This is a genomic window from Spirosoma koreense (genome assembly GCF_054777875.1).
The window spans coordinates 1960832-2191517 of the sequence record NZ_BAAHAC010000022.1; the positions used below are offsets into that span (position 1 = coordinate 1960832).

Annotated in this window: 200 protein-coding genes, 3 tRNA genes and 1 pseudogene (1 of these 204 only partly in view); 112 read left to right on the plus strand and 92 right to left on the minus strand. The window is 52.6% G+C overall.

Annotated features, from left to right (window positions below):
* Window positions 1-35 precede the first annotated feature (35 nt).
* Window positions 36-3407, plus strand: coding sequence for a maltose alpha-D-glucosyltransferase (treS, locus tag ACYVC2_RS21580; RefSeq protein WP_461107206.1), 3372 nt, complete (start codon window positions 36-38; stop codon window positions 3405-3407).
* Here treS and ACYVC2_RS21585 read toward each other — a convergent pair.
* Window positions 3404-4633: a multidrug effflux MFS transporter gene (locus ACYVC2_RS21585; RefSeq protein ID WP_461105608.1), complete on the minus strand. Its 1230-nt coding sequence runs from the start codon at window positions 4631-4633 to the stop codon at window positions 3404-3406. The two genes, treS and ACYVC2_RS21585, sit on opposite strands and share 4 nt — an antisense overlap.
* A gap of 267 nt (window positions 4634-4900) precedes the next feature.
* Between ACYVC2_RS21585 and rsmA the strand changes: the two genes are divergently transcribed.
* The 3 genes from rsmA to ACYVC2_RS21600 all read left to right on the plus strand — a co-directional run bounded on the left by rsmA (window position 4901) and on the right by ACYVC2_RS21600 (window position 8383).
* The gene (rsmA, locus tag ACYVC2_RS21590; RefSeq protein ID WP_461105610.1) at window positions 4901-5692 is read left to right on the plus strand and encodes a 16S rRNA (adenine(1518)-N(6)/adenine(1519)-N(6))-dimethyltransferase RsmA; all 792 of its coding nucleotides are present in this window, start codon (window positions 4901-4903) and stop codon (window positions 5690-5692) included.
* A 69-nt stretch (window positions 5693-5761) separates the two neighbouring features.
* Window positions 5762-7114, plus strand: coding sequence for a magnesium transporter (gene mgtE / locus ACYVC2_RS21595; protein ID WP_461105612.1), 1353 nt, complete (start codon window positions 5762-5764; stop codon window positions 7112-7114).
* A gap of 81 nt (window positions 7115-7195) precedes the next feature.
* Window positions 7196-8383 carry an MFS transporter gene (locus tag ACYVC2_RS21600; protein WP_461105614.1) on the plus strand — a complete coding sequence of 396 codons (1188 nt, stop codon included), beginning with the start codon at window positions 7196-7198 and terminating at the stop codon, window positions 8381-8383.
* Between the two features lie 423 nt (window positions 8384-8806).
* Here the strand turns inward: ACYVC2_RS21600 and ACYVC2_RS21605 are convergent, their stop codons facing one another.
* The 9 genes from ACYVC2_RS21605 to ACYVC2_RS21645 form a co-directional block, all read right to left on the minus strand.
* Window positions 8807-9628, minus strand: a complete 822-nt coding sequence (locus ACYVC2_RS21605; RefSeq protein WP_461105616.1) for a DUF4249 domain-containing protein — start codon at window positions 9626-9628, stop codon at window positions 8807-8809.
* A gap of 1 nt (window position 9629) precedes the next feature.
* On the minus strand, window positions 9630-10151 hold the full coding sequence (locus ACYVC2_RS21610; RefSeq protein ID WP_461105618.1) for a hypothetical protein: 522 nt from the start codon (window positions 10149-10151) through the stop codon (window positions 9630-9632).
* Window positions 10152-10328: 177 nt separating this feature from the next.
* Window positions 10329-11999 carry a TonB-dependent receptor gene (locus ACYVC2_RS21615; protein ID WP_461105620.1) on the minus strand — a complete coding sequence of 557 codons (1671 nt, stop codon included), beginning with the start codon at window positions 11997-11999 and terminating at the stop codon, window positions 10329-10331.
* A 34-nt stretch (window positions 12000-12033) separates the two neighbouring features.
* Window positions 12034-12690 carry a hypothetical protein gene (locus ACYVC2_RS21620; protein WP_461105622.1) on the minus strand — a complete coding sequence of 219 codons (657 nt, stop codon included), beginning with the start codon at window positions 12688-12690 and terminating at the stop codon, window positions 12034-12036.
* 134 nt (window positions 12691-12824) lie between these two features.
* Window positions 12825-13583, minus strand: a complete 759-nt coding sequence (locus tag ACYVC2_RS21625) for a transmembrane-type terpene cyclase (protein WP_461105624.1) — start codon at window positions 13581-13583, stop codon at window positions 12825-12827.
* 691 nt (window positions 13584-14274) lie between these two features.
* A complete protein-coding gene (locus tag ACYVC2_RS21630; RefSeq protein ID WP_461105626.1) occupies window positions 14275-15531 on the minus strand; it encodes a hypothetical protein in 1257 nt (418 codons plus the stop codon).
* Window positions 15532-15788: 257 nt separating this feature from the next.
* Entirely contained in the window at window positions 15789-16370 is a 582-nt protein-coding gene (locus tag ACYVC2_RS21635) for a Crp/Fnr family transcriptional regulator (protein ID WP_461105628.1), read from the minus strand.
* 189 nt (window positions 16371-16559) lie between these two features.
* The gene (groL, locus tag ACYVC2_RS21640) at window positions 16560-18197 is read right to left on the minus strand and encodes a chaperonin GroEL (RefSeq protein WP_461105630.1); all 1638 of its coding nucleotides are present in this window, start codon (window positions 18195-18197) and stop codon (window positions 16560-16562) included.
* Between the two features lie 119 nt (window positions 18198-18316).
* The gene (locus ACYVC2_RS21645) at window positions 18317-18613 is read right to left on the minus strand and encodes a co-chaperone GroES (RefSeq protein ID WP_012925587.1); all 297 of its coding nucleotides are present in this window, start codon (window positions 18611-18613) and stop codon (window positions 18317-18319) included.
* 253 nt (window positions 18614-18866) lie between these two features.
* Between ACYVC2_RS21645 and ACYVC2_RS21650 the strand changes: the two genes are divergently transcribed.
* Window positions 18867-19574 carry a hypothetical protein gene (locus tag ACYVC2_RS21650; protein ID WP_461105632.1) on the plus strand — a complete coding sequence of 236 codons (708 nt, stop codon included), beginning with the start codon at window positions 18867-18869 and terminating at the stop codon, window positions 19572-19574.
* Window positions 19575-19598: 24 nt separating this feature from the next.
* On the opposite strand, the gene ACYVC2_RS21655 is transcribed toward ACYVC2_RS21650, so the two are convergent.
* The 7 genes from ACYVC2_RS21655 to tamL all read right to left on the minus strand — a co-directional run bounded on the left by ACYVC2_RS21655 (window position 19599) and on the right by tamL (window position 28259).
* The gene (locus tag ACYVC2_RS21655; protein WP_461105634.1) at window positions 19599-20405 is read right to left on the minus strand and encodes an Rpn family recombination-promoting nuclease/putative transposase; all 807 of its coding nucleotides are present in this window, start codon (window positions 20403-20405) and stop codon (window positions 19599-19601) included.
* A 175-nt stretch (window positions 20406-20580) separates the two neighbouring features.
* Window positions 20581-20982 (minus strand): preprotein translocase subunit SecG, encoded by a 402-nt coding sequence (gene secG, locus ACYVC2_RS21660; protein ID WP_461105636.1) that lies wholly within the window; start codon window positions 20980-20982, stop codon window positions 20581-20583.
* 51 nt (window positions 20983-21033) lie between these two features.
* Complete coding sequence (locus ACYVC2_RS21665) at window positions 21034-21858, minus strand: hypothetical protein (RefSeq protein WP_461105638.1); 825 nt, start codon at window positions 21856-21858, stop codon at window positions 21034-21036.
* 84 nt (window positions 21859-21942) lie between these two features.
* A complete protein-coding gene (lptE, locus tag ACYVC2_RS21670; RefSeq protein WP_461105640.1) occupies window positions 21943-22464 on the minus strand; it encodes an LPS assembly lipoprotein LptE in 522 nt (173 codons plus the stop codon).
* 28 nt (window positions 22465-22492) lie between these two features.
* A complete protein-coding gene (locus tag ACYVC2_RS21675; RefSeq protein ID WP_461105642.1) occupies window positions 22493-23866 on the minus strand; it encodes a sigma-54 interaction domain-containing protein in 1374 nt (457 codons plus the stop codon).
* A 114-nt stretch (window positions 23867-23980) separates the two neighbouring features.
* Window positions 23981-25489 (minus strand): MiaB/RimO family radical SAM methylthiotransferase, encoded by a 1509-nt coding sequence (locus ACYVC2_RS21680; protein ID WP_461105644.1) that lies wholly within the window; start codon window positions 25487-25489, stop codon window positions 23981-23983.
* A gap of 235 nt (window positions 25490-25724) precedes the next feature.
* The gene (gene tamL, locus ACYVC2_RS21685) at window positions 25725-28259 is read right to left on the minus strand and encodes a translocation and assembly module lipoprotein TamL (RefSeq protein ID WP_461105646.1); all 2535 of its coding nucleotides are present in this window, start codon (window positions 28257-28259) and stop codon (window positions 25725-25727) included.
* 118 nt (window positions 28260-28377) lie between these two features.
* Between tamL and ACYVC2_RS21690 the strand changes: the two genes are divergently transcribed.
* Together ACYVC2_RS21690 and ACYVC2_RS21695 are read left to right on the plus strand one after the other, a co-directional pair.
* Window positions 28378-29130: a TrmH family RNA methyltransferase gene (locus ACYVC2_RS21690; RefSeq protein ID WP_461105648.1), complete on the plus strand. Its 753-nt coding sequence runs from the start codon at window positions 28378-28380 to the stop codon at window positions 29128-29130.
* A 36-nt stretch (window positions 29131-29166) separates the two neighbouring features.
* Window positions 29167-31041, plus strand: a complete 1875-nt coding sequence (locus ACYVC2_RS21695) for a cytochrome-c peroxidase (RefSeq protein WP_461105650.1) — start codon at window positions 29167-29169, stop codon at window positions 31039-31041.
* A 6-nt stretch (window positions 31042-31047) separates the two neighbouring features.
* Here ACYVC2_RS21695 and ACYVC2_RS21700 read toward each other — a convergent pair whose 3' ends face one another.
* The 3 genes from ACYVC2_RS21700 to ACYVC2_RS21710 all read right to left on the minus strand — a co-directional run bounded on the left by ACYVC2_RS21700 (window position 31048) and on the right by ACYVC2_RS21710 (window position 35462).
* The gene (locus tag ACYVC2_RS21700) at window positions 31048-32910 is read right to left on the minus strand and encodes a purple acid phosphatase family protein (RefSeq protein ID WP_461105652.1); all 1863 of its coding nucleotides are present in this window, start codon (window positions 32908-32910) and stop codon (window positions 31048-31050) included.
* A gap of 263 nt (window positions 32911-33173) precedes the next feature.
* Window positions 33174-33962 carry a queuosine precursor transporter gene (locus ACYVC2_RS21705; protein WP_461107208.1) on the minus strand — a complete coding sequence of 263 codons (789 nt, stop codon included), beginning with the start codon at window positions 33960-33962 and terminating at the stop codon, window positions 33174-33176.
* A 60-nt stretch (window positions 33963-34022) separates the two neighbouring features.
* Window positions 34023-35462, minus strand: coding sequence for a hypothetical protein (locus ACYVC2_RS21710; RefSeq protein WP_461105654.1), 1440 nt, complete (start codon window positions 35460-35462; stop codon window positions 34023-34025).
* A gap of 215 nt (window positions 35463-35677) precedes the next feature.
* On the opposite strand from ACYVC2_RS21710, the gene rbfA reads away from it, so the two are divergent.
* Complete coding sequence (gene rbfA, locus ACYVC2_RS21715; RefSeq protein WP_461105656.1) at window positions 35678-36055, plus strand: 30S ribosome-binding factor RbfA; 378 nt, start codon at window positions 35678-35680, stop codon at window positions 36053-36055.
* A gap of 144 nt (window positions 36056-36199) precedes the next feature.
* A complete protein-coding gene (locus ACYVC2_RS21720; RefSeq protein WP_461105658.1) occupies window positions 36200-37408 on the plus strand; it encodes an ABC transporter permease in 1209 nt (402 codons plus the stop codon).
* Between the two features lie 34 nt (window positions 37409-37442).
* Here ACYVC2_RS21720 and ACYVC2_RS21725 read toward each other — a convergent pair whose 3' ends face one another.
* The 6 genes from ACYVC2_RS21725 to ACYVC2_RS21750 all read right to left on the minus strand — a co-directional run bounded on the left by ACYVC2_RS21725 (window position 37443) and on the right by ACYVC2_RS21750 (window position 42959).
* Complete coding sequence (locus tag ACYVC2_RS21725; RefSeq protein ID WP_461105660.1) at window positions 37443-38534, minus strand: mevalonate kinase family protein; 1092 nt, start codon at window positions 38532-38534, stop codon at window positions 37443-37445.
* A complete protein-coding gene (locus ACYVC2_RS21730; protein WP_461105662.1) occupies window positions 38531-38758 on the minus strand; it encodes a type II toxin-antitoxin system MqsA family antitoxin in 228 nt (75 codons plus the stop codon). Before ACYVC2_RS21730 ends, ACYVC2_RS21725 begins: the two co-directional genes overlap by 4 nt.
* A gap of 80 nt (window positions 38759-38838) precedes the next feature.
* Entirely contained in the window at window positions 38839-39072 is a 234-nt protein-coding gene (locus tag ACYVC2_RS21735; protein WP_461105664.1) for a DUF4258 domain-containing protein, read from the minus strand.
* On the minus strand, window positions 39072-40301 hold the full coding sequence (locus ACYVC2_RS21740) for a sugar MFS transporter (protein WP_461105667.1): 1230 nt from the start codon (window positions 40299-40301) through the stop codon (window positions 39072-39074). The genes ACYVC2_RS21735 and ACYVC2_RS21740 overlap by 1 nt, the downstream gene beginning before the upstream one ends.
* Before the next feature lie 113 nt (window positions 40302-40414).
* Window positions 40415-41791 carry a Gfo/Idh/MocA family protein gene (locus ACYVC2_RS21745; RefSeq protein ID WP_461105669.1) on the minus strand — a complete coding sequence of 459 codons (1377 nt, stop codon included), beginning with the start codon at window positions 41789-41791 and terminating at the stop codon, window positions 40415-40417.
* Between the two features lie 82 nt (window positions 41792-41873).
* Entirely contained in the window at window positions 41874-42959 is a 1086-nt protein-coding gene (locus tag ACYVC2_RS21750; protein ID WP_461105671.1) for an MBL fold metallo-hydrolase, read from the minus strand.
* 287 nt (window positions 42960-43246) lie between these two features.
* On the opposite strand from ACYVC2_RS21750, the gene ACYVC2_RS21755 reads away from it, so the two are divergent.
* From ACYVC2_RS21755 to ACYVC2_RS21765, 3 genes are all read left to right on the plus strand, one after another.
* Entirely contained in the window at window positions 43247-43678 is a 432-nt protein-coding gene (locus ACYVC2_RS21755) for a 6-pyruvoyl trahydropterin synthase family protein (protein WP_461105673.1), read from the plus strand.
* Window positions 43641-44420 carry a GTP cyclohydrolase I FolE gene (gene folE / locus ACYVC2_RS21760; RefSeq protein WP_461105675.1) on the plus strand — a complete coding sequence of 260 codons (780 nt, stop codon included), beginning with the start codon at window positions 43641-43643 and terminating at the stop codon, window positions 44418-44420. The genes ACYVC2_RS21755 and folE overlap by 38 nt, the downstream gene beginning before the upstream one ends.
* Before the next feature lie 93 nt (window positions 44421-44513).
* Window positions 44514-45215: an SDR family NAD(P)-dependent oxidoreductase gene (locus ACYVC2_RS21765; RefSeq protein ID WP_461105677.1), complete on the plus strand. Its 702-nt coding sequence runs from the start codon at window positions 44514-44516 to the stop codon at window positions 45213-45215.
* A gap of 54 nt (window positions 45216-45269) precedes the next feature.
* Here the strand turns inward: ACYVC2_RS21765 and ACYVC2_RS21770 are convergent, their stop codons facing one another.
* The 7 genes from ACYVC2_RS21770 to ACYVC2_RS21800 all read right to left on the minus strand — a co-directional run bounded on the left by ACYVC2_RS21770 (window position 45270) and on the right by ACYVC2_RS21800 (window position 59970).
* A complete protein-coding gene (locus ACYVC2_RS21770) occupies window positions 45270-46199 on the minus strand; it encodes a sugar phosphate isomerase/epimerase family protein (protein ID WP_461105679.1) in 930 nt (309 codons plus the stop codon).
* A gap of 87 nt (window positions 46200-46286) precedes the next feature.
* Window positions 46287-48566 carry an FAD-dependent oxidoreductase gene (locus tag ACYVC2_RS21775; protein ID WP_461105681.1) on the minus strand — a complete coding sequence of 760 codons (2280 nt, stop codon included), beginning with the start codon at window positions 48564-48566 and terminating at the stop codon, window positions 46287-46289.
* Complete coding sequence (locus tag ACYVC2_RS21780; RefSeq protein WP_461105683.1) at window positions 48544-50592, minus strand: glycoside hydrolase family 2 protein; 2049 nt, start codon at window positions 50590-50592, stop codon at window positions 48544-48546. Before ACYVC2_RS21780 ends, ACYVC2_RS21775 begins: the two co-directional genes overlap by 23 nt.
* Before the next feature lie 70 nt (window positions 50593-50662).
* Window positions 50663-52387: a sodium:solute symporter family protein gene (locus ACYVC2_RS21785; RefSeq protein ID WP_461105685.1), complete on the minus strand. Its 1725-nt coding sequence runs from the start codon at window positions 52385-52387 to the stop codon at window positions 50663-50665.
* A gap of 132 nt (window positions 52388-52519) precedes the next feature.
* The gene (locus ACYVC2_RS21790) at window positions 52520-55102 is read right to left on the minus strand and encodes a glycoside hydrolase family protein (protein ID WP_461105687.1); all 2583 of its coding nucleotides are present in this window, start codon (window positions 55100-55102) and stop codon (window positions 52520-52522) included.
* A 210-nt stretch (window positions 55103-55312) separates the two neighbouring features.
* A complete protein-coding gene (locus ACYVC2_RS21795) occupies window positions 55313-56788 on the minus strand; it encodes a RagB/SusD family nutrient uptake outer membrane protein (RefSeq protein ID WP_461105689.1) in 1476 nt (491 codons plus the stop codon).
* A 137-nt stretch (window positions 56789-56925) separates the two neighbouring features.
* Window positions 56926-59970 (minus strand): SusC/RagA family TonB-linked outer membrane protein, encoded by a 3045-nt coding sequence (locus ACYVC2_RS21800; protein ID WP_461105691.1) that lies wholly within the window; start codon window positions 59968-59970, stop codon window positions 56926-56928.
* A gap of 277 nt (window positions 59971-60247) precedes the next feature.
* On the opposite strand from ACYVC2_RS21800, the gene ACYVC2_RS21805 reads away from it, so the two are divergent.
* The 5 genes from ACYVC2_RS21805 (at window position 60248) to ACYVC2_RS21825 (ending at window position 64872) form a co-directional block, all read left to right on the plus strand.
* Window positions 60248-61276, plus strand: coding sequence for a LacI family DNA-binding transcriptional regulator (locus tag ACYVC2_RS21805; RefSeq protein ID WP_461105693.1), 1029 nt, complete (start codon window positions 60248-60250; stop codon window positions 61274-61276).
* Between the two features lie 316 nt (window positions 61277-61592).
* On the plus strand, window positions 61593-62570 hold the full coding sequence (locus tag ACYVC2_RS21810) for a threonine ammonia-lyase (RefSeq protein ID WP_461105695.1): 978 nt from the start codon (window positions 61593-61595) through the stop codon (window positions 62568-62570).
* A gap of 65 nt (window positions 62571-62635) precedes the next feature.
* On the plus strand, window positions 62636-63055 hold the full coding sequence (locus ACYVC2_RS21815) for a GNAT family N-acetyltransferase (RefSeq protein WP_461105697.1): 420 nt from the start codon (window positions 62636-62638) through the stop codon (window positions 63053-63055).
* 40 nt (window positions 63056-63095) lie between these two features.
* The gene (locus ACYVC2_RS21820; protein ID WP_461105699.1) at window positions 63096-63461 is read left to right on the plus strand and encodes a DUF3471 domain-containing protein; all 366 of its coding nucleotides are present in this window, start codon (window positions 63096-63098) and stop codon (window positions 63459-63461) included.
* 91 nt (window positions 63462-63552) lie between these two features.
* Window positions 63553-64872: a PQQ-dependent sugar dehydrogenase gene (locus ACYVC2_RS21825; RefSeq protein ID WP_461105701.1), complete on the plus strand. Its 1320-nt coding sequence runs from the start codon at window positions 63553-63555 to the stop codon at window positions 64870-64872.
* Between the two features lie 72 nt (window positions 64873-64944).
* Here the strand turns inward: ACYVC2_RS21825 and ACYVC2_RS21830 are convergent, their stop codons facing one another.
* Both ACYVC2_RS21830 and ACYVC2_RS21835 read right to left on the minus strand, forming a co-directional pair.
* Entirely contained in the window at window positions 64945-66738 is a 1794-nt protein-coding gene (locus ACYVC2_RS21830) for a hypothetical protein (protein WP_461105703.1), read from the minus strand.
* Complete coding sequence (locus ACYVC2_RS21835; RefSeq protein WP_461105705.1) at window positions 66728-67330, minus strand: RNA polymerase sigma factor; 603 nt, start codon at window positions 67328-67330, stop codon at window positions 66728-66730. Before ACYVC2_RS21835 ends, ACYVC2_RS21830 begins: the two co-directional genes overlap by 11 nt.
* Before the next feature lie 174 nt (window positions 67331-67504).
* Between ACYVC2_RS21835 and ACYVC2_RS21840 the strand changes: the two genes are divergently transcribed.
* Window positions 67505-68212: an SGNH/GDSL hydrolase family protein gene (locus ACYVC2_RS21840; protein ID WP_461105707.1), complete on the plus strand. Its 708-nt coding sequence runs from the start codon at window positions 67505-67507 to the stop codon at window positions 68210-68212.
* Window positions 68213-68274: 62 nt separating this feature from the next.
* On the opposite strand, the gene ACYVC2_RS21845 is transcribed toward ACYVC2_RS21840, so the two are convergent.
* The 7 genes and pseudogenes from ACYVC2_RS21845 to ACYVC2_RS21875 form a co-directional block, all read right to left on the minus strand.
* A complete protein-coding gene (locus ACYVC2_RS21845) occupies window positions 68275-69456 on the minus strand; it encodes a glycoside hydrolase family 88 protein (RefSeq protein WP_461105709.1) in 1182 nt (393 codons plus the stop codon).
* A 194-nt stretch (window positions 69457-69650) separates the two neighbouring features.
* Window positions 69651-72776 (minus strand): efflux RND transporter permease subunit, encoded by a 3126-nt coding sequence (locus tag ACYVC2_RS21850; protein ID WP_461105711.1) that lies wholly within the window; start codon window positions 72774-72776, stop codon window positions 69651-69653.
* A gap of 64 nt (window positions 72777-72840) precedes the next feature.
* Window positions 72841-73983 carry an efflux RND transporter periplasmic adaptor subunit gene (locus tag ACYVC2_RS21855; protein ID WP_461105712.1) on the minus strand — a complete coding sequence of 381 codons (1143 nt, stop codon included), beginning with the start codon at window positions 73981-73983 and terminating at the stop codon, window positions 72841-72843.
* A 570-nt stretch (window positions 73984-74553) separates the two neighbouring features.
* Window positions 74554-75201: an NUDIX hydrolase gene (locus ACYVC2_RS21860; protein WP_461107210.1), complete on the minus strand. Its 648-nt coding sequence runs from the start codon at window positions 75199-75201 to the stop codon at window positions 74554-74556.
* An 89-nt stretch (window positions 75202-75290) separates the two neighbouring features.
* On the minus strand, window positions 75291-76895 hold the full coding sequence (locus tag ACYVC2_RS21865) for an NAD(P)/FAD-dependent oxidoreductase (RefSeq protein WP_461105714.1): 1605 nt from the start codon (window positions 76893-76895) through the stop codon (window positions 75291-75293).
* A gap of 228 nt (window positions 76896-77123) precedes the next feature.
* Window positions 77124-77817 (minus strand): annotated as a pseudogene (locus ACYVC2_RS21870) (GMC family oxidoreductase); the annotation flags it as partial.
* Window positions 77818-77962: 145 nt separating this feature from the next.
* Window positions 77963-78997: an acyl-CoA reductase gene (locus tag ACYVC2_RS21875; protein ID WP_461105716.1), complete on the minus strand. Its 1035-nt coding sequence runs from the start codon at window positions 78995-78997 to the stop codon at window positions 77963-77965.
* 134 nt (window positions 78998-79131) lie between these two features.
* Between ACYVC2_RS21875 and ACYVC2_RS21880 the strand changes: the two genes are divergently transcribed.
* The 3 genes from ACYVC2_RS21880 to ACYVC2_RS21890 all read left to right on the plus strand — a co-directional run bounded on the left by ACYVC2_RS21880 (window position 79132) and on the right by ACYVC2_RS21890 (window position 82392).
* Window positions 79132-79482 carry a 4Fe-4S dicluster domain-containing protein gene (locus ACYVC2_RS21880; protein WP_461105718.1) on the plus strand — a complete coding sequence of 117 codons (351 nt, stop codon included), beginning with the start codon at window positions 79132-79134 and terminating at the stop codon, window positions 79480-79482.
* Between the two features lie 353 nt (window positions 79483-79835).
* Window positions 79836-80987 carry a porin gene (locus ACYVC2_RS21885; protein ID WP_461105720.1) on the plus strand — a complete coding sequence of 384 codons (1152 nt, stop codon included), beginning with the start codon at window positions 79836-79838 and terminating at the stop codon, window positions 80985-80987.
* A 70-nt stretch (window positions 80988-81057) separates the two neighbouring features.
* Window positions 81058-82392, plus strand: coding sequence for an ammonium transporter (locus tag ACYVC2_RS21890; protein WP_461105722.1), 1335 nt, complete (start codon window positions 81058-81060; stop codon window positions 82390-82392).
* A 278-nt stretch (window positions 82393-82670) separates the two neighbouring features.
* Here the strand turns inward: ACYVC2_RS21890 and ACYVC2_RS21895 are convergent, their stop codons facing one another.
* Window positions 82671-83033, minus strand: a complete 363-nt coding sequence (locus ACYVC2_RS21895) for a DUF1304 domain-containing protein (protein ID WP_461105724.1) — start codon at window positions 83031-83033, stop codon at window positions 82671-82673.
* Between the two features lie 214 nt (window positions 83034-83247).
* On the opposite strand from ACYVC2_RS21895, the gene ACYVC2_RS21900 reads away from it, so the two are divergent.
* A complete protein-coding gene (locus tag ACYVC2_RS21900) occupies window positions 83248-84339 on the plus strand; it encodes a sensor histidine kinase (RefSeq protein ID WP_461105725.1) in 1092 nt (363 codons plus the stop codon).
* Between the two features lie 668 nt (window positions 84340-85007).
* On the opposite strand, the gene ACYVC2_RS21905 is transcribed toward ACYVC2_RS21900, so the two are convergent.
* Both ACYVC2_RS21905 and ACYVC2_RS21910 read right to left on the minus strand, forming a co-directional pair.
* Complete coding sequence (locus tag ACYVC2_RS21905; protein ID WP_461105727.1) at window positions 85008-85889, minus strand: N-acetylmuramoyl-L-alanine amidase-like domain-containing protein; 882 nt, start codon at window positions 85887-85889, stop codon at window positions 85008-85010.
* Between the two features lie 63 nt (window positions 85890-85952).
* Window positions 85953-87674: an alpha-amylase family protein gene (locus ACYVC2_RS21910; RefSeq protein ID WP_461105729.1), complete on the minus strand. Its 1722-nt coding sequence runs from the start codon at window positions 87672-87674 to the stop codon at window positions 85953-85955.
* A 134-nt stretch (window positions 87675-87808) separates the two neighbouring features.
* On the opposite strand from ACYVC2_RS21910, the gene ACYVC2_RS21915 reads away from it, so the two are divergent.
* Window positions 87809-89683, plus strand: coding sequence for a glycoside hydrolase family 13 protein (locus ACYVC2_RS21915; RefSeq protein ID WP_461105731.1), 1875 nt, complete (start codon window positions 87809-87811; stop codon window positions 89681-89683).
* A 76-nt stretch (window positions 89684-89759) separates the two neighbouring features.
* Window positions 89760-90416, plus strand: a complete 657-nt coding sequence (pgmB, locus tag ACYVC2_RS21920; protein WP_461105733.1) for a beta-phosphoglucomutase — start codon at window positions 89760-89762, stop codon at window positions 90414-90416.
* 54 nt (window positions 90417-90470) lie between these two features.
* Here pgmB and ACYVC2_RS21925 read toward each other — a convergent pair whose 3' ends face one another.
* On the minus strand, window positions 90471-90710 hold the full coding sequence (locus ACYVC2_RS21925) for a hypothetical protein (RefSeq protein ID WP_461105735.1): 240 nt from the start codon (window positions 90708-90710) through the stop codon (window positions 90471-90473).
* A 172-nt stretch (window positions 90711-90882) separates the two neighbouring features.
* On the opposite strand from ACYVC2_RS21925, the gene ACYVC2_RS21930 reads away from it, so the two are divergent.
* Entirely contained in the window at window positions 90883-91875 is a 993-nt protein-coding gene (locus ACYVC2_RS21930; RefSeq protein ID WP_461105737.1) for a GlxA family transcriptional regulator, read from the plus strand.
* 29 nt (window positions 91876-91904) lie between these two features.
* Here the strand turns inward: ACYVC2_RS21930 and ACYVC2_RS21935 are convergent, their stop codons facing one another.
* Genes ACYVC2_RS21935 through ACYVC2_RS21955 form a run of 5 tightly spaced genes read right to left on the minus strand, consistent with a single transcriptional unit; the run spans window position 91905 to window position 100070 of the window.
* The gene (locus ACYVC2_RS21935; protein WP_461105739.1) at window positions 91905-93281 is read right to left on the minus strand and encodes a purple acid phosphatase family protein; all 1377 of its coding nucleotides are present in this window, start codon (window positions 93279-93281) and stop codon (window positions 91905-91907) included.
* Between the two features lie 38 nt (window positions 93282-93319).
* Window positions 93320-94183: a glycerophosphodiester phosphodiesterase gene (locus ACYVC2_RS21940; protein WP_461105741.1), complete on the minus strand. Its 864-nt coding sequence runs from the start codon at window positions 94181-94183 to the stop codon at window positions 93320-93322.
* Window positions 94184-94201: 18 nt separating this feature from the next.
* Window positions 94202-96556, minus strand: coding sequence for a hypothetical protein (locus ACYVC2_RS21945; RefSeq protein WP_461105743.1), 2355 nt, complete (start codon window positions 96554-96556; stop codon window positions 94202-94204).
* 44 nt (window positions 96557-96600) lie between these two features.
* On the minus strand, window positions 96601-98829 hold the full coding sequence (locus ACYVC2_RS21950) for a hypothetical protein (protein ID WP_461105745.1): 2229 nt from the start codon (window positions 98827-98829) through the stop codon (window positions 96601-96603).
* Window positions 98830-98849: 20 nt separating this feature from the next.
* Window positions 98850-100070 carry a sialidase family protein gene (locus tag ACYVC2_RS21955; protein WP_461105747.1) on the minus strand — a complete coding sequence of 407 codons (1221 nt, stop codon included), beginning with the start codon at window positions 100068-100070 and terminating at the stop codon, window positions 98850-98852.
* Between the two features lie 712 nt (window positions 100071-100782).
* On the opposite strand from ACYVC2_RS21955, the gene ACYVC2_RS21960 reads away from it, so the two are divergent.
* From ACYVC2_RS21960 to ACYVC2_RS22005, 10 genes are all read left to right on the plus strand, one after another.
* Window positions 100783-101328 carry an RNA polymerase sigma factor gene (locus tag ACYVC2_RS21960; RefSeq protein ID WP_461105749.1) on the plus strand — a complete coding sequence of 182 codons (546 nt, stop codon included), beginning with the start codon at window positions 100783-100785 and terminating at the stop codon, window positions 101326-101328.
* Window positions 101329-101513: 185 nt separating this feature from the next.
* Window positions 101514-101741 carry a hypothetical protein gene (locus ACYVC2_RS21965; RefSeq protein ID WP_461105751.1) on the plus strand — a complete coding sequence of 76 codons (228 nt, stop codon included), beginning with the start codon at window positions 101514-101516 and terminating at the stop codon, window positions 101739-101741.
* A gap of 116 nt (window positions 101742-101857) precedes the next feature.
* The gene (locus tag ACYVC2_RS21970; protein WP_461107212.1) at window positions 101858-105214 is read left to right on the plus strand and encodes a SusC/RagA family TonB-linked outer membrane protein; all 3357 of its coding nucleotides are present in this window, start codon (window positions 101858-101860) and stop codon (window positions 105212-105214) included.
* Between the two features lie 99 nt (window positions 105215-105313).
* Window positions 105314-106957 carry a SusD/RagB family nutrient-binding outer membrane lipoprotein gene (locus ACYVC2_RS21975; protein WP_461105753.1) on the plus strand — a complete coding sequence of 548 codons (1644 nt, stop codon included), beginning with the start codon at window positions 105314-105316 and terminating at the stop codon, window positions 106955-106957.
* A gap of 164 nt (window positions 106958-107121) precedes the next feature.
* Window positions 107122-108369: a hypothetical protein gene (locus tag ACYVC2_RS21980; RefSeq protein ID WP_461105754.1), complete on the plus strand. Its 1248-nt coding sequence runs from the start codon at window positions 107122-107124 to the stop codon at window positions 108367-108369.
* A gap of 77 nt (window positions 108370-108446) precedes the next feature.
* Window positions 108447-109814, plus strand: a complete 1368-nt coding sequence (locus ACYVC2_RS21985) for a PhoPQ-activated pathogenicity-related family protein (protein WP_461105756.1) — start codon at window positions 108447-108449, stop codon at window positions 109812-109814.
* 85 nt (window positions 109815-109899) lie between these two features.
* On the plus strand, window positions 109900-110313 hold the full coding sequence (locus ACYVC2_RS21990) for an antitoxin Xre-like helix-turn-helix domain-containing protein (RefSeq protein WP_461105758.1): 414 nt from the start codon (window positions 109900-109902) through the stop codon (window positions 110311-110313).
* Between the two features lie 384 nt (window positions 110314-110697).
* Window positions 110698-111669 (plus strand): c-type cytochrome, encoded by a 972-nt coding sequence (locus ACYVC2_RS21995; RefSeq protein WP_461105760.1) that lies wholly within the window; start codon window positions 110698-110700, stop codon window positions 111667-111669.
* Between the two features lie 247 nt (window positions 111670-111916).
* Window positions 111917-113143 (plus strand): ABC transporter permease, encoded by a 1227-nt coding sequence (locus ACYVC2_RS22000; protein WP_461105762.1) that lies wholly within the window; start codon window positions 111917-111919, stop codon window positions 113141-113143.
* A 124-nt stretch (window positions 113144-113267) separates the two neighbouring features.
* Window positions 113268-113966 (plus strand): MIP family channel protein, encoded by a 699-nt coding sequence (locus tag ACYVC2_RS22005; RefSeq protein ID WP_461105764.1) that lies wholly within the window; start codon window positions 113268-113270, stop codon window positions 113964-113966.
* A gap of 84 nt (window positions 113967-114050) precedes the next feature.
* Here ACYVC2_RS22005 and ACYVC2_RS22010 read toward each other — a convergent pair whose 3' ends face one another.
* Window positions 114051-114884 carry an SdiA-regulated domain-containing protein gene (locus ACYVC2_RS22010; protein ID WP_461105766.1) on the minus strand — a complete coding sequence of 278 codons (834 nt, stop codon included), beginning with the start codon at window positions 114882-114884 and terminating at the stop codon, window positions 114051-114053.
* A gap of 149 nt (window positions 114885-115033) precedes the next feature.
* Between ACYVC2_RS22010 and ACYVC2_RS22015 the strand changes: the two genes are divergently transcribed.
* Genes ACYVC2_RS22015 through ACYVC2_RS22025 form a run of 3 tightly spaced genes read left to right on the plus strand, consistent with a single transcriptional unit; the run spans window position 115034 to window position 117660 of the window.
* The gene (locus ACYVC2_RS22015) at window positions 115034-115918 is read left to right on the plus strand and encodes a cyclase family protein (RefSeq protein WP_461105768.1); all 885 of its coding nucleotides are present in this window, start codon (window positions 115034-115036) and stop codon (window positions 115916-115918) included.
* Between the two features lie 24 nt (window positions 115919-115942).
* On the plus strand, window positions 115943-116851 hold the full coding sequence (locus ACYVC2_RS22020; protein ID WP_461105770.1) for a Nif3-like dinuclear metal center hexameric protein: 909 nt from the start codon (window positions 115943-115945) through the stop codon (window positions 116849-116851).
* A gap of 29 nt (window positions 116852-116880) precedes the next feature.
* A complete protein-coding gene (locus ACYVC2_RS22025) occupies window positions 116881-117660 on the plus strand; it encodes a LytR/AlgR family response regulator transcription factor (protein ID WP_461105772.1) in 780 nt (259 codons plus the stop codon).
* Between the two features lie 13 nt (window positions 117661-117673).
* On the opposite strand, the gene ACYVC2_RS22030 is transcribed toward ACYVC2_RS22025, so the two are convergent.
* Window positions 117674-118981: an amidohydrolase family protein gene (locus ACYVC2_RS22030; protein WP_461105774.1), complete on the minus strand. Its 1308-nt coding sequence runs from the start codon at window positions 118979-118981 to the stop codon at window positions 117674-117676.
* A gap of 193 nt (window positions 118982-119174) precedes the next feature.
* On the opposite strand from ACYVC2_RS22030, the gene ACYVC2_RS22035 reads away from it, so the two are divergent.
* The 6 genes from ACYVC2_RS22035 (at window position 119175) to ACYVC2_RS22060 (ending at window position 123842) form a co-directional block, all read left to right on the plus strand.
* Window positions 119175-120329 (plus strand): sensor histidine kinase, encoded by a 1155-nt coding sequence (locus tag ACYVC2_RS22035; RefSeq protein WP_461105776.1) that lies wholly within the window; start codon window positions 119175-119177, stop codon window positions 120327-120329.
* A gap of 715 nt (window positions 120330-121044) precedes the next feature.
* Entirely contained in the window at window positions 121045-121194 is a 150-nt protein-coding gene (locus ACYVC2_RS22040; RefSeq protein WP_461105778.1) for a hypothetical protein, read from the plus strand.
* Window positions 121195-121452: 258 nt separating this feature from the next.
* Window positions 121453-121749, plus strand: coding sequence for a GNAT family N-acetyltransferase (locus ACYVC2_RS22045; protein ID WP_461105780.1), 297 nt, complete (start codon window positions 121453-121455; stop codon window positions 121747-121749).
* A gap of 119 nt (window positions 121750-121868) precedes the next feature.
* Entirely contained in the window at window positions 121869-122870 is a 1002-nt protein-coding gene (locus ACYVC2_RS22050; RefSeq protein WP_461105782.1) for a type I glyceraldehyde-3-phosphate dehydrogenase, read from the plus strand.
* A 51-nt stretch (window positions 122871-122921) separates the two neighbouring features.
* Window positions 122922-123221 carry a hypothetical protein gene (locus ACYVC2_RS22055; protein WP_461105784.1) on the plus strand — a complete coding sequence of 100 codons (300 nt, stop codon included), beginning with the start codon at window positions 122922-122924 and terminating at the stop codon, window positions 123219-123221.
* A 147-nt stretch (window positions 123222-123368) separates the two neighbouring features.
* Window positions 123369-123842, plus strand: a complete 474-nt coding sequence (locus tag ACYVC2_RS22060; RefSeq protein ID WP_461105786.1) for a Dps family protein — start codon at window positions 123369-123371, stop codon at window positions 123840-123842.
* A gap of 134 nt (window positions 123843-123976) precedes the next feature.
* Here the strand turns inward: ACYVC2_RS22060 and ACYVC2_RS22065 are convergent, their stop codons facing one another.
* A complete protein-coding gene (locus tag ACYVC2_RS22065; protein ID WP_461105788.1) occupies window positions 123977-124366 on the minus strand; it encodes a hypothetical protein in 390 nt (129 codons plus the stop codon).
* Window positions 124367-124756: 390 nt separating this feature from the next.
* On the opposite strand from ACYVC2_RS22065, the gene ACYVC2_RS22070 reads away from it, so the two are divergent.
* Entirely contained in the window at window positions 124757-124939 is a 183-nt protein-coding gene (locus ACYVC2_RS22070) for a hypothetical protein (RefSeq protein ID WP_461105790.1), read from the plus strand.
* Window positions 124940-125207: 268 nt separating this feature from the next.
* On the opposite strand, the gene ACYVC2_RS22075 is transcribed toward ACYVC2_RS22070, so the two are convergent.
* The gene (locus tag ACYVC2_RS22075) at window positions 125208-125510 is read right to left on the minus strand and encodes an ArsR/SmtB family transcription factor (RefSeq protein ID WP_461105792.1); all 303 of its coding nucleotides are present in this window, start codon (window positions 125508-125510) and stop codon (window positions 125208-125210) included.
* A gap of 906 nt (window positions 125511-126416) precedes the next feature.
* Window positions 126417-126566, minus strand: coding sequence for a hypothetical protein (locus tag ACYVC2_RS22080; protein WP_461105794.1), 150 nt, complete (start codon window positions 126564-126566; stop codon window positions 126417-126419).
* A 314-nt stretch (window positions 126567-126880) separates the two neighbouring features.
* Here ACYVC2_RS22080 and ACYVC2_RS22085 point away from each other — a divergent pair, with 314 nt between their 5' ends.
* From ACYVC2_RS22085 to hemF, 3 genes are all read left to right on the plus strand, one after another.
* Complete coding sequence (locus ACYVC2_RS22085; protein ID WP_461105796.1) at window positions 126881-127363, plus strand: hypothetical protein; 483 nt, start codon at window positions 126881-126883, stop codon at window positions 127361-127363.
* Window positions 127364-127786: 423 nt separating this feature from the next.
* Complete coding sequence (locus ACYVC2_RS22090) at window positions 127787-128413, plus strand: AlbA family DNA-binding domain-containing protein (RefSeq protein ID WP_461105798.1); 627 nt, start codon at window positions 127787-127789, stop codon at window positions 128411-128413.
* Between the two features lie 25 nt (window positions 128414-128438).
* Entirely contained in the window at window positions 128439-129365 is a 927-nt protein-coding gene (gene hemF / locus ACYVC2_RS22095) for an oxygen-dependent coproporphyrinogen oxidase (RefSeq protein WP_461107214.1), read from the plus strand.
* A 163-nt stretch (window positions 129366-129528) separates the two neighbouring features.
* On the opposite strand, the gene ACYVC2_RS22100 is transcribed toward hemF, so the two are convergent.
* Window positions 129529-129735: a hypothetical protein gene (locus tag ACYVC2_RS22100; RefSeq protein WP_461105800.1), complete on the minus strand. Its 207-nt coding sequence runs from the start codon at window positions 129733-129735 to the stop codon at window positions 129529-129531.
* 296 nt (window positions 129736-130031) lie between these two features.
* On the opposite strand from ACYVC2_RS22100, the gene ACYVC2_RS22105 reads away from it, so the two are divergent.
* The 3 genes from ACYVC2_RS22105 to ACYVC2_RS22115 all read left to right on the plus strand — a co-directional run bounded on the left by ACYVC2_RS22105 (window position 130032) and on the right by ACYVC2_RS22115 (window position 134301).
* Window positions 130032-133025 (plus strand): sensor histidine kinase, encoded by a 2994-nt coding sequence (locus tag ACYVC2_RS22105; RefSeq protein ID WP_461105802.1) that lies wholly within the window; start codon window positions 130032-130034, stop codon window positions 133023-133025.
* Window positions 133022-133711 carry a response regulator gene (locus tag ACYVC2_RS22110; RefSeq protein ID WP_461105804.1) on the plus strand — a complete coding sequence of 230 codons (690 nt, stop codon included), beginning with the start codon at window positions 133022-133024 and terminating at the stop codon, window positions 133709-133711. Before ACYVC2_RS22105 ends, ACYVC2_RS22110 begins: the two co-directional genes overlap by 4 nt.
* Window positions 133712-133890: 179 nt before the next feature.
* Entirely contained in the window at window positions 133891-134301 is a 411-nt protein-coding gene (locus ACYVC2_RS22115; protein WP_461105806.1) for a response regulator, read from the plus strand.
* Between the two features lie 20 nt (window positions 134302-134321).
* Here ACYVC2_RS22115 and ACYVC2_RS22120 read toward each other — a convergent pair whose 3' ends face one another.
* The 3 genes from ACYVC2_RS22120 to ACYVC2_RS22130 form a co-directional block, all read right to left on the minus strand.
* On the minus strand, window positions 134322-134702 hold the full coding sequence (locus ACYVC2_RS22120; protein WP_461105808.1) for a hypothetical protein: 381 nt from the start codon (window positions 134700-134702) through the stop codon (window positions 134322-134324).
* A gap of 107 nt (window positions 134703-134809) precedes the next feature.
* Complete coding sequence (locus ACYVC2_RS22125; protein ID WP_461105810.1) at window positions 134810-135136, minus strand: hypothetical protein; 327 nt, start codon at window positions 135134-135136, stop codon at window positions 134810-134812.
* Between the two features lie 401 nt (window positions 135137-135537).
* A complete protein-coding gene (locus tag ACYVC2_RS22130) occupies window positions 135538-136404 on the minus strand; it encodes a DMT family transporter (protein ID WP_461105812.1) in 867 nt (288 codons plus the stop codon).
* Window positions 136405-136833: 429 nt separating this feature from the next.
* Between ACYVC2_RS22130 and ACYVC2_RS22135 the strand changes: the two genes are divergently transcribed.
* The 4 genes from ACYVC2_RS22135 to ACYVC2_RS22150 all read left to right on the plus strand — a co-directional run bounded on the left by ACYVC2_RS22135 (window position 136834) and on the right by ACYVC2_RS22150 (window position 141133).
* On the plus strand, window positions 136834-139386 hold the full coding sequence (locus ACYVC2_RS22135; protein ID WP_461105814.1) for a TonB-dependent receptor domain-containing protein: 2553 nt from the start codon (window positions 136834-136836) through the stop codon (window positions 139384-139386).
* Window positions 139387-139561: 175 nt separating this feature from the next.
* Complete coding sequence (locus ACYVC2_RS22140; RefSeq protein WP_461105816.1) at window positions 139562-139846, plus strand: osmoprotectant transporter permease; 285 nt, start codon at window positions 139562-139564, stop codon at window positions 139844-139846.
* Between the two features lie 137 nt (window positions 139847-139983).
* Window positions 139984-140757 carry a DUF5958 family protein gene (locus tag ACYVC2_RS22145; RefSeq protein ID WP_461105818.1) on the plus strand — a complete coding sequence of 258 codons (774 nt, stop codon included), beginning with the start codon at window positions 139984-139986 and terminating at the stop codon, window positions 140755-140757.
* Between the two features lie 4 nt (window positions 140758-140761).
* Window positions 140762-141133 carry a hypothetical protein gene (locus ACYVC2_RS22150; RefSeq protein WP_461105820.1) on the plus strand — a complete coding sequence of 124 codons (372 nt, stop codon included), beginning with the start codon at window positions 140762-140764 and terminating at the stop codon, window positions 141131-141133.
* Between the two features lie 187 nt (window positions 141134-141320).
* Here ACYVC2_RS22150 and ACYVC2_RS22155 read toward each other — a convergent pair whose 3' ends face one another.
* Both ACYVC2_RS22155 and ACYVC2_RS22160 read right to left on the minus strand, forming a co-directional pair.
* Complete coding sequence (locus ACYVC2_RS22155; protein WP_461105822.1) at window positions 141321-141638, minus strand: helix-turn-helix transcriptional regulator; 318 nt, start codon at window positions 141636-141638, stop codon at window positions 141321-141323.
* On the minus strand, window positions 141626-141784 hold the full coding sequence (locus ACYVC2_RS22160; protein ID WP_461105824.1) for a hypothetical protein: 159 nt from the start codon (window positions 141782-141784) through the stop codon (window positions 141626-141628). The genes ACYVC2_RS22155 and ACYVC2_RS22160 overlap by 13 nt, the downstream gene beginning before the upstream one ends.
* A gap of 29 nt (window positions 141785-141813) precedes the next feature.
* Here ACYVC2_RS22160 and ACYVC2_RS22165 point away from each other — a divergent pair, with 29 nt between their 5' ends.
* Window positions 141814-141945 (plus strand): hypothetical protein, encoded by a 132-nt coding sequence (locus tag ACYVC2_RS22165; RefSeq protein WP_461105826.1) that lies wholly within the window; start codon window positions 141814-141816, stop codon window positions 141943-141945.
* On the opposite strand, the gene ACYVC2_RS22170 is transcribed toward ACYVC2_RS22165, so the two are convergent.
* The 3 genes from ACYVC2_RS22170 to ACYVC2_RS22180 form a co-directional block, all read right to left on the minus strand.
* Window positions 141942-142070 (minus strand): hypothetical protein, encoded by a 129-nt coding sequence (locus ACYVC2_RS22170; RefSeq protein WP_461105828.1) that lies wholly within the window; start codon window positions 142068-142070, stop codon window positions 141942-141944. The two genes, ACYVC2_RS22165 and ACYVC2_RS22170, sit on opposite strands and share 4 nt — an antisense overlap.
* Before the next feature lie 119 nt (window positions 142071-142189).
* Entirely contained in the window at window positions 142190-143107 is a 918-nt protein-coding gene (locus ACYVC2_RS22175) for a helix-turn-helix domain-containing protein (protein ID WP_461105830.1), read from the minus strand.
* A 4-nt stretch (window positions 143108-143111) separates the two neighbouring features.
* A complete protein-coding gene (locus tag ACYVC2_RS22180; protein ID WP_461105832.1) occupies window positions 143112-144086 on the minus strand; it encodes an NADP-dependent oxidoreductase in 975 nt (324 codons plus the stop codon).
* A 156-nt stretch (window positions 144087-144242) separates the two neighbouring features.
* On the opposite strand from ACYVC2_RS22180, the gene bla reads away from it, so the two are divergent.
* On the plus strand, window positions 144243-145139 hold the full coding sequence (bla, locus tag ACYVC2_RS22185; protein WP_461105834.1) for a class A beta-lactamase, subclass A2: 897 nt from the start codon (window positions 144243-144245) through the stop codon (window positions 145137-145139).
* Window positions 145140-145206: 67 nt separating this feature from the next.
* Here the strand turns inward: bla and ACYVC2_RS22190 are convergent, their stop codons facing one another.
* The 3 genes from ACYVC2_RS22190 to ACYVC2_RS22200 are packed head-to-tail and all read right to left on the minus strand — an operon-like array spanning window position 145207 to window position 147256.
* Window positions 145207-146115, minus strand: coding sequence for a helix-turn-helix domain-containing protein (locus tag ACYVC2_RS22190; RefSeq protein ID WP_461105836.1), 909 nt, complete (start codon window positions 146113-146115; stop codon window positions 145207-145209).
* Window positions 146116-146130: 15 nt separating this feature from the next.
* Entirely contained in the window at window positions 146131-146475 is a 345-nt protein-coding gene (locus ACYVC2_RS22195; RefSeq protein ID WP_461105838.1) for a hypothetical protein, read from the minus strand.
* Entirely contained in the window at window positions 146462-147256 is a 795-nt protein-coding gene (locus ACYVC2_RS22200; protein ID WP_461105840.1) for an SDR family oxidoreductase, read from the minus strand. Before ACYVC2_RS22200 ends, ACYVC2_RS22195 begins: the two co-directional genes overlap by 14 nt.
* Window positions 147257-147589: 333 nt before the next feature.
* Between ACYVC2_RS22200 and ACYVC2_RS22205 the strand changes: the two genes are divergently transcribed.
* From ACYVC2_RS22205 to arsB, 11 genes are all read left to right on the plus strand, one after another.
* On the plus strand, window positions 147590-147928 hold the full coding sequence (locus tag ACYVC2_RS22205) for a hypothetical protein (protein ID WP_461105842.1): 339 nt from the start codon (window positions 147590-147592) through the stop codon (window positions 147926-147928).
* 425 nt (window positions 147929-148353) lie between these two features.
* Window positions 148354-148977 (plus strand): RNA polymerase sigma factor, encoded by a 624-nt coding sequence (locus ACYVC2_RS22210; protein ID WP_461105844.1) that lies wholly within the window; start codon window positions 148354-148356, stop codon window positions 148975-148977.
* A 75-nt stretch (window positions 148978-149052) separates the two neighbouring features.
* Window positions 149053-150150: a FecR domain-containing protein gene (locus ACYVC2_RS22215; RefSeq protein ID WP_461105846.1), complete on the plus strand. Its 1098-nt coding sequence runs from the start codon at window positions 149053-149055 to the stop codon at window positions 150148-150150.
* Between the two features lie 271 nt (window positions 150151-150421).
* Window positions 150422-153811, plus strand: a complete 3390-nt coding sequence (locus tag ACYVC2_RS22220) for a TonB-dependent receptor (RefSeq protein WP_461105848.1) — start codon at window positions 150422-150424, stop codon at window positions 153809-153811.
* Between the two features lie 18 nt (window positions 153812-153829).
* Window positions 153830-155284, plus strand: a complete 1455-nt coding sequence (locus ACYVC2_RS22225; protein WP_461105850.1) for a RagB/SusD family nutrient uptake outer membrane protein — start codon at window positions 153830-153832, stop codon at window positions 155282-155284.
* Window positions 155281-157650, plus strand: a complete 2370-nt coding sequence (locus tag ACYVC2_RS22230) for a right-handed parallel beta-helix repeat-containing protein (RefSeq protein WP_461105852.1) — start codon at window positions 155281-155283, stop codon at window positions 157648-157650. Before ACYVC2_RS22225 ends, ACYVC2_RS22230 begins: the two co-directional genes overlap by 4 nt.
* Before the next feature lie 559 nt (window positions 157651-158209).
* Window positions 158210-158539, plus strand: coding sequence for an ArsR/SmtB family transcription factor (locus ACYVC2_RS22235; RefSeq protein ID WP_461105854.1), 330 nt, complete (start codon window positions 158210-158212; stop codon window positions 158537-158539).
* Between the two features lie 62 nt (window positions 158540-158601).
* Complete coding sequence (locus ACYVC2_RS22240) at window positions 158602-159519, plus strand: arsenite methyltransferase (protein WP_461105856.1); 918 nt, start codon at window positions 158602-158604, stop codon at window positions 159517-159519.
* Window positions 159520-159545: 26 nt separating this feature from the next.
* Window positions 159546-159989, plus strand: coding sequence for an arsenate reductase ArsC (locus ACYVC2_RS22245; RefSeq protein WP_461105858.1), 444 nt, complete (start codon window positions 159546-159548; stop codon window positions 159987-159989).
* A 2-nt stretch (window positions 159990-159991) separates the two neighbouring features.
* Window positions 159992-160432, plus strand: coding sequence for an arsenic resistance N-acetyltransferase ArsN2 (gene arsN2, locus ACYVC2_RS22250; protein ID WP_461105860.1), 441 nt, complete (start codon window positions 159992-159994; stop codon window positions 160430-160432).
* A gap of 6 nt (window positions 160433-160438) precedes the next feature.
* On the plus strand, window positions 160439-161515 hold the full coding sequence (arsB, locus tag ACYVC2_RS22255) for an ACR3 family arsenite efflux transporter (protein ID WP_461105862.1): 1077 nt from the start codon (window positions 160439-160441) through the stop codon (window positions 161513-161515).
* On the opposite strand, the gene ACYVC2_RS22260 is transcribed toward arsB, so the two are convergent.
* From ACYVC2_RS22260 to ACYVC2_RS22275, 4 genes are all read right to left on the minus strand, one after another.
* Complete coding sequence (locus ACYVC2_RS22260) at window positions 161444-161662, minus strand: recombinase family protein (protein ID WP_461105865.1); 219 nt, start codon at window positions 161660-161662, stop codon at window positions 161444-161446. The two genes, arsB and ACYVC2_RS22260, sit on opposite strands and share 72 nt — an antisense overlap.
* A 345-nt stretch (window positions 161663-162007) precedes the next feature.
* Window positions 162008-162280, minus strand: coding sequence for a hypothetical protein (locus tag ACYVC2_RS22265; protein ID WP_461105867.1), 273 nt, complete (start codon window positions 162278-162280; stop codon window positions 162008-162010).
* Between the two features lie 1080 nt (window positions 162281-163360).
* On the minus strand, window positions 163361-164596 hold the full coding sequence (locus ACYVC2_RS22270) for a hypothetical protein (RefSeq protein WP_461105869.1): 1236 nt from the start codon (window positions 164594-164596) through the stop codon (window positions 163361-163363).
* A gap of 448 nt (window positions 164597-165044) precedes the next feature.
* A tRNA-Ser gene (locus ACYVC2_RS22275) sits at window positions 165045-165129 on the minus strand.
* Window positions 165130-165307: 178 nt separating this feature from the next.
* Between ACYVC2_RS22275 and purL the strand changes: the two genes are divergently transcribed.
* The 6 genes from purL to ACYVC2_RS22305 all read left to right on the plus strand — a co-directional run bounded on the left by purL (window position 165308) and on the right by ACYVC2_RS22305 (window position 171508).
* A complete protein-coding gene (purL, locus tag ACYVC2_RS22280; protein ID WP_461105871.1) occupies window positions 165308-167566 on the plus strand; it encodes a phosphoribosylformylglycinamidine synthase subunit PurL in 2259 nt (752 codons plus the stop codon).
* 100 nt (window positions 167567-167666) lie between these two features.
* Entirely contained in the window at window positions 167667-168284 is a 618-nt protein-coding gene (locus ACYVC2_RS22285) for a Uma2 family endonuclease (protein WP_461105873.1), read from the plus strand.
* 62 nt (window positions 168285-168346) lie between these two features.
* Window positions 168347-169150: an inositol monophosphatase family protein gene (locus ACYVC2_RS22290; protein WP_461105875.1), complete on the plus strand. Its 804-nt coding sequence runs from the start codon at window positions 168347-168349 to the stop codon at window positions 169148-169150.
* 124 nt (window positions 169151-169274) lie between these two features.
* Window positions 169275-169826: a YfiT family bacillithiol transferase gene (locus ACYVC2_RS22295; protein WP_461105877.1), complete on the plus strand. Its 552-nt coding sequence runs from the start codon at window positions 169275-169277 to the stop codon at window positions 169824-169826.
* 76 nt (window positions 169827-169902) lie between these two features.
* The gene (locus tag ACYVC2_RS22300) at window positions 169903-170061 is read left to right on the plus strand and encodes a FeoB-associated Cys-rich membrane protein (RefSeq protein ID WP_461105879.1); all 159 of its coding nucleotides are present in this window, start codon (window positions 169903-169905) and stop codon (window positions 170059-170061) included.
* Window positions 170062-170113: 52 nt separating this feature from the next.
* Complete coding sequence (locus ACYVC2_RS22305; protein WP_461105881.1) at window positions 170114-171508, plus strand: DUF4403 family protein; 1395 nt, start codon at window positions 170114-170116, stop codon at window positions 171506-171508.
* A gap of 21 nt (window positions 171509-171529) precedes the next feature.
* Here the strand turns inward: ACYVC2_RS22305 and ACYVC2_RS22310 are convergent, their stop codons facing one another.
* Complete coding sequence (locus ACYVC2_RS22310) at window positions 171530-172147, minus strand: DNA-3-methyladenine glycosylase family protein (protein ID WP_461105883.1); 618 nt, start codon at window positions 172145-172147, stop codon at window positions 171530-171532.
* Window positions 172148-172322: 175 nt separating this feature from the next.
* Between ACYVC2_RS22310 and ACYVC2_RS22315 the strand changes: the two genes are divergently transcribed.
* The gene (locus tag ACYVC2_RS22315) at window positions 172323-172625 is read left to right on the plus strand and encodes a DUF1330 domain-containing protein (protein ID WP_461105885.1); all 303 of its coding nucleotides are present in this window, start codon (window positions 172323-172325) and stop codon (window positions 172623-172625) included.
* 298 nt (window positions 172626-172923) lie between these two features.
* On the opposite strand, the gene ACYVC2_RS22320 is transcribed toward ACYVC2_RS22315, so the two are convergent.
* Both ACYVC2_RS22320 and ACYVC2_RS22325 read right to left on the minus strand, forming a co-directional pair.
* Window positions 172924-173556, minus strand: a complete 633-nt coding sequence (locus ACYVC2_RS22320; protein WP_461105887.1) for a hypothetical protein — start codon at window positions 173554-173556, stop codon at window positions 172924-172926.
* A 397-nt stretch (window positions 173557-173953) separates the two neighbouring features.
* Entirely contained in the window at window positions 173954-174838 is an 885-nt protein-coding gene (locus ACYVC2_RS22325) for a porin family protein (protein ID WP_461105889.1), read from the minus strand.
* A 205-nt stretch (window positions 174839-175043) separates the two neighbouring features.
* Here ACYVC2_RS22325 and ACYVC2_RS22330 point away from each other — a divergent pair, with 205 nt between their 5' ends.
* From ACYVC2_RS22330 to ACYVC2_RS22380, 11 genes are all read left to right on the plus strand, one after another.
* Window positions 175044-175976, plus strand: coding sequence for an alpha/beta fold hydrolase (locus tag ACYVC2_RS22330; protein ID WP_461105891.1), 933 nt, complete (start codon window positions 175044-175046; stop codon window positions 175974-175976).
* A 116-nt stretch (window positions 175977-176092) separates the two neighbouring features.
* Window positions 176093-177073 (plus strand): aldo/keto reductase, encoded by a 981-nt coding sequence (locus ACYVC2_RS22335; RefSeq protein ID WP_461105893.1) that lies wholly within the window; start codon window positions 176093-176095, stop codon window positions 177071-177073.
* Between the two features lie 247 nt (window positions 177074-177320).
* Window positions 177321-177716, plus strand: coding sequence for a MarR family winged helix-turn-helix transcriptional regulator (locus ACYVC2_RS22340; protein ID WP_461105895.1), 396 nt, complete (start codon window positions 177321-177323; stop codon window positions 177714-177716).
* A gap of 2 nt (window positions 177717-177718) precedes the next feature.
* On the plus strand, window positions 177719-180337 hold the full coding sequence (gene rph, locus ACYVC2_RS22345) for a rifamycin-inactivating phosphotransferase (protein ID WP_461105897.1): 2619 nt from the start codon (window positions 177719-177721) through the stop codon (window positions 180335-180337).
* A gap of 120 nt (window positions 180338-180457) precedes the next feature.
* Window positions 180458-181339, plus strand: coding sequence for a sugar phosphate isomerase/epimerase family protein (locus tag ACYVC2_RS22350; protein WP_461105899.1), 882 nt, complete (start codon window positions 180458-180460; stop codon window positions 181337-181339).
* A gap of 64 nt (window positions 181340-181403) precedes the next feature.
* Entirely contained in the window at window positions 181404-181652 is a 249-nt protein-coding gene (locus ACYVC2_RS22355) for a UPF0175 family protein (RefSeq protein WP_461105901.1), read from the plus strand.
* 151 nt (window positions 181653-181803) lie between these two features.
* Window positions 181804-182079: a DUF3368 domain-containing protein gene (locus ACYVC2_RS22360; RefSeq protein ID WP_461105903.1), complete on the plus strand. Its 276-nt coding sequence runs from the start codon at window positions 181804-181806 to the stop codon at window positions 182077-182079.
* A 116-nt stretch (window positions 182080-182195) separates the two neighbouring features.
* Entirely contained in the window at window positions 182196-183236 is a 1041-nt protein-coding gene (locus ACYVC2_RS22365; protein WP_461105905.1) for an NAD(P)-dependent alcohol dehydrogenase, read from the plus strand.
* Window positions 183237-183277: 41 nt separating this feature from the next.
* A complete protein-coding gene (locus ACYVC2_RS22370) occupies window positions 183278-184189 on the plus strand; it encodes a helix-turn-helix domain-containing protein (protein WP_461105907.1) in 912 nt (303 codons plus the stop codon).
* A 205-nt stretch (window positions 184190-184394) separates the two neighbouring features.
* Window positions 184395-184967, plus strand: a complete 573-nt coding sequence (locus tag ACYVC2_RS22375; RefSeq protein WP_461105909.1) for a DNA-3-methyladenine glycosylase I — start codon at window positions 184395-184397, stop codon at window positions 184965-184967.
* A gap of 37 nt (window positions 184968-185004) precedes the next feature.
* On the plus strand, window positions 185005-185754 hold the full coding sequence (locus ACYVC2_RS22380) for a carbon-nitrogen hydrolase family protein (protein ID WP_461105911.1): 750 nt from the start codon (window positions 185005-185007) through the stop codon (window positions 185752-185754).
* A 109-nt stretch (window positions 185755-185863) separates the two neighbouring features.
* Here the strand turns inward: ACYVC2_RS22380 and ACYVC2_RS22385 are convergent, their stop codons facing one another.
* On the minus strand, window positions 185864-187012 hold the full coding sequence (locus tag ACYVC2_RS22385; RefSeq protein ID WP_461105913.1) for a glycoside hydrolase family 18 protein: 1149 nt from the start codon (window positions 187010-187012) through the stop codon (window positions 185864-185866).
* 63 nt (window positions 187013-187075) lie between these two features.
* Here ACYVC2_RS22385 and ACYVC2_RS22390 point away from each other — a divergent pair, with 63 nt between their 5' ends.
* The 3 genes from ACYVC2_RS22390 (at window position 187076) to ACYVC2_RS22400 (ending at window position 190615) form a co-directional block, all read left to right on the plus strand.
* Entirely contained in the window at window positions 187076-188203 is a 1128-nt protein-coding gene (locus ACYVC2_RS22390; protein WP_461105915.1) for a sensor histidine kinase, read from the plus strand.
* A complete protein-coding gene (locus tag ACYVC2_RS22395; RefSeq protein WP_461105917.1) occupies window positions 188184-189008 on the plus strand; it encodes a LytR/AlgR family response regulator transcription factor in 825 nt (274 codons plus the stop codon). The genes ACYVC2_RS22390 and ACYVC2_RS22395 overlap by 20 nt, the downstream gene beginning before the upstream one ends.
* A 170-nt stretch (window positions 189009-189178) precedes the next feature.
* Entirely contained in the window at window positions 189179-190615 is a 1437-nt protein-coding gene (locus tag ACYVC2_RS22400; protein WP_461105919.1) for a S41 family peptidase, read from the plus strand.
* A gap of 32 nt (window positions 190616-190647) precedes the next feature.
* Here the strand turns inward: ACYVC2_RS22400 and ACYVC2_RS22405 are convergent, their stop codons facing one another.
* Window positions 190648-191820, minus strand: a complete 1173-nt coding sequence (locus tag ACYVC2_RS22405) for a hypothetical protein (RefSeq protein WP_461105921.1) — start codon at window positions 191818-191820, stop codon at window positions 190648-190650.
* Between the two features lie 104 nt (window positions 191821-191924).
* Here ACYVC2_RS22405 and corA point away from each other — a divergent pair, with 104 nt between their 5' ends.
* Window positions 191925-193049 (plus strand): magnesium/cobalt transporter CorA, encoded by a 1125-nt coding sequence (gene corA / locus ACYVC2_RS22410; RefSeq protein WP_461105923.1) that lies wholly within the window; start codon window positions 191925-191927, stop codon window positions 193047-193049.
* Window positions 193050-193093: 44 nt separating this feature from the next.
* A complete protein-coding gene (locus ACYVC2_RS22415; protein WP_461105925.1) occupies window positions 193094-195643 on the plus strand; it encodes a bifunctional UDP-N-acetylmuramoyl-tripeptide:D-alanyl-D-alanine ligase/alanine racemase in 2550 nt (849 codons plus the stop codon).
* A gap of 1078 nt (window positions 195644-196721) precedes the next feature.
* Here ACYVC2_RS22415 and ACYVC2_RS22420 read toward each other — a convergent pair.
* From ACYVC2_RS22420 to ACYVC2_RS22430, 3 genes are all read right to left on the minus strand, one after another.
* Window positions 196722-197267 (minus strand): T9SS type A sorting domain-containing protein, encoded by a 546-nt coding sequence (locus ACYVC2_RS22420; RefSeq protein WP_461105927.1) that lies wholly within the window; start codon window positions 197265-197267, stop codon window positions 196722-196724.
* Between the two features lies 1 nt (window position 197268).
* Window positions 197269-198756: a hypothetical protein gene (locus ACYVC2_RS22425; RefSeq protein ID WP_461105929.1), complete on the minus strand. Its 1488-nt coding sequence runs from the start codon at window positions 198754-198756 to the stop codon at window positions 197269-197271.
* A gap of 423 nt (window positions 198757-199179) precedes the next feature.
* Window positions 199180-199485 carry a LytTR family transcriptional regulator DNA-binding domain-containing protein gene (locus ACYVC2_RS22430; RefSeq protein ID WP_461105931.1) on the minus strand — a complete coding sequence of 102 codons (306 nt, stop codon included), beginning with the start codon at window positions 199483-199485 and terminating at the stop codon, window positions 199180-199182.
* Between the two features lie 372 nt (window positions 199486-199857).
* Here ACYVC2_RS22430 and ACYVC2_RS22435 point away from each other — a divergent pair, with 372 nt between their 5' ends.
* Window positions 199858-200649 carry an exosporium glycoprotein BclB-related protein gene (locus ACYVC2_RS22435; protein ID WP_461105933.1) on the plus strand — a complete coding sequence of 264 codons (792 nt, stop codon included), beginning with the start codon at window positions 199858-199860 and terminating at the stop codon, window positions 200647-200649.
* A 13-nt stretch (window positions 200650-200662) separates the two neighbouring features.
* Here ACYVC2_RS22435 and ACYVC2_RS22440 read toward each other — a convergent pair whose 3' ends face one another.
* Complete coding sequence (locus ACYVC2_RS22440; protein WP_461105935.1) at window positions 200663-201205, minus strand: hypothetical protein; 543 nt, start codon at window positions 201203-201205, stop codon at window positions 200663-200665.
* Window positions 201206-201850: 645 nt separating this feature from the next.
* On the opposite strand from ACYVC2_RS22440, the gene ACYVC2_RS22445 reads away from it, so the two are divergent.
* Together ACYVC2_RS22445 and ACYVC2_RS22450 are read left to right on the plus strand one after the other, a co-directional pair.
* Entirely contained in the window at window positions 201851-202693 is an 843-nt protein-coding gene (locus ACYVC2_RS22445) for a retropepsin-like aspartic protease (RefSeq protein WP_461105937.1), read from the plus strand.
* Window positions 202694-202950: 257 nt separating this feature from the next.
* Window positions 202951-203205: a hypothetical protein gene (locus ACYVC2_RS22450; protein WP_461105939.1), complete on the plus strand. Its 255-nt coding sequence runs from the start codon at window positions 202951-202953 to the stop codon at window positions 203203-203205.
* 61 nt (window positions 203206-203266) lie between these two features.
* On the opposite strand, the gene ACYVC2_RS22455 is transcribed toward ACYVC2_RS22450, so the two are convergent.
* Window positions 203267-203950 (minus strand): hypothetical protein, encoded by a 684-nt coding sequence (locus ACYVC2_RS22455; RefSeq protein ID WP_461105941.1) that lies wholly within the window; start codon window positions 203948-203950, stop codon window positions 203267-203269.
* Window positions 203951-204004: 54 nt separating this feature from the next.
* Window positions 204005-205192, minus strand: coding sequence for a THUMP-like domain-containing protein (locus ACYVC2_RS22460; RefSeq protein ID WP_461105943.1), 1188 nt, complete (start codon window positions 205190-205192; stop codon window positions 204005-204007).
* Window positions 205193-205338: 146 nt separating this feature from the next.
* Between ACYVC2_RS22460 and ACYVC2_RS22465 the strand changes: the two genes are divergently transcribed.
* The gene (locus tag ACYVC2_RS22465; RefSeq protein ID WP_461105945.1) at window positions 205339-206976 is read left to right on the plus strand and encodes a SulP family inorganic anion transporter; all 1638 of its coding nucleotides are present in this window, start codon (window positions 205339-205341) and stop codon (window positions 206974-206976) included.
* Window positions 206977-207131: 155 nt separating this feature from the next.
* On the plus strand, window positions 207132-208571 hold the full coding sequence (locus ACYVC2_RS22470) for a glycoside hydrolase family 30 protein (RefSeq protein WP_461105947.1): 1440 nt from the start codon (window positions 207132-207134) through the stop codon (window positions 208569-208571).
* 17 nt (window positions 208572-208588) lie between these two features.
* On the opposite strand, the gene ACYVC2_RS22475 is transcribed toward ACYVC2_RS22470, so the two are convergent.
* Window positions 208589-209500, minus strand: a complete 912-nt coding sequence (locus tag ACYVC2_RS22475; protein WP_461105949.1) for an oxygenase MpaB family protein — start codon at window positions 209498-209500, stop codon at window positions 208589-208591.
* A 105-nt stretch (window positions 209501-209605) separates the two neighbouring features.
* Between ACYVC2_RS22475 and ACYVC2_RS22480 the strand changes: the two genes are divergently transcribed.
* Window positions 209606-209824: a VF530 family protein gene (locus ACYVC2_RS22480; protein ID WP_461105951.1), complete on the plus strand. Its 219-nt coding sequence runs from the start codon at window positions 209606-209608 to the stop codon at window positions 209822-209824.
* A 13-nt stretch (window positions 209825-209837) separates the two neighbouring features.
* Complete coding sequence (locus ACYVC2_RS22485; RefSeq protein WP_461105953.1) at window positions 209838-210770, plus strand: glycoside hydrolase family protein; 933 nt, start codon at window positions 209838-209840, stop codon at window positions 210768-210770.
* Window positions 210771-210835: 65 nt separating this feature from the next.
* Here ACYVC2_RS22485 and ACYVC2_RS22490 read toward each other — a convergent pair.
* From ACYVC2_RS22490 to ACYVC2_RS22505, 4 genes are all read right to left on the minus strand, one after another.
* Window positions 210836-210910 (minus strand) — tRNA-Val (locus tag ACYVC2_RS22490).
* Window positions 210911-211008: 98 nt separating this feature from the next.
* The gene (locus ACYVC2_RS22495; RefSeq protein WP_461105955.1) at window positions 211009-212328 is read right to left on the minus strand and encodes an MFS transporter; all 1320 of its coding nucleotides are present in this window, start codon (window positions 212326-212328) and stop codon (window positions 211009-211011) included.
* A gap of 59 nt (window positions 212329-212387) precedes the next feature.
* Entirely contained in the window at window positions 212388-213257 is an 870-nt protein-coding gene (locus ACYVC2_RS22500) for an alpha/beta fold hydrolase (RefSeq protein WP_461105957.1), read from the minus strand.
* A gap of 23 nt (window positions 213258-213280) precedes the next feature.
* Complete coding sequence (locus ACYVC2_RS22505) at window positions 213281-213757, minus strand: hypothetical protein (protein ID WP_461105959.1); 477 nt, start codon at window positions 213755-213757, stop codon at window positions 213281-213283.
* A 193-nt stretch (window positions 213758-213950) separates the two neighbouring features.
* Between ACYVC2_RS22505 and ACYVC2_RS22510 the strand changes: the two genes are divergently transcribed.
* The 6 genes from ACYVC2_RS22510 to ACYVC2_RS22535 all read left to right on the plus strand — a co-directional run bounded on the left by ACYVC2_RS22510 (window position 213951) and on the right by ACYVC2_RS22535 (window position 221001).
* On the plus strand, window positions 213951-214844 hold the full coding sequence (locus ACYVC2_RS22510) for a sigma-70 family RNA polymerase sigma factor (protein ID WP_461105961.1): 894 nt from the start codon (window positions 213951-213953) through the stop codon (window positions 214842-214844).
* Window positions 214845-214903: 59 nt separating this feature from the next.
* Complete coding sequence (locus tag ACYVC2_RS22515; protein WP_461105963.1) at window positions 214904-215362, plus strand: hypothetical protein; 459 nt, start codon at window positions 214904-214906, stop codon at window positions 215360-215362.
* On the plus strand, window positions 215355-216155 hold the full coding sequence (locus tag ACYVC2_RS22520; protein WP_461105965.1) for an SDR family oxidoreductase: 801 nt from the start codon (window positions 215355-215357) through the stop codon (window positions 216153-216155). The genes ACYVC2_RS22515 and ACYVC2_RS22520 overlap by 8 nt, the downstream gene beginning before the upstream one ends.
* 57 nt (window positions 216156-216212) lie before the next feature.
* Window positions 216213-217127, plus strand: a complete 915-nt coding sequence (locus ACYVC2_RS22525) for a pirin family protein (protein ID WP_461105967.1) — start codon at window positions 216213-216215, stop codon at window positions 217125-217127.
* A 77-nt stretch (window positions 217128-217204) separates the two neighbouring features.
* Window positions 217205-218848, plus strand: a complete 1644-nt coding sequence (locus ACYVC2_RS22530) for a T9SS type A sorting domain-containing protein (protein ID WP_461105969.1) — start codon at window positions 217205-217207, stop codon at window positions 218846-218848.
* 101 nt (window positions 218849-218949) lie between these two features.
* The gene (locus tag ACYVC2_RS22535) at window positions 218950-221001 is read left to right on the plus strand and encodes a thioredoxin domain-containing protein (protein WP_461105971.1); all 2052 of its coding nucleotides are present in this window, start codon (window positions 218950-218952) and stop codon (window positions 220999-221001) included.
* Between the two features lie 92 nt (window positions 221002-221093).
* Here ACYVC2_RS22535 and ACYVC2_RS22540 read toward each other — a convergent pair whose 3' ends face one another.
* The gene (locus ACYVC2_RS22540) at window positions 221094-221516 is read right to left on the minus strand and encodes a secondary thiamine-phosphate synthase enzyme YjbQ (protein WP_461105973.1); all 423 of its coding nucleotides are present in this window, start codon (window positions 221514-221516) and stop codon (window positions 221094-221096) included.
* Window positions 221517-221650: 134 nt separating this feature from the next.
* On the opposite strand from ACYVC2_RS22540, the gene ACYVC2_RS22545 reads away from it, so the two are divergent.
* Window positions 221651-222484, plus strand: coding sequence for a toxin-antitoxin system YwqK family antitoxin (locus tag ACYVC2_RS22545; protein WP_461105975.1), 834 nt, complete (start codon window positions 221651-221653; stop codon window positions 222482-222484).
* 10 nt (window positions 222485-222494) lie between these two features.
* Here ACYVC2_RS22545 and ruvC read toward each other — a convergent pair whose 3' ends face one another.
* Window positions 222495-223085, minus strand: a complete 591-nt coding sequence (gene ruvC / locus ACYVC2_RS22550; RefSeq protein ID WP_461105977.1) for a crossover junction endodeoxyribonuclease RuvC — start codon at window positions 223083-223085, stop codon at window positions 222495-222497.
* Window positions 223086-223130: 45 nt separating this feature from the next.
* On the opposite strand from ruvC, the gene ACYVC2_RS22555 reads away from it, so the two are divergent.
* The 7 genes from ACYVC2_RS22555 (at window position 223131) to ACYVC2_RS22585 (ending at window position 229211) form a co-directional block, all read left to right on the plus strand.
* Window positions 223131-224090, plus strand: a complete 960-nt coding sequence (locus tag ACYVC2_RS22555; protein ID WP_461107216.1) for a lysylphosphatidylglycerol synthase domain-containing protein — start codon at window positions 223131-223133, stop codon at window positions 224088-224090.
* Window positions 224090-225211: a glycosyltransferase family 2 protein gene (locus tag ACYVC2_RS22560; RefSeq protein ID WP_461107218.1), complete on the plus strand. Its 1122-nt coding sequence runs from the start codon at window positions 224090-224092 to the stop codon at window positions 225209-225211. Before ACYVC2_RS22555 ends, ACYVC2_RS22560 begins: the two co-directional genes overlap by 1 nt.
* Before the next feature lie 77 nt (window positions 225212-225288).
* A complete protein-coding gene (locus ACYVC2_RS22565) occupies window positions 225289-225936 on the plus strand; it encodes a polysaccharide deacetylase family protein (RefSeq protein ID WP_461105979.1) in 648 nt (215 codons plus the stop codon).
* Window positions 225923-226924, plus strand: coding sequence for a glycosyltransferase (locus ACYVC2_RS22570; RefSeq protein WP_461105981.1), 1002 nt, complete (start codon window positions 225923-225925; stop codon window positions 226922-226924). The genes ACYVC2_RS22565 and ACYVC2_RS22570 overlap by 14 nt, the downstream gene beginning before the upstream one ends.
* A 76-nt stretch (window positions 226925-227000) precedes the next feature.
* Complete coding sequence (locus ACYVC2_RS22575; protein WP_461105983.1) at window positions 227001-227816, plus strand: TatD family hydrolase; 816 nt, start codon at window positions 227001-227003, stop codon at window positions 227814-227816.
* A 107-nt stretch (window positions 227817-227923) separates the two neighbouring features.
* Window positions 227924-229039: an asparaginase gene (locus ACYVC2_RS22580; protein WP_461105985.1), complete on the plus strand. Its 1116-nt coding sequence runs from the start codon at window positions 227924-227926 to the stop codon at window positions 229037-229039.
* An 82-nt stretch (window positions 229040-229121) separates the two neighbouring features.
* Window positions 229122-229211 (plus strand) — tRNA-Ser (locus ACYVC2_RS22585).
* Between the two features lie 267 nt (window positions 229212-229478).
* On the opposite strand, the gene ACYVC2_RS22590 is transcribed toward ACYVC2_RS22585, so the two are convergent.
* A complete protein-coding gene (locus tag ACYVC2_RS22590) occupies window positions 229479-230555 on the minus strand; it encodes a YaaC family protein (protein ID WP_461105987.1) in 1077 nt (358 codons plus the stop codon).
* Between the two features lie 92 nt (window positions 230556-230647).
* Window positions 230648-230686 carry the 3' end of a hypothetical protein gene (locus ACYVC2_RS22595; protein WP_461105989.1) on the minus strand. 318 nt of this gene lie beyond the right edge of the window, so the window shows 39 of its 357 coding nt (coding positions 319-357); the start codon falls outside the window, past its right edge; its stop codon occupies window positions 230648-230650.

Consider the following 230686-nt stretch of genomic DNA (forward strand, 5'->3'; position numbering starts at 1 on the left):
TTAAGGGTTGACAAACACTTAGCTAATACGCAATGATGGCCGCCAACAGCACTGAACTACAAGATAATCTCCACTGGTACAAAGACGCTATTATTTATGAGCTACACATCAAAGCGTTCTGCGACGGAAATGCCGATGGGATTGGTGATTTTCAGGGACTGCTCGAAAAATTAGACTATATTCAGGATTTAGGGGTTACGGCCATCTGGCTTCTGCCATTCTATCCATCGCCCCTGCGCGACGATGGCTATGATATTGCCGACTACTACACCATCAATCCCTCATACGGGACCATCGACCAATTTAAACTCCTGCTCGACCAGGCTCACCAGCGAAACCTGAAAGTGATTACTGAGCTGGTCATCAACCATACCTCCGATCAGCACCCCTGGTTTCAACGCGCCCGAAAAGCACCCGTCGATTCGCCCGAACGCGCTTTCTACGTCTGGACCGATGACCCGACTCAGTATAAAGACGTTCGTATTATTTTTCAGGATTTCGAAACCTCCAACTGGAGTTGGGACCCCGAAGCGCAACAGTACTACTGGCACCGGTTCTTTCATCATCAGCCCGACTTGAACTACGATAACCCGCTGGTTCAGAGCGAGGTTTTTAAGATGATAGATTACTGGTGTGAGCTGGGCGTCGACGGTTTCCGGCTCGATGCTGTTCCGTATCTGTTCGAGCGGGAAGGCACCAACGGCGAAAACCTGCCCGAGACCCATGCGTTTCTGAAAAAGCTGCGGAAACACATCGATGATCATTTTCCGGGCGTCGCATTTCTGGCCGAAGCTAACATGTGGCCCGAAGATTCGGCGTCCTACTTCGGCGACGGCGATGAGTGCCACATGAACTACCATTTTCCGGTGATGCCGCGGCTGTTCATGGCCCTTCAACGGGAAGAGCGCTATCCGATTACCGATATTTTCGACCAGACGCCAGCCATTCCCGAAACCTGTCAGTGGGCTATTTTCCTGCGTAACCACGACGAGCTGACCCTCGAAATGGTAACCGACGAAGAGCGGGATTATATGTATAAAACCTACGCCCGAGACCCCAAGGCCCGTATTAACCTCGGTATCCGGCACCGACTGGCTCCACTCCTGGGAAATAATCGTAAGAAAATCGAGCTGATGAACAGCTTGCTTTTTTCGCTGCGAGGCACGCCGGTCATCTACTACGGCGATGAAATCGGCATGGGCGACAACGTCTATCTGGGCGACCGCGACGGCGTTCGAACACCCATGCAATGGTCGCCGGACCGCAACGGTGGTTTCTCGGCAACGAATCCGCAAAAGCTGTATCTGCCCGCCATCATCGACCCCGAGTATCATTTCGAATCTGTCAACGTAGAAACCCAGCGCCAAAATACGTCGTCGCTATTCTGGTTTATGAAGCGGATGATTACCCTGCGGAAGAACTATAAAGCTTTCGGCCGCGGGGATCTGAAATTCCTGAATGTCGAAAATCCTAAAGTCTTGGCCTTTACCCGCACTTACGAAGACGAAACACTGCTGGTTGTCGTCAATCTATCCAAATTTGCCCAGCCCGCTGAGATCGAGCTGACGGGCTTCAGCGGATATGTGCCGGTCGAAGCGTTCAGCCGAAACTCATTTCCGCCGATCACCCAAAGCGAAACGTACTTCTTCACGCTGGCAGCGCACGATTACCAATGGTTCGTGCTGGAGAAAACGCATACGGAAGCGGTTACACAAACCCAGTTGCCCACCATCCGTGTCGAAGCCTGGGAGCAGCTACTAAACAAGCGTACGCGCGACCGGCTGGAAACGAAAGTAATTCCAGACTATCTGTTGCGTAGTGAGTGGTTTAGCGATCGGAAAGAAACCCTGCGGGGCATTTCCATTCTGAGCCATTCGATGCTGACTCTGCCGACGGGTTCGGCCTACGTTTTGTTACTCGAAGCTTCGTTCGAACCGGGGTTGCCCGAAATTTTTCAGCTGCTGCTGGCATTGGCTCCCCAGGGCCAGGCCGATAAACTTATCAGCGATTGTCCGCAGGCGGTGCTGGCCAATCTGGAACTCGGCGCTGAATCGGGCCTGCTCTGCGATGGCATTTATCTGACGGAAGTGCAGCTGACTTTGCTGCAGAAAATGGCCCAGACAGGTCGGCAGACAGAAGGGGGGCTTATCTTCCAGAATACTTCTCTGCTAGCGGATTATGTGCGGGATCATGACACGATAAAACCGAAACTGGTCGCTTCCCGGTCCGATTACGCATCGATTAGCTACGATCGGCTGTTCGAACTCAAACTCTACCGGAAGCTGGATAAGTCCATCAATCCGGATGTCGAACTGACCCGGTTTCTATCCGAAAGTGCCGAATTTCCGTATGTTCCGATCTATGCCGGATCGTTGGAAACGACCTTGTCCGGCGACTCCATTATGCTGGGGTGTATGCAGGAAATGGTCGATCAGCATGGCGACGGAAAAAGCTACGTGCTGGATCGGATCAATAATTTCATCGAGCGGATTCTGGCTCGTGACCAGACGCAGTTAGCTCGGGCAACCGATGCCCCACGGGGCACGTTGAGCCAACCGATTCCTTTCGGGGAGTTACCCGCCGAAACGCAGGAGTTGCTGGGACATCGAGCCGCTCAGCAAGCTCAGCAACTGGGTACGCGCATCGGCCAGATGCACCTGGCGCTGGCTTCCAACCATTCGTCAAAGGATTTTACCCCGGAAGAATTTTCACTGCATTACCAGCGGTCGTTGTTCGCGGGCTTACAGTCGCTGGTGCGGGCCAGTTACCAGAGTCAGAAACGGAACCTATCCCGGCTTCCTGACGACATAAAACAGGATGCTGAATGGCTGCTGAATCAGAAAGAGGAGGTGCTGAAGCGGCTGAAACGGATCTATACCAAAAAGCTGGACATAACGAAAATCCGGATTCACGGCGATTTGCAGCTGGATAAGATTCTACTTACTGGAAAAGACCTTGCCATTCAGGATTTCGGCGGTGAGGCCAGCCGCAGTTATAGCGAACGCCGGCTCAAACGCTCACCCCTGCGCGACGTAGCGGCCATGATACGCTCCTTTTATTATGTCGGTTACGAAGGCTTTCTACGTACGAATCAGGTTTCGAAAGAAGACAGCGCCCGGGTAATGCCATACGCCGAATTCTGGGCGAATTACATGAGCGGATTCTTCATCGACGCTTATCTGAAAACCGTTCAGGGCAGTTCGTTCATTCCGGCTCAACCCGAGGACCTGCAAATGCTGCTGGAAACGTTCCTGCTCGAAAAAGCGATTACTGATTTGAATGCTGAACTAAACCTCCGTCCCGACTGGGTGCGTGTGCCGCTGCAACTGATCCAATCCATAATTGGGCAACCCCGGTACGATGAAATACACGTACAGGCAGAAGCCCCCGTAGGCAGTAACCCTTAATGGAGTAGGGCCGCATCGGCCTCCGGCTGGACATCGACCTGCGTGCTGATCGTTCTGCGGCCCGTCAGCAATACCAGCAGAGCCAGGGTCGCCGAGCCCGCCATTCCGACCACCATCGGAATGGCGGAGGGAGTTTCGAACAGGCTCACAAAAACAGAAATCAGGGTACCCATACCCATCTGAAGGGCACCCATCAGGGCCGAAGCACTACCGGCATTTTTGGCAAACGGAGCCAGGGATAACGCTGCGGCATTGGGGTTGGTAAAACCGATGCAGCACAGGAACAGAAACAAAAAAACGATGGTAATCGGGAGCGTTAGCAAACCGTTTAGCGCCACGGCCAGAAAAACCAGGGCAATGATTACCTGGCAGACCAACGCAACGCCGACGATCTGCTCACTCCTATATTTTCGTAGTAGTAAGGTGTTGACCTGACTTGAGCCGATGAAACCGACGGAAAGAAAGGCGAATATCCAGCCGTATACTTTTTCGTCGGTGTGGAAGACTTCCATAAACAGAATCGGTGAGCCCGACACATAGGCAAACAGGCCCGAAAAGGCGATGGCGCTGGTAAAGGCATAGGTGTAAAACTGGGGCTCGCGCAGCACCTGCCAGAAATTGAGCAGGATCGGTCTGGGCTTCAGCGAGATCGATCTGTCGGGTTTATAGCTGGCTGGCAGCCAGAAAAAAACGGCGAGCAGGATAGCGATGCCCATTGCCATCAGGATGACGAATACCGTTTGCCAGCCGAAAGCAGCGGTCACATACCCCCCGACGGTCGGGGCGATCATCGGCGAAGCGCCCACCACAAGCAGTAGAAGAGAAAATACCTTCGCGTTGTCCTTCACCGGAAACAAGTCGCGAACCATGGCCACCGACGCGACTGCTGCCGCGCAACTGCCGATAGCCTGAACGACCCGCATGAAAATCAGCCCGTCGATACTCGTCGTAAAGGCACAGCCTGCGGAGGCCACTATGTAAACGATCAGCCCGATATACAAGGGTTTTTTTCGCCCAAAGCGGTCGAGCAAGGGTCCGTAAAGAAGCTGCCCTACCGAAATGCCAATGAAAAAACCCGATAAGGAAAGCGAGACTTTGGCTGCGGTGGTGTGCAGGTCTTTGGCAATAGCCGGGAAACCCGGCAGATACATGTCAATCGAAAACGGACCCAGCGCCGTTAAACTGCCTAAAATCAGGATAAGAAAAAAATACGTCTTTTTAGACATCAGGAATTGATAAAGTGAAAGCGATTCCGGCTTCTATTGCCGGACCAGCCGACTAATTATGCTTCGTTCTGGTGTACTATCTATACACAAGTTGCAGCTCAATAATTTCCGAAAAGCTCACGGATTATACCGAAATCAGGCAACGACTGAACAAAATGCCTGGTTAAATAATCTTAGGGCCGTAAACGATAGTGATAGTTGTGGCTGATATTCACCCGAGAGCCCATACCTTTGCGGCCGTACTTCTCTTGAACGCCCGACCGTATCATGCACGTCAAGCCGAAAAAAGAACTCGGTCAACATTTTTTGAAAGACCTGAGCATTGCCCAGCGTATCGCCGACCTGCTGACCGGACAAGGGGGCTACAAATCGATTCTGGAAATCGGGCCGGGCATGGGTGTACTCACGCAGTTCCTGCTGGCAGACAATCGGTTCGATACCTACGTAATTGAGATCGATCGGGAGTCGGTCGATTACCTGAAAGGCCATTTTCCGGCGCTGGAAGGTCGTATTCTGGCCGCCGATTTTCTGAACATCCGGCCTGATCTGCTACCCGCCAAACAACCGGATTCGACAGCGCCTTTCGCCGTCATCGGTAATTTCCCGTATAACATCTCGACGCAGATTCTTTTTAAAGTGCTGGACATGCGCGAGCGGGTGCCCGAAGTGGTGGGTATGTTTCAGCGCGAAGTGGCACAACGGGTTGCCTCTGGTCCAGGCAATAAAGACTACGGAATTTTGAGCGTACTGCTTCAGGCGTGGTACGACATTAAATACGAATTCACGGTGCCACCGGATGTATTCAATCCACCCCCCAAAGTGCATTCGGGTGTGATTTCGTTGCGTCGAAACGCCAAGACCGATCTGGGCTGTGACCAGCGAAAGTTTACCCAGGTTGTTAAACATGGGTTCAATCAGCGCCGGAAAACCCTGCGCAATGCGCTGAAGCCGCTGAATCCGTCGGAAGCCGCTCTGGCCAGTTCGTTTATGGACAAACGGGCCGAACAACTAAGCGTGGCCGACTTTATAGAACTGACAAGGTTAATGAGTAATGAATGATGAAGAATGAATAATGAGCCGCATCGCTAAACCATTATCCCGTCTTCGTTTTACATTATCCATTAAAAGATGACGTTCGAACTAACAAAAGAATACCTCGATTACATCCAGGCGGCCATCGAAGCGGGTGACGAAAGCCGGCTCAGGACGGCCATGGAAGAACTGTTTCCGGCCGATATTTCGGGGATTCTGGATGAACTGGAGCCCGAGTCGGCTCACTACCTGCTGAGCCTGCTGGACAAATCCGTCGGGGCCGAAATCCTGGCGAACATCGATCCGACGGAGCGGACGAATCTGCTCAAGCTGTTCACCTCGGAAGAACTCGCTCCATTTATCAACCAGATGGATTCCGACGATGCCGTGGATTTGCTGAATCAGCAACCCATTCAGGTGCGCGAAGAAGTAATCGGCCTGCTCGAAGACCGTGAACAGGCGCGGTTTATTCTGGATCTGCTGCACTACGAAGACGGCGTGGCGGGGAGTTTGATGCAGAAGGAGCTGATCCGCATCAACGTTAACCTGACGGTAAATGCCTGCATCGAAGAAATCCGGCAGCAGGCCGAAGATGTCGAGAATGTCTACGCCGTTTATGTGGTCGATGATGTGGGAAAACTGCTCGGGCTGGTATCGCTGAAGAAAATCGTACTGGCGCGCAAAAACGCCAAAATCGCCGACATATACGATGAAGACGTGGTCTTTGTAGAGACGTACCGCCCCGTTACCGAAGTGGCCGAGGTGATGCAGAAATATGACCTGGACGCCATCCCGGTCGTAAACGTGCAACAGCGGCTTCTGGGACGGATCACTATCGACGACGTCGTGGACGTCATTACCGAACAGGCCGAAGAAGATATTCAGGTGATTTCAGGTTTATCGGGGGAAGCCGAAGAAGACGACAGCATCTGGAAACGCTCGAAAGTGCAGTTGCCCTGGCTGGTAGCGGGCGCGATTGGAAGTTTGCTGGCTGCCACCGTGATCAATGGGTTTCAGAGCGAGCTGGGGAAAGTAGCAGCTCTGGCCGCTTTCATTCCGATCATCGGGTCGACGGGGGGCAACGTTGGCATCCAGACCTCTTCATTGATTTTGCAAAGCCTGACCGACACCTCCGGGCTGAGCATGACGATGGCCAAACGACTGCTCCGGACGCTGCTCGTCGCGATCATCAATGGATTGGTAGTCGGGCTGATTGCGGGGGTTTACACGTTTATTATCGGCGAGCCGCGGCTGTTTTTCGTCGTCGCGATTTCGCTGCTTTCGGTGGTTCTGCTGGCTTCATTTATGGGCACCGTAACCCCGCTGGTACTCAATCGGATAGGCGTCAACCCGGCAGTAGCTTCCGGGCCGTTTATCACCACGGCGAATGACCTGATCGGCATTGGTGTCTATTTTCTGATTGCGCAGGGATTGCTGGCGGAGGTCTGATTTTTGCGTTGTATCATCAGAGCGAACTACTCACTTTTTTATACATTTAGTGCTGGAGACCCTAATTGATCCAGCTACCTCATGGATATAGCCATACCGACGGCACACGTGTTAAAGGCTCGTAAGGCCACCCAGTTGATTTTTCTGGTCTGCGGTCTTGGCATGGCCAGCTGGGCTCCGATGGTTCCTTATGCCAAAGACCGCCTGGCCTTAAACGATGCCAACCTGGGCTTACTGCTGCTGATGCTGGGCGCCGGAGCCATGCTGATGATGCCTACTTCGGGGTGGCTGGTGAGTCGTTTCGGTAGCCGTATCATTATGGCCAGTGCGGTGCTGGTCATGGCGCTGGCGCTGCCCCTGCTGCTTATTCTTCCTTCTACCGCGGCCATGGCCATAACGCTGTTCCTGTTCGGCGCGGGCGTTGGTGCCGTAGACGTAGCGATGAACGCGCATGGAGTACAAGTGCAGAACCTGTACGCAAGCCCCATTATGTCGTCGTTGCATGGCCTCTTTAGCGTGGGCGGATTGTTCGGTTCCCTGGGCTTAGGCTTTCTGATCAAGCTGGGACTCAATCCGGTCTATGCGATTGTCAGTATTGCTACGCTGATGATCCTAATCATGCTAACCCAATACCGGCACTTGTTTCCGGCCGATGTCGAGCGGCAGATTGTTTCCCGGTTCTCTCCGGTAAATGAAGAGCCAACGCCGGGAAAGCGACGCTTTGGGTGGTTGCGTGGCAGTGTTCTTTTTCTGGGCCTGATGTGCTTTGCTGTATTTCTGGCAGAAGGAGCCATCCTCGACTGGAGTGCTATCTTTCTACGGGATATCAAAGGCATGGAGGCAGAGTTGTCGGGAGCTGGTTATGCCGCTTTTTCGGTCGCGATGGCCGTAATGCGGTTGGTGGGCGATAAACTGGTGGCTCGCCTGAATGGGAAAACGGTCGTGGTGGGGGGAAGTTTGCTGGGAGCCGCAGGACTAATCTTGGCTATCCTAAGCCCCTGGGTAGCTGGAGCACTGGCCGGATTTATACTGCTGGGTTTGGGAGTCGCCAATATCGTTCCAATATTCTTCAGCGCAGCAGGCAGATTGACGGGTATAGCTCCAACGGTGAGTATATCGGCCATTACGACGATCGGCTATTCGGGCTTGCTGGCCGGTCCGGCTTTGCTGGGGTTTATTGCCAATCAGTTCTCGCTCTCCGTGGCTTTGGGTTTTGTCGTGTTGCTGTTGTTGGTAGTGGCGTTGGGCTACGGAGCAAAAGGGAACTAAAGAAGTGTCCAGTGTAACTCGGTTAACAGATGGATGCAACCTCAGTATCAGGGATTCCGGACTCTCTCGAAACCAGTACCCAGCTACGTGGTTTAAGGCTATTTAGTTGATCGCCTGCCAGAAGCTTTGGATAATCACTTAGCAGTCGTTGCAATAATCCTCAGGATCATAGCTCGTTTCTCTTAACTCATCAAGTGAGCCGTCCTGATAAAGGTGAAAGATCGTTTTCGCCATTTCTGAATGGGTCGACAAGGGTAGTTTGGAAGGCTATTGATGCAATTTATCGAACAGTCATGCAACAAAAATTCTCCCAAGCATGAGAGCAATTAGAAAGTCCTCTGTATCAATACTATTTCTGGTGGACTTAACAACGGGGAATAGGCAATAACATCTGCGTTATCGCGATGCGTTAACTACAAGAACTCATTTACGAACAACTCTAAAAAGCAACGTATCAGAACTAAGTCCAGTGAATAGACCTAAACCGTTATGTACGGATGAAGTTGGTATGTTCACTAAGGATGACTGGTTTGAAAATCCGCTATTGTAAAGTTTTGCATAATCGGCATTGACACGAAATAAGATAAGTTGGTGAAGCCCAAAATATTGAAATTGAGCCATATTGATCTCAATTGTATTGGTCATAGTGGGCTTACTACTAAAAACGAAAGGGTTGATGTTTTGGCCAGTCGGCGCCGTAACTATAGGCACTGGATGCTTTTCCACGTTATATACAGCTACGTAGTAATACGCGTTATTCGGGTTTGACCAGCTTAATCGAATCGAGGTATTGTTTGTCAACTGATCCCCTAGTTTGTCCGTTATCGTAATGGGTTTCAAAAGAACACTATCAACACTCTGGGAAAACTTTTCAGGCGCTTCTGGTATAGTGGTTTCAGCGGCTATCAGTTGGTCAGCATACGTAAAATTAAGTGTATAAGACTCTCCTGTTTTAATTAGAAACGGTTCGGTCAAGGTGTAAGTGCCAGTGCCCACTGATTTCATCAATTGCGCGTGTTGCTGGTTAGAGAAAGTGAGAGTTAAACCGTCGAGAGGTTCTTCATTATTTTTATTACTATCATAGGAAACGGCTTTCTTTAGCTTAACGCGTACTGGCTTACCTGGGTACAAATAGGCTTCAACCACCACAGAAGCATGGCTTGCGGGGTCTGTAATCACTGGCCTGCAGTGGTAGCTTAAGCCAATAAGTAACACCAAAGCCAGAATTTTCAATGATGATTGCATCTTATCGGAGCTTCACAGAAATGGAAATGCTGGGCGTAAATCCCAGATAATTTAGTTGAGTGGTCAGCAAACTGCTTTCCGTAACCGTATTCTGTTTATCCACCTTATTAAGCATAGCATATTTATAATACCAGACGTTTGTCCGGTCATACAGGTTAAACAGTGAGCCGTTTAGGCTGCCGTGTTTAAATAGGTAGGAAGCTAAGAAATCCAGTCGGTGAAATGACGGGTAACGTCTTTGATTGTAGTTGGTCGTCTGCGGGTAGTATTGCGACGTGCCGTCGGGATAAGTGAGTGCGTAACTACCTGTGATCGCGGTATACGGTCGGCCAGTGGCAAATAGCCATGACAACGAAAAACTCCAGCGATTCAGTGTCAGTAAGCCAGTTGCTTTTAACTCATGACGAACATCAGTATTGGCTGGAAATGTATAATTGACAAAGTCGGGTACACGTTTGTGAGCGTAAGCCAACGAATAACCAAGCCATCCTGTTAGCATACCCACTTTTTTCTGAATCAGCACGTCTACACCGCTGATGTAGCTGGTGCCCGTGTAGAAAGTGGCCTCTGTTGTTTGCTTGAGTAGAGTTTGTGATACATTTACTAATGAAAATCGAGTATCGTTCCAGAGAAGTTTGTGATAGGATTCAATGTCGAAAAGGAATCCCTCTTTCTCGAAAGTCAGGCCAGCAACACTGTGCTAGGCCGAGGTAGGTTTAATCGCTGTAGAACCCGACAGTACCCAAAACCCCCGACTCGATACATCGTCCCGATCGACCTGTTTGGCAAACTGATTGAACAGTCCGGAACTGGCTTTGACTTTGACCGAACGACTATGGGTATGGATCATGGTTAACCGGGGTTCTGGATAAACTCGTCGGCCTGGACCATAATACGACAATCGAAAACCCGCTGTTACCTGCGTTTTCTGATTAAAGAGATGGCTTTCCTGTTGTACAAATACACTAGAAATCAACCCTGCGTTCGCCTGGTTCAAAACAGTAACTGTATCGTTTTGCCGGTAACTAAAATTTATAGATAGACAACTAATCGCCAGACCTATGTCTATTGTGTTATTCCGCTCAGTTCTTAACCTGACTGCCGAATTCACACTGGATTCAGTTAATCGGTTATCTTCCAGTGTTCCATACTTTACGCTGGTAAAGCCTCCCTCCTGCAAGGCGAGGCTGGTCTGGAGGCCGTTGTTTCTCCGGCTGAAATAGTATGAACGGCTTAGAACGGTGTTCAGCGATGTGGTTTTGCTGATTTTAGTCGCCCATTGAACGCTAGCACCTGTATTGCCCCAATGAATCGAATCGGCGTTAATGACACTGACCCCACCAAATACGGGTATATCACTGATACTTGTGTTGTTTGTGTAATCTTTGCCCGTGTAAAAGCTGACTGACAGGCGGTTGGTTGAATTGGCCTGGTAGCTGAATTTCGCATTTAGGTCGTAGAAAGAAGCCTGCAAAGAGTATGAACTGCTAAATTGATTCAGGAAGCCATTTTGCTGTACTCGGTTTGCATCATATACCGAACCAAATAATTTAGTAAACAGCGGACTTTGCCAGGAACGACGAGCGGCTACTAAAAAGGTTGACTTCCGGGAAATAGGACCTTCCACTAAGCCGCTCACGCTCAATAAACCTATTGACGCTTCCGCATTGAAATGTTTTTTATTGCCGTCTCGAACGCTTATATCAACCAACCCTGACACTCTGCCACCATACAACGCCGAGTACCCTCCTTTGCTGAGCTCAATCTGCTTGATCGTGCCTGGGTTGAAGGCACTAAAAAAACCGTGCAGATGATCAACATAATAGATTGGAATCCCATCGTACAGGACCAGATTCTGGTCTGGCGTACTGCCCCGGATATATAACCCTGCCGACGACTGGTTCGATGCACTTATACCAGGTAATAACTGAAAAGACCGAAAGGCATCTTTCTCACCAATAGCAGGTAATTTATTTAGCGCATCAGGGCCGATACTATAGCTGCTGATTGCCTGATTAGCTTTCAGTAATTCAATTTTACTACCTATAATGTTGACTTCCTGAAGATCAACAGAACCGCTCTCTAAACTTATAAGGAGATTCGCATTGGCCGCAGCTATTCGTAACGAACAAGGACGATACCCGACATAGTTTATGTGGATCGTGATCGAGTCGGACGAGGCACTATTCAGCGTAAAAGCGAAATAACCTTCTTTATCGGTAAGGATGTGAATAGATCGTTCTCGAACAGATACCGTAGCGTCAGGAAGGGACTCTTCAGTAGCCCGGTCTATTAGTTTACCCGAAATGATTATGGTCTGTGCTAAACTCGCTCCGGGCAGCAACAATCCCAGCAACCAGGTAGCATACATTTGCCGAAATTGTTTTAGGCCGCTCCGGCCACCGCTATTCATGAACCAGCGTCCCTTTGATGGTAATAATGCCAACTTGGGGTACGTTAAGTACGTTCGATACCATAAGCGTAGCTGTGTCTAGCTGATCAATGGTCGATGTGCCGTCTATACCGAAAACTTTGGTACCCGAAATCGTTATTTTTTTGCCGTTATCAAGCAATTTCCAGCTTCCGTTTTGGATTGGGCTTCCAGTATTGTCCATACCACTAACTGTGCCGTCATCATTGAATTTAACCCGCACAGTAGCGAGCCCGGACGGATCGTCAGATTTACCCCGCTGAAAATCCAGTTGATAGCCCCCACCAACAGCAGATGCCTGATCGAACAACCAGATTTTAGAAGTTAGATTGGGCAAGGATGGATTGACAAGAGTGTCAGATGAGGATTTGCAAGCAACTAGCCACAATCCTGTGAACAGAACAAATACTAGACTGTTACTCAGGAAGGACTCTTTAATAAATCGGATAATAGTTGGGCTAAAAGTCCGTATTAGCTGTATTGCTATATAATATGAGAGGAGAGAAAATAAGGCTCCTAATAAAGAATACGTTATCTTTCTGAGGGAGAAATATCCCCAGATATATGATATAAATATTCCGAAAATTGACCATGCAAAAAATAGGGTATAATCTGGTAGTTTGTGTGCCATTGCAAAATAAAATAAATGGTGTGACGCTCAAAAATATAATTTATAATCGAGTCTTTATCTTATTATTAAATATGTTCTCATATAAGAGTAAACAAGTGAGAAAAGCACGCTTAAACAAGCGTATTTAGGGAAATTTATTTAGTATCTGGTTGTTTTACTAATTGCAGTATAACATCTGGAGATTTTAACGAATCTGCCAAAATACTTTCATTTGTCTCTATGTTATCAGATAAATAAATTAACAGGATGTACCATAAATCGAGTATCAGTGTAGAAATACAGAATACAAACAAGATGAAATTTATGCCATTATAATATAAGTAAATACCCAGCGACATAGACAAAGTACCAAATGCTTTAGCCCATGATATTGCCTTAGACTTAACTGAAGCGCATTTGTATTTAGAAATATATAATTGACTTATGTACAAAACTGACATTAATAGATTTAGAGTATATCCAGATAAAAGTCCTAAATCATCATTACAATAAACTCTCATCATCCAAACAAATAGCAAACCTACCAATAATAAGAGAAAATATTTGAAACTGTATTTTTTTAAAAAACTATAAGAATGATTTTTTAAAAAGAGCTTTAACGAACAATAAGCAATATATATGTCGAGTATAAGCCAAATTGAAGATCCAATTTTATGAAGTATGCCAAGAGGTCCTATTAGAGTGATACTCCAAGCAAATTCCCAAGCTATATTTAATGGTATTATTAATGTGGGAATTTCTACCTTCCCATGACGTTTAGCATTTTGAATAATCTTAACATAGGTATATACCCACAGTAAAAATCCAATACACCAGCATAAAAATACTTTTGTTGAAAAAAGAAAAAAATACCAGTCAAGACATTTGTAAATCTTATCAAACGAATCATTCATAAAACTTAATGAGCAAATATTTAAATTAAACTTGTGTAGAGATTATTAGCAAAATTAAAACAAACCTATCAATCTGTTTATTGTATATGACATTGTAGATTTTAATTAAAATTTTGAATAGCATAAACAAATTCAATAAACACTATCATTGAAACTAAACTGAAGAAGAGAGTTATGAGAAAAGGTTTTATATACAGATAGCCTATTCTATAAGTTAAAAACAAACAAAAACATACCCAAGATAAAAAAAAATATATCTCAGATATATTGTGAGACAAACTGTATAAAAAAAATGGATAGGACGCGAAAAAATATATCTTTAAAAAAGAACCATTTAAAATAATGATGAATGGATACAGGATCAAATAAATACTTTCACCTATAAATTGATAATAAATAAAATAGTGTATCAACTTTGACTTATAAATATTTACAAAGTAAATTGTACTTAAAAAAAAAGTTATCTTTATTAGTACATAAATAATGAGTATTTTATTGTACTCAAACGAGTATATGTTAGAGTCTGTTATGACGCGGCAGATAGTGCCCATAGGTTGAGCAGGTATATAGGATATTTTACTTATGTTTAAAAGAAACAAAATGATACAATTACTTAAGATATATATCCAAAAGCCAGCTATATTACATAAAGCAATAAGCAATTGACTTTTGGATATATTGTTATTACTAATCATTTGAAAGTTGATAATACTTGATTTCGAGGTTTTTCATAGTAAAATATGATATCTTTTGAAAGCTGATTTAATACACTTTGATAATCTTTGTTATTTGGAGCAACTTTTTTGTAATCATTGATCATTGATATAGCTTGATCTCTAAACTCCTTACTTACAACAACTTCTTTATCCTTGCCATTTTGAAGAATAGATGCCGCTTGATAAGCCAATTTAAATAATTGAAGGTGCTTATTTAAATTTTCCATTCTCATCATACCCATTCCTAAAGCAATCCGCCCTACGCGATAGTAGGCATCCACATAATACCTTCCCATCTGTCTCTTCAACAGAAAATTATCTCTAAAGTTATAGGCGGGTTTAATTTCTAGACTCTCAATTGTTGACGCTGCACTCTTGCGAGCATTAGCGACTTTTATTTGGCTATTTGCTGAGCCAATACTGCAATCACTTAGGCAGACCCAAGAGCTACCTTTACTTGGATCAGTTGGGTCATTGTCAATCAAAGCGCAATGAGCATCACTGGCATTCATACCACATGTCCCTGGATCACATGTGCTTTGTGTTTCTAGGGTGCCACTTGGAGATCGTAATAAATCAAGTGAGTAATTCATTACCTGCACATCCAAGCTCGGTGCAAGTTGTGGTTTTATTTTATTAGCAAATAGGAGGTTGGAACTGAAGTAGGTTTTGGGTGTTATGTTGCCTATAAAAGTATAGCTTATTTTACTATCGAAAATAATTCTTCCAATTAGATCTATGCTTTTAGATGAGAAACCCTCTGGATAATATGCTGAAAAGCGTTTGTCTTCAAAAGTTGTTTGCTGGGTTATTGAATAAATCTTGTGGTAATGTTCAAGCCCGTTCTGGAACAGGAAACTAACTCCTTTGATTTGATCAAGTAATATATTATTAGCTGAACCTGTGTGATATAAGACTATGGCATAAGGTACTTCTGACTCGTTAGTTATATCTCCTTGGAGATTTTGTTTCAATGTGGTGAGTACAAATGACATATCTTTATTATTTATCAAAGTCCTCAAACCATTAAGCTGATGATCATCAGCTACACCGCCACGTACTATTGTATTGTTAGTAGTTACTAGGGTCCTACCTACAAAGTTTAAATGAGCAGGTATACTATTAGCAGAGTTAACATTAGACCGAATCATGAAATCCTTATCTTGCTTGCAAGCTGATACAAACAATAATAAGATAGCGAAAATTAAATAGTTTGAAATAATATGTTTCATTTGGGTTTGGGATTTAATTATGTTAAAAAAATATGAATAAAAGCAGGTGGCTACTAGCAAATAGATGAATAAGTAAATTGCTCTCGGTGGGATAGAGTTTGGGCTTTATTTTTCATCTTTTAACATATTGTTTGTTGTTTCAACATTGTACCTTGTCCCAAAGTTAAGACGGTTATGTCTCCTCTGCAATGAAAGTAGACTACATAATGAGTTAATATAAATTAATTAGTGTTTATACATAATTGAAATTATAGCTATTATTGGTTTTTACGAATTCGGTCAGAACGTAGTTTGCTTAGTGTCTGTGGAGTAATGCCCAGAAAAGATGCGATGTATTTTTGAGGCACTCTATTTAATAAAACTTTATGATGTTCTTCGAAGAAGAGTAATCGGTCAATTGCAGAAGTTGATCGTAAAGCACGAAGCCGTTCTTCATAGTGAACCAGATACTGTTCTACCAGGCGGCTCTTCACAATAGCGACTTCTGGATTATTCCGAGTGAGTTCTTCCAAATCATCGTAGGAGATGGAATACAAACTTGATCGCTCAAGTAAATGGACTACTTCAACGGAAGGCTTACGGCCAAAAAAGCTGTGTGGAACAGCGATAAAATTCCCCTCTGCTATAATCCAGGAAGTTATCTCATTCTCGTTATTGTCGCCGTTACCAACATAATAATAGCCTCTGGCTATACCTTTTTCCAGGAAGAAAAGGTCATTATTAATACGACCTGATTGGATGATTATAGACCCTTTTTCATAAGAGCTTTTTATTAATTTAGATGAAATTGTCTGCTGGATACTTTTAGATGGGAATAGAGAATTAATAATGTCGTTCATGTATACAATCGATAGATGCTTTATTACTCCTTGTGCCTGTGACGAAATAATAATCAAAAGTCACTTGTATGTTGTGATCAAGGATGTACTATAGCACTGTCAATAGTAAATCAAAAAGCCTCCGATCTTTCGACCGGAGGCTTTTAAAATTAGGAGAATCTACTATGATCAGATCAATCCCGGTTCAGATTACATCATGCCGCCCATGCCACCTGGGTGACCGTGACCAGCGCCCGCTGCCGGAGCTTCTTCAGGCTCGTCGGCAATGACACATTCGGTCGTCAGCAGCAGACCCGCGATCGACGCTGCGTTTTCCAGCGCCAGACGGGTTACTTTTTTCGGGTCGATGATACCAGCTGCGAACAGATCTTCGAACGTATCGTTCTTCGCGTTGTAGCCGAAACCACCCTGACCATCTTTTACTTTATTTACGATAACTGAGCCTTCGCCACCAGCGTTGGCAACGATCGTACGCAGCGGAGATTCCAGAGCGACGCGGATGATGTTAACCCCCGTTTTCTCGTCTTCGTTGCCGGCCGAAATACTGTCCAGCGCCGAGATCGCCCGGATCAGCGCAATACCACCACCCGTTACGATACCTTCTTCAACGGCAGCGCGGGTTGCGTGCAGCGCATCGTCGACGCGGTCTTTCTTCTCTTTCATTTCTACTTCGGTAGCGGCACCGATGTAGAGGATCGCCACACCACCCGACAGTTTGGCCAGACGCTCCTGCAATTTCTCGCGGTCGTAGTCCGACGTCGTGTTTTCGATTTGGGCTTTGATCTGGTTTACGCGGCCCGTGATGTCATCTTTCGCACCAACGCCGTTTACAACCGTCGTGTTGTCTTTGTCGATCAGGATTTTTTCCGCCTGACCCAGGTAGTCGATCGTTGCGTTTTCGAGTTTGAAACCGCGCTCTTCGCTGATCACCTGACCACCCGTCAGGATCGCGATGTCTTCCAGCATGGCTTTCCGACGATCGCCAAAGCCCGGGGCTTTCACGGCGGCCACTTTCAGCGCACCCCGGATTTTGTTAACAACCAGCGTAGCCAAAGCTTCACCATCGACGTCTTCTGCGATGATCAGCAACGGCCGGCCGGTTTGAGCAACCTGCTCCAGCACGGGCAGCAGCTCTTTCATCGACGATACTTTCTTCTCCGAGATCAGAATGAACGGACGCTCCAGTTCTACTTCCATTTTCTCGGTGTTCGTTACGAAGTAGGGCGACAGGTAGCCGCGGTCGAACTGCATCCCTTCCACGGTTTTTACTTCCGTTTCGGTACCGCGTGCTTCTTCAACCGTGATGACACCCTCTTTGCCTACTTTCTTCATGGCTTCGGCAATCATCTTACCGATTTCTTCGTCGTGGTTAGCCGAGATGGTAGCCACCTGTTCGATTTTACCGAAGTCGTCACCGATTGTCTGCGACTGCTGCGACAGGTTGGTAACAACGGCGATAACGGCTTTGTCGATACCCCGTTTCAGGTCCATCGGGTTAGCGCCGGCGGCCACGTTTTTTGCGCCGATCGAGTAGATCGCCTGCGCCAGCACGGTAGCCGTGGTCGTACCGTCACCGGCTGAGTCAGCCGTTTTCGATGCTACTTCTTTTACTAACTGAGCGCCCATGTTTTCCATGGCGTCTTTCAGTTCAATTTCTTTAGCCACCGTCACACCATCTTTGGTGATGGCAGGCGAGCCGAATTTTTTGTCGAGAATGACGTTCCGACCTTTAGGTCCAAGGGTTACTTTCACCGCGTCGGCCAGGGTATCAACACCCTTTTTGATGCGCTCGCGAGCTTCGGTATCGAAAAATATTTTCTTTGCCATTTTTCTTGGAATGAAGAATTAAAAATGAAGAGTTAAGAATAAGGAGTGAAGACAGGGAAGAATAACTATTCTTCACTTTTCACCGCACGGGCGACCCCGTCTACATTCTTCACTTGATTTTACAGGATTGCGAAAATGTCTGATTCACGCATAATGAGGTACTCTTTGCCATCGACGGTGATTTCTGTGCCAGCATATTTACCGTACAACACCGTATCGCCCACCTGAACCGTCAGCGGCTCATCTTTCTTACCTGCGCCAACGGCAACGACCGTACCACGCTGGGGTTTTTCCTTTGCCGTATCGGGAATGATGATCCCGAACGAGGTTTTTTCTTCAGCCGGGGCGGCTTCTACCAGCACCCGGTCGGCCAGCGGTTTCACGTTCACTTTAACGCTTTCCGTTTCTGCTACCATGATAATGAGTTGATTAAGGTTATTAACTGTTTGTGCGTTTGATAATACACGACGGTTTTGACCTGCCAATTTCTGTGCCAACTCCGGCCAGACTGTCAAATTTTCAGACTTCCGTCTGCCACCCTGCCACCGACTGGTTTAGCTCCTTTTCCTTCGGCAGATTGGATAATTCCCTTCAATAGAATTTGGAAGTTTCCGGACAAATGCCTAATTTAACTAAATCATATACGGTTAAAATGGATTTTTCCGGGCTATGAAAAAGTTACAACCTGACTGGTTTACACAGAACTGGCTCGACGCCGAATATCAGAAATATGTCGTGATGGCATATTTACAGGCGGTTCAGCAGAATTTTACGGAATACAAACTCTGGCCCGATTTGCCCGAACTACGCGATCACTACAATGCTGGTGTTCGGTTTTCGCGGGGCAAAGGTACGCTAAATGCGGCTTTTCCCAAACGAATCAGGCGGGTGACCGGGCCACCCCCCCGCCTTGAATACCAATCGGAACTGGCTGAGCCTTCGTTTATGGCGGAAGTCGATGCGATTATGGAGTTTGCGCTGCCCCGTTTTCAGACCATGCTGACCGAAGGACAGCACCGGTGGGCCGATATTGCCCGCTCGTTGACCCTGTCGCCCGTGGGTATGCTGCCACTCCGACCCGAAGAAGGCTATTTATTGATCCATGCCACGAACCAATCCGAAACTCAGGTTTATTATTTCCACCTGACGCTTTATTCGGAACAGGAACCGGGCGGGCGGCTAGTGAAGCTGCGGTTTGTAGAAGTTGTGCGGAAAAGTCTGGTGAATACCTTCGAGAACATTAAGCTCGATCTGATACGCCGAAATCGATCGTTACCCAATCCGGCAACCTTTATGTTGGAAAGCAATCGTGTCTATCCCGTACAGGAAACGCTGCTCCCCATTGCCCGACAGTTGCTGGCCCAGGCAGTGGCATAAGGTGAACGGAAGGTAGTGTAATGCTTATAGACCAAGGTCTTTCTTTGTCTGTATAACGAGGCTTTTGTCGATTTCCAGGCTATCAGCAATTTCTTCAACGGATAATTTACCCTGCTTTAGCATCCGTTCGACAGCTCTTTTGTCTTTTTCCGTCGCTTGTTGGTTGGCTTTCTGCGTAGCCTCCTCAATCGCTTCCTGTACTGCGTCGGTAATAGCTTGTTTACTTACTCGGATCGATTCGGCATTGATGGCTAATGCCCGCTCATAGGCGAAACGTTCATCGGGTGTCATCTGTCGCTTGTCCAATTCCTCAATTGCTTTCCTTAACCACTCTTCCGTCCAGAATTGAGGGTACTGAGTTGGATCGGTGACGGTATGTATCGTTTTCATCGTGTAAATCAATTTATCCAGATCGCTCGATACGTCGGCGGAGGTTTTCAGAAATTTATCTAATTCTACCGTTATATAGGTGATTTGATCATCAAGCAGCAGGCCCGCTTCGTTTTTGATCGTTCCCACCGTATGAAAGTCAGAATGCCCGAAAATGTTATTGGCTAAGATACCAATGCAATAAATTTTTGTCAAGTTGTTATAATCATAGTCGCCCCTGAGAACCATTGAGTTAAACTTGTGAAATGCGTAAAATTTTAGTCGCTGGAAGAAGTAAGGAGCACTGGATAACTGCATTTCAACAATAAAGTGGGTTCCATTCTCGTCCACACAGGCTACATCATAAATTCCACCCCGACTGTCTTTAACAACGCCATCGAAGGCATTCTTATCAAATTTAACGCTGGCAATAGGTACGCTGTTTTTTGTAAGTGCCTGCAAGGCACGACATAGGAACACCTGGTTTTTTTCGTTGGCGATACCGCTTTAAAACCGTAGTCGGAAACCAGCGGAATAAATAAGGAGTCGATATCATTAGGGCCTATTTTCATATAGTAAACATATGAAAAAAGCCACACCTATCCGGGTGTGGCTCAGCATTTCTTACAGAGAACGGTTACTTCTGCGGAGTCAGGGCCGAGGTTGAAGCGCCTGGCGTAGCAGCTCCTGGAGCCGCCTGGCTGGGCGCTGCGCCGTTAGCAGCATTTGGTGCAGGCGTCGGAGCCGCAGCACCCGGCAGGGTTTGCGTCTGTGCCCGCTCAACGTTGGCGCTGTTGATACCGGCAGCTCCCCGATCGACCATGATGTAGGAGGCCAGGCTTAACACCATCACCCCCACGCCGAGACCCCAGGTAATCTGTTCGAGGAGGTCGGTTGTTTTCTTTACTCCCATCAGTTGGTTGGAACCCATGCCGCCGAATTCGCCGGCCAGCCCGCCACCTTTCGAGTTCTGGATAAGTACGATAAGTATCAGCAGTACGGTAAGTATGCAGATGATGACAATAATTGCGGTTACCATGAAAATCAGTTTCTTTTAGGAAAAGTGTTGTTATCAGTAAACAAGAGTCTTTTATGACGCACGTGAATCGCCCCTTAATTCACTTATTTTTGCCGCAAAGTACGCCTTTTTTTCGGGATTCTTCACCATCAGCTGCTGATAGATTTCAACGGCCTTTTCAACTTTTCCCTGTTTGGCCAGAATCTTGGCGAAACTTTCCGTAATCAGCCCACCACCAACTGCCTTCGTGCGCTTAGTCAGGTCTTCCTGTTCAACAGGTTCGTTGATTTTCGCTTTAACCGGTGAGATACGCGGTTCATTCTTAATAAAACTCTCGATCAGATCGAACTGGCGCTGGCGTTCGATGTCGGCCGCCGAAGGCTCAGCAGGCGCTGGTTCGGCAATCTGCGTCAGGGCGTTCTGTAGCTTCGTTTCGGTCAATGTCGGGTCGTCGGGCGTGGGTACGATCGCCGGTGCTTCTGCCGGTTCGTCGGTTTCGCTGGACCACTGCAGCAAAGCCAGTTTTGGAAAGCCGCTACTTAACCCTGCTCTCGATTTAAAAAGGGCGTAGCTCTCCTGCTGGTAATCGTCGGGTATGGATACGTGTCTGGCCGACAACTCGTTCAGTTTCGTCAGTAGGTTTTCCGACCATTGAAACTCATTGTCGATTAGTTTGCGCAGCGCATTTCGGCTGAGCGCATGAGCGGCCGCCCGACGCACGTACGGGACCGTTTGGCTGCGCTGATGCACGGAAGCCGCTTTAGCCATCAGCGTGTGCAACGACTGACAGTAGGGGTAGGCCGTCAGACTTTCCTGCAACTGCGACAGATCGGTGGGTGTGAGGTCTTCCGGATGAGTGACCCAGTAGGAGAAGGTTTCTTTATCGAGGGCGAGCATGGACGAAAATAAGGATGAAGGACGAATTGTAATTAATATTTTTTTAAAACACCCATCGTTACCGCGCTACGACCGGCCGTGCTACTACCAGTCTGCCGCTGTTTTATTGAAAATATCCAGTACGATCTGGTCCAGAATCAGCGGTACCAGCCGGCTTTCGTTCTGGCTCAACGTCTGATTCTGCGGAAAATCTTTATAAAAAGAAAACGACTGCTCGAAATTCTTGCTCTCGTCTTTGTTATTATAGAACCGAACCAACACCGTGATCTGCAGACGGTTGACAGCCGCCTGATCCTGTGCGGTAGGAGCTACAGCGATCAGGTCATATCCCGTAATGTTACCTTCCAGCAACATATCGCCGTTGGCGGGCACTACCTTCAGGCTGGTGTAGCGCTGATAATATTCTTTCAGCCGCTCGTTGAACGTCAGCGGCAGGTTGGCCGGGCCCCCCGCCGTGGCCAGCACGAAATTATTGACCGTTACGGTCTTGATATCCGGCGACAAGGTCGTTCCGGTAAAGGAATATACTCCGCAGGATTGAATGAAGAATGAAGAGTTAAGAATGAAGAATAAGGACAGGAATCGGACCGGGTTTATATTCTTCATTCTTAACTCTTCATTCTTAACTAAAAACTTACTCTTCATCAATTTCATACTGTTTGATTTTCCGGTATAACGTCCGTTCGGAGATACCGAGCGCCTGGGCTGCGTATTTTCGTTTGTTGTTATTGCGCCGGAGGGCTTTCACGATCATTTCTTTCTCTTGCCGTTCGAGCGAAAGCGAATCGTCCTCTTCGGTTTCGTGCGTAACATCTTCTACTTCGGTTACGTCGTTGATGTCGCCATCCACATCGTCGAAGAGCTGTACCGGCGGGTGGCTCCCGTAACTTTCCGAGGGGGGCGGCACGACGGGCCGGGCCGGGTTTTCTGCTCGAACGGAGCCATTGGTGGCGGGCAGAAAGCGCGTCACCCCAACATCCGACGACGGGCGGCCATCGGGGTCGGGGGTAATGGAATCAAACAGATCTTTATGGTTGTGCAGAATCTGCCGGCCGTCCTGCTCGTTGCCCAGCACGTCGCGAACGAGTTTTTTCAAATCATTGACATCCCGGCGCAGGTCGAACAGAACTTTGTAGAGAAGTTCGCGTTCGGAAAAATTTTCGGCATTGCCGTTTGCCTGCGGAAACAGCGTCAGGGTTCGGTTGGGTTGCTGCGATTGGGGCAGGTATTTGGCCAGCGTCTGACTGTCGACGGCTTTATTTTGTTCCGATTCAAGGATGGAAACCTGTTCGGCAATGTTTTTCAACTGCCGGATATTCCCCGGAAACGGAAAGCTCATCAGCAGTTGTTTGGCATCGTCGGTCAGTTGAAGCGGTTTGATGCGGTAGCGCTCGGCGAAGTCGGTCGTAAATTTGCGAAACAGCAGTTCGATATCCGTACCCCGCTCACGCAGGGGCGGTACGAAAATAGGGACGGTGTTGAGTCGGTAATATAGATCTTCGCGAAACTTGCCTTTGTCTACTGCATCGATTAGGTTGACGTTCGTAGCAGCTACGACGCGCACGTCGGTTTTCTGGGTTTTCGATGAACCGACCCGAATGAATTCGCCGTTTTCCAGCACCCGAAGCAGCCGGGCCTGCGTACCCAACGGCATTTCGCCAATCTCATCCAGAAAAATAGTACCGCCGTTGGTCGTTTCGAAGTAGCCTTTCCGCGAATCGACGGCGCCGGTAAACGAGCCTTTTTCGTGGCCGAACAATTCCGAATCGATGGTTCCCTCCGGAATGGCCCCGCAGTTGATCGCGATAAACTGACCATGTTTGCGGGCGCTCAGGCTGTGGATGATTTTAGAAAACGATTCCTTCCCACTGCCGCTCTCGCCTGTAATCAACACCGTCAGATCGGTAGCCGATACCTGCATGGCGACGTTGATGGCGTAGTTCAGCGCGGGAGCGTTTCCAATTATACCGAAGCGTTGTTTGACGCTCTGAATTTCCTGATTATTCATAAGCTTAATGGATAATGAATAATGGGTAATGAACAATGCGACGTTGGATAACAATACTGGGAGTGGCGTTCAGCCTCTCTTTTCCATTACCTATTATTCATTGTTCATTATCCATTATTCATTTATGACTTCTCCCCGCAATGTTGCCGACGTACATTCGGTGACTAATACATTGACGTACTGGCCTTTATAGTGAGACCCTTTCGGGAAAACCACCATCTTGTTCTGGTCATTCCGACCACACAGAAACTCGTCGGAGCGCTTCGATGGACCTTCGATCAGCACACGCTGCACCTGACCGATGTGGCGCTGGTTGCGCTCGGCCGAATGCGTTAGCTGACGGGCTATAATCTCGTTCAGGCGACGCTTCTTGACATCTTCGGGAATATCGTCGGCGTATTTTTTTGCTGCCAGCGTTCCGGGCCGCTCCGAGTAAGCGAACATATAGGCATAATCGTACCGCACGAAATCCATAAGCGACAGCGACTCCTGATGTTCTTCTTCGGTTTCGGTGCAGAAGCCCGAAATCATATCGGTCGAAATACCGCAGTCTTCACCCAGAATCCGGCGGATACTTCTGATTTTGTCTTCGTACCAGGGCCGGTCGTAGGTCCGGTTCATCAGCTTCAGTACCCGGCTGTTGCCGCTCTGGGCGGGCAGGTGAATGTACTTGCAGATATTATCGTAGCGGGCCATCGTGTACAGCACGTCGTCGGTAATGTCTTTCGGGTGCGAGGTCGAAAAGCGTACGCGCAGATCCGGGTGAATCTGGGCAACCCGTTCGAGCAGGTTGGCGAAGGTGACCGGAGCGGAGGGGGTAGGGGAAAGGGCAGAGGGCATGGTGTTGGCTTCGGCATCAGCAATCTCCCCCTGCCCCGAGCCCTCCGCCGATTCGTCGGACCGCCCCTGCCATTTATACGAGTCTACGTTCTGGCCCAGCAGCGTCACTTCCCGATAGCCCTGATCGAACAGATCCTGAGCTTCGCGAACGATGCTATGCGGATCGCGACTACGTTCGCGCCCGCGCGTGAACGGCACCACGCAGAAACTGCACATGTTATCGCAGCCCCGCATGATCGAAACAAAGGCCGTTACGCCATTGGAGTTCAGGCGGATAGGCGAGATATCGGCATAGGTTTCTTCGCGGGATAAGAAAACGTTCACGGCTTTCTGCCCCGATTCGGCTTCTTCCACCAGCTTCGGAATATCGCGGTAAGCATCCGGGCCCGCCACGATGTCGACTACTTTTTCTTCTTCTAAAAGCTTGGTTTTCAGTCGTTCGGCCATGCAGCCCAGCATCCCGACCAGTAGTTCGGGCTTCTGGCGTTTGAGACCGGTAAGGTGCTTCAGCCGATGCCGGACCTTCTGTTCGGCATTGTCACGTATTGCACACGTATTGAGGAAAATCAGATCAGCTTCGTCGGCCGACGAGGTGGTTGCAAAACCAGCGTTGCGCATCACAGCCGCGACAATCTCACTGTCGGCAAAGTTCATCTGACAGCCGTAGCTTTCGATGTACAGTAATTTTTTGCCTACCGCAGGCTCGTCTTCGGAGACACGGGGCGAATCAATCTGTTCTTTATCAGCAGCTTGAAGAATTGTCAGTTCGGGAATAAGCGTCATAATAGTACATCGTCTTCAGTCGATAGTGGTCAGCAGTTGTCAACTGAAGACGATGTACTATCGACTGTTTTTACAAAATTACGAAGAAAGCCTCGATAAAACTGTCATTTTGGCAGAGAACGACCGTTAAAATCTCTTAACGGATAGGAAGGCGGACGAATGACGTACTGACTGGATAACTGGTGTCCAGAGAGCAGGCTTAGATGCACCTCTCCTGGTTAGACTTGCTTACCAATCAGAAAGGGTAACCGATCCCAAAGTTGATCACCAGCGGATTGGGGCCGCTCGACAGTTGCTTGAGTGAGAATTTAGGCAGAATGAACCGGTCATCTACGGGCCCCTGTTTTTCATCCACGTATTTTCGGGCCGGGTCCCAGACCTTGATTCCGCCGTCGAAGCGAATAACGAAGAATGAGAAGTCGAAACGAAGCCCTACGCCCGTACCGACCGCAATCTGCGGAATGAACGTATCGAACTGGAAAGCTGATTCGGGGCGGGTCGAGTTGTTGCTGAGCGTCCAGACATTGCCCGCATCGATAAAAAGAGCACCGTTTACATCGGCACCCAGGTGAAACAGCCGTCCGCGGAGTTCGGCAGACCCTTCAAAAAGAATATTGCCAGGCTGTTCGAATAAGTAAACGAACTGACCGGTAGAGGTAATGTTAGGTTGTTTGGGGTTATCGGCCCGGTAAGGGAAAGCCGCCCCCGGCCCCAGCCGCCGGGGTAGCCACGCCCGGACGCTGTTGCTACCACCCGCAAAAAAGAACTTTTCGTACGGCACAAGGTTGTTTGGTCCGTAGCCAAAGGCTATACCCGTATTGACTCGAAAAGCCAGGGTTGTCCGATTCCGAACCGGAATGTAGTAGCGGTAATCGACGTTGGCCCGCAGAAATTTATACAGTTGCAGACCAATACCCGTACTGGTATCGCTCCATCGGTTGACGGTTTTATTCGAAACCAGATTCAGGGTTGTACCGCCTGATTCGAAAACGGTACGCAGGAAGCTGGCGCGCCGATTCTGACCCGGAATGTTGGTGTTGTAGGTATAGGCGAAGCTTAGGCTGGAACTGAGCGAACGTCGGAAAAAGTTTAGATAAACGGTACTTCCCTGGGCGGTCAGGGCGTTGAGCTGATCCCTGAAAGCACTACTGATCACGGAGTTAGTGCCGTCGCCGGCGTTGATCAGGTTGATATCCGCAATCAGAAAACTAAACTGTTTGGTCGCCGTCGTTTGCCAGTTGTACGACATCGTTGCCCGCAGCAGCGAGCGCCGGAAATCAGGTCGGAACGAGTTGTTGAAACTCAGGCTGACCTGTGTACGGGGCGCATACCGGTTGAAGCCAAAACGGAGTCGGCCCGGAAACAAAATCTGTGGAAAGGTGAGCGAACTACTTACCCCTAGCTCCTGAGACGTGTATACGGTCCGATCGAGGTTATTGGGGTCTGCCACAAAACCGGTTTGTGCTTCCAGCCCGAAGCGGACCGAGGTTTCGAAGGTTTCGAGGCCCCCGAACATGTTGCGCACCCGGAAAATAAGGCTACCGAACCCGCCCGGATACCCTTGTCCCTGATACAGCAAACCCGTGACCCCGCCCTCGGCCGTGGCTTCGTATTTATCGAGGGGGGTAGCTGTAATGAGCGTTTGCAACTGGCGGTTGGTAGTGTCGATGAAATTGACGTTGACAAATTTAAACTGGTTCAGCAGAAAGAGTTGGCGCTGGGTATCCCGGTAATTGCTCTGGCTGTAGAGCTGATGCGGACGGAGCAGAATTTTTGAGCTCAGCAACCGAAGAGAGATATCCCGCCCCCCCAGCAAATACCGGATGCCGTTCCGACTGACGGTGTCATGGTCGACCATGGTTGCGGCTGGATGCGCAGCATCCGGTACATCGGCGCCGGAACGGATTTGTACTTCTACCTCACCGATGTGGTAGATCGGGTGTGCCGATTGCCCCGGTGGATTAATGATCTGTAAGGCAATATCGACGCTCCGGCGCGTGGAGTCGCCGGGTTCGAGGCCTTGCTGGAACCGGCGATCGTGTCCGCGCCGGACCGTATCGACGTCCGTTGCCCGGACGTACTGACGCGAAAAGTTGTAGTAGCCCTGATCCCGCAGCAGCGATTCGATCCGGAGTCGTTCGCCCGACATATTGTCGAAATCGAAGCGGTCGCCTACCCGAAGCCGTGATTTATCGAACGACTGCCGAACGATGGAATCGACCCGTGGATCGGCGATCTGGTACGTGATGTTGCGCAGGTAAAAGCCTTCTTTTTCCCTGATTAGGTAATTGACCCGAATCTGACGCCGGCGAAGGGTATCGAGGGTATAGGTGGTTTGCCCGTTAAAAAACCCTTTGTCGACCAGGTACTTCTGCATCTTACCGGCATTCGCCTTCGCGTCGGCTTCGGCGAAGTAGGAGGGTGGTTCGCCCAGGCTTCGCATGAGCCAGTTGCCTTCTTCGGCTTTCAGGCGGAGCCGTTTCAACTGGCGGCCGTAGCGCCGGTTGAGTGCTTTGAGGGCCTGGGGTTGATTGGCCAGTAACTGACTTTGCTGTTCAAATTCGTTAGTTTTGTCCTGTAGGTCACGCAGAGCCGCTTCGCGGTTGTAGCGCCGTTGACCCAGCTGATAAAACCAGAGCGGGGGCGTAATGGGTAAGCCCAGAATCCGGCGGTTCGGTTTTTGCGGGATCAGACTTTCGAGCGCTTCGCTGGAAACCGTGCGATTACCCCGTACGGTTTGCGAGGTAAGCAGGTATTCTTTAGAGCTCAAACAACCGGACAGGCAAAAAATTAGTGAAGAATGAAGAATGAAGAATGCAAAATAAAGTCGAAGGGAATTCCGTCGATTATTCTTCAATTTACATTCTTCATTCTTCATTCTTTTCATCATGCTTTCCAAAAATCAACTTAAATATATTCAGTCGCTGCATCAGAAAAAATACCGGCAGCAGCACGGGACATTTCTGGTCGAAGGAGCCAAGAGTGTTCAGGAGGTATTACGGTCTAACTTCCAAACGGAGCTGGTGGTTGCCACTGAAACATTTTACAAAGAAAATGCGCACCTGACAGATCACCAACGAACACCCGTCGAAATTGCCTCCGTAGCCGAACTCGAACGGGCCGGTACACTCGAAAGTAACAACGCTGCGCTGGCTGTTGTCAGAACGAAAGAAAACCGCCCCCTATTGGCTGAGCCCGATGAGATTGCGTTAATTTTGGATGATATCCGGGATCCCGGTAATCTGGGTACCATTCTGCGGATTGCCGACTGGTATGGGGTTCGGAAAATTCTCTGCTCCGAAACCACCGCCGACGTGTACAACCCCAAAGTGATTTCGGCCAGTAAGGGTTCTTTCACGAGGGTAGAGTGGTGGTACGGCGACATCGGGGAGGTACTTCGTCAGACCCCATTGGCCGTCTACGGCGCATTTTTGGATGGATCCGACGTACATACGCTACCCTTTGGCCGGTCAGGCTACCTGGTGATGGGCAACGAATCCAATGGTATTGGCCCGGATAAGGCCCGGTTCGTAACCCAGCGTGTAACCATTCCGCGTTATGGCGAGGCCGAATCGCTCAACGTGGGCATTGCTACGGCGGTATTGCTGGATAACATCCGGCGGGTCAATCCGATAACCTGATCGTAACACAGGTCTTACCTGCAAAACAACCCATTTATGTACCGGTCAGTAGGTCTGCTTTTCCTGATGGTGGCGATGGCGGCCTTTCTGCCCCAGGAGGGTTCGCGCGAGCAAAAGCCTGTATACCAGCAGTTCCTGACCGATAAGATTCAGTTTCATCAACAGGTTCAGCAACTGGCCAGCTACGTACTGGCCGACGAATCCGTCGATTCACTGCAGGCGGCTTTCAAACGGTGCCGCCAGGATTATAAGCGGATCGAATGGTTGCTCGACTATTTTCAGCCGTTTCTGGCCGGTCACGTCAACGGGCCACCCGTAGTGGAAGTCGAAGGGGATGAACCAGGCCAAACGCCCATTTTACCGACGGGGTTGCAAGTGATTGAACCGTATTTGTTTCCGGCTTACGACACGACGCAGAAAGCATCCCTGATTCGCGAACTGAGTACGCTGATGGCCTATTCGTCCCGACTGGAGCAGGGCATTCCCGCCGATCAACTGACGGATGCCGCGATTCTGGAAGCGATGCGGCAGCAGCTGTTCCGCCTTGTATCGCTGGGTATTACGGGCTACGATGCCCCGGAGACAAAAACGGGAATTGCCGAAGCGGCTGTGTCGGTCCTGACCCTTCAGCAGGCTTTTCAGCTCTATGCAGAGAAACTTCCGGAAGCCCTGAAGAGTGAGCTGGCCCAACGCTGGCATGCGACCATTCAGACCCTGGAGCGAGCCCCCAATTTTGCGGCTTTCGACCGGGTTTCGTTTATCCGGCTTCAACTGTATCCGCTTTGCCGCTCGTTGCAGCAGGCGCGTCAGATACTCGGCATTCCGGCGCCGGTGGGGAGTCGGTTTTTGTCACCGGTGGTAGCGACCTTATCCGACTCTGGGGCTTTCCGACCCGATTTCCTGATCAATTTTGGTTCGTTTGCCAGCACCCCCGCGAAGGTAGCGCTGGGACGAATTTTGTTTTTCGATCCGCTGCTGTCGGGCAACAACGCCCGGAGCTGCGCTTCCTGCCACCAGCCTGAACGGGCCTTCACCGATGGCCGCGCCAAAAGTCGGGCGTTTAGTGGGCGTAAACCAGTCATCCGAAATGCACCAACCTTGCTGAATGCAGGCTTGCAAAGCGCTCATTTCTATGACACCCGGGTGTTTTTTCTGGAAGATCAGGCGCATGACGTGCTGAGCAACGCCCACGAGATGAATACTTCGCCCGACGAAGTAGTGCGGAAACTATCGGCCAGCAGCGAGTATAGAAAACGGTTTGCGGAAGCCTTTCCGACCGGACTGACGGCTCCCAACATCCGGAATGCACTGGCGTCGTACATCCGCAGCCTGACGAGTTTAAACGCCCGCCCTGACCAATATCTGCGGGGCGAGTCGGTGAGCCTGTCGGCCGACGAACAGCTCGGTTTCAATCTGTTTCTGGGAAAAGCACGTTGTGCGACCTGCCATTTCTTTCCGATTTATAATGGGTTCGTGCCTCCGCATTACGAAAAAACGGAAAGTGAAATCATCGGGGTGCCGCGTCGGCGAAAGACCCGCAACGCCCGCCTTGACGAAGATCCGGGTCGGTTTGCGACGTATAAAAAAGACCTGCACCGGTTTTCTTTCAAAACCCCGACGGTGCGGAACGCGGGGCTGACGGCGCCGTACATGCACAACGGAACGTATAAAACGCTGGATCAGGTCGTCGATTTCTACAACCGGGGTGGTGGTCGGGGAATCGGTATTCAACTGCAAAACCAGACATTGCCCGAAGATCCGCTGAACCTGACAGCCGCCGAACAAAAAGCGCTGGTGCGGTTCATGCTGGCCTTGACCGATACGACCGGACTGACGCAGCGCCCCCGCCAGCTACCGGCGGTTGACGGAAACAAAACCCTGACCGAGCGGAGGATAGGTGGCCGGTATTGAGCCCGGCTACTGAGCGAGTTTAAGTTGGGCATCCGTTCCGTAGCGCAGCGTAATGCCAGGGTCATAAATAAGGCGAAACGCATTGGCTACGAAGCTGGCCGGAATCATTACGCCGTGCTTCAACTGGAGAATATCGGTGCTGTTGGGAACCCGGTTGCCCGACCAGACCGCCGGATCGTTCCAGTTGCCCACCTTAACCGTGCTCATGCCATTGACGTAAGTCAGTTTGTAGGAATCCTGCAGGCAGTTTTTACTATCGTGTACGACGTAGGTAGCTGTGGTGCCCGCTGTGCCGCTCACAACCACCGAACGCGACGTGGTAGAAAAAGCAGCATCGCTGGCATTGCTCCACTGATAATCGCTCAGAAACGAAGCCGTCAGGGTGACCGACTGTCCGGCTGAAACAAGTTGCGACTGGACCCGGTTCACATCTTTCATGATCGTCCACTGATCGCTGATCACATAGGGCGTAGAGGTGCCTTGTTGAATAAACCGGGCATCCAGCCGATTGTCTTCGATCTCGAAATACAACGACCCTCCTTTGTCGCGGATGTCGGATAGCATGACCGGATGCTGACTCAGGCTAGTCGAGCCCAGCGCCCCGGATGAGCCGGAGACAACATAAACGGTACCCTGCTTCTTTTTCCCGGACGTGTTTTTGTACGGGCAGGAGTTCGTCGAGCCGTCGTATCGCCCCGAACCGGTGTCATCCGAAAAGCGATAGGCAGTTGGGTTCGCGACAAAATCGCTCATAAACCCATACTGATCATGCAACGGGTACGACCGCTCGTAGGCATGGCTGTGGCCCGATACGACCATATCGACACCGAACCGCTCCAGAATCGGAATGACAGACTGGCGGATACCAATCAGATCGCCTTCATTCTCGGAGTTATGACTGCCGCGGGTATACGGCGGGAAATGCATGTAAACGATCGTCCATTTTTGGGTGGTAGCGGCCAAATCCTGCTTTAACCAGGTTATTTGCGGATGATTGACGGTATCGGCGAACAAGCGCATAGACGAGCCATTGACCGGGCGCTGACCGTATCCATCGAGCATCACGAAATGAACAGGGCCGTAATCGAAGGAATACCACTCGCGGGTGCCCGAAGCTACGCCACCCGCTTCGGCCCGGGTCGGTAAACTAAAAATCGAGAAATACGGAATGTTGTGGTTAGCCGCCAGGGTTCCGTTGTTGTTGTAATCATGATTGCCCGGAACCGCAAAGATCATGGCGTTCTTCATCAGGTTCGTCTGGTAGGGCATGAAGAAATTGGCCTGATACATCGGGTCGTCGCCATCATAGGAATTGTCCCCGACGAGCAGCCAGAGGTCCGTCGGATTAGTACCCCGGTAGGTCAGAAACGCGTCGCGGACGCTTGTTTGGTTGTTGCCGGGATTCTGCCCGCAATCGCCGAAGGAAACAATCCGGATTTTTCGTTTGGTGTCGGTGGGTGGTGCCGTCAGAAAATAGTTGTCCGGCCCCTGCTGAAGCACTTGCGTAGTCGTACCGATGCTGTAGAAATAGCGACTGTCGAGGGTCAGGCCAGTTACCATCAGCTCGTGCTCGGTAGTAGCCGCTGTCTCGCTGACGGCGCTGGATAAACTTCCCGCCGACAGCCCATAGCTCACCTGGCCAAGACAGGCTACGTCGGTTCGCCAGCGAATGGTGGCGCTGGTCTGCGTTCCCATCTGTAAATACGGCCCGCGAATGAGTGCTGGATCGGCTTGCAGACGTGTACCTCTGGCTTGATCGGGCGAAAGGGTGTCTAATCGGATTGGTGGATGAATAGGCAGGGCAGTCGTTCGGGCTATGGCCGAAAAGTGGAACAACCACAGTATTCCGGCAGAAAAAAGCGTTCTCATGCGTTACGGTCGATGATTCGATAAGCGACGGAACGTGCAGGTGCCCGGATTCGCTTGGGCAGAAAGTAAGCAATGGTGCCAATTTCTACCCTAAACGAATCTATAGGGATTAATCAACTATACTTAGATCGGGAGTAGTAAAAAATACTTAATTTATTTTTTGGTATGCGGTTTGTTATTAGTAATAGTCATGTGTAAACTAATGGTTATAAAAGACCAGGTTAAGTATACGGAAATAAACCTGGTTCCTCAGGTGTAACCGGTTACATAAATGAGCTCATGGCCGATTCATTGGCCAGATTCTCGGCATGCTCTCTTCCCAGATACCGATCGATGAAATAATGGGCTACGTAAAGCAGAGGTGTCAGGACAATGGCAGAAGTCGCTTTGTAGATGTAGTTGATAATGCCCACCGCCAGCACCTGCGTCAGCGACCAGTTGCCGAAGACATAAAAGGCAATGCCCAGCACCACAAAGCTGTCGACCAGTTGCGACACCAGCGTCGATCCCGTGGCCCGGAGCCATATTTTTCGGCTACCCGTAATTTTTCGGAGCGAGTGGAAAACGTACACGTCCAGAATCTGCCCGATCAGAAACGCCGTCAGCGAGCCAATGATGATGCCAAGCCCCTGCCGAAAAATCATCTGGAAGGCATTGTTGATGTTTATGGCGTTCCCGGCTGCGTCTTTCGCGTTGACGTCGAGCCAGAACTGGGCCGGGGGCAGCGTCGTTACGGCGTAGATAATCAGGAAGCTATACCCGACAAAGCCAGCGGTCAGAAATGAAATGCGCCGGACGCCCGCTTTCCCGAAATACTCGTTGATGATGTCGGAGGTGATGAACACAAACGGCCAGATCACAGCGCCTGCGGTCAGGTTGAAGTCCAGGATGAAATCACCGAACAGATGAATCTGTGCGGGTTTGGTACCGAGCAGCGCTTCGGCAGAAAAGATTTTTACGCCAATGATTTCAGCAATCAGCGCATTGGTCAGAAAGACGGCGCTCAGGAAGATGTATAGATTCGTTCGTTTGTTTGTAAAGGAAACAGCCATGTCGGTAATCGTGGGTTGATCGTGAACCGCCCGGGCGGTCGAGCGTAGCAAGTTACATTACTAACGACTGCTGACGATGGGGCGATCACTGATTTTTCGCTTATAAACGTCCGAAACCGTCGTTTTTTCGTACTGAGCGGCTAAGGCCGGGATGCGCTGAAACAATTTCTGGACGACATTTTCGTGATCGACGATGTAATCGGGCGGGTCTTTCTGAAACCGATCGAACACGTGAATCACTGAATCGTAATTATCCAGGTTTTTGAGGTCATACTTAGCCAGGTCCCAGTTCAGATAAGGAGTGGCCAGTCGGTTCTGCCGGTAGCCGCTCAGGTCTTCTCCAATAATCAGCACCCGTTGGTCGCGGATGTCGGCGGGCAGCGGAGACGTGCGCACCTGCAGGCTACTCAGCCGACCCAGTTCCGCACCCGGAATCAGGCCCAGCGCGCCCTGGTAAAAGAGCAGCAGCATCAGAACAAAGGCGATGGTGAAGCTGGTTTCGGCAATCCAGGCTTTTCGGATATTCTCGAAATAGAAATAGGTGAAGTAGGCCATCGGCGGAACAAAGCTCAGGAACGCCATCGGGGCCAGAAACGGCATCAGCGCAATGGTCAGAACGGCCGTTACGAACCAGATCATCATAATCTGCTGAATGCGTTGCTGGTAGTTGACGTAGCCGCCCGTGCGGTTGAACAGACTCAGGAACCCCAGAATGCCCAGACCGAGCGGAATCAACAACGACGCAAACAGCGACTGAAAATCGGAAAGCGAATACTGCCGAACCCGAAACACCGAAGCCAGCAGATTGCGGTTGAAATCGTCCAGCCCATCGAACAGGTAGTAGAACATGACCGTGGCCGCAATCGGAAACAGAAACCCGAACATCGACAGAGAATACTGCCGGAACGTAGCGCCCGTGTAAAAGAGCAGCGACAGCGTCGCCCAGACGATGAACAACGCCGACGGCAGATAAAACAAAGCCGCAATGCCAATGTAAAAACCAACCTCGAACACCTCGTCGGTGGCACCTCGCCGATCCATCTGCCGGATCAGGGTGCCGAAAGCCAGCAGCAGCCAACTGGTCGACATCAGCACGGGCGACAGCGTCAGGCAGTCGTACGAGAGGTGCATGAACAGCATGTACAGCAGTCCCGGCCAGAACGAGCGGTCGGGGTAGATATCCCGGTTGTTGGTCAGGTAATTGAAATAAACGATCTGAAATACCGACACCAGCGTGGCGGCCCCGTGCAGTGCGATCGGCGATCGACCGAACACACTGTCGATGCCCCAGTAAACCAGGCCCGACAGCGGACTGACGCTGTCCCAGATGTCGCGGTAGAGCAGGTAGCCCTGGCTCATCTGTTCGCCTACAACCATCCAGTTCAGCTCCGGAATTAGCAGCGGAAACGGATGCAGTAGCAACGGTACGCGGATGAGAATCAGCAACCCCAGCAGACCGACATATTGGTAAGGAAAATATGATTGGAAAAAGCGCAGCAAAATCAGTAATTAGTTAATAGTCGATAGTTGTCAGTCGTCTTAACTTCCGCAAGCTGGTGACCGGCGCTTATCGACGAATGGCTATTCAGGGTAAAATTACGGGCAATTTCGGCAGAACGGAAAAATGGGTGGATATTTGCAGGATAAGTAATGGAGCAGACGCTGAAACTATTCAGACGGTCAACCGTTCAACTAAGTACCCAAGTATTGATCGTATGGAATCGAAACGACAACAGAAAGTTGCCCGGCAGTTGCAGAAAGATCTGAGCGAAATTTTTCAGCGCGACGTGCCGCATTTGTTTAACAGCGCGTTTATCACCGTAACCAACGTCCGTGTTTCACCCGATCTGAGTTTGGCGCGGGTGTATCTGAGCTTTCTGGCCACCAAGAATAAAGAGTTATTGCTGGAAACGATCCGGGAAAAAAGTAAAGTGCTCCGGCAGCACCTCGGCGACCGGGTGCGGCACCAGCTCCGCATTGTGCCGGAACTGAGTTTTTACATGGATGATACGGCCGAATACGCCGATAAAATGGATAAACTCTTCGCCGGACTCGACATCCCACCCGCCCCGGCTGAGGACGAAGACGAATAGTCATGCTTTGTCATTTATGGTCATTGGTGGTCAGTAATTGTCATGTACGGTCATACATCGTCATTCATTGTGTAGTGTACTCGCCAATAATGACTATTGAATGATCACAAATGACAATTACTGACCACCAATGACTCTTACCCAATGAACCTACCAGCCTGGATTGCGCGTCGGTATTTCTTCTCCCGTAAAAAACGGAGTTTCATCAGTTGGCTATCCATTCTGTCGATGCTGGGCGTTGGTGTCGGCACGATGGCGCTGATCGTGGTGCTGTCGGTGTTCAACGGCATGGAAGAACTGAATCGGCAGATTTTCAAAACCTTCGAGGCCGATATGACCGTATCGCCGAAGACCGGCAAACGATTTCTGGCTCCTTCGGCCTTATTGACCCGCCTGCAACAAACGCCGGGCGTGCATCTGTTGACACCCGTAGCTCAGGATAACGCCCTGGCGCGCTACGCAAATGCGCAGACGGTGGTGAAACTCAAAGGAGTAGATGACAACTACCTGCAGCGGCAGCAACTCGACTCCGCGTTGCTGGAGGGCAAGTTATTATTACGACGTGATGGCGTCAATTACGCGATCATTGCCGAAGGCATCCGGAATGATCTGAGTGTGTCGGCAGTCGATATCCTGACGCCCCTCGAAATCATGTATCCCCGGAGCGACCAGACATTCAGCGTCCTGAATCCCGATGCTTTCAGTCGGGCACGGCTGACGGTAGGTGGCGTATTTTTTATCGAGTCGCGGTATGATAATTATGTACTGGCTCCGCTGGCCGTGGCCCGAGAACTGTTTGGGTATAAGCCCGATGAAGTGACGAGTCTGGAAATTCAGCTTCAGCCAGGCACGAACGAAAACACGGTAAAAAAGGCGCTGCAGGCGGTAGCGGGAGAAAATCTAGTCGTACAAAGCCGCGACGATCTGAACGTTGACCTGTACCGGGCGATCTATGTGGAAAAATTACTGGTGGCGGTTACGCTCGCTTTTATCATCCTGGCCGCTTCCATCAATATTTTCTTTACGTTATCGATGCTGGTCATCGAGAAGAAAGCCGACATCCGGATTCTGTTCGCCCTGGGAGCCACCAAGGGCATGGTGCGCCGGATTTTCCTGACCGAAGGTACGCTGATCGCCCTGATCGGAGCCTTCACGGGCCTGGTACTGGGCGTAGGGTTATGTATTGCCCAGCAGCGATACGGCTTCATCGGCATGGGTATGGTCAGCTCCATCATCGATGCCTACCCGGTTCGGCTGCAGGCAGGCGATATTATGCTGACGGTCGGGCTGGTCGTATTGATTACCGTACTGACCTCCTGGCTACCCGCCCAGCGAGCCGCTAACACGCAATAGGTATCGGGTTAGTATGCCAGCCCGGCCGCGATACCTATTCTTCGGTTGTTCCCCGATCGACGGAGATGACGTATGCTTTCCCGCCTTCGCGTTCGATGGCTTCGGCAACCCGCTCGGGATCGTTGGGAGCATAGGCGAACATGCAGCCGCCCCCGCCCGAACCGTTGATCTTTCCGCCCAGCGCTCCGGCGCTTAACGCGGCAGCGAGCATCCGGTCAATTTTGGGCGTACTGATGCGCTGGGCTTCGCGGAGGTTCGTCTGGTGGTCGTTGAGGAGCTGGCCGAAGCGCTGATGATCCAGAACCGGAGCCTGCAACACGGTCAGGGCTTCGCGCAGAATGTCGCGGTTGGCGAGGTTCCCTTTCAGCAGAATGTACTGGTCTTTGGTCAGTATGTCTTTGAATTCAGCGGCTTCGGTAATCGCCGAATGATGAAGCGAAAAAGCAGGATTGACCTGTTTCAACTGATCGATAATCGCCAGCATCCCCACCTTGACCCGCTTCAAAATCCCAATGGTGTCTTTGGGTTCCTGCGAATCGCCCAGCACAAACGTCCCCAGTTCCGGATGCAGTTTGGTCAAGGCTATTGCGGGAGTCGATTCCAGGTAAATGACGTCCCCAACGGCGGTCGAGTAATGATCCATCATGCCCCCCGGTTCCCCAAATTCCAATACTTCGGCGATGTAGGCCAGTTCGGCCAGGCGTTCAGGCGAAAGCTGGCGCGGCTGGTCGGCCAGTTGCGTGAGCACATTGAGCCAGGTAACGAGCAGCGCCGACGAGCTGGACGTGCCGGAGTTGATGGGGATATTTCCCCGGACTTCGCCCTCGATCCCCCGCGAAAACATAAAGCCTTCCCGCAGCAGCACATTCACTGCCGACCGGAAGTAATCGCGGATCTCAGGGTAGGGCAGGGGCGACCCGACGAACGGAATATTGACAGCACTGCCAATATCCGGCAAATTCAGTCGAAAGCCCTGTTGTTCCGACGAATGGGCCGATACGCGGATTCGGCGTGAAATGGCTGCGGCAATAACCGGTAGACCGAGGTAATCCTGATGTTCGCCAAAGAGGCAGATTCGTCCGGGAGTTGAAACGACTACGGAAGATGGGTTCGTTACGGAAGTCAAAGCGATAATACTTCTAATTGATGTTTTTTCTGGCGCGCTTCTATAACAATTTCTTCTAATTGTTGCGCAGTTTTATTATCAATCCATTCCTCTCCACACTGGTGGCAGATGGTGGCAGGGACATGACGAACGACTACCAGGCCATCGCCCAAATCAACGCTGTATGTGGTGTACCCTGCTTCTTTATGACCACCACACATAGGGCAAACGGCTGATGTGATCATTGCTTTCTCGTCTTAAAATCTGGTTCAAATACGTCGGGTGATGGCTCGTAAACCGTTATGATATAGACAATTGTCTGTGCTTAATCGTACGAGGCAACCACATGTAAAGGTTGACTGTTCACCCATCCAAACAGCAATACACTCGGAAAAGGTCGATCGTCATTATAGTACCGGATAATCTCACCTGAATAGACGATCTGCAAAGCGTCTTTTTGACGAATATTTCGCTCGGCCAAGCGTTGAAGTACATGCTTTCGCCAGACAATAGCTCCTTTGTCAATAGCCTGCTGCAACAGAGCAAGATCGACCGGCATTACCAGCTTTGTTTTTTATGACCCACAGTGGCGTAGTAAAAGATATACCCGAACAGGGGCAACAGCAGGGCATACGCTATCTTGGGACTAAAGGCATCCGTCAGGTATCCGTGCAGCAAGGGCAGTAGTGCCCCGCCCGAAATACCCATGATGAGCAGGGCCGAGCCAATCTTGGTGAACGGCCCCAGCCGGTTCAGCGCCAGTGGCCAGATTGCGGGCCACATAGGCGAAATGGCGAAACCCAGCAGGGCGATGCACAAAATAGACGCAAAGCCGCTGGTCACTAACGCACCAACCGTCAGAATCAGGGACAGAATGGTTCCGAATCGTAGGGCTGTTTGCTGACTGATTACCCGTGGAATCAGGAGAATACCGAGAAGGTAACCGGCCAGCAAGCCGTATAGCGTGTAGGTGGTAAAGTATTTGGCTTCGTCGTTGCTGAACCCGATAGCCTGCCCGTAACTGATGATCAGATCGCCCGTGATGACTTCGGCCCCTACGTAGCAAAAAATAGCGGCTACCCCCAGCACCAGGTTCGGAAATTGCCCGACGCTGGTTCGCTCGTTCCGAGCCAGCGCATCCGTTGGTACATCGTCCTGTTCCTCCGAAACTTCGGGTAAGGTTGAAAAGCGAATCAGGATGGCCAGCACGACCAGAACGGCCGTTAAGATTAGATAAGGGGTAACCACTTTTTCCAGGCTGGCAGCACCGGAGACTGCACCAGCCCCCGCCAAAAATAAATTACCGAAAATCAACTGGCTGATAATCCCTGCCAGCTTGTTGGCGATGCCCATGAAACTGATCCGCTGAGCCGCGGACTCGCGCGGCCCCAGAATGGTTACGTACGGATTCGAGGCCGTTTGCAGAACCGTCAGTCCAATACCGATGATGAATAAGCCAACCAGAAACAACGGGTAGGAAACCGAGCGGGCCGCCGGCACGAAAATCAGGGTACCCACGGCCATGGCAACCAGTCCCAGCGACATGCCATTCTTGAAGCCCGTTCGTTTCAGAACGGCCGACGACGGAATGGCCATGAGCGTGTAGGAAATAAAGAAAGCAAAGGCTACCAGTGTAGACTCGAAGGAGGTCAGGCTGAACGCCTGTTTGAAGAAAGCAATCAGGACACTGTTTACCCAGGTAACGAAGCCGAAAATAAAGAAAAGGGCTCCGATGATCAGCAGCGGACCGAGGTAATTCTGGACTTTGGTAGGCGCAGTAGGGGTCATTCGTCAATGAATAAGGGATAATGAAAAGGCGCAACAGAGGAAATCCAAATAATTGGAACTGCCAAAGTACGTTTTTCCCGGCTCATTATCCATTATTCATTGTACATTATTCATCAATACACGTCCGTGAGGCCAAAAATCGGTTTGTTGGTCTTCCACTTGCCACGGGTGAAATCCGGGATGTCGACGGCTTTGCTGCCCTTGGCAATGCTCTCTTCCGACAGGGGGCTGATGGCGCTCCAGGCAGCCGCGTCGTAGACATCGATCGGCGGAGCGGTTTTGGCTTTGACCGACTCGATAAAGGCCCGAAGCACAAAGAAATCGATACCCCCGTGTCCGGCGTTTTCGGCGGTCTGTGCATGACGCTTCCAGAGCGGATGGTCGTATTTTTCCTGGTACGCAGCGAACGGCTCCCAGTTGTGGGGTTTGGGGCTGGTGCCTTCCAGATAGATCATGTCGTTGTCGTCCATCCAGATGCCCTGCGTGCCCTGCGCCCGGAATCCGAGTGAGTAGGGGCGGGGTGAGTTGGTATCGTGAATGATCACGATGTTTTCGCCATTCGCGCATTCGAGCATGGTCGTCACCACGTCGCCGAGCTTAAAATTGACTTTGGCATTCGGGTGGTTTTCGCCCCCTTTGTCGACGATGTATTTGTGCAGTCCCCGGCTTTTGGTGGCCATCGACGTCAGGCGGACAAACTGATTGCCGCGGTTGATGTTGAGCCAGTGCGCAACCGGACCGAGACCGTGCGTCGGGTACAGATCGCCGTTTCGGTCGACTGAATGCTGGGTACGCCAGTGCGCTTCTGAATATCCTTTGGCGCCGAACTCGGCCCCTACGCCACCGATGGACTTCCCATCGTTGAATTTGATATTGCGCAGGTCGTGCTGGTAGCCGCAGTGTGCATAAAGCATTTCTCCGAACATACCCTGGCGGATCATGTTCAGCACTGCCAGTACGTCGCGCCGGTAACAGACATTCTCCAGGATCATACAGGGCGAGCCGGTTTTCTCGAACGCATTGACCAGGTCCCAGGATTCCTTCAGGGTTACCGTAGCCGACACTTCGACCCCGGCGTATTTACCTGCTTCCATTGTGGCCACAGCCATCGGTACGTGCCATTCCCAGGGCGTGGCAATCACTACCCCGTCGATGTCGTCGCGCTTGACCATTTGCCGGAAGGCTTCATCGCCCTTGCCATATACCGTTGGTGCTTTTTTGCCTGCCTTGGCGATCATCGCGTTGGTGCGGTTGATGGCATCCGGATCGGGATCGCAAATTGCCGTTATCTCCACATCATCCCGGAAAAGCGCCTGACTGACGTGACTACGCCCACGGGCACCGACCCCAATAAAGGCAAGCCGTACTTTGGACTCAGCCGGTTTGGCCTGGGTGAGAATGGTCGGAAAAATAGACGTCGTTGCCACAGAGGAGGCAGCCCCGGTGATGGCCGCTGTTCGGATGAACTCCCGTCGGGTAGGCTTTTGCATGATTGGCGAAGAATACGAATGGAACGGTTTATTGACCAAAGAACGCTATTTCAGGATAAAAATCATAGCCTTTGGACCGTTATCAGAAATTCCACCAGACCGTCTTTGGATAGGATGCGGTAACTACCACCGGCTCGCCAATTCTGGGGGTCGTCACATCCTGATGCGTCTGCTCGACCGTTTTCATCAGCCGCCGGATCGGCTCGTTCCAGGAGTGGTTAGACAGCGAAAACTTGGCCCAGTGAACCGGTAAAATCGTTTTTGCCCGCAGGTCGGTGGCCGCTTTGGCCACTTCTTCCGGAAACATGTGAATGTTAGGCCAGTCGCGGCCATACTGACCACACTCGAGAATGGCCAGGTCGAACGGGCCGTATTTAGCCCCGATCTCCTGAAAATGAGTACCATAGCCGGAGTCGCCCCCCAGGTAAAGCGAATAGCCGTGCAGTTTGAGCGCATAAGCCGTCCACAGGGTTTTTCCGCGCGTAAAGGTGCGGCCCGAAAAGTGGCGAGCCGGCACGGCGGTCAGCTGAATGTCGGGGGCTACCTGCTGGCTTTCCCACCAGTCGAACTCCACGATCCGGTCGGCCGGAACGCCCCAGCGTTCGAGGTGAGCACCGACGCCCAGCGCCGTGTAAAATTTCTTAACCTTGGGAATGAGTTTGGTGATGGTCTGGTAATCAAGGTGGTCGAAGTGATCGTGCGACAGCACCAGCATGTCGATGGCGGGCATGTCATCCATGCTGTAGACGTCGGAGCCGGGGTAGGATTTCCCGAAAAACGATACCGGTGAAGCATAGCCGCTGAACACCGGGTCGACCAGCAGCGTAACGCCTTGAGATTTGATCAGGTACGACGAATGCCCGAACCAGACAACCGTAGGTTTTTCGTCGGAAAGTGCTTTCAAATCGGTTCGTACCGATGGGATGGGTTTGGGCGGGACGTTGTCTTTGGGTTTGTTGAAAAAATCCATCAGCATATCCCGGTAAGAAGCATCCTGTCGCATGACGCCCGTCGGTTCCAGGTTCTGGAATGCACCGTCGCGGTAGTTTGGAGAGTGTTTGATTCGATCGAGTCGGGCGTCGGCCGGGTCGCGACCGAACGGACTTTGTAAGGTAAAAATGTAGCCGGCAGCGGCTAAGCCAATCAGAATAAGCAGAGTAAGAAGCATGGTGGTACGCAAACGTTTCATGGGGGCACAACGACCCCTGGTAAGTACCGGTTCCCCAGCCTGGTTCGGAATGGACAGGTGGGAACAATACCGGATAAGTGGATGTTATACCCCCGAATCCGGCACACTGGCTTTTATACTAAATGAACCAAAGTCGCTGAGCCCGGTTTATCAGCCATCAATTGCATTCGAAAGAGCGTTCTGGCTACACGCTCTGCTGTCTGCCTGTGTTGTACACAACCTTTGTAACGACAGGTTGATTGGAAATTTTTTCGATTCATTCACGTATGGATACTACCCGGGCCGAGGCTCCACGGGTTGCGGTGTTCCGGAAGGAACACTTTAACGCGGCACACCGTCTGAATAACCCTAACTGGTCAGACGAGAAAAATACCCGTGTGTATGGCAAATGCAACAACCCGCATTTTCATGGCCATAACTACGACCTGATTGTGCAGGTAACGGGACCGATCGATCCGGAAACGGGTTATGTCATCGATATGAAGCAACTCGGCGACCTCATCAAAGAGCACGTTACGGATCGCTTCGATCACAAAAATCTCAACCTCGATACTGAAGAGTTTGCCGACCTGAATCCGTCGGCCGAGAACATTGCTATCGTCATCTACAACATTTTGCGTACTCAGCTAAGCGACAGCTTAGACCTTAAAATCAGACTGTATGAAACTGAACGGAACTTCGTCGAATATCCCGTCTAATGGCCAGACCACGAATGGGGTTTCACACCAGGGTGACTACAAAAATGGGCATGCCTTAGATTATTCGTACATGGATACCGATGAATTAGTAGATGAGATTGGTGATGCACACGGCACCAGCTCTATCGACACGCCGATGCGACCGGATGCGTTTGCGCTGGACGATGACCTGAAAATTGACCTCATCGAAGAGCATTTTCGGGAAATCATGAACATCCTGGGCCTCGACCTGACTGACGACAGCCTGAAAGGATCGCCCCGTCGGGTGGCGAAAATGTACGTGAAGGAGGTCTTCAGTGGCCTGAATCCGGCCAACAAACCTGAGCCAACCCTGTTCGACAATAAGTTTCGGTACAACGAAATGCTGGTCGAAAAAGACATTACCGTTCAGACCTACTGTGAACACCACTTTGTGCCGATCCTCGGTAAGGCGCACGTGGCCTATATTTCGAGTGGTAAGGTAATCGGCCTGTCGAAGCTGAACCGGATCGTCGAGTATTTCTGCAAGCGGCCGCAGGTGCAGGAGCGGCTGACGGTGCAGATAGCCGATGAGCTGAAGCGGGTGCTGGAAACCGAGGATGTGGCCGTCGTTATTGATGCCAAACACCTGTGCGTGTCGACGCGGGGCGTCCGCGACCTGAATAGCTCAACCATTACCTCGTCGTATAGTGGCAAATTTGAAGAAGAAACTACTCGTCAGGAATTTTTACGCTACGTTGGCCAACCCAGCGTAACCATATAAGCGAACAAAAAGTTGTCGGGTCAGTATCGTGTTGCGTTGGCGTAGGAGCGAACGACAATAGGGATACTGACCCGACAACTTTTTATTTCCGCTATGCAAGGCAAAACGATTCTAATTGTGGGGGCCAGCTCAGGCATCGGCTATGCGCTGGCTAAGCAACTGACCCAGCAGGGCGCAACGCTCGTCACCGCTGGCCGACGTGCGCCGGAAGGCATTCCCTCTACGCACATTTCCTGGGATGTACTGCAGACGACCGCGGCTGAAGCCCTTACGCAACTTCCCGACGTACTTCATGGGCTGGTCTACTGCCCCGGTAGCATCAATCTTAAACCGTTCCAGCGTCTGACAACCGACGAATACCGGGCTGATCTGGAAATCAACGTGCTGGGGGCCGTCTCGGCTCTCCATGCGGCTTATACGGCGCTGAAAGCGGCCAAAGGCAGCAGTGTCGTTCTATTCAGCACGGTAGCCGCCAAACTGGGTATGGGCCTTCATTCGTCGGTATCGGTGGCCAAGTCGGCGGTGGAAGGATTGACGAAGTCGCTGGCCGCTGAATTTGCCGTAAACGCCATTCGGGTCAATGCGCTGGCTCCTTCGCTGACAGATACGCCCCTGGCGAAAAATCTACTAAGTAGCGACGAAAAGCGGGAGTCGGCCAACAAGCGGCATCCGCTCAACCGGATCGGTACGCCCGACGATATTGCCGGTATGGCGGCTTATCTGCTGTCTGACCAGGCCAGCTGGATTACTGGCCAGGTCATCGGCGTCGATGGTGGAATGGGGGCCATAAAATAGCCTGGCTACATGTAGCCAGGCTATTTTATAGACAGTCAGTTCGTTGGAGACTTTTTAGACCATTGGACCGACGCGTTCGAGCAGGGCTTTCGATTTGCGGATTCCGTCGTACTCCTCCAGGCTATCGCCTTCGTACTCGATCCCGGCGATGCCTTTGAAACCGGTGTCTTTCACGATTTTCATCATGCGGTTGTAGTCGGTTTCAACGCAGTTGCCGCTGGCGTCGAAGTTGTAGAACTTCGTCGAAACGCCCCCTTTGGTATACGGCATCAACTCCTGAACGCCCACGTATTTGTCATATTCTTCCTGACAGGTATGGCCCTCTCCGCGCTTGATGCAGAAATTTCCGAAATCGGGTAGCGTACCCACGTTTTTCATGTTCACCTGCTTCATCACGCCCGACAGCCATTTGCCATTGGAGGAATAGCTGCCGTGGTTCTCAACGATGACGTTGATATTCATTGGTTTGGCAAATTCGCCCAACTTGCTTAGGCTCTCTATTGCCGACTTGGCAACCTCTTCGGCCGTTCCGTTACCGGCTGCGTTGACCCGGATGGTTTTGCACCCCAGGTACTTCGCACACTCCACCCATTTGTGGTGGTTCTCAATGGCTTTGGCCCGTTCGGCGGCATCCGTAGCCCCCAAGTTTCCTTCCCCATCGATCATGATCAGGTGGTTGGTAATGCCGTTGTCTTTGCAGCGCGTGAGCAGGTCGTTGAGGTAAGTTTTGTCCTGCGCTTTGTCTTTAAAGAACTGGTTGACGTACTCAACGATGCTGATATCGAACTCTTTACGGGCAATGCCGGGGAAATCTAAATTCGTGATCTTTTTGGCAAACAGCGCTTTGTGTAGCGACCATTCGGCCAGCGAAATATCGAACCACATTTTTTTCATAGGTGCTTCAGCAAAAGCGGATGGTAGCAGAGCCATACCCGCGAGCGAGCCAGCAGCCTGTTTCAAAAACGAACGACGATCGGAAGTCATATCGAGATAGGTTTGACGAAAGTTGCGCGGCAAAAGACCGCTTTCCGTGGATAAAGCCAACCGCTATTCTGAAATACTCATAGAAGTTCAGGCATAACAGCGCACTTCCATCAGGGCAGCCGGGGCTTTGCCCGCCTGCGGTTTCAGGTGAATCGTCAGGCTGGTGGTTTCCAGGGGTTCCGGAAACTGAATCGTGGTTCGGCTCTGGTGATTATCGGTTTGTCGAAACACGCGCTCCTGCCGGTCGTTGCACAAAATGAACTCACTCGCGCAGAACGGCGACACGGTTTCGGGATGAATCATAATCACCGATTCGAGCGGGTGATCGAAGTCCGAATCGAACGACAGCGCGACCTGACGAATCCGCTGTTTGCTCGGCCAGGTCAGGGTTAAAGTCGGATTGGTATCGGTCAGACTGGCCACCCAAGCATTGGGCTGATCGGTGGGCCGCTGAAGCCCGTTGCGTACATTGACACCCTCGAACAGCCGGATGCCAGGGGCAATTCGCAGGGCAATGTTGTGGCCGGCTGGCCGGCGTTCGGGGCACCAGAACTCGAACGTGTCGACACCGATGTCTTCGGTTGGTTCCTGCTTGCCATAGTTCGATACCGCCGGGTTGATTTTATTAAAGACCGACAGAACGCCCGTAACGCGCAACTGGCTGTATTGCAATTGGATATGTTCGTTTTTCAGGAATGTAACGAACACATACTGTGGTTCATTCAGTACGCTGTCGAAGACCAGTTCCAGCTCCTGACTGCCCTTACCGATGGACAGGGTTTTGGTTTCCAGAGTCACATCGGGCGTATGATTGAAGGGCTTACTGCTTCGGCGTAACTCGACCGTCAGGGTCGTGGCCCGGTCGGCGGTAACAAAAGTCGTTAGTTTCGGAACCGGACCCGCCGGTAAAGGCAGCATCTGAGCCGCCGACTGAAGCAGGGGCATCAACGGGCCATCGGGCGGTAATTCGGTCAGAACGAATTCGCTGGAAGCCGTCACGGTAGCCTGCTGGACAAGATCGTCGGCATCCTGCAGGCTAAGCCCCGGAATGTGTTGTCCCGACTTCAACAGCTCCTGTTGGAGCGTTTGCATTCGGCTCGGTTCGGTTAGGTCGCGCGGCAGTAAGTGTTCGCGCGTACAGAGCGCAGCCGCCATCCCCGACGCCTGTCCCACGTGCGCGCCCGTCGCCATCACCCGCGAAGACCCGAACGCAACGTGCGACGCGCTGATGATCCGCCCGGCCAGGAACAGATTCGACACGTTACGGCTGTACAGACACCGGTACGGAATGGAATAAATACCTTTGCTATGCCACTGATTGCAGCCCGGTTTCTCCGAAAAAATACCGTCGGCGGGGTGCAAATCGATGCTCCAGCCCCCAAAAGCCACGGCGTCGGGGTGCGGCCGCTGCTCGACCACGTCCTGCTGCGTCAGCATATAATCGCCCTCGAATCGGCGGCTTTCCCGCTTACCGGGAATCTGCCCAACCCATTCCAGCGTCATGGTTTCGGCTTCGGGAAACTGCCCGGAATTTTTGATATAGTTCCAGACGCCGTATACCACTTTCCAGAGTTCCCATTTGATGGTTTCGGTATCATGAACCGTATCCAGTCGTCCGCCGTACTCGATCCACCAGAGCTGACAACCGTACTCCTGCGCATTGAACCGCCGGTAGCGCGGTATTTTCGTGATATCATCCAGGGCGTAGGCCGGTGGTACAAACCGCACCAGCCGACCCGTATCTTTCGTGTAGAAGTACAGCGAATGCCCCAGTAGCTCACCGTATTCGGTGGAGGGCGCAAATTTCTCGCCAAACTCCTCCCGTTTTTCGGCCCCCATCCGGAAAGCGGCCCCGGCCTGAAACGCAACGATGCCATCCCCCGACGCATCGCAGAACAGCGGAGCAACCAGATCATAGGCGGTGCTGTTCTGGCTGCAAAAAGCTTTCAGTCCGCTGATGGTTTCGGGCGAAGATTTCTCGACCTCATACACCACCGTATTCAGCAATACGGTAAGGTTGGGTTCCAGCACCACTTTTTCCAGCAGAATCGTGTCGAAAATCAGCGGGTTGCCTTCGGGATTGCGGTAGAGGTTTTCGAGCAGCAATTCGTCGATGACCCCGCCCTCGCGCGCCCAGCGGTTATTGTTGCCCATGTGCGAAGTAGCGCCCAGTACCCACAGCCGCACTTCGGACGAGGAGTTGCCGCCCAGCACCGGCCGGTCCTGAACCAGCACAACGCGAATACCCGCCCGGGCCGCCGTAACGGCGCAGCAAACCCCCGACAAGCCTCCGCCGACAACGATTAGGTCGGCATCGTGGCGAATGGTTTTCAGGGTTCGTTTATCAGTTGCCTGTTCGTGTATCATTCGTTAAATCAAAAGTTTGTGTGAGAATTGTAAAGCCGGTTGGTTTGACGATTTCGACCGATATCGTTTTGTCGAAACCACGAACCGGAATGGTCAGATCGGCGCTCTGGCCGGGTTGTAAAGCTGGAAGCGGAAAGGTCGCATTAGCCGCTTTGACAGTGTAGTTTTTAAGGGCATAAGCCGGAAAATCAGCCCGGGCCGTCAGACGAAGTTTGAGCGAATGCACCCCTTCCTGCCCAGGTTCCCAACTGGTTTTTTCGACCGTTACGGGAGCCATGCCTGTCTGGTGTGCTTTGTACAAAGGCCGCTTCGAGCGGTCCGGGCGCACGAGTCCCCAGGGGCGCGTGCCGTCGGGATTGGTGCCGTTGTGTCGGCTCAGATAATCGTTGAACGACCACCATGACGCACCGACCACGTAGGGCAGTTGCCGGATATCGCTGAGGAATTTTTCGATGTGGGTCACCTGACCCGCTTCTGCATCTTTCCCGTCGGCTCGGGTACCGTATTCACTGATAAAAATCGGCTTGTCGGGATACAGCGAATGAATGTGTTTCAGCACGTTGGCGTGGTTGCCGTAGGTGTTGGTCGACACAAAGTCGCAGTACTGGCTGGCTTCATCTTCGGGCTTTTTCGGCAGGATGTTGAGCCGCATCGACGCGAAGGTGTACAACCGCGTGGGGTCGAGTTCACGGGCAAAGGCGATCATGTCTTTGGTCCAGCGCTGCCCGGCGGGTTGTTCCGACAAGTATTCATTCCCAACGCTGTAGGCGATAATGCTGGGGTGGTTCCAGTCGCGTTCGGCCATTTCTCGAAACTGCTGCCGAAACTTGGTGCGGATGGTGTCGTTGTCCATCTCGCTGGGTGTCAACTGCCAATTGCCCGCTTCGGCAATGATAAGCATGCCGTTCCGGTCGGCCCAGTCGTACACGGTTTCGGAAGGGGTGTAATGCGTGAGCCGGTGAAATTCCATGCCCGCTTCTTTCATCAGGCGCAGGTCTTTTTCAACGACCCAGTCCGGTTCCATCGAGCCCAGTTGCGGGTAATCGACCACCCGATTGCCGCCCGCTACTTTGATGGGCTGGCCGTTGAGCAGCAACTGCGCACCGCGTACCTCCACTCTGCGAATGCCGAAATGCGTCTGCACGGTGTCGGTTGCGGCTATGACCTGCACATCGTACAGCGTTGGCTGGTCGATGCTCCAGAGTTTGACATCTGAAGGTTTCAGGGATGTGGTCGCTTCCAGCACAACCAACTGGTTAGCCCCTACGCTGCCCGGTGATTGCTTCCAGGTAAGCGGAATCGGTTTGCCATTCTGTTCGACCCGGAACGTAAGCCGGGGCGTAACCGACTGGTTACCGGCGTTACGAATCCGGGTTTTCAGGGTTAGCGACGCTGTTCCCTTAGCCAGGTCGGGCGTTGCTTCGACCTTGACATTCTCGACGTACACCGCCGGCTCGACCGTGAAATAAACCGGACGGATAAGTCCCCCGAAGTTTACCCAGCCCGGAAACGGGTCGTTGGGCTGGTTGTTGTCTTTGGCACCGGGAATCGTACCCACGCGCCAGGTGTTGTTGTTGACCGAGATAGCGATCGAATTGATGCCGCTTTTCAGAAAATCGGTCACGTCGAACTGAAAAGGCGTGTAGCCACCTTCGTGCGTACCTACTTTTTTGTCGTTGATCCAGACCGCCGTTTCGTAGTAGGCAGCATCGAAATGAAGCAGCACCCGCTTGCCGGTTGTGGGCTGCCACGGAAAATTCCGCCGATACCACCCTGTTCCGGTATAAAACTGATACCGCGGATCGACCGAAAAACAGTGCGGAACGGTCACTTTATCCCAGCGGCCAGGGGAAACGCTTTCCTGGTACCATTTGCCTTTTTCGCCTACCTGCATCGGGTCCATCGCGAACGACCACTCGCCATGCAGAGGAATGGCTTTTGGCTCGCGCAGGGTGTACTGAGCAACACCTGGACGAGTCAGGTGAAGCAGGAAAAGGAGGGTTAGAACAGTTCGGATGTGTGTCATGTAAGGGGTGAAAGTCAAATAAATCAGAAAAGCTGTGCTGCGCCGTGTCGAGCTTAAAAAGCTGGCACGACTACGTTTTCGAATTGACGAGTTTCTCGACCGGCTTCGGTCCTGATAGTTGAACGCGTTGGGCCGCCCGCCAGGGAATCAGAGCCGCCAGCAGAATGACAACGCCGATACCGGCCGTGATGCCCCCGCCTATGTTGGCTAACGTGCTCAGCCCAAACAACATCAGCGCGGTAAACGCCAGTGCACCGGCGATGACCTGCAAGCCAAAGCGATTCTGTTGCTGCACGGCCAGCACTTCCTCCGCCGACTCGGCCTGAGCCTCTTCCCGCTTCTGTTGACGAGCGGTCAGGTACTGATCATATTCACGGGCTTCTGCCCCCTTCGATCGTGCGTAAAGCTCATAACCCAGCAGGAGCAGAAGTGGTAACCCTACGCCAATGGCTGTTTCCCAACTGCGACTTAGTTTGTAATCGAACAGCAGCGGTAAAAGGATTTTGCAGAATAGGTTGACTGTCAGGCCAATGGTGGTGATCCAGAGCGTTGCCCGGCTGGTCAGGCGTTTGGAAAAAAGCGCCCAAAGGGGAGGAGCCAGCAGCGGACCACCCGAAATGGCCGAAATACTCAGCACCACTTCGACCATACCGCCTGCCGCGGGCACCAGCAGGGCAATTCCGATCATGCCCAGCCCGAACACCCACGACGACCCCCGCGCCACTCGAATCAATTGCCGATCCGACGCAGCCGGGTTCATCAGACCTTTGTAGATGTCATTGGTAAACACTGCCGACACCACGTTGAGCGCGGTATTGGCACTGGCGGAGGTTGAGAAATACATACCTGTCAGCATCAGACCCAGCAAACCCGGTGGCAGCACCAACTGGCAGATTTTGAGGTAGGCATTCTCCGTGTCGAGACCCGTTAACGACGGATTGATGACGTGGTAGATCATCGGCGGCAGCATCCAGATCACCGGACTGATGAGGTATAGCCCGGCAAATAAAAAGGCCACGTTGCGCGCCGATTTCGGACTATCGACGCTGGTGTAGCGCTGTACGAACGTCCAGTTGCCGCCGATGTAGCAGATGTGGTAGAGCACAAACGCCAGCACAAAACCGAGGGTGTATTCACCGTTGAGCAGCCCAAAAAAATCGTCGGGTACGCTCTGGACAAAGCCTGAAAATCCTCCCACTTTGCCCAGGGAAAGCGGCAGGAGAATGAATACGGCCGCCGTTAGTACCACAAACTGCAGAATGTCTGTCACCATAACCGCCCATAAACCACCGACGGCGGTATAAGCAATCATGAACAGGCCAAGCCCAATGGTACACGGCACCAGGGGCAGGTTCAGTGAGGAACTGACCAGTTTGGCGACCGGGTACAACACCGAGCCCTTGATGAAAATGGAGACCAGGGTGAAAATGAAAATATACACTTTCTGCACCGTGACTCCCAGCCGCTCGCGGATGAATTCGGCTGCTGTCAGTGCGCCCGTGGCTTTCCAGCGTGGGGCCAGGTAAAGACCGGTTACAAGTGCCCCGATACACATGGTCCACTGAATGGTGATGGCAACCCAGCCGTATTTATAAGCGATGCTGCCCCAGGCCACGAACGTGCCCGCCGAGAAAAAACTCATGAACAGCGACAGGCCACCGATAAACCAGGGGACAGCCTCACCGCCCGCGAAAAAAGATTTCAGGTTCCGGCCCGTTCGGGCAAAGAGCAAGCCAATGCCCAGCACGAAGGCGGAAAAAATGACGATAACGGCGGTATCGATGGTTGTATTCATGAACTTGAGTAGTGTCTTATTGTAACGCGGGCATCTGTAGCTGTAGCGCGTGTGGAAACCCGCGGTTGATTCGCTGGAATCGCGGGTTTCCACGGCAGCGGCCGACCATCCGCGCTACAACGTGCTACGGCTTTATTGCAACTCAACGGCCAGTACTTCCTGACCAAAGCCAGGCAGATTTACAAAAATAGATTCGGGTGAAACGGCCTGGTTCGTAGTCAACCGTTTGATCGACTTAATCTGTTTGCCCAGCGTGGCCGGGTTGATTTTTATGGCCGATTCAGTCGCCTGCGAGCGGTTGTTTTGCAACACCACATAAAGCCGGTTTTTCTGCGGAGACTGCGCCAGCAGGTAATCGATGACGGGTTTTTCGGGTTGAACCAGCCCTTCCTGAATCAGCAGCGTTGCTTTTTCACCGTAGATCGTTCCGGGCGCAAAGCCATACGTTTGGTGCGGTCCAACTTTCGGGGTCACAAACCCGCGCGGAAACGACACGTTCCCGCCCGACCGCAGTTCGGCTTCGGCCATCAGGTAATCTGTCAGCCAGCCAATCTGCCACCAGGCATGGTGCGGATACGGACCTGATCCCCGGTTCATGGCGTTCCAGTAATAGGATGCGACGCTGGTCTTCGGCTCCACAAACGCATCGCGACCGATGGCTCCGGCGCGGGCCATATCCGCAAAAATCGGTTCTTTCGTCAGCCCGTACAGCCGGATAAACATACCCGCGTGGCTGCATAACTGAATCGGACCCGCGCGGTTGGCCGAGCCGAAAATGCCGCCGTGCTCGAAACTCAGCCCCGTCTGGCTGATTTCCCAGTCTTCACGGGGGGTGCCGTTGACCGTTTTCTGATCGTGATTAGCGATTGGATGGGTGTAGATCGAAGTCGTGTAAATTTTGGCAGCTGTAATGGCGGCTTCTTTGTAGCGATTATCTTTTGTCAGATCATACAGATCGAGCAGCGCCTGAGCCGACTGTCCTGTAGCGAAGTCGGGCGCGTAGCGGGCGTCGCCACATACGCCCAGAAAGCTTCCCGTGGCGATGGCGTTTTTGAGAAACCAGTCGGCTCCTTTGCGGGCAGCGGCCAGGTATTTCGGATCGTTCAACAACCGATACGCAACGATCAGCCCGTAAAACGTTGGGCGGACATCCTGAATATCTTTGAACGCTTCCTGCTCGGTATGCCGGTCGTAGGCAACCGCCCAGTGACCGTCGGGTTTCTGCCAGGTCAGCAGCCGGTCGGCACCCAGCCGCAGTCGCTCTTTCAATTCGGCATTGGTCGGCTCGAAGAGGAGCATGTTGCCCACGTCGAGCATGGTGTAATACGTCAGGGCAATGGGCTCAACGACCTCACCCCATTCTTCCACAAACTTTTTAGACTTCGCCAGATAATACTGACCTACGGCCGCTCCCTTGAAAAAGCCGTCGCTGGTTTGCTGCTGAACGAGCTTAAAATTCAGCGCATACGGCAGTACGTTTTGAGTCAGGTCCGGGTCTTTCGTCGCGTTGGCGAGCATCCACATGGCCCCGTAGTCGGAGTTTTTCATGGCGTCTTTGTTGGAGCCAACGACCCCGCCCAGGTACGACTGTGCTCCGATTTTCTTACCGTCGAACTCCTCGATGTTCCACAACGACGTTTTCGGATTGGTCAGGTAGTGGTGCATTTTCTCGATCCGGTCGGTCAGCGACTGTTTGCTCTGCCGTAGCGCCAGGGTTTCCCGGAACTGATAAATGTCGTAGACCGCGTGATTCAGCGTCTTAAACCAGTCGCCGTCGATCAGGCTATACCGAAACGAGTAGCTAACGGATTCGCCGGCTTTGAGCGCCGATTTGGGTTCGCCCAGTACCGGGAAATAAAGCGTCGGCGACAGTTGCGCTTTGCGGTTCATGTGCGACAGGCCGATGTTCCAGTCGATCTGGGTGCTCTTATCCTTCGCCCACGGATCGCGGGCCAGACCCGGTTCGGGAATAACGGCGATCGTCACCCCGGCCTTCGTCGTGATCATCGGGCAGAGCGTACTGGCGCAGCGTTCGCGGTAAACGGCCGGAATGGTCGGGATGCCGTGCCCGTAGGCATACGCCAGCGCGAAATTTTTCTGGAAGGCATTGCCCTGGAAATAACCCGGCACCGTGGCCCAGGCCAGATTCGGTTCGGAGGTGGTGGTCAGGGTTGGGCTGGCCAGCGAAAAATACCCGTCTTTTTTCGGGATGATGGTCTGCTTGACCAGAATATCCGTCGGGAATTTCGGGTCGATCGTCCAGTCGGTCCGAATCGTCCCGACGGCGGTTTCCTCCTGAAAGCTCACGCTATTCGTTCCGGTCCGTTTGCCTACTTTCGGAAAGAAATACAGTGCCTGTCCCGCTTTGTTGAGCGAAACCGGGTTCGTGCTTTCGGCCCATTGGGTTTGCTGATAATGGTATTTCGGTCCCGGAAATTCTTCGCCGGTTATCGACCGAAAGGTAGTATCCGGCTTATCGGAAGGCTTGTCGGCAGCATACAGCAAGGTATTTTCTCCCGAAGGCGCGGGCAGACTAACCCACTGATTCCCTTTTCGCACGGCTACCTGCGCGACGGTCCAGCCTTTAGCCGTCTGTTTCCAATTGACTTTGATGCGCTCATTGGCCAGTGACAGTGGTTGACTGGACTGGGCGTAGCTAGTCAGTGCGAGCAGCCCGAATAGAAACGCAAGCGTATGTTTCCTGATAAAAGGCATTAAACGATCAGTTTTGACTCGTGAACTTGTTCATACCGATAGAACGCAGACGGTGCGGATACTTTCGAAAAGTGCTGTTGGCCACATCATTTTTTGTCATTCCGACGAAGGAGGAATCTTAAGGGCGCCTGTAGGAGAGTTTAAGATTCCTCCTTCGTCGGAATGACAAAAACGCATGATAACACTCTGCGCCACCTGCGTTCTGTTTTTTTACTTCCAGTCTGGGTTCTGATCCAGCTTCGGATTCGCGTATAGTTCATCCTGCGGAATCGGGAAATATTTGTTCTTGGCCTGCACCGACCGGGTCGGGTAAACGCTGTTGACCGCTTTCGGAATCACGGTCAGGTATTTGCCCGTCCGGGTCAGGTCATACCAGCGGTCACCTTCGGCAAAAAATTCCCAGGCGCGTTCCTGAATCACAGCATCAATGAATGCGTCTTTGCTCAGGCCGGTTTGCAGATCGGGTAGCCCCGCCCGTTTCCGAACCACGTTGATATACCCATAAGCTGTTGTCGTTGGACCGTTCAGTCGTGCTTCGGCTTCGGCCGCAATCAGGTACATATCCGCCAGCCGGAAGATCGGAATATTCGGAATCAACCCGACCGTCGAAACCGGGTCCTGGTATTTTTTGATCAATACCCCATCGGTTGTTATCGGTGTGATGTTTTTCTGCGCTACGATTTTCCCGCTCTTATCCACGTAGTTCGTATCCAGCAACTGCCGCCGTTTGTCGACTGGGTTGAACGACTTATAGAACGACATGTAAGCAAACATCGACCCGAAAGTGGTTTTGCCGTATTCTGGTCCGGCACTTCCGGCGGGGCCGCACAGACCGGTAAGCTGGTGCGACCGGCCGGGCGAGAACGGGTCTGCTTCATATGCCCACATATTCTCGATGCGGGCGGCATCTTCCTGGTCGTATTTGTACACGTTGCGCACGTCGGGCAGGAGCGAATATTTTCCGGAGGTAATCACCGCCTGTGCCTTTTCCAGCGCTTTGGCCCAGTCTTCGTTATACAAAGCCGCTTTGGCGTAGAGCGCGTTGACGACTTCTTTGGATGGCCGGCCTTTATCGACTGTCGGGTAGGAGGGAAGTCCGGCGTTGAAAGCCTGGTCTAAATCGCTGTAAATCTGTTTGTACACATCTGCCCGGGCGCTTTTACCCACAATGGCGTCGGTCTGCGAGTAGCTGGGCGTGGTTTTGATGGGCACGTCGCCAAAGTTTTTGGTCAGTGCCCATTCGTAGAACGCCCGCAGGAAGTACGCTTCGCCGATGATCTGCTTTTTCCGAGTTTCGTCCATCGTAGCGCCAGGCACTTTGGCAATGATCCAGTTGGCTTTCTCGATGCCGTCGTAGCCCGAAATCCAGATTTGCTGGGGCGATTCGTTGGTTCGGGAGTTGCTCTTCTGAACCGTGTAGTTGACATCGTACGTGAAGAGCGTCAGCGTGTTCCGGCCGACCACACCCCGTGGGTAGGTCTGGTCGTCGCTGAAGTCGGGCACGAGCGTCATAGCCGGTCCGCTGTACATATCGGCCAGTGGGTCATAGGCGGCAATGAGTCCCTTTTCGGCATCGGCAGCGGTTTTGTAGAACGCTTCGGTGTAGATGGACGAGTAAATGGTTTCGTCTAACTGGCAGGAAGCCAGGCAAAAAGCCGTGAGTATAGGAATTAGTTTCGTTTTCATGAGAGTAAGTTGTCAGAACCGCATCGGCGGCCCGGCAGGATTATTCTGATTTTATTGACTGACGTTGATTTAAGATGCTTTCTGCGAAAGCTTTTGACAAAAACAAAGTCAGTCAGTTAAATCACATAAATCCCGGTTTAGAAAGTGACCTGTAAACCACCCAGATACGACCGGGCTTGTGGATAGACGAGGTTGTCGACGCCAATGGTCGTGTTCGAACCCGCGTAGGTGTTGACTTCCGGATCGAAGCCGCTGTAGTTGGTGATCGTAAAGAGGTTGTTGGCGCTTACATACACCCGTATCTGCTGAATCCCTTTTATACGAGGCAGGGTATATCCCAGCGTTACGTTCTTGCAGCGCAGGTAAGAACCATTTTCCACCACATAATTCGTTACCGGCAAACGCCCGCCCTGAAAACCGCTCACGTACTGGTTGTTCGGATTCGTGGCTGACCAGCGGTCGACGAGCCCCGCCAGCATGTTTCGCTGACCCAGTGGGTTTTCGAACGAAAGGCGGCTGGCGTTGTAAATGTCGTTACCCTGCGAACCCGACAGGAAGGCGTTGACATCGAAGTGCTTATACGACAGGCTCGTCGAGAAACCGTAAATGAAATTCGGATTGGGGTTGCCCGTGATGACCTGATCGGCCGCCGAAATTGTACCGTCGCCGTTCACGTCTTTTACCTTCTGACCGCCCAGCCGACCGTCGTAGCCCGGCAGAATCGTCTCACCGGTCTGGTTGATGCCGTCGAATACGTACGTTTTAAACAGACCCAGCGGGCTCCCCACTTTCAGAATCGTATAGGCCGTGATGAACCGCTCCTGCGTGGTGCCCCCGTCCAGATCCAGCACTTTGTTGCGGTTAAAGGTTATGTTGCCCGACACATTCCATTTCAGTGCCCCGTCCAGCACCCGGGCGTTGACGGCCAGTTCGAGCCCCCGGTTCTGCAGCGAGGCAAAGTTGCCCGTAATCGTGCCGTAGCCTGAGCTGAGTGGCAGCGTTTTTACATAAAGCAGGTCTTTGGTGGTCTTCTCGTACACATCCGCGATAAGGCTGATGCGGTTGTTCAAAAAGCCGATGTCGAGGCCAATGTCGGTCTGCGCCGAGCGCTCCCAGCGTAGGTCGGGATTGGCGATGCCCGACGGATTGATTCCAATCTGATACGTATGGTTGATGTTATAATCGCTGCCCGGATTCGGTGCGGAAACCGTTGCCAGCGACTGATACGGGTTGATTCCACCTGCGTTTCCGGTAATGCCATAGCTGGCCCGCAGTTTCAAATCCGACAGCCAGCGGAGGTTTTTGGCGAAGGGTTCCTCAATGATCCGCCAGCCAGCCGACGCTGCCGGAAACAGACCGTACTTATGATTCGCCCCGAACTTGCTTGAGCCGTCGACGCGGGCGGTCAGGTCCAGGAAATATTTGTCTTTGAATCCGTAGTTGATCCGGGCCAGGTACGAGTCGAGTCGTTGGCGGGTTCGGTTGCTGTTGACCGTCCGGGTCAGGGCCAGTTGAATCGCTTCATTTTGCGTAGCGTCGTTCGGGAAACCAGTCGCGCTGATGCTGTTGGAGTTGGCCAGTTCCGACTGCGTCGCAAAAACGCCGGTCGCTTTAAACGAATGATGCTGTGCAAAGATGTGGCTATACGTCAGTATGCTTTCGTGCAGCAGCGCGACGTTGTTCGTATTGGCTTTCGCACCGGAACCGGAGTTGTCGTTGAGGTCGGTTCGGCTGACGATGGAACGGGGCGAGTAGGTATCTCGCAGGCTGCTTTGGAGATCGACGTTGAACGAAGCTCGGTAGGTAAGCCCTGGCAGCAGCAGCGCTTCGCCATATAAGTTTGCCAGCGTACGGCGCAAGGCTGTCTGGTTTAAGACGGCACTAAAATTCAATGGATTGACGACTTCCCGGTATTGACCATTAGCCTGCTCACCGAACGGAAAAATCGACCCGTCCGTCCGGTACGGTTGCAATGTCGGAGGAGCGCCCAGAGCCGCTCCCAAAATGGATCCCGTGACGACATCCGCATCACCGACTGTCTGAGACCCCGTCGTAACGCCCTGGTTTACGGCGTAACTGCCTAGAATACTCGTACCAATTTTCACCCGGTCGCTGATGCGGTGGTCGACGTTGAGCCGAAGTGAATACCGCTGAAAGCCCGAATTGATAATGATACCCTGCTGGTTGAAATAGTTGAGCGAGAGGGCCAGCTGTGTTTTTTCATTCCCGCCATTGACCGACAACTGATGGTTCTGAATGGGCGCTTCGCGGAAGATGATGTTCTGCCAGTTAACGCCTTCGCCCAGTGAGGTCGGGTTAGGGTAATAGTTGTTTTTGAACACTTCGTTTTCCAGTTGCGCAAACTGTGCCGCGTTCAGCACGGGCAGGGTTTTGTTTACTTTCTGGACCCCATAATAACTGTCGAACGTAACGCGTGTGGCGCCCGTTTTGCCTCGCTTGGTCGTGATCAGCACAACCCCGTTTGCGGCTCGTGAACCGTAAATGGCCGAAGCCGAAGCATCTTTCAGGATTTCAACCGACTCGATGTCGTTCGGGTTGATGGTCGAGAGCGGGCTGACTGTCGTGACCCCGTCAGTCGGACTGCTATTTGAGATCTGAATTCCATCGATCACATACAGCGGTTCGGAGTTGCCATTGATGGAATTCGTTCCCCGAATCCGGACGCTGATATTACCGCCTGGAGCGCCGGTGTTTTGCGTCACCTGCACCCCCGATACCCGTGCCTGGAGGCCCTGTGCTACGTTGGCAACGGGCGTTTGCACCAGCTCGGCCGATTTGACCGAGGCAATGGCCCCCGTCGTTTCGATCTTGCGTTGCGTACCGTAGCCGACGACGACGACTTCATTTAGCGAGCGGTCGTCGGTTTGCAGCACGGCATCGATGGTTGTGCGATTGCCGACGGCAACTTCCTGGGTAACGTACCCAATGTACGAGATCGTTAGAACAGTGCTGGCGGCTACATTCGGCAGCGTGTAACGACCTTCGGCATTGGTGGTCGTACCGCGCTGGGTGTTTTTCAGAACAACACTCACGCCCGGTAAAGGAGCCCCGTCGGAGCCCGTAATGCGTCCACTGACAGAACTCGTTTGGGCCATTACATTCGCTCCTGCCTGTAGCAGGAGTAAACTAATGAAAACGAGCATTTGTAATGGTTTTTTCATGGGGTTGATTTTAAGGAATAGTACAATATTGTGAATTGTGAGTATGGGTAATCAATGTATACCATCTCCGGCGAGGAGCAGGCGTCTGTAAAGAGGTAAGAGCCTGTAATCGTATAGTATGATTGAAAATAGCCTGTAAATCAGCTTTTGGCAAGATATATTTTAATTTTTTTATTGGAAACGTTTCCAACAAATACTGGAAACGTTTCCAATTTTTTGATGATATTTACGGGTAATTTTTCGGTTGGGAAGCTCTTTTAAAGAAATAATACAAAAAGTGCGTTCACATCAGACGACCATTGTTGATATAGCCAGGCAGCTACATTTATCTAACGCAACTGTGTCACGCGCGCTGACAGGACACCCGCATGTGAACGCCGATACTCGCCGACGGGTGCTTGAACTGGCTGAGCAACTGAACTACCAGCGCAACCAGGTCGCGATTTCGCTGCTGACCAATCAGACGCATACCATCGGGATTATGGTGCCCGAGTTTATCTCGTATTTCTTCCCGAAAGTGATTATTGGCGCGCAGGAAGCTTTGGCCGAGTCAGGCTATAATGTGGTCATCTGCCATTCGAATGAGTCGTACGAAACAGAGGTGACCAACGCACGGGCACTGCTAGCCAGCCGGGTCGACGGATTGATCGTGTCGCATACGAAAGAAACCCGCAACTTCGATCATTTCCAACAGTTTCAGCGGCAGGGGATTCCGGTGGTGTTCTTCAACCGGGTATGTGAAGACATGGACGTGCCTAAGGTAGTCGTCGATGATTATGCCGGCGCCTTTGAAGCCGTCGAACACCTGATCCAGATCGGCCGTCGGCGCATTGCGCATCTGGCCGGACCAAGTACCCTGCCCAACAGCCGAAATCGCCTGAACGGCTACCGCGATGCGCTGTTGAAACACGGGCTGCCGATCGAGCCGGATCTGGTTATCTCCTACGATCTGACGCTGGAAAAAGCGAATATTTATGTCAATCACCTCCTGAACTTACCCAATCCGCCCGATGCGTTATTTGCCATCAACGACCCCACAGCGATTGAAGCCCTGACGGTTATTAAAAGTCGGGGCCTGCGGGTGCCCGACGATGTCGCGGTTGTCGGGTTCAGTAACGATCCACTGGCGGCCCTCGTCGAACCGGGCCTGACGACAGTGGTGCAACCGGTCGACGAAATTGGCCAGCAGGCCGCCCGGCTGCTAGTCGAGCAACTCACCGGCCGTGATGTGGACGCAGTAGCAAAAACAGTGGTGTTACCGACGCACCTGGTCATCCGCGGCTCGACCCAAAAGCAGAAAAATTAGGCGCTAACGCCAAACGCCAATGCGATGCATGCCACAGTTCGAAACCCTGACATGCATCGCATTGGCGTTTTTGTGGTTTACTTTCCAAATCCTAACCTTTCGTTCAGTTAGCCAAAATTAGCGTTTCACCTAAATCGATGGGTGGTGCCATTAGGCTAAGTTGGTGATAGCAGGACAGTTATTCCTGAAGCCCTGTCGAAATCAATAAACGAAGTAGCCGTCTGCCTTTGGAAGACCTAATGACCGTCTTCGCCCAAAAGAAGGTCCTCGCCTATTTTCTTTGTAATTTGCCGCTATTCGCTTCAGGACAGATTACATGATCTCATTCAATACCATTCAGGAGGCCCACGACCGAATTCGGCCCTATATTCACCGCACACCGGTCATGACAAATCATACGATCAATGATCGGGTAGGGGCAGAGGTGTTTTTCAAATGCGAAAACTTCCAGAAAATAGGGGCGTTCAAAGCGCGGGGAGGACTCAATGCCATTCTGCAGGTGGTTGCCAACCACGAAGGGAAAGCCATCACGACCCATTCGTCGGGTAACCACGCACAGGCCGTAGCGTTTGCTGCGCGGCAGGTAGGCCTGCCCGCCTACATCGTCATGCCGAGGACCGCACCGCAGGTTAAGAAAGAGGCCGTGCTGGGTTATGGCGCCGACGTGATCGAGTGCGAACCGACACTGGAAGCCCGCGAAGCCGGTGTGCGTGAGGTGATCGAACGGACGGGTGCTGTGCTGGTGCACCCGTTTGATGATGACCGCGTGATTGCCGGGCAAGCGACAGCGACTAAAGAGCTGATCGAAGACGCCGGAATGGAGAAATACGGAACCGAACCGGAACGCCGGCCCGGACCATTCGACACCATCATGGCGCCGGTAGGTGGTGGAGGCTTGTTAAGCGGAACCGCTCTGACGACACATTATCTGTCGCCCGAAACGCGCGTGGTGGCAGGGGAGCCAGAAGGGGCCGCCGATGCTATTCTGTCGTTCCGCAGCGGACAGGTGGAGAAAGCTCCTTACATCAAAACCATTGCGGATGGACTCATGACAACGCTCAGCGAACGGACTCTGGCTATCATTAAGGCGCACGTCACCGACATTCTGACCGTGTCGGATGCGGAAATTACGGCCGCGATGCGGTTGGTCTGGGAGCGCATGAAGATCATCATTGAACCTTCGTCGGCGGTGCCGCTGGCTGCTGTCCTGAAGCACAAAGACCAGTTTGCTGGTCAGAAAATCGGTATCATCATTACCGGCGGCAACGTCGATTTGGGAAAACTGCCTTTTTAGGGATTCGACACTGAGCACAGAGTATATTGTTTTTCTCTGTGCTCAGTGTTGAATCTAAATAGATTATGACAAGATCCAATATCGTGATTCGCTCTGTCGAGCCGGAGCAAACGTACCCGCTTCGGCACGCGGTGCTTTGGCCTGATAAGCCCTATGAATACGTTAAAGTCGACAATGATGCGGAGGGTTACCACGTCGGTGCTTTTCTGAATGAGGAGATCGTTGCCGTGATCTCGTTGTTTGTCAATGGGCAGGAAGCCCGGTTTCGAAAGTTTGCTGCCCGTCCGGATCAGCAACGGCAGGGGATTGGCACGCAACTTTTAAATCACGTCATCGCCGAAGCCCGGCAGTTAGGGGCGACGACGCTCTGGTGCGATGCCCGGCTGGATGCCGCTGACTTTTACCGCCGGTTTGGCATGGAAGCTGTCAGCGACGTATTTTACAAAGGACCGATTCCATATGCCCGATTTTCGCGTACCTTGTAACGCGCTCTGCGTAAAGCAAATCCTAAAACCTTACCGAACCATGAAAATTTTTCTGACTACGCTATTGACCTGCGGCCTGGCTGCATTCGCTAGTGTCAGCTACGCTCAGACGGCGTCCGCTACCGACTCGACGGCTCTGAAAGCCTATGCTGGTTCCTACTCCTTTGCCAGCGACAGCCCAATTCACAAATACACCGTTACGGTCGAGAAGGGCGAGCTGTACGGCGCAGCCGACGATTACGGTAAAAACAAGCTCCTTAAGCAGGATAAAGCCGATACGTTCAAGTCGACCAGTTCGTATGGATCGGTCCTTACGTTCATTCGGGAAGCGGGTAGCAAAGCCGTAACGGGTTTTAGCATGGCAATCCAGGGGTCTGAACTGGCGGCTAAAAAAGATAATCCATAACTAAATAATTGCTCGTTGAGTTGAGTAGTAGACGCTGACCGAGGGCCGCAACAACTGGCCTTGTAAAGCCTATAAACACAACAACTCAACGATGAATACAAGCTATTCTGTACTGACAGCGGCTATCCTGTCGGTCATCCTGCTGGCCTGTAGCCAGAAAAAAGAAGCGAATCAGACGGAAGAAGCGGTGACGACGGCCGATACAACCATCGACCTGCCCGCGCCCTACGCCACCAAATCGACCTCGAACTTCAGTAACGTGCTTGGCTGGCCATCGGGCAAAACTCCTCAGGCACCCGATGGCTTTACCGTTACGGAGTTTGCCCGCGACCTGCAAAGTCCTCGCTGGATATATGTAGGCCCCAACGGCGACATTTTTGTTGCCGAAGCCAACACCGAGAAGACCGGCGTCAAGGATAAGGTGGTCAACGCCGTATCGGGCAAAAGTAAATCACAGCCTTCCGGTTCCAGCGCCAACCGGATTACGCTCTACCGCGACACGAACAACGACGGAAAGCCTGATCTGAAAGAAACGTTCCTGACGGGACTGGAGCAACCCTTTGGCATGCTGGTACTAGGCGATCATTTCTACGCAGCCAATACGAACGCGTTGATGCGGTATGACTATAAGCCAGGCCAGACGAAAATACTGACCCCCGGAAAAAAAATTCTGGACCTGCCTAAAGGCGGCTATAACAACCACTGGACGCGCAACCTGCTGGCCAGCCCCGACGGCAAAAAAATCTATGTATCGGTTGGGTCGGGCAGCAATGTGGGTGAACACGGCCCGGAAAATGAACTGCGCCGGGCAAACATCCTGGAAATAAATCCTGATGGTTCAGGCGAACGGATTTATGCCAGTGGCTTACGAAACCCGGTAGGGATGGGTTGGCAACCTACCACAAAGATGCTGTATACGGCGGTGAACGAACGCGACGAACTGGGCGATGAACTGGTTCCCGACTATTTGACCAGTGTGAAAGAAGGCGCTTTTTACGGCTGGCCCTATTCGTACTATGGGCAGAACGAAGACCCACGCCGGAAGGGCGAACGCCCGGATCTGGTCAAAAAAGCCCTTGTCCCCGATGTTCCGTTGGAATCGCACACGGCTTCGCTCGGACTGGCTTTTTACGATAAAACTGCTTTTCCTGAAAAGTACCGCAACGGCGCTTTCATCGGTCAGCATGGCTCCTGGAACCGTTCGCAACTGGCGGGCTACAAAGTCATGTTTGTGCCGTTTACGGATGGTAAACCCGGTAAACCCGAAGATTTTCTGACCGGCTTTCTGGCGGGGAATAACAAAGATGTGTATGGGCGTCCGGTTGGCGTGACGGTACTACCGGATGGAGCGATGCTGGTGGCCGACGATGCCGCCGGACGAATCTGGCGGGTAGCAGCCAAAAAAAGTTAGTGGTCAACCGATAGTAAAAAGTGGCTAGCAGCTGGTGAACCATAATTGGTTACTGGCTGCTAGCCACTTTTACTAAAACTGAAACAGGACCCTGGCACGGGCACCAAGGGTTGTGTTTTCCTGCCAGCTTGGATTTGGCCGCTGATTTGGGCCGGTGGTCTGCAGCGGAATGTTTAGTACCGGGCTGGCCTGCAACACCAGATGCCCGCTCTCCCATTCGATACCAGTGCCTAAAACCAAATTGTTCATGACACTCACCGCCGGGCTGTTGCGGACATCGATTTCGTCGTAGCCGCGGTACTTCTGCGGAATAATCGGCGGCAGAATTTTAGGGCAGAAATACGTTACATTTTCAGAACTGCTCAGATTCAGATACGTACTGGCAGTGGGTAGCAGTGATAACGACGACGTCAGCGGAATGCGGTATCCTACGCTGAGGGGCAACTGTAAGCGCACCTGCCGCGTATCGATGTTGACTATGTCGCGCCACTTGTCTATGGGGCGGGCAAAATCCCGGCGAAAATCCTGCTGCGTACGATCGTTGAAATCGTCATCCGTCGAGAACCTGTTTGTGTAGGTAGCCTTGCTCAAACCAACCCCGACCACCCAGTTTTTACCCAGCAACAGTTCCGTAAAGATGCCGGTACTCCATAGGTGTGACGCTATTTCGCCACCAATACCCGCACGAATGCGCGGGGCCAGATGCGCAACCCGTTTGCTTTCGGGAGCGGCCGTCTGAGCGGGTTGCGCTACAACCACAACGGCTGGCCGCGCCGGCCGCATGCGTCTAGCCTGCTGAGCCAGGGCGGCATTCCAGTTTTTGGTGCTGACGTTGAGTGGCAAACTTGTCGCCAGCTCTAAATTAGCCGATACTTCGCTTGGCGTTGCCGAAAGTGCTGACTGATCGGGCGTTGTGCCAGTAACCGCGTTCGTTTCCTCAGCAGTGGTCTTCCGGGCATCATGAGCTGCCACAGCATTGCCCGTTTCGATCGGGCCGGAAGGAGCCGAATAACCCCGTTTCGTGTTCCGACCACGGCTGGTCTGCCGCTGACTCAGAATTCCTTTGTTCTGGCTAGAAACCGTACTGGATTTGCCAGCCATCCCCGATTCACTGTCAACGGGAGATTTATGGATGCCTTCCGGCTCAGTTGGACGCGTATTGGCTTTGTCGATTACGCCTGACGCATGGGTATTTTCAGTAGTTTGGGCAACAGAAGGAGTAGAGGATACGTCATACGTCTCTGCTTGTGGGTTAGTTGTCTGAACGGATGGTTGGCGCGTCGTTGCCGGGGCCGAATGCGTATTGTCAGTTACGTAGGGTTGGGTTCTCGGTTCCTCTGACCGCTGACTAAGGCGCTCTGCGGATTGCCTGTCGGGTTTAGCTGGCGACGGAGTGGGTAGATACCGGGTGATGAAAACCGTATCCGGACGAACAGCCTGCCCGTCGTTCCGGTTCGGTGGCGAAGGGGCACCCTGTGAGTGAGTGGCCGGCACTGGCTGGCCCGAATGAGCCAGGTCCGATCGCGGTTGTTGCTGTGACTGCGGATTAGGTGCCGTTGGGGCTGGAGCGGTTACCGATTGCCGATGGAGTTGCCCTATGGTCTGGCGTAGGGTGTTGATTTCTCGCCGTTGCCAGACACTGTAGGCAATCAGGACAACCGTACTGACTGTGGCGGCTGCCAGCAGCCAGGACTGCCCGGACCAGACACCGCCCGAAAAGGGATGGCTAGCCTGGGGGGGAGTCGGTTGAGACAGATTGGCGTTCTTAAGAGTCTCCTGCATCCGCGCCCAGTCTTTATCGGTAAATTCCGGCCGAATACTCTCCAGCTTTCGTCGGATAATATCGGAAAATCGATCAGTTTTCATGATAGGGAATTGTGGCCGTAGAGCCTGTCTTAGCGATGTATGCCTGTTTGATGAGTAGCTGTAGTTTCTGCCGGGCCCGGGCGTAGTTTGAGCGCACCGTGGCTTCGTTATGGCTTAGGATGCCCGCGATCTCATGGAGGCTGTAGCCATCCACTACGTGCATCATAAATACCGTCCGATACGTTGGGTTTAACTGTTGAACAAGAGCCAGAATTTCTTCGGCCGCGATCTGGTCGACTACATCTTCGCTAACGGCTACCTGCTCACCGGTTTCGAGCGAACTGTGCTGATCGATCCGGTGGTTTTTGCGGTAATGACTGATAGCGGTGTTGACCAGAATGGTGCGAAGCCAGGCTTTAAACGGTAAGGTTTCATCATAACTGTCCAGGTGCTGAAAAGCCTTTAAAAACCCTTCGTTCAGTACATCTTCTGCTTCTTCGGCACTGGATGTGTAACGCAGACAAATACTCTTGGCATACCCAAAAAACTGTTTGAACAGCGTTCGCTGCGCTCGCGGGTCGTTGGCGCGGCAGGCCCGAATGACACTCAGCAGGTCATTATCGGCGAACGAAGACGATTTTCGGAAAAACAAAGTTCGGTCTGGTTAACGTAAACACCTCTGATTCTAAACACACTACGCTCTCTCAACGTATAACGTTGCATTTGCCTTTCCGTTTATTATTTATTTTTTTATCGACTGCCACATTTGCCCGTAGGCCGACGTAAAGGTAGAAAACGGGTTTACTCACCCCGGTTTGGGTTATCGATGAAGGTGTTAGTGATTGGCGACGAACATACCTATGGCTACGGATTACCAGTAGGAAAATTAAGCTATCTAGGGCATTTTATCCGTCTCATCAGTCGGGCTGGTCAGCATGTTTCCATGGAAGCCTATGCTCACCTGACCCTACCACAACTCGCATCGACACTGGCTCAGCTGCCGCTGAATCGGTACGACCTGATTATCCTGCAGTTCGATGATAAGCTGCTTCGCTCGGCGCGGGCTGCCGCGTCGGAGACGAACGCGGTTATGCCTATATTACCCTATCCACTCGGGTCGACCGCGCTATCTGGCCAGCCAACGTTGGGGCATCGGCTGAAAACCTTCGGAAACGCGCTTCTATCAACGATTTGGCCGCTGTATGGCGTCAGAACTGTAGCAGATTTGCTGCGGCAGCTGCGGCCCTACCGGCATAATGTACTCTTGCTGACGCCGTTGCCGAAGCAGGATTGGCTTAGCCGATGGGTAGGCAAACGTAGCCGGGCTATTTTGCTGAGCGAAGCTGATGAACAACTCTTCAGTGTGTTCGATACCGATTCGGTCATTCAACCCAAGGAAGAATATTTTCTGCCTAATAACCCCGAACAACTTAGTGCCGTGAGCCATGAGTTACTCGGACGTGAACTGTTCGACTTTTATCAGTCGGCTCCAACCATCGTGACGATTCAGTCCATCCGGCGGGATGTTCAGTGAAGTAATACGGGTATAAGCAAAACAGGCGGGTTGTGTGCCCGCCTGTTTTGCTTATACCCGTATTAGGACTTAAATACCGCCTTTTTTCGTAGCGCATCATAGCGCAGCAACGCTTCCAGATAATAATAATCAGCGTAGATCAGGGGCGTATCTACCTCACTTTTACCGGGTTTATGGCCCACGCTGTGCTTGAGAATGAAGTTGTTGTTTTCGCCCAGATCCGCTTTGTAAGCCGGGCTGGACAGGCTCTCCAGCATCTTCACCGCCGATTGGTAATAGGTTTTGGCTGAGGGCCCGCCGTAGGTACAGAGCTCGAGCAAGGCCGAAGCTGTAATCGCGCCTGCCGAAGCATCGCGCTCTTCGTTCGGAATGTTTGGCGCGTTGAAATCCCAGTACGGAATTTTGTCGGCAGGCAGGTTGGGGTGATTCAGGTAAAAATCGGCGATGTGCCGGGCCTGCGCCAAATACTTCGGATCTTTCGTTTCGCGGAACATAACCGTATACCCGTATAATCCCCAGGCTTGTCCGCGCGCCCAGGCCGAATTGTCGGCGGCTCCCTGCGCTGTTTTCTTCGCGGCCACCGTCCCATCGGGATTGTAGCAAACAACGTGGTAGCTGCTGTAGTCAGGCCGGTAATGGTTTTTCATAGTGTTGTCGGCATGAGTCACACAAATGTTGTATAAATCCTTATTCCCCGACGTTTTTGCCGCCCAGAACAGAAATTCCAGGTTCATCATGTTATCGATGATAACGGGGTATGTGTAGTTCTGAAATTTATTCCAGGATTTGATAACCCCTACCTTGGGGTCGAAGCGCGTGGCCAGCGACTTGGCGCCGGTGAGCATGATCGGCGGATACGCAGTGTTTTTGGTTAGCCGGTATCCATTCCCAAAAGGACAGTAAAGCATAAATCCCAGATCGTGCGTGCCGGTATTGTACTGTTCTTTGGCTACCGCCATGGTCCACTTCTGAGCAGCTTCTTTCCAGACGGGCGCTTTGGTACGCTCGTATAGATACCAGAGCGACCCACCGAAGAAACCACTGCACCACCAGTCGGCGGGCATATTTTTGAGGCTACCGTCCGGATTGGTCGACTGCGGAAATTTGGTCGTATCAGGGTGGGTTTGTAACATGCGCTCGTACTGTTGAGCCGCAAAGGCAAATTCTTTATCGACGTCGATAGGTCTTTGTGCGATCGATAACTGACTGACAAACAGGAGGATTAGTGGAAGGAGATGTTTCATCGATTGAAAGATAGGAGGGGGCAGTCGTTTTGTTTCGTTTGACCTGCTGCAATGCTAAGTAAAAACCTGCGAATTTTTAACCGTATACCCTGCTACTGGCTGGTTTCCGATCTGGTTCGGGCGGTCATAAAACGCCGAAGCGGTGAACCTGCTCTGGGCAAATTCACCGCTTCGGCGTTTTATGGGTAAGGTACTTAGAGATGCACTTCCATTTCCTGTGGCCGGGCCGGATCGGTGGCTGGTTTTATTTCGGGCTGATGAGGCTGTTCGACATCCTTCCGGCGCGTCATGTAGGTGTAAATGACTGGCACGACGTAGAGCGTCAGGATCAGCGAGAACAGTAGCCCGCCCACAATGACGATACCCAGCGGTACCCGGCTTTTGGAGGCCGAACCGAGGGCCATTGCAAGCGGTAAAGCACCGAAAGCCGCTACGAGGGTCGTCATCAGGATAGGGCGAAGCCGCAGGGCCGCCGATTCGACAGCTGCTTCGAATTTGCTTTTGCCCGTCAGCCGCTGTTCGTTGGCGAACTCCACGATCAGGATACCGTTTTTCGTGACCAGACCCACAAGCATGATAATACCGATCTGGCTGAAAATATTCAGGGTCTGATTGAACATCCAGAGTGAGAACACCGCACCGGCCAGGGCTAGCGGAACGGTCATCATGATGATGAACGGATCGATAAACGAGTCGAACTGAGCCGCCAGGACCAGATAGATTAGAATCAGCGCCAAACCGAAGGCAAACAGCGTGTTCGAGGAGCTTTCGGCGTAGTCGCGGGAAGGGCCCGAGAGGGCCGTCTGGAACGTTTCGTCGAGGGTTCGGGCGGCAATGGCCTGCATGGCCGCTACGCCGTCGCCGATGGTTTTACCCGGTGCCAGGCCCGCCGATACCGTTGCCGATTTGAATCGGTTGTAGTGATACACCTGCGGGGGGCTACTCACTTCCTGAAACTTAACCAGGTTGTCGAGCTGGATGAGTTGCCCGGTGTTTGAACGGACATAGAACGACGCCAGATCGACAGGCTCATCGCGGTCGCCCCGGTCGACCTGACCGATGACCTGATACTGTTTGCCGTTCATCAGAAAGTAAGCCAGCCGACGGTTACTGAGGGCCAGCTGAAGGGTCTGGGCCACATCCTGCACCGATACACCCAGGTTAGTGGCTTTTTCACGCTCGATGGTAATGTTCAGTTCCGGCTTATTGAATTTCAAATCGACGTCGGAGTTCTGGAAAGTCGGGTCTTTCTGAACTTCGTCCAGAAAAGCGGGGAGTTTCTCCCGTAGCTTCTCGAAATTCAGGTTCTGAATCACGAACTGGACCGGTAACCCTCCGCCCTGCCGACCAACCTGAATCGTTTGGTCCTGGGTGGCAAACATGCGGGCTTCGCTAAACTTTTTCAGGTTTTTGGTCAGGTAATCGACAATGTCCTGCTGCGACCGCTTCCGGTCGGCCGGGTCGGTCATGTTGACCATCACGAACGAAGAGTTCACCGCGCCCGACCCCGAATTACCCGGAGCTACGACGCTGAAAGCAAGTTTATTTTCCGGAATCGAATCCAGTACAAAATCGAGTACCCGGTCTGTCAGGACCGATTGGGCTTCGAAGCTCGTTCCTTCGGGCGACGTGATACTGATTCGGGTGCGTCCGCGGTCTTCCAGCGGAGCCAGTTCCGATTTCAGTTGTGAACCCAGCCCGAAGATAGCCGCCAGAGAGACGGCTATCATAACGAACGCCCAGCGCTTCTTTTTCATGAAACTGTTGAGCGAACTGCGATACGAATTATCCAGCCATTCGAAAAAGGGTTCGGTTTTTCGGTAAAACCAGGAGCGCCCGTGGTTTTTGCTGGTTAGCTTAACGCTCAGTACCGGTGTCAGGGTCAGCGACACGAAGGCCGATATCAACACGGCACCGGCTACCACAATACCGAATTCGCGGAACAGACGTCCCACAAACCCCTGCAGGAAGATGATGGGTAAGAATACGATAGCCAGGGTGATGGAGGTAGATATGACGGCGAAGAAAATCTCATTGGATCCTTCCTTGGCCGCCTGTTCGGTATCCATACCCTCTTCTACCTTCTTGAAGATGTTTTCCGTAACTACGATCCCGTCATCCACCACCAGACCCGTCGCCAGCACGATTCCGAGCAGGGTTAACACGTTGATACTGAAGTCGGCCACGTACATGATGAAGAAAGCCCCGATCAGCGAGACCGGAATATCGATCAGTGGCCGGAAGGCAATGAGCCAGTCGCGGAAGAACAGGTAGATGACCAGTACAACCAGCACAAAGGAGATGAGCAGGGTTTCGCCTACTTCCTCGATGGCCCGCCGGATGAACACGCTACGGTCTGTACCGACGTAGGCAATGATGTCTTCGGGTAAGTCTTTCTTGAGCTGATCGAAGCGTTTGTAGAACTCATCGGCAATGGTGACGTAGTTGGCTCCCGGCTGCGGAATCAGCGCCAGGATTACCCCAACCGTACCGTTCTGCTTAGAGGTCGTTTCTTCATTTTCGGCACCCAGAATAGCAGAACCCACATCCTTGAAGCGGACAATCTGATTACTGGTTTGCCGGAGAATGAGGTTGTTGAAATCATCTTCGGTGGTCAGTCGGCCTACCGCCTTTACGGTCAGTTCGGTGTTGTTACCGTACACTTTACCGCCGGGTAGCTCAACGTTTTGCGCAGTCAGAGCTGTCTGAATATCCTGGGCTGTCAGCCGGTACGCCGACATTTTGATCGGGTCGATCCACAGACGCATGGCCTGGCGCTTAAGCCCGTAAACGTTGGCCTGGCTGACGCCCGGAATGGTTTGCAGACGTTCCTGAAGTACGTTCTCGACGTAATCCGACAACTGGGTGGCGCTGCGGGTGGTACTCTGAACGTTCATAAAGATGATCGGATCGGAGTTGGCGTCGGCTTTGGTGACCACCGGTGGCGCATCGATATCCTGAGGCAGTTGGCGTTGCGCCTGCGACACTTTGTCGCGCACGTCGTTGGCCGCCTGTTCGAGGTTGGCGTCCAGATTGAATTCGACCGTGATGTTGCTGGACCCCAACGAACTGTTCGAGGAGATGGTCCGAATGCCTTCGATGCTGTTCAGCGATTTTTCGATCGGTTCGGTAATCTGCGACTCGATGATTTCGGGGTTTGCCCCCGTATAACTGGTTCGGACCGAAATAACCGGCGGATCGATAGCCGGGTACTCGCGCACGCCCAGGAACGTGAAGCCAATGACGCCGAATAAAACGATGACGATCGACATCACCATCGCAAATACGGGCCGGGTTAGGCTTAATTCGGGTAGACTCATGTTGAGTGTGAAGTTTATAGTTGCCGGTTTAGGTCTCTCGCGTGAACTCGGCCCGGAAATCCATTTAATTACTCGCTACTTTCGGCCCGTTGGGAACCTGTATAACTTTGCTGACTTTAACCGGCGCATCGGGCTTTAAAAACAGCAGACCCGTTGTGGCAACGGTATCGCCTTTTTCAAGGCCCGACAGAATCTGGATCACCCCAGCCGTACGGAGGCCAGTCTTTACATCTTTGAACTTCGCTTTGCCATTTTTGACCACCACAACCTGGTTGGTGCGGGTCTGCGGAATGACGGCCTGGGTAGGAACCACCAGACTCTGCTGGTTCTGAACGGCCAGGGTTACACGGGCAAACGTTCCAGGCCGAAGCTGGGCCGACTGGTTGTTGACCCGAGCCCGGATACGCAGGTTACGGGTTTGCTCATCTACCCCCGGCTCGATAGCATAGACCACCCCCTGCCCCAGTTTTGTGGTTCCATCTACTAAAAACGAAATTGTACTCCCGTTGTGCACAAAAGCACCATATTTTTCGGGAATGGAAAAGTCGAGCTTAAGCGATGCAACCTGTTGGAGCCGGGCGATGAGCGTACTGGGCGATACAACGGCGCCTGAACTGACACTCCGCAGACCGATTATTCCAGAAAACGGTGCCCGGATTTCGGTGCGCTGCAGATTTGCTTTGACCAGGTCGATGTCGGCCAGCGACGATTGTAGATTCGTCGTTGCGATGTCATACTCCTGCTGGCTGATGCCACCCCGTGCCAGCAGTTGTTTGTTTCGTTCTTCCGTCCGCCGGGCATTTTCGGCCTGCGCCTGAAGCTTCTGAAGCTGCGCCCGCAGATCGGCGTCGAAGAGTTTTACCAGCAATGCCCCTTTTTGTACGGGCTGACCTTCCTGAATATTCAGTTGCGTAATGCGGGCCGAGATTTCAGGATAAATATCGACCTGTTCGGCAGCCAGCAGCGAACCGCTGGAAATTACGTCTTCCTGAAGACGCTGCGATACCACGACGAAAGCATTGACATTGGTAGGACCGCCCCCTCCCGGACCGCCCTTCCCCCCTTTGCCGTCTTTACCTTCACCACCTTTTCCACCCCCGCCTGAACCGCCCGCCGAAGCACCGGGAGCTGGGTGTAACACCTTGTTGTACACAATTATCCCGCCGAGAACCAGAACGACGAGACCGATAGCAATCCATCTTTTCACAGAGTAGTTATTTGCAGAAAGAACCAGAGACGTTAACGGCCGATTAGCCGCTATTGTTACAAAATGCAAAGCTATTAATGTTGGCGACTTTATCAACAGCAGTTGCCTGACTGTGAATGCTTTTTGTCGCCCTGCGAAAAGGGCTCTTCCGCGCTATTTGCCCGTAAAAATCCTTATTCGTCCAGCCCAGTTTCACCCGATTTTCTTAATAACCCCTGGTCATAAACTGTGGTAATGAACAAACTATAACTCAACCCATAGAAACCTTTAGTTTTTTACGGGTTCAACCACTTACAGGAACTACTTAATTTGCTAATTAAGCGCTTTTAAAAAAGAATTAATTGCCGTCGGGTATGTATCAGGGGCAAAGCCTGCCAGGAGGTCTGTCGGGCGGATCGACCCTCGTTGAAGAGCCACTGCGGAAAGTATGTGATGAATGATGGTAAGAGTCGTTCGGACGGGAAATCCTATGGCGTGTATTCACTAAATACGGCCGGTATATCTGTTCCGACGAGCGTATGCGGCTACGGCCCGGCATGCCGGACATCCAGCCTCCTCTTCCGATGGGGCCTATTGATACGTGTTGTCCGATAAGGCCAGTACCATCAGCAATTCGCTGATCATCATGGCGGTGGCGCCCCAGACCCGGTATTGTTCGATCTGATAAAATGGGGCGTCGATAGTCGTTCCCCGAACGTTGATCTGCGTGTCGCCCACAATTGTTTCATCCAGCAGTCTGGTAAGATCCACCTCCACCACGGCTTCAACTTCCCGAGGGTCGGGGTAAAAATCGGGTCGGTAAGGCAGCATACCTACCACGGGCTGTACGTAAAAATTGCTGGGTGGAATAAATAACTCGGTCAGTAGTCCCAGCACTTTCACATCCGACACCCGAATGCCCACTTCTTCCTGGGCTTCCCGTAGGGCCGTGCGGGTCAGGTTTTCGTCGATGCGTTCCATCCGTCCGCCCGGAAATGCCATTTGTCCGGCATGAACCCCATCGTACTGCGGGCGCAGAATCAGGGGGAGAAAAATGGAATGCTGGTAGGGATAAAAGCAGATCAACACGGCGCTCCGGCGCGTTCGTTCGTTGGGTTTGATGCCAAGCCGATACCGGGCCGTCGAGGCCATTTTCTGATGCGCTACTTCACCCGGAAGCGGCTTCTGCAGCCGCAGGCGAAGGTTTTCGGTAAAGGTATAGAACGAGGTGTCGATCATGGTCAGGTCATTCATTGTCATTCGTAGTCAGCAGTAGTCATTTAGAGTCATAATACGAACGGTCAATGACCAGAAATGACTACTGCTGACTATGAATGACTATATAGCTTAACTAATTCTTCCGCACAACGTTCACCGTCCATGGCCGCGGAGACGATACCGCCCGCATAACCCGCTCCCTCGGCACAGGGAAACAGCCGCCGTACCTGAACGTGTTCGCAGGTGTCGCGATCCCGTGGGATGCGCACGGGCGACGACGTACGGCTTTCAACCCCGATCAACTGGCCTTCGTTGCTCAGGTAGCCGCGCATCTTTCGGCCGAAATCGCGCAGTCCCTGCCGAAGCGGTTGCGCAATGTGGTCGGGCAGTACGTCGTTCATATCGACCGAAGCCAGCCCTGGCTGGTAGGAGGTCGGCAGCAGGTCATTCGACACACGGCCGTCTACGAAATCGACGATGCGCTGAGCGGGGGCGGTCTGCGAGTCATCGGCCTCCCGGTGGTTTCCCATGCGGTACGCCCAGCGTTCGAGATCCTGTTGCAGGGCCAGACCGGCCAGCGGACCCGCATCGGCGTATGGCCGGAGATCCGCATCGTCGATGGCGACAACCAGGCCCGAGTTGGCATACAGCGAATCCCGACGCGAGGGCGACATACCGTTGACAACCAGTTCGCCGGGGGCCGTAGCGGCCGGAACGATAAATCCGCCCGGACACATACAAAACGAAAAAACGCCCCGATCTACCCCCTTAAAACGGGTTTGGGCAACCAAACTATATGAGGCAGCCGGCAGATAATCGCCCCGATTCGGGCGATGGTACTGAAACTGGTCGATGAGCTGTTGCTGATGCTCGATCCGGACGCCCATGGCAAAAGGCTTGGCTTCAATCCGGATGTTGCGGTTGTGTAATAAATAAAAAATATCCCGTGCCGAATGCCCTGTGGCCAGAATGACACCCCGGCCAGTCAAGGTTTCGCCCGTCGCTAACACAACGCCTTCGACGCCGTTCGGACTTGCGGTCGGGCCGCTCAAAATCAGGTCGGTAACTTTCGTGTCGAACCGGACTTCGCCCCCGGCGGCCAGGATGCTCGCACGTAGATCCGCCACTACATTCGGGAGTTTGTTGGTGCCGATATGCGGGTGGGCATCGACCAGAATCTGTTCCGTAGCGCCGTGGGCTACAAATATTTCCAGAATTCGCCGGACATTGCCTCGTTTGGTCGAACGGGTATACAGCTTCCCGTCTGAGTACGTACCAGCTCCGCCTTCACCAAAGCAATAGTTCGATTCGGGATTGACGACGTGATCTTTGTTGATGGCTGCCAGATCACGACGGCGCGTACGGACATCGCTGCCCCGCTCCAGCACAATTGGTTTGACTCCCAGTTCGATCAGGCGCAGGGCCGCAAATAAGCCTGCGGGACCAGCGCCTACTACGATGGCCTGGGGTGCTTTGCTGACATCGGCCAGAGGTTTCCGATACTGAATAAGGGGGGGCGGGGCCTCACCGACATATACGTCGGCTTCAACCTGAACCTGTACCTGCCGGTTGCGGGCGTCGATCGATTGGCGTCGTTTGCGCACCACGACTTCATCGGCGTCGGGTAAGCCAAAACGAGTTAGCACCAGACTGCGAAAAGCGGTGTCGTCAAAAGCCTGTTCGGGCGCAAGCGTCAGCGAAAGTTGGTGAATCATTGGTAAAAGACCTGTCGAAGCAGGGTTGCATTGAACCGGTTTTGAATAAGTAAACTTCAATGAAGCTCACCTAACCCACTAACAGGCAGGCACGGGTTTGGGTTCGCTGCCTGTGTGGCTAACTACAACCGGAGCGCTTCCATCTGCCGGACGGCATAATCAGTTGTCCTGGCCGTCAGAGCCATATACGTCAGGGATGGATTCTGCGTACTGGTCGAAGTCATGCAGGCCCCGTCGGTAATGAATCGGTTGGGGCGGGGTCAGGTGAGCTGCCCGGCCGATGATTACGTGTTGATCCCGATACTGCGCAGCGATCTGTTTTTTGAAGTGCGCTTCGACGCACGTCTCGTGCGGGAGAGAAACTCACTATCGGGTAGGGTCGCCAGCCCGTCTTTATCACCGGTTATGCCCACAAATTTTTCGACCTGACTATACCAGGGAGCTAGGTCCTTATACCGAATCGGCCAGTCGACCGCGAAACCGTCCCGGGCGGGTCCCTCGAAATCGGAATCGCTCCACCGTTGCGTTTGCCGCCCCCAGGTAAGCAAGCGGCCGCCCACTTGATACCCATGCATCCACCGGGCCGCCGGAGCGGTCGAACGGCTTATCCTGCATAAGGCTGTTCGCTGTCTTTGGCGAAAAAATGAAGCGTGTCTTCGTGAAAGGCGTAGTTCCGGCTGGCGATCGAATAGTCCTGACAAACCGAAAGCGGTACCTGACCCCCGTGTTCGAGTTCCCCAGTGTTCAGCGTTGCCGTCGGGTAATCGGGAATATGATTCACTGAGCGGCCCCGTTCCAGCAACAGCGTCCGCAGCCCGTTCTGAGTGAGGCCTTTAGCCGCCCAGCCTTCGCTGATGCCGGAGCCAATCACAATGGCGTCGTAGGTGCGGTCTTTTCGGCTGTCGATTACGGGGTGGGCCACGGTTACTAAGGTCAGTTTAAGCGTAGAGTTCCGGGATTAACCAAGCCATCATGGCCTGAAAAAACCAACCCTACTTACTAATGAAGTCGTTTTGGTGAAATTACTTCCTAAAACGGAACAAGAGCAGCGAGCGGGCGTACCAGTATCAAAGACTGGTCAGAAAAGCCATCGTATCGACCCCGTCGGCATAGTCGGTCAGGCTGGGGCGCTGAGTCTGACCAAACGGAATGCTACCCGCCAGCCATCCCTGGGCAGAAGCCACCACCTGAATCCGATCGGCCCGTTCATTGAGCCAGGCCGTTGCCTCATCGAGTGTACGATAGGTGTGGTAATAAATAACCGAAATAGGAGAGACCAGGGCGTCATTTTCGGTTAGCAGCAGGTATCCGTTATCGAAGTGAGGAACGGCATTGATCAGGTAAATCGATTTGTTGTAATCGTAGTTATTCTGGTATTTATGGTTGTTCAGGTAGATTTTCGCCTGAGGTTCCAGCGTACGCAACAGCGGAATGAAGTCGTACGCTTCACCGTTAGCCCCCTCCGGAACCAGCAAGGTCGAAACATTGCGGCATCCCAGCCCGTAATAATCGGAAATGTCGTGTTCCAGCTTTCTGAATTCGTCGTCACTCTCTTCGCCCATCAGCAAGCCGACCGACGACCGGTTCTTCCGGATGATGTGCGGTTTTTTAGCGAAATAGTACTCAAAATAGCGGGCGGTATTATCACTCCCGGTAGCAATGTAAGCGTCGGCTTTGTTCAGCCGGTCGGCTTCTTCAATCAGGTTATCGAAAGTCGGATTAATATCCTTTAATTTTTGTATTAAATAGTGGATAAGTACAAAATCCTGGCTACTTAATTTTGCCAGCAGCCGATGTCCGCTGATGAGTACGCAGAGCAGATCGTGGAAACCAACGGCCGGGATGTTGCCCGCCATAACGACCCCGATCGTGCGGGGCTGAGTCGGCTCGGCTGGGTATTGGCTTGCCCAACTGGCCAGCTTTTCGGGGGTTAAAAACTCGTCGGCGATAGCCCGCAAGGCAGTCAATGAGTTATCGGGCGTAAACCAGTTATTTTTGTAATAAGCGCGCTGGGCGATTTCGGACAATTCCGCTTGCGCGTCGGTTGAGCGCAGAAAGTTGCCCAGGGCCGCGAACGTTTGCAGGCGTTCAGATTGGAACATGAATCGGATAAACAAATGGAATACCCCATCAACTAATGTAATCGAATTTTAGTTTGTTGCCAACCTTTAAATAGTTATATTTGTTGTCCAATTCATAAAGACATACTTTTAGCGTATATAAATCAGAACTGCTCATGGCAATCATGATTACCGATGAGTGCATCAACTGTGGTGCCTGCGAACCCGAATGCCCCAATACAGCCATCTACGAAGGCGGGGTTGAATGGACCTGGGGCGGGGGAACCGAACTGACCGAAGTCGATTTCGGCGACGGTACGGTTGTGAGTGGCAAAGCGCCCCAGACGCCCGTTTCGAATGAATTTTATTACATCGTATCCGATAAGTGTACCGAGTGCGTAGGCTTTCACGAAGAGCCCCAGTGTGCGGCCGTTTGTCCGGTCGACTGTTGCGTTCCTGACCCCGACCACGAGGAAGAGGAAGATACCTTATTAGCTAAGAAAGCCTGGCTCCACGCCGAAGCCTAAGCCAGTTACTCATTCTTTCCGAAGTTGCCAAAGCCCGATCAGCAGACTGATCGGGCTTTGTGTTTTTGGGCGAAACGGAGCGAATCCCTTTGATTCAAGGGTAAAAACAGTAACTTATCATAAAAAATAAAATTCTGTCAAACAGGAGTGAAGCCAAATTTATTATAAAATAATTTATTAATTGAATTTTGAGCATTTAAGGCTGAACTAATAGTAATATTTCAATAATTATAACTAAAAATAGGGAAAACACATAATTATTTAGGGTTGAGTCTTGCGCAGGATAATTTTTTGAACAAAATTTGTCACGAAGTACAACCACTGCTAAAGTTAGTTCCCGCCAAATTATTATTATGAAAAAAACATTTTTACTTCTTAGTTCTTTGTTTATTGGTGCTGCTGTTCAGGCACAGGATTCTACTGCCGTTACGCCCGGCAAATTCACGTTCTCGGGCTACATGGACACCTACTATTTTGGCAACTTTAATAATCCCAAAAGTCAGTCGAACCTGGGGTTAAACGGTTCCGGAGTGGGCAATGCCCGGGCGTTCGACCAGCGGGCCGGTCAGTTTGGAATCGGGTTGATTCAGGCCAAGGCTACCTACACTTCCGACAAGGTAGATGCCGTGATGGACCTGACCTTCGGTCCATTTGCTGATCTGGGAAACTACGGGAATAACATTGGTCCCCTTGGTACAGCCGGCTCGACGTCGTTAGCCATCAAACAGGCGTACATCGTCTTTAAAGCGACGCCTAAATTATCCTTTACGGCCGGTCAGTTCGGTACGCACATCGGCTACGAAGTCATCGATGCACCGGTCAATTACAACTACTCGCTCTCGAACCTCTTCAACAACGGTCCCTTCTATCACATCGGCCTGAAAGCACAGTACGCGTTCAGCGACCGGGCTTCGTTGATGGTGGGGCTGGTCAATAACGTCGACAATCTGTTCGACAACAACAAGAAGAAAGGCATTATCGGGCAGTTCTTTTTCTCGCCGGTAGCGGGCTGGAATGTATACCTGAACGGGATTACCTCGAACGAAGCCATGGAAGACGCAACCGATGCCGGCAGCTCGAACTACCAGCTCTACGACCTGACGACGACCTACCAGATCACGTCGAAATTCATGCTGGGGCTAAACGCAGCTACGGGTTCGCAGAAGGGCAGCTACCAGGGCGTTAGCGGACCCGCTACGGCGAAAAGCTGGGGTGGTGTTGCCGGTTACGCCAACTTCGCTTTCACCGACAAATTCGGGCTCGGAATCCGCTACGAAACCTTCGACAATAAAAACAACGTGCGGGCGCTGACCGACGCTGCCGGTAACGGAGCCAGTGTCAACTCCATCACGATCACAGGCAACATCACCGCCGGCGACGGACACGTGCTGCTGAAGCCTGAATTTCGGGTCGATAGCTACTCGGCCAACAAGTTCGAGAAAAATGATGGTTCTCTGACCAAGTCGCAGGCTACGCTTGGCATGGCCGCCATCTTCAAGTTTTAATTCAGAATATTCACCGCTTGCTTAACCCAAATTTCTTAACATCAGTACAACAAAAAACCTCTCGAATATCATGCAAAAGCCCAGTTACATCCCCCTTATCATGTTACTTATTGTTGCCGTACTTGGCGTTCTGCCTGGCTTCAATGGAGTACCGACCCAAATCGTGACCGAAGGCATCAATTCGGGCGATACCGCCTGGATGCTGATGGCGACCGCGCTTGTTCTGTTGATGACTCCTGGCCTGGCTTATTTCTACGGCGGCATGGTGAACAACAAAAACGTTATCTCGACCATGCTGCAAAGCTTCGTAGCTATGGGCGTAATCAGTGTACTGTGGGTTGTTGTTGGGTTTAGCCTTGCTTTCGGTTCTTCGATCGGGGGATTCGTAGGCAATCCGATGGACCACTTCATGTTCAAAGGAGTGCTGGACGGTAAGCCCTGGTCGCTGGCGGCTTCCATTCCGCTGGTTGTCTTCGCATTTTTCCAGCTGAAGTTCGCGGTTATTACGCCAGCACTGGTTACGGGGTCGATGGCCGAACGTATCAACTTCCGTTCGTACGTGCTGTTCATGATCCTGTTCAGCCTGTTCGTATACGCTCCACTGGCGCACATGACCTGGCATCCGGAAGGTATTCTGTTTAAACTGGGCGTTCTCGACTTTGCGGGTGGCACGGTTGTACACATGTCGGCGGGCTGGGCTGCTCTGGCCGGCGCGTTGTATCTGAAGCGCCGGAAGTCGCACCTCGAAGCCAGCTACTTCCCACCCGCCAACATTCCATTTGTACTGTTGGGTACGGGTCTGCTGTGGTTCGGCTGGTTTGGTTTCAACGCTGGTTCGGCAGTAGGCGCTTCGCCCCTGGCTGCTTCGGCCTTTGCTACCACCAATACGGCAGCGGCAGCAGCTGGTCTGGCCTGGGTATTGTTCGATGCAGCCAAAGGTAAAAAAGTGTCGGCGCTTGGTTTCTGTATCGGTGCAGTCGTCGGGTTGGTTGCCATCACGCCAGCCGCTGGGTTCGTTACGATCCCGACGTCGATTTTCATCGGTACGGTTGGTGCCATGATTTCGAATTACATCGCTCACCTCCGCTCGAAGTCGACGCTGGACGATACGCTGGACGTATTCCCCTGCCACGGTGTAGGTGGTATGGTCGGTATGGTCATGACGGGAATCTTCGCTAGCAAAGGGGTTAACTCGGCGGTTGTCGACGAAGGGCTGGCGTTCGGTCAGACGACCCTGTTCGTCAACCACATGATTGCGCTGGTCGCCGTATCGGTCTTTGCCTTCGTCATGTCGTACGTTCTTTTGAAAGTGACCGACCTGATTCTGCCGCTCCGCGTAACGGAAGAAGACGAGAAACAAGGTCTGGATATCAGCCAGCACGACGAGTTCCTCATCGAAGCTTAATTTTAACTGTACAATGAATAATGTAGCGTGTTGAGAGCGTACTATCTTCAGCCGTCATCCATTATTCATTGTACATTATCCATTATTTATCAACCATCAACAGAGCCACAGACACCTGTCTGGCCCTACGTCTGGCAGCTTTATCTGTGGTTTTGTTGTACTTATGGAGCCGTTCCCACTTGGGAGCGGTTTCCTATTTTTGGGCTGATTGCAGGACATCGTGCCCAGGACTGTACCAAATTCTTTTAAGCCGGCCAGGCAACCCGATGCTGGCCAGTTTACGTAAGCAGAACGGCCAGCAAAGCGACAATGGCGGGGAGCGCCTGCACGTAAAAAATTGATTTCTGGGCCGTCAGGGCACCGAATACACCGGCAACAATAACACAGCCGAGAAAGAAACAGGCTACATTAGTGTGCCAGACCGGGTCCTGAATCAGCAGCGACCAGAGCAGACCGGCAGCCAGAAAGCCGTTGTACAATCCCTGGTTGGCAGCCAGCGATTTGGTGGGCTCGAACAGGTCGGGCGGAAGGGATTTGAAGGTTTTTCGCCCCCGGGTTGTCCAGACAAACATTTCCAGCCACAGAATGTAGAGGTGTTCGAGGGCAACGAGGCCAATCAGACCAGTAGTGATAAGGTTCATAGGTTACCGGCTAGTAAATGGTTTGAGCATACACGACGTAATTCCTGTAAACTTACAACGGATCGGCTTTTATTTTCGATGGGATCGGCCGGATGAACAGGAGTGGACCGCCTGAAAAAACCGGCTCATCCGGTCAATCCTGGCAAAAAACCAATCATAGTGAACTCCGCAAGCCAGCTATATTCCGACAACCTACGTGCAGTATAAAAAAAGAATGAGCTACTACGTCAACGATAAATGGCTGCGCATCATCGGAATAGTAGTGCTAGTAGTGCTTTCAGTGGCGGTCGATAGCTTTTATCGTCAGCCGCTGACAGGAATGGTTTTTATAAAATTCCTGCTGGGCGTAGGATCAATCGTCGCCACCTGGCACCTGAACCGGGCAATCATTTTACGGTACAAAGCCTTCTGGCCAGCAAAACGCCAGACAATTAAGCGGTTAGGGCTGACCTTTCTGAGTTGTGTCGTTGCGACCGTGCTGCTCTCCTGGTTGCTGGATGCCATAGAATTTGCGGCTATGCATGGATCACTGACGGATTATATCAGCAATGACAAAGCCTTGAGCATTACCCTCAATAACTGGACGATAAAGCTGTTTTTCTATGGCTTCGATGTGCTGTATGCGATTCAGTATACTCTGTTCATCATGTCTGTCTATGGCCTGCTGTTCTTTGCGCAGGACTCCTCCGCTTACCGAAACCGCCTGAAACAGGCCGAACAGGAGCGGGAAGAACTCCGGGCAGCTCACCTCCAGAGTCAGCTCGATGCGCTCAAGCAGCACGTCAATCCACACTTTCTGTTTAATTCCCTCAACTCCCTATCCTCGCTGATCAGCGAAGATCCAAAGCAGGCCGAAACGTTCGTCGACAAGCTCAGCGAGGTGTATCGTTACCTGCTACGGGCCAACCAGGATCATCTGACTACGCTGGAGGCTGAGCTACAGTTTATGAACGCCTACTACCATCTGTTACAAACCCGGTATGGACCGGCTCTGCATTTGGACGTCGCGATTGATGACGCGTATTTATCGTACCAGTTGCCACCTTTGACGCTTCAGCTTCTGGTAGAAAATGCGGTCAAGCACAACGTAGCTTCGGTAAAACGCCCGCTTTCGATTCAGATTACCATCGACACGCAGGGGCGGCTGCTGGTCAGTAATACATTGCAGCGTAAAACCAGTCGGGTCCTATCGAACGGAGTTGGGTTGGCCAACATTGTGGCAAAGTATCAGATGCTGCGCCTGCCCCATCCGATCGTAGTGGAAACGGAGACTCAGTTTACCGTTATTCTGCCGCTGCATGCCTGAAACCGGTTGAGCTTAAGCCAGGCTTATCCGCGACCGGTTTATCACTATAAATCGTTGGTGTACGTTTTTCGACTTTTTTCAACTTAAGATTCCCGACAGGCCGTAACAAAGTTTGTGGTCACTTTGTTACGAAGACAGAAAGCGGGCAACTGCTTTCGTTGGCTGCTACAGACTCGGTCTGAGCAGCCAAAATGGTGTGGATAGAATCGGAAAGCCCGGCTGTTCTGCAGCCCGGCTTTTTTGTTTAATACAGCCAAAGCCAGTGGCGAACTTAGCCGACCCGGTGTTGCGGATAGTGCTGACTCAGAAACTGCTTAGCCCCGCATCGATCACACGCAGGGGTATGGAAGTTGTCATATAGACGGTTGGGATGTGATCGGCCTGCCTTATCGATCCCTGACGGCCGGACGCGCAGCTGTAGTTTATTTCCTGGTTTTTACCTCTCGCTTCATTTCTCCCATCGCACAGAACGTTAATTTATGCCATAGACTGTGGCTGCGCTGAAAGGACACTTTTTTTTGTAATTATTAACTAAACGGTAGGTAAATGCTTCAATAAAGTCACAAAAGATTGATTAGGCAATGGTATGTTTTTCTAATCCCGCAATCGGTCACGGCATCCACGATTACCACGAGTGCTTGCATCGGTAATAAGTAGGGTCGGCCGGATTATTTGCCATTCACGGCCGACGCTTCCAGTACATTGGCGGGTCGTAGCCGGGCCACGCGGATACCCGACATGTTTTTATGCCAGAGCAGGTAATCGCTCAGCGTAGCGGACGAAATCATAACCTCACCCAGATCGGAGGAGGCATGCATAAGGTGAACACGACCGTCGGGTTGCCGTATGGCCAGCCCAACGTGTTTCATGTCCAGCCCCGGACGGGCGGCCATCAGCATGATAATATCGCCGTCGCGCAGCTGTGCTTCGGCCTGGGCAATGTTTTTGCTGGGAATAAACGAAAACGACAGCTGACTCAGCGAGGCTTCGGTCTGGGCAATCTGCCTGAAAATGGCCGGATCGATTAATTTGGGGTATTTGTAGGTAGCCGTCGTCATGTACGACACTGGTTTGGCAACCGAAATATTTCCTGGTACTTCGTGAGTCACATCGGCCACCAACCCTTTGCGCTCGTTATCGCGCAGCCAGTCGGAAAAGTAATGCAGGCGACTAACGTAGCCGTCAATCCGGCCATCCCGGTAACGAAGCCGGGTCAGATACTTACGAAAGGATTCTTCGAAAAGTAGCGTGTTTTGCTTATCGGGCACGTCGTGGCAAGCCAGGGCCAGGGCCAGCGTAGTTTCCACGTAAGTCGTGCAATCGAATTCACGGAGATTGACAATCAACTGCTCCGTCGGATTTACATCGAGCGTGTGAGGCACGTATGGTTTGCCCAGCAGCTGTCTGCCCAGCATAACCGCCGTTTCGGCAGGGGTTTTGCCTTCGGCGAGGGTTAAAGACCGCAAAGCTGTAATCGTAAGAGTATCCTGTGCCCGCCCGCTGAAAGCAACCAGCAGGAGCAGAAAAAATCCGGTAAATCGGTTACGCATAGATAGGTGGGTACTTTAGACCATGGTCTCTAGACGGACCACCGGGAAAAAGGTAAACTAAAGCTACGATTTAATTTCGAGTACACGAACGCTTCGGGGTGGCAAGACAAGCGGAACCCCAGCAACGCCGACGGCTTCCAGCTCGGTATCCGTCAGGAAAATATCGGTGTATCGATACGGCCGACTCGCGTCCAGCCCCATAACTGCAAAGGCAGAATCGGGAATCCGTACGGTCGTGTCGTAGGTAAACTGATTCGAAAAGTTGCAAACGATCAGCAGTTTCTGACGGTCGGTGTACCGCAGGTAGCTGTAAAGCCGGTGCGCATCGTAGCCCGGGCTCTGTCCGCTGTCATTAACGTATTGCAGGTCGTAGAAGTAGCCGTTCTGAATGGCATCGGACCCGTTGACGAGGTGATTCAACTGATGATAAAACGCCCGCAGGTTGCGCTGGTCGTCGGTTAGCGTACCACCGTCGTACTGCCCCCCGTTGAGCCAGCCCTGCCAGCGTGGCAAACCCCAGTAGTCGAAAATGGTGGTACGTCCGTCGTCGCCACTGAACCCTTCGATCCCTTCGGCTTTGACGCCCACTTCCTGACCGAAATAAATCAGAACAGGGCCCGTGTGCATGGTGGCCGTGAGGGTCATGCCCGGAATAGCTGCCCAGGGGTCGCCGGCGAAGAAGCGGGAGGCAATCCGCTGTTCGTCGTGATTTTCCAGAAACCGGAGCATGTGCTGCGAAAAGTCGCCGGATTCCTGCTGCCATACCCGCGTGAGGTTGTAGCACGAGCCGTCGCCTTCCATCAGCTCCCGGACCGAATCGTACAAGCCCACTTTATCGTAGAGGTAATCGAAGCCGCCCTCAAAAATGTAGGATCGGTAGTTCCAGGGTTCATAAATTTCAGCGATGAAAAGAATACGCGGATAGCGCTTCTTTACCCGGCTGATGGCCCACCGCCAGAACTCGAGCGGCACGTAATGGGCCATGTCGCAACGGAACCCGTCGATGCCTTTGTCGGCCCAGAAAAGCAGAATATCGAGCATCTGGTGCCAGGTGGCCGGAGTCGGGTCGAAGTGGCGGCTGCCGTCGAACACATTGACGCCGTAGTTGATCTTGATCGTTTCGTACCAGTCGTCGATCTCGGGTGCTGCGGTGATGGAGCCGCTTCCGGTAACCTTGGCGGGGAATTCTTCATAGGGAGCCTGATTGCCCTCAAGGATCGGATTGGGCGACACGAACGATTCGCCTGGCAGGTAGTAAAAATTATTGGACGGCGAGAAACCAACGGAGGTATCATCGTTCTGGCCCAGGTCGACAACCCCAGCAGGTTTGACGTCGGACTGGTACTGACGGGCTACGTGGTTCGGAATAAAATCGATGATCACCTTCAGACCATGTGCGTGCGTACGCTGCACCAGCGCATCGAACTCGGCCATTCGGTTCGGCACATCCACAGCCAGGTCAGGATCGACATCGTAGTAATCTTTAACGGCGTAGGGCGATCCGGCTTTTCCTTTTACCACACTGGGGTTGTCGGGCCGAATACCATCGGCGGAGTAATCCGTCTGCGTCGCGTGCTCGATGATACCTGTGTACCAGACGTGCGACGCGCCGAAGTGCCGGATCGAGCGCAGGGCTGCATCGTTGATGTCGTTGAATTTACCGACCCCGTTTTCGTCCCGGCTACCATAATACCGGTTAGTCGTGTTCTGATTACCAAATAACCGGGTGAAAATCTGATAAATGATCAGTTTGTCCGTCACCGGAACAACAGATGCGTTATACATGCGCTCAAACGAATTCAGTTAGAAAGCCTCACAAAACTAGGCCCTTTTTTTTCGATAATCGTGGGTTATTTTCGCGTTCTTGTTGCATTATTTTTAGCCTGCCAGCCATGACCCATTTTACCCTCAACCTACAAATGAGAAAAATTACGATTAATGCCCTGATCGGCCTGCTGGTAACCCTTGGGCCTGGGCTGGCCCAGCCGGTGCAGATTCAGCGGGTCAATCCTACTAACTGGTGGGTTGGTATGAAGAACCCGAAACTACAGCTGATGGTTTACGGACCCAGGGCGGGCACGCTGGCCTACACCCTCCGCTATCCGGGTGTGCAACTGCTGAAGACGCATACGGTAGAGAACCCGAATTTCGCTTTTCTGGATCTGGTCATTTCTCCGGCAGCCAAACCGGGCACCCTTCAACTGGTGGGCAAACGCGGCAGTCAGACGCTCACGCAGCCGTTCGAACTGAAAGCCCGCGACAATGCGCCGAAAGGGCAGGGGGTAACCTCGGCCGATTTTATTTACCTGGCCATGCCCGACCGCTTCGCCAACGGCGACCCCAGTAACGACAAATTTGCCGACATGGCCGACCCCAACGCCGACCGGGCGAATCCGTTCTACCGGCACGGGGGTGATCTGATCGGAGCGGCCCAGCGCATCAATTACCTGAAAGACCTGGGCGTGACGGCCGTCTGGTTTACGCCGGTGCTGGAAAACAACCAGCCGCTGACGAATGAAGGCGGGTCGATGCGCTCGGCCTACCACGGTTATGGCTTCACCGATCATTACGCCGTCGACCGGCGGCTAGGTGGTAACGATGCCTACAAAGCGTTTGTTAAACAGGCGCATGCGGCCGGTCTGAAAGTGGTGCAGGACGCGGTCTATAACCACGTCGGCATCAACCACTGGTTTCTCAAAGACATGCCCAGCAAAGACTGGCTGCACCAGTGGCCGACGTACACGAACACATCGTACAAATACCAGCCAATTACCGATCCGCACGGGGCCGAAAGCGACCGGCGGGTCACGCTCGACGGCTGGTTTGTGCCCTTCCTGCCCGACCTGAACCAGAGTAACCCGTTCGTCGCGAATTTCCTGATTCAGCATGCGCTCTGGACGGTCGAAAATTTTGGGGTGGATGCATGGCGGATCGATACGTACATGTATAATGACCAGCTGTTTATGAACCGCTGCAACCAGGCCCTGATGGACCAATATCCGAAGATTCACATTTTCGGCGAATCGTGGGTCAACAACGTGGTCGACCAGGCGTATTACACCCGCAACAAAATCGATTTTCCGTTTAAGTCGAATCAGCCCGGTGGTCTGGATTTCGTGCTGTATGCGTCCATGAACGACGCCCTGAAGCAGAAATTCAGCTGGGACGACGGCGTCAACCGGTTCTATCAGGCGCTGGCGCAGGATGCCGTTTATGTCGATCCGAACAAGCTGGTAACGTTTCTGGACAACCACGATACCGACCGCTACCTGTCGGTTATTGGCGAGGATTACGACAAATACAAGATCGGCCTGACCTGGCTGCTGACCACGCGTGGGATTCCGTCTATGTACTACGGCACCGAAATCCTGATGAAGAATTTTAAAGACCCGTCGGATGCCGAGGTTCGGCGCGACTTTCCGGGCGGTTTTCCTGGCGATAAAGAAAACAAATTTGAAGCAGCTGGCCGGACCGACCGCGAAAATGACGCGTTTCTGTTCGTGAGAAAATTGGCCACCTACCGGCGCGATAACCCGGTCATGCACAGTGGTAAGCTGATGCAGTTTTTGCCGCAGGAAGGCACCTACGTGTACTTCCGGTACGACGGCAGCAAGACCGTAATGGTGGCTACCAACACCAACGACAAGGAAATTTCGCTCGATACCGCCCGCTTTGCCGAACGTATGAATGGCTTCACATCGGCGCGAAACGTGCTGACCGACACAAACCTGTCGGACCTGAAACTGATCAGACTACCCGCCAAAACCGCGCTGGTACTGGAGTTGCAGAAATAAGCCCTTGCCATCTCCGGAATCGTAGGGATAACCGGTCCGACTGGCTACTTTTGCCGTTCAATCGCTGGAATGTAGTATGCCCACAAAAGCCTTTTTATTTGATCTCGACGGGGTTATCGTCGATACTGCCACTTATCATTTCCAGGCCTGGAAACGCCTGGCAAACGACCTGGGATTCGACATATCGGAAGAATTTAACGAGCGGCTCAAAGGCGTCAGCCGCACTGAGTCGCTCGATCTGATTCTGGCCCACGGTGGCCTGACTTTACCCGACGAAGAAAAGACGGAACTGGCGGCCCGAAAAAACACCTGGTACCTGGAGTTGGTCAGTCGGATGACCTCCGACGATATTCTGCCCGGCGTGGCTACGTTCTTCGCACAGGTGCGAAAAGCCGGTTTGCTGACGGCGCTCGGGTCGGTCAGTAAAAATGCACCCCTGATTCTGGAGCGTATCGGTATGACCGACGCTTTCGATGCCATCATCGACGGAACCAAAATCAGCAAAGGGAAACCCGATCCGGAAGTGTTCACGAAAGGAGCGGATGAGCTGGGCGTCCGCCCGTCGGAGTGTGTGGTGTTCGAAGACGCCGTAGCAGGGGTCGAGGCCGGTAAGCGGGGTGGTATGTTTGTGGTGGGTCTCGGCTCGCCCGAACTGCTCGCACAGGCCGATCTGGTAGCGCCGTCGCTGCAAGCCCTGACGGTCGATGAGGTGCTCGAAAAAAGTAATGGATAGGCCAACCGGGGCTTGTGTTCGTGCTTATGTGCGAACACAAGCCCCGGTTGTGGTTTACAACAGAAGCTCACACTGATAACCAAGCCGATTGACTAAATCGATGATGAGCGCCGGTATGATGCGTGGGCCTTCCACCCGTAGCACCCGGTCACAATCTTCCAGATCGAAGCTGATTCGGTCAGCCTGGATGTGTTCGAAAAGTATTTGGATCAATCGTTTCGAAACGTCCATATTCTGAACGTTAGTTTTGAACACTTCTACCATCATTCCGACAGAAAGATTATGTATTTTCATGGATAGTGACATTCGTAAAATTCACCTGATCGACTGGCTCTATTTTCGTTCATTCGAATTGAGTTTTGTCGAATTGTCGGCTTAAAATTACGCCGGAAGTCAGGGTTTTTTAGGGGAAAATGCGTCAAAAAAAGGGGTTGATTCCGGCAGTGATTTTCTGTATATTTGAGTTATGAAGCATATATCGATTCTGGTACCGAAAGGCCATATTAGCCTGACAAATATTGAAGGAACGTATCAGATACTTTCCGAGGTAAATGCCCTGCGGGAAGCGGTGGGTAAAGAGCCGATCTTTACCATTCAACTGGTGGGTATCTCCGGGGAAAAAAGTCTGCGGAACGGTTTGTTTACGGTCAATCCGGACCGGTCGTTTCGGGAGATCGAACAAACTGATCTAATCATCATCCCTGCGCTTTTCGGCGATCCACAAACAGCGGCTACCACGAACCAGGAAGTGATTCCCTGGATTGTGAAGCAGCACCGGCAGGGAGCCGAGGTGGCCAGCTTCTGCATCGGTGCTTTTTTTCTGGCCACAACCGGTTTGCTCAACGGAAAGCAATGCGCAACGCACTGGCGGTTTGCCAACGAATTCAGAGCGATGTTTCCGAAGGTAAATCTGGTAGATGACAAAATCATGACCGAAGAGGACGGCCTATATACCAGCGGTGGGGCATACTCATATCTGAATTTATTGCTGCATCTGGTCGAAAAATACGCGGGTCGTGATATCGCCATTCTGATCGCCAAAGCGTTCATGATCGATATCGACCGAAGCAGTCAGTCGCCTTTCATTATCTTTCAGGGACAGAAAATGCACAAAGACGATTTAATTATAAAAGCACAGGATTTTATCGAAGCAAATTTTCCGGAAAAAATAACCGTCGATCAACTGGCCGATATGCTGGCATTGAGTCGCCGAAATTTAGAACGTCGGTTTAAAAAAGCAACCAGCAATACCGTTACCGAATACGTACAGCGCGTGAAAATTGAAGCCGCCAAAAAAAGCTTTGAAACCAACCGAAAAAATATAAGTGAAGTGATGTATGATGTCGGTTATTCAGACGTCAAAGCATTCCGCATGATTTTCAAAAAAATCACTGGCTTGTCGCCCATCGAATACCGAAATAAATACAACAAAATTACCGAAACGTTTGAGTTTGCTTGAGCTATTGTATCGCGGCCGTGTACATCCGCTCACTTGGCCTGCTTGCGCGCTTTATATTCCTGAAACCGGTTGCGGTACTGGTTCAGCTGATCGGGCGTGTAGCGTTTCTGGTATTCGACCGGCAGGTCGAGTCGTTCCGGATCCAGCGCGGGGGCCTGATCGAGGAGCGTATTTTGGCCTTTGCCGTTTTTGATCAGGGCAAAGGAATCGTATTTCTCACCCGTCACTGTGTAGGATTGATACGATAGCTTATCGCCGTCGATGGTTATGGTCTGATAGAGCTGGGTGTTCGAAGCCGCCCGGTCCATCCAGTCCTGCAAACCAATATCGTACATTTTCGGACCGCTCACCGACACCACGTAAATAGGACCGTTCGGGTGTTTACGGCTGTTTCCCAGCGGCATGTTCAGGCCCCGCCCGTAGGTATGGTCGTGCCCCTGCAAAACCAGATCGACGCGGTACTTCCGGTAAATCGGCTCCATGCGTTCCCGCCATTCGTTGTTATCGCGCCCTTTGGCCGTCGAGTAAATCGGGTGGTGGTGCGTCACTACGGTCCAGCGGTTGGGATTGTCGGTCAGGGTCTGCACGAGCCAGTTGGCCTGGGTGGTCATCACGGTCGAGTCGAGCAGGGCGGCCTGAGAGTTCAGAGAGATAAAACGCGTGCCCTGGTAATCAAAAAAATAGGCAGTTTCTTCGAGCCCTTTTGGCCCATTCTGGGGTAGCACGAACGAAGGCCGCCAATGGCGCGATACCCGCGTTTTTCCCTGCTCATCTTTAAAATACTCGTGGTTTCCCGGCGTAGCGAGAGTGGGCACCATGCCGTTGATCCACCCGCCCGCTTCGAACCATTCGGCCCACTGCCAGTCGGCATTAGACGTTGTGATCAGATCGCCCGCGTGAATCATCAGACTCACCGTGGGCAGGGTCGAGTAAGCGCCCCGGATGGCCCGCGACCAGAGCGAGCGAATGTCGTTCTGGGCATCGCCGAAATACAGGAACGAAAACGGCGCCGGACCTGCCTGCGCGGTTCGGAACTGAAACCACTCGGTCCAGTGGGTACCATCGCCAACGCGGTAATTGTATTTGGTGGCTGGTTTGAGGTTGTTGAAATGGACGGAATGGTACAGAACCGTCCGTCCGTCGATCTGAATACGTTCGGTTGTCGCCGAAACGGTCGTGGCTTTGCTCGCCACATCGGGCGAAGGATCGGCTTCGGCAATGACTCCAATGGCGTTGGCCACGGTAGAGTCTGTCCGCCAGTTGACCGACTGCGAGGTTGTCGGAGCCGCCTGCCAGCCCAGAATTACCCGGTCCGGATAAACCGTCGGTGGATACTCTTTATGGATTTGGGCTTTCGCGGACAACAGAATGAATAGCAGCGCAACCGCACCGAAAAGACGTTTCATGGATAGGTGGTTTTAAACAGAACGCATGTTGCCGGGAACTACTTTTTCGTCGTAGCGCCCAACGTCCGATAAACTTTCAGCACGTGATCTGTCTGAATGACATCGACACCGATTAGCGCAGCTTTCAAGTATTGGTCGGGCAAATCGGCCTCGTCCAGCAGATCCGAAAATACCTTTACCCCATGCTGGTGAATCTGGTCGACGATCGGTTTGGTCAGAAAAGGCCAGCTTACGTCGAACGCATAGGGGTGCAACCGGGCAATTTTATCGGCAAGGTCCTCGGGTTTTTTCAGAGCGGGCATGAGTTTGGCGGTCGGCGCTATTTGTTGCAGCGCCAGCAGGGTTTGATCGGAGCCGTAAAAAACGGCATCTTTCAGCAGATCGTAGGTTATTAAATTGTTAATCAGCGGCTCGGGGGCCACATCCTTACAGTCGACGTACAGGTTCGTTTTGGCCGAATGATGGGCGTTCCAATTGGCCAGGAGTCGGCAAACGTCTTCCAGCGTCGGGATGCGCTCCTGCTGAAATGAGTCGGGAAACCCTTTGCCGGCCGACAATTTATTCAGCTCGCTCAACGGCTGAGCGTTGACAGGCCCCGCTCCGTTCGTGGTCCGGTTTAACGAACCATCGTGCAGAATGACCAGTTGCCCGTCTTTGGTGGTTCGAACGTCGATCTCAATATAATCGACCTGCAGCGCCAACACCGCCCGGAACGTAGCCAGCGTATTCTCCGGGGCCGTTTCCGACGACCCTCGGTGTGCCGAAACCCCCGGCCGGTGGTGTCTGGCTAAGTGCTCTCGAAAATAGGTAACAGAATCGGACACCGTCGATTGGCTGAATGCAGCGAAATGAATCAGGAATGAGCCGAGCAGAAGATTGAAACGCCAGAGTAAGTACTTCATTGGATAAAAAAATAACCCTTATTTACTTGCCGGACCGCTGATGACGCCCAGATACCGACCCATCCAGTAGGGCAGCAGAAACGAATCGCCCGCGCTTAGTTCACTGACCACGTTTGTCCGACGATCCAGATTAAATTGATTTCGATTGTGTTTGAGTTCGGGTCGTTCGTCGGGCGGTAACACCTCACGGGTCGTTTGCCCCCGAAAGTTTTCCGGTACGAACGTCAGGTCTTTGCGGTGACTGTTCTGCATCGGCCATTCGATCAGGTCCAGCGGAAACTCCTGTAAATACCAGGCAACCTCCGGCAGGTCGAAGTCGTTGGCACCGGTCATGGCGTAACACAGGTTCCAGAGTCCGTCTTTTTCGGGGCGTTCGGCCCGCCAGTGATCGGCGATGGCCTCGCCGTATTTCGCTTTCAGTTCGGGCGTGAATGCATAGGGGTAAAGGCACCAGTAAGCCAGAAAATACATCTCGTCGTCGGAGTGGTTCCAGCCGTCAGACATGTGTTTGCTGTGTTCGTCGGCATTGGCAGGCGCGTGGCCCAGCACACTGATCGGCCGTAACAGATTGTCCAGATAGCCGTGTTTCTGCATCAGCTCGTACGCTTTCTGTTTATACAGCGGTTTGCCCGTAAAATGATAGGCCGCCTGCAGAAAACCGATGATGTTGGAGGAATTCAATTTCCGGTCGCCGACATTGACCGGAAACGCATTGACGTAACCCGGGTTCCACTTGCCCCATAACGTAGGTTTTCCGTCTGTATCGATCAGATACCAGTCGTTCCGGATAATGTTGGTCATCAGACCATCCATCAGCCGGATTGCCCGCTGTTTGACGTCGCCATCCATTAGCTCGGCCAGGAGCGTAAGACAGAACATTTGCCCGACGGTCTGGTCGCTGCTGGTGGTCCCACGCCAGTCCCAGGCGGGGTCGCTGGCGTGGTGCCAGCCGTTGGTCGTGCCGCCATCCCAGGCTTTGGCTTCAAATTTATGATAACCCCGACGCTCGAAACCCCGACCGAAAAAGCCGTCCATGCCCGTCAGGGTGAAGAGCCGTTCCATAGCCTCGAACGATTCGAGGCAGTTCTGCCGGGCTTCCGGGTCGCCCGTTACTTTGTAGCGAAAGAGCTGGCTAACCAGATACATCGACGTCCAGAGGTTATCACTGTCGCGCTGCCCTAGCTGAAACGTGCTCAGATCGCCGTTTTTAAGCAGTACTTCGTCGCAGTTGAATCCGTAACGAATGTGCCGCTGCCGAACCTGTTTTTCGTACCGGAGCGCCTTCTCCTGTAGGGTCATAGATTCGAAATGCAGCTCGCCTAACCCCTTGTCGGTCAGAATCAGCACGGTTTTGTCGGGTCCTTCGGTAATGGTCGTGACCACCTTGCCGGGAAACCAGCGTTCGCCGAAATAGTAATTGAATGTTCCGTCCGGACGCAGCATGAAAGCGCCCATGCTGGAGCCAAACCACAGTTGATCGTTAACGAAGGCGATGGCGGTCAGCTCCGGACAGGGCAGCTTCGTCTGAAGTGCACCGATGGGTTTGCCGGTTTCCGCATCGAGGGTAATGTACCCCGCCTTCGTGCCGACGAAAACTTTGCCCTGGGCTTGTTCGAAACAAGTGAGGTTCGGTTGTTGAAAAACCGTTTTCAACTGACCCGTCTGCCCATTGATAACGCTGAGTGAATGAGCGCCCAGCACCCAGACCTGGTTCCTAACCGCGTCGAAGCGAAGGGCTTTAACCTGGTCCTGGCTCAGGGTAACCTCCCAGAACACCGAATCCTGCCGAACCGCTTTCAGGCGCATGCCGTCCGAGACTACAAACGTTGCCGGGCGGCTCGTTTCGCAGAACAGGCGGGCGTTGGGAAGGCCGTGTTTGAGAAAAAGTTTTCCGGCCCAGGCATTGCTCAACACCGCTATATCGTCCAGATAAACAAACTGCCGATCGACCAAACTCATCGCTTTTAAGGACCGGTCGGCCATCGGACGGTACGATCGATCCGTTTCCAATGTGCCGGGATACTGAAACTGACCCGCCCGCGGCCGGAGCAGTCCTTTCGACGACAGCAGTTGAACCACGCCATTGCGGTCGGTACAGACGCTTTTCAACTGAACCGTGCTATCGGCAGGATAGTATTTTACGCTATAATCCTGCATATATGGCACATCCTGATAGACAGCTTTTTGCCCCAGAGCCATGGTGTGAACAAGAACCGAAACAATCAATATTCGAACGAGTACGCACATACGGTGATAGGGTTGAGTCATGATGAGGTATAGCGCGGCCGGGCTGGCGTACCACCGGGCTGGCGTACCACCGGGCTGGCGTACCACCGGGCTGGCGTACCACCGGGCTGGCGTACCAGTTTTCATCTGCATCAATGTGGCTGAAAATGCGGATTTCAATCCGGGCTACATTAGCGTCCGGTGACGGGTGCACTGATGACACCCAGGTACCGGCCCATCCAGTAGGGAAGCAGCCAGATGTCGCCCGCGCTGTGCTCCGACGTACCATTGCCGCGCTTCCGGTCGAGGGCAAACATGTTACCGTTATGGCGCTGAATCGGTCGTTCGCTGGGCGGAAGCACCTCTTTCGTCGTTTGCCTGCGGAAATTTTCGGGCAACAGGTCGATGTCTTTGCGCTGGCTGTTCATGATTTCCCAGTCGATGAGGTCGAGCGGGTGTTTCTGCAGGTACCAGATGGCCTCGGGCAGGTCGAAGGTTTTAGTGCCGGTCAAGGCCGTAAAGATGTTCCAGGCGCCTTCTTTTTCAGGTCGTTCGATCTCCCAGTGGTCGATGATGGCTTTTTTGAATTGGGCTTTGAGCGTGTCGTTGAAGGCATACCGGTACAGCCCCCAGTAGCCCACAAAATACATCTCGTCGTCGGAGTGGTTCCAGCCATCGGACATGTGTTTGCTGTGCTCGTCGGCGTCTTCGGGGGCTTTGCCAATCACGCTCATGGGGCGCATCAGGTTTTCCAGGTAGCCTTGCTTCTGCATCAGTTCGAAGGCTTTGGCTTTGTATTTTTCTTTTTTGGTAAACCGATACGCCGTTTGCAGCATGGCAATGATATTCGATGAGTTCAGCTTTCGGTCGCCGACATTGGTTGGAAACGCATTCACGTAAGTCGGATTCCATTTGCCCCACATGGTCGGTTTACCGTCGAAATCGATCAGGTACAGGTCATGGCTGATGATGTGGCTCATCAGCGTGTCGATGAGCGTAACGGCCCGGCGCTGAAGGACTTTGTCGTCCACCAGTTCGGCCATCGCCCCAAACGCGAAGATATGCCCGATCACTTCGTCGCTGCTGGTCGTCGATTTAAAGGTCCAGTCGGGTTGGGGCGAGTGCTGCCAGCGTTCCGGGTCATGCAGTTGCGCCATTAGCCCCGCCCGCTCAAACGACCGGGCCGGAAAGCCGGGTACGGGTGTTACGGTATACAGGCGTTCCATCGCGTCGAGCGATTCGCGGCAATTTTGCAGGGCGTTTTTATCTTTCGTCACGGCATAGCGGAAAATCTCGCCTGCCAGATACATCGACGTCCACAAACCATCATTGTCCGAATCATCCAGATAGCCTGTCGCCAGATTCCCTTTCTCCATGCGCTCCAGCGACGCATTGAAGCCATCGCGGATGTGGCGATTTCGCACCTGCTGGTCGTAGAACTGTGCTTTTTCGGCCAGGGTCATGGCCTTGGTTTCCAGCTTCGCCAGCCCCGCCGTGGTCAGGATCAGAACCGTATTTTTGGGGCCAGCCGCGATCTGCGTCACCTGATTGCCGGGGAGCCAGCGTTCGCCATTGTAGTAGTCGAACTTGCCGTCTGGGCGCTGCATGAATGCGCCGTTGCTGGAGCCGAACCAGAGTTTCCCGGCTATGTCGGTTACCGTTGTTATGTCGGGGCAGGGCAGGTTCAGGTGGCGCGAACCGAGCTGTTTTTTCGTGGCTATGTCGAATTCGAGATACCCGTCGCCGGTGCCGATGACCACCTTATGTGCCCTGGGTAGTACGGCAAAGGCGGTAAACCCTGTTCCGTCGAAAACCTTCGTCAGCTTAGGGTCTTTGGCCGAAAGGGTATACAGCGATTTCTTGCCCAGCAGCCAGAACAGACTGGCGTCGGGCTGTGCTTGAAGGGCGATAATCTCATCGCCCGAAACCGCGCCTTTCCACATCACCTTGTTGTCTTTCAGCAGATGCAGCGCGCTCCCGTCCGAAACAAGAAACATAAAATCGGCTCCTCCGGCCAACAGCCGCGCTTTGGGCAACTGATGTTCAGCCAAAAGTTTTCCGGCCCAGGCATTGCTCACTACCGTGCGGCTGTCGAGGTAGACAAACTGACCGTCGTAATTTGTCAGGGCGGCCATGTGCATCGTTTGCATAGACCGGTACCGGCGGTCGGGGAGGAGCGTACCGGGTGACAGAAACGAACCGTTGGCTGGCTGCGACAAGCCGTCGGCCGACAGCGTCTGAATGACGCCATTGCGATCGCAGGCCAGACCGGTCAGGCTGAGGTCCGGCTTCGGCAGGTAAAATTTAACGCTGTAGAGCTGATCGAACGGTTTATCCTGGTAAACCGACTGCGCCTGCGTAATCAGCTGTAAATGTGTAAGAAAGATGACGAAAATCGCCAGGGTACAAATGCGATGCATGGAAGTTAGGAAATCAGATACTAGTTACTGGTCAGTTTAGCAGGGTCAACGACGACGTATTTGATGGACTTGTTTTTGCCGTCGGGATGATGCGAATAGGTCATGTGCAGCAGGCCATCGGAGGTTTGGATCAACGACGGATACGAGTAGCCACCCTGGTCGCGCGGGTGATCTTCGATCCGGATTTTCTGGCCCCAGGTCTGGCCTTCATCGCTGGAGAGATAGAGGCTGAAACGGTACCGGCCATCGTCGACATCGTTGCCCAGAAACGCCCAGCGGCCATCCTTGAGCACCAGCGCTTCGACACTCGCCGTATTCGGGATGTCGGTTTTGACCGTTGCCGTCCAGCTTTCGCCCCCGTCGGCCGATTCGCTCCGGTGAACCCGCGTCGGCTCGTCGCCACTGTCGCGCATGAACGCTACCAGGTGTCCGTTTTTTCGTCGAACCAGCGCGGGCTGAATCGGTCCGCGCCCAACGACGGGCAGACTCGGTCGCCAGCTGGCCCCGTCGTCGTCGGAAATGGCCATCAGCGACAGGTTGAAGCCGTCGGAGTACAGCGGCAGCACAATTCGACCGGACTCCAGCAGCATGGGTTTAATGCGGGTCATCCAGCCGATGCACCGCTTGCCGGCATCGCGACTGGCCTCTTTGATCTGGTCGTCGTAGCGGGCTGCGTACCCGCCCCAGCCGGATGTATTTCTGGGTAGCTCCTTAAATCGGGCCGTAATTTCCTGCGCGAATCGGTCGTCGGGTTTAAGCAGGATATTGTCCTGCCAGCTCCAGACCGGCGGGCCGCTTTTCAGGTAATCGGTGGATGTTCGGTAGCGCAGAATGGAATACTCCCACTGGTTCGCCTGAACGGCAATCCAGACCAGAAACAGTTTGCCGGCGTGGTTTAGAAACAACACCGGGTTGCAGTCGGGCAGACCGGGTGTGTCGGCCATCAGAAATGGTTCGCCCCAGGCTTTGGCCCCTTTTTGCAGCCGCGCGCCCATGATCTTAACGTCGTCGGCGGTGCGTTCGCCATTGCCGTAAAACCAGACCGCCAGCAGATCGCCGTTGGAAAGATGAACAATGCTGCTCCCGTGCACGTGTTTGGGCTGTCCTGGGAAAATCAGTTGTTGGCGGACAATAGCCGGGTTAGGTAGGTCTGGCTGCGCGAGCCCGATCAGATACCGGCACACGAATACCAGCAGCATACCCAGTCGTTTTGCCAGCCGCGCTTTATGTTTCGGATGCATAGTCAATAGGTTCTTCCTGAAAAATTGCCCGACTTCGTACGACCCCGCTGGGTCGAGTAGGTATAGACCATGACGCTACCCTATACCTTTCGGCTCCAGCGGGATCGTACGAAACAGCGCTTTATCTGTCGTTAAAATAATTATCGTCAGGTAGCACTTAGTCTGGTTACAATACGCCACGCATCCGCTATCGGGCTATCCGTACAGGCAGAAATTTTACCGATGCGGAATCGGGAAATGCGGAAATAATCAGGTGAATCGAACGGTTCGTTCACGCAAACCGGAAAACCTGTTGGTTTACCGGTTTATGAAAAAATCATTATTAAACTATTAAAAACAGGCGGTTGGAAGGGGAGCCAATTACCTGATAATTAATCCGAAATAGAATGCTCAGGGCTGTGGGTATTATCCCAATGTAAAATCAGAATGCTTTGCGCAAATAGAAGGTTATTTTACGCAAAGTGCGAAATAGACCTGTATGACAAACTCTATATTTGTTTTCATATAAGTTCAATGGCGAAATAAAATTTTGGCTACAGGCCTGAAGGCAGGAGAAGGTAAAGGTATTAGGGGTATTAGCCAAAAATTGCTTATTGCTATAATTTCAAAATATTATTTCGATTTTATAGCTTAAATGGTAATAAAAATTCTTTGAATTATTATATCTCTGTTTTGCCGATTACTTCATTTACCCACCAGATCCTGCTAGCTTATGGCCTTTACGTATTCACTCAACAAAGTTCTTGTCGACGTCATCCGGGGCGATCAGGCGGCTTTCGGAACGCTGTACCGACACTACCGGATTCCGGCGCTAAAGTTCTGCGTTTCTTTACTGAAAGATCAGGAAGAGGCCGAGAACATGGTCCATGACGTGTTTATCAAAATCTGGGAGAAACGCGCCCTGATCAATCCGGAGCTCAACTTCGGTTCGTACCTGTTCACTTGCCTGCGTAACATGGCGTTCGATTACCTCAAGCAGGTCGAAAAGAATCAGGCCCTTCGGCAGCGCTATCTGGAACGAATGGAAACCGCTGTCAACGAAGAAGCCGATGACCAGGAAACCCGCCTGAAAGCGCTGCATTCGGCCATCGATTCGCTCTCCGATAAGCGTAAAACGATCCTGCTCCTGAATATCGAAGGCGGCAAATCGTATCAGGAAATTGCCGAGTTGCTGCGCATTTCGAAGAATACGGTCAAAAACCAGCTCGTCAAAGCCAAGCAGCTTCTGCGCGAAAAAATTGATTTCACACTGGCATAAAGTAGTCTTAACGGCCTTAGTATGACCCCGCCCCGGTGGGGTCATACTGTTGTTCCCTTCTCGTTTGCTCAAATTGCTTTGCTTTAATGCTCTTTAATTACGGCTTAAAATAATTTCACCCGGCCCGATAGTCCTTTCGATGGCAGGCTCCGTACTATAAGCGAACTGCCTAAACGTTAGCGGTGATGGCCAGGAATCGCAGCAACTACCTGATTGATCGACTGATCGATAATAACCTATCACAAGCAGAATTCAACGAATTCCTGGCTGGCCTGCACCAGGAAGACGAGTTGCGGGCTTATTCCGATGCTCTGGAATCGTATTTCTTCAGATTACTGGAACAGCACGAACACCCACCCGAACCCGAAGCGACCGAACCGCCAGTGCTCGACCCAACCCGGCCCGAATCCTGATTTGCCTGCCTATACCTCTCATATCTCTGTGTTGAACTTCTTAGAACTAGTCAATGATGAACACAACGTTTACCTGTTATCTGCTGCGAACCTGTACGCTGGCAGTCGCCTTACTGATGAGCCTGTGCCTCACCAGTACGTGGGCCCATGGGTTGGACAAACTCAGAGCGGCCAAAACCATTACCGGAGTTGTCACCTTAGCTGCCGACGGCCAGCCCATTGCTGGGGCTAACGTTCTGATCAAAGGTACCCAGACCGGAACCGTTACCGACCGGAAAGGAGCCTATTCGATTACCGTAAACGGCAACGATGCGGTGCTGATATTCTCGTTTATCGGACATGCCACCCAGGAAATGCCGGTTGGCAATCGAACCGTCATCAACGTGGCGCTGGTAGAAACCAGCGAAGTCCTCGGCGAAGTGACCGTTACAACGGCGCTCGGCATCAAGCGCGAAGCGCGCTCGCTGGGGTATGCCGTGGGTGAGGTGCAGGGGAAAGACCTGAGCCGGGTCGCGCAGGAGAACGTGCTGAACTCGCTGGCAGGGCGGGTACCGGGCGTTCAGATCAATTCGACAGGGCCGACGGGCTCGTCGGTGAGTATGATCATCCGGGGGGCTAAATCGCTCAACACCGACAACCAGCCGCTGTTTGTGGTCGATGGGGTGCCTATTAACAACACCCTCAACAACGTCAGCCAGATCGGTAGCGACAACCGCGTCGATTACGGGAATGCCATCTCGGACATCAACCCCGAAGACATCGAGAACATTTCCATCCTGAAAGGACCCAGTGCTGCGGCTCTGTACGGCTCGCGTGCGGGCAATGGCGTGGTGCTGATTACTACGAAAAGCGGCTCGAAATCGCAGAAAATGACCGTGTCGGTTACGTCGAACACCGTTTTCGATCAGCCGTATAAATTCCTGAAAATGGGTACCCATTTCGCGACGGGGGTGCTGCCCTTTACGCCCGACTCCAATCCGTATCCGGGCGGGATTCTGCAAATCGATGAAAGCTCATCCGGCGGGGTAGGGCCCGAGCTGGACAAAGGGTACAACGCCATTCAGTGGAACAGCCCCACCGACGCCAACGGGAATAAGATTCCGACGCCCCTGGTGTCGCACCCCAACAACGTCCGGGATTTTGTGCAGACGGGTATCACCAGCACCAATGGCCTATCGATTTCCAACAACTCCGAGAAAGTGACGTATCGGCTGTCGTATTCGAACATGACCAGCAAAGGGATCATCCCGAACTCGGATCTGTTCAAGAATACCCTGGCGATCAGCTCCGCCGTACGTGTCAACAACAAGCTGACGCTGAGCACCAACCTGGATTTCAGCCGGAACAATTCCAACAACCGACCGGCGGGCGAGCGCGGAACCAACCCCATGCAGTGGGCCTACGCCGTTGGGTCACACATCGACATCAATGACCTGCGCGACTACTGGGTGCCCGGCAAGGAAGGGCTGCAACAGAAATCGCAGAGCATCGGCAATTACAACAACCCCTGGTTTCTGGCTTACGAAGTAAAAAATAGTTTCGTGCGCGACCGGGTGTTCGGCAACCTCAAAGCCGACTGGCAACTTACGCCGGAGATCAAGCTGATGGCCCGCTATGCGCTCGACATGTACTCCGAACAGCGGGAAACCAAGATTGCCAACAGCTATACCGGCGAACCCAACGGAGCCTACGGGCTAATCAACCTGAAACGCTACGAGCGCAATGCCGACTTCCTGGCGAGTTACACGAAGCGGTTCAACGCGCTGAGCGTCGTGGTATCGGCGGGGGGCAATACTCGATTCTCGCAGTCGAATGACCTGAGCAATAGCAGCAAAAGCGGGGCGGGGCTGGTTATTCCGGGACTGTATACCATCCAGAATATTGCGCCGAACAACCTGCAGTATAGCAGCTACCTGAGTCAGAAAGCCATCAACAGTCTCTACGGCACGGCCAACTTCGGCTTCAAAGACATGATCTACCTGGACCTGACCGCCCGCAACGACTGGTCCAGTACTCTGCCGCCCAACAACCGATCGTATTTCTACCCGTCGGCGTCGATGAGTGTGCTGCTGAACGAGATGGTGCACATTTCCAACAACGTCGATCTGTTCAAGATCCGGGCGGGGGTGGCGCAGGTGGGCAACGATGCCAACCCGTATAGCCTGTACCCAACGCTGGGCGATGCGGGTGCCTGGAACGGCATCACGCGCCTGAGCAAGCCGGGTGGGATTCTACTACCGGACCTGAAGCCCGAAATTGCTACCTCCTACGAAGTGGGGATCGACTACAACATGTTCCGGAACCGGCTGCGGTTTTCGGGAACATATTACATGTCGGAAAACCGCAACCAGATTCTGCCGACCCAGATTCCGTCCTCGACCGGCTTCACGACCAAGAACATCAACGCCGGTCTGCTCGAAAGCCGCGGTGTCGAGCTGTCGCTCGGTGGAACGATCATCGACAAAGGTGGGCTGCGCTGGGACCTGACCACGAACTTCACCAAGAATACCACGCGTATCAAAGAACTGGCCGACGGTCTGCCGTACTACACCCTGTGGACCGATGCCAAGGGTGGTGCCTGGACCTACGTGGGCGACAAAGTCGGGGACATCTACGATGCTGAAGTTATTACGGTTACCGATCAGAATTCACCGTACTACGGCTACCCGATCCTGGATAATGACGGATCGTGGCAGAGTAAAAGCGCGTCGAACGTCAAGAACAAGATCGGTAATTTCAATCCGAACTTCATGCTGGGCGCGCAGAGCTCGATTTCCTACAAGGGTTTTACGCTCAATTTCTCGCTCGACTGGCGGGCCGGGGGTGATTTCGTCTCGCAGACGTACCGCTACATGGAGTCGGATCTGCGGTCGCAGCGGTTTCTGGATAACCTGATCAATCCGGGTGGCCGGACGGGCGATGCGCTCCGGAACTGGCTGGTAGACAACGCCGATCAGTACATTAAAATTCATGGCAACTACTTCCCGATCGTGGGTGGGCCGACGTCGCAGTACGGCGGCTATCCGTTCGAATTCGGCGGAAAAACCTATGCGTATGGAGTCTTCAATCCGGGCGTCATTGCGCAGTACGACGCGCAGGGTACCATCATCGGTTATACCGAAAACCTCGGTGGTGCGGGCACGAAGATCATCCCGTATGGCGACAACTACCCCTGGAGCTTTACGCGGGCTGCCACCTTCGATGCCTCGTTCGTGAAACTTCGGGAGATTTCGCTGGCCTACGATTTGCCCGCCAAATTTGTGAAATCCATTGGCTTGCAGAACGCCAGCTTCTCGGTCTACAGCCGCAACATCATTCTGTGGACGGCGGCCAAGATCAACATCGACCCGGAAATGGCATTCCAGCCACAGGCGAGCCCGCAGGCCGGTACGCAGTTCAAGCAGGGCATCGAGCGCTACAACGTAACGCCCTGGGTCATTCCGGTGGGTTTCAAACTTGGTCTCACGTTTTAAAAAAAGCATGGGGCCTGGGGGCAAGGGCATGGGGGATCATTCCCTTACCCCTATCCCCTTACCCCTGCGCCCCATGCCCAACCCCTAAAAAACTTTATCATGAAACGTTTACTCAAAAAGAACACGGCCCTTCTCGTCCTGTTTCTCTCGTTCTTTTTTTCGTGTAAAGACCTGACCAAGCTGAACGTGAACCCCAACGGGATTCAGCCCGACGTGGTCAACCCAAACCTGGTGCTGCCGACGGTGTTGAGCGAAACCGCCAAGACGTTCGTCAACCTGGGTTTTCAGGATATCGCGGGGGTCGTACAACATACGCAGAAAGATGCCTGGTTTAGTGGGCATAACGATTACGACTGGGGGGGCGACCAAAGCTGGACACCCTACTATGACCTGCTGCGCAACAACGACCTGCTCTATCAGCGCGCGGTAGCCCTCAACCTGGAATACCATCAGGGGGTGGCACTGGTCATGAAATCCATGATTTTCGGGCTGATTACCGACCTGTGGGGCGATGCGCCGTATACGAACGCGCTGAAAGGTGAGCAGGGTGGTGCCGATTATATACTGCCCAAATACGACGATCAGCAGACGATCTACGCGGGTATCCTGTCGGACCTGGACAAAGCCGCTACGTTGCTCTCGAAACCGAAAGCGTCGTATTCGAGCATTGCCGAAAATACGGACCTGTACTACGGTGGTGACCCGGCAAAATGGCAGAAGCTGGCCAACTCGCTGAAGCTTCGTTATCTGATGCGGATTTCGGCCAAGCAGCCCGATGTGGCCAAAGCCGGTATCGAAAAGATCATGGCCAATCCGACACAATTTCCGATTATCGACGATGCATCCGCCGACGCGACGATGGCGTTTGTGGGTAACAATGCGGGCGATGCCTGGCCGTCGAACACGGTCTTCGACATCAGCGGCAGTAACTACCGGCGGGTTAAAATGTGCACGACCCTGGTAAAGCCGATGCAAGCCACGAGTGACCCGCGCCTGGCCGTTTGGGCGAAAAAAGTAGAAATTCCGCTGAAGGTCGATGCGACCTTACCGGCGGGTACGGACAAGATCGTGAACGGCGTACGGTACCTGTCGCCGGATAAAGTCGGCACTACCGCCATCGATACCGACCCGAACTACGTCGGCCTGCCGCCGAGCGTATCGCAGTTGCCATCGGGCTACAATTTCAACCCAACACCGGGTCAGACGTCGGTCAATCCCCACGTTTCATACCTCAACGAAATTTACATGCAGGCCAAAGGAACGCTGCTGAAAGCCCGGCTGGTATCGGCCGCCGAAGTTCATTTCATTCTGGCCGAAGCCGCTCAGAAAGGCTGGGCTGCCGGCGACGCTAAAACCCACTATGAAGCGGGTATCAAAGCGTCGCTGACAGCCTGGGGATTAGCCAGCAGCTACCCGACGTTCATTGCACAGAAAGGCGTCGCTTACGATGGTACCCTGGCCCAGATCATCGGCCAGAAATGGATTGCCAGCTGGACAGCCGCCACTGAAGCCTGGTTCGATTTTCGCCGGACAGGCCTGCCCGCGCTGACCCCCGGCCCGGTGGCCAAACGGAAAGCCCTGCCGCTGCGGTTTTATTACATGCGCGACGAGCTCAACCTGAATAAATCCAACGCAGCCGCGGCCGTCGACAAGCTCGAAACCACCGCCAATTCGCAGTCGGACGGTAAAAACAGCGCCTGGTCGAAAGGCTGGCTGGTGCAGGGTACCGGCAAACCCTGGTAGGTCCGGCTCATGGGTTAGTAGGAAGGATCCAATAAAATAGCTTAAGCTATTTGCAAGCTGGTATGACCCCTTCGGGGTCAGATATTTATAGCAATAATGGCCTCTATAAATAGTTGACCCCGGGGGGGGCATACCCGATTTGATGAGTAAACTCGGTTCGTTGTATGAAACACTTGCTTCTCGTCTTACTGATTTGCGTCATCAGAGCCGTCCCGGCCCAGGATTTTAAGGCCGGGGCGGCTCTGCGGCTCATTACCCCCGACCCGTTGTTGCCGGTGTCGGGCGGAATCGGTACACCCAAAAAAGCGGTGGAGAAAAAGGGCGAATTGTACGTCCGGGCCTGCGTATTCGAGAGAGGAACCACCCGCCTGGCTATCGTTAGCGTCGATAATCTGGGCTGGCCGTCGGTGTTGGGCAATAAGTCGCGGGCGCTGATCAAAGGCATTCCGCCGGGCAATGTGCTCATTGCGGCTACCCATACCCACAGCGGTCCGGATGCGTATGGATTCCCGAATGAAAAAGGCGAGTCGTTTGCCGATCTGGCTTATCTGGACAAATGCGTACATGCCATTGCCGATGCGGTCAACGAAGCTGTTCAAAAGCTGGCTCCGGCCTCGCTGAAAGTGGCAGTGGGGGAGGCAAAGGGACAGATTGCCTACAATTACTACGCGCCCGACCTGTACGATCCGCGCTGTGGCGTCATTCAGGCCGTTGGGGCATCCGGAAAACCCATCGTAACGGTCGTGAACTACGCCATTCATCCGGAAGTGATCGGTTCGGCCCGGGGAATTCTCAGTCCGGATTTATGCGGTCCGCTGTACAGCCGGATCGAAGCCAAAGCGGGTGGAATGGCGATGTTCGTCAATGGCGCGCAGGGTGGCATGGTCACGGCCGACAACCGACGGGAGGGCGGCAAAGAAGCCAACACCTGGGAAGAGTGCATCCGCATCGGTGAGCAACTGGCCGATGAAGCCCTGCGGATCGTCGGCACCGCCAGTACGCAGACAAGCCCTTCGCTGTTCTGTACCACCCGAAACGTTACCTTTCCGATCGACTCGGAGGTCATGAAATACATCGTCAAAAAATCGCCCTTGCATTACGAAGTCGCCCCCGGCGATCAGGTGGTGGCGCAGGTGAATCTGCTCAACATCGGCACGGCGCAGATCCTGACGATTCCGGGCGAAGCCTTACCGAACATCGGGTATTACGTCAAGCGGCACATGCACGCGAGTGCGCCCATGCTGTTCGGCCTGACCAACGATGCATTCGGCTACATGCTGACCAAAGTAGATTTCAATAGCTTTAAGCGGTACGACTACATCAGCCGGACCAGCCTGGGCGAAAACACCGCCGAAATTTACATGGCCGAAGCCCTGAAGCTAATTGCCGATTCGCCGAAAGCTGATAAATGATCTTTTGACAAGATTTACGGCCGGGCTGTCAATCCTGTCAAACAAAACCGTACCTGCCAACAAAACCCGATTGATTCATGAAAGCCTATTTCTTAAAAACCATTACCCTGCTTACCCTGATCAGTACCCTGTTTGCTTTCGAACTCCCCAACCCAACCGTTGGCATCACCCCGGCGACGGCCCTGGAAAGCTACCTGAAAAACGGCGACCAGACGTTTAAATGGGAGGTGAAAGACACCTACAGCTACGGCGACATTACTGCTTACGAGGTGTTGCTCACGTCGCAGAAATGGCGCGAGTATACCTGGAAACACCAGCTGTCGGTGCTGGTGCCGAAAGAAATCGATCACGATGGGGCGCTGCTATTCATTACCGGCGGGTCGGTGAAAGATGGCGAACCCAACTGGAATGGTCGGCAGGACGGTTTCAACCGGGCCATCAGCGCCTTGGCCACGAAGAATAAAGCCGTGGTGGCCGTGCTTCGGCAAACCCCCAATCAGCCGCTATACGGCGATCTGAAAGAAGATGCGCTGATTTCCTATACCCTTCACCAGTTCAAAAAAGACGGCGATTATTCCTGGCCGCTGCTGTTTCCGATGGTCAAAAGCGCCGTGCGGGCGATGGATGCCGTGCAGGAGTTTGGCAAACAGACGCTTCACAAAGACATCAACCATTTTGTGATTTCGGGTGCTTCGAAGCGCGGCTGGACGACCTGGCTGACGGGGGCGAGCGATAAACGGGCCGTTGCCATTGCGCCCATGGTCATCGACGTGCTGAACATGCCCGTCAATCTGGATTATCAGATGAAGGTGTGGAATAAATACAGCGAGCAGATCGAGGACTACGTCAAGCTGGGTATTCCGCAGACCGTTCACAGCAAGGACGGCAGTGCCGTAACCGAAATGATCGACCCGTACTCGTACCGGAAGAAGCTGACCATGCCCAAAATGCTGTTCATGGGGACCAACGATGAATACTGGACCGTCGATGCGGTGAAGCATTACATCGGGCAGATTCCGGGCGAGAATTTTATTCACTACGTGCCTAACGTGGGGCATGACCTCGGCGACAAACGGCAGGCGCTCGAAGCGCTGAACGCCTTCTTCGGAAACACCCTGGCCAAACAGACGTACCCGGCCTGCCAATGGACGGTTTCGACGACGAAAAAAGGCGTCGATCTGGCCCTGAAAGCCACGTCCGACAAACTCGAAGATGTAACGGTCTGGTCGGCCACGTCCACCGACATGATTTTTCAGGATGAGAAATGGGAGGGAAAGAGCCTGGGTATTAAAAATAAAGCTAGTTTCTCGGTCAACGAAACGTTTCCGGCATCGGGCTATCGGGCGTTTTACGTCGATCTGAAATACAAGTCGCCCACGGGCGGCACGTATACTGAAAGTACCCGCATGTTTGTTACCGACAACGACGAGCTTTTTTTGAAGTAGGCAGAGCAGGGTGACAACCCGCTCAAGGCTTGACATCGTGAACTTGTATAGCTACCTTAGTCTAAAAGTTCACGATGTCAAGCCAATGCTATATTCTTCAAACCGGACTGGAGAGGCCCGTTTTTTCTCGGAGCAGGAAATTATAGCTCGTAGCCGACAAGGCGTACTGAGGGCCGAAGCGGATCGCGTTGCGAAGCAGGTTGGCCTGACCGACAAAGAGGTGGCCGCTGCACTGGGTTTATCGGTCTCTTACCTACACCGACTGAAATCTGATCAATTGATTAGCCAGGACGCTTCGGAACGACTGCTGCTACTGGATAATCTGCTACGGCACGCCTTGGATACGTTCGAAGGGCGCGCGCCAACGGTACTGAACTGGCTCCGCTCTGCGCTTCGGGAACTGGACTATCAGACCCCGTTGCAGAGTCTGGATACCGTGACGGGTTACACGCTGGTTGAGCGAATTCTGGGACGCATCGACCACGGTATCTTCGGGTAGCTTATGGCGCAAGTGTATCGCACAATTGAATCGTTTTGTACTGCCTTATTGCCCAGTTAGTTTCTGGGCGTTATGTTTATAAATAGGATCGCTCAGAACACGGTTGACGCTCCGCCGGATTTGGGCCGGAGTTGGTGTTTCGGTTTACCCAGACGTCAGACCTGGCGGCTGTCTAACGAGTAAGCTGACGTTCGCTGTTTACACAAGCGCCGGAGCGGGGCTTTAACTTCGGTTGCAAGCGTCACGGAATCAGTTGTTTGCGGTATCTTCTACAGTTCATGCAGGCTTTTTTTCGTTTCATCACCTTAGTCGTTTGAGACGGAGTCATGCGGACACAATTTTGGTGTGATAACTCCTCATACCAAAATCAATACGATCCGCATCATGAAAAAAGCGCTTAAACTAGTCGGTCGCCTATTCGCCACACTGCTGGTGCTCTTACTGGTTTTTCTGGTATATGTGGCCGCTGTGGGCGTACCCACCTACGATCCGCCGGTGACGCCCGTCGTTACCGTTAAAGTGACCGAAGCCCGGATTAAACGAGGTGAGGTCATTGCACAACTGCAGTGCATGGCCTGCCACGCCGATAAACATAACCGACTCACGGGTCGGTATCTGAGCGATATACCGGAAATCTTTGGGAAGCATTATTCCAAAAACATTACCCAGGACAGAGACAAAGGCATCGGCCGGTGGACCGACGGCGAAATCATGTATTTTCTACGGACGGGCATCCGGCCCGACGGGACGTTTGCCGGCATCATGCCCCGGTACCCGCTGATGTCCGACGAGGACCTGAAGTCGGTAGTGGCCTGGTTGCGGTCGGATCGTTTTCCGGTGCAGCCTGCCAAAGACGAAGCCCCCGAAAGCGAGTACAGTTTTTTCGCCAAACTACTCGCCAACACAGTCATCAAACCCGGCGAGTATCCGCAGCGGGTGATTCCAATGCCCGACACGACGGATCAGGTAGCCTATGGTCGTTATCTGGCCGACGCCGTCAGTGATTGTTACGGTTGTCATTCCTCCGATTTCACGAAGCAGGACAAAGAGCACCCGGACCGGTCGGCTGGCTATTATGCCGGTGGTAACCAGTTGAATGGCGAGGACGGCAAGCCGGTCTTCACGGCCAACCTGACCTTCGACGAGGAAACCGGAATCGGAAAAAAATATACGAAAGAGCAGTTCATCCGGGCCGTGAAGCAGGGTGTTCGGCCGGACGGTTCCATTCTTCGACAACCGATGGAACCGCGCCCGTCGCTGACCGACTATGAAGTGGGTGCTATCTACGAATACCTCAAAACGATTCCGAAACAGAAGAATGATGTTAATAGCCTGTATGCGAAAGTAAAGGACTGATTATAAATTGGTTGACTCATGTCTTTTTGGCAGATTGACCGGATGAACAGGATTTCTATTCTATGTATTCTGTTCAAAATCCTGTTCATCCGGTCAATCCTGTCGATAGCCTCCCGGTGATATTCCAAATTTTTTGTGACAGTTGAGCCGGTTGTCCGTTAGTTTTGTACAGAAAGCTTTACTGAGCCGTTGGGAATCGACCCGTCAACGGATTGCTCGCTGTTCAACCTCCTAACGGAATACTAACTTGAACGTTCCTGTTTTTCTGGCCCGGAAGGTCCGCCACGCGCCCGAGGGTAGTTTTTCGGCTACCGTCACCCGCATCGGTGTTATCAGCATTGCGCTGGGGCTGGCCATTCTGATTGTCTCGTTTGCGGTCCTGTTTGGGTTTAAAGATACCATCCAGCAGAAGATTTTTCTCTTCGGTGCTCACCTGCAGGTCAGCAAGTTTACCAACAACGTTTCCTACGAAGAATCTACCCTGCCGCTCGATACCCCGCTGTACCGCGACAGTACCCGGATTCCGGGCGTACGACACATTCAGGCCGTTGCCACCAAAGCCGGTATTCTCAAGACCGAAGATGAACTGGCAGGCGTGATTCTGAAAGGCGTCGGCAAGGATTACGACTGGAATCTGTTTCGCGGTTCGCTGGTGGCCGGTACGGTGCCGGTGGTAGGAGCCGATACGGGCACGGGCTCTACGCAACTGCTTTTGAGTCAGTACATGGCCACCCAGCTAAAGGTCAAAGTGGGGGAGAGCGTGCCGCTGTATTTCCTGGGCAACCCACCCCGCGCCCGTAAGATGACCGTTGTGGGTATTTACGAAACCGGGCTGGAAGAGGTCGATAAAACCATCGCGCTGGGTGACATTCGGCTGATTCAGCGGCTGAACCGCTGGGGAGCCGATTCGGTGGGCACCTACGAAATCTTCGTCAACAATTTCGATCAGGTCGAAGCTACGGCCAACCGGGTTTTCGACGTCATGTCGCCCGATATGCGTCTGACGCGCGTCACCGACCAGTACCGCCCATTATTCGACTGGATGATGTTACTCGACCGAAACATGGTGATTCTGCTGAGCCTGATCGGATTCGTAGCGTCTTTCAACATGGTGTCGGTGCTGCTCGTGCTGATGGTCGAACGAACTCCCATGATTGGGTTATTGAAAGCCCTTGGTGGGCCAAATCCGCTCATCCGGCGCATGTTCGTTTTCGTCGGACTGAACATGGTTATCTGGGGGTTGCTCATCGGAAACGTCGTCGGGCTGGGCATTTGCTTTCTGCAGGACCGATTCAAGCTTATTCCGCTCGATCCCAAAAATTACTTCATGAATTACGTCCCGATCATCTGGGACTGGCCGACCATTCTGGCCCTGAATGCAGCGACCATTCTGCTGATTGCGCTCGTGCTGTGGGTGCCAACCTTCTTTATCAATCGTATCCAGCCCGTCAAAGCGCTGGCCTTCAAAAAATAACCGCTCCGCTTCCGGTCGTGCAACGGCAAATTTTCTGGCTTCTTCTGAAGTAGCAACGGGTTGTTACTTCACCGACTTATATCGTCCCAAGAGCCAATAAATTTCACTATAAGCACTACCATCCATGAAAAAGTATTTGGCAGAATTAGTTGGGACCTTCTCCCTGGTACTGTTTGGCTGCGGGGCGGCCGGTATCTCGGGGATTTCGGCAAGCGGTCCGGCGGGCATTGGGTTACTGGGGATTTCGTTCGCCTTTGGCCTGACCGTAGTCGTAATGGCCTACGCCATTGGGCCCATTTCGGGTTGTCATATCAACCCGGCCATTACGATATCCATGCTGGTGGCCGGAAAAATGAAAATGGGCGACGCCATCGGCTATATCCTTGCGCAGTTTGTAGGGGCTACACTGGCAGCCGCCACCTTATATTTTATCCAGAGTGGAGCGCCCGGCTTTCTGATGAAAGAGTGGGCGCTGGGGTCAAACGGCTGGGGGCCGGGCTACCTGGCGGCCTACAATACCACCTCGGCCTTTGTTACCGAAGCGGTGATGACGTTCCTGTTTCTGCTGGTTATTTTCAAAACCACATCTCGCTGGGGAACGACCAGTATGACCGGCCTGGCCATTGGCCTGACACTGGTTCTGATTCACCTGGTGGCTATTCCCATCACGGGTACGTCGGTCAACCCGGCGCGTAGCTTTGGTCCGGCTATTTTTGCGGGTGGCAAAGCGCTGGAGCAGCTCTGGCTGTTCATCGTGGCGCCCATTGTGGGAGGTATTGTGGCTGCCCTTACCTGGAAAGGTATTTTCGAAGATGCCGCCTAGTTAGTACAAGCTACCAACGAGCATTCATCCCGGTCTTATTGGACAAGCCATCGTCAGCGCTTCGTCCAATAAGACCGGGATCGTTTATTTCCGGTACGGAAATTTCAGAATGTACCCTTTTTTCTTGTCGCCTTCGCTGGCAATGAACAGATCGCCGTTGGGCGCAAAACAGATGCCTTCGGGCTGAACGAACTGCTTCGGGTCGAGCGGTTCGGAATAGATGATTTTGGCCCGCCGACTGGTGATCACCAACCGCTTTCCGACCGAAGTCAGGATGTACCACTCACCAGTGATTGGGTGCACGGCGATGGCCGACGGCTCGTAGGTTTTTGGGTCGATGCCAGCCGCTGTGAGCTGCTCATCGTTGAGGCTCATATCCCGAAACACTGCCTTATTCAGCAGATCGTAGGAGTAGACGGCTTTTTCGCTCGATCCTTTCCCTTTCTTCACCGCAATCAGCAACCGCTTGGTTTTGGGATCGTAACCCAGTCCTTCGACTTCCGTTTTTTTGGGTAAATCGGTTTTCGTTTTGCCGATCTGTTTGGAACCCGGCTTGAACCGGAATAGGTTTCCGTTGCTTTCGAGCGCGTAGATATCACCGTTCACGTACTCGATACCTTCAAAATCGCCGTACCCGCCAAAGCCAAACTCCTCCGAAATGGCCTGTTTCTTCGTATCGAACACATAAGCTACGGCGTCTTCGTCCTGAACGCACAGCAGTTTGTCTTTTTCGTAATAACTCAGGCCGGAAATTTCTTTCAGCTCTTTGGGCAGTTTGTAGGTTTCGGCTGGTGAATCGAGCTGGTAAGGAAGCTTAAACAGCGGATCGAGCTTGCCGGTTTTGGGTTGCTCACTGCTGCTTGACGGCGTACCGCAGCTCAGCAGTAGTAGAGAAATTCCTACGAGAAAGTAACGCATACACACAACAGGGTTTGCGGCAAAAGTAGGCGTTTAGCCGAGTCTATACCATCGCAACGCGAAAATAGACCCGCTGGCCTGGCCAAATTCCGCTTTCCTGACCAGGAAACTGTATATTGGCAACCGGAAGTAAGGCGGGTAGGCAATCGATGGATAAACGGGTAAAATTTGATTTCGAACTTCAGTTCACCAACGGCGGCAGCCTGAAGGGCGAAGATTTCCGGCTCGATATCGAGGGCGAGGATATTTCGGATCAGGAGCTGGCCGATTACATCATCGCCGATTTGCGGCTGCTGATGGTCGGCCCGGTAATCATCCGGAACAAGGAAATTCTGACCGAACCCCACAAGCGGAAAGCCGCCAGCAAAACGGCGATCCGTTCCGGCTACATCGACCTGAGCCATACCATCGAAGACGGGCTGGTTACCTACAAAGGATTACCCGCGCCTATCATCTGCGACTACCTGAGCCGCGAAGACTCGAAGCAGTTTTACGAGGAAGGCACCCAGTTTCAGATTGGCCGCATCGACATGGTCGCTAACACGGGCACGTACATCGACTGCCCCTTCCACCGCTTTGCCGATGGGCAGGACCTGTCGGAGGTGGCGTTGGCCAGGTTTGTCGATCTGGATGGGATTACCATTCGGGTTCCGTTTACGGAGTCGCTGGCAGTAACGGTCGATCATCTGAAAAATTACGAGATCCGGAACCGGGCGGTGCTGATTCATACCGGCTGGAGCCAGTTCTGGAACACCGAAGCATACTACGAAAATCACCCGTTTCTGACGTCCGATGCCGCCGAATACCTCCGCGACTGTGGGGTAGCCCTGGTAGGCATCGACTCGCACAACATCGACGATACCCGGACCCGAAGCCGACCGGTGCACACCACCCTGCTCGGAGCCGGTATTCTTATTGTCGAACACCTTTGTCACCTGGAGCTATTGCCGCCGGAGGGATTTCTGTTCAGTGCCGTTCCGCCCAAATTCAGGGGCGTTGGAACGTTTCCGGTGCGCGCCATGGCCAAACTGTAATCACTAACCCTATCAATCGAACTCATGAACGTATACGAACCAACCAGCCGGCGCACCTTCGTGACCAACCTGGCGATGGGCACCTCCCTGTTGCTGGCCACCCCCGGCCTGAGCCCGGCCGAAGTGCTACGACCCGCGCAGGGGTCGATGACCGTGCAGCAGGTGATGGACCTGATCCTTAAAACGATTCCGAACGCGCCGTTTCCGAAAACCGTCGACACGCTAAAATCCGGCAGTCCGTCGCAGACCGTGACGGGCATTGTGTCGACGATGTTCGCGACGACGGAAGTAATCGAAAAAGCCATTGCGGCCAAAGCCAACTTCATCATTGTCCACGAACCTACGTTCTACAACCACGCCGATGAAACCGACTGGCTTAAAAGCGACCCGGTTTTTCAGCGCAAATATGACCTGCTGACCAAACACGGGATTGCGGTCTGGCGCTTTCACGATTACTGGCACTCGCATCGGCCGGATGGCATTCAGACCGGCATGCTGAATGCCCTGGGTTGGGCCAAATACGCCGATGCCAACGACCTGCACCGGCTGACGCTCCCGGCTACGCCCCTAAGTCAGCTCATTACCCACGCGAAAGAAAAGCTGGGAATCAAGCAGGTTCGGGTGGTGGGCGATGTGGCTCAATCCTGCCAGCGGGTATTGTTGCTGCCGGGAGCTGCGGGTGGGCGGAATCAGATTGCGGCCATCGAAAAAGCCCGGCCCGACGTGGTGCTGTGTGGCGAATCGAGCGAGTGGGAAACGCCCGAATACATCCGGGATGCCCGGCAGCAGGGGCAGAAAATTTCCCTGGTGATTCTGGGGCATATCATGAGCGAAGCGTCGGGGATGGAAGGGCTGGTTACGTGGCTGCAACCCAAAGTGCCGGGCATTAAGGTGAGCTACATCCCGTCTGGAAACCCATTCACCTACGTATAAGCCAATTTATTCACGCATTCTGCTTCTCTATGAACGGCCCGTTCCGTTGCGCCATTATCGAAGACGAGCCCCTGGCTCAGGAACTGCTCGAAAAATACATCCGTCGCCTGTCGTCGCTGCAACTGGTAGCGACCTTCGACGATGCCATTGTAGCCTTCGAACAACTGCCCGCGCTCCGGCCCGACGTTATCTTTCTGGACATCAACATGCCCGACATGACGGGTATCGAGTTTCTACGCGCGTACCCGGCTCCGCAGCCTGTGGTTATCCTGACCACCGCCAATCCGAACCACGCTCTCGACGGTTTCGAGCTGGGTGTGATGGATTACCTGTTGAAACCCATTACCTTCGATCGGTTTCTGAAAGCCATCGGGCGGCTCAAAAGCAAACCAGATGAGCAAACGGAGTCGGTGAGGCCTGGTCTGTCGGTGCTGGGTCCGCTGGTCGTCGAGTCGGCTTCAGAACCACCTGCCCAGACAAAAGCCAGCGATTTTATCTACCTCAAGATAGACGGGAAATTAGAGCAAATCGGTCTGGACGTGATCATCTTTGCCGAAGCTATGGGTGATTATTTAAAAGTCTTTCTGCCGGATCGTTACCTGGTGACGCACCTGACGATGACCAAACTGGAAGAAAGCCTGCCCGCCGATCGCTTTCTGCGGATCAACCGTTCGTATCTGGTGCAGCTCCGGCACGTGAAAACCCTAGAAGGCAATACCGTAAAAACATCTACCGGACATGAGCTTGTCATTGGTCCCAACTACCGCGATACGGTAAAAGAAGCCCTGTCCCGGTGGGTGGTGAGTTGATCGGTAAAGAAGGTTACTGCGCTTTACGACCCATCGTCACTTCGGGTTTGTCGAAATAAACTGTGCCCTCTTTCATGACGAGCCGAACGGCGTAGAGGGCCGTTTTGAAATCAGTTTCCAGATCGCCCGCAAAAGCGACCAGATTGGCATAACTGTCTTTTTTGAGCACCCCAAGCCGCTGTTCCTGCCCTACGATGCTGGCGGCATTTCGGGTGGTAAACGTGAGTGCTTCCGCCGGTTTGATACCCGATTCGACATACGCCACCAGCATGTCTTTGGCCGACTCGCCCCGCGGCTGTTTGAGGTCAACGTAGGCATCGGAACCGGCCACGATACGGACGCCTTTCTGGATTGCTTTCCGCAACCGCTCCTGAAGCCCGGCCAGTTGACGGCGAATCTCTTCGTCTTTGATGGTAAACCCGCCGATGGACGCGGAGCGTTTGTAGGCATCGAACGAAGGGTCGGTGGGCACGAGGTAGATGCCTTTCTGGCTCATCAGCGTCAGCAGGCTGTCGGAGAGGTAATAACCGTGCTCGATGCCATCCACGCCGGCGGCAATGGCTTCCCGAATGGGTTCCTCATAGGTTGCGTGTGCGGTTACTTTATAATGGTTTCGGTGCGCCGTGGCGACGATCGTTTTCAGGGTTTCCGAGTCCATCATGATGCGGTCGTTGTTGACCACCACTTTAATAAAATCGACGCCAAAGCCAATGTGTTCTTCCACGGCCAGTCGGGCATCGTCCGCATTTCTGACCACCCGGTAATCCTGATCGATCAGGTGCTGATTCTGGGTGCCCAGTCGCGAAAACTGCCCGCCAGGAGGGCTTAGGATGGGTCCCGAGACGTACATCTCCGGCCCGACCACATGTTTATCCCGAATGGCGCGGTCCAGTTGATAATCCAGAAACTTACCGGAATTGCCCACGTCCCGAATTGTCGTAAAGCCCGCTTCCAGATACGATCGGACAAAGCCGACGCTACGCAGCGCCCGGTCTACCTCCGAGTTTTCCCACAGATCCCGGTGCAGGGGTGCATCGGCTTTCTGCGAAAACAGCACGTGCGTGTGCATATCCATCAGACCGGGCGTAACCGTACAGCCGCTCAGGTCCAGAACCTGGGCACCGGCGGGCGCTTTGACAGCGGTACCGACTTCCACGACTTTGCCGTCTTTTATCAGGATCTGCTGGTTTTTCAGAAAGACCGCTTTTTCACTATCGTAAAATTTGCCGGCCTTGATCAGCACCAGTTTTTCGGAAGCCTGCTGAGCCGAGGCCAGGCCAGAACAAAGCATCGACAACACTAACCAGATACAGGATTTCATGAATCGAAATGGGTTGGGTTCGGTGGCAAAACTAGCGCCAGTGCTTCCGGCCCCTAAACTAATTCGATGAACCCCGCCGGTTTTTCGATGAACCAGCAATCCGATTTTCTACCGACGAAAACGGGTGTTTTGTCGAAAAATTTCGGAATGCGCCCGCAAAAGAACCTATTTTGTCCAGGAATTTTAAGGGCTTATGGTCAAACGACAACTGGCGCTCGTTGCCGACGAAACCCGTTACCGGGGCTGGGTTCGGGTCGGTTTTCATAGTCTCCTGATGCTGGGGATTTTGCTGCTGATTTTTTCGGCCTACGTGCCCTGGTTTCTGTATCCGACGGCACCGGTTCAGGTGCCGTTCAAGACGTACGTCGGGCCGGTGCTGCGCGATACGCTCAGTGTCGTGTTGCAGTATTACGTGCTGGTTTTTGTCTTCACGCGGTACGCGCACAAGCCGGTTCGGCTGGTTACGGGCCTGGTCGTTTATTACCTGCTGCTGTTTACGTTTTATTACTATTCCGGCTTTATCGTCAAAACCTATTTTGCGCTACCCGACGATTATTCGGGCTCGATTACTCATTTCGAACGGCTTTCGTACGGCGAAGCACTGGTGCATCCGGGTACGTTTTTTCACCTGCTGTTCATTATCGAGCGTGCGTTCTATCCGCTGGCCGTCAAGCTGCTGATCGAGGTATACCGGCGGCAGGTTCGCAACAACCGGCTTCAGCAGGCCTACACCCGGCTGGAACTCGACTTTCTGAAGAGCCAGATCAACCCGCATTTTCTGTTCAACGTGCTCAACAGCATTTATGCGCTAACCGAAGAGGAAAGTCCCCGGGCGGCTCAGCTCGTGCAGCAACTGGCGGGACTGATGCGGTATTCGCTGTACGAAACGGCCGATTCGCTGGTACCGCTACGAAAAGAACTGCAGTTTATCCGTGACTATGTATCGCTCGAACAAACCCGCACGGCCAAACGGTTGACGCTTCAGCTGGAGCTGCCGGACGAGGTAGACGAAACTCTGCATATCGCTCCGTTCGTGCTCATCACTTTCGTCGAAAATGCCTTTAAACACGGAGTCGAAAGCACCAGTAAAAAATCGTGGTTGCGTGTAGCCATTCGACTCGATGCAGAAACGCTGCACCTGACAATCATGAACAGCAAACCTCCGACGGCAGTCGTCGGTTCGGGAGGCCTGGGGTTGGCCAACGTCCGCAAACGGCTGGCGTTGCTGTATCCGGCGCACACGCTTGTCGTCACCGACGAGCCCACTCAATTTACCGTTCAGCTGACCCTATCGCTTGAACGAGTGTTACCTCCAGTGGCGCAGCACGTAGCACATCAGTGGAAATAATCTCTAAGCTCCCCGATTCAATCGGGGCTGGCAAGCGTATCGACGGGGTAAACAACGGGCCTTGATGCTAGAAATGGTCGGTCTGCTCTACTGACAGCCGGTTCCCGACGCGGCTGTAATAGTGAGAAAAGGAGCCGGATCACAAAGTACATATTCCTTCTGAGGGTAGCCTCCTTCCCGATACTGGAAGTAAAACACAGAATCTCTTTGTAGCACGCCCATATTGGCTAAGCGATTAAAAGCAAGCGTGTCTAGATTGGCTACGACACAATTCTGGAGAGGAACCGAAGAAGTACCTCTCCAATCTCTACCGATGGGTATGCCATCCAGTACTTGAATAACGAGTCCGCCACAGTAGCCTGTGATAAAGCGACCTTTTACGCATCGCTGATCGACGAAGTCAGGACCGTTGCAACTCAGCAAGGTGAGCAGAGATAAACTAGCTATTATTCGCATGAGAGAAGTTTTTTGCATGGACCTAAACGTGGCCTCAAGGGTTGGAAGTAGATGACCCCGATGGCCCTGGATTTCAATGGGTAGGCGAACAAACGGTTGACAAACAAAACGTCAGGCAATCGGGCTTATTCATTGAAAAAAAGAAAAGAAAGGGGTTCAGTTGTTGTCGGGACTGGCCTAAAAACAAATAAAAGCCCCCGCAAACGCAGAGGCTCTATTACCTAACCCTTACTTCTTAAACCTATATTCTCAACTACTTATGGCAAACCGGCGATCGATCACGACTGGCACTGACTTTCTCCCTTCTTCTCACGAAGCCGTGATCGGTTCGTTTTTCTGCTACGAAGTTGGCACCGGACCGGCGATCTGGAAAAACCATTTTGTGCCAATAGCCATAAACGCAGGCTAAAGTGTAAGAAACCCGCTGTGAATCGTTTTCCCTACGCCAGTCAGAATAGTCCAAGCCATTGGCAATGACCAGGCTCCGGATGGCCGAAGGAGCGGTCGGTAGCTTATATCCGTTCAAACTACCATAGATTCGTTGATTTGTACCGGGCCCGTTATGCTTAGCCCGCGTAGATTTGCGCCAACCGACCGTCGGCCGCCGAGATAGAACTAGCGAATGCGTTTTCGGTGTTAGCCAGATGAGCAGTTACCAAAAACGATCATGGCAGACATAAAACTGGAACTGAACGAAAAAAAGCACGGCGCTTTCAATCTATACGAAGCCAATGAGAAAATCGGTGAAATGGTCGTCAGCATTTCCGGCAGCAACCTGACGGTTTTTCATACGGAGGTAATACCAGCGGCCGAAGGCAAGGGATACGCCAAACAGCTTCTCGATGAGATGGTCGCTTACGTGCGGGCAAACCACCTGAACGTTACTCCCCTGTGTCCGTATGTGCTGGCTCAGTTCAGGCGTCATCCGGATCAGTATACGGATATCTGGAATCAGGAAGCCTGACGGCAAGATACTGGTTCGTTCATCGGCTCCCCCTTTAGCGCCGGATTCGTTACTTTCGCACATTCCTTGCCGGCGTCTGTTCTGTTTATGAGTTTATCAAAATCCCTGTTTCTAATTGTATGGCAAAAATTGCTTTGTATGGATTCGGTCGCATCGGGCGGCAGTTCCTGCGCATTAGTCTGAAAAACGACCTGTTTGTTCCCGTTTCAATTTCGGATATCCGGGACGAGTCTACTCTGGCGGCTTTGTTCGCTGTCGATACCAACTACGGCCGCTGGCACGAGCCCGTTTCGGGCAGCGAGGGTAAGCTGACCATCGGCGGGCGGGAAATTCCGTATATCAACTCGGCCAAAGAAGTGCCCGACTGGGCTGCGCTGGGCGTCGATCTGGTAGTCGACTGTACGGGACGGGCAACCACCCGCGCCGGTGCACAGGTCCACCTCGACCGGGGAGCGAAGTATGTGCTGATCAGCGCACCCAGCAAAAGCCTGGCCGACTGCGACGCCGTACTGCTGAAAGGCATCAACCTGGACACGTTCGATCCGGCCAGTCACCACATTGTCAGCATGGGTAGTTGCACGACCAATGCACTGGCTGCGGTCGTGAAAGTAATTCTGGAAAACTTCGGGATTCAGTACGGTTTGTTCTCGACGGTACATTCGTACACCAACACCCAGTCGCTGACCGACCAGCCGATGAAAGACCGGCGCGACTCGTGGGCCGCTACTGAAAACATCATTCCGTCGTCGTCGGGAGCCGCGCGGGCGCTGCAGTTCATCTGGAAGGATCTGAAGATTACCGGGAAAGCCTACCGCGTACCGACCCGCACAGGAAGCATCGCCGAGCTGAACCTGATTACAGAGAAAGACTGTACGGTGCAGGAGGTGAACGACGCCTTCCGCAAAGCCGCGGCCGATGGTCCGCTGAAAGGGGTGATGGACGTGCTGGAAGACGAGTGGGCTTCATCGCGCATCGTGGCCGATCCGCACTCGTCGATTATCGACTTGCCCCTGACGGCCAAAGAAGGCAATCTGCTGTCGGTAGCGGCCTGGTACGACAACGAATGGGGTTTCTCGAACCGCCTGGCCGAAGTGGCTGCGTTTCTGGCCGAGCGCATTTGATTTCGGCCTTTCTGAAGTATTTTGCACCACCCGATTTTAACATCACGCACTATGGGTCAACTGCATTATGATACCGTTTCGAAAGCCATCGAAGCGTTGCAACAAGAAGGGTATACCACTGATTTTCGCCTGGAAGAAGATCGTATCGTCTGTCCGACCGCTCAGTTCAAAGCCGATGAGTTCGACATTGTCGATGTGTACCGCTACGAAGGCGACACCGATCCGGCCGACGAAGCCAGCGTATACGCTATCCAGTCGAAATCGGGCCTGAAAGGGCTAATGGTAACGGGCTACGGCGCTTCGGCCGATACCGTTTCTACCGAAATTCTGGAGAAGCTACGGCGAATCTAACTGCCGATAGCCAATCGCTTTTTTGACCTCCCCGCTTTCTGAAAGGATGCATTGAGTGCTCATACTGTCCTTTTCGAAAGCGGGGAGGCAATACCTGTTTTTTTGCCTGATTAACCACCTAATTTCACCATTTAACTACTACTATTTATGCAAACGAGTATTGGGATCTCTGCCGAGAATCGGGAAGTTGTTGCGCACCAGCTGGCTAAGTTGCTCGCCGATGAATTTGTGCTCTACACGAAAACCCTGAATGCCCACTGGAACCTGGAAGGGATGGATTTTCATTCCGTGCATCTGTACTTCGAAGAGCTGTATAACCAGTCGGCCGAGATCGTCGACGACGTAGCCGAACGCATTCGTCAACTAGGCCATTACGCCCCGGCAACGCTGAAAAACTTCCTGCAACTGACCCATCTGACCGAACAGGACGAAGATGGCAACGACAGCCGGAGCCTGATCCGAAAGCTGTTGAGCGACCACGAAAGCATCATTGAATTTCTGCGGGGCAACATTAATGAGTTTGCCGATGCACACAAGGACGCCGGAACGAGCGATTACATCACCGGTTTGATGGAAAAACACGAAAAAATTGCCTGGATGTTGCGGGCCCACCTGAAATAAGAGTTATTTAAACACAGAGCGGTCCGCCGTTGCGGCACGGAGATCACAGAGAAAACATTCATTATCCTCTGTGACCTCCGTGCCGCAACGGCGGACCGCTCTGTGTTTAAAAGTATAGAATGATGGGACTGGAATTAGTTCAGGGCAACCAGGCGACCAGGAGCGCTCGGTTGTTGTGTGGATAAGGTTACCGTATGCGTGGTCGTGGCTACGCCGTTCGTAATGTCGACCTGATAGGTTCCATCCTGCAGTTCGCTCATATCCAGGCGAAGGCGCGAAGTGGTTTCTTTTTTACCAATGTGCTGAGCGAAAAGGATTTTTCCCGTGCTGCTCTTCAGCAACACGTCGACGGCTCCGCCTTTATCTTTGTCCAGCGCAATGTTCAGCTTACCCGAAGTATTAGTATATATCCCGGTTTTAAAGGTAGCCACAGCGGTCGGACGGCTGGGGTTGGTTTCGGCCATTGCGGCTGAGGCAAAACTAACCGTAAGAGCAAGGAGCAGAGGTTTGATGAGCGCTTTCATGATTTCTATGTATGTGTTTCTGGGTTCGAATGCTAGGCGGGATCTTCCCGTTTGATGCACCAAAGGTATAGGCGATGGCTGGTACTATGCATAACAAACTACTGGAGCGGCTCTGCACCTGGATGAATGGCGGGACGGCGGGACGACTGAGCGAATGGTCGTTTTCGGATACTGTCGATGGCAGCGACAAGCGTTCTGGTGCAGGCAATCGGGCCCGGCCTAGAGACCGGGTCGTCGGAATCAGCTGCCAGGCTTGCCAGTCAGCCGACGGCGGGCGCCAGTACACAGGCATCGATCATTCTGGGGCGGGAGCGCCAATCAGCTCATCAACGTGCAATCGGGCAGTGAGCCGAAGTCGTAACCTTCCTGATCCCGAGGGCCTACACGACCATGCTGCTGTCGAACCCGAAACTGAAGACAAACCAAAGCTATACCGTCTATACCGGCAGCAGCGCTACCGGCACGATTGTCAATGGCCTCTACACGAGCGGCACGTATACACCCGGTACTAAATCGACCACCTTTATCGCCAGTAGCGTCGTAACGAAAGTCGGTGGCAGCACTGGGCACTAGTGCAGAATGAGCTTACCTAACCTATGAGAATCCTGTGTAGCGACAGGACGCATTGTTCCGCAGGATAACACCCCGCCCTTTGTGGGGTGTTACTGTTTTATGAATACCGTGAAGCTTGATAAGCGCAGTGGCTGAACCGAAAAGCAGACCGCGGTTTCTGCCTACAAAATGATTGCCCAATAAAGACCTCAGCGGAGATGTGGTAGCCTTCTCCGCAGGGGTATATACGCGCTAAAACTTACTGGCTGATACCCGCTATAGGTCAGCACTATGCATTTGTTTTATCGAGCAATAGCCTGATAACCTGGCTGAAAGAAGCGTCGGCCAGCGAGTAAAAAATTTCTTTTCCCTGGCGAACGTTGGACAGAAGCCCGCGATCTTTCATCTTGATCAGCTGATGAGAAAGCATGGATTGGTCGATTTTCAGATGCCGTTGCAGAGTAGAGACATTCATTGATGGCTGATCGGCGAGCAGTAAGACAATCCGCATTCGCAGTGGGTGAGCTAACGTCTTTAATAGTTCGGCCGCCTGATCAGTTACGTGGTCATCAATTAAGTTTACGGAAGTCATGGATAAACAAAGAAGGAGTAGAGTGATTGAATGGCTTTATGAAAGGTTATTGTGTTAATTTTTTTTCATCAACCTCCCCGGAACAATACGTTCGAACCCGACTTTCCCTACATCCGATTTTGGCCTGCCTGAGTTAGACAAGCAGCAAAATACTCAACAGCGGCATATGCCGGACGGGTTATTTCAGGTAGAAAATTTATGCTCGTTGAGGCCACGAAATACGTACGGAGAAACAAGAGGATTGGATTTTATAAGAGAACAATAATTTGAAAAATTAAAACTATGTCGTTTGTTCTCAGCGTCTAAGGTAGAAAATTTGCCGAAAAAATTCGCTCCTCGTGCGCATCGGAGATGACCATATTCTGCTTACGGAAACACGGGAATGATTGAGCATGCCAACCCGGACACGAATGGAGGCACCGACTACGGATGGCTGTATGCACCTTGCGAGGATACAGAAAGCATACACGAAAATTCTTCCTGGATGAAGGCAGAACGAATAGGCTGTTACCGAAATAAAAAAATGTTTTATCTATCGCAGAGCAGGCTACCTGTCACCTTGATTAAATGAAGCCTTGTTCCCAGAGTTTGTTCCCACATCTGTTGCCTGTATTGTGCCAGTAATTGCTCGAAAGCTCTGCCTTCAACACTAGGCGTATACCCGGAAGCAATCAGTTTAGCCAAAGCCTTATTTTTATACATTATGATGAAGAATAGCCTTGAATTGTACAAATATAGAATTTTCTTTACAAATTTTGTAAGCCTGTACTGCAGGTTAGGCTAATTCTGAAAATATCGTTTTCGACAGGGTGATCTGCCCTTAGTCCGATCGCAAATTCTCGACTCGCCGTTTCGGGTAAACTAGCGGTAGTTGTGGTCGGCCAGGCCACTGCTTTATGGTAGAAATCAGGCTGGATTCTGCCAGATGGTCATCGAAAGTCGATGGTTTACCGTACCGATTAGTTGCTCTTCAGTACCGATTATTCTAAAACTATTACTTGATTTTATTGGCTGTTTTTTTGCATTTATTTCAAAAAAAGGCGTTTCGTCATTCATGTGGTGCGCTAAAAAATCAAGTAAAAATGCCTGTTCCGGATTGATTTATTCAGCGGTCTTCAAGCGATTCCGGTTTAGCAGGAATACAATCGACTCGTTGAGATTGTCACCCAGATCTACGGATAATTTTAAGGGAGCCAGTAGGTAAACAGCCATAAAGCGATGGTCGAAATTGATTTTAGTTAGTTAATATGTTTTATAATCAGTTCATCATTTTATTTATTAAAGCGATCCGCTCTATTTTTATTTTTTTCGTAACCAGACTTAGTATATTTGTGCGCAGTCACGACATAACCCGTAAAATACAGTATCAAATGAAAGCAAAACAAATTCGGTTCTTTTCGCCCGATGAAAACAGCGAAGCCACGAAGAAAGTAAAGAAAAGCGTTGCTAAAGCGGTTCCCGCAACGGGGTATATTTCATCGGCCGGTAAACTGGTATTTCCCGATAAAACAATCGCTCAGTTGGGGTTCGACCCTCAGAGCAGCCGGTTTAAAATCGGTACTCAGGAAGGCAAACGCAAAATCAAATCGCTGTTCTTGATTCCGGGCGCCGAGGGGCAGGATGAAGTCTTCGATTTAGTGGAAGGCGCAAAAAGTCACAGCATTTCCTTGCCGTTTATCCTCAAGAAAGGCGGAATCGATTTTGCCGAAACCAAGCATTCCTTTACGGTAAAACCTTTCGATTACGAAGAAGGTGTAACGGGTTACGAGTTGAAATTAACGAACGAAAGCCCCAAGCCAGAATATACCGGAAAACCACGCGGTCGTAAACGTCAGAATCCGGTTTCGGAATAAGAAATTGTTAGGCGTATGCACTGGCTCATAGGCTCAGTCGATACCATTTTTATCAATAAAGCGGATATCATCCGCTTTTTTTATGACCTCTTGTGAAAAGACTAATCGCTGGTTTTCGGTACATACCTTTATTCGCTTTCGTGGAATAGTAAAAAGAATCGATCGGCTTCGAAAGCTGGTCGTCTATTTTATTTGTGGAACTGGTTCTCCGTTTCTATTTATATATCTGAGTATATGTAAATGCGTAGACGTCATAAACGTAATAACTGTAGCATCTATGGAAACGGCGAACCAAATTCCAGCTGCAATAGCCTGGTTAAGTGACTGATTGAAAATAAACGAACTTTCTTGACATGTACGCTTACGTTTAGCGATTAGTTAGCGTCGGCTACAACAAATAAACAACCATACGGTTTCCTGCTTATGACCCGCGATGAACTCGATACGCTGATTGAACAGGGAGAACACACCCGCCTGGAATTTAAACGGCAACTTTCGTCGGCGCAGCGCATTGCCCGTACGCTGGCCGCCTTTGCTAATACCTCGGGCGGAACCCTGCTGATCGGGGTCGCCGACGACGGCCGGATTATGGGCGTATCGTCGGAATTTCGGGAAGTTGGTAAGATTGAGGACGCGTCCGATCGGTTTATCGAACCAGGCCTGACGGTCAGCTACGAAACCCTGGCACCCGATGGACGCAAGGTATTGGTTATTCGCGTGGTAGAGAGCGACGAGAAACCGCACTACGTACTGGACGAAGGAGGCAAACGGACCATTTACGTGCGCGCAAAAGACAAATCGGTTCCGACCAGTAAGCTGATCATCACACCTGAGATGGCCAACCAGGAGCTGATTCGATCGCCGATGGCCCGAACGCTGATTCAGTATCTGCGTAAACACGGCGACATTACCGCCGACCGCTTTGCCAAACTTATCAATATTTCGGATTACCGGGCCAGCAAGCTGCTCCGACAACTGGCTGAACGAGGCCTGTTGATTTTGATCGATAAATCCCGGCCTGTACGGTTTGCTCTGAAACTGGGAGAGTGATCCGTGTCGTATCTTTGCGGGCATGATGACATCAGAGCCACTCGTTACGCAGGAAACGATTACCCGTTTTTTTATGGACCTGCAGGATCGCATCTGTCTGGCGCTGGAAGCGGCCGACAGCGCGGGGCAGACCGAATCCGGCCGCTTCCGCGAGGATAGCTGGGAGCGGCCGGGTGGGGGCGGAGGCCGCTCGCGAACTCTGAGTAACGGACACACGATCGAAAAAGGGGGCGTGGGTTTTTCGGCGGTGCATGGCCAGGCGACCGAAGCGAACTTACGTACGCTGAACCTGACCGAGCCGGCGCAATTCTACGCCACCGGGGTTTCGATCGTGCTTCATCCACGTAGCCCAATGGTGCCGATCATCCATATGAACGTTCGGTATTTCGAGATGAGTAGTGGCCACAGCTGGTTTGGGGGCGGCATCGACCTGACCCCCCACTACGTAGTCGAGGAAGATGCCCGCTGGTTTCATCAGTCGCTCAAAACCGTCTGCGACCGCCATCAGCCCGACTATTATCCTACGTTCAAAACCTGGGCCGACGATTATTTTTACATCCCTCACCGTCAGGAAACCCGGGGTGTCGGCGGCATTTTCTTCGATTATTTAAAACCCACGGATGCGGCCCACAAAGCCAGTCTGTTTGCTTTTGTGCAGGATGTGGGTAATGCTTTCGCGCCGATATACACGCACTTTATGCACCAGAATCGCGAACTGCCCTTTGGTGAACGCGAAAAAAACTGGCAGTTGCTGCGCCGGGGCCGTTACGTGGAGTTTAACCTGGTCTGGGATCGGGGCACCAAATTCGGTCTTGAAACCAACGGTCGTACGGAATCCATCCTGATGAGCATGCCTCCGCAGGCCAACTGGATCTACGACTTCCACCCCGAACCCGCAAGCCGCGAGGAACAAACACTGCACTGGCTTCGAAAAGGCGTGGAATGGGTTTAACCAACAAAAAAACAGAAACTAACCGGCTTGTGAAAAGCAGATTAATTTCTGTCTATGAACGCAACACTTCGTCGTTTACCTGCGTACAGTGAGCAGATAAGCTTTAAAACATGGGTCAGAAATGTCAACTCTGCTGGAGTTGGCATTTTTTGTTTCCCGGTCACTAGGCTTTCGCGCCCGTTTGCTCACCGCTGTGCAGTTTGGTAAGCTTGGTGGCATCGAAATCCTGCGGCTGCGGATTATCTTCGTTACTGCTCACACAGGTAACGGTACGGCCCCCGTCTTTTACGGCTCTGACGGTCATGGGCGAGCTGCCTTCCAGTAAAACTACCTGATCACCGGGTTGGAATTGAATGGGTGTATCTGCCATTGGAATAAGGTTTAGCGAACGTTGATGGATTGATCTCTATACCGTCGGCCTGATTTATTGATTATTCGGCCCGCCGGAATATCATCCTAACCAGCATCTGGGGTATCTGGTTTGACAGGAGCCAGATGAGTCGGTCAGATTTGAGCCAACGGCATGGCTGCAGAATTTTCAGGCCGTTTCCCGGTAAACGGAACAAACGGCCTGGTCGGGTAAAATCACATCTTTATGCGACAGCCTGGCGTTGCACACCGCCCGCTGAGACCCGTATCTTTGGTTATACAATGACAACTGAATGTATGCGGTTCGGACGATGGCTGGTATGGGGCTTGTTGATGCTCCAATCCGTGGGGTTGCCAGCGCAGCCATCCGACGTCTCTTTCGAGCAGTTTACCACCGATCACGGTCTGTCCAACGATCTGGTTACGGCTATGCTGAAAGATCGGCGCGGATTTATGTGGTTCGGTACGGTCAACGGTCTGAATCGGTTCGATGGCTTACAGTTCACGGTGTTCCGGCGGACCGGCCGGCCGGATGGCTTACCGGGCAATTACATCGTCAACGACGGTATCGCGCAGGATCGCGACGGATTTCTCTGGGTGTCGACCAACCGGGGCTTATGCCGGTATGATCCCCAAACGAACCGGTTTCGAAACCTGGCCCTGCCCGAACAGCGCGATCAGCTGGCCGATAATGATTTTGTGTCGCCCGTCCGGTTCGATTCGGACGGGAATGGCTGGTTCGCGTCGATAGCACAGTTGTACCGGCTGGAACCACGAACAGGACGCCTGACCGCTTTTCCGTTGCCCCTCATCCGGCTTAACAGCTACGCCACGCCTATGCCGGACCGACGGGGCCGGCTGTGGGTTCACCACGGAGGAGCGATCTATCGGTTCGATCCGGCAACCCGCCGGTACACGTATCAGTTTGGCGAAGCCAGCGCGCATGCGTCGGTAGAATTTATGGTTGAGGGGCCGCAGGGCCAGTTATACGTCCTAACGAACCACTCGGGGGTTTACCGCTACGATGGTGCAACGGACCGCTTTCTGAAATTGCTGACTGGTCCGGCGGGCCTTACGGCGCTGGCAGAGGATCGACTGCCCGACGGTCGGCCGTTCTACTGGCTGAGTAGCCCCAACCGGCTCATGACGTATGGACCACCGGCGGGCCGCAAAACGGAGTTTACGCCTATGGCCAGCGACCCGCTGAGTTTTCCGGGCGGAACCGTTGGCCTGATCCAGACCGACGCGCAAACGGGTATCGTGTGGATGGGTACGACGAAAGGCGTGGTCAAGGTCGATCCGGTAGCGTTGAAATTTGGTCGTAAATGGCTCCGGACTACGCCCTCCGAAACCGCTGAACAGGTCGAGACCATCCGGCAAGACGACCGGCACGACTCGTGGTACTGGGTGCTGTCGCGCAATAGCCTGTACCGGTGGGACCGTCAAACGGGTGTAGTGCAGGCCATCCGAAATGACCCCTCGCTGAGCGATCCGGACTACCACTGCCTGACCCAGGACGAACAGGGGCGTTTGTGGATCGGCAGGACCGGCGGCCTGGCAATCTATGACCCTCAAACCCGTCGATGGCAAATCCGGCGGGACGTCGGTTCGGCCGATCGAAGAAATAACGTAAGTCTACTCGCCCTTTGCCGGGGCCTGGATGGACGCATCTGGCTGGGGACGGCCTTCGATGGGCTCCATTGGTACGATCCGACGACGAACCGCATCCAGCGCTGGCACGGATTGCCCCCGGAGTTGTTCGCAAACGGCATCAGCCGGCTCCAGACCGATCCGTTCGGGCAAATCTGGGCGCAAACCCGCGCGGGCCTGTTCCGGGTGAATCCGTATACCCAGCAGACCCGACGCATTCGGGTGCACGGTTCGGTGGTGCCGGTGCAACCGTCGGACCGGCTGCACAGTACCTTTTTCGTTACCGACCGCGGACAACTCTGGGTGGCTGGTATCGATTTTCTGGTACGGGCCGATACCAGCGGGCGGGTCGATCAGACCTATACCTTGGCCAACGGGCTGCTGGCCGATCACGTATTTGGGATTGCCGAAGACCGGCGCGGACACCTCTGGCTGACGTCCGACAATCAACTGCATGAACTGGACCCGCAGACGGGACGCTTCCGCTATTACAACCGGGCGAATGGATTGTTTGGAAATACGCTGTTCGGGCAGATCAGCGTCGACCGGCAGGGGCAGCTGTTTACGGGCTATCTGGACGCCTTCAATTACTGGAAACCCGAACGACTTCGCCAGAACACCGTGCCGCCCCCGGTGGTCATCACCCAAATCCGGGTAAATAACCAGCCACGGCTGGTCGGCTCTTCGATCCGGCTGGAGCCGGGTGAAAGTACCCTGGCCGTCGACTTTGCCGCCCTTACCTTCAGCCAGCCCGAAAAAAATCGGTATGCCTATCGACTGGTCGGCTTCGATCCGGACTGGGTGCCGACCGACGACCCGACGGCTACGTATACCAACCTTGAGCCGGGCACGTATACCCTTCGGGTGAAGGCCGCCAACAACGACGGTGTGTGGAATGAAACGGGCGCGTCGCTGGCGATCCGGGTGGTGCCTCCGTACTGGAAAACCGACTGGTTTCGCCTGCTGGTCGGGCTGGTGAGTGTCGGTCTGCTGTACGGCCTCTACCAGTACCGCGAACGCCAGCGGCAACGGCTCGAACGGATTAGGGATCGCATTGCCACCGACCTGCATGACGACATGGGGTCGACACTGAGCAGCATCCGGATTTTCAGCGATGTCGTGCAGCAACAGATAGCCCCCACGACGCCCGACGCCGTGCCGATCCTGCAACGCATCAGCAGCAGCGCCACGGCTTTGTCGGAGTCGATGCAGGATATCATCTGGACCATTCAGACCAAAAACGACCGGCTCGACGATGTCGTTGCCCGCATGCGGGAATTCGGGCTGAAAATGGCCGAAGCCAAGGGTATTGTCTTTCACATGCAGGTATCGGAGCAGTTCGAGAAAACCCGCCTGAACGTCGAGCAGCGCCGGAATCTATACCTGATCGTCAAGGAAAGCATCAACAACGCGGTGAAGTACGCCCAGGCTTCCCGCATCGACGTGTGCCTGACGATCGAAACCGGCAGGCAATTACACCTACGCATCAGCGACAATGGCCGGGGTTTCGACCCAGGATCGGTACAGCCGGGAAACGGATTGCCGAACCTGCACAAACGGGCGCGCGAAATCCGAGGCAACTTAACCCTGACATCAGCGCCCGGAGCGGGCACACAGATAAACTTATTGACGAAGTTATGACGGACTCTATCAAGCTTGTTTACTACGAAGACAACCGCGACCTGCGCGAAGGAATTTCGTTTTTATTCCAGGCCACGCCGGGTCTGGAACTGCTCGGCGCGTTTGGCAACTGCCGCAACCTGACCGACGAAATTCGCACCCTACAGCCCGATGTCGTGCTGATGGATATCGATCTGCCCGGCATCAGCGGCATCGAAGCGGTGCCACTCGTGAAAGCGGTGTTGCCCCAAACCCAGGTGCTGATGCTGACGGTGTTCGACAACGAGGAAAAGATTTTTCAGGCGATCCGGAACGGGGCCAGCGGGTATCTGCTCAAACATACGCCCCCGTCGGAGATCATTGCGGCCATTTTCGACGTACACCGGGGCGGGTCGCCCATGACGGCCAATGTTGCCCGGCAGGTGTTGCGGTTTTTTCAGCAGCAGAACGCCCTGCCCGCCGGTAAACCCCTGCCGGGCGTTGGCGCTCCAGTGCCTAACCCCGATCCGGACGACTATAAACTATCGGCTCGCGAACTCGACATCGTGAAGGGGTTGGTGGCGGGTTACAGCTACAAACTCATTGCCGACGAGTTGCACATCAGCATCGACACGGTCCGCTCGCACATCCGGCATATTTACGACAAGCTGCAGGTCAACTCTAAGACCGAAGCCATACTGAAAGCCATGCGTGAAGGTCTGGTATGAAAGGGAGCCGTTAGTAGGCAGTAGCTAGTTAGGCTCAATACATAACAGTTTTAAGAAAAGACAAATCATCCCCCTTGAAAAGAGTGCTGGCTGAGTGGTATTTATAAACAAAATATGGCTGCCGTCTCTTTTTAGGCTGAGCCCGCTTTTAACGATAGTAAGTTGGCTAAAAGCGAGTTATGAATACAGGGAGATTTGTTTATGTAGTCGATGACCAGCCTGATTTGCGGTTTATCATCCAGAAAATATTTGCTTTATCCTTTCCAGATTACCAGGTGTACCTGTTTGAGCATGGCCAGGCGTTGCTGAACGGGCTGGCTCAGACAGCATTGCGGCCCACGCTGATTTTGATGGATCGACACATGCCCGTTCTCGATGGCTATCAGACCTTGCTTCAGATAAAACAGAATCCGGCTTATCAGGCGATTCCGGTAGTGATTATGAGTGCAGACGCTGATTCGTCTGAGATACGGGCCTTGTACATGGCGGGGGCTAACTCATTCGTGAGAAAACAGATTGAATTCGGCGCGCAGATGGAGATGATTACTCAAGTAGGAAAATACTGGCTTGAAACCAGCCAGAACGAGTGATTACGACGCCGTTTTTAGGTCTATGGATTCGGCATGATCTCCTTTTCGATCTGGTCCTGATCCTGAAGGTATTCTTTCAGTTCGTCTTCGGTAGCAAACAATTTGAGTTCTTTGATGGGTAGGTTGATTCGAATCGGCAAACGCATCAAATCGCTGTATTTGCCGGTCGGTTTGACGACATAGACCGCTGTCGAAACTTTCATTTCAAATGTATCGACGGGTTCAGTAATAACGCTCATTTCTTCCAGGCGTCCATCGAAGAAGATACGTTCGATTTGGGCTTCAAAATAAGGGTATACTTTTTCTGCTTTATCGGCGGATCGTTGCTCATGCTTTTCATTGACATAAATGATGTCGCCTACTTTAAATGGTAAGTTAACAGCTTCGAACGTGATAGTCATGGGACTGATTGTTTAGTGAATGGTACACGAGGCTACCTTTAAATAACCCTTTAGAGCTATTCTACTGGTTGACGTTTCAGTTTTGGCTTTTTACCCTATTCCCGTTTTTATTCGTACAGATCGGTCTGGTCAAAACCCTCTGCCGATTCAACCATGGAGTAACGAACTGTGGCAGGATGCCCCCAAACAGCGCCCTGGCTGTACGTACAGACGAAATAACCCACTTCGTTTTTAAAGATCGCCAACACGATCTCGTCATTGTCGGAGGGATCGCCAACCGTGTCGGTAACTAGTTTGCCTTCGCGTCGGTACACCACGCTGGCCATTCGATGAGCGGTTAGCTCATAGCCTATCTCTTTTAATCGGTTGGCAATACGGGTATGAACCCGTTCGGCTTGCTCGTCGCTGGTGGCTGAGGGTAGAAAAAACTTCATGGATTGGTGATTTAAGAAATGCTGACCGCCAATTCAGAGAAGTGAAGGAGAGTCGTCCAGATGAACAGGTAAATTACTGGCTTTCAGGCTTAAACGCGGTTTACGGCGAATTGTTCAGAAAAATAGCCTCGTTTCTTTTGCCGTCGCACTGGCGAACCTGGGCAACCAGTTGGCCTGGTTTAGCTACGGCACCTCCTGAGCCGGTAACCAGCTACAGTTTATTTTTCAGGTTAGCGAGTGCCAAACTGATAACTGATCGATTTCCAGTCTGGCGGGTCTGGTAGATACGACGTGTATTCCTGTAATCGACCTTTTCATCAAAAGGCTCTTGTAAACCTACTTCAGGTTTGGATATGTCAACTTGAATCAAGGATCGGCCTTTCGGTTTAGATCTCTGATTTTCAGCCTTTTCTTCGAATGGAAATGACGCTCTGGCATACCACAGAGGCCATCACGAACAGTAAGCCAACGTAAAACGAAGCATTTACCCGCTTGCTCTCACCGAAGAACAGAAAAGCCATGATAATAGCGTAAATCGGCTCCAGATTGAAACTCAGGTTGACCGTGAAGGCCGGTATTTTCTTTAAACTTTCCGCGAACAGAACATACAGGCCAACGGTACAAAACAAGGACAGCAGCACTAAATAAACCGTGTCTTTCGGCCCCGGAATCAGGCTCGTCGTCGGGAAGAAATAAAGATAGACGGGTAGGAGCAGGCCCAAACCGATCGTTCCGCCAATCATCTGATAATAGTTGATCACCCGGCTATCGTACCGCTGCACCAATCGCTCGTTGTAGATGGTGTATAGAGCGGCAAATGCAGAAGAAACCGTGCCGAGAGCAATACCCAGTTGATAAGACGTATCGAAGTGAAAAATCAGGCCAATGCCTGCCAGGGTAAGCAAGCTAAGCAACAGCTCCGAGCCGGCGAACTTCTTTCTGATCAATCCAGTGAAAACAGCCGTAAAAAAGCTCGTCAGGCAGTAGCAGACAACCCCGATCGAAATATTGGCGTACTTGATACTGGCATAAAAGAACACCCAGTGGGTCGTGATAAACAAGCCAACTTTGGCAATGTCCAGCTTCTCCTGGCGAACAATGGCCGTGCTGATGCCGAACAGCCTGATGATAAGAAACAGCCAGATGGCGGAGAAAAAGACGCGATACCAGACCAGAAGGCCTTCATTCAGTGAGATGAGCTTACCGAACACACCGGTAAAGCCGGCCAGCACTACCGCCAGGTGTAGTACCAGATAGGATTTTTTCATACAAATTGTCTAAACCCAATATAGAAGTTTAAATGATCAATGGAGTAAACGTCGACCCACAGCAAGCCCATCCCAACAGGGGTTGAATCAGGCAGTCGACAGGTCATCGAAAATTTAAAGGCAGGGGGGCGAAAGACAACTCTGGCAGTTCATAACGATGAAGTTTCGGCAAATATAGGGAACCGACCGGGTTTTAGGAATCAGGGCGGCTTCGCTTCTGGAAATACGCCCAACCCGCGGCTCGTGAGCCGGTTCAACCGGCACACTATCTATTCGAAACTTCCATCCACTTCCTACGGATTCCTGATTATTACGTATAAAATCACATCGTTGGAGGGCGCCATTCGGCCCTTTTCACATGTTTGTGCGATTGATGCGCGTCGGGCAGGTAGCCAATTTTGTAGCGTCTAATGAACACTACACAATTCTATGAAACGCTACCTTTCCTCTCGTCGTCCCATGGCTTATTTTCTTACCTGTTCAGGTGTCGATTTTGGGCTGATGGGGCTCATTCTGTTCCTCAGTGCCAGCCTAGCCGCTTCGGTCACCTACGCCCAGCAACTTAGCCGGGCCACCGTAACGGGTTTGGTTCGGGATGCCGCCGGTAAGCCGGTCGAATTTGCTACGGTCCTCTTAATGAAAGCGGCTCCCACAACTGGGTCATCTGCGTCCGTCGGCCAACCCGTTTCGGCAACCCAGCTCGTAAAAGGCGCAATAGGCGATGCTTCCGGTCAGTATGTTATCGAAGGCATCGAACCAGGTACCTATCAGGTTACGGCGCAGGTAGTCGGTTACGCAAAAGCGACGTCGGCTCCGTTTACAATTTCGGCCGGGCAGGTGCGGACCGAGGTAGGTCTGATTACGCTGACGCAATCGTCGCAGACGCTGGGCGAAGTGACTGTAGCCGCCAAAAAGCCGTTTATCGAGCAGCAGCCCGACAAAACCGTCATCAATGTCGAGAGCAGCATTAGTTCGGCAGGTGGAACAGCTCTGGAAGTGCTGGAGAAAGCGCCGGGGGTGCAGGTCGATAACCAGAACGATCGAATTACCCTCAAAGGGCGCGAAGGCACGCTGATCATGATCGATGGCAAACCGACTTATCTGTCGGCGCAGGAAGTGGTCAACCTACTGCGCAACACGCCGTCTAACGGGGTCGAGACCATCGAACTCATTACGAATCCGTCGGCCCGCTACGACGCAGCCGGAAATGCCGGCATCATCAACATCCGGCTGAAGCGCGGACGCCGGGTGGTGGGCACCAGCGGCAGCGCCACGGTAGGGGGCGGCTACGGTCGGTTTCCGAAAGCGTCGGCGGGGCTGACTCTGAATCACCGGGCGGGTGGCTGGAATCTGTTCGGTAACTACAACTACGACTACCGAGAAAGTTTTGGTTCGGTCGATGCGCTGCGGCAGTTCGGCACCGGCGATTCACTGACGACAGTCAATAACCTCGGGTATCGGCCCAACGCGGCCCGAAACCATACCTATAAAGCTGGTGCGGATTATTCACTGAGCAAACGCACCACCGTTGGGCTGATGCTCAACGGCATGATCAGCAATACCCAGGCGACGATCGATAGTAAGAATCTGACCTATAACGCCACCGGCCAGCTTCAGCAGAACATCACCATGATCAATGCCTCGACGCGCGGTCTGAACCGGCTGGCGGCCAACGCCAACCTGAAACACGCCTTCGATACCCTGGGTCGGGAACTGACGATCGATGTAGACTACTCACGTGTGACCATCCGACCGCAGGATAACATGCGAACCCGCTATTTCGGCGCGGGGGGCGAAGAAACCCAGCCCGAACTCGTGCAGCGGAACCTGCCACCCTCGACCATCGTGATTCGTGCTGCCAAAGCCGATTACGTCCACCCGCTGGGCAAAAGTGGCCGACTCGAAGCCGGGAGTAAAATGTCCTACGTAACCTCAGACAACGACGTGCGCTTCGAAACCCTGACCGAAACCGGCTACGTACCCGACCCGGCCCGAACGAACCATTTTCTGTACGACGAAACCATTGTGGCGGCTTACCTGAACGCCAGCCGCGACTGGAGCAAGTGGTCGGTACAGGCCGGGCTGCGGGCCGAACATACCCGTTCGCTGGGCAATTCGGTTACCCTGAGCAAAGTGGTCGACCGGAACTACCTCAACCTGTTTCCCAGCGCGTTTGTGACCTATAAAGCCAGCCCGGCGCATCAGTGGCAGCTTTCCTACAGCCGACGCATCGACCGGCCCAACTACCAGGACCTGAACCCGTTCATTTACGTAATGGACCCCTACACCTACTACCAGGGCAATCCGTTCCTGAGCCCGCAGTACACCAACGCCTTTCAGGTGGGGTATACGTACAAGAACGAAACGACCATCAACCTGAGCTACAACCACACCACCGATGTTATTACGGGTGTCAACGATCAGCAGGAGCGGGTACTGCGGACCACCGTGGTGAACCTGGCTGCGCTGGATAATCTCAACCTGAGCATCGGTTTGCCGATTACGATCACCAAATGGTGGACGGCCCGCCCCACGGCCAATGTCTTCTGGAACGCCTACAACGCCGACTATGCCGGACACCGACTCGACTACCGGCGACTGTCGGCCAACCTGACGCTGAACCAGAATTTCGTGCTGCCCTACGGCCTGACGGCTGAAGTGTCGGCCTTCTACAATTCGCCGGGCGTGTATGGGATGATGCAGTTCCGGGGTATGGGCCAGTTGAGTCTGGGTGTGCAGAAATCCCTCTGGAACAAAGCCGCTTCGTTGCGATTCAACGTCAGCGACCTGCTACACACGATGCGGTCGGGTGGCTACAGCAATTTTGCCACTACCAACATCCGCTTTGTCAACCAGTGGGAAAGCCGTGTGGCCCGGCTGACGTTTACGTATAACTTCGGCAACCGGAACCTGAAAACTGCCCGCCAGCGTCGGTCGGGTGTCGAAGAAGAGCAGGGACGGATTGGGGGAGGCAGCAACTAAGCGGGTCGGAAGAGGGCTGCGAATACAGGCGGTTTTGGGGTAGTTATCGCCCGAATGCCGCCTGTTGTCAATTTCCACTGGCATAAAGGAGGCTGGTTTATCAATTTAGCGATGCCGTATGATACTCCATCGTTGAGTTGAACCAGGCAAACCACCCTTTAACCCGACCACAGGCATGTCACTTTTCTGGATTTTATGGGCCATCGACGCGCTCATTGCCCTGATTTTTTTTTATTTCTTTTTCATCGGCATGGCCGATGGGTCCGTCTCGGCCGATAACCTGGGGTTGTGGATGCTAATTCTGACAGGTCTGGGTACTATACTTGGGGGCGGCTACTGGCTGCATACGCATCAATACAGTGGCTGGGGGGCGGCATTGCTGGCTCTTCTGGCAATTCCAGGTGTCTTATACGGTCTGCTGATGGCGCTCATGCTACTTTTGAATCCCCGCTGGAATTAAGCGAATGCCTGAGGGAAATCTGAGTTAGTCTACTGATATCCTGGTGTGATGCCGCCGGGATCATATCCGAAAACCGTTGCTATTGGTAAATCCGGCCCGTATCTTCATGGTTGTTTTTCCATTAAAGGAATCTGATCATGACACGGATGAGCCTGGATGAGGAAGTCGCCCTGTACCGGTTTGGTCAGGGCGTCAATGCCGCCGATGAATTGCTTGGGCAATTCCGTCTGGCAGACTGGTTTGGAAAAAGGATAAAATTTTTTGAGCTGGATCGGCTGATCATGCAACTAAAGCCGACCGGGTCAGAGATCGATCAGGCGCTGGTCGACAGCGGTTTAACGGATACGTCGCTCTCCGACGCCGTCCTGAAACATCACCGATCGGGCAGCCGGGTCCGGTTGAGGAAAAGCCTGTCGGCAGATGAACTGGAGTCGGGCTACCGGTTGCTGATGGCCTTGTTCAAACAAACGTACCAGCGGCATCGGCTGTCGGCTGACACATCGGATTGGCACTACTGGGATTTGTCGAATCCGGAAACGATACAGGCTGTCCTGATAAAACACCGGACGGTCGTCGATGAGGTGTATAACAATCCCAGCTTTCGGAGTGAGTTTGTCAGCATGGCCAAATTATGGCATGATAAATACCCGCAGCACCCGTCTAATAAGCCCGAGGCTGAGCCGGTACCGGAGCTGCAGACCCACTTTGAGTTTGTAGGATACGATGAAATCATTACTCTTTCGATTGAACAGATCAGGGATAAAACCAACTGGTCGATGGCCGCGCTGCACCAGTCCGTAGAAAAAGCCCTGGCCATCCGGTACGGCTTAGACCAGCACCAGGCCAACCGGGTCCTGTTCGACGTAATGGAACGACATATACGAGAAACCTATCATACTGGACTTTTTTAAGCAGGTGACCAAAAAGCGACTGATCACGTATACCCTGCTGGCCGGATGTCTGCTGGCTGCCATCGGGTTGATCTACGTATACCGCGAATACATGGGCGAAGACGCGCCCACCACGGCCGATAGCCAGACCAGCCCCATCGTCGGCAAACGACTGAACGCGGTGATACAGCGGGTAGTAACGGACCGGTCTGGTAGCCGGCCGAAACTTGACGTAGCTTACACCGACATCGACACCAAAGAAACGGCTAACTTCCTGGTCGACAGCGCCTACCGCCAACAGCTGCACGTGGGCGATACCATCACGAAAGATAAGTGGGAGAGGTTGCTGCTGGTCTACCCGAAGGCCGGCAAAATCGAGACGATACCCATTGATTAAGCGGGTGTGCGCCTTGCTTTAGAGGTACTGAAAGTCTTTCTCCGTAGCCAACTTCTCCTGCCAGCCTACTACCTCCGCCAAACGCGTCGACTTGAAACAAGCAGCTTTACAATGGGGGTAACACGGGTGGAAACCCGCGATTTCCGGTCAACAGCCGCGGGTTTCCACCCGTATTACAGCGTATTTATTAATTGAAGGACCGTCGAAAAGCCAATGGCGTAACGGTTGTTTTGGCTTTGACTAACTTGCTGAACGATGGCAAAGGCTCGAATCCTAACCGGTAGGCAATTTCGCTTACCGACAGATCGGTAGTAGAAAGGAGTAGCCTGGCTTTCTCGATCAACTTGTTATGGATGTGTTGCTGACTGCTTTGGCCCGGCAATACGTGCAGCAGCACACTCAGATTCCCCGGCGACACGTTCACCTGACCAGCCAGGCAGGCAACGCTCGGCAGGCCCCTTTCCAGCAGGGCATCGCTGTAAAAGTAGGCCGTCAGCAGTACCACCAGTGGGCAATGATGACGGGCTGGCTGAACTTATCCAGATTCGTCTGATACTCCTGGCGGATGTAGCCAAGGATACTTTCTTCCTTCTCAGACAGATATAGGGCTTCGTAGACCGAATAACCGGGTTTGCCGGATCGCCTGGACATAATTGCCAACCTGACGCCGGGTCGCTGCCATGACGTCCAGGGTAGGGTCGGTCGGTGTAGTCGAAAAGGGGCAGCATGCAATAGACCGCATCGGCACCCGCAAAGGTGGTAATCAGAAACGAGACGTCGTCGATGGAGCCGATGGCCGGGGTAGCTCCTAATGCCTGAATGGCTTTTTGATGTCGGGTTTGCTATTGATCAGGGTAACCGAGTGGCCTTTCTGAATCAATTCCTGGGTGAGCGGCCTGCTGATGTTGCCTAATGAACCTGTGACGACAATTTTCATACGCTGGTTGTATTGGTTGTCTCAAAGGTCATCGATCGGCAGGAGAGCGATTTACCAAAGTCGGGTCGGTGGGAAGCACGTAGTGACAACGCGCATTCTGCTGCGCTGCCTGACAACGATCAGCTAAAGGATTGCCTGAATTCCAGCGGAGACTGGTTCGTTTTGGTTTTGAACAGCTTACTGAACGATTGCAGGTGTTCGAAGCCCAGTTCGTACGCAATTTCGCTGACGGTCAACTCGCTGGTCGACAGCTTTTCTTTCGCTTTTTCGATCAGCTTCTCATGGATGTGCTGCTGAGTATTCTGGCCCGTCAGTACTTTTAGCAGACTACTCAGGTATTTGGGGGATAGATTTAACGATTGGGCGACATACCCAACCGTCGGCAACCCTTTCGAGATCAGATCGTCATGGGCAAAATACTCGTTTAACAACTTCTCCAGCCGTTCGAGTATCTGGTGGCTGGATTTGTCGCGGGTAATAAACTGCCGATGATAAAACCGGTCGGCGTAATTGAGCAGGGTTTCCAGGTGCGAGATGATAATCCGCTTGCTGAACTTATCGATGGTCGACTGGCACTCTTTCTGAATGTGAGTTAGGATATCGACCAGCAGAGCTTCTTCTTTTTCGGATAGAAATAAAGCTTCGCTGACCGAGTAATCCCAAAAATCGTACTGGTTGATGGTTCGGGCCAATGGCGTATTCCACAGAAAATCCGGATGAACGAGCAGCACCCATCCGGATTGATTGAGCTGGGCTGCACTCTGATCGACGGAGAGGCTCAGCACCTGATTAGGCGATACAAACGACAGAATTCCCTCGTCGTAATCGTAGGTTTGCTGCCCGTATTTTAATTTTACTTCCTGCGCATTGACGACCCGCTTAAGGGCAAGGCAGTAGAAATCGTAGCACCAGGACGCCGGTTCGCTTAGCTGGAAACGATCGACGGACTCCACCCCGAACACACTGATCAGCGGGTGTTCGGGTTTGGGCAGTTGCCGGAACTGCAAAAATTCGCCGATGGTTTTAAAGCGCTTCACGGGCTTACTCTTCTTTTCGTATTTCCAGTACAATCTTGCCGCGCACGTGTTTGGTTTCGCTTTCGCGGTGGGCATCGGCCACTCGCGGCAAGGGATAAACCTTACTCACGACGGCTTTTACTTTTCCCTCGTTGATCAGTCGTGTGGTACCCTCCAGCGACGACGCATAGGTGGTAACGCTTCCTCCGCCGACCATCGTTCCGGTAGCGTTCTTTCGGGTAAGGGCACGCAAAAACTCATCCGTAAACGGTTCGTCCAGGTGCGTACACACAAATATACCACCTTCCCGAATCACCTCGACCGACTTCAGTCTGACACTTTCATCGCGAACGGGCGAGGCATTGAACACCACGTCTATGTCGCGAACCAGTTCCTCAAACGACTGATTGGTGTAATCGATCACTTCAGCGCAACCCAGCTCTTTCAGAAAATCGGCGTTGTAAGCCGATGCCGTTCCGATCACATAGCTGCCCATAGCCCGGGCAACCTGTACCGCCAGGTTACCTACGCCACCAGCCGCCCCATGAATCAGCACCCGCTTCCCCGGCCCGACTTTACCCAGGTCTACGATACCATTCCAGGCAATAAGCGCACAGGACGGCAGCGCACCGGCCTCATTGAAGGTGATGCCGTGCGGCATGACCGAAAACTGACCCGCTTTAGCCACAATATATTCGGCATAGCTCCCATCGCCCGGGAAATTTGGCACGCCGTATACCTTATCGCCTTTTTTGAAATCGGTTACCGCACGGCCCGTTTCCTCGACCACACCGGCCGCATCCAGACCCAGGCCCAGGGGCAATTTCAGGTAGGCCCGTAATACCTCATTGCCACCCTGGCGAATGATGTAGTCGGCGGGATTGACACTGCTGGCGTATACCTTCAGCAGGATTTCGTCGGCGGCCGGGACAGGCCGTTCCACTTCCTCCAGCTTCATTACCTCAGGACCGCCAAATTCATGAATTCTGATTGCTTTCATCGTTCTCGTGTTTGTTGATGCAAAGGTCTGCCCTACGTTCGGAACGGATTTAGTCGAAATGCCTTTTCGCTTAGTCGAAATGCCGGTGCTTATGCTGATGGGCTCTTGGGTAACGATTACCTTGCAGGAAAAACTTAATTGCTATTCGCTACCATCATGAGAATTATGTTGCTGCTTGCCGGGCTGTTCAGTATGTTTTCGCCGGTATACGCCCAGATCAGCCAATTGCAGACAAAAATTGAACAGGTCTTTAAGGGCAGGAAAGCTACTGTGGGCGTGGGTATATACGACTTTAGCCATCGACAGACGCTCACCATCCAGGGCGATAAGCACATGGCCATGCAGAGTGTGTACAAGTTTCATGTTGCCTTAGCGATGTTGAAAGAAGTCGATAAGGGGCGATTCAAACTCACCCAGAAGATGCACGTGAGAAAAAGCGATATGATATCCGGTCTGCACAGTCCGATGCGAGAAGCCTATCCAAACGGCGAGGTAGACTTATCCCTGGCCGACATCATCCGGTATTCGGTTGCCGATAGCGACGGCAGTGCTTGCGACTACCTCTTCAGGCTGCTCGGTGGCCCCAAACAGGTAGACGCCTTCATTCATCAGCTGGGCATCCGGGACGTGGCCATTCGGGACACCGAAGCAAAGATGCAGGCGCCGGAAAACTGGGACGTTCAATACAACAACTGGACAACGCCGACGGCGATGCTCGACCTACTGAAGCTGTTCTACCAGCGCCGTATTCTCTCGGCTAGTAGCCACGCGTTCTTATGGAAACTGATGGCTGAAACAACAACCGGCCAAAACCGACTCCGAAAGTTGCTGCCCGCCGGTACGGTAGTAGCCCACAAAACCGGTACGTCGGTAACCACTAAAGACGGGCTGACTGGCGCTGTCAATGACGTAGGGTTCATTATGATGCCGAACGGCGAGCCTATCGCTATCAGTGTATTCATTATGAACTCGACCGAAAGCACAGAGACGAATGAGCGAATCATCGCCGATATCGCTAAACTAGCATACGATCACTTCGCTAAAGCAAATTGAGAACGTTTACCGGCACACTCAGCGGGGTTCCAGCCACTGATCGAGTTTGTCGCGACGACAGCCTCCGTCAGTTGAACGACTGTCGGAATTCCAAAGGCGATTGATTCGTCTTGCTCTTGAAGAGTTTGTTGAACGATTGTGAATGTTCGAAGCCCAGCTCATACGCAATTTCACTGACGGTCAGGTCGGTTGTCGATAATTTTTCTTTTGCTTTTTGGATCAGCTTTTCATGGATGAGCTGCTGGGTCGTTTGTCCCGTCAGTTGTTTCAGCAGGCTGCTTAAATATTTGGTGGAAATATGCAGCGTACTGGCCATGTACTGAACCGTAGGCAGACCTTTGGACAATAACTCATCGTTATTGAAATAAGCCGTCAATACTTCTTCCAAACGATCCAGAAGTTTGCGGTTGGTGATTTTCCGGGTAATGAATTGCCGTTCGTAAAACCGTTGTGCATACGTGAACAGCAGTTCGAGCTGGGCGATGATGACATCCTGGCTGAATCGGTCCATGTTGGCCTGATATTCCTGTCGGATGTTCTCCACAATACCGTTGATGATGATCTCTTCCTTACTGGAAAGAAACAACGCTTCATTGGCTGCGTAACCAAAGAATTCATACTGCTTGATTTTTTTGGCTAGGGACGTGTTCCACAAAAAATCGGGATGAATGAACAGCATCCAGCCTTCCAGCTTCGGCGGCACGCCGTTCTGTTCGCCCCGCAAAATCTGTCCGGGTGCCATAAACGCCATCAGCCCTTCGTCGAAATCGTATTTCTGTTGGCCATACAGCAGTTTGTCGCAGCCTCGTTTGAGCGAAACAACATAAAAGTCAAAGATTACCGCCTGTATATCCCTAACATTTTTTAGCCCCCCCACATCAATCATACTGATTAGCGGATGATGCGGATTGGGAAGATTCGACAGGCGGTGACCTTCAGTTATCGATTTGACTCGGTACAGTTTTGAGCTGTTCATACAACAGGTTGTTTGTTAAAACCGGAACGGGTACTGAAGCCCGATCAATAGGAGCGGCAAGACAAGAAATGGAATTTCCAGTAAAGCCATTGTGGTATTTCCGACTTTTAAGGATAAAGCCATGATCAGTAAAATGGTAATGGCATTCAGCACATTGCTCAGGAAAAATGTTTGCGGAAAAAGCAACATTAACCCGATAAGTATGGACAGTACGCCAAAATACGGCATAAGGCTTTTGGCGATGCCTAAATCGACCATCATTTTTGTTTGTTCGGCATTGGCCGGCTGAAAGGAATCCCAGCCATGTTTCAGGCTTAGAAATGCGGAAACGAATAGAAGTATGATGCTAATAATTTTCATTTGTCTGTTTGTTTAGTTGTCTGAATTTTTCAAATTCCCGATGCCCGAATCTCATGATCAAATTCGGTGCGATCCGGCTCATCAGTTTCACTATGCCTGACAAGCCCGGCTTGATTTCCAACTCGTCTCTCAAGATTCCTTTCACCGTTTCGCTGACCATTTTATCGACATCCATCATCTGACTTTGGTTCGGTTGCAGCACCCAGTCGTTCTGGAGATTGGTATTGACTCCCGGAGGGATCACTTCAAATACACGTACATTCGTTTTCTCAAGTTGCAGACGCAGGGCTTTCGTATAAGCATGAACCCCTGATTTCGACGCGCTGTAAATAGGAGCCGATGAATAGGTCATGAAGGCAATGGCGGACGAAACGTTGATGATGGCCGCTGAGGGCTGTTTTCTCAAATGCGGCAGAAACTGATGCACCATCTGGATCGTTCCCGAAAGATTGGTCTCAACTTCACGGACGATGTTTTCCAAATCTGTCGACGTATCCTGCAAATCGATCAGGCGCATAAGTCCTGCGTTGTTGATGATGATGTTCAAGTCAGGAAACGGCTGGGTCACATCTTTATACAGCTGCTCAATTTCCTGCGGTTTGCTCACGTCGCTTTGAACGAGTTGAATGGTTGGGAATTTACGTTTGGCCTCGTTCAAAGCGGCAGTGCTACGCCCTGTCACGATGATATTGGCTCCTTGTTCGGTGAGTTGTTTAACAAGCTCTAAACCGATTCCGCTTGTGCCTCCTGTAATGAGGATAGTGCTGTTGGCTAGTTTCATTGTTTCCGCTTTTTGTTGATGCAAAGTTCTGTAGCTGTACAAAAGCGGATGTAGCCTAAAGTCGAAACGTTGTAGTCGAAAGGGAGTATGATAACGGCCCGGTAAAAGCCATGCCTGAATGCGGCTAAACAGGAAGTTGCCACCGACAAATAATTAGGTACGCATTCCGGAAAAACAGGGTAGGGAACACGTAGTGGTAGAAGGCCCGGCAAGCAACATGAGCGCTACACAGCTGGCCCGTCGCTCTAAAACAAACAGCCACCGTTGGCTGTTATTTGGCCAGTGCAGTCAACCCGGTTGGGCAGGGCTGCCATACCATCACTTAGTATTCTTATGAAAACGAAAATCCTTCTATCGATTGTGCTTTGCGCGGCTCTAACCACCGGGGCATTGGCGCAGGACGACCAGGCAGCCACCCGGGCAGCCCGTAAAGAAAAAACTAAAGAAGACGTCAAGCGCGTTGGCGATAAAGTCGAAAATGGTGTTGCCGACGGAGCGCATGCGGTTGGTACGGCTGGCCGGGCCACCGGGAAAGCCGTTGGAAAAGCTGGTAAAGCGACCGGAGAAGCGGTAACCACCGGCGCAAAAGCCACCGGCCGCGCTGTTACCAAAGCGACCAAAGCTACTGGGCGGGCCATCAGTGGCGAAGCCAAGAAACTGGACAAGCAGTAGATCGGGTATCAACTGACCACGAATTGGAGCGATAGCCAGGTATGGCTATCGCTTTTTTTGCGTCAGAACCTGACGCTGAATCTGTTTCGTACACTTAATAAACCTGAGATTCCCGAGCATCGACGTCCGAAATAGCCCAAATGGCTTCTATCGGTTTCGAAGGGGATTGCAGGTACTGGCTACTGGCATTTGTGGATGCGTTCACAAGTTTTATTCCCAAGCGTTTCTTTAAGCAGTACATCGAGCTGCTGAGCCAGATTTGGTAGTCCCATTACTAGTATTCTTCACAAGCACAGTAACACCGGGTAAAGGCTGCCCCGATTCGTCGGCTATCTGTCCCTACTTTACCGTAACACCCCTATATATTTATATTTATTTTTAAAGTAAAAATTTAAATTTGGCAATATTTCCTGGTTTTTGTAGGCATGCATAGGAATAGGGACGAGGACGATGCACTCATATGGCACCAGTTTCAGCAGGGCGATTCGGTATCGCTTGGGCAACTGATGACCAAACACTATGCCGCTTTATTTCATTACGGAACCAAGTTCAGTCGTAATACCGACCTCATCCGCGATTGTATGCAGGATATATTCGTGGAACTCTGGGAGCGACGGGCGAGTTTGAGTGCGCTGACTACGGCGCAGGTCAGGCCTTATCTCATGACGATGCTCCGTCGACTTCTGCACCGACATCACCTGGAATACCAGCGATACGATTATCAGTCTGCGCCGGAGGAAGGGAACTCGTCATTTTTTGACATCTCTTTCTCGCCCGAAGAGCATTTTATTGAGAATGAAAGGTTGCATCTGCACGCCAGCCGGATCGGGAAGCTACTGGATAAACTGCCACGTCGGGCTAAAGAAGCGGTTTACCTGCGCTTTTACGAGAATTTAGACCGGCCTTCCATTGCCCGGATTATGGGCATCTCTGAACAATCGGTTTCCAATTTGTTCCAAACTACTTTTCAACAGTTGCGTCAGCAAATTAACACTGAGTTCTTCGTTCTGTGTTTGCTGGTTTCGTATACGCTCTGGAGGTATTGGTAAAATAATTACTTTTTTTTAGAAAAAAGCAGTATCTGCTTACTCATTTCCTCTATCGAGAGATGAAAGCGATACATTATGCCCGACTACACCACGTTCACCACTGAAGATTTTCTGGTCGATCCGTTTTTCCAGGGCTGGGTCAGGAATCCGACGGCTGCGAATGAAGCCTTCTGGCAGGAATGGTTAGAGCAGCACCCTGAACAGATGGACGAAGTAAAACTGGCTCGCCAGCTTTTGCTGAGCCTGCATCCCGAACAGCCCGTAATCAGTCCGGACCAGATTGAGCAGGATGTACAGCGGATGCTGCAAAAAATCAGCGTTCAGACTTCCCGGCAACCGTTTCAGATACTAACGCGCTCGTATGCCCGGTGGATGGCTTTAGCCGCAACGGTCGTGCTGCTGCTGGGTATTGGCTGGTGGTTTAGTCGGCCTGCAAATCGGCTGGTTACCGGGTCTGAGTTATCGCTGAACCAAAAGCAGAATGGCATTCGGACAAAACGTAACGACACGCAGCGACCCATCCGGGTAAGGCTTCCCGACGGCAGTGTTGCGACGCTGTCGCCCCGGTCCGTACTGACGTATCCCGCTGTTTTCAGCGATTCGAGCCGGGAAGTAAACCTGGTTGGCGAAGCGTTCTTCGAGGTAAGGCGTAATCCTGCCAAACCTTTTCTTGTTTATGCCGACCAGATTGTTACGCGTGTTTTAGGAACGAGCTTTCGGGTTAGTGCCTACCCGCAGCAGCAGCAATTGACGGTAGCCGTACGTACGGGCAAAGTGGCCGTATATGCCCGCCCTATGTCGGCGAATAGTCGTGAACGTACTGTCGATAAACGCATCATTTCGCTCACCCCCAACCAGCAGGTCAATTTTTCAAAAACGGATGCCGTGTTCCAGAAGATGCTGGTTGAAAAACCGATCGTGATTGACAGAAACGTTAAAATCAATGATTTTGATTTCGACGAAACCCCCGTGAGCGATGTACTCCAGCGGTTTGAGAAAGCCTACGGAATTGCTATCATTTACGATTCTGATTTGCTGCGTGACTGCGCGCTGACGGCCTCGCTGGGCGAGGAAACGATGACCGAAAAACTAGGAATCGTTTGTAAAGGAATTGGGGGTACGTTCGAAATTATCGACGGTAAAATCGTGATTCATTCAACAGGATGCCGGTAAGGAAACGATCTAAACGGTAGTGCACCCGGCAACTTGTCCTGTTTACCAAGAGAGCATCGTAATACCCAAAAAACAGCTTTTTACCTTAACAACTAACGTTCATCGCCTATGCATCAATTCGACGTTCTCGCCTGATTAAAAACAAAGCCGACAGTGCGGCCAGGCACTATCGGCTCTTAAAAGCTCCCTCTACTTTCTCTGCCAGAGCATCCATGATTTATGGATGAGAGGAATTGGTTTGTCTGTTTTCAACAAAAACCCGCTAAATCTAATGAAAAAATCATTAACGCTTACGCTAATGAAAATCACTGCCATTCAGCTTTTTGTGGCGTTGATCCTTACCGCCGTCAGTTACGCTGGCGACGTAGAAGCGCAGGAGGTACTTGACCAACGAGTAAACATAACGATTACCCAGGCTACGCTGAAACAGGCCCTGGTGCAGGTTAGCCAGATCGCCAACGTAAAGTTTGTTTTCAACTCGAAAGTGATTCGTTCCGACGAACGCGTGTCGATTTCGGCCCATAACGAACGACTGGCCGATCTGCTTACCCGCCTGCTTAAACCACGACATGTTCAGTACGTAGTGACGGGGAAGCAGATTATCTTTTCCAGGGAAGAACCAGAACCCGAATCATCGCTGGACCCAAACCAGCAGTTTGCCGGCAGTAACCCGCCGAAAACGGCCGATCTGCCCGTCTCCGGCACGGTGAAAGACGAAAAAGGGACAGGTTTACCGGGCGTCAGTATCGTTCTTAAAGGAACCAATCGCGGAACTACGACCGATGCCAGGGGTGAGTATAGAATTGACGTTCCGGATGCCAGTGCCGTTCTGATTTTTAGTTTTGTCGGTTACCGGAGTCAGGAAGTGACAGTAGGTAATCAGACCCAGATGACGCTAACCCTGCTGCCTGATAATCAATCCCTGAACGAAGTCGTGGTGGTGGGGTATGGCTCGGTCAAAAAATCGGATCTGACGGGTTCGGTGTCTTCCGTAGGGTCTGACAAAATAACCCAGGTCAAAGGTATTTCCAACGTAGCGCAGGCGTTGCAGGGTAATGCCGCCGGGGTTCAGGTCAATCAGTCGTCGGGCCAGCCGGGTGAAGGCGTGATTATAAAAATAAGGGGGACCAATTCAATCAGTGGAGGAAACGCCCCTTTATATGTCGTTGATGGCCTTCCACTGGATGGGCTGAGCGCCCAGCTCAATCCGGATGACATCGACCGGATCGAAGTGCTCAAAGACGCGTCTTCCACGGCTATCTACGGCTCGCGCGGGGCCAATGGCGTTATTATTATTTCCACAAAAAAAGGCAAGGAAGGCAAACCCAAGGTTTCCTACAATGGCTATTATGGAGTGCAGAGCCTCCGCAAAAAAATCGACCTGATTGGCGCCCGCGACTTCGCCACGCTACAGAACGAAGTCATAACCAACGACAATGCATCGGGCCTGAACAACCCCCAGAAGGCCTTGCCCTGGACGGCATCTCAGATCGACTCGCTGGGAAGCAAAGGCACCGACTGGCAGGATCTGGTGTATCGAAATGCCATTGTACAGAATCATGATCTGTCGGTCAGTGGCGGTTCGCAGAACCTGAAATACTACACCTCGTTCGGGTATTACGACCAGGATGGTATTATCCGGAACTCCAATTTCAAGCGAATGTCTTTCCGCGTAAACCTAAGCTACGACATCAGTAAAAAGTTATCGGTCATCAACAGTTTTTCGCTTCAGAATTCAATTTACCGGCAGGCAAACTACGCCGGGGCTGATGGCGGTGGTGGTATTCCCTTTACAACCATGGTGATACCGCCAACGCAGGGTGTGTACGATGCCAATGGCAATTACACAAAATTTACCGGGGTATCCTGGGGAGAAACCAATCCGTTGGGCATATCGAGCGAGTTGTACAATCCTTCGGCCAACCTTCGGCTCATCGGCAATATAAAGCTGGTGTATGAACTGGTGAAGGGGTTGAAGCTAAACACCAGTGTAGGCATCGATGGTGGCTATTCTAAAAGCGATTACTATGCTCCGTCGACGATCAGCATCGGGCAGCCGGGTGGCAAAGCCTCCAAAAGCTACAGTAACACCAGCACGTTCGTTACGGAAGATTACCTGACCTATTCGGCAGGCATCGGAAAACACACGATCGACGCGCTGGGCGGCTTCACTTATCAGACCAATCAATCCGAAAGTTTGTCCAGCGGTACTGGTATCGGCTTCATTACCAATGCCTTTACCAACAATAATATTGGGGCCGCTACCACGCCGGGCCTACCCAGCACCGGCTATTCAGACAGTAAACTGGTGTCGTATCTGGGCCGTTTGAATTATAATTTCGGGGATAAATACTATGTCACCTTAACGGGTCGATATGATGGCTCCTCACGCTTTTCGGAAGATAAAAAGTTTGCCTTCTTTCCCTCAGGTGCACTCGCCTGGCGTATCTCGGAAGAGCCATTCATGAAACAAATTCCGAGCGTCTCGACCCTCAAACTCCGAACGACCTACGGCTTTTCCGGCAACCAGGCTATTGGTAACTACCAGACACTGGCCCGGCTTTCCAATACGAACGTCGTCTTCGGCAACGTCAACAACATCGCGTATGTGCAGGGCTCGCTGGCCTATAATAACCTGAAGTGGGAAACGACCCGCCAGGTGGATATCGGCCTCGATATCGGCTTTCTCCGTGACCGGATTCAGCTGACACTGGACTATTACGACAAGAAAACCAAAGATCTGTTGCTGAACGTCGGCCTGCCTACGTCGTCGGGATTTAGTACCGTTCTGCAAAATATTGGGGCTGTCCAGAACCGCGGTATCGAATTTCAGCTGACTACCATCAATACCACCGGCGCCCTACGCTGGAGTTCGGTCGTTACGGTGTCGCACAACAATACCAGGGTATTGCAACTGGAGAATGACCCACAGGGCAACCCTGTCACGTATAAGGAAATTGGCACGGGCGGTAACTGGTTCCCGACACAGGTAGGGCAGAATATCAATGAATTATACGGGTACAAAGTGTTAGGGATTTATCAGACTAACGACGAAGCCGTTAAAAATGGCGAACCCACCAAAGGAGCCGGTGATTATAAGTTCTGGGACCGGGATGGCAATGGCATCGTCGATGGCAACGACCGAACTACCCTCACGCACCTGACGCCTAAAGTAACGTTTGGCTTCAACAATACCCTGACGTACAGGAATTTCAATCTGTCGCTGCTGTTTGTGGGTTCACTGGGCAACGATATTGTCAATGAGTTCAGGAAGTACAACATCACCCTGAACGGAAACTGGACGCCGACCCGGGAAGCCTTTAACCAGCGCTGGACCGGCTCCGGAAACGGATTTGATGTGCCCTCCACGAAGAGTGGAAGTTCCATTCGGGACTACGCCAATAGTTTGTGGGTCGAAAACGGCGCCTACGTAAAGCTGCGCGACATTACCTTGGGCTACACCCTGCCCGCTACCCTGCTGAAGTCGGCTAAAATTGCGTCGATCAATGTGTACCTGAGTGCGCAGAACTACCTCACCATCACCAAATACAGCGGTTATGACCCGGAGGTAGCCTGGAGTGCAGCTTCGGTGAACGGCTGGGATCGGGGTAACTATCCATCCATGAAATCAATCACCGCTGGTTTGAAAGTCGATTTTTAATGTAACGGAAGCACGACCATGAAAAATTATATAATCTCTACCCTTATTGGTGGTTTACTGGCCGTTACGTTGGCCGGCTGTCAGGAAGATCTACAGGAAAAACCCAGGACGTTTGTTAGTCCAAATACGTTTTTTACCAATGCCGATGGCTACGAGCAGGTAGTAAAAGGAATTTATTCAACGCTGCCCGGTCTGTTCAGCGCCAACAGCATGATGATGCGGGAGATGTTCAGCGATTATAGCGGTTCGCCTTCGCCTTCCTTCGAACAGGCGCTTCCTACGTACCAGAACAATCATCAACCCTTCTTTTACAATGTGCGGGAACAATGGTCGAATGAGTACACGATCATCAAAAATGCGAACTTCATCTTGAGTTACCTCGACCCTGCTACCAATCTGGCAGACACCAAAAAGAAGGAACTTACGGCAGAAGCCCGGTTTTTACGCGCTTTTGCGTACTTCCAGCTAGTGCAGTTTTTCGGCGATTTACCCATTCGGACAACTCCCCTCAGCGACTACAGTCAGGCGCAGGCACCCCGTTCTCCGCAGGCCGACGTGTATAAGCTGATTCTTGACGATTTGACCTACGCCGAAACGAACTTACCCGACCAGGCAGGTCAGCAGGGGCGCGTGTATAAACTAGTGGCGACAGCCCTGCTGGCTAAGGTTTATCTGACCATGGCTGGTAACCCGCTGAAACAGACCCAGTATTTTCAGAATGCGCGGGATAAAGCCCTGGCCGTCATCAATTCAGGCAAATTTCAGCTCGTGTCCGATTACGCCCAGCTTTTTCATAACACCGCCTACACATCCGAAAGCATCTGGGAGCAACTGTTCCGCGTTGAGGTCGGCGGCAATGGGCTACAGGCCCTGAGCAGTACCGCGAAAGGGTTTGTTCCGATACTACTGCCATCGAGCTGGTTCATCAACAGCTTTGCCAAAGGTGACCAACGGAAAGAATGGGGCATCAGGCAGAATTACAAAGGACCCGATGGCGCTACGTTGGCACCATTTTACACCAAGTTCGTGAATACGTCGTTCATCGACGCAGGCGCCACCCCTTCGGCCGTAATCAATGCCTACACCATACCCTTTCTGCGCCTGGGCGACATATACCTGATAGCTGCTGAAGCCGAAAATGAGATCAACGGTCCTGCCAATGCGTATTCGTATATCAACCGCATCCGCCAACGGGCGCGGGTCAACAAAAGCGACGCTACGAACGTACCTGACCTGGCTGGCCTGTCGAAAGAGCAGTTCCGCGAGGCCGTCTACATGGAGCGCAAATGGGAACTGCATGAGGAGGGAACCGCCTGGTTCGACCTGAAACGTACCGGAACCCTGACCAAGATTCAAGCCATTCGCAGCAGCGACCTGGTCCGGCCGATCGGTACGTACAACGACACCTGGTACATACCGGACAATGAGATTCAAAATAATGCCATTCCCCAAAACCCATCCTACGGCAAATGACCTGTTCCTCTCAAGTGGTACGAACGTTTCTTAAAGGCATCCTGCTTGGCTGGCTGGGCGTTGCCACACCGGGATATGCGCAGACCCGCATTTTTGTGTCTCCGTCGGGAAGCGATGCACAGACCGGTACACAGGCATTGCCCGTGGCAACGCTCGAAAAAGCGCTGGAAAAAGTAAAGACTGCCGCGCAGAACGAGGTGCACATCTACCTGCGCAAAGGCACGTATTACTTACCCAAACCGGTCCGTATAACCCCCCAGCTAATCGGGACTAAGCGGCTTTTGATCAGCGCCTTCCAGCATGAACCCGTTGAACTCAACGGCGGGCGGAAACTGACATTGCGCTGGCAGAAATCCGGCAATGGGCGCTGGACGGCGAACGTAGCGGGTGAACCGTTCGAGCAGCTGTACGTCAACGGCAAGAAGCAAGTGCTGGCTCGCTATCCAAACTACGATTCGACGGCGCGGGTGTTTAACGGAACAGCCGCGGACGCCATCAGCCGAACACGAGCCAGCCGGTGGAAAAACCCGGCCGGCGGCTACCTGCACGCCATGCATCAGCACGAATGGGGCGATTTTCATTACCGCATCACGGGTAAAACAGGCGATACGCTCACCTACGAAGGGGGCTGGCAGAACAACCGCCCGATGGGGATTCACAAGAACCAGCGGTTTGTCGAAAACATCTACGAGGAATTGGACGCCCCCGGCGAATGGTTCTATGACAAAGCCACGCAAACGCTTTCGTTTATGCCACCTTCCGGCCTTGACCTCAACAAAGCGGTCGTCGACGTGTCAAGGCTGAAATCGCTGGTCGAGTTGGTTGGTACGCCGACAACTCCGTTGCGTCAGGTGCGCATACGGGGAATTCGGCTGGTCAATACCGAGCGGACGTTTATGGAACCCTATGAACCCCTGCTCCGTAGCGACTGGATGTTATACCGGGGTGCCGCGGTTTATCTGGAAAACACCGAGAATTGCCGCATCGAAGCCTGCGAGCTTACCCACCTGGGCGGAAACGCCGTTCTGGTGAGCCGGTATAATCGGAACACGGCAGTCGATGGCTGTCATATCCATCACGTAGGCGCTACGGCCATCGGGTTTGTGGGCGACACGTCGGCGGTTCGGTCGCCCGCGTTCCGGTATGAGCAGTTTGTTCCCTATGCCGACATGGACCTGCGGCCGGGGCCAAAAAACAATCGGTACCCGGCGAACTGCACCGCCAGCGACAACCTCATTCACCACACCGGCGAGATTGAAAAGCAGTCGACTGGCGTTGAAATTTCAATGGCTTCCGACATTGTGGTGCGGCATAATACGATTTATCAGCTGCCCCGCGCGGGGATCAATATTGGCGACGGCACCTGGGGCGGGCATGTGATCGAGTTCAACGATGTGTTCGACACCGTGCTGGAAACCGGCGATCATGGGTCATTCAATTCCTGGGGGCGCGACCGCTTCTGGCACCCCAACCGGAAAACGATGGATAGCCTGGCAGCGGCTCACCCCGAACTAATTAAACTCGATGCTCAAAAACCCGTTGTTATCCGGAACAATCGGTTCCGCTGTGACCACGGCTGGGACATTGACCTCGACGATGGCAGCAGTAATTACGTCATTGCCAACAACGTACTGCTAAACGGCGGGCTGAAATTCCGGGAAGGCTTTTACCGGACTGCCGAAAACAACGTGATCGTCAATAACTCCTTTCACCCCCATGTCTGGTTCAAAAACAGCGAGGACGTGTTTCGGAAGAATATCGTCATGCGGGCTTACTTTCCTATTCAGATTGCTTATTGGGGTAAAGAGATCGATAACAATCTGTTTCCGGACCAGGCCGCTTTACAAAAGGCGCAGCAGAACGGCACCGACCTGCATAGTCGATTTGGTGACCCGCACTTTATCAATCCGGCGCAGGGCGACTATCGAGTGGAGCAGTCAAGTCCGGCACTGGCCGTTGGTTTCCAGAATTTTCCCATGAATCAGTTTGGTGTTCAGCAGGCATCTTTACGGACCCTGGCCCGGTCGCCTAAACTTCCCCAACTCATAAACGGCCAGAACGAATCGGACGTAGCCGTGAAGACCTGGTTAGGTATTCGGGTACGAAACGTGCATGGACTGGGCGACCGGTCGGCGTTTGGGTTACCGGACGAGAAGGGAATTGTTGTGCTGAACGTGCCCAAAGAAAACAAACTGGCAGCGTCGGGGCTACAGAAAGACGATGTCATTCGAACCATCAACGGCACCGATGTAGCGACCATCGCTCAGTTAGAGGGTATACAGCAACAACTGCATTTCATGAGCGCTATACCCATTCAGGTAATGCGTAATCAGCATATCGTTGAGGTACAATTACCAATGAAGTAAATAAACCAACTTTTTGTAGCGAACATACGCGACCGATTTTGCTGGGAGAAGTTACAGGGGAGGTTCAATTAACCAATTTCTGTACAATGTCTGGTAAAACAGCCTATTTCGAGCGCAATTCGAGTGCGACCGAAAGGGATAACGCCCAATTCTCCACGTTGGTTGGTCATAAGATCGACACCAGCTACAAGCACCAGCAGCTCCTTCGGTTTGCCGTGCAGTTTATTCCTCCAACCCAGGCACCCGATTTTTTGAGGCTTATGAAGCGGACGATTACCTGCGTACTACCAGCGAGAACCCCTGGAGCTTGCCCGCATCTACCAGACCATGCTGACCGGCGATCGGGGCGACTTCAATCAGGAAGGCGCGCTCAACGATGCCCCATCGCCCAAAGCTGACTTTGGGCGATGGGGCAGAGCCAAAAGACTCTACAAACTGAAGTAACGCTATGGCGAGTTTACCGGAACTTACTCATCTCTCGAAGGTATGGTATTGATTATCCTTGAAAAATTAGCTATCGTAATATTGCGATAATTAATTTTTGCATTACTTTTGCAGCATGGGAGTGACCAAGACAGAAATATTCACAGAAAAGCAAAACCGGATTGCCGATTTGGCTAAAGCATTCGCGCATCCGGCACGGGTGGCCATTCTGCAATTGCTGGCCCAAAAGAAATCCTGCGTGTGTGGAGACCTGGTGGACGAACTGCCGTTGGCTCAGGCAACGGTTTCTCAGCACCTGAAAGAGTTGAAACGCATTGGCATCATTCAAGGCGAAATCAATCCGCCCCGTGTCTGTTACTGCATCAATGAAACCGTATGGGAGGAAGCCCGCGCAGCTTTCGGAGCATTGCTGGATACCTACGTCAGTGCCGCTACGTGTTGCTAAGTAGACGGCTTTTTTTTGCCCGGATCAATCGTAATATTACATTTAACCAATAGGTAAGAAACATGGAAACCGCCGAAGAAATTAAAGAAACTGTGCGTCAGAAATACGGCGCAATCGCCGAACTCGGCCCGGCTCAGAATCCCGATGCTAATAGTTGCTGCGGGCCATCCAGCCTGGGGCCTACTTCCTGTTGTGACCAATCCAGGCCGGGTCCTGGAATCGAATCGAACGTGCCGATTGTCATGGCGCAGGATTACCAGGAACTGAACGGCTACGTAGCCGATGCCGATTTAGGGTTGGGCTGCGGCCTGCCTACGCAATTCGCCCAGATTAAGCCCGGTGATACGGTACTCGATCTGGGATCAGGCGCGGGCAATGATTGCTTTGTCGCCCGTGCGGAAACCGGTGAAGCGGGCCGGATCATCGGCCTGGATATGACCCCCGCCATGATCGACCGTGCCCGTAAGAATGCAAAAGCCTTAGGCTTCACCAACGTTGAGTTCGTCTATGGCGACATCGAAGACATGCCCCTACCCGAAAATCTGGCCGATGTGGTGGTGAGCAATTGCGTGATGAACCTGGTTCCCGACAAGCAAAAAGCTTTTGCCGAAACCTTTCGTGTTCTCAAACCTGGTGGACATTTCAGTATTTCCGATATAGTGCTGAAAGGCGAGTTGCCCGCAGGCTTACAACAAGATGCCGAAATGTATGTGGGCTGCGTGTCGGGGGCGATCCAGAAAGACGCTTATCTGCAGCTTGTCAGAGAGAATGGCTTCACCAACATTCAGGTGCAGAAGGAGCGGGAAATCAACTTGCCCGATTCGGTGCTGCAAGCCTACCTGTCTGCCGAAGAAATCGCTCAGTACCGTCAACAAGACAAGGGCATCTACAGCGTAACGGTTTTCGCCCGCAAGCCTATTCGCCTGACCGATGCCAAACCAGCCACCACCGCCTGTTGTGGGCCCGATTGCTGCAACTAATCTTACCACTTAAATCAGCTCGAACAATGAAACGCATCTTAGTGCTTTGCACGGGCAACTCCGCCCGCTCGCAGATGGCCGAAGGCTATTTGCAATATTTCGCCGGTGACCGCGCCGAAGTCTACAGTGCTGGGGTTGCCCCGCACGGCGTCAATCCGCTGTCCATTCAAGTGATGGCTGAAGATGGTATCGATATTTCACATCACACGTCGAACCATGTGGACGAGTACATCGACATTGCCTTCGATTACGTCATTACCGTCTGCGACAATGCCCGCGAGCAGTGCCCCATTTTCCCATCGAGCGCGGAGAAGATTCACCACAGCTTCCCTGATCCAGGCCACCAACCCGGTCGGTCCGCCGATGCGGTCGACGCGCTGACCTCGTTTCGCCAGGTACGCGACCAGATCAAAGTGTTCTCGCAGGAATTCATTGCAGCTAAATTGCTCCAACGCCAACCCGTCAGCTAGCTATGGCTCTGCACATTGAAAACGCCCGGCCCGATGAGAAGGAAAGCGTTGTAGCGCTGCTTGAACAAGGAGACTTACTCACGGAAGATTTACCGGAGGGCTTGGCTCAATTTCTCATCGCCAAAGACGAGGAAACCCCCGTAGGCGTAGCCGGTCTGGAAACTTTCGGATCGGTGGGGCTGCTCCGATCGGTGGCGGTCGATCCGGCCCACCGGGGCAAAGGCATCGCGGCTAAACTGATCGAGCGCATCCTGGCTAGCGCAGGTGCAAGCCACTTGCGGGAAATCTACTTGATTACCATGACTGCCGAAGGCTATTTCGATCGCTACGGGTTTACGCCCGTGAGTCGGGATAGCGTACCCGAAGCCATCCAGCAAACCAGGCAGTTCAGCGGCCTTTGCCCATCGTCGGCCATTGTGATGAAACGAACATCCAACCGGTAAAAAAACATGAGTTCCCCCCGTCTTTCTTTTCTCGATCGCTTTTTAACCCTGTGGATTTTCCTGGCCATGCTGATCGGGGTTGGCATCGGCTACTTTTTCCCTCAGTCGCCCGATTTTATCAATGGATTCAATTCCGGCACGACCAACGTGCCGCTGGCCATCGGCCTGATCCTGATGATGTATCCCCCTTTAGCTAAGGTTAAGTACGAAGAACTGCCGAAGGTGTTTGCCAACACGAGAATACTGGCCCTCTCACTGCTACAAAACTGGATCATCGGCCCGCTTCTAATGTTCGGCCTGGCGGTCATTTTTCTGCCTGATAAACCCGATTACATGACCGGCCTCATTATGATTGGCATTGCTCGCTGTATTGCAATGGTGATCGTCTGGAATGACCTGGCGGGCGGTGATCGGCTCTATGCCGCTGGCCTGGTGGCTTTCAACAGCATTTTTCAGGTACTGTTTTATTCGGTCTATGCCTGGCTTTTTATCACCGTGTTGCCGCCCCTGTTTGGATTTCATGGTTATGAGCAGAGCCACCTGGCGGTGCACATCACCATTGGCCAGGTGGCCGGGAGCGTATTTGTTTATTTGGGTATTCCTTTTCTGGCGGGCCTTTTCTCACGGGTCGTTCTTACACGGTTGTTAAGCCGCCAATGGTACGAGCAGGAATTTTTGCCCGCCATCAGCCCCATTACGCTGGTAGCCCTGCTATTTACAATTGTGGTCATGTTCAGCTTGAAAGGGCAGCTCATTGTTTCCATTCCGTTCGATGTGCTGCGCATCGCCGTTCCGCTTACGATCTATTTCGCCATCATGTTCTTTTCGGCTTTCTACCTGTCGAAACGGGCCGGTGTCGATTATGGCAAAGCCACCTCCCTTGCCTTCACTGCAGCGGGCAACAATTTCGAGCTGGGCATTGCGGTGGCCATTTCCGTATTCGGTATCGACTCAGGTGCTGCTTTTGCTGCTGTGATTGGTCCATTAATCGAAGTGCCGGTGCTGATTCTGTTAGTCAATTTTGCGCTCAAACAGCAACGAAACTTTAAACCTCGTGTCTCCAGGCCTGAGATGGTTGAGTAGCCGATCGAGAGCCGGGCGGCTGGTCGCTACTCCAGTAATTTTATCCTGAAAGATTTCATCGCACCCGGCTTTGGTCAGGGCGTCGAGTTGGGTGTCCAGGTTCTGATCGATCGTCGATACCCAGGCATAGCCAAATGTTTTATTCATGGCCGGTTCCGCTACGGCCGGTACGCCGTAGCGGAACCGGCCGTAGCGGTCAGAAAGTCGGTTTCATAAAGATACAACCGTTTTGGTTTCTGAACCCACTTTTTGACCTATGTTCTTGGCTCAATTCGGAGCGAGTTTTCCGGTGACATGGTCCGTTCAGAATGGTACAACTTTCTGGACCGCCCGGGCCGTCAACCATTGATAATATCGATCCCTTCACTCTGAAAGATCCAGACTTTATTTTCAGCGTCCCATTCAAATAAAATTGATGCGGGTGGGGAAGGCTTTAGCTCGGCTTCTCGGTCCATTGAGAGCGAGTCAGCGTTGACAATGGTAATGGTTGGACTAGCGCAACCGGCTTTCGTACTGCCTCTTTAGCCTGTCCGTGAGCTTGCTGACCTGACTCAAATGTTTATGCTGTTCTTCCTCGCTGGTGCTCCAGTTAAAACACCAGTCCTGTGGGTCGTAGATACCAAGTTCTACAAACTCAGGGCTGTGTTTATAATAGGCTAGCGCTTGCTGAGCGTCGAGCGCATCATCGGCTGATTCAAATTCGTAATCTCCCTCACGAAGATAGAGCACATAATACCGGGCTCTGGGACTATCACGGCGTATCATTTTAGTTGTTTGGTAAACGGGGTTTCTACAAACGGGGGTAGCCCCCTGATCGAGTACAAGTATGCTGAAGAATAATTGGCTTATAGCGGCCAATTGCGGGTAACCTGTTTGTTGTCAGGCAAAAGGCTCGTTGTGCCAGACGAAGTCTGAGCGTCCAGATAATCATTAACGGACCGGTTTACCATGATGGTATTGGGAGAGCGGGCCAGTGATAGCGCGTAAACATGGATCATGTGTAAGTAAGGTTAAAAGTACGTCGCTAAGTTAATGAAAACTTGATTTTGATAATAAACCGTTTAGTAAATAGTATAAATAGTAAACAAAGTAGGACATTCTCTGCACTAGCCCATACGCTTCTTTAAAGCTGGGTGCAGACACTGCTCCAATTCAATCTAGCGTTCAGTTACTAAGGATGGTTTGAGAAAACGACTGTAGCTGTTGCACAACGTAACTCACCCATATATTGGATGATTAGTTTAAAACAAGAAAATATAAGATGGTAACTTCTTAGCCCACTTTTTCAACCACGTGCCCACCGACCGGGGCAATGACACAATCATTTTTGGAATTTATTTTAAATTGTGGCTTTATCAATACCAGAAGTGAAAACAGTAATGAAGTCCGGAGGGGATAAAATGGATAGGCTTCTAACTACCTCCCAAAGCTCAGAATTTACTTATCCTGCTATGTTTCTGTTACGGCCAAAATACAGCATAGTATAATGGGTTAGGCTTAAGTATAGCCTGATTTGATGCCACTTATTACGTAATTTGCCAGGGCCAAATGGATGAGGCAGAGGATGAGGATTTGGCGTTTGATAAGGCCGAAGCACTAGATACGGCCATAAGTGCTAAGATTCGGGAGCGGGAGGATGGCTATACAGTGTTAATAGATCCAATGGCAAAGATTTTCATGGAGCCAATTACGATGATAACACTTGAGGCCTATTATGGGTATGGGATACGGTTTAGGATAGGATTGATGGTTACTATCTAAATATTGAGACAAAAATATATAAACTAATTGCTTAAGCATCTATTATGGTAGTTATTTGTTGAAGCTTGAACAATTAATTTTTTTTTACTGATATTGCAATGCTATATTTTCTGCCATCCGTTTTATTACATAAAGATATGGTAGCAGTCTTTTGTCATTATCTGGATTTGGTAAAATAACTTTATTTTCTCTTTGCTCTCTAAGGTGAACTAAAACGTTTCTAATTTTCTCAATATTTTTCCTGACAGTTGATAATAATGAAGAGGTATTATTAATATCTTCAGGCTTACTAAATAGTTTAGTAATGACAAGACCACCATCGAAATTAATATCTTCACAAAAGAAATTTATGTTTTCTTTTAATTCCAACTTGATATCATCTATTGTTAGATAGTCATTTATTGTTTTATCCATTTTAAGGGAATCATCTTTTAATCTGTAAAAATGATCTTGAAGCTTTTCTAAAATAGCCTTAGTGTACTGAGTTGATTTTGAGTTGATGTCTGGTCGTTTTAGTATTTGATCTAAATCCTTTTTAATATTATTATCTAAATAATAATAAGTACAATATTCCAAAACCTGAAAATAAAAAATAAATTTTAATCTTACGTCATCTGTCTTTCTAGCAACATCTAAAGTTTCAAGCACAGTTAAATCCATTTTTGTTGCATTAATAATATTAGGGAAGGCATTTCCTGATTGAGTAAAGCATGGTATTTTATAGTTATTTGTATTTTTTTCTTGGCGATAAAGTATTATTTTAGGGCTTTTTCGGTCGAAATATTCAATATAAAAATTTAATAAAGTTAGCAAATAAGAAAAATCATTTTCATACTTGTCTAAATTTCCTTCAACGTAAAAGGAATATGGCTGGGAATTTTGGAAAAACTCTTTAACAAATTCTGGCTGGTCATCTACTGTAAAAAAGTCTTTAAATATTCTTAACCCTCTATAGTTAGTTTCGGAAGGGGGTTTTATAGGTTTAAATGCCTTAGCAATTAGCTCTAATGTTTTAGATGAATTTTGGAAATAACACCTAAAAATATCGTCGTCGTAATTAAATGAAAAATTTCTTTGCAATATTTTCTCACTAGTCTTTCGAGGAAAATATATAAATTCTATATATTTATTAGCTTTATGGTAGATTGCCTCCAAATAGTCAACTAAGATTATATTATCTAACAAGGTTAAATTTTCTGAAGAACTTATAATCAATTGGAAACTATCATCATTCCATGGTTTATTTATCTTTATTTTATCTTCTTTGACTTCTACTTGGGAGTTGGGGTTATTACTTATAAAATTATCTAACTCGCTCATACAGATTTCTGAATATAGCTTAGTGTGAAACTATTTAGTCCATTTTATGGAATAAGTAGTTTCACACATACTTTCTACTGTATTGAAAATTTAATTTTAAAAACGTCCTTTCTGACAGGGGTTCCAAGGCTCAACTTTGATAAAAACAAAGTTTGAGCCTTTTTATGCCTGTAAATACGCAAATAGACCTTTTAAACCAAAGCTTGGCATTTCTGCCGATGAGGTTTTTCCGTAACATAACAGAGCACCTAATAGATGCCGTATATACCAGCCTTGAGGATCGGAGCGGCCTACGCTGCTATTTAGGTTTGAAAGCGTCAGTTTGCTGGATCCAACAATTTCGGGCTCTTGGAATAAGCAACTCTTTGGCAGCAAAGAAATAACCATATAGTGGCTTCAGGATATAAAAAAAGCCTCCATTTCGGTGGAGGCTTCAGTACTACTTACGCAGAGAGAGAGGGATTCGAACCCCCGGACCTGTTACAGTCTTCGGTTTTCAAGACCGACGCAATCGACCGCTCTGCCATCTCTCTTTCTGGGGGCAAATATACACCCGTTTTGAGATTTGTCAACCCGCAGCCGGGCAATTTGGCCCAAAAACTGTAGTTTTGCCGTATGCAATGAGCGAGTGAGTGAGTGATAGAATGAATGAATAATTAGCACGGTCACCATTCACTCATTCTATCATTCGCTCATTCACAACTAGATAACATGGACGCTACCGAATCGCTACCTACTGTTGACACCGCCCGCAAGCTGGGCCTGCTCCCCGACGAATTTGATAAGATTCACCAGATCCTGGGCCGTCAGCCGAATTTTACCGAGCTGAGTATCTTTTCGGTGATGTGGTCGGAACACTGTTCCTATAAAAACTCCATCGTCTGGCTCAAAACCCTGCCCCGCGACTCCGACCGCATGCTCGCTAAAGCCGGGGAAGAAAACGCCGGGCTGGTCGACATCGGCGATGGGCTGGCCTGCTCGTTCAAGATCGAGTCGCACAACCACCCGTCGGCGCTGGAACCCTACCAGGGCGCGGCTACGGGTGTCGGCGGTATCAACCGCGATATTTTTACCATGGGCGCCCGGCCCATTGCCCAGCTCAACTCGCTGCGGTTCGGCGATCTGAGCCTGGCGAAAACCCGGCGGCTGTTGCGCGGTGTCGTCAAAGGCATCGGCGATTACGGCAATGCCTTCGGGATTCCGACCGTGGGGGGCGAAATTTATTTCGATGAATGCTACAACACCAACCCGCTCGTGAACGCCTTCTCGGCGGGGATTGTCGAAGTCGGTAACGTAGCCAAAGCAACGTCGTACGGCGTCGGCAATCCGGTGTTTATTGTCGGGTCGGCAACGGGTAAAGACGGTATCCACGGCGCTACTTTCGCATCGGAAGACATCTCGGCGGCTTCGACTGATAAACTGCCCGCGGTGCAGGTCGGCGATCCGTTCATGGAAAAGCTGCTGCTCGAAGCTACGCTCGAAATCATCGCTACGGGCTATGTGATCGGTATTCAGGATATGGGAGCCGCCGGGATCATCTGCTCGACTTCCGAAATGAGTGCCAAAGGCGAACACGGCATGATCATCGACCTCGACAAAGTGCCGACCCGCCAACCGAACATGGCCCCGTTCGAAATTCTGCTATCGGAGTCGCAGGAGCGGATGCTGGTGGTGATCGAAAAAGGAAAGGAAGCCGTCATTCAGGAAATTTTCGACAAGTGGGACCTGAACTGTGCGCAGATCGGCGAAGTGACTGCCGCGCCGGAAGGGGGCAACGGACGCCTGCATTTCTACCGCTACGGCGAACTGGTGGCCGACGTTCCCGCCTATGACCTCGTGCTGGGTGGGGGAGCGCCCCAGTACCAGCGCGAGTACAAAGAGCCCGCCTACATTAAGGAATACGCCAAATTCGACATCGACGACGTCGATGACATCGAACAGGACGAGATTAAAAAAGTAGCCGAACACCTGCTGTCGCACCCGAACATCTGTTCGCGTAAGTGGGTCTACGAGCAATACGATTCGATGGTCGGAACCGCCAACCGCAGCACCAACGCGCCGTCCGATGCGGCCGTTGTGCGGGTAAAAGGACCGGGCATACCGGCTACGAATAAATCCATTGTGATTACGGTCGACTGCAACAGCCGCTACGTGAACGCCAACCCACGGCAGGGCGCGATGATTGCCGTGGCCGAAGCCTGTCGCAATATCGTCTGCACGGGTGGCGAACCGCTGGCCGTGACCAACAACCTGAACTTCGGGAATCCGTACGTACCGGAAGTATACTGGCAGTTTGTCGAAGCTGTACAGGGCATGGGCGAAGCCTGCCGCCGGTTCAGCACACCAGTGACGGGGGGCAACGTGAGCTTTTACAACCAAAGCTCCGACGATGGGCCGGTATTCCCGACGCCCACCATCGGAATGCTCGGTCTGATGGAAAACCCGGATTTCCAGACGACCCTGAACTTCAAGAACGAAGGTGACCTGATCTACCTCGTCGGTCCGTCGGAAGATGACATTGCCTCGTCGGAATACCTGTATTCCTACAAAGGTATCAAGGCATCGCCCGCGCCGGCCTTCGATTTCGAAACGGAATGGCGGGTACAGGAGGGCATTAAAACCATGATCCGGCACGGCTGGCTACAGTCGGCACACGACGTATCGGATGGGGGCTTGTTCGTCACCCTGGCCGAGTCGGCGATGGCGGGCGAGAAAGGCTTCTCGATTCACCCGGACACGCGCCACCGGACGGATGCGTTCCTGTTCGGGGAAAGCCAGAGCCGGGTCGTGATTTCGATCTCGCCCGAACAGCGGCAGCATGTGGAGGGGTATCTGGACGACAGCATTCTGCCGTTCCTGCTGCTGGGTACGGTAACGACCAGTGAGTTTATGGTCGACGAAACGGCGGTTATGACGGTCTTCGACGCAAAGAAGCTGTACGACAATGCGCTGGGTGAGATCATGAAGTAACGATAAACTATATGTCCACAGAGGCACAGAGACCACAGAGTTATACTTGGTATAGTAAATCTCTGTGTTCTTTGTGCCTCTGTGGACATAAATTACATATATGCTGACGGAACAGAGCAGACAATCGCATCGCTACACGATTGACGAATACCTGGCTTTGGAGGAAAAAAGTGAGGTGCGCCATGAATTCTACAATGGTGAAATCTACGCTATGGCCGGTGGTACGGTCAATCACAACCTGCTGATCGATAACGTCAAAGACCTGATTAAGGGCTATACTAAGCATAAAGGTTGCCGGGTTTTTTCCGAGAACATGAAAGTCGATGTTCTGACTGGAATGTACATGCCGTACCCTGATCTGGTGTTGACCTGTCATCCGTTTGATCTTCGTGGCGATAATCAGGTAATTCGGCAACCCCGGCTGCTGGTTGAAGTGTTGTCCAAATCGACAGCGCGTAACGATCGTGGTTTTAAATGGCAGCGTTACCGCAAAATGCCGTCGCTCTGGTATTACATGCTGGTGGATCAGTACAGCATGACCGTAGAGCTGTTTAGCCGCATCGAAGAAACAGCCGAGTGGATCAATACGATCTATGAAGCACCGGAAGACGTCATCGCTTTTCCCCGACTCGGTTTCGACCTATCCGTTGGCGCGATCTACGACGGTATCGAGTTAATTCCGGAGGACGAAATTTCCGCCGACGAGCGGACCGAATAAAAACTGTAACGCGGGTGGAAACCCGCCCATGATCAGCGGGCTCCCGTCCGCGCTACTTGCCCATGACTCAGGATTTAGCTGCCCTTACGCGCGAAATTTGTACCATAGCCACCGACGCCGGGGCTTTTCTGCTGCAGGAACGACGCCAGTTTCAGCGCGATGCCATCGAATACAAAGGTCTCAATAACCTGGTATCCTACGTCGATAAGGAAACCGAAAAACAACTGGTTGAGAAGCTGAACAAACTCCTGCCCGAAGCGGGGTTCATTACCGAAGAAGGCACGACCGGTCAGGAAGCCGACCCGACGGCGCTCAACTGGATCATCGACCCGCTCGACGGCACTGCCAACTTCATTCACGGTCTGCCGGTGTTTTCGGTAAGTATCGGCCTGGCACAGGGCAAGACGCCCCTCGCCGGGGTGATCGTAGACCCGAGCCGGAATGAATGCTTCTCGGCCTGGCAGGGTGGGGGCGCCTACTGCAATGGCAGCCGGATTGCCGTGTCGCCCGCTACACAGCTGGGTGAAAGCCTCATCTCGACGGGGTTCCCGTACTACCAGTTCGATCAGATGCAGCAGTACCTGAATATTCTGGAGACGCTCATGCAGCAAACGCACGGCCTCCGCCGGATGGGGTCGGCCGCCATCGACCTGTCGTACGTGGCCTGTGGGCGCTTCGAGGCTTTTTATGAATACAACCTCAACTCCTGGGACATGGCCGCCGGGGTGTTGCTGGTGCGCGAAGCCGGTGGCATCGTGACCGACTTCGCCGGGGGCGACGAATTTCTGTTCCGGGGCGATGTCGTAGCCGCCTGCGGTATCCATCCCGAACTAATTCGGGTTATTCGTGACTATTGGAAACAATAGCAGCGGCAGATAGTAATTAGTAGCGCGGGCGGTCGGCCGCAGCCGAGGAAACCTGCGATCAGCAACAAGAATTTGCGGGTTCCCACGGCTGCGGCCGACCGCCCGCGCTACCGACTAACCAGCTATGCAGGACCTAGATAATACCCTTCGATACCCCATTGGTGATTTTGTCAATGGCCAGTCGTATTCGGCCGACGACACCCGGCAACAGATTATCGACATCGACGAACTGCCGATCAAACTAACCGAACTCGTCGGAAAGTGGGGCGACGACCGGCTCGACACCCCGTACCGGCCCGGTGGCTGGACGATCCGGCAGTTGGTGCACCACATTGCCGATAGCCACATCAATGCGTACGTCCGGACAAAGCTGGCCCTGACCGAAGATAACCCAACCATCAAACCGTACGAAGAAGGGGAGTGGGCCAAACTGCCCGATAGCCAGCTGGACATCGCTCCGTCGCTGGTGATTCTGCGGAGCCTGCACCAGCGCTGGGTCACGATCCTGGCGTCGCTGACCGAGGCAGAGTTGAATCGAACTTATTACCATCCGGGCAGTCAACGTACCGTTCCCCTACGCGAGCTGGTCGCGATGTATGCCTGGCACGGCGAACATCATTACCAGCACGCATATCGCCTGGCCCAGCGGAACGGTTGGACCGAAAAAAATGTATAATGGTTAATGTATAATGAATAACGGACACGAAACCGCCCGCAGGCATTATTCATTAACTATTATACATTTTTTACTCATGCAGGAACTCATCATTTTTCTGGTCTTTGCGCTCGCGCTGATCTACCTGGGAAGTCGGGGGTATCGCAGCTTTTTCAGTCAGAAACAGGCTGGTTGTGGGAAGGGATGTGGCTGTGATACAGGCACTAAACGAGCAGCGCTGACTGCCGAAAAGTGAATATACGTCCAACGGAATAACATTTTTTAATCCGATCGGTTTTGTTGTTGCAATGAATGCGCGACGGACCATCGGATTATTTATTTTACTCGCTAGTCTCATCGGTTTGGATGGCTGCAAGCGGGTGCGACCCAACGCGCCCGTGCAGGAGGCCTTCGAGCCCGCCATCACCGATCCGGTTTCCTACATGGCAGGTAATCTTACCTTCAATATCAGCGATCTGGAGCAACGAATCAACAAAGGAATCTCGACCACCGTCGTCTCGGAAGAAACCTTTGAAGGCAAAAAAGGAGAAGCATGGCGGCTTCGGGTCGAGCGAACCGGACCGGTACGGATTCACTATGCCAACCGTCGGGTTTATTTCTCGGCTCCGCTTCAGGTCTGGTATACCAATCCCATTGGTCTGCGTAAAAGCGAAAAGCGCAAAAGCCGTCCGTTATGCGCTCTGGCCGTTAATTTCACCAGCCCGGTGGGGGTGGGGCCAAACTGGCATCTGTTGACCAAAGCCCGGTTCGAAGATTACCAGTGGACGCAGACGCCGACCGTGCGGATATTAGGGGTCAAAGTGAGTGTGAAGAACATCGCCGAAAAAATTCTGAATAACCGAAAAGCCGATATCGAGCAGGCCATCGACCGGGCTGTCTACAAAGGACTCCGGCTGGATAAGCAGGTCGCTAAAGTCTGGCGCGACATGCAGAAGCCGTTACGGATTGCTAAAGTGCCCGAAAACATATGGCTCATCCCCAAACCCTTCAGTATTGCAGCCGCACCTGTTTATGGGAACAAACGCCAGATTACCGTACCGATTCAGATTGCCTTCCGGGTCGATACGCGGCTGGGGCCTAAACCATCCATCGACACACTGGAACGACTACCCCGGCTCCTGCGTCGAAAAGCGGTTCCCGACTCCGCACGGCTGGCGGTGCTGGCCTTCATCCCATACACAGATATCAATCAGGTGCTGGGAAAAGCTCTGGAAAAACAAAAACTCGACCTGGTAGGCGGACGGGTCAAGGTGAAGGCGGCAACGGTTTCGGGTAGCGGTCGGAAACTGATTCTGAAAACCGACATCGGCGGAACGGTCAACGGAACCCTGTATTTTCACGGCAGTCCCAGCTACGACACGACCACCAACACGCTACGGATCAAGAATGTGGATTTCGACGTCGACACGAAAGAAAAACTATTCGCCACGGCCGACTGGCTCCTGCATGATCACCTGCGCGATACGCTACAGTCGGTGATGGTCGTGCCGCTACGGCAACCCATTGCCACCATCCCCCAACGCATCGAAACGGCTTTTGCCCACGCGAAAGTCGGCCAGAAAACCGACCTGGACATCGACTCGTTTCAACTGGTGCCCAAGCGGATCATTGTCCGGCCCGACGGTGTTCAGGTCCTCATTCGGGTCGAGTCGAAAGTAGCTGTCAAAATCAAGCGCCTATAGATCGCAACCGCATGGGCGGCTCTACAAGGTGGGTTTCCAGCGCCACAGAAACCGGCAGGCGGTGGTACGGTGGGGCCGCCAGAAATCGGCAATGTCGTGAAGGCGCTTGTACAGGGTTTTGCCCGTCAACCCCTGGGTCTGTTCGGGATAGGCCAACAGAATGCGTTGCCGAATCACCAGGTCATCGATTGGAAAAACATCCGGTCTGTCGAGCACGAACATCAACAGCATTTCGACCGTCCAGCGACCCACACCTTTGATGGGCGTCAGGTATTGAACGATCTCTTCGTCCGTCATCGGGTCCAGATGGGCGCGGTCCATAGGATGAAGCTGCGAGAACTCCGCTACGCTCTGGATGTACTTTATTTTCTGAAACGACAGCCCCGCCCCCCGCAGCTCGTCGGTGGTTTTGAGCAGCACGGCATCGGCGTGGGGGTATTGGTCGGGGAAGAGCGCCCGGAAGCGGGCAAAGATAGCATCGGCGGCTTTTACGGAAATTTGCTGCGAGACAATGCTTTCGAGCAGCGCCAGGTACACATCGTCGGCATAATCGGTGAACGTTTTTGGGAAAGGGGTTTCGGCGATCAGGCGAGCCATCGTCGGGTCCTGGGCGAGGTGGGCAAGGGCTTCTTCCGTCATTATAGAATTGGTGAATAGTGCTTATTGTGGTATTGACCGACAAAATAAGGTACTTTTACCCGCGTCTGGCTATCCGGAACTATAACGGCTGAAACGTGCCCGGCGTTTCACGCATCGGCAAGTTTGGGGTATAATAGACGCGACGGTCATCAATCCAGAGAAAATAACCACAGGCATGCGATACTATACGCAGATCATCTTTTTGAGGTCGGAGCAGGAGGCACTTTTTCAGGCCTTCGAAGATCGGGTACTGCCGTTCATTGACCGGCACCATGGCGAGCTGGTCCTTCGGCTAAGGCCGTCGGAGTCGGCAGTATTAGCCACCACCGTCGGCAATCCCTACGAGATTCACCTGGTGCGCTTCCCGGACCGGGCCGCTTTCGAAAGTTATCGGGATGATCCGGAGCGGCTCCAGTATCTGTCGCTGAAAGAGCAGTCGGTTGAACGCGTCCTGCTCATCGAAGGCAAACTGCTTTAACCGTAGCGCCGAAACTCCCGAAGCCGGCGTTTCGGCGCTACGGTTCGTTTTCTAGCCGAAGCCAGAGCTTCGGCGCTACCTACACAACACCCGCCTGGCAATAATCGGCCGAAAAATAACCCACATTGGCCTACACGACCGGCCGAGTGTCCGGGGTCGGTTCAGTTCCGATGCCGGACACTCGACCGATTTCGCAGAGCAGATAAACCAGCTAACTCGTTGTTTTCAGAGGGGGCATAAGCTGAGAGAGGATTGATGAATTCACAGCCTAAAAGGTAAACGCCGATGCCTGGCTGCATCACTTCGTAAAATCGACGTCTACGCTGAAGGTGATATACGCTTCGGCTTTATCGCGGTATTTGTTCGTGTTCGTCTCTATTTTCTGGAAAGTGAGTGGATTGGCGATCTGGATGTATTGCACCGGCCAGGTGAGGGCGAGTTGACCCCCCGATGCTCCGTAATTGAGCTGCAACGGAAAGGTAACCCGGTTAGGTCTAAGTCCTGGTTTGGGCAGATTGGGGCTGACATCTACCTTCTTAACCGTCTTTATCTCGGGCGGTGAAATGGGATCGGTAACGGTCGAGGTACTGACGGTGTAGAAACCAGTACTCAACCCGGGAAAAGGCGCTTTTTTGGGTGGGTAAGCGGCCGGATTGATACGCCGAAAATCGACCGATACCGTGTATACATAACTTTCACCGATGCTCGATTTCGAGTTGCTTACCGCTTTGCTCTTCGGTAATTTAATCGTCGTGTTGCCCGGCGTGATTTTACCCAGCACTTCGTTGTTTTTGCCCATAAGCCAGAGGGTCATGATCTCGAACTCACAGGGAAGGGGTCGGGGCTTTCCGTTCGACATGATACAGGTTACTGTCGGGGAAAAGGAAGGAAGCGTGCCGAGTAGCAGAGTGAAGAAAATAAGTGTTTTCATGATTTTTGTAGAATGGTCATGAGGAGCCATGCCACGGTTCATCAGGGCGTCGCCAGAAACCGCAGCCCGGCTCCTACCAAAAGACCTGAGTTGAAGAAAAGAGTGTGGAAAGAAAAAGACCTACATGATTCATGCTAATCGGATGGTTAATTGGGTAGATAGAAAAGGCGGGTATGCCGCCTTTTTCCGATAGGTCGCCATTGTTTAGCAGAAAGGCAACACCCATTGAGCGAACGGTTCAATCTGGATGATTAACGCACCTTCTGGTAAGTTAAAGTAGGGAGATACTCAGGCAGGATTGTAGGTAATGACTGGCCTGAATGACGTAAAAAACGGCTGTCCCGACGGTGCTCAACTTCTTGAGTACCGTCGGGACAGCCGATGTGTTGAAGCGGGTTTAGCGGCCGCCTACCGGAATCATATAGCCAGCCGAGAGCATGGCGTTTTGTGGACGGATACCCGCGCCATCGGCACTCGACGAGAACAAGTACGAATACCGGGCTTCGACCAGCACCGATCCCGGACCCGCCTTGATGGCCACACCGGCCCCGCCCGTGGCACCGAACGACAGGCGGCCGGTACCGGTCAGGTCCATTTTTTGCGAACCCGTCTGCCCATCGATCTGGTACGATGCCGTACCGCCAACGGTATATGTCCCAACCGGACCGGCATTGACGAAGATGCGAACGTTAGGCTGGCCAAACGACGCTTTCAGCAAAACCGGAACTTCCACAATGTTATATTTTTCCTGAACGTATTCAGAACCACCGGCGATGCGGGCGCCATATTGGGTGTACAGCAACTCAGGTTGTATCGAAAAATTCGAGCCACCGAAGTTCAATACCACCCCGCCGTGGAAGCCCGTCACGCGTTCGGCTTTGACTCCAGCGCCATAACTCGACATATCGATACCGCCGATCGTCGAGGAGTTGCCTCCGAGCCGGAAGCCGATCTGAAAGCGGCTGTTGTTCTGACTGGCTGGAGCTACCCGGCGAGCAGGCTGGTCGGTGTGTCGGGCAGCAGCCACCTGGGGTTTAGGCGAGGCAGCCACCGGTTGTTCCTGTCGAACGGGTTGCGGCTGTTCCTGCCGGGCAGGAGCGGTCGCAGCGGGTTGAGCCGCTGTGTAGTTGACGGCAGGGGCGGTCTTTCTGACGGCCGCTGTAGCCGGGCGGGTAGCAACGGGGCGTTTCGCGGGTGCTGCTTTCCGAACCGCGGGTTTGGTTTGAGCCGACAGGCTGAGGGGCACCAGGGCCAGGGCAAAAAGTGGGAGAAGGTTCTTCATGAGAGGATTCGTTTTTGGTTGTTTACGGGCTCAAAGTTGAGCGTTTGCCCCGCCGTGTCCAGCGCCTGCTTGTGTGAACTGATATTTGCGATGGATGAAATGAAGAAAAGTGCGGTCAGAAAGATTCAGATCTGGTTTCTCCGGCAGTCAATCCTGTCAGAAAAAAAACAGTAACTTTCCGACCTACTTAGTCGAACCGCCGATCATGAAGACTGCCCCACGCTGGCAAAGTGTATTCGTTTCTATTGCCTGTTTTCTAATTGCTATTGGCTGTGTCAGTGCGCAGGGGACGAATCCGGTTAAAGCCATCTTTCCGGCCGACACGCGTTTTGTCGCCAACGTCGCCTATGCGGGCGACACCCTGAAAAAACATCAGCTGGATCTGTATCTGCCGGCCAAAGCGGGTGCGAATCCGCCCCTGGTCGTGTGGGTACACGGTGGGGCCTGGATGCAGAACGACAAGTATGCTGACATGAGCTACATGAAAAATACGGTTCGCTCGATTCTGGAAAAAGGGTATGCCTTTGCGTCGATCGACTATCGGCACAGCACCACGGCCCCGTTTCCGGCGCAGATCCAGGATTGTAATCAGGCGCTGGAATTCCTCTATCAGAACGCGGCTAAATACGGCTACGATCGCAATCGGATCGCCCTGATGGGTTTCTCGGCGGGTGGTCATCTGGCGTCGCTGCTGGCCCTGTCGGGCAATAACGCGGTGCCTGCCTTTTACCCCACCGGGAAAAAGCCCTCGTTTCGCATCAAAACCGTGGTCGATTTTTACGGTCCGGCCGACCTGCTGGCCATGCTGCCGCGCGATGCCCCGCTGTCGGATACGGCCGTTGCCAATTCGATGAGCCATTTACTGGGTGCGTCGCCGTTACGTCGGCCCGATCTGGCGAAGGTGGCTAGCCCAGTCACGTACATCGATAAAAACGACCCACCTTTTCTGATCATCCAGGGCGAAAAAGATGAGTCGGTACCCGCGGCTCAGTCTGTCCTGCTCAGTTCCTGGCTTACGCTGGCGCAGGTGAAAAATCGGCTGATCGTCGTGCCGGGGGCTCCGCACTACGGTCCCATGTTCGACAGCGAATTCAACCAGAAAGCTATTTTCGACTGGCTGGATGCGCAGTTGAAATAACTGGCTGTCGGGCGAAGATAACGGGATTGATGGGGTGCCGTTTCCTGGCTTGGAGTGAGTCCGGTAAACGATTCGAGGGCTGGTGCGTTTAAGAAATGCACTCAGTAAACTCACATATGGAATACGTCCGATTTGGAAACACCGGTATGACGGTGTCCAGGCTTTGTTTAGGCTGCATGACCTACGGTCGCCCTACCGACCGCTGGCCGTGGGCCCTCAATGAAGACCAGAGCCGCCCTTTTATTCAGAAAGCCCTTGAACTGGGTATCAATTTTTTCGACACCGCCGATGTCTATACCGCCGGTGCCAGTGAGGAAGTAGTGGGCCGGGCGCTACGGGATTTCGCGTCCCGTGATGAAATCGTACTGGCAACGAAGGTATACAATCCGATGGGCCCCGGTCCGAACGACAAAGGACTATCCCGCAAGCACATCATGAGCGCCATCGACGCCAGCCTGAAACGTCTTGGAACGGACTATGTCGATCTCTACCAGATTCACCGCTGGGATTACGACACACCGATCGAGGAGACGATGGAAGCCCTGCACGATGTGGTGAAGGCCGGAAAAGCCCGCTACATCGGCGCTTCGTCGATGCACGCCTGGCAGTTTACCAAAGCTTTGTATACATCCGACCTGCACGGCTGGACGCGCTTTGTTTCGATGCAGCCGCAGTATAATCTGGTGTATCGGGAGGAAGAACGCGAAATGCTGCCGTTGTGCCAGGATCAGAAAATTGCTGTCATTCCCTGGTCACCGCTGGCGCGGGGCCTGCTGACGGGCAACCGGAGCCGGGAGCGCAACGAAACCGACCGGGCCAAAACCGATGCCTTTGGGAAATCGCTGTATACACGCGATGACGATTTCATTATTGCTGACCGGGTGACTCAACTGGCTGAAACCCGCGGTGTGGCCGCTGCCCAGATCGCGTTGGCCTGGATGCTCACGAAGCCTGCCATTACGGCTCCTATTATCGGAGCCAGCAAACCGGGTCATCTGGAGGATGCGGTGGGAGCACTTTCGGTGACTCTGTCGGCTGAAGAAATTCAACACCTGGAAGAACCCTATCAGCCGCATCCGGTTTTGGGCTTTTCATAAAATTTAGTCAACACATCGGACTGCCGAAGCGGAGCCACGGAGAACACAGAGATATAAAAAATTTTCTCTGTGTTTTTGTGGCTCCGTGTTGAATAGTCTGTAAACAGATTAATATCTACCAGACATTTGGCACCTTCATTTTATTCATTTACCTTAGCATCTAAGATATTTATCGACTAAGATGAACGATGACCTTATTACGCGAGTTAGGAGGCTGACCCAGCAACATGCTTATTCCTCAATTCAGATGCACGAAGCTGTTGCCCGACAGGCCGGACTATCGGGTACTGACCACAAATACCTGGGGTTTCTGATCCAGAAAGGGCCGATGGCCGCCGGCGAACTAGCCGGTTTAACCGGCCTGACGACGGGTGCCATCACGGGCCTGATCGACCGGTTTGAAAAGAGAAAGCTGGTAAGAAGACGATTTGCGGAAGACGACCGACGGAAGGTGATCATTGAGCCCGACATCCCGGCTATCATGTCGTTGCTAGAACCGCTTTACAAAGAATTTCGCAGCCGGTCCGAACAGCTCATCGCTTCCTTTTCCGACGAGGAGATCAACGTCATCGAAGCCTACTTCCGGAAGGCCATCGACATCGCGAACGAAACAACCCACAAGCTCAACAACCCGGAACCATGATCATGAAGCAGTTTAATTCCTATACACTTGATTTTCAGGAAATCGATCGGACGCAGTTGGCCCTGGTCGGCGGAAAGGGCGCGAATCTGGGCGAACTTTCCCGAATCGAAGGCGTCCGGGTGCCGGTTGGTTTCTGTGTGACGACCGAAGCGTTTAAACGAATCATTGCCGAAGCCCCTGCCCTGGATGAGTTACTGGATCGATTGTCCCGGTTAAGGGCAGACGACCGGAATGAAATCGCTGCCGTGAGCGAAGCCATTCGCCGGGTTATCGAAGCGATCACCGTTCCTCAGGAAATTACAGCCGCGATCGTTGCTAACCTAAACCGCCTGGGAGCAAATGCGGCTTATGCCGTACGGTCCAGCGCCACGGCTGAAGATCTGCCGACGGCTTCTTTTGCCGGCCAGCAGGATACCTATCTGAACATCATTGGGAAAGAGGCTATTCTGAAGCACATCAGCCAGTGCTGGGCGTCGCTGTTCACGGATCGGGCGGTCTTCTACCGGATGCAGAACGGATTCGATCACCGTAACGTCCAACTGGCGGTGGTGGTGCAGCAGATGGTCTTCCCACAGGTGGCAGGCATTTTGTTCACGGCCGACCCGGTCACGGGCAATCGGAAGGTGTCGGCCATCGATGCCGGCTTCGGTCTGGGCGAGGCTTTGGTTTCTGGCCTGGTGAAGGCCGATCATTACAAAGTGCGCGGTGGCAAGATCACCGACCAGCAGGTAGCCGCCAAGAAACTGGCTATCTACGCCTTGCCGGACGGCGGTACGAACGAACAGGAGCTTGATCCTGAACAACAGAATCGTCAGGCGTTGTCCGACGAGCAGATCGGACAACTGGAACAGGTTGGCAGAAGGATCGAAGCGCATTTCGGCTGTCCGCAGGACATCGAATGGTGTTTGGTAGACGGTAGCTTTTATGTCGTTCAGAGCCGATCGATCACGACCCTGTTTCCCATTCCGGAAGTGGCTGACCAGCAAAACCACGTCTATGTATCCGTAGGTCACCAGCAGATGATGACCGAAGCCATGAAACCATTGGGCATCGCGTTCTGGCAGCTGGCGGCTGGTCGGCCCATGTATACCGCGGGTGGCCGGTTGTTCGTGGATGTGGCACCGGATCTCGCTTCACCGGCCCGCCGGGAAATGCTGGTAAATGTTCTGGGCAAATCCGATCCGCTCATCAAAGACGCTCTGGAGACTGTTCTGGAGCGGGACGGTTTCATTCCGTCGTTGCCGGACGAAAAGCCGGAACCGCAGCCTGGTAAAAGCAGTCGGGAGCTGAAAGACTATCAGGCGCAGATCGAATACGATCCGACTCTCGTTCCGGATCTGATTCAGCGCCACCAGGCATCGATAACTACGCTGAAACAGGCTATTCGGACCAAATCAGGACCTGAACTGCTGGATTTTATCCTCGACGATACCCAGGAGTTAAGAAAGAATCTTTCCGATCCGCGGGGCTTTAGGGCGATCATGACGGCTATGAACGCGGCTTATTGGATCAATGAAAATATGCAGGCGTGGCTGGGTGAAAAGAATGTAGCGGATATACTGGCTCAGTCGGTACCGAACAACATTACCTCGGAAATGGGGCTGGCTCTGTTAGACGTCGCCGATGCGATCCGTCCGTATCCGGAAGTAATTGCGTATTTGCAGCGGGTGGCCGACGACCACTTCCTGGACGAACTCCCTAAGCTGGAGGGTGGTACCGAAACCCGGAAGGCCATCGACGCTTTTCTGACCCGATATGGCATGCGATGTGCCGGTGAAATCGACATCACCAAACCCCGCTGGATCGAAAAGCCGACGACGCTATTGCCCATCATTCTGAGTAACCTCAAAAATTTTGGACCGGGCGAAAGTCGGCGGAAATTTGAGCAGGGTTTGCGGGAAGCGTCGAACAAGGAACAGAAGCTGCTGGAACGGCTGAAGCAACTGCCGGATGGCGAGCGGAAAGCCGAAGAAACCAGCCAGAAGATCGACCTGCTCCGAAATTACGCCGGTTACCGCGAATATCCCAAATACGGCAAGATCTGTCGCTACCTGGCCTACAAGCAGGCGTTGTTGACAGAAGCCGAACGACTCGTACAGGCTGGCGTCATGCCGGAAAAAGAAGACATATACTTCCTTACGTTTGACGAGCTACGCGAAGTAGTTCGCACACAACAACTGGACGCTCAACTCATTGCCAACCGAAAAACAGCCTATAAGCACTACGAGAAGCTGACGCCCCCGCGGGTGTTCACTTCGGAGGGCGAAATCATTACGGGCCAATACAAACGAGAGCATCTCCCGGCCGGAGCCATTGTCGGCCTGCCGGTTTCGTCGGGGGTGATCGAAGGGCGAGCGCGGGTCATTCTGAGCATGGAAAAGGCCAGCCTGGAAGCGGACGATATTTTGGTCACTACCTTCACCGACCCCAGCTGGACGCCCTTGTTCGTATCCATCAAAGGCCTGGTTACCGAAGTGGGTGGGCTGATGACCCACGGAGCCGTAATCGCCCGCGAATACGGTCTACCCGCCGTTGTGGGTGTAGACAGCGCCACCAAACTCATCAAAGACGGGCAGCGCATCCGGGTGAATGGAACGGATGGATACGTGGAAATCCTCTAAACGGAGATGGTTTAAAAGTCATCCATACGGTTGGAACCGTAAAATACTCCTAAAACCTGTTTGAGTAGACCGAACAAATCCTTGTATTTATGAGGTGCGTCGTCTCAAATCTAAATCGCTATGGCTGGTATCGATCGAAAAACATTCCTGAAAGAAATGTCGCTGCTGGCGGGGGCCTCCCTCGTATCAGGCACGGCGCTGGCAACTGAACTGACGCGGAAAAAAGCGTCGGTCAAACTGGGCTTCGTGACGTACTTATGGGGCAAAGACTGGGATTTGCCCACGCTCATAAAAAATTGTGCCGATACGGGTTTGCTCGGCGTAGAGCTTCGCGTGGAGCATGCACACAAGGTTATGCCCGACCTGAACGCAGCTCAGCGGAAGGAGGTTAAAAAGCGATTTGCCGACAGCCCGGTTCAACTGGTGGGACTGGGTACCAACCAGCAGTTCGATTACGTCGATCCGGCCCAGCTAAAAGCATCCATGGAGCGGGCCAAAGCGTTCATCCGGTTGAGTGCGGACGTGGGCGGTACGGGCGTCAAGGTGAAACCCAACGCCCTGCATAAAGAGGTTCCGGTCGAAAAAACACTGACCCAGATTGGCGAGTCGCTCAATGAACTGGCCCGCTACGGCGCAGAGCTGGGGCAACAAATTCGGCTGGAAGTACACGGGGAAGAAACCCAGGAGCTGCCCAACATCAAAGCGATTATGGACGTAGCCAGCCACCCCAACGCGACGATCTGCTGGAACTGTAACCCGCAAGATCTGAACGGCAAAGGCTTTGCGTATAATTTCAACCTGGTCAAAAATCGGTTTGGTGCTACGTGCCACGTCCGCGAACTCGACCGGACCGATTACCCGTACCAGGAACTGCTGACGAACCTGGTCAGGATGAACTACGACGGCTGGGTACTGCTCGAATGCCACACAAACCCGCCCGACAAAATCAGTTCCATGAAAGAGCAGCGTGCCGTATTCGACCGAATGATCGCGAACGTGTAAACTGCCCTCCAGCAATGTGTAGGCATTGCTAGGTTTCTTACTGATCAATTTTGTAGTTTTAAGTATGAAACTGCTCACACTGACTATTCCTGATACCCTGGACCTTGATGACCGTGAAGCCGCCATGCTCCTGGCGACGCGGTTGTATGAGCAGGGTAAACTTTCACTCGGACAGGCCGCGGAGATGGCTGGGTACAGCAAACGGACGTTTATGGAGCTTTTAAGCCAGTATAACGTATCGATCTTTAATTACGACCCCAGTGAATTAACCAGTGACATCGATAATGCCGGCCACTTTTATCTCCGGCGCTAGTTGTCTGATTCTCCTGGAAAAAATTGACGAATTGCACCTGCTTCAGAATCTTTTTGGAGAAATCGTTACCACACAGATTGTCGTAGATGAATTTGGTAAGTCTTTACCAGATTAGATCCATATACAGAACCCCGCTGATGTAAGAAGTAGATTGATACTCGAAGCCACGCTCGATAAAGGCGAAGCGAGTGCAATCGCTCTGGCACTTGAGCAGGATGAGTGCCTTTTAATTATAGACGAGCAGAAGGGACGAAAACTGGCCCGGCAATTAGGCTTGACGATTACCGGGACATTAGGTGTGTTGGCGCAGGCCAGGCTGAAGGGCTACATACCAGCGCTTAAGCCATTGCTGGACAAAATAAAGCAAACAGACTTTCGGATAAGTGAGCAATTGATCCTGGAGATCATAAAACAGGTAGGCGAATAATAACCGAAAGCTACGACCACTCCCACTTCATTTTGGCTACAACATCCGCCGTTTTGGCTACGGTTGCCCGGCCGGAAGGGTAGACCTTTGCGTTCGTACCTGAAGAACAAAAAAGTATGATTCACGCAAAGGGATATGCTGCGCAAAGCGCTGAAACGGACCTGGCTCCGTGGAATTTTGACCGTCGGGACGTTGGCCCCCACGACATCCTGATCGACATTGCCTATTGTGGGGTTTGCCACACCGATATTCACCTGACCCGTAATGAGTGGTTTCCCGGCCTGTTCCCGATGGTGCCAGGCCACGAGATTGTAGGCATCGTCGGCCAGATCGGTGACCACGTTACGAAATTTAAACCCGGCGACCGGGCCGCGGTGGGCGTGATGGTCGATTCGTGCCGGGAATGCGAAGAATGCCGAAACGGACAGGAGCAATTTTGCAGCGTAAGTCCGGTGGTGACCTACAACAACCTGGACCACTACGGTATGCCTGCCTATGGTGGGTATGCCAATAACATCGTTCTTAATGAAGATTTTGCGCATCACGTCTCCGAAAAACTAGACTTCGCTGCGGTGGCGCCGTTGCTGTGCGCGGGTATTACGACCTATTCGCCCCTGCGCCGATGGAATGTGGGCAAAGGCCACAAACTGGCCGTGGTCGGGTTGGGTGGTTTAGGACACATGGCCGTAAAATTCGGGGTAGCCTTTGGAGCCGAAGTGACGGTGCTGAGCACGTCGCCCGGTAAGGAAGAGGCCGCCAAAAAATTGGGTGCACACCATTTTGTAGTGACGAAAGACGAAGAACAGATGAAATCGGCAGCCCGGTCGTTCCACTACATTCTGGATACCGTAGCCGCTAACCATGATGTCAATCCGTACCTGGCCCTACTGAAAACCAATGGAGTATACATCAACGTCGGGATGCCTGCCGAACCCTGGCAACTGCCTTCCTTTACCTTGGCTACGGGCAACAAAGTCGTTACAGGCTCGGGAGCGGGCGGACTGCCCGAAACCCAGGAAATGCTGGATTTCTGCGCCGAACACAACATTGTGGCCGATATTGAACTGATCGACATCAAAAGCATTCATACTGCTTTCGAACGAATGCTGAAAGGAGACGTGTTGTATCGTTTTGTTATCGACATGGCAACGCTGTAAGAATAGCACCGCCCGGGCGGTGCTATAAACCTGTAAACCGTATGAGTAAAGAAGCGCCGTATAAGTTCTATTCCGTTGCCGAGCTGCACCAAGCGCTGGGTCTGCCCAAACCGGTACACCCGCTGGTAAGTCTGAGCAATTACCAGGACATAACTGCCGATGTAGCGGACCTGGCGAAAGGCCTGATCACGAGCCTGTACAAGATCTCGTACAAAAAGTATTTTACGGGTAAAGCCCGGTACGGGCAGCATTACTACGACTTCAACGAAGGGGGGCTCTGCTTCGTTTCTCCGAACCAGCTGATCTCCGAAGCCGAACCCCGCGGCAACTACGAAGGCTTTACGCTGATGATTCATCCGGATTTCATCCGGACGTATCCGTTGGGTAAAGCCATCAAAAACTATGGCTTCTTTTCGTATGCCTCCAATGAAGCGCTGCACCTGTCGGAGAAGGAGAAAGAGATGATGATGGGCGTGTTCCGGAGTATCGGCGATGAACTGGCGCAACCCATCGACCAGTTCAGTCAGGATGTAATTGTGTCGCAGATCGAGTTGCTGCTCAATTACAGCAACCGGTACTACAACCGTCAGTTCCTGACCCGCAAAGCCGTCAACCACGACATGCTGACCCGGCTGGAAGCGTTGCTGGATGAGTATTTCGACAGGCAGAAAACCCTGACGGAAGGCTTACCGACGGTTCAGTACATTTCTGACCAGCTGAATGTGTCGCCCCATTACCTGAGCGATATGCTCCGGTCATTGACGGGTCAGAATACCCAGCAGCACATTCATGCGAAACTGATCGAGAAGGCAAAGGAAATGCTGAGTTCGAGTAAGCTGACCACCGCTGAAGTAGCCTATCAACTGGGCTTCGAGCACCCGCAGTCGTTCAACAAAATCTTCAAGCGCAAGACCAACGTTTCGCCGATCGAGTTCCGCCAGTCGTTCAATTGATCGGGACCACTGATTTCTGTGATGGTTGGGATAAACTATGATCTTAATTGGTCATAATTTATCAATTATAGCATCGATCTGGCGATTATCTTGCGTCGAGGTATGACCCCGTAGGGGTCATACATACCAATTGGCTGTTTTGTTAGTTAGATTTACGGAATCACCTGAAGCCCATCGTTCTATATTACCCACCCACCAAACCACTATGTCTTACTGCCGCGCTATCGAAACCATGTCCGATGAGCGAAAAGCCCTGCATAAAGCCTATCACGACCACCAGTACGGCTTTCCTATCCACGACGACAATGAGCTGTTCTGCCGACTGGTGCTGGAGATCAATCAGGCTGGTCTGAGCTGGGAAACCATCCTGAAAAAGGAAGCCGGTTTTCGAAAAGCATACGATAATTTTACGATTGCGACAGTAGCCGCTTATACCGACGCGGACCGGGAACGACTGATGGCTGATCCGGGTATTATTCGCAACCGCCTGAAGATCAACGCGGCTATTGAAAATGCGAAAACCATCCGGCAACTACAGGTCGAGTTCGGTTCGTTTGAAACGTGGCTGGAACAGCACCATCCGAAGACTAAAGCCGAATGGGTAAAGCTGTTCAAAAAAACCTTCCGCTTTACGGGCGGTGAGATCGTCAACGAATTTCTGATGAGCATCGGTTATCTGCCCGGCGCCCACTCTGCCGACTGTGCGGTCTACCAGCAGGTAGCCGAAGCCCGGCCACTGTGGATGCAGCCGCTGTGGACGAAGCAGGCGGAAGGGTAGCGCATCTGGTAAAGTCTAACGCAAAACAGGCTGTTCGATGAAGATAGGCGTAGCCCAAACCCGACCCGTCAAGGGGGATATTCAGCAGAACATCGGGAAGCACAAAAAGCTGATCGAACTGGCGGTTGCCGAAGGGGCCGATGTGCTTATCTTTCCTGAGCTTTCCCTGACGGGTTACGAACCCAGACTGGCGAGTCAACTGGCAACCACTCTGGCCGATAGCCGCTTCGATCCGTTTCAGCAACTAGCCGATGCACACGCGCTGACGATTGGCGTAGGTATGCCGATCCGAAGCGATGGAGGTATCCTGATTGGGATGCTTATTTTTCAGCCGAACCAGCCCCGGCAACTGTACGCGAAACAGCATTTACACGCCGACGAATACCCATTTTTTGTTCAGGGCCAGGAGCCGGTCTTTCTGACCACGGAAACCCACAAACTGGCGCTGGCCATCTGCTACGAGCTTTCGGTACCCGAACACGCCGAAAAAGCCCATACAAGCCGGGCGGACATCTATATCGCCAGCGTTGCAAAATCGGCAACCGGGGTCGAGAAAGCAGCCGAACGCTTATCGGCTATTGCCAGCGAGTATTCGATGACCGTGCTGATGGCAAACAGCGTTGGCTACTGCGACAATTTTGACAGCGCCGGAAAATCAGCCATCTGGAATGCCAACGGCGTACGGGTCGGGCAATTGAACGAGGAGCAGGAAGGCGTACTATTGATCGATACGCAAACGCAGACGGTGATTGAAAAGCGCCTGGAAGAAACCTCCCGCGTTGGCTGAGAAGCCGTAGGTTATTTTTTTTGTCATTCCGACGAAGGAGGAATCTTAAGGTCTCCTCACAAGATAACTTAAGATTCCTCCCTGCGGTCGGAATGACAAGAGCAGCGAATTACTTCCCTAAATCCTGCACGAGCGCATTCAGCAGGGCGCTTTTCTGCTGCAGATCATAAATGTACTCCCAGAACATCACGCCCGCCAGGTGCTTCGAGCGAACGTAGTCGGCCCGGTTTTTGAGCGATTCTGGATCGGCATAGGAGATGAACATGTGTGTGGTCGGGTTCCACAAATACGGCGATTTCGCGGTGTCGTCCCAATAGCGTGTAAAGCCGTTTTTATTGATGTATTTGGCTATCAGCTCATCGTAACTGATGAAATAATGCTTGCCGGGTGCGGGTTGGTACAAACCGTTGTTCTGGTCGGGCGCATCGGTCCAGCCGCGGCCATAAAACGGAACCCCGAGTACGATTTTACTGGCCGGAACACCCGCTTTGATATGCCCTTCGACGGCCGTTACACTGCCGGTGCGAGCGTGCGGCTCCTTATCCGACTGGTAGAGCGGGCTATGGTGACCCGTCTGTTTGTCGTTGCCGTGGTACAGATCGTAGGTCATGATGTTCACGTAGTCGAGGTATTTCTGCGCATTCCCCAGCTCCGTATGGTTCACAAAGGCCGTGTCGCCCCCGGTGGCTGCCGTCAGCAGATAGTGGTTTTTACCCGTTCGGTTGTCGGCTTTGCCCTGCACGTCGAGCCGGTCGCGGAGGGCTTTCAGGAAAAGCGTGTAATTGGTTTTGTCTTCGGGCCGGAAGATGTTGCCCGCCCCAACCTGATCCGGGTATTCCCAGTCGATATCGACACCATCCAGTTTATGCTTTTTGAGAAGCGCCACGGCCGCGTTGGCGAATTTCCGGCGCGACGCATCGGTCAGGGCGGCATCCGAAAAATATTTGCAGCCACCCCAGCCCCCAATCGAAATCAGGATTTTAAGGTCTTTGTTGGCCGACCGCAGGGAGGTAAGCGCTGCCAGATTCGCATCGTCTTTAGCCTTCAGGGGTTCCAGTTCGCCGTTTTTGTCCGGCACGGCGAACGCGTAGTTGATGTGGGTAAGCTTCTGAGGATCAATCTGGTCCTTGGTCCAGCCATTGCCCGTTACGTAACCGATGACTACATAAGGGTGCGTCGGTTGAGCCAAAATAGGCTGAATTCGGAGTGAAAAAACAACAGCCAGCAGGATCGCCAGGCGGTATATCGAATGTTGCATTGATGAAAAATAGAGGTGGTAGACATGCAAAGATAAGCAAGCCCGCGGCTTAGGAAGTCCGATATGCACGTTAAGCGCGCTTTTCCGACAGTTCAGTACACAGGTGCTTTGGCGTCATCGACGGTTTCGACATCTTTACGGGGCATGGAGAAACTGAACGACCGGTGGTTACGGCTGGTGGGTGTGCCGCTCATCGCAATCGTCTCGAACTTTATCTTTTTTCAACCCGCCAACGACGCCCGGCACATCAGCCGCGGACTGGCGCTTGGGGTGAGCCTGGCCGAGTGTGTGCTGGTATGGGAGGTGGCCCGGTGGGGAATTCTCTGGGCGCGTCGGCACTATCCGAGGCTCAACCAGACCACTTCCCGTATGCTGGCACAGGTCATCTGGTTTGTATTAACCACGATGCTGCAGCGGGTGCTCATCGTGTATTTCTACGATGTCACGCAGTTCTGGGGCTATCCCATGTCCGGACGGGCCTACTGGGTCAATACGCTGATCCCGTTGTTGTTTGTGGTGCCACTGGCCACGATCTATGAGGCCCGTTACCTCTACCGGCAGTGGTGGACTACGTATTACGAAGCCGAACAGCTCAAGAAAGAAGCGCTTCAGAGTCAGCTCGATTCGCTGAAAGCGCAGATCAACCCGCATTTTCTGTTCAACAGCCTCAGCACCCTGTCGTCGCTGGTGAGCGAAAACCCAAAACAGGCCGAGCGATTTATTGAAGAACTGGCGTCGGTGTATCGGTACGTGCTGCAGACCAACGAGCAACTGCTGACCACGCTCGACAGTGAACTGCAATTCATCCGGGCTTATTTTCACCTGTTGCAGATGCGATTCGGGCGGAGCGTCGAACTCGATATAACCGTCGATGATCGATATTGTCGTTACCTGATTCCGCCCCTGACCTTGCAGTTGCTGGTTGAAAACGCAGTTAAACACAACACCGCATTGCCGACGAAGCCGCTCCTGATTCGGCTGTATGTCGATTCGAATAACAACCTGATTGTCAGTAACACACGCCGTCGAAAGCAGAACCGGGTACCGTCGAACCAGACAGGACTGGCCAACATCACAACCAAATACCGGCTGCTGGGCCAGCCCGAGGTCGTGGTGCAGCAAACCGACGCGTACTTCCGGGTCCTTGTGCCGCTCATCCCCGAAAATCGCCATGACTATACTCATCATTGAAGACGAAGAACCGACTGCCCGCAAACTCCAGCGGCTGCTGACCGATGTGGCACCGGAAGCCGAGGTGGTGGGCATGACCATCAGCGTAGAGGAGTCGGTCGACTGGTTGCGGACGCACCCGAAGCCGGAGCTGATTCTGATGGACATCGAACTGGCCGACGGGCAGAGCTTCGACATTTTCAGCCGCGTTGCCGTCACTAGCCCGGTTATTTTCACCACGGCCTACGACGAGTATGCTATCCGGGCGTTCAAGGTCAACAGCATCGACTACCTGCTCAAGCCGGTGAAAGAAGCGGACCTGCGCCAGGCCCTGAATAAGCTCCAGGCGATGAAAGACGCCCTGGCCGAATCGGTGAGCCGGGCCGACCCGAACCGACTGGAAGCCTCCCTCACCAACCTACTCGACTACCTACAACAAACCCTGCCTTCCCCGCCCACTACTCCGCGCCCCCTGCTTCCGGCCACTCCCCGCGATCGGTTCCTGATCCGGCAGGGCCAGCGGCTGTTTCCGGTATCGGTCGATGATGTCGCTTTTTTCTTCTCCCGAAAGAAACTATCGTTTCTTAAGACCTACGACGAACATGAGTGGATGGTCGATTACACCATAGACGAACTAAGTCAGATGCTCGATCCGCAACGCTTTTTTCGACTCAACCGACAGGTCATCGCCGAGCTACGGGCTGTCGATAAGGTCTATCTGTATTTCAACGGAAAACTGAAAATCAATCTGCGACCGGCTTTTGAGGAAGAGGTTATCGTGAGCCGCGAACGGGCGGGTGCATTGAAACAGTGGTTGGGCGAATAAATCAGACACTTCGGTTCACGAACCCGACAGTTCGGCCAGGAGAGAGTTTCAGATAGGGTTTGTTTAAATCAGTTTTGCCCCGCTATAGCAGATTTCACTCCGCTACAGAACATAAACCACTATCACGTACGACCATTAACAGCGCGGGTCGAAACCCGCGACGCCTGGCAATGAAAACGATCCTGACTATCCTGCTGTTTCATCTGACGCTAAGCCTGTCGACACGGTGCCAACCCCTGACGCCCGACCAGCTTCAGGCCGATTTTGCCCGCTTCCGAACCGCGCTTACCGAAGTACATCCGGAAATGTACCGCTATACGCCGAAGCCAACCTTCGATTCGCTGTTTGCGGCTACGGCTGCGCAACTGAACCGCCCCATGACGCAGCAGGAGTTATACAGAACGATGATGCCGTTGCTGGTTGCCCTGCGCGATGGGCACATCAAATGGATCGTTTCGGGAAAAGACGAGCATTATCCGTTTTCTTCTGATCGACTATTCCCGCTGAAACTGTATTTTCTGGGCGAAAAAGCCTGGGTAGTTGGCAACTACGGAACCGGTGCTGTTCCCGATGGTGCCGAAGTGACCGCCATCGACGGGAACCCGATGGCGGGCATCGTTCAGAACCTGCTGCCCAACATGACGTTTGCCGACGGCAATCGGGTAGGCGGGAAGCTGGAAGACATGAACCGGTATTTTTCGGGGTATTATGCTACGTTTATCGGCGCACCCGATGCCTTTGTGGTGACGTACCGGGTTGGCAACGAGGAAAAATCAGCGACGCTTGCCCCCGTCACGGAATCGATGATCAAAGCCTATACCGAATCGCACAAACCGGCTCCGCAAAAGCCGTTTCGGCTGGCGCTTGTCGATGACCGGACGGCAGTAATGACCATTACGGAATTTTTCAAGAAAGCAGAAAAGCTGTCGTTTAAGCAGTTTTTACACGATTCGTTCCGGGAAATCAAGGCAAAGAACATTCAGCATCTGGTACTCGATCTGCGGGACAACGAAGGGGGCGAAGAAGCCCTGGGCGTATTGTTGTATAGCTACCTGACCGAAAAACCCTTTCGATATTACGATCATATCAGCGTCCGGCAGAAAAAAGGGGTTTCGTTTCCAGCCTGGACCTCGGCGCTGTATCGAAAAGCCAAGTGGCTGGCCGTAAAGAAGCGGGGCGACAGCTATGTGTTTGCCTGGCATCGTGGCCTTCGGACAACTAAACCCCGGCGGGACGCCTATCGCGGAAAACTATATGTGCTACTCAACGGCAATAGCTTTTCCGTTACTACCGAATTCGCGGCCCGCGCGCATGCCGACGGCCGAGCCACCTATATCGGTCAGGAAAGCGGGGGCGGCTATAAGGTCAACAGCAGCGGGATTTTTACCATTACGCAACTGCCCCATTCGAAAATCGACCTGGGAATCGGTATGTTCGGGTTCAATATGGCGAACGTATCGGCCTACCCGCATGCCGACCGGGGTATTATTCCCGACCATATCGTCGAACCCACCGCCGAGGATGTACTGGCCCACCGCGACCGGGTTCTGGAATACACCCTAAAACTGCTTCAGTCGCAACCAGCCACGCTGAGTAGAACCCGGTAGGACCGACCAGGGCGGTCCTGAGAAGTTAGAAGTTACTCGCTGGCGTATTTTTGGCGAATCCGCCGGGCTACATCATCGGCCAGAGCTTCCTGCATGCGGTCCAGCAATTGCCCGCGCGAAGGCGGAAACGGGTCGGCGCTTTTCAGGCTTTGGCCGTTCAGCGCCCGGTCGTCGCCACTGAAGGTTTGCCACTCGGTCGCCCAGCTACGGCTTTCCCAAACCGGCTCCTCCCACAGCACCCGACCGGTTTGCGTATCCAGCGCCCGCATGCGCAGGTCCAGCCCTGCCTGAATTTCCCGTCGGTAGGTCGTCAGTGTACCCTGTACTTTTTCCATGACGTCGACTTTGGTCGAATCATTGATTTTCTTCTCCCCGACTTTATACTCCTGACTGCTGTAGACCGTGGTCGACGAAGACGAATTGCTTTCGCTAAACGCCTTATAGCTCGTCACGACCATCTGGATGGCCTGATGAATGGGGTAACCATCGCCTGCCGACTCCGTAGGTAGGTATAGCTGCACGAAAGGCGACGGGTTCGTATGGCGGCTAATTTGCCGGAGAATCAACTGATAGAGTTCCTGGTTATCGGCGGGGCTTATTTCGGGCGTCGGGCTGATGGGTTCGATCACCACCCGTAGAATCGCGAAGGGCAGCGCATCAGCGGCTTTGCCGCGAGCCTGTCGGTAATCGGGTACCCAGTCCAGGGCTTTGCGGTAGTTCAGGTACGCATCTTTGGCCGCCAGACGGTTTTCTTCCCGGTATAGAAAGGCCTGCTCGGCAACATCATAGCGGTCGGCAGCTGCCAGTTCCCGGGTTTCCTGCTGCCGATCCTGATACGACGCCGGGTAGTTGGCCAGCCAGTCGTCGGTGCAGGTCTGGCAACCCCGACGGGCGTTGTCGGTGAGGGTCTGGAGTTGTTCGTATTCCCGATAAATGCCTTCCCACCGAAAGGCCTCGCGGCTGGCGGGCGACGATAGCCGTCGGATGGCCGTCTGATGTTGCTCGTAGGCCTGCACGAATGCCTGTTGTAGCACCTTCGTAGCCATCGGGTGGCCGCGCTTGCTGAAGCCGGGGTTTTGCTGAAGCCGGTGGGCCGCTTTCTGGACTGCCAGATCGAAGTGGCCCCGGTTGAGGGCTGATTTGCCGCTGCTGCACCCGTTGAGCAGAACGGCAAGAATCAGTAGAAAGAGGAAAGGGCGGATCATAGCCTTAAAATACGATTTTCTGAACATTCGATTACACACCGTGTAGTTGGTTTATCTTTGATTCAGAAAAAAGGCTGGCCGTTGGTTGGCTTGTCAGATAAATTATGTCGAAACACCGACGCCACCACTCCGCCGAAAAGCTCCTCGGCACCTCGCCCGGTACGCTCACCTATGTTGGTGAAGAAATCGAACACGCCACCAAAATCAAACGCATCGAATACGACGCGACCGAATACCATATCGATGACTCCAGCAAGCTCAGCGCCTGCCGGTTGCCTAGCGACAACACGCCTTACGTGACCTGGGTCGACGTGGATGGCATTCACGAACCTAAAGTGGTGGCGGCTCTGGGGCAGCAGTATCACCTGCACCCGCTGTTGCTCGAAGATGTGCTCAATACAGAGCAGAAACCCAAAATCGATATCTACGACGCCACCCCCAACGGCGACGGACCGACGGCGACGGGACCGGTTAGCCCGGTGGTCTACGTCACGCTCAAAATGCTTCATCATAGTCGCCAGCGGCAGGAACTGGACATCGAGCACGTAAGTCTGGTGCTGGGAAAAAACTACCTGGTTTCGTTTCAGGAAGAGCGTTCGAAGGATATTTTCGAACCCATCATCGACCGGATCAAAGCGTCGTCGGGCAAAACCCGAAGGAACGGTGCCGATTACCTGCTCTATGCGCTGATGGACGTTATCGTCGACCATTATTTTCTGATCACCGAACGCATCGGAGAGAAAATGGATGAGCTCGAAGACCAGATCGTGCAGGAGCGGGCCAGCCAGCAAACGCTAGCGACGCTATACACCCTCAAGCGCGAACTGGCCTTCATTCGCCGGGTCGTGCAACCCCTGCGCGACATTGTCGGTACGCTGCTGCGGGAAGAATCCGAACTGATTCAGCGCAATACTCTACCGTATCTGCACGACCTGGCCGATCATATCAATCAGGTCATCGAAACCCTCGAATCGTATCGGGAAGTCATTGCGGGCCTGATGGACGTGTATTATTCGATCGTCAGCAACCGCATGAACTCGGTCATGAAAACCCTGACGATCATCTCGTCGATTTTCATTCCCCTCACCTTTATTGCCGGTATTTACGGCATGAACTTCAACAACATGCCCGAACTGCGCTCGCATAACGGCTATTTTTGGGTTTTAATCACCATGGCCGTCATTGCCGGTGGCGAAATCATTTACTTCCGACGGCGTGGGTGGATGTGAAAGCCGCTCGTCGGACAAGAGCGGGAAATGGGATGTACATAGGTATGCAAACAAAAGATAGTCAATTGGTTAATAGCCGGTGGATTACAGACTCCCGGCAGGTGACAGGTAGCGGCACTGCTGAACAACTGGCAAACAGCGTGTTTTTCGCCATTCAGGGCGATCACCACGACGGCCACGAGTTCGTCGGCGAGTTGTACCGGAAAGGGGTGCGGCAGTTTGTGGTCGAGCGCCCGGCACTGACGCCCGATCGCCGGGCCGAATTGGCGGCCTATCCCGATGCGCAGTTTATCGAGGTCGATAGTAGCCTGCAGACGCTACAAAAACTGGCTGCCAGCCACCGGCGGCAGTTTCGCATTCCGGTGATCGGCATTACGGGCAGCAACGGGAAAACCATCGTGAAAGAGTGGCTGGCGCAACTGTTGTCCGGCGGCTCGCTACCCGATGAGTTTGTGGTGGCGAAAAGCCCGAAAAGTTATAATTCGCAGTTGGGTGTGCCGCTGTCGGTGCATGAACTAGATGAGAGTCATACGCTGGGTATCTTCGAAGCCGGAATTTCCAAAGCCCACGAGATGCAGGCGCTGGAAACCGTTATCCGGCCTACCATCGGCATTTTTACCAATTTAGGTACGGCTCATGACGAAGGCTTCCGGACTCGGAAACAGAAAATCGCCGAAAAACTGCGCCTGTTCATCCACGCTGACACCCTGATCTACTGCAATGATTACAAGGAAATCGACGATGAGGTAAATCTGTTGCTGAAAGCCGTCAATCCAGCCATGCAATTCGTAACCTGGTCGCTGACGGGCAACGCGGCAACCTATCAGGCGGTGCTTGACCAGGACCGCCTGCGCTTGAGCAGCCAGGCAGGTACGCTTCGGTTGACGCTGCCGTTTATGGACCCCGCGTCGGTCGAGAATCTACTCCACTGTATCGTGGCCATGCTGACCCTGCGCGACTGGCGTACCGACGACATACAAGCACGGCTGAATCGGCTGCGTCCGGTTTCGATGCGGCTGGAACAGAAAGAAGGTATCAACAACTGCGTGCTCATCGACGATTCATACAATAACGATGTTGCCGGGCTGCAACTGGCCTTGCGGTTCCTGAACCAGCAGACGACCCGGAACCGCCGGGCGGTCATTTTGTCCGATGTGTTGCAGTCGGGTCAGCCCGAAACCGATCTCTACGGGCAGGTTGGTGAACTGATGCGGGTTAATGCCGTTGAAGAGTTCGTCGGCATTGGCCCGATTCTGAGCCGGAATGCTGCTTTCTTCCCGCCGGAAAGCCGGTTTTATGCCGATACGAATGATTTTCTGGCCCACTTTCCGTTCCATGAACTGAGAGATAGTACCGTGCTGGTAAAGGGCGCACGCCCTTTTTCGTTCGAGCGGATCGTGCATCGGCTGGAGCGGAAAGTGCACGGCACGGTGCTTGAAATCAATCTGGATGCGCTCACCAATAACCTGAACTACTACCGCGAAAAAGTTGGGGTGGATACCAAAATCATGGTGATGGTGAAAGCCTTTGCCTACGGGAGCGGGAGCGCAGAAGTGGCACAACTACTTCAGTTTCACCGGGTCGATTACCTGGCCGTGGCCTACGCCGACGAAGGCGTATCGCTCCGACAGAATGGCGTCGATCTGCCCATTATGGTCATGAACCCGGCTCCCGAAACCTTTGCCACCCTGCTGGAATACGGTCTCGAACCCGAAATTTACAGCACGCGGTTACTGCGTGAGTGGGGGAGGTTTGTGGGGGAAGAGCAGGGATGGGGTAGGGCAGAGGGCGTAGGGTCTGGGGGGCAGACTCCGCGTATACCACCCTCTGCCCTGCGCCCTCTGCCCTACCCCATTCACCTCAAAATCGACACGGGCATGCACCGGCTGGGATTTCTGGAAAGTGAGTTGCCGGCCGTAGTGGACTACCTGAATCAGCATCCGCGGTTGCGGGTTGCGACGGTGTTCAGCCACCTGGTTGGGGCCGATGAGGCTCAGTTCAACGCTTTTTCGCAGCAGCAGTACGAAAGCTTTATGCGCAGTACCGCTCAACTGGAAACCGGCCTCGGTTATCGACCTACGCGCCATCTGCTCAATTCGGCGGGCATCGTGCGGTTTCCGGCCTATAAGCTCGATATGGTTCGGTTAGGGATCGGTCTGTACGGCGTCGAAGCCAGCGGAATCGAGCCCACGGCCCTGCAAACCGTCGGTACCTTACGAACCGTTATCAGCCAGATCAAAACCGTACCGGCGGGCGAGTCGGTGGGTTATAGCCGCCAGGGCCGGCTGGATCATGACGCGCGCATTGCCACACTGGCCATCGGGTATGCCGACGGATACGACCGGCGACTGGGCAATGGCGTCGGTGCGGTGTGGGTGAACGGAACCCGCTGCCCGACGGTGGGAAATATCTGCATGGATATGACGATGATCGACGTCACACAGGCGTCGGCCAATGAAGGGGACGAGGTCACTGTTTTCGGCGTTGAACTGCCTATTCTGGACCTGGCCAGGCAAATCGGCACCATCCCCTACGAGATTCTGACCGGAGTTAGCGAGCGTGTCAAGCGGGTGTTTTTCAAAGAAGGAAATTAAGTTCGCCTGCTGGTGTCCGTGCCATTCGACCCAAAAGCCAGCCCGTTGGTAGTAAACTGACCGGGTTGACTTTCGGGTGCGAAACGAGCTTGTGCGTTTACGGCTCACCGCCCATCAATACCGTTTCAGGATTATGGAAATTGGCCATAAAATAGTGGCGGCAATGGCTTTATTCCAGTTGGGATTCTCAGGATTTGCATTGACGGCCTTACGGCCATACCAGGCCAGTATTATACTGAATGAGCCGAAGAGTCCTATCGCTGCCATCTGATCTGGAATTTATACGGGATTAGTACTAAAGTGGTAGTATAACTAGTTTTTTACAATCGAGTTAGCAAATGAGGTGTTGGGTAGTATGAAGGCCGCCTTCTAGGTTTTATTGAATTTTTCGGGATGCCCAGACCGGGCAGGCGCTGTTGGATGTGTTTTCCTTTGTCAGGGCGAAATAATTGTGCTTTGTACACCGCCAGTAAGAAGGAACAATGCTTACAATAAATTTGGGAGCGTCTTTAAATACGGTATCGAGGATCAGAATGCGGTCTCTACCCGAAAAGACTTTGGCATTTGCGGCCGTTGTGTCTGTACTGCTGGTGTCATGCTGAATATAGATTCGCCATTCGAACGTACTTTCACGACCCCTTTGATCATATCTGGAAGCCGCTAGTATCAGCCCCGGATAGGCGTTTGTACACGGGGGAGTTACAGTAACTTCTTTTATGGACTGGCAATCCGGCCCCAAAAAATCGTCCGGGCCTACAAACGGGGGCCGTACCGGACAAGCTGTCAGGAAGGGAATAAGGCCGGCTATCCAAACCCAGGATAAACTGTATCGCATTGCCTTTGAGCATATTTCTCTAGAGACTCCGTACGGCTGGTAAAGGTTGGAAGGCTGTTGGCGAATGGCCGTGGTTGCTATGCACTCGAAAGCTTCGATCAGGGCCGAATCGACATAACTCATAGCCAGCAAGTCCGCAGCGCGGCCAGAGGAGGAGTTTGTTTTCCCAAGCCCCGCTGGAAACAAACTCCTCCTCTGGCCGCGCTGACGAAAACGCGCTATCCGAAGCTTCTGAACCGACGATTACCTACGGATAATCCGTCGGGAGAGTCGTTGATGACCCGTATCTAAAACACAAAGGTAGGTGCCGGCTGCCAGCGGAACGGCTTTCCAGTCGGCGTTGTGAACACCGGCTTCCTGGTACTGATCGGCCACCAGTTGCTGGATCAGCCGACCGTCCATATCCTGGATAAATAGGCTGGTACGGCCAGGTTTCGTCAGTACATAGCGGATGGTGGTTACCTGCTCGAAAGGATTAGGATAGGCATCGATGGTTACCGGGTAAGGTGTATCGGTTAGCTCAGTCGACAGAGAAATTACGCCCGTGTACGCCGTAAAGACCGAACCCGACCGGGCCTCGAAGCCCGCCAGCAGCAGAACCGACTGCCTGGCCCGGTAGTCGACCCGGCTACCAGCCTCCACTGTATTGGTCGCCTGCAACTGGCCGACAGCTTGTTCGAGAGCGTGCGCCCGATACCTGTTTGTCAGGAATCGGTTTGACTCAGCGGCCTGGGCGCTGACCAGCAAGGGGAAAAACCACAGCCCCTGGAGAATAAGTATCGTTCTCATCTCAGTTGCGGGTTTGGCTCAGCAAGGTGTCGACCATCTGCTCCAACTGAGCTTGTTTGTGTTTCAGCAGTTTCAGCTCCTGCGCCTGCTGCTCACCGAGCCGCTGCTGCGCCTGGTTCTGCTTTTCCAACTGAATGCTGTACAGGGTCAATTCTTCGATCTTCTCCAGGAGTTTGGCGTCCATCTTACCCAGGTCGATTCCGGTTTTAACGATCTCGGTCGCGGAAGGAACCCCCGGCAGGTGGCCCGTGCGGTTAATGGCCTGCTCGACCTGTTGTAAGCTCCTCAGCGGATAGCCAGCTTCAAAGACTTTATCCGACCAGTCGGCGGTATTTTTAACGGCAACTTTCACTTTCTCAGTCAGGATGCCCTCCTCAACAAAAAGCTTATAGCCTGCCGTTGTTTTACTGATACCGCTACCGATAATGACACCAGCCGAACTGGTGTTTTGGGCGTAGGAACCATTCGACTCCCACAAGTCGGCTGCCTGTCGGGCAGATGAGTTCGTACTGCTGGCTAGAATCACATTACCATTGCCATCTACACTCAAAAACTTGTGCTGATTCAGCGCTGTGGCGGGTGAACTACTGGTCAGGTTCTCTAAGCGTAGCCCTGAGGTATTCGTTGAGCCAGTGGTAATATGAAGCGTAGTCGTCGGCGCGGTGTTGCCGATGCCTACATTGACGGCATTTTCATTTGTTCCTCCCAGCACAATACTATTGCTCTGAGAAACTCTGGCATTGGTTCCGAAAGCCGCGGCATTGTTGATCACCGAAGTATACTCCGTAACGCTTGCCCCGACGCCGATGAAAATATTACTGGAGCCAGTCGTCGTATTATTGATAAAGCCCGTACCCGGACCCAGAAAAATATTCTGTGCGCCAGTTGTGTTATTGTAGCCCGCAAAATTTCCGATGCATGTATTTCCGGAGCCTGTCGTATTACTGTACCCCGCCTGTACGCCCAGAAAAACATTAGAAGAGCCAGTGGTATTGTTATAGCCCGCGTACCCACCCACAAAATTGTTCGAACCACCGTACGAGTTCATGTATCCAGCCCGGCTTCCTATAAAGGTATTTATTCCCCCAGTTGTATTGGCCTGGCCTGCGTTGCTGCCCATAAAGGCGTTGCCGATACCCGACGTATTGGAGGAGCCTGCATAGGTTCCTACAAATGCATTTTCGTAACCTACTGTATTATTTTGACCGGCTCCGGCTCCCAGAAAAGCATTGAAATCCCCCGTCGTATTGGATGATCCGGCTATCATTCCCAGAAACGTATTTTGCTTGCCCGTGGTATTTGCCTGACCGGCATTCCAGCCTAGAAACGTATTCAGGTTACCCGTCATGGTTGCATTGCCCGCGGAGGGACCGACCATCGTATTATAGGTGCCGGGCGTAGCCGAATTTGGCGTGTTAGCCACATAGTTGGTTTGCGCCATAAGATGGCTGCCGACCAGCAGAGGTACAAAATAGAAGAGCTTTTTCATGATTTTTTTTGGGTAAGAGAAGATCGATACTAACCATTAGAAAAGCCGAATGCGTCTGCATCAACGTGAAGTACGGCTTGGTCTGATGAAATCAGGGATTGAATGTAATGCAGGAAATAGCCATTTATTCGGGTGCTTTTCAGGTTGCCCCAAATATGAAAGAGATTGTCCCCGATCTTATAGAGGAGCCGATGGGCGCCGGTTCATCCGGATAACAGGAAGCGAACCAGTACCTGTCGATTAGTCGGAACCGGTAGGTTAGGCCGGAGAAATAGAAGGTACGCGGTTAACCGGCACGGATCGCCAACCGTTCAGCTGGATACAGAAACTTCCAGGGGCAGGTGGCCGGCCTGGTTAATCAGCCAGAATAAATACCGCTGTTGTCAATCCACTAAGCTAATCGGGGTTTCAGGGCCTGCCCATTCAGTTGCGGGCGGTTTCAAGGCGTCGGGCAGCCTCGGCAAGACGCCTGCGGCTAATAGGCAGGCGGGTCTTGCCAACGACAACCCCCGGCTGCTGCCCCAGTAAGTGGACTTCATCGATAAAAGCCGGATTGACAGCGCACATTCGGTGCAGGCGGATAAAGCTGGGTAGCAGATCGGTACAATACGACAGCGTACGGCTGATCAACAGGCTGGGAGCGTCGGTGAAATAAATGCAGGTATAGTTTCTCTGTCCGATCAGGTGAGTAATTCGATGTGTCTGGCTACCCAGCAATGAATGCCTCATAAGTCAACAACCGTTGGTTACGGGAAAACATACGGAAGAACGAGTCTGGCAGATGTTTATTCATCCTGCTACCGTTTGCTTGTTGATTTAATCGGCTAGCATACCCGATTAACTACCTGATCGGATACGGGTTGCCTTATCGATAGGTCGCCGGTTTCAGGCCCGGAATAAATCGATTCGGGATAGTCGTGTGCCGTTGGCAAACTTATTTAATTAAAAGACATCTATAAATTGACCCATTTTGTTATAAAATATAACAATTTGTAAATATGAAAGTTATCGATTAAGAAATTTATAAGTATATTTAAGGTTTCTTAGGGGTAATTACTTATACATTTGTTCCGTTGGACTACTTTGCCTACTGCCTTTGTTATGAAAAATAATCTTTTCGTTACAGCTCTCTGTCTGTTTCTTTTTCTGACGAGGCTTAGCGTAGCGCAGATTGGTATCGGTACTACGGCGCCCGATCCGAGTGCGCAGTTAGATGTCCGATCGACTTCTAAAGGAGTATTGCTGCCCAGGGTAGCCAGCACAGCAAATGTACCTACGCCAGCAGAGGGCTTACTGGTCTATCAGACGACCGCTCCGGTAGGGTTTTACGTTTACAAATCTGGTAATTGGGTGCGGCTGATTACCGCCGACGAGGCTTCACCGGGTGGAGCGGGCACGATGATCCCTTATGCATCCGGAAAGCCAGTAACCATGCGCGGTGGTTCCGTTAAATCGGTGAGTCTGGTAGGGTTCGGTAATTCCACGTCGACAGTTTACCTGATCAATGGAGCCATCGATCTGACGGGCGGGGGCGGGTCGCTGGTCAATTTTGCTTTTCCCGTTTCGCAATCCGGTACCATTCGGTCCATTGCGGGTTATTTCAATAACGTAACTCCTTTTACCCCAGCCACTAGCGTAACCATCACCGCGCAGTTGTACCAGGCGACGGGCACATCGAACTCCTTTACGCCCATTTCGGGCGCTGTTGTCAACTTAACCCCTGTCTTAAATGGAACAGTGGCGGCCGGGGCCGGCAGCAACGGGCTTACCTCCGGCCTGGCTATTCCCGTAACCGCGGGCACTCGTTTGCTGCTGGTTTTTTCGCTGACGGTCGGCGGACAAACGGTCATTACGGTCGATGGCTATGTCAGCGGAAGCGTCACCATCAACTAAGGAGCGCTTTTGTTCAGAAATCTTTGATGTCTTTGAGTGGCCTGTACACGTCGGCGGGCTTTCCTACAGGCTGGTTGGGGGCGCAAACCCGACACAGGTATTCGATTTCGACCGACCAGCCTTTATCGACATTGCCAATCGACAGGCTGATCTGGGTTCGGGGCGTCAGCCAGAGCACTCGTCGTGTATCCTGCAGCATGGCCGTTTTTCCCCGACCGTATTTTTCGGTCAGTTTTGATTCAAAATCAGCCGCAGCAGCCATCACATCCTCTTTCATGACAGCAGCCGTCGTGTAGTAGTAGTAAGAAGCCGAGAGCAGCGAATCGCCATTGAAATTGTAGTCGAGCCCCACGGTTCGATCGGCCAGCGGCACACGGGCGTAGGTCAGGCGTTCGCGTTTGGTAGCGGAGGGTTTGCTGGCTTCCGCTTCTTTAACCTGCCTGGGAGTAAATCCCCATCGTACCTGGCGGAAGTCTGCCGGTGACTGGGCATGGGCGTATGGGGCCAGAACTGTCAGTGAAGTGAATAACCAGTAATAAATTTTACAAACGTTCATGTGAAGTCGTATTGTTAGAGTATCCTGTTGCATGAATAACTGCCGCTCGGTCATTTCGTTGCAGAGGTCAGGTTTGGGCGGCAATGATCACCGGTATAAGCCGAAGCGGTTTCCATAAAAAAAGCCATTTCTCAAAGTGGAAATGGCTTTCACGTTTTCTTAACCTAAACTTCACTAAATGTCGATGTTTCCAATAAAAGGGGAGGAGGGCTTGCGCCGGTGAATGGACTCCACCCGTGTAGTTCAATAGCCATACCAAAAAGCTAAGCTATTGACTACTAGCGGGTAGTCGGAAGAGCAGAGGGCGGATCTGTACGATTATGGACAGTATGCGTCCATTTTGGTACAGCTGTAAGAAAAATATCGGGCTGCGGTCGGCCACACAAAAAAGCAGATCGACAGGGCCGATCTGCTTTCCAGGTCTAACTTTTTACAATTTGTACGTCAAAACAACATCCAATTAGGGATTCGCGAAAACGAAATAGACTGACAGGGCATAAACATCGGCAGAAACCTTACTGAAGCCGACGGAATCCGGACCCGACTACCAGTAAGAATTAACGGATAGCTACCTTATACTTCGCTGTTTCATCGTTCTTGCATTGGTACGGCTCACCAGCGCGTGCTGGATTACAGAAGTACACCATGATACCCCATTCTCTACGAATTCTTGCCTTATTTACGGGCGTACTGTGCAGCTTGATCAGTTATTCGGCCATGGCGCAGAACCTGCCCCTGCCAACACCGATTATCCTGAGCGGAGAGCTGATGTATGTACACGTCTACGTCAACGGACAGGGGCCGTATAACTTCATACTGGATACCGGATCGCCGGGGGTTGGCTACCTGGACGCCCACCTGGCCAAGGCGCTGAACCTGAAAATTGTCGGCTACGAACAGTCGTCGTATGGGCACCACGTACAGCGGGAAATGCTGGTGGGCGTCGATAAATTAAGTATTGGGCAGGCAACACAAGCCGGGCTCAGAGTTATCGTCCGGGACTTTGTCGAAAAGCCGGCCCAGCTTCCGATCGACGGCGTTCTCGGCCGCGATTTTTTTACGGATTACGTACTGATCATCGACGGGCCTGCTCACCAGCTGATCCTGTCGAAAGAAGCCCTGAATCCGCAGCTACCAGGGGTTGTCGGCTACAACAAAGCGTTTCTGGTACCGGGTAGAGTTGGTTCGAAAGGGTTGCTGTTCAACCTCGATACCGGATCCGATCTGCCGTTCCATTTTCCTAAGGAGCTGCTTACGGGTATTCAGTATGTCGATACCCCCAATCAACTGACCGTTACCAAGTCGAACATAACCTTTGTGATGCAGGAGGCCGTAGTAACCGACGAACTGCTGCTGGGCCATGTTCAACTGAAGGGGCAAAAAATTTATTATTCGGATAAAGCCAACCAGATCAATGTCGGAAGCGGTTTCCTGAAAGCACATCGCATCAGCCTCGATCAGCGGAAGCGACTGGTCAGGATCGAATAAAATAGCCCAAATTTCGTTATTCATTGAAACCCGTCTAACCAATTGAGCTAAAGGCGCAAAATGGCCTGGCGGGCGGAAAATGAGGTATTTTTTGCGGTGGATGGACAGATAAAGGGTGACGGTTGCCCGGTCGCTGAGTCTTAGATAAGGCAGGAACGAGACCAGCCGTTTATTAAATTTTTATTAATTATTGAATAATTTTTTAAACATTAGAGGTAGTATATAGTTTCGCTTCCTAATAATGGCTATAAACGAAAATGAAACTGACTGTAAAGAATATTGTTGATCTGTGGTTTAGTGCTGATACCCCTATACGCCAGTTCAAGGTTAAGCTTCACCCCGACATATGGGCCGCCTGCGAAAAAACTAACCAGCATTTCAAGGCACCGTCTGGTATCAAGCAGGTTGAACGATATCGGAAATCAGATAAGGTTGCCTTTGCCGAAAACGTGCTCAAAGAATTAACACAGGAGAAGGTACCCAATGAATCAGACGCTTACGATCTCGTGTAAACAATAAATGCCCCACCTGTTTCGGTGGGGCATTTACTTAAACAGGGGTAAGTCGTTCGCCTTAGTTACTGCGTTTTGCCTTTACCGCTTCAACGTTGCTCTTGCGGCTGTCCAGTTCGGTCTGGGCATTTTCCTGATCTGTTTTATTGGTCTCAATATCTTTCTGAAGCTGCTCCAGCTCTTTGGCATTGTCGTCGATCCGTTTCAGCAGACGTTCTTTTTCCTTGGCATTCTGCTCGATGGAGCGCTGCAGTTGTTCGCCCTTGCGCACTATTTTCTGGTGATTTTTCTGGGCCTCGTCAAAGCTGCTTTCGGCGGTTCGTACCTCCTGATTGTATAACGACGTACCCGAAAAATCCTTGAGAATACTCTCCGCGGCCGAATAGCCGCTGCTGCCGGTGGTTACGAAATTGCCATTGCCCAGGTCGAACGACGCAAAAACGGTGGCCGATGTGCGGGAAGATTTTACCGTGCTGACCAGGTTGATCGGCTCGGGCGAAATGGCCGGTATGTTGGCGTTGGTAACGCGGTAGGTGCCCCGGGAGGAACTAACCCGGCCATATTTCTGAAGCTGGGTTTCCCAGTCTTTCTCAATCTGTTTGCCATCGCCCTGAACCGTCAGGTAGAGGCCCGTGACTTTGGCTTTGTCGATGGTGTTTTCCCCAGCATAAATGGTTTGAGCCAGGGCCTGAACGGCGCCGACAAGGAGGTAAACAGCGAAGGTAATACGCGCTACGGTTTTCATGGTTGTGTGTGATTTATTCGACTAAATAACTGGTTTATAGTTCATTTCTCAAAGTTATGTAGGCATGGACGGCTCAGCTGGAGTCATTTTCTGTGTAATCAGCAGTCGTTTGTCGCCATTGAGCAGGGTCGTCGCCAGAATATAGACATCCCCGCCTTCGATCAGGTTCAGTTTTTTTCGCAATTCGGCTACCGACTGCGGAAAGTTACGGACCGTGAGGTTGGCTTTCAGCGATGGAAGCACCTGTTTGAGCGCTTTCACATCGGGTTTGATCATTGCCCGGAGTGTAAAAGCCCGGCCTGGAAAATCGGTCCGTAAAGTAGCACTCGTATACAGGTGACTGTTTGGAGCCAGCTTCATGAGCCCAAACCGCTCGGCTACCAGCCGGAATGCGCCCGCTTTCAGAACCGCAGCGTTGGGTTCGTACACGTACTGTTCTGGTTCGCCGAAAGAAACGGAAGCCGTAGCTTCGTCGCCGAGCCGGAACTGCATCCGGATGGGTCCGTTAGCCAGCAGATTGACCGCATGAACCTGTACCTCCGCCCGAGCTATTTCCTGGTGCCCAATCATCAGCAAAACTTCTTTTACTTCCCCCTGAACGGCTACGATGTGTACGGCTTCAACCAATCCGGACAATTGTCGGACGCTGGCATCGATATCAAGTAACGGCGAAGCCTTTATTAAAATATAATTCGTCTGGTTAAGTAAACCCCGGATCGTTTCGGGCTTCGACAGGTCCGGCTCGCAGTCGTCCAGACGAACCACCCGGCTGCCCCGTTCATCGCGCCGGTGCGGGTCGAGGTAGATCCAGTCGGCCAGTTTTCCCGGTGCCGTTTCCCCGGCCTCTTCGATCAGCTCAAGTCCATTCCCGCTCCGAACCGTTACGTTGGCTGCGCCCAATAAAGGCAGATTATGCGCGGCCAGTTCCGCCAGTTCCGCCCTGCGCTCCACATAAACGACCTGACCGATGCGTTTGGCAAAGGCCCACGTATCCACGCCCATACCGCCCGTCAGATCATAAAGCTGGTTGCCTTCGACAAGGGAAGCCTTATACCGGGCGGCTGATTCCGAAGAAGCCTGCTCGACGGATAGGGCGGGCGGAAAAATCAACTCTTCGCTGGCGTACCAGGTAGGCAATTTTTCGCGCGCTTTTTGCCGGGCCAGGATCTGAGCCGCCAGTTTTTTAAGGTCTAATCCGGCTGGATGAGCCCGTAGTAGCAGGGCCCGAACGTCATCGTTCAAATGGGTGTGTATAAACGCCCGCTCGGTTGAAGAAAAGAAAGTCGGCAAGTAAGTATTAATTTTATTTTAATCTCTTTTTAATTTCAAGCGCCGGTTGTCTTCAGCCAGGCATTTTCCCGTATAGCCAGGCCAACAGCCACAAATTTATGCAACGAGTTAGCCCACTTCGCACCCTTGCCAGTTATAAAGCGGACTATTTGCGCCAGGATTTGCCCGCTGGCCTATCCGTTTTTCTGGTCGCCCTGCCGCTCTGTCTGGGCATTGCGCTGGCATCCGGAGCTCCTTTGTTTTCTGGGTTAGTTGCCGGGATGCTCGGTGGCATCGTCGTCGGCTTACTCTCAGGCTCCGAAGTCAGCGTGAGTGGACCGGCGGCCGGGTTGTCGGTAATCGTTGCCGATGCCATCACAAAAATAGGCTCTTACGAGTCTTTTCTGGTTGCCGTTGTGCTGGCCGGGCTGATGCAACTGGGGCTGGGACTGGTCAAAGCGGGGCGATTCAGTAGTTTTTTTCCTGACAGTGTCATCAAGGGCATGCTGGTGGCGATCGGTATTGTGATCATTTTGAAGCAGATTCCCCACGCTCTGGGCCGCGATAACGACTACGAAGGCGAATTTGAATTCCAGCAACTGGCCGACAGTGAAAATACGATATCCGAAATCTACCGGGCCATCGAAACCGCCAGTCCCGGTGCGGTGGTCATCAGCCTGGTGTCGATGGCATTCCTGATGGGCTGGGACCGGATTGCCGGACGCAGTACGCGGATGCTCATCAAAAGTTTTCCGGCGGCTTTGGTAGTTGTCCTGCTTGGGGTCGCGCTGAATGAATTTTTTCGGGTGTCGATACCGGACTGGTACCTGGGCGACACGGCTCATCAACACATGGTGCAGATTCCGACCATTGCTCCTGGTAAATCCATTTTTTCGATCTTCGATTTTCCTGATTTTCAGGCGCTGAGGAATCCCCAGGTGTATGGCATAGCAGCAACCCTTGCGCTGGTGGCCAGCCTCGAAACCCTGCTGAATCTCGAAGCGTCCGACCGGCTCGATTCGGCCCGGCGGGTCTCTTCGGCCAATCAGGAGCTGCGGGCACAGGGCATTGGGAATATACTGTCGGGATTGATTGGCGGACTTCCCGTTACATCGGTGGTGGTGCGCACGTCGGCCAATGTGTATGGAGGTGCCCGGACTCGCGTATCGGCCGTATTGCATGGTATTTTTCTGATGGTGGCGGTATTTCTGGGTGGGCCACTGCTGAACCTGATTCCGTTATCGTGTCTGGCAGCGGTACTGATCATGGTCGGCTACAAACTGGCTAAGCCCGCCATTTTTAGGAAAACCTATCGGGATGGCTGGAGTCAGTTCATGCCGTTCGTCGTTACCGTTGTCGGAATTGTGTTTACGGATCTGCTCATCGGTATTGCCCTGGGTTCGGTGGTGGGGATTGTGTATGTGCTGTACACCAATTTTCAATCGACGTTTCAAGTGAAGCGCAACGGTCGGCAGGTGACTATCGAGTTCGAGAAAGACCTGTATTTTTTGAGCAAACCCCAGTTGAAGGAGGCCCTCGGCACGCTCCAGACTGGCGACGAGGTGATCGTCGATGGAAGTAAAGCGCCGTTTATCGACCAGGATATTTTCAATATGCTGCACGATTTCAGCGAAACCGCCAAAGTGCAGGGAATCGACTATCAGCTTCGAAATGTAGTACTGAACCGACGGCCCCGAATGCGCAGGGTGAAAGCCAATTCACAAGTTGACCCGTTGGCGACCGGTTCTCATCAATAAGCCTGGATTAAAAACCGGACATTCATCGGTAGCCTTTGAGCCAGTATAACTTTTCAGAGGAACAGGGGTCAGCCGTGCCCCGGTTATTGATGTACCCAATAACCGGGGCACGGCTGAGAGCCCTGCTTTAACTGAACCAGATGCTGTTCGATCGTATGTTTCTTCATCGAAAACTATGCCTGCCAATCAGGCTTATCGTACTTCTTAGCTTGCTGGCCGGACCACTGGCTGGCCAGCCGAATTCGAAGCGCTTAAAATCGGGTAAGTCCAGCCCACGGGTAGCGTTTTGGCTGACGGACCCCGGCCGACGAATTTTGTTTGTGGAGCAGCCGTCCCTACAGCCTGCCGCTACCGATCAGGGTAGCGCTACTATCAGCGTCGATGCATCGCAAACCTACCAGCCGATCGATGGGTTCGGCTATACGCTTACCGGAGGGAGTGCCATGCTACTGCACCGGATGGATGCCGACGCTCGTAAAGCCATTCTGAACGAACTGTTTTCGACCAGCGGAAAAGGAATTGGCGTAAGCTATCTGCGCATTAGCATCGGAGCGTCGGATTTAGACGAGCGTGTGTTTTCTTACGACGACCTGCCCGCCGGCGAAACGGACCCCACTTTGGCAAAATTCAGCCTGGCGCCCGATCAAAAACACCTGATTCCGATTCTACGGGAGATTCTGACCATCAACCCAGCCGTAAAAATTCTGGGGTCGCCCTGGTCTCCGCCTACCTGGATGAAAACGAACAACAACTCGAAAGGAGGGAGCCTGAAACTGGATTGCTACGACGTATACGCACGCTATTTTGTCCGTTATATTCAGGGAATGGCGAAAGAAGGTATCCGGCTTGACGCCATTACGATTCAGAATGAACCGCTGCACCCCGGCAATAACCCCAGCCTGCTAATGCTACCCGCTGAGCAGGCGCTTTTTATCAAAAACAACCTGGGACCAGCATTTCGGAAAGCCGGGATCAAAACCAAGATCGTCCTCTACGACCACAATGCCGACCGCCCCGACTTTCCGATTACGGTGCTGAACGATGCGGAAGCCCGAAAATACGTCGATGGCTCGGCTTTTCACTTGTACGCGGGACCGATCAGCGCGCTCTCGGAAGTGCATAAAGCCTATCCCGACAAAAATCTGTACTTCACCGAGCAGTGGATTGGCGCACCCGGCAACCTGAAAACTGACTTGGTGTGGCACGTACGTGAACTGATCATCGGCGCATCCCGCAACTGGAGCCGGACGGTGTTGCAGTGGAACCTGGCGGCCGATCCGCATCAGAAACCCCACACGCCTGGCGGCTGTACGGAATGCCTGGGTGCGTTGACGATTGATAAAAACACCGTGACCCGGAATCCGGCCTATTACAACGTGGCTGTGGCGTCTAAGTTCGTAAGGCCGGGGTCTGTTCGTATCGCATCCGACGGGCCTAAGTCATTGCCGAATGTAGCGTTCAGAACCCCCGACGGACGGCTCGCTTTGATTGTTCTGAACGACAGCGGATCGTCACAGGCCTTTATTATCCGCAACGGCGACAAATCGGTCGGGGCCACGTTGTCGGCGGGTGCTGTGGGCACGTTCGTATGGTGAAATACGCTGTCCGTGATCTAACCCTTCGCATCCGGACGAATACGCGGATTTATCAGCGCATCGGGGCCGACGGTTTCCACATCGGGCGGGCCGCCGGGGTAATAACGGAACCGGGTGTTGGCGATCAGAGTAGGGTAGGGCTTGGTCGTAATCCAGCGGAGGGGCCATTTTCTGAGCCACAAAGCGCTTTCGATCAGGCCAATGAACCAGCCGGGTGGGCGTTGGTAGCCAAAAGCCAGGCGGAGCTTATCGGTCAGCAAGGCGGCCACCGTCGGCTGAACCAGGGGGTGCAGAAACCGGGGAAACCAACCCTGTACGATTTTTACGGTGGCGTCGGCAATCTGACGATTACTGGGCGTATACCGAAAATACCGGTTTTCGTAAGCCTCGGTGAAGGCTCGTAACGCGCTCAGGCTGTCGGGCAGGTCGCTCAGGTTCATACGTCGTCCCACTTCCCGGAAGAAATAAAAGAGCGCCTGTTCTTCGGAAGCAGTCAGCTTTCGCCAGCCGAACCGACCGATCCAGTCGATGGGGTAGAAAACGAACGTGGCCAGCACGAACACAAAATCGGCATTGTCGATGCGATAGTGCCCATGAATCCGGTTCATGTGGTCGATGGCCCGCCGGCCTTTTTCGCTGTCGTAGCCTGATTCCATAAATTCCGAAATCAGGCGGCTCGTGTCGTCGTAACGTTTTTGCCCGTGCTGTTCAAATTCCTTCGTGTGAGCCAGCAGGCCCGATACACGTGGGCTGGCGTAGGTATGAAACAGAGCCAGTTCGAGGGCGCGGGTGATGTCGAACGGAAACGCATAGGCCGTCAGTAAATGAACCATCCGCTGATGATCGCGGGTAGGGTCGAGCGATAGCAGCTCGCGCTCAACGGCCGGGTTCCGAAAAAGACCGAATCGTTTATGGTACGTAGTGCCCATGCAAGTAACCGACACTGTCAGACCGATCGGCAGATGTCGCACTGTAAAAATAAGCCCGAAATCGATAACTTGCGCTAGTTAACCATCCGCTTCCTGGTCGTTGTTATGCCCACTTCTCAACCCAATAATCCGCTGCACGGCAAAACCCTGGAGCGAATCCTGACGGAACTGGTAGCGGCCTACGGCTGGAAACAATTGGGTACGTTTATCGACATTCGCTGTTTTACGAGCAATCCGAGTATCAAATCCAGCCTGACGTTTCTGCGGAAAACCCCCTGGGCACGCCAGAAAGTCGAAGAGCTATACCTAAACATGTACAAGTAATCACGAACCGACTGTGAACCCCATCGCTACCTTTGTCACCCTGTTGCTGGCCTGTCTGCTGGCTCGCCCCTGGAATCCACCTGATGTTTCTATTCCAGCAACAGCCGATCCCGATTTTCCGGCTGAGCTGGTTCAGTTTACGCCCTACTCGGCCAATCCGGTGTTTTCCGGAACCGGCACGTCGACCTGGGACCAGAAAATTCGGGAGCGTGGGTACATTCTGCACGAAGGAAATACGTATCACCTCTGGTACACGGGCTATCAGGATGGCGCGGGAAAGCAAAAAGAACTGGGATATGCAAGCTCGGCGGACGGCCTCAACTGGACGCGATATGCCGGTAATCCGATCCATGCCGCGACCTGGGTGGAAGATATGACGGTGGTAAAGGATGGAAACACCTACTACATGTTTGCCGAGGGGCAAAACGACATAGCCCACTTGCTTACATCGACAGACCGGATTCACTGGCAGGAGCGAGGACCACTTGAAATCCGATACGTCGATGGGAAACCGCTCAGTCAGGGCCCTTACGGAACCCCCACCGCCTGGAAAGAGGGAAAGACCTGGTATCTATTCTACGAACGGAAAGATCAGGCCGTCTGGCTGGCTAAATCGACGGATCGGAAAACCTGGACGAACGTGCAGGACGAGCCCGTTTTAGCGAAAGGCCCCGACGACTACGACAAATACGCGGTGGCTATGAACCAGGTTATTCGCCACAAAGGCCGTTACTATGCGTACTACCACGCTTCGGCCTTTGCTGACTGGCATGAGTGGTCGACGAATGTGGCCGTGTCGGACGATCTGATCCACTGGACCAAATACAAAGGGAATCCGCTGGTTACGGGCAACAAATCAAGCGGGATTCTGGTCAGCGATGGAAAGCAGTATCGGCTGTATACCATGCACCCGGCCGTGAATGTATTTCTGCCGGTTGTGAAGTAAATCCGGGAAAACATATAAGCAAAAGGCCGATGAATTATAATAATTCATCGGCCTTTTGCTTATTGTAGGAAGTAGCGGGCTCGAACCGCTGACCTCTGCTCTGTCAAAGCAGCGCTCTGAACCAACTGAGCTAACCTCCTTTTTTAATGGTTAATGTATAATGAAAAATGATTTGTCACGGTAGACTAATTATCCATTATTCATTTTACAGTATCCATTCCCTTTCGGGTCTGCAAACTTACAAAACTTCCTCTGTTTCCAAACGGGTGCTGTAAATTTTTTGCGAAGGAATTCGCCACAACAGTACAAAACCAACTATAAACAGCACCAGCAAAGCCAGGATGCTGTTGCGCATGCTTCCCGTAATCTGCTCGATCAGGCCATACACCAGGGTGCCGAAGACGATCGAGGTTTTCTCGGTCACATCGTAGAAACTGAAATACGAAGCCGTATCTGTAGTGGCCGGAATAAGTTTGGAGTAGGTCGAGCGCGACAGCGACTGGATGCCCCCCATGACCAACCCAACGAAGCTGGCCAATATAAAAAACTGCGTTTCGGTTTGTACGTAGTAAGCGCCCGCGCAGATGCCGATCCAGATGGCAACCCCAACCATCAGGGCATACGTATTACCCAGCCGCTCCGACAGCCGTGAGAAGCCGTAGGCGCCCAGAATAGCCACCAACTGAATCAACAGGATGGTAATGATCAGGCTCTGGCCGGGCAGGTGCAGTTCGTCGCTACCGAAGATGGTGGCAACGTACATTACGGTCTGAACAGCCATGTTGTACACGAAGAAAGCGCCCAGAAAGCGCTTCGCTAAGGGCTGTTCCTGCAACTTGCCCCACACGTAGCGCAGTTCCCTGAAGCCGTTCAGCAGGTAATTGCCGTTGGTTCCGGCGCGAACTTTTCTGACCCCGTCGGGCAGGCGATTGAAGGGAATCTGGGCAAAGCCGATCCACCAGAGTCCGACCGTCAGGAAAGCAATCCGGGAGGCCAGCGCTTCGGAGATATTTCCGAACCATTCGCGTTTGAGAATCACCAGCAGATTAAGCACCATCAGCAGTACGCTTCCGATATACCCCATCGAAAACCCGCGCGCACTGACCCGGTCGTACTGATCTTCGGTGGCGATGTCGGGGAGGTACGAGTTGTAGAAAACAATACTCCCGCTCCAGCCAATAAGGCTGAGCCAGAAGCAGATGACGGCCAGGGTGGTGGTTTCTTTCGTGAAAAAATACAACAGGCTGCAACTGATGGCGCCCGTATAACAAAACGCCTTCATGAACGCTTTCTTACGGCCGCTGTAGTCGGCTATGGCCGTGCAGATCGGAGAGAGCAGAGCCGTAAACAGAAAAGCCGCCGAAATGGTGTAGGAAAACAAAACCGAGTTTTTGATGGAAATTCCCAGGAAGTTGATGACGGGACCACCGGTTTCATTGAGCGCGGTGGCCGAAAAATAAACGGGGAAAATACTGGATACGATGACCAGGGCGTGTACTGAATTGGCCCAGTCGTACAGGGCCCAGGCGGTGAGGACGCGGGGAACGTTTTTCTGCATAAAGGCCAAAAAAGAAGAATACGGAGCGAATATACGATACCTCCTCCGCTCATGCAGGCCTACGATCGTTCGTTTTTTAAAAACTCGATCACGGCTCGGGTAAAAGCATGGTTGGAGTCGCCCGCGACCATGTGGCCGGCACCGGCAACGCTCACACTCTGAACGTGGGGCACCGCATCCAGAAATTCGGCCATCACATTGTCGCTAACTACGTCGCTCATGCCTCCGCGCACAATAAGCGTTGGGACTGTGAGTGCGTGTGCGGCCTGGTAGAGCCGTTCTTCGTTCTGCTGTTTTCGGTCGGGGCCGGTCGTTTGTTGCCACAAGGCCAGCATGGTTGGGTCCCAGTGCCAGTAGTAGCGATAATCGCCCGATGGGCTCCGACGCAGGCGAAGGTTTTTCTCCAGCCGGCTGTGATCTGATGGTCGCGGACGGTGAGGCAGATAGGCTGCTACCGCTTCGGCCGCTTCATCCAGGCTGGCAAACCCATCCTGATTGCCGCTCATGAACGCGAAGATGCGCTCGATGCCTTTCTGCTCCGGTCGGGGTGCAATATCGACCAGTACGATGGCCGTAGAAATCGGTTTTCTGTCTTCGTGGGGGCGTTCGCCTTCGGCAATCAGCGCCGTCAGTCCACCCATCGAAGCACCCACCAGGGCTGGTTTTCGAGGCAACTGCCGGGCCACCGATCGCAGGTCGCGGGCCAGGTCGTCCAGGTGGTAATGACCCTGGGGCGACCAGTCGCTGTCGCCATGTCCGCGGGCATCGAGGGCAATGGCGTACCAACCCGCTTCGGCCAGCAACTGGGCCGTGTCGCCCCACGAGTGCCGGGTTTGGCCACCCCCGTGAAGTAGCAGGACGGGTGGATGTGCCGGATCGCCCCAGGCGTCTCCGCGGACGAAAAAGCCCGGTTCCGTTTCGAATTGCATATCGGACTGAAAAGCGGACCTGATTATAGACTCGGATCGAAAACCAGGTTGATGTCGGTTTTTTTGCCATCCACCGGCGCATTCTGGCGTAGGATGAGCTTGTTTTTGGTCAACTGGATAATCGGGAAATTACCTTTAAAGCCCGTCACGTCCACGTCGATAGACTGATTATCAGCGGCCAGCGTCCAGGAACCGCCATTGACCGCCGAATTGGCCTGTGTGGGGTCGAGTGCCCGAACGCTGCCGTTGTTGCGAAACTGCATGTTCAGCGTAAACAGACTCTGAGTCACTACATCGAGCCGGTTGGGGTTGATGATCTGTCCGTCGGGCGTCGTTATGCTGGATACGCGCCAGTTGTTGGCGATCAGCAGGTCCGTTTGAGACGAAGCCGTTGGGGCGGGGGTATCGGTATCTTTTTTGCACGCGGTGAAGGCCACAAAAAAGATACCCGTGAGGAGAAGAAGTCGAAACGTATGCATAATGTGATGTACCTGGTTCATAAGATGGTATTTGGATGGGTAACGTCGGCCGCTAACCGATTCGTCTGAGTGCAAGGTCGCTTTCGGCGCAAATTCTATAATTTTGATAAGTTAGTATCTTCGTTGGGATTGCCTACGTGCCACGGTTCCGGACGCAAAATACAACAAAATAATACGCTTCAGCCCGAAGAGCGTTCTTTACCGCCATTCGTTTATGGATGAACATCGAACCAAAACAGCAGCCTTGGCCCCATCCGACGCGGTCAGGGCGTATCGGCCCACTTTACTTTCCATTGCCTACCGCATGACGGGCGAGCTAATGGTCAGCGAAGATATTGTGCAGGACGTGTTTTTAAAGTGGATGAATCTGACACCGGAAGCCGTTCAGGATATAAGCGCTTATTTGGCCAAAAGCGTCATCAATGCATCGTTGAATCATCTGGCACGGGTAAAACGACAGCGGGAAGCTTACAAAGGTATCTGGCTCCCCGAACCGGTGCTCATGAGCAGTTACGCAATCGACGCCAAACTGGATATTTCATACGGGTTCATGCGCCTGCTGGAAACGCTCTCGCCCCTGGAACGGGCCGTTTTTATTCTCAAAGAAAGCTTCGACTTCGCGTATGCCGAGCTGGCAGAGCTGTTCGACACCTCGGAAGCGAACGGTCGTCAGTTGTATAAGCGGGCCAAAGAAAAAATGGCGGGCGATACCCGACGGTTTACCATTAATCCTGATCAGCAACAGGCACTCCTGGACGCCTTCGTCAAAGCGGCCGAAACGGGCGATACCGAATGGTTGATCCGCCTGCTCAAGACCGACGTGGTTATTTATTCCGACGGAGGAGGGAAGGCTTTGGCCGCGCTTAAGCCACTCTACGGGTCCGCTATCGCCAGCACATTTCTGCGGTCGGTGGCCACCAGGCAGGGCGATCAGCTAACAGCCCGACCGGCACTGATCAACGGCGAAGCTGCGCTGTTGTTTTTCCGTAAAGAAGATCGGGTGTTAACGACAGTCATGGTCATTGAAGCCGATACGTCGGGAATTCAGCAGCTTTATTTTATCCGCAACCCCGATAAATTGGCGCATCTTCAGGAAATTTTCGGTTGAGCTGTCACAAAGCGGGCGACTGGTTTGTCTAGGAGAAGAGTTGACAACTTTTTCGGTCTATGCAAACCAAACATCCCCGCTGGGTACAGGCTACCCTGCTTTATTTAGGTATTACCAACGCGTTTCCGGGCGGCTGGGCGCTGTTCCTGCCACGCAGTTTTTACGAATCGTTCCCCGGTTTGGGGCGGGTCTGGGTCGCCGTGGATGGGCCTTACAACGAACACCTGATTCGGGATGCGGGTGGCTTTTTTCTAGCCCTAGCCCTGCTGTGCTTCCTGGCTTTCGCGTCGCCCCGGCTCGTATCAGTGCGGGCAGTGGCCCTCTGTCTACTGATGTTCAGCGGGCCACATCTGCTCTATCATCTAACCCACCTGCATATGTTGCCGCTGATCGATCAGATCGGGAATGTTGTCACGCTATCGGTAGGGGCCTTACTGCCCCTGCTGCTGCTCGGGTATCGCGATTTCGAAAAAGCCTCGTCTGGTCCGGTTCACGATAAACCGATTTCACATGCGTAAGGCGCTGGTAATTGGCGGTTCGGGCGTTCTGGGCTCGGCCGTCGTGAACGAACTTCGGAAACACCCGGTCGATTTTCTGACCGGGAGCCGCCAACCGATCAAAACAGACTCCTACAGTCTGGTCGGGCAGCCGGCCGGAATACCCTGGACCCGAATGGATGCAAGAACAGGAGAGGGACTTACGGCAGCACTTGCGGGTATCGATACCGTTTTTCTGTTAGCCAGCAGTCCCGGTAGAATCGGTCGCGAACCAGTCGAGACGGTCATTACACGCAACGTGCTGACGGCCATGAACCGGTCGGAGGTAAATCATCTGATTTATGTCTCGATTGTGGGTGTCGATAAAATTCCATACCGTTACTACCAGGCTAAACGAGCGGCTGAAGTCCTGATCCGCCAGGCTCAGGTGCCGTACACGATCCTGCGGGCGACCCAGTTCCATAACCTGATCGATTTCGCGTTGGGCAAACTGATGAGCCTGCCGATTGGATTTATCCCGAAAAAGCTGTTAGTTCAGCCGATTCATGTGCGGGCGGTGGCGCAGGAATTGTATCGTCTGGCACAGGATGGCCCTCAGCAGTCCATCCTGAATCTGGGTGGTCCGCAGGTACAAGACGTCGGAACCCTGGTGCGGAGCTGGATGCAGTACCGGCCGTTCACGAAACCGATTGTGCCGATCCCGGCCATAGGTTCGCTCATGCACGCTTTCGCCAGAGGAGATAATACGTGTTCTGAAATGGCAGCTGGCAGCGAAACCTGGGTCGACTACCTGCGCGAACGGTATGCGACATAGGCGGTCGTTCGCGCAGGTAGTCGACCCGAGTAAATCGGTAAGAAAAAACATTGGCTTATGTTAGATTCGATCATTGATGCCCGTGCGGCTTCGTTGGGAAATGGGTTTACAGTACGTCGGATACTGCCGTATCGACTGCGCCGGATGCTGGGGCCGTTTATTTTTATGGACCATGCCGGGCCGGTGAGTTTTACACCCGCTCAGATTCCGAACATGGATGTGCTGCCGCATCCGCACATCGGCCTGTCTACCGTCAGCTACCTCTTCGATGGGCAGGTGGTGCACCGCGATAGCCTGGGCGTCGAGCAGATCATCCGGCCGGGTGAGGTCAACTGGATGACGGCGGGTCGGGGTATTGCGCACTCCGAGCGGTTCGAAGATCCGGCTACGCTGGCGGGCGGTTCGCTGGAAATGATTCAGACCTGGGTCGCGCTACCCGAAGCCGTTGAAGAAAGCGCGCCCTCGTTCGATAATTATCAGCCAGCGGAGCTTCCTATTTTTACCGATACCGGCGTGTGGCTGCGGCTGATTGCGGGGGAGGCTTTCGGGCTGCGAAATCAGGTGAAAACCCATTCGCCCCTGTTTTATGCTCACGTCGTATTGCAACCGGGCGTTCGGTTCGGATTGCCGCAGGGCTATCGGGAACGGGGCGCGTACGTAGCCAAAGGAAGCGTCGAGGTGAATGGGCAGCGCTATGGCGTTGGTCAGTTGCTGGTGTTTACACCCGGAAATGATCCGGTGCTGGTTGCGACAGAGGCCTGTACGCTCATGCTACTGGGGGGCGAACCCTTGGGCGAGCGGTTTATCTGGTGGAATTTCGTATCGTCGCGACCCGAGCGTATCGAACAGGCCAAAGCCGACTGGCAGGCCGGCCGGATTGCCTTACCGCCCAATGACAATGCGGAGTTTGTGCCCTTGCCGTCCGATAAATCCAGACCGGCCGGAACCCCGCCCCCGCAACCGCTATCCTGAACGGGCAGTGCTGCCACCCCAAGCTGCAAATCGAAAAGCATCGTTGCCGTTCGCTATCTTTGGCGAAACTTTAAGCAATGCAGCGTTCTTCCGGCTTTTTTTGTGCGTGGGCAATTGGTCTCTGGCTGATGGGTTGTCTGTCGGCACGGGCGCAGCAGTGCGCCAGCCGACTTTCATTCACACCCGTTGGCCAACCCAATCTGATCGAGTGGAGTAAATTTCCGGACTTTACGGTTCCCTTTCCGGTCATTTACGGTGGGCCCCGCTTCGGCGATACGCAGGCCAGTCCCCTTCGGCATGGATTCAGTCATCTGGTCGACGTGCAGGCGAATGAGTTGGGTTCATTGGTGCAGAGTAAGCAGCGTGCGATCGTATATTACGGCTTCGCCACGGGCCTGAACCAGCCCTGGGAAACGATCGAAAGTCCGTGGGGCAACGATCTGAACGCCTATTACGCCAAATGGGACGGTTTTCTGGCCAGCATTTCGGGCGGGCAGAAAACCGCAGCCGGGCTATATGTGCTTCCCGGCAGTCGACTGGTCATCGACGTGGAGCGGTTTCAGGAGACCGATACCCGAATCCTGCGGCTTAAACAGGATACGCGGGTACCGGACACCTACCGAAACCTGCCCGATGCCGATTTTATTGCCGCCTACAAACGGGATATCCGTACCCTCTACGCCGAAGGAGCCCGGTATATGCGCCAGCACGCCGACCTGACGAACGTCAGCCTGAGCAGCTACGCCGACACGCCCATTCTGAACACCTACCTGAACGTGCCGACGTTTAGCTGGGCCGACTGGCAGACGAACCTTGGTCTGGTAAATTATCTGGTGAAAGATCAGACGGGGAGCGGCATCGGCGGACCTTATTACGAACAACTGGACGCCCTGTCGCCGTCGGCTTATTATTACTACGACTACCCCAATGTGCTGGCCAAAGATTACCTGTCGTATCTGTTATTTCAGGTGGAAGTGAACCGAGCCTGGAGCAACAAGCCGGTGGTGCCGTGGGTGTGGATGCGTTATCACGACAGCTCGAATAGTGCGCTTCAGTTTATTCAGCCCTTCATGGCGGAGGCAACGGCTATTTTCCCCTTTTTTTCGGGCGCGGCTGGCTTGTGGCTGTGGGAAAACCCCACTTTGGGGCCTGACCGCAACGACGTCTACGCGGCCTACGAACATTTTACCCACGGCCTGTACCGCCTGTCGCAGTTTGCCGATATGTTTCAGGGATCCTACGAGCTGGTCATCGAAACCTCCGCTCGTGACCTGATGGACCGGCAGTTGCCGGTTTGGCGGGGTGTGGTCAACAAAACGAACATCCTGGTGGCCGCTCAGAACCCCTACGCAGCCGATGGGCAGAAAACCAGCCTGACCGTGCGTTACAAATCCTGGCAACAGACCATCGAACTCACCGGCCGCGACGTGTATCTCTGCCGCTTCGATATGGGCAACGTCACGGCTACTGAACCCGCCCTGCCGACTGTTGTGGTAAGTCCGAATCCGGCGCAAACCGTACTGAATCTGGCTTTCGATCGGTTGCCGCCTGCGGCTACGGAAATCGGTTTGCTAAACACACTGGGCCAAACCGTCGTTAGAAAAGCAGCGACGAGCAAAACCGAAACCCTGGACGTAAGCGGGTTGCCCACCGGGCTGTATTTGCTCCGCATTCAAAACGAAACCCAGATTCAAACGAAAAAAATAATGGTGGGTAGGTAGGTAGGGGTAAGGGCGCGGGGCATGGGGTAAGGGTCAATAACCAGACGTATCCCAGCCCCTTTGCCCCATACCCTACCCCGCTGCCCTTACCCCGCTGCCCCATGCCGAACCAACTTCAATACGAAACCAGCCCATACCTGCTTCAGCACGCGCATAACCCGGTCGATTGGTATCCGTGGGGCGACGAAGCGCTGACCAGGGCGATTCAGGAAGACAAGCCGATTCTGGTCAGTATTGGCTATTCGGCCTGCCACTGGTGCCACGTCATGGAACGTGAATCGTTCGAAAAAGCCGAGGTGGCTAAGGTGATGAACGAGCACTTTGTCTGCATAAAAGTAGACCGCGAAGAGCGCCCGGACGTCGACGCGATCTACATGGACGCCGTACAGGCGATGGGCGTGCAGGGGGGCTGGCCGTTGAACGTCTTTCTGATGCCCGACGCCAAACCGTTTTATGGGGTCACTTATCTGCCGACCAAAAACTGGCTCTACCTGCTGGATAGCGTCCGGAACGCTTTCGATGAACACCGCGACGATCTGATTCAGTCGGCGGAAGGGTTTGCGCGGGAGTTGAACCTGACCGATGCCGAACGCTATGGCCTGATGCCGAACGACCCGCTGTTTGCCCCCGAAACCCTGGAGGTGCTTTACCGCAAAGTGTCGGTAAAAGCCGACGACGAAAAAGGGGGAATGCGCCGGGCTCCCAAGTTTCCGATGCCCAGCATCTGGCGGTTTTTGTTGCGTTATTACGACGTTACGACGGCAACGACGGGAGGCAACGAAGCGGCTTTGCGCCAGGTCGAACTAACCCTCGACCGAATGGCTCTGGGCGGTATTTATGATCAATTGGGAGGTGGTTTTGCCCGCTATTCGACCGACGCCGACTGGTTCGCGCCCCACTTCGAGAAAATGCTGTACGACAACGGCCAGCTCCTGACCCTCTACAGCGAAGCTTTTAGCCTGACAAAAAGTTCGCTGTATAAACGGGTTGTCTACCAGACAATTGCGTTTGCCCAGCGCGAGCTGCTAAGTCCCGAAGGTGGGTTCTATTCGGCCCTCGATGCCGACAGCGAAGGCGTGGAAGGGAAGTTTTATACCTTCGAAACAGCGGAGCTTCGGCAGCTGCTCGGCGCTGACTATGAGTGGTTTGCAGACCTGTATAGCCTGACCGACGGGGGTAATTGGGAGCATAATCGCAATATTCTGCACCGGACCGAAAGCGACGAAGCGTTCGCCGAGCGGATGGGCTGGTCGCTGGCAGACCTCAATGTTCGTCTGGATGCTACCCACATTCGACTGATGCAGGCCCGTTCGAGCCGGATACGTCCTGGTCTGGACGATAAGATCCTGTGCTCCTGGAATGGGCTGATGCTGAAAGGGCTGGCTACCGCTTACCGGGTTTTCAACGACCCGGAGTTTTTAAGCCTGGCTTTGCGGCTGGCGTATTTTCTACTGAAAAAAATGCGGGATAGTCGCAACGGTCGGTTGTGGCATTCGTACAAACTGGGCCGGGCGCGGCAGGCGGGCTTTCTGGACGACTACGCAGCGGTCATCGACGGGCTGCTGGCTCTTTACCAGGCCACGTTTACCGAAAGCTGGCTGACGGAAGCTGATCAACTGACGCAGTACGTACTAACTAATTTTTCGGATACGGGCGAGGCCGAAACCGGACCTGATCCGATGTTTTTCTTTACCGATAAAAACGGTGAAGAACTCATTGCCCGGCGCAAAGAGCTGTTCGACAACGTCGTTCCGTCGTCGAATTCGATGATGGCGGAAAATCTTTACGTGCTGAGCCTGCTGCTCGAACGACCCGATTATGCCGAGCGCTCCGACCAGATGCTGGGCCGCATTCAGTCCCTGGTCCAGCAAAATGCCGACTACCTGACCAACTGGGCGTCGTTGTTTGCGCTACGAAGCCGGCCGACGGCCGAAATCGCCATTGTCGGTCCCGAAACCGAACAATTCCGGAGCGGGCTGGACGCCGAGTTTTATCCGAACAAAGTCCTGTGCGGGGCCACTCAAACCAGCCAGCTGCCTCTTCTGCAACACCGGGGAGCCGTAGACGGCCAGACCACTGTCTACGTGTGCTACAACCGGGCCTGCCAGTTGCCCGTCACCAGCGTTGCGGAAGTCTGGCGATTGCTGCGATGAATGTAAAATGAATAATGGATAATGGATAATGTACAATGAAAAATGGGCTCAGACTCCTCACTATTCATTGTACATTATTCATTATCCATTCATTAATCTCCCCAGGCGGTCAGGACCAGGGTTCGGGAGCCGCCGTGGTTGCGGTGTTCGCCCAGGTAGATACCCTGCCATGTTCCCAGGTTCAGGCGGCCGTTGGTAATGGGAATGGTTACCGAATGGCCCAGCATAGCTGCTTTCAGGTGCGCGGGCATATCGTCGGAACCTTCGTAGTTATGCTGGTAGTAAGGCGCGTTTTCGGGGACAGTTTTGTTGAAGAACCGTTCGAAATCGCCCCGTACTGTCGGGTCGGCATTCTCGTTGATCGTGAGGCTGGCCGAGGTGTGCTGAACAAACACCTGCAAAAGCCCCGCCTGAAGTTGTTGAAGTTCCGCGAACTCGCGTTCGACGATGCGGGTAATCAGGTGAAATCCGCGCGGAAACGAAGGGAGTTGAATGGTTTGCTGGAAGATGCGCATAGCAACGGGCCGAGGGCTGATAAGGGTATAAAATCTGGTCTGAAATCTTAACTATTTCGGGGGCCGATCAGTTGTCATCAACAGATGCCGCTGTTTAGTTCGCTGCACCTGTACACCCCCAGCAAACGTGCGTCATGAAAGCTCTTTATCTGCTATGGCTCGGGATTCTGGTCGTCAGTCAATCGGCACTGGCTCAGCTGGATACTACGGAAATGGTTCCCGCCAATACTGTGCGCCGAACCCATGCGGAGTACGATGAGGAGATCATGCACTATGGCAAGCACAACGAGTATTTTACGGTCAGGATTTTTCGGAAAAATGGGCAGCTTTTCCGGCTCGACTCGTACATGATGTTGCCCAAAACCCTGCCCAATGGCTTTCAGCTCGATAGTGCCAGCCGGGTAATTCGGTTCGGTCCAACAAAAATCATGTACAAGAGTGGGCAGTTGTATATCACCTGTGAGTATAAAGATGACGCGCTCAACGGTCCGTTCATGGTTTTCTACGAAGACGGCGCCATCAAGCGTCGGGAATATTATAAGTTTGGGCGTCTTTCGAAAAGCAAATGCTATACGCCGGAAGGCGACGTGCAACGCTGTGAGCCGTTCTACCAGCCGACGCAGTTTGCGGGCAAGTCCGGTGATCTGGCAGATTACCTGAAACAAAAACTGAATACTGTTGTCGACGGGGAGCGGATTCGCCGGATCACGGCGACGCTGACAATCAACGAGATCGGTCAGGTGGTCAACGTCAGCGCTACCGTTACGGCCGACCCGACCGCTACCCATCAGGTGCCTGCGGTATCCAGTTACATGCAGCAGGTTATCCGAAACATGCCCGAATGGGTGCCCGATAAATTTAACTGGAAGCCCGCTATCAACGATGGTGTCGCTACGGCATCGACCTGTGTGCTATCGGTGTTCCGGGTTTACGGCTCGATCCAGTATCACCTTTCCTATCGGATGTAAGCCGAGTGGATTACATAACCCGACCTGAATTTTCGCTCACAAACGCGCCCCAGGCTCCCTTTTTGGTTTTTTTATTCGATACCGTCGGCAGCGCGTTTTCGTGGAAGTGATGGCAAACGGCAATGGCCAGCGCGTCGGTAGCGTCGAAGAACTGCGGGTCCAGCTGTTCGTTCAGCAGGTGACCGACCATATGCGACACCTGATCTTTGGTAGCGTTTCCATTGCCGGTTACCGACTGTTTGATGCGCCGGGGAGCGTATTCTACGATCGGAATATTGCGTGACAGGGCAGCCGCCATCACCACACCCTGCGCCCGGCCGAGTTTCAGCATGGCCTGCACGTTTTTACCGAAAAACGGATCTTCGATGGCCATCTCATCGGGATGGTACTCGTCGATCAGCCGCAGGATGGTTTCGTAGAGTTTCTGGAGCTTCAGCTGGTAGGTCGTATATTTGTTCAACTGAACCACGCCATATTGGATCATGGTCATGACGCCCGCTTTCACCGAAATGATGCCGTAGCCAGCTACCTGGGTGCCGGGATCGACGCCGAGAATAATTTTCTCATTGGTAACGACAGATGAATTGGGCGTAATTAGCATAATTGGGCGTTGTACTCTTTGCAAAGTAACGTGTTCTCATCTGTTTTGTCGCTGAAACCGCGTAAAAAATTCATTTTCTGGGGAAAAATCACGGTTTTCGCCGGATTACTGATGTATATCGCTTACGTCCTGCGGCAACAACCGTTCGACTGGGCCATCGTGCGCACGCAGCTGAGTACCGTCGATCATGCCGACCGATGGGTGGCCGTGCTCCTGTTGCTGACCCCCGTCAACTGGGGACTTGAAGCCCTGAAATGGCAGATACTACTTCAGCGGCTCGAACGAACCCTGTTTTGGCAAGCCTACCGGGGTGTGCTGGCCGGTGTATCGCTGGGGTTTGCGCTGCCCGCTCAACTGGGCGATACAGCAGGGCGGGTTCTCTCGCTCCGGAATCATCGGGGCGAAGCCATCGGCGCGTCACTGATATCGGGTGGGATGCAGTTCTACGTGGCGCTGGTGTTCGGGACAGGGGCCTGGGCCCACTACCTGACGATTGCCCCCACGCGCAACACCCCGGCGGGTCAATGGCTGCTGGGTTTATTACTGGCGCTGGCGTTGGGCGGGGTGGCGTTTGGACTGGTTCGTCTGCAGCTGGTTCGCTGGCTGGGCACCAGACCGCTTCTCAGTCGCTTCGCCGAATTCTGGAAAATAGCCGGTCTTTATACGAATCAGGAGATCGGGCTGGCGCTTACCGTGGCGGCACTGCGATACGTTGTCTTCTCGATTCAATTTTACGTCGCCCTGCATGTTGTAGGAATCGCCCTGCCCCTGGGTATCGCTGCGGCCAGTATTGGACTGGTCTTTCTGGTCAAGACCCTGACGCCCGCTTTCAACCTGTTGAGTGATCTGGGGGTTCGCGAAGCCGCTTCGCTATGGGTGTTTGTGCCGTTCGGAGTACCCGCCCCGGTCGTCCTGACCGCTACGCTGTTGCTCTGGATAGCCAATATTCTACTGCCCGTTTTGGTCGGGCTCATCTGGGTCTGGAAACTGAAACTGACAGCATGATGACGATTTTCCTATTAATTGTCAGTCTGCTCTACGCGGTTTTTACGCTGATCTTATGGATTACCTGGCTGCGCATTCCCACCATTTCGGGCGACCTTACCCAGCCGATTGGGCCGTTCATAACCGTTGTCATTCCCATTCGCAACGAAGCGGAGAATATCGGCTACCTGCTGGACGATCTGAGTCACCAGACGTATCCGCATTTTGAGGTGATTGTCGCCGACGATTCTTCGACCGACGCGACCCTGGCTATTGTCGAACAGCAGGTTTCGCAGGTGCCCTATATCCTGCGCCCTCTGCCCCTGGCAGACGAGCGGACCCGTTCTCCCAAGAAGCGGGCAATCACCCAAAGCATTGCACTGGCCACCGGCGAGCTGATTATCACCACCGATGGCGACTGTCGGGTAGGGCCGGGCTGGCTGGCGGCTTTTGCGGATTTTTATGTGAAAACGGGGGCCCGGCTTATTACGGGACCTGTAACGTTTACGGCCGAAAAAAACCTGTTCGACGCCCTGCAGACGGTCGAGTTTTCCAGCCTGATCGGGACCGGTGCCTGCACCCTGCAGCTTGGTTTTCCGACCATGTGCAACGGTGCAAACCTTTGTTACGTAAAGGAAGTATTTACGGAGGTCGGAGGCTTTGCGGGCGTCGATCATCTGGCTTCGGGGGATGACGAATTCCTGATGCACAAGATTGCCGCAAAGTATCCGGATGGGGTTCAGTTTCTGAAAGCACCGGCGGCTATCGTCCGAACGCAGCCTCATCGCTCGTGGCGGGCGTTCTATAACCAGCGCAAACGCTGGGCCAGTAAGTGGCAGGCGTATACGAGTATCCTGCCGTCGGTGCTGGCCGTGTTTGTGTTTGTGAGCAATGCCGCTCCGGCACTGGCTCTGGTGGGCTGGTGGCTCGGATTTTTAAACGGAAATACGACTCTGTTCGTTATGGGATTAAAAGCCGTTCCTGAGTTTTTGTTTTTACGGCAAGTTCTTGTTTTTTTACAAAAAAAATCGTCGGTGGCGGTTATCCCGCTGACGCAGTTAGTCTACCCATTTTATGTTCTTTTCTTTGGGCTGGTGGCTCAACGGAAGGGATATAGCTGGAAGGGCCGAGTATTACGCTGAATCCGTTTGATGTTGGCAGCTTATCGGTTTTCGATCCTGTAAACTTGTCGGCAACAAACTACAAACCACTGACTTCTGTGTCATTTTTCCTGCATAAATCGAACTTTTTGCTCCGAACGGTTTATCCTGAGTTCTGGTGGAAGATCGACGACGAGGCTGAACCCACGATTTACCTGACGTTCGACGACGGCCCGATTCCGGACGTGACCGAATTTGTGCTGGAGCAACTAGACAAATTCGAAGCGCAGGCCACTTTCTTCTGCATCGGCGACAACGTTCGGAAGCATCGGGACGTGCTTTACCAGGTGCTTGAGGCAGGGCATATGGTGGGCAATCATACCTATAATCACCTCAACGGCTGGAAAACCGACGATGCGGCTTATCTGGAAAATATCCAAAAATGCCAGGCGCAGTTAGGAGTCGATACTGCCCTGTTCAGACCGCCTTACGGCCGAATCAAGAAGAGCCAGGTGGCTCAGGTGATCGAAAATTATTCGATCGTGATGTGGGATGTCCTGACCGGTGATTTCGATCGACGGCTGTCGGCGGATGTGTGCCTGCGGAAAACGATTCAGTACACCGAGCCGGGTTCGATCGTGGTGTTTCACGACAGCCTGAAAGCCTGGCCAACTATGCGTTACGTGCTACCCCGCATGCTGGCCTATTTTGCGCAGCGGGGCTACTCCTTCCGCGCGGTGCCGCAACCAGTATATGCCGGTTACTGAGCACCCACGGGTTAGTATTCTCATTGCCGCCCGCAACGAAGAAGCCTCGATTCTAGCTTGCCTGCGGACCATTACCCAACTTTCGTATCCACCCCAACTGCTCGAAGTCCTCATCGGCAGCGACCAGTCGACCGACCGAACCGATGCGCTCGTCGCTGAATTCATTGCCGACAAACCCGGCTTTCAACTTATCCGTATTTCCGAAAACAAGTCTGGTTTGGCCGGTAAGGCGAACGTGCTGGCACAACTGGCCCAGCGGGCCCAGGGCGAACTGTTTTTCTTTACCGATGCCGATACGCAGGTGCCTGTCGACTGGATCAGTCACCTGAGCCAGCCCTTCACCGGAAAGATTGGTATTTGCACCGGGGTAACCTTACCTGAAGGCCCAAAACTATTCCATAAGCTGCAGACCGTCGACTGGCTGTACAACCTGACCCTGACGCATCTGCTCAGCAGCCTGGGAATACCCGTTACCGCGATGGGGAATAACATGGCCGTCAGTCGGGTGGCTTACGAGGCTGTGGGTGGCTATGAAGCATTGCCTTTTTCGATCGTCGAAGATTACACGCTGTTTCGGGCAATCGTCGGCTGTGGCTTTGATTTCCGCAATTTGCTGGACGAAACCGTGCTGGCCCGAACCCAGCCGGTCGATACGTTCCGACCGTTTTTTCAGCAGCGCAAACGCTGGATGCGGGGTGCCTCCGATCTGCCCGCCTGGATGGTCGCAGCCTTATACGCACAATACCTGGCCGGGCCCATTCTTTTGCTGATCGCCTGGGTGAGTCCAATAGCCGCCCTGGGATTATATTTGACCCGCCTGTTCGGGCAAACCATGGTTCTTTCCTTCGGAATAAGCCGCCTGCGCCGAACCAGCTTATGGGCATACGCGTTGCTTTTTGAAATCTATCAACTCGTTATGGGGCCGCTGTCGGTGCTTTTTTATCTCTTGCCAGCACCCATTGAGTGGAAAGGAAGGAAATACGAGTAGTAATTAATCGATGGTCGTCAGTGGCTGGCAAACAGCGGCTACCGGCTACTTACTATCGACTATTAGCTAAAAACTGATGATTCTGATCGATACCCACGCGCATATTTACGACCCGCAGTTTGACGAGGATCGAGACGTGATGTTACAACAGGCTGAGAAACAGCAGATCAGCCAGATCTGGATGCCCAACTGCGCCCAGGAAACGGTGGATGGGCTGATGGCCCTAGCCGATCAGTATCCGGATCGTTGCCTGCCTATGATGGGCCTGCACCCGGCTTACGTGACCGCTACGGTCGAGGTAGAGTTGGCGGCTGTAGAAAACGCCCTGAATCGGACGGCTTTTATGGCCGTTGGCGAGATCGGCCTGGATTTTTACTGGGACATGACCTACGTCGAACAACAGTTTATGGCATTTGAAACCCAGCTTCGCTGGGCTGCCGAGCAGAAGCTGCCCGTGTCGATGCACACGCGCTCGGGGCACGACCGCAATGCCTTCGCCGAAGCGACCGACCTGATCGAGAAACTAGCTTTGCCGGGTCTGACGGGTATTTTTCACTGCTTTGTTGGAACCCTCGACGAAGCTAACCGAGCCATAGAGCTAGGGTTTAAACTCGGAATTGGTGGGGTAAGTACGTTCAAGAATGGTGGGCTGGATAAAGTATTGCCGCACGTTAGTCTGGACCACCTCGTACTGGAAACCGATGCGCCCTATCTGGCACCCGTCCCGTATCGAGGCAAGCGGAACGAACCGGCTTACCTGCGGCTCATTGCCCAGCGCCTGGCCGATCTGAAGCAGGTCAGCATCGACGATGTCGCCCGCCACACGACCGCCAATGCCCTGTCCTTATTACCCACGCTTTATGCCAACCTGTTACCGAATAGTAATGAATAATGGACAATGAACAATGGATAATGCGGAGCCCGGATGCAGTCTTCGATATCTATTACCATTGTTCACTGTGCGTTATCCATTCTACATTATTCATTATCCATTAACTAATGTCTTATAAAACAGTCCACATCAATCCGGGTTCGCTGTCTCAGTCGCGGGCATCGGTGTTAGTCATTTATACGGGCGGCACCTTTGGAATGGTATACGACCGCACCGCCGGGCCCCAGAAAACAGGTCAGCTGGTTCCCTTCGATTTTGAGCGCGTGCTGGATCGATTACCCGAATTGAACCGGCTCGATTTTAAAATCACCCTGCTGACCCTGAACGAAATCATCGATTCCTCGAACATGAAGCCTGCCGTGTGGGTCGAGCTGACGCAAATCATCCAGCAGCAATACGACCACTACGACAGTTTCGTAATCCTGCACGGCACCGATACGATGGCGTATACTGCTTCGGCATTGAGTTTCATGCTTGTGGGGCTGAGCAAACCCGTTATTCTGACGGGTGCCCAACTGCCGATTGGCGTAGCCCGCAGCGATGCCCGCGAAAATTTTATCACCGCCCTCGAAATCGCGGCCGCCGTCGATACGACTCCACAGCAGGAAGGTCAGCCGATCGTGCCGGAAGTGTGTGTCTATTTCAATTCGCTGTTGTTGCGCGGTAACCGATCGACCAAGCGCGAGAGTGTTCAATTCAATGCGTTTGCGTCTGAAAATTACCCGATTCTGGCCACGGCGGGTGTCAGTATCGATTACAATCGTCCGTTTATCCGGCCCTACCAACCCGATCAGGTGCTGCAGATTCGCACCGTACTGGACCCGCACGTAACCATCCTGAAACTATTTCCAGGCATCACCCAGGCCGTCGTCGAATCCATCGTCAACATACCGGATCTGCGTGGTATTGTGCTCGAAACCTTCGGGGCCGGGAATGCGCCTACCGATGACTGGTTTCTGGATACGCTCAAAGGAGCCATCGAGCGGGGTGTGCTGGTATTCAACGTGTCGCAGTGCGAAGGTGGCCGCGTGACGCAGGGCCAGTACCAGACCAGCAAGCAACTGCTGCAGATTGGTGTAGTGAGCGGAGCTGACATCACCACCGAAGCGGCCATTACAAAACTCATGGTATTGCTCGGCCGTGAACATGACCGCGGACGAGTAGCTACCAATCGCCTGCGGACGCTGCTGGAGGAGCCCATCAGTGGTGAAATGAGCGCCTGATTGGGTAGAAATAATGTTTTTTTGCCGGTAGGCGATTGCGTTTTTACAAACAAACGTGCATCTTTGCAGTCCCAAATGACACAGAGAGCTGCCGGAGTGGTCGAACGGGTCTGATTCGAAATCAGAAGTACTCGCAAGGGTACCGGGGGTTCGAATCCCTCGCTCTCTGCCAAAGTCCTTAACAAGGCCCGAGCCTCCTTCCCAAAAGGAGGCTTTTTTGTTGAATTAGAGCGTAATTTCCTCCTCAAGTACCTACAAACGTAATCAATCGGGAGCCCGTCTCGATTCGCTTAATTACCTGGTCTGTAAGCTCGAAAAAGTCTCTTTTATGTTGGCTGTAGTCAATCGGTTTAATCGGAGTCGAGAGGAGCATAAACGTTCGGTTTTTTCCGAAAGATTGTGCTCAAATTCGCTCTCTAAAAGGACCTTAAATAGTTTATTAAATTCGTCTATAATGTTTATAATCTAAATATTTGAAAATAGCATCGGGATAGACTTCTTCAATTAATTGAACTGAATTTTTTATTAAAGGGAGGTATATATCATTGATGTTGCCAGTGGTTATTGTGCGCCATATTGTAGGCCAATACCGAACAAGCATACCGCAATAATAGGATGATAAAAATAATAGAGAAATCGAGTTTAATGACTTGTTATTCAGGGGTTTAATAAAATATAGGTCACCTTTTTTGCTGTGGGCCATACTTGGAATTTTATATTTGTATTCAAAACCTTTAATGTCTGGATAAACAAACGTCCAACTTAAATAGGGTAGAGAAGAATCATTAGTCAAAGAACTAGCAATATTTTCATCAATTGCTAGCTGTTCTCTTATGAACTGGTCAGTAAGAAGCTCTGAATCTGAATCAGCAAAAGTATTGTTTTTTATATAAAATGAAGCGTAAGCATTTTTTATGGGAGAACCGTAATCCTGTTCTATAAAAACTTTCCCCTGAAAGACACTAGCTTTCCTACCAGTAACAGACTCGAAAGTATACTTTAACTCCGGAATTCGACTTAGTATATCTTCAAAGGAAAACGTAAAAGGTTTATCAATGTCAAACTCGTTTGAATACCAACCAACTACGTATCGGCTTCTGCTATAAAGAGCAATCCTTACAGGTTCTAAATTTGCTGTCACTGATATTAACTCTTTAAATGTACCGTTTACTAAATCGACCTTTAAAGAACCCCAATCATTTTTAGAAAAATCTTCTGCCCAGTTTTTTGCAGAAAGACCATGCGACTTTGCAAGTGAGCTTTCTTGTTTAATGGGATGTAAAAATAATATTAACCCTCTCGTTAATGCTAATACTCCGTAGTATAGTAATAAAGGTTTTATTAAGAAATCAGATTTGCTAGCACTTTCATAATAATTCCTACCTTGAACAAAATGAGCTGATATCTCTTGTGCTTTTTGTGTTTTTAAAGATTTTTTGTGTAAATTTTGAAATTCTCTTTTGAGGAAATCAACACTTTCATAGGAGACGAGCTCAGACCAAATAGTATTTATCATTATAATTTATAGATTATATCTATTTAGTATATAACTTATAACAGACAAGAAAGTCCAAAATTTAAATTTTGGACTTTCTTGTCTGTTATAAGTTATCCTAAGTCAATTGAACCAGTTACTTCGTAATCTTT

Excerpts from the sequence above, each read along its gene's own strand:
- ACYVC2_RS22090 (WP_461105798.1), top strand. The coding sequence starts at position 127,787 with ATGACCCGCGATGAACTCGATACGCTGATTGAACAGGGAGAACACACC.
- ACYVC2_RS22110 (WP_461105804.1), top strand. The coding sequence starts at position 133,022 with ATGACGGACTCTATCAAGCTTGTTTACTACGAAGACAACCGCGACCTG.
- ACYVC2_RS21945 (WP_461105743.1), bottom strand. The coding sequence starts at position 96,556 with ATGAAAACTGGTACGCCAGCCCGGTGGTACGCCAGCCCGGTGGTACGC.
- ACYVC2_RS22220 (WP_461105848.1), top strand. The coding sequence starts at position 150,422 with ATGAAAAAATCATTAACGCTTACGCTAATGAAAATCACTGCCATTCAG.
- ACYVC2_RS21910 (WP_461105729.1), bottom strand. The coding sequence starts at position 87,674 with ATGTATAACGCATCTGTTGTTCCGGTGACGGACAAACTGATCATTTAT.
- ACYVC2_RS21810 (WP_461105695.1), top strand. The coding sequence starts at position 61,593 with ATGATCTCATTCAATACCATTCAGGAGGCCCACGACCGAATTCGGCCC.
- ACYVC2_RS22115 (WP_461105806.1), top strand. The coding sequence starts at position 133,891 with ATGAATACAGGGAGATTTGTTTATGTAGTCGATGACCAGCCTGATTTG.
- ACYVC2_RS22435 (WP_461105933.1), top strand. The coding sequence starts at position 199,858 with ATGAAAAATAATCTTTTCGTTACAGCTCTCTGTCTGTTTCTTTTTCTG.
- ACYVC2_RS22125 (WP_461105810.1), bottom strand. The coding sequence starts at position 135,136 with ATGAAGTTTTTTCTACCCTCAGCCACCAGCGACGAGCAAGCCGAACGG.
- ACYVC2_RS22495 (WP_461105955.1), bottom strand. The coding sequence starts at position 212,328 with ATGCAGAAAAACGTTCCCCGCGTCCTCACCGCCTGGGCCCTGTACGAC.
- ACYVC2_RS22120 (WP_461105808.1), bottom strand. The coding sequence starts at position 134,702 with ATGACTATCACGTTCGAAGCTGTTAACTTACCATTTAAAGTAGGCGAC.
- ACYVC2_RS22450 (WP_461105939.1), top strand. The coding sequence starts at position 202,951 with ATGAAACTGACTGTAAAGAATATTGTTGATCTGTGGTTTAGTGCTGAT.
- ACYVC2_RS22105 (WP_461105802.1), top strand. The coding sequence starts at position 130,032 with ATGCGGTTCGGACGATGGCTGGTATGGGGCTTGTTGATGCTCCAATCC.
- purL (WP_461105871.1), top strand. The coding sequence starts at position 165,308 with ATGGACGCTACCGAATCGCTACCTACTGTTGACACCGCCCGCAAGCTG.
- lptE (WP_461105640.1), bottom strand. The coding sequence starts at position 22,464 with ATGAAGAATATAAACCCGGTCCGATTCCTGTCCTTATTCTTCATTCTT.
- ACYVC2_RS22425 (WP_461105929.1), bottom strand. The coding sequence starts at position 198,756 with ATGAAAAAGCTCTTCTATTTTGTACCTCTGCTGGTCGGCAGCCATCTT.
- ACYVC2_RS21935 (WP_461105739.1), bottom strand. The coding sequence starts at position 93,281 with ATGAAACGTCTTTTCGGTGCGGTTGCGCTGCTATTCATTCTGTTGTCC.
- ACYVC2_RS22320 (WP_461105887.1), bottom strand. The coding sequence starts at position 173,556 with ATGAAAACACTTATTTTCTTCACTCTGCTACTCGGCACGCTTCCTTCC.
- ACYVC2_RS21990 (WP_461105758.1), top strand. The coding sequence starts at position 109,900 with ATGCTATATTCTTCAAACCGGACTGGAGAGGCCCGTTTTTTCTCGGAG.
- ACYVC2_RS22330 (WP_461105891.1), top strand. The coding sequence starts at position 175,044 with ATGAAGACTGCCCCACGCTGGCAAAGTGTATTCGTTTCTATTGCCTGT.
- ACYVC2_RS22395 (WP_461105917.1), top strand. The coding sequence starts at position 188,184 with ATGACTATACTCATCATTGAAGACGAAGAACCGACTGCCCGCAAACTC.
- ACYVC2_RS22510 (WP_461105961.1), top strand. The coding sequence starts at position 213,951 with ATGGATGAACATCGAACCAAAACAGCAGCCTTGGCCCCATCCGACGCG.
- ACYVC2_RS22075 (WP_461105792.1), bottom strand. The coding sequence starts at position 125,510 with ATGACTTCCGTAAACTTAATTGATGACCACGTAACTGATCAGGCGGCC.
- ACYVC2_RS21985 (WP_461105756.1), top strand. The coding sequence starts at position 108,447 with ATGAAAGCCTATTTCTTAAAAACCATTACCCTGCTTACCCTGATCAGT.
- ACYVC2_RS21635 (WP_461105628.1), bottom strand. The coding sequence starts at position 16,370 with ATGAACGACATTATTAATTCTCTATTCCCATCTAAAAGTATCCAGCAG.
- ACYVC2_RS21730 (WP_461105662.1), bottom strand. The coding sequence starts at position 38,758 with ATGATCACATCAGCCGTTTGCCCTATGTGTGGTGGTCATAAAGAAGCA.
- ACYVC2_RS22225 (WP_461105850.1), top strand. The coding sequence starts at position 153,830 with ATGAAAAATTATATAATCTCTACCCTTATTGGTGGTTTACTGGCCGTT.
- secG (WP_461105636.1), bottom strand. The coding sequence starts at position 20,982 with ATGGTAACCGCAATTATTGTCATCATCTGCATACTTACCGTACTGCTG.
- ACYVC2_RS21745 (WP_461105669.1), bottom strand. The coding sequence starts at position 41,791 with ATGCAAAAGCCTACCCGACGGGAGTTCATCCGAACAGCGGCCATCACC.
- ACYVC2_RS22215 (WP_461105846.1), top strand. The coding sequence starts at position 149,053 with ATGCCCGACTACACCACGTTCACCACTGAAGATTTTCTGGTCGATCCG.
- ACYVC2_RS22375 (WP_461105909.1), top strand. The coding sequence starts at position 184,395 with ATGTCTTACTGCCGCGCTATCGAAACCATGTCCGATGAGCGAAAAGCC.
- ACYVC2_RS21800 (WP_461105691.1), bottom strand. The coding sequence starts at position 59,970 with ATGAAAAAACCATTACAAATGCTCGTTTTCATTAGTTTACTCCTGCTA.
- ACYVC2_RS21695 (WP_461105650.1), top strand. The coding sequence starts at position 29,167 with ATGTACCGGTCAGTAGGTCTGCTTTTCCTGATGGTGGCGATGGCGGCC.
- rbfA (WP_461105656.1), top strand. The coding sequence starts at position 35,678 with ATGGAATCGAAACGACAACAGAAAGTTGCCCGGCAGTTGCAGAAAGAT.
- ACYVC2_RS21970 (WP_461107212.1), top strand. The coding sequence starts at position 101,858 with ATGAGCCTGTGCCTCACCAGTACGTGGGCCCATGGGTTGGACAAACTC.
- ACYVC2_RS21900 (WP_461105725.1), top strand. The coding sequence starts at position 83,248 with ATGAGCTACTACGTCAACGATAAATGGCTGCGCATCATCGGAATAGTA.
- ACYVC2_RS22230 (WP_461105852.1), top strand. The coding sequence starts at position 155,281 with ATGACCTGTTCCTCTCAAGTGGTACGAACGTTTCTTAAAGGCATCCTG.
- ACYVC2_RS22530 (WP_461105969.1), top strand. The coding sequence starts at position 217,205 with ATGCAGCGTTCTTCCGGCTTTTTTTGTGCGTGGGCAATTGGTCTCTGG.
- treS (WP_461107206.1), top strand. The coding sequence starts at position 36 with ATGGCCGCCAACAGCACTGAACTACAAGATAATCTCCACTGGTACAAA.
- ACYVC2_RS21755 (WP_461105673.1), top strand. The coding sequence starts at position 43,247 with ATGGATACTACCCGGGCCGAGGCTCCACGGGTTGCGGTGTTCCGGAAG.
- ACYVC2_RS22070 (WP_461105790.1), top strand. The coding sequence starts at position 124,757 with ATGCTGCTGTCGAACCCGAAACTGAAGACAAACCAAAGCTATACCGTC.
- ACYVC2_RS22430 (WP_461105931.1), bottom strand. The coding sequence starts at position 199,485 with ATGAGGCATTCATTGCTGGGTAGCCAGACACATCGAATTACTCACCTG.
- ACYVC2_RS22015 (WP_461105768.1), top strand. The coding sequence starts at position 115,034 with ATGGATAAACGGGTAAAATTTGATTTCGAACTTCAGTTCACCAACGGC.
- ACYVC2_RS22505 (WP_461105959.1), bottom strand. The coding sequence starts at position 213,757 with ATGAACCAGGTACATCACATTATGCATACGTTTCGACTTCTTCTCCTC.
- ACYVC2_RS22040 (WP_461105778.1), top strand. The coding sequence starts at position 121,045 with ATGGCAAACCGGCGATCGATCACGACTGGCACTGACTTTCTCCCTTCT.
- ACYVC2_RS22020 (WP_461105770.1), top strand. The coding sequence starts at position 115,943 with ATGAACGTATACGAACCAACCAGCCGGCGCACCTTCGTGACCAACCTG.
- ACYVC2_RS22455 (WP_461105941.1), bottom strand. The coding sequence starts at position 203,950 with ATGAAAACCGTAGCGCGTATTACCTTCGCTGTTTACCTCCTTGTCGGC.
- ACYVC2_RS22205 (WP_461105842.1), top strand. The coding sequence starts at position 147,590 with ATGAAAACGAAAATCCTTCTATCGATTGTGCTTTGCGCGGCTCTAACC.
- ACYVC2_RS21690 (WP_461105648.1), top strand. The coding sequence starts at position 28,378 with ATGCTTTCCAAAAATCAACTTAAATATATTCAGTCGCTGCATCAGAAA.
- ACYVC2_RS21845 (WP_461105709.1), bottom strand. The coding sequence starts at position 69,456 with ATGAAACATCTCCTTCCACTAATCCTCCTGTTTGTCAGTCAGTTATCG.
- folE (WP_461105675.1), top strand. The coding sequence starts at position 43,641 with ATGAAACTGAACGGAACTTCGTCGAATATCCCGTCTAATGGCCAGACC.
- ACYVC2_RS22415 (WP_461105925.1), top strand. The coding sequence starts at position 193,094 with ATGCAAACAAAAGATAGTCAATTGGTTAATAGCCGGTGGATTACAGAC.
- ACYVC2_RS21820 (WP_461105699.1), top strand. The coding sequence starts at position 63,096 with ATGAAAATTTTTCTGACTACGCTATTGACCTGCGGCCTGGCTGCATTC.
- ACYVC2_RS22560 (WP_461107218.1), top strand. The coding sequence starts at position 224,090 with ATGACGATTTTCCTATTAATTGTCAGTCTGCTCTACGCGGTTTTTACG.
- ACYVC2_RS21585 (WP_461105608.1), bottom strand. The coding sequence starts at position 4,633 with ATGTCTAAAAAGACGTATTTTTTTCTTATCCTGATTTTAGGCAGTTTA.
- ACYVC2_RS22305 (WP_461105881.1), top strand. The coding sequence starts at position 170,114 with ATGAATGCGCGACGGACCATCGGATTATTTATTTTACTCGCTAGTCTC.
- ACYVC2_RS21880 (WP_461105718.1), top strand. The coding sequence starts at position 79,132 with ATGGCAATCATGATTACCGATGAGTGCATCAACTGTGGTGCCTGCGAA.
- ACYVC2_RS22010 (WP_461105766.1), bottom strand. The coding sequence starts at position 114,884 with ATGCGTTACTTTCTCGTAGGAATTTCTCTACTACTGCTGAGCTGCGGT.
- ACYVC2_RS22310 (WP_461105883.1), bottom strand. The coding sequence starts at position 172,147 with ATGACGGAAGAAGCCCTTGCCCACCTCGCCCAGGACCCGACGATGGCT.
- ACYVC2_RS21815 (WP_461105697.1), top strand. The coding sequence starts at position 62,636 with ATGACAAGATCCAATATCGTGATTCGCTCTGTCGAGCCGGAGCAAACG.
- ACYVC2_RS22515 (WP_461105963.1), top strand. The coding sequence starts at position 214,904 with ATGCAAACCAAACATCCCCGCTGGGTACAGGCTACCCTGCTTTATTTA.
- bla (WP_461105834.1), top strand. The coding sequence starts at position 144,243 with ATGAGAATTATGTTGCTGCTTGCCGGGCTGTTCAGTATGTTTTCGCCG.
- pgmB (WP_461105733.1), top strand. The coding sequence starts at position 89,760 with ATGCCCACAAAAGCCTTTTTATTTGATCTCGACGGGGTTATCGTCGAT.
- ACYVC2_RS22385 (WP_461105913.1), bottom strand. The coding sequence starts at position 187,012 with ATGCAACATTCGATATACCGCCTGGCGATCCTGCTGGCTGTTGTTTTT.
- ACYVC2_RS22545 (WP_461105975.1), top strand. The coding sequence starts at position 221,651 with ATGAAAGCTCTTTATCTGCTATGGCTCGGGATTCTGGTCGTCAGTCAA.
- ACYVC2_RS21895 (WP_461105724.1), bottom strand. The coding sequence starts at position 83,033 with ATGAACCTTATCACTACTGGTCTGATTGGCCTCGTTGCCCTCGAACAC.
- arsN2 (WP_461105860.1), top strand. The coding sequence starts at position 159,992 with ATGGCTCTGCACATTGAAAACGCCCGGCCCGATGAGAAGGAAAGCGTT.
- ACYVC2_RS22165 (WP_461105826.1), top strand. The coding sequence starts at position 141,814 with ATGACGTCCAGGGTAGGGTCGGTCGGTGTAGTCGAAAAGGGGCAGCAT.
- ACYVC2_RS22085 (WP_461105796.1), top strand. The coding sequence starts at position 126,881 with ATGAAAGCAAAACAAATTCGGTTCTTTTCGCCCGATGAAAACAGCGAA.
- ACYVC2_RS22380 (WP_461105911.1), top strand. The coding sequence starts at position 185,005 with ATGAAGATAGGCGTAGCCCAAACCCGACCCGTCAAGGGGGATATTCAG.
- ACYVC2_RS21865 (WP_461105714.1), bottom strand. The coding sequence starts at position 76,895 with ATGATTCACCAACTTTCGCTGACGCTTGCGCCCGAACAGGCTTTTGAC.
- ACYVC2_RS22325 (WP_461105889.1), bottom strand. The coding sequence starts at position 174,838 with ATGAAGAACCTTCTCCCACTTTTTGCCCTGGCCCTGGTGCCCCTCAGC.
- corA (WP_461105923.1), top strand. The coding sequence starts at position 191,925 with ATGTCGAAACACCGACGCCACCACTCCGCCGAAAAGCTCCTCGGCACC.
- ACYVC2_RS21700 (WP_461105652.1), bottom strand. The coding sequence starts at position 32,910 with ATGAGAACGCTTTTTTCTGCCGGAATACTGTGGTTGTTCCACTTTTCG.
- ACYVC2_RS22445 (WP_461105937.1), top strand. The coding sequence starts at position 201,851 with ATGATACCCCATTCTCTACGAATTCTTGCCTTATTTACGGGCGTACTG.
- ACYVC2_RS21680 (WP_461105644.1), bottom strand. The coding sequence starts at position 25,489 with ATGACGCTTATTCCCGAACTGACAATTCTTCAAGCTGCTGATAAAGAA.
- ACYVC2_RS22355 (WP_461105901.1), top strand. The coding sequence starts at position 181,404 with ATGAAACTGCTCACACTGACTATTCCTGATACCCTGGACCTTGATGAC.
- ACYVC2_RS22365 (WP_461105905.1), top strand. The coding sequence starts at position 182,196 with ATGATTCACGCAAAGGGATATGCTGCGCAAAGCGCTGAAACGGACCTG.
- ACYVC2_RS22050 (WP_461105782.1), top strand. The coding sequence starts at position 121,869 with ATGGCAAAAATTGCTTTGTATGGATTCGGTCGCATCGGGCGGCAGTTC.
- ACYVC2_RS21775 (WP_461105681.1), bottom strand. The coding sequence starts at position 48,566 with ATGATACACGAACAGGCAACTGATAAACGAACCCTGAAAACCATTCGC.
- ACYVC2_RS21705 (WP_461107208.1), bottom strand. The coding sequence starts at position 33,962 with ATGGCTGTTTCCTTTACAAACAAACGAACGAATCTATACATCTTCCTG.
- ACYVC2_RS21625 (WP_461105624.1), bottom strand. The coding sequence starts at position 13,583 with ATGAATGATTCGTTTGATAAGATTTACAAATGTCTTGACTGGTATTTT.
- ACYVC2_RS22405 (WP_461105921.1), bottom strand. The coding sequence starts at position 191,820 with ATGATCCGCCCTTTCCTCTTTCTACTGATTCTTGCCGTTCTGCTCAAC.
- ACYVC2_RS21780 (WP_461105683.1), bottom strand. The coding sequence starts at position 50,592 with ATGACACACATCCGAACTGTTCTAACCCTCCTTTTCCTGCTTCACCTG.
- ruvC (WP_461105977.1), bottom strand. The coding sequence starts at position 223,085 with ATGCTAATTACGCCCAATTCATCTGTCGTTACCAATGAGAAAATTATT.
- ACYVC2_RS22295 (WP_461105877.1), top strand. The coding sequence starts at position 169,275 with ATGCAGGACCTAGATAATACCCTTCGATACCCCATTGGTGATTTTGTC.
- mgtE (WP_461105612.1), top strand. The coding sequence starts at position 5,762 with ATGACGTTCGAACTAACAAAAGAATACCTCGATTACATCCAGGCGGCC.
- ACYVC2_RS22100 (WP_461105800.1), bottom strand. The coding sequence starts at position 129,735 with ATGGCAGATACACCCATTCAATTCCAACCCGGTGATCAGGTAGTTTTA.
- ACYVC2_RS22195 (WP_461105838.1), bottom strand. The coding sequence starts at position 146,475 with ATGAAAATTATTAGCATCATACTTCTATTCGTTTCCGCATTTCTAAGC.
- ACYVC2_RS22130 (WP_461105812.1), bottom strand. The coding sequence starts at position 136,404 with ATGAAAAAATCCTATCTGGTACTACACCTGGCGGTAGTGCTGGCCGGC.
- ACYVC2_RS22465 (WP_461105945.1), top strand. The coding sequence starts at position 205,339 with ATGCAACGAGTTAGCCCACTTCGCACCCTTGCCAGTTATAAAGCGGAC.
- ACYVC2_RS22400 (WP_461105919.1), top strand. The coding sequence starts at position 189,179 with ATGAAAACGATCCTGACTATCCTGCTGTTTCATCTGACGCTAAGCCTG.
- ACYVC2_RS22335 (WP_461105893.1), top strand. The coding sequence starts at position 176,093 with ATGGAATACGTCCGATTTGGAAACACCGGTATGACGGTGTCCAGGCTT.
- ACYVC2_RS21630 (WP_461105626.1), bottom strand. The coding sequence starts at position 15,531 with ATGAAACATATTATTTCAAACTATTTAATTTTCGCTATCTTATTATTG.
- ACYVC2_RS22285 (WP_461105873.1), top strand. The coding sequence starts at position 167,667 with ATGCTGACGGAACAGAGCAGACAATCGCATCGCTACACGATTGACGAA.
- ACYVC2_RS22575 (WP_461105983.1), top strand. The coding sequence starts at position 227,001 with ATGATTCTGATCGATACCCACGCGCATATTTACGACCCGCAGTTTGAC.
- ACYVC2_RS22065 (WP_461105788.1), bottom strand. The coding sequence starts at position 124,366 with ATGAAAGCGCTCATCAAACCTCTGCTCCTTGCTCTTACGGTTAGTTTT.
- ACYVC2_RS21950 (WP_461105745.1), bottom strand. The coding sequence starts at position 98,829 with ATGCATCGCATTTGTACCCTGGCGATTTTCGTCATCTTTCTTACACAT.
- ACYVC2_RS22055 (WP_461105784.1), top strand. The coding sequence starts at position 122,922 with ATGGGTCAACTGCATTATGATACCGTTTCGAAAGCCATCGAAGCGTTG.
- ACYVC2_RS22520 (WP_461105965.1), top strand. The coding sequence starts at position 215,355 with ATGCGTAAGGCGCTGGTAATTGGCGGTTCGGGCGTTCTGGGCTCGGCC.
- ACYVC2_RS22440 (WP_461105935.1), bottom strand. The coding sequence starts at position 201,205 with ATGAACGTTTGTAAAATTTATTACTGGTTATTCACTTCACTGACAGTT.
- ACYVC2_RS22245 (WP_461105858.1), top strand. The coding sequence starts at position 159,546 with ATGAAACGCATCTTAGTGCTTTGCACGGGCAACTCCGCCCGCTCGCAG.
- ACYVC2_RS22060 (WP_461105786.1), top strand. The coding sequence starts at position 123,369 with ATGCAAACGAGTATTGGGATCTCTGCCGAGAATCGGGAAGTTGTTGCG.
- ACYVC2_RS22470 (WP_461105947.1), top strand. The coding sequence starts at position 207,132 with ATGTTTCTTCATCGAAAACTATGCCTGCCAATCAGGCTTATCGTACTT.
- ACYVC2_RS22190 (WP_461105836.1), bottom strand. The coding sequence starts at position 146,115 with ATGAACAGCTCAAAACTGTACCGAGTCAAATCGATAACTGAAGGTCAC.
- ACYVC2_RS21975 (WP_461105753.1), top strand. The coding sequence starts at position 105,314 with ATGAAACGTTTACTCAAAAAGAACACGGCCCTTCTCGTCCTGTTTCTC.
- ACYVC2_RS21600 (WP_461105614.1), top strand. The coding sequence starts at position 7,196 with ATGGATATAGCCATACCGACGGCACACGTGTTAAAGGCTCGTAAGGCC.
- ACYVC2_RS21905 (WP_461105727.1), bottom strand. The coding sequence starts at position 85,889 with ATGCGTAACCGATTTACCGGATTTTTTCTGCTCCTGCTGGTTGCTTTC.
- ACYVC2_RS21785 (WP_461105685.1), bottom strand. The coding sequence starts at position 52,387 with ATGAATACAACCATCGATACCGCCGTTATCGTCATTTTTTCCGCCTTC.
- ACYVC2_RS22300 (WP_461105879.1), top strand. The coding sequence starts at position 169,903 with ATGCAGGAACTCATCATTTTTCTGGTCTTTGCGCTCGCGCTGATCTAC.
- ACYVC2_RS22160 (WP_461105824.1), bottom strand. The coding sequence starts at position 141,784 with ATGTCCAGGCGATCCGGCAAACCCGGTTATTCGGTCTACGAAGCCCTA.
- ACYVC2_RS22240 (WP_461105856.1), top strand. The coding sequence starts at position 158,602 with ATGGAAACCGCCGAAGAAATTAAAGAAACTGTGCGTCAGAAATACGGC.
- ACYVC2_RS22005 (WP_461105764.1), top strand. The coding sequence starts at position 113,268 with ATGAAAAAGTATTTGGCAGAATTAGTTGGGACCTTCTCCCTGGTACTG.
- ACYVC2_RS21765 (WP_461105677.1), top strand. The coding sequence starts at position 44,514 with ATGCAAGGCAAAACGATTCTAATTGTGGGGGCCAGCTCAGGCATCGGC.
- ACYVC2_RS22030 (WP_461105774.1), bottom strand. The coding sequence starts at position 118,981 with ATGAAATCCTGTATCTGGTTAGTGTTGTCGATGCTTTGTTCTGGCCTG.
- groL (WP_461105630.1), bottom strand. The coding sequence starts at position 18,197 with ATGGCAAAGAAAATATTTTTCGATACCGAAGCTCGCGAGCGCATCAAA.
- ACYVC2_RS21955 (WP_461105747.1), bottom strand. The coding sequence starts at position 100,070 with ATGCATCCGAAACATAAAGCGCGGCTGGCAAAACGACTGGGTATGCTG.
- ACYVC2_RS22035 (WP_461105776.1), top strand. The coding sequence starts at position 119,175 with ATGGTCAAACGACAACTGGCGCTCGTTGCCGACGAAACCCGTTACCGG.
- ACYVC2_RS21850 (WP_461105711.1), bottom strand. The coding sequence starts at position 72,776 with ATGAGTCTACCCGAATTAAGCCTAACCCGGCCCGTATTTGCGATGGTG.
- ACYVC2_RS22270 (WP_461105869.1), bottom strand. The coding sequence starts at position 164,596 with ATGAGCGAGTTAGATAATTTTATAAGTAATAACCCCAACTCCCAAGTA.
- ACYVC2_RS22080 (WP_461105794.1), bottom strand. The coding sequence starts at position 126,566 with ATGAATGACGAAACGCCTTTTTTTGAAATAAATGCAAAAAAACAGCCA.
- ACYVC2_RS22045 (WP_461105780.1), top strand. The coding sequence starts at position 121,453 with ATGGCAGACATAAAACTGGAACTGAACGAAAAAAAGCACGGCGCTTTC.
- ACYVC2_RS21770 (WP_461105679.1), bottom strand. The coding sequence starts at position 46,199 with ATGACTTCCGATCGTCGTTCGTTTTTGAAACAGGCTGCTGGCTCGCTC.
- ACYVC2_RS21890 (WP_461105722.1), top strand. The coding sequence starts at position 81,058 with ATGCAAAAGCCCAGTTACATCCCCCTTATCATGTTACTTATTGTTGCC.
- ACYVC2_RS21925 (WP_461105735.1), bottom strand. The coding sequence starts at position 90,710 with ATGAAAATACATAATCTTTCTGTCGGAATGATGGTAGAAGTGTTCAAA.
- ACYVC2_RS21795 (WP_461105689.1), bottom strand. The coding sequence starts at position 56,788 with ATGAAAACGAAACTAATTCCTATACTCACGGCTTTTTGCCTGGCTTCC.
- ACYVC2_RS22265 (WP_461105867.1), bottom strand. The coding sequence starts at position 162,280 with ATGATACGCCGTGATAGTCCCAGAGCCCGGTATTATGTGCTCTATCTT.
- ACYVC2_RS22180 (WP_461105832.1), bottom strand. The coding sequence starts at position 144,086 with ATGAAAGCAATCAGAATTCATGAATTTGGCGGTCCTGAGGTAATGAAG.
- ACYVC2_RS22260 (WP_461105865.1), bottom strand. The coding sequence starts at position 161,662 with ATGAATAAAACATTTGGCTATGCCTGGGTATCGACGATCGATCAGAAC.
- ACYVC2_RS22135 (WP_461105814.1), top strand. The coding sequence starts at position 136,834 with ATGAAACGCTACCTTTCCTCTCGTCGTCCCATGGCTTATTTTCTTACC.
- ACYVC2_RS22390 (WP_461105915.1), top strand. The coding sequence starts at position 187,076 with ATGCACGTTAAGCGCGCTTTTCCGACAGTTCAGTACACAGGTGCTTTG.
- arsB (WP_461105862.1), top strand. The coding sequence starts at position 160,439 with ATGAGTTCCCCCCGTCTTTCTTTTCTCGATCGCTTTTTAACCCTGTGG.
- ACYVC2_RS21940 (WP_461105741.1), bottom strand. The coding sequence starts at position 94,183 with ATGAAGTACTTACTCTGGCGTTTCAATCTTCTGCTCGGCTCATTCCTG.
- ACYVC2_RS22525 (WP_461105967.1), top strand. The coding sequence starts at position 216,213 with ATGTTAGATTCGATCATTGATGCCCGTGCGGCTTCGTTGGGAAATGGG.
- ACYVC2_RS22340 (WP_461105895.1), top strand. The coding sequence starts at position 177,321 with ATGCACGAAGCTGTTGCCCGACAGGCCGGACTATCGGGTACTGACCAC.
- ACYVC2_RS21915 (WP_461105731.1), top strand. The coding sequence starts at position 87,809 with ATGAGAAAAATTACGATTAATGCCCTGATCGGCCTGCTGGTAACCCTT.
- ACYVC2_RS21645 (WP_012925587.1), bottom strand. The coding sequence starts at position 18,613 with ATGGTAGCAGAAACGGAAAGCGTTAAAGTGAACGTGAAACCGCTGGCC.
- ACYVC2_RS21720 (WP_461105658.1), top strand. The coding sequence starts at position 36,200 with ATGAACCTACCAGCCTGGATTGCGCGTCGGTATTTCTTCTCCCGTAAA.
- ACYVC2_RS22140 (WP_461105816.1), top strand. The coding sequence starts at position 139,562 with ATGTCACTTTTCTGGATTTTATGGGCCATCGACGCGCTCATTGCCCTG.
- ACYVC2_RS21735 (WP_461105664.1), bottom strand. The coding sequence starts at position 39,072 with ATGCCGGTCGATCTTGCTCTGTTGCAGCAGGCTATTGACAAAGGAGCT.
- ACYVC2_RS22475 (WP_461105949.1), bottom strand. The coding sequence starts at position 209,500 with ATGGGCACTACGTACCATAAACGATTCGGTCTTTTTCGGAACCCGGCC.
- ACYVC2_RS21790 (WP_461105687.1), bottom strand. The coding sequence starts at position 55,102 with ATGCCTTTTATCAGGAAACATACGCTTGCGTTTCTATTCGGGCTGCTC.
- ACYVC2_RS22145 (WP_461105818.1), top strand. The coding sequence starts at position 139,984 with ATGACACGGATGAGCCTGGATGAGGAAGTCGCCCTGTACCGGTTTGGT.
- ACYVC2_RS22540 (WP_461105973.1), bottom strand. The coding sequence starts at position 221,516 with ATGCGCATCTTCCAGCAAACCATTCAACTCCCTTCGTTTCCGCGCGGA.
- ACYVC2_RS22210 (WP_461105844.1), top strand. The coding sequence starts at position 148,354 with ATGCATAGGAATAGGGACGAGGACGATGCACTCATATGGCACCAGTTT.
- ACYVC2_RS21605 (WP_461105616.1), bottom strand. The coding sequence starts at position 9,628 with ATGCAATCATCATTGAAAATTCTGGCTTTGGTGTTACTTATTGGCTTA.
- ACYVC2_RS21740 (WP_461105667.1), bottom strand. The coding sequence starts at position 40,301 with ATGACCCCTACTGCGCCTACCAAAGTCCAGAATTACCTCGGTCCGCTG.
- ACYVC2_RS21620 (WP_461105622.1), bottom strand. The coding sequence starts at position 12,690 with ATGGCACACAAACTACCAGATTATACCCTATTTTTTGCATGGTCAATT.
- rph (WP_461105897.1), top strand. The coding sequence starts at position 177,719 with ATGAAGCAGTTTAATTCCTATACACTTGATTTTCAGGAAATCGATCGG.
- ACYVC2_RS22480 (WP_461105951.1), top strand. The coding sequence starts at position 209,606 with ATGCCCACTTCTCAACCCAATAATCCGCTGCACGGCAAAACCCTGGAG.
- ACYVC2_RS21965 (WP_461105751.1), top strand. The coding sequence starts at position 101,514 with ATGGCCAGGAATCGCAGCAACTACCTGATTGATCGACTGATCGATAAT.
- ACYVC2_RS21960 (WP_461105749.1), top strand. The coding sequence starts at position 100,783 with ATGGCCTTTACGTATTCACTCAACAAAGTTCTTGTCGACGTCATCCGG.
- rsmA (WP_461105610.1), top strand. The coding sequence starts at position 4,901 with ATGCACGTCAAGCCGAAAAAAGAACTCGGTCAACATTTTTTGAAAGAC.
- ACYVC2_RS22235 (WP_461105854.1), top strand. The coding sequence starts at position 158,210 with ATGGGAGTGACCAAGACAGAAATATTCACAGAAAAGCAAAACCGGATT.
- ACYVC2_RS21650 (WP_461105632.1), top strand. The coding sequence starts at position 18,867 with ATGAAAAAGTTACAACCTGACTGGTTTACACAGAACTGGCTCGACGCC.
- ACYVC2_RS21995 (WP_461105760.1), top strand. The coding sequence starts at position 110,698 with ATGAAAAAAGCGCTTAAACTAGTCGGTCGCCTATTCGCCACACTGCTG.
- ACYVC2_RS21875 (WP_461105716.1), bottom strand. The coding sequence starts at position 78,997 with ATGTTCCAATCTGAACGCCTGCAAACGTTCGCGGCCCTGGGCAACTTT.
- ACYVC2_RS22315 (WP_461105885.1), top strand. The coding sequence starts at position 172,323 with ATGCGATACTATACGCAGATCATCTTTTTGAGGTCGGAGCAGGAGGCA.
- ACYVC2_RS22500 (WP_461105957.1), bottom strand. The coding sequence starts at position 213,257 with ATGCAATTCGAAACGGAACCGGGCTTTTTCGTCCGCGGAGACGCCTGG.
- ACYVC2_RS22200 (WP_461105840.1), bottom strand. The coding sequence starts at position 147,256 with ATGAAACTAGCCAACAGCACTATCCTCATTACAGGAGGCACAAGCGGA.
- hemF (WP_461107214.1), top strand. The coding sequence starts at position 128,439 with ATGACATCAGAGCCACTCGTTACGCAGGAAACGATTACCCGTTTTTTT.
- ACYVC2_RS21675 (WP_461105642.1), bottom strand. The coding sequence starts at position 23,866 with ATGAATAATCAGGAAATTCAGAGCGTCAAACAACGCTTCGGTATAATT.
- ACYVC2_RS21665 (WP_461105638.1), bottom strand. The coding sequence starts at position 21,858 with ATGCTCGCCCTCGATAAAGAAACCTTCTCCTACTGGGTCACTCATCCG.
- ACYVC2_RS22025 (WP_461105772.1), top strand. The coding sequence starts at position 116,881 with ATGAACGGCCCGTTCCGTTGCGCCATTATCGAAGACGAGCCCCTGGCT.
- ACYVC2_RS22370 (WP_461105907.1), top strand. The coding sequence starts at position 183,278 with ATGAGTAAAGAAGCGCCGTATAAGTTCTATTCCGTTGCCGAGCTGCAC.
- ACYVC2_RS22290 (WP_461105875.1), top strand. The coding sequence starts at position 168,347 with ATGACTCAGGATTTAGCTGCCCTTACGCGCGAAATTTGTACCATAGCC.
- ACYVC2_RS21750 (WP_461105671.1), bottom strand. The coding sequence starts at position 42,959 with ATGCTTCTTACTCTGCTTATTCTGATTGGCTTAGCCGCTGCCGGCTAC.
- ACYVC2_RS21840 (WP_461105707.1), top strand. The coding sequence starts at position 67,505 with ATGAAGGTGTTAGTGATTGGCGACGAACATACCTATGGCTACGGATTA.
- ACYVC2_RS22535 (WP_461105971.1), top strand. The coding sequence starts at position 218,950 with ATGCCGAACCAACTTCAATACGAAACCAGCCCATACCTGCTTCAGCAC.
- ACYVC2_RS21860 (WP_461107210.1), bottom strand. The coding sequence starts at position 75,201 with ATGATCGACACCTCGTTCTATACCTTTACCGAAAACCTTCGCCTGCGG.
- ACYVC2_RS21615 (WP_461105620.1), bottom strand. The coding sequence starts at position 11,999 with ATGTATGCTACCTGGTTGCTGGGATTGTTGCTGCCCGGAGCGAGTTTA.
- ACYVC2_RS22580 (WP_461105985.1), top strand. The coding sequence starts at position 227,924 with ATGTCTTATAAAACAGTCCACATCAATCCGGGTTCGCTGTCTCAGTCG.
- ACYVC2_RS21825 (WP_461105701.1), top strand. The coding sequence starts at position 63,553 with ATGAATACAAGCTATTCTGTACTGACAGCGGCTATCCTGTCGGTCATC.
- ACYVC2_RS21885 (WP_461105720.1), top strand. The coding sequence starts at position 79,836 with ATGAAAAAAACATTTTTACTTCTTAGTTCTTTGTTTATTGGTGCTGCT.
- ACYVC2_RS22570 (WP_461105981.1), top strand. The coding sequence starts at position 225,923 with ATGCCGGTTACTGAGCACCCACGGGTTAGTATTCTCATTGCCGCCCGC.
- ACYVC2_RS21980 (WP_461105754.1), top strand. The coding sequence starts at position 107,122 with ATGAAACACTTGCTTCTCGTCTTACTGATTTGCGTCATCAGAGCCGTC.
- ACYVC2_RS22420 (WP_461105927.1), bottom strand. The coding sequence starts at position 197,267 with ATGAGAACGATACTTATTCTCCAGGGGCTGTGGTTTTTCCCCTTGCTG.
- ACYVC2_RS22170 (WP_461105828.1), bottom strand. The coding sequence starts at position 142,070 with ATGAAAATTGTCGTCACAGGTTCATTAGGCAACATCAGCAGGCCGCTC.
- ACYVC2_RS22350 (WP_461105899.1), top strand. The coding sequence starts at position 180,458 with ATGGCTGGTATCGATCGAAAAACATTCCTGAAAGAAATGTCGCTGCTG.
- ACYVC2_RS22590 (WP_461105987.1), bottom strand. The coding sequence starts at position 230,555 with ATGATAAATACTATTTGGTCTGAGCTCGTCTCCTATGAAAGTGTTGAT.
- ACYVC2_RS21830 (WP_461105703.1), bottom strand. The coding sequence starts at position 66,738 with ATGAAAACTGATCGATTTTCCGATATTATCCGACGAAAGCTGGAGAGT.
- ACYVC2_RS21930 (WP_461105737.1), top strand. The coding sequence starts at position 90,883 with ATGAAGCATATATCGATTCTGGTACCGAAAGGCCATATTAGCCTGACA.